The following is a 224,522-nucleotide window of genomic DNA, read 5'->3' as shown; positions in this document are numbered from 1 at the left end:
CCACGGGATGCGGCCGCGCACACGGCGGCGATTATTCGCGACTTGCCGGAGCTGGTCGAAGGGTCACGCGGCACGCTGGTGCTGTTTTCGTCGCGTAAACAGATGCAGGACGTGTTCGACGGCCTCGACCGCGACTGGCGCAAACAAGTGTTTATCCAGGGCAACCTGTCCAAGCAGGAAACCCTCAATAAACACAAGGCGCGGGTGGATGGCGGCGATTCCAGCGTGCTGTTCGGCCTCGCCAGTTTTGCCGAAGGCGTGGACTTGCCCGGCGCCTACTGCGAGCACGTGGTGATTGCCAAGATTCCGTTCTCGGTACCGGATGACCCGGTCGAGGCAGCCTTGGCCGAGTGGATCGAGGCGCGGGGCGGTAACCCGTTCATGGAAATCTCGGTGCCGGATGCGTCCTTGAAGCTGGTCCAGGCCTGCGGTCGCTTGCTGCGTACCGAGGAAGACCGCGGCACCATCACCTTGCTCGACCGCCGTTTGGTCACGCAGCGCTATGGCAAAGCTATCCTTAATGCCTTGCCGCCCTTCAGGCGCGAAATTTCTTAAGCCGCTAATTTCTTAAGCCACTGTGGGCGAAGTCGCCCACTTCGTGGTCTATCTCACTGCCAACGCTTTATGTCATCAGGCCAGTCACCGGCCGATTGGGAGAACCTTGTTCGTATGATTCGCACGCTGCCCGCTCTTTTTGCCTTGTTGTTCGCTGCGCCCTTGATGGCCGCGCCTGCCGGGCAACAAACGCTGTTCAACTTCGTCCGGCCTGCCGATGTGGTCAAGGTGGCGACCCAGGACGCCAGCCTGCCGCAATACAACGCCGAACAAACCCCCGAAGGCGAGGTGCTGCGCCGCATCACCTTCAACCCGGCGGCCGAGCCGAGCCTGGTGCTCAGCCCGCAAACTGGCGTGTGGGACTGGTCGCAGTCCGGCGCCATGAGCCTGCGTATCCAAAGCGCCATGGATTGGGCGTTGACCTTGTATGTCAAAGTCCAGAGTACTGACGGCAAGACCCTGGTCAGCCGCATCGACCTGCCGGCCGGCCCGGCCCAGACCCTGTTGATTCCGTTGCAGGCCAACTCGCCGCTGAGCCAGGGCATGAAGGCCGGCCCGCCGATGCCGATTACCGTGGACGGCCAGCGTGTATTGCTGGCCGCCAGTGCCGGCGAGATCGACCGCAGCCAGGTGGCCTCGGTCACCCTGTCGATGCTCAAGCCCAACGCTGCCCAAAGCATTTTGCTTGAGCGTTTTGGCGTGCAGGACAGCGAGCCGGTACTGAAGGCGGCCTACAGCGAACTGGTGGACGCGTATGGCCAATCTACCCGTGCGCGCTGGCCGGAAAAGGTCAGCAGTGACGAGCAACTCAAAGCCGCAGCGGCCAAGGAGCAGCAGCAGCTCAAGGGCTGGCTGGCCGAGCGCGACAAATCCGCTCTGGACCCATACGGCGGCTGGAACAAAGGCCCGGCGTTCGACGCCAGTGGTTTTTTCCGCACCGAGAAGCGTGACGGTCGCTGGTACCTGGTGACGCCGCAAGGCCATCCGTTCTATTCGTTGGGTGTTAACACTGTGGCGCCGGACAACAACCAGACCTACGTGGCCGGTCGTGAGTGGATGTTCGCCGCGTTGCCCAAGGCCGGTGAACCGTTCGACAAGTATTACGGCAGTGGCGACAACCGGGGCGGCAACGGTGCCGATCAAGGCCGGGGCTTCAGTGTAGGGCGTTGGTACGATTTCTACGGCGCCAACTTGCAACGTACCTACGGCGGCGAAGGTTTCGACCAGAAGCGCTGGGTCAGCCACACCCTCGACCGCCTGCAAGCCTGGGGCTTCAACACCGTGGGCAACTGGAGCGATGAGGACCTGGCCCGCGCCGACCGCGTGCCGTACACCTTGCCGCTGTCGATTGTCGGTGATTACGCCAGCATCAGCACCGGCACCGACTGGTGGGGTGGCATGCCCGACCCGTTCGACCCGCGCTTTGCCATGGCCACCGAACGCGCCGTGGCCATTGCCGCCCGCGACCACCGTGATGATCCGTGGCTGATCGGCTATTTTGCCGACAACGAGCTGGCCTGGGCCGGCCCCGGCGATGATCCAAAATCCCGTTACGCCTTGGCTTACGGCACGCTGCGCATGACCACCGATGTACCGGCCAAGCGCGCGTTCCTCAAGCAATTGCGCGACAAGTACCGTAACGAAGAAGGCCTGTCGAAAGCCTGGGGCATCCACCTGGCGGGTTGGGAGCTGATGGAAGACCCAGGCTTTGAGCCGCCGATGCCGAGCCCTGAGCACCCGGAAATCGAAGCCGACTTCAAATATTTCCAGAAGACCTTCGCCGATGCCTACTTCAAGACCATCTCCGATTCGTTGAAATGGCACGCGCCCAACCAGTTGCTGCTGGGTGGTCGGTATGCCGTCAGCACGCCCGAGGCCGTGGCGTCCTGCGCCCAGTATTGCGACGTGCTGAGCTTCAACATGTACACCTTGAAGCCACAGGATGGTTATGACTTTGCCGCCTTGCGCGCGCTGGACAAACCGGTGCTGATCACCGAGTTCAACTTCGGCTCGGCCGACCGTGGCCCGTTCTGGGGCGGCGTGACGCAGTTGGCCCGTGAAGAAGAGCGTGGCGTGGCGTACAGCAACTTCCTCAAGCAGGCTATGGCCGAGCCGTCGATTGTCGGCGTGCATTGGTTCCAGTACCTGGACCAGCCGGTCACCGGGCGCCTGCTGGATGGCGAGAACGGCCACTTCGGGCTGGTGGGCATCACCGATGTGCCGTTCCAGGGCTTTGTCGACAGCGTGCGTAAAAGCAACCTGGCGGCGGTCGACCAACTGGGCAAGGAGGCCGAAAAAGCCAAGGCGGCGAGCAAGGTTCGCGAGAACGAAGGCGGCAAGTCCGGGCATGAAGGCAAAGGCGCAGGGCAGGGCGCCGGGCATGCGGGTGGGCACTCTGGAAATGGCCATTGATTGATCATTGACGGGTTCACAAAACCTGTAATGACTGGAACAATGTCGGCCACTTCTTACGGTGTTTTCCAAGGCGGCTTAGGTGCAGATTCAGGGTCATTACGAGCTCCAGTTCGAAGCGGTACGTGAAGCGTTTGCCGCGTTGTTCGATGATCCGCAGGAGCGTGGTGCCGGGCTGTGTATCCAGATCGGCGGCGAAACCGTCGTCGACCTGTGGGCCGGTACCGCCGATAAGGACGGTGCCGAGGCCTGGCACAGCGACACCATCGTCAACCTGTTCTCTTGCACCAAGACCTTCACCGCCGTCACGGCCTTGCAGCTGGTTGCCGAAGGCAAGCTGAAACTGGATGCGCCGGTTGCCGACTACTGGCCCGAGTTTGCAGCGGCGGGTAAAGAAACCATTACCCTGCGCCAGTTGCTTTGCCACCAGGCCGGGCTGCCGGCGATTCGCCAGATGTTGCCGACCGAAGCCCTGTATGACTGGCCATTGATGGTCGACACCCTGGCGGCCGAAGCCCCGTGGTGGACACCGGGCGAAGGGCACGGCTACGAGGCCATCACCTATGGCTGGCTGGTTGGCGAGTTGCTGCGCCGGGCCGATGGGCGCGGGCCGGGCGAGTCGATTGTGGCGCGGGTTGCGCGGCCATTGGGCCTGGACTTCCATGTCGGTTTGGCGGACGAAGAGTTTTATCGGGTGGCACATATAGCGCGCAGCAAAGGCAATATGGGCGATGAAGCGGCGCAGCGGTTACTTCAAGTAATGATGCGCGAACCTAATGCCATGACTACCCGCGCATTTGCCAACCCACCGTCTATTCTGACCAGCACTAATAAGCCCGAATGGCGGCGGATGCAGCAGCCAGCGGCAAATGGTCACGGTAATGCGCGCAGCCTGGCGGGTTTTTATAGCGGATTGTTGGACGGTAGTTTGCTTGAGAGCGACATGCTCGAACAATTGACCCGCGAACACAGTATCGGGCCAGACAAAACATTATTGACTCAAACCCGTTTCGGTTTGGGGTGCATGTTGGATCAACCGCAACTGCCCAATGCCACCTTTGGCCTTGGCCCGCGTGCGTTTGGCCACCCTGGCGCCGGTGGTTCGGTGGGGTTTGCCGACCCTGAGCGCGATGTAGCATTTGGTTTCGTGACTAATACACTGGGCCCTTATGTACTTATGGACCCGCGTGCGCAGAAGTTGGTCGGAATATTCGCCGGTTGTCTGTAAAGAGCTTGCTGTTTCACGTTTTTTTGTTACAAAGGCAAGTATAAGAAGGCGCTGAACGAAATTGTGTAACTTTACTGTTCTCTAAGCGTCTGTTTAACGGGTCAACCAGGCCCCCCGTTTTTTTCTCATTTTGTGGATACCTCATGTTATCGAACAAGTCCTTGGCACTGGCGCTGTGCCTCACTATTACTGGCTGCGCACAAACTCCACAAAGTGATGCCGAAGGTGGGCACTGGTGGTCATTTGGATCTGACAAGGCTGCTACCAAGGACGCAGTGACCCAAACCGACACCAAGCCGGATGCCAAACCTGCCGCCGGCGCCAAGCCTGTCGAGCCTGTAGCCGCTACTGCTCCAGCGCCAGCGCCAGCTCCAGCGTCTGCACCTGCACCGGTAGCCAAGGCTGACACCGGCTTCAACTGGTGGCCATTCGCTTCCAAGCGCGCCGACGAAAAGGCGGCGGATGCCAAGGCCGACCTGAAAGCCGACCTCCAGGCCGCAATCCCCGCTTCCGCGCCGGATGCCGCGCCGGCTGTCGCCAAGACCGACACCGAAACCAAATGGTGGTGGCCGTTCGAAAGCAAGCCAAAGCCACTGGCCAAGGTCGATGTGACCAACGTGCAAATGCCCGACCCGAAAATCACCCAAGCCTGGCTGGATGATTATGAGCCGCGTCTGCGCGCCGCCATCAAGGACAGCAACCTGCAACTGGAACGTCGTGACAACGTACTGGTGGTGATTGCCCCGGTTGACGGCTCTTACAACCCGAAACGCCCGGCAATGCTGCTGCCGGTCACACTCGGCCCATTCACACGTGTTGCCAAGGCTGTTGAAGCTGACCCCAAGACCGCGGTTCTGGTCCTGGGTCACGTCGATGCCACAGGTACCGCCCCGGCCAGCCAGGCGTTGACCAAAGAGCGTGCGCAATCCATCGCGTCTATCTTCAGCCTCAGCGGCTTGAAGCAGGATCGCTTGATGCTGCGCGGCATGGGCGACCTTATGCCGCGTGCCGCCAACGACAGTAATCAGGGACGTGCGCTGAACCGTCGCATGGAAATCATGTTCACTCAGCGTACAACTATGTTGGCACTGCTGAGCAAGTACAACTCGGGCAAACCACCGGTCGCCGACATGGTCGCGGTGCAAACTGCGCCGGCCCCAGTACCGGCCCCGGCCGCGAAAAAAGCCGCCCCGGCGAAAAAGGCTCCGGCCAAGAAAGCCGCCGCCAAGCCCGCTGCGAAAAAAGCCGCTGCCAAGCCGGCCGCGAAGAAAGCTGCACCCAAGGCCGACGCGCCCGCAGCAAACGACCAGGCGAAAAACTGATCCGTTGAAACAAAAAGGATAAAACCGCATGACCCAGGCACTGGCCGATATGCGCCGTGACTACACACGAGACGGTTTGAGCGAGGCCCAGGCCCCCGGACGAGCCGTTTGCGTTGTTCCACCAATGGTTCGGCGATGCGGTGAAAACCGAGCAGCCGCCGGTGGAGGCCAATGCCATGACCTTGGCGACGGTCGACCAGGAGGGTCGCCCGCACTGTCGCATCCTGCTGCTCAAGGGCCTGGATGCACAGGGTTTTACCTTCTTCACCAACTATCAGAGTGCCAAGGGTGAACACCTTGCGGCACGGCCTTTCGCGGCCATGACCTTCTTCTGGCCGACCCTGGAGCGCCAGGTGCGCATCGAAGGGCGGGTGGTCAAGGTCACGCCTGAGGAGTCGGATGCTTATTATCAGGTCCGGCCGCTGGGTAGTCGTCTTGGTGCCTGGGCTTCGCCGCAAAGCCAGGTTATTCGGGACCGCCAGGCGCTGCAGGATTTGCTCAAGGCCACCGAACAGCGCTTCAGCGATACCCAGCCCGACTGCCCGGAGCACTGGGGTGGCTATCGTTTGTTGCCGGAGCGCATCGAATTCTGGCAAGGCCGCGCCAGTCGCCTGCATGACCGCCTGAACTATCGCCTGCAAGCGGGCGAGTGGACGCGCGAGCGCCTGGCGCCCTGAGCTTCACCTTTCGTCATTCCAGCTGAATGTTGATCATCACGCCGAAGTCTCTACACAGAGGCTTCGGCGTTTTTGTTTGCGTGACTACAATAAAGAGTGCTTCCAGGTGATTTTTGGATCAGGGCGGGAGCTACCGTTCGTCGAGTTTTCTGGTGCTGGCAGTCTGTACTCAGGCTGAATGAAAGCAATTTTGTGGCGTGCTTGCCGTGACAGGCGCCAAGCAGCGGCGTCTAATGAATACCTGTCCTTTGGAGTTGATGCTATGCGTAAGTCTGTTTTACTAGTTGCCTGCTTTACCACCTTGTCGTTGCTGTTGGGTGGCTGCGCCTCGAGTCTGACCGGCGACTCGTACTCCCGTGACGAAGCGCGTCGTGTACAGACCGTGCGCATGGGCACCATTGAATCCCTGCGTCCGGTGAAAATCGAAGGCACCAAGACCCCAATCGGCGGTGCTGCCGGTGCGGTTATCGGCGGTGTCGGTGGCAGCGCCATCGGCGGCGGCCGTGGCAGTATCGTCACCGCGGTGATCGGCGCGGTAGCTGGCGGCTTGCTGGGTTCGGCCACCGAAGAAGGCCTGACTCGCACCCAGGGCGTGGAAATCACCGTTCGCGAAGACGATGGCAGCATGCGCGCCTACGTTCAGGCCGTGGAGGAAAATGAAATCTTCCGCATTGGCGACCGCGTGCGCATCATGACGGTTAACGGTACCAGCCGTGTAACGCGCTAAGCGCTGGTGGTAGAAACGCAAAACCCCAACCCGGTGACGGGTTGGGGTTTTTTATTGCCTGCGACTTCCTGAAAAATCGCAGGCCATAAAAAACCGCCTTAGTAGGGCGGTTTTTAGAGCAAACCCGGTTTGCGGCCGCAGTTGCATTCTCACAGGAAACAATGACCTGTATCCAAAGGCCCAACTTAAGGGCGGGCCGAGTATGTCCAAGTTTGCCTGTGGCGAGGGAGCTTGCTCCCGTTGGACTGCGTAGCAGTCCCATGCTTTTAAAGCAAAGGGCAGGGGCCGCTACGCGACCCAGCGGGAGCAAGCTCCCTCGCCACAGTTACAGTGTCCGGGCAAGCATTCACCCCATCACTTCACACCTGAAAGTGCTTCACCATCGTATTCAACTCATGCGCCAGGCTGGCAAGCGATTGCGACGCGGCGGTGGTCTGAGTCGAGCCTTCAGCGGACTGAATCGACAGCTGTTGAATGTTCAGCAAGTTGCGGTCCACCGCCCGGGCAACGTCAGCTTGCTCTGCCGCCGCCGTGGTAATCACCAGGTTGCGGTTGTTGATCTCGTCATTGGCGGCAAGAATATCCGCCAGCGCTTGCTGCGCCAGTTCGGCCAGGCCTATGGTTTGCTGAGTCATGGTGCTGCTGTCGAGCATGGTATTGACGGTGCTGGCGGTGTTGGTCTGGATGCTGCCAATCATCTGCTCGATTTCCTGGGTCGACTGCGCGGTGCGATGGGCGAGGGCGCGTACTTCGTCGGCGACCACGGCAAAACCACGGCCGGCATCCCCGGCGCGAGCCGCCTCGATGGCCGCGTTCAGTGCCAGTAGATTGGTTTGCTCGGCAATGGTGCGGATAACGTCAAGCACCTTGCCGATGCCTTTGGCCTGCTCGGCCAGGCCGCCCACTTGGCTGGAGCTTAGCTCTACACCACGGGTCAGGGCCTGGATGGAGGTAAGCGCCTCAAGCATGCGTTGCTGGCCTTTCAAGGCGATGCTGCGCGACGCCTGGGACAGGTCGGAGGTGGTGGCGGCATTCCGGGCGACCTCTTCAATGGCCGTGGTCATCTCGGTGACGGCGGTGGCGGCCTGCTCGATTTCGCCATGTTGCTGCTGCAGGTCGCGGCTGCCCTCGGCGGTGACCGCGTTCAGCTCCTCGGCCGCTGCTGCCAGTTGGCTCGATGAGCCGGTTATTTGTCGCAGTGTCCGCACCAGGTTGTTGCGCATGGTCTCTTGTGCCCGCAACAGGCGTGTGGCTTCGTCATTGCCGGTCGGGTTGATGGGCTGGGTGAGATCGCCCTTGGCGATGGTTTCAGCCACCCGTACCGCTTCAATGATGGGGCCGGTAATGCTGCGGGTCAGCAGCCAGGCCACCAGCACCGTGCCGCCACTCACCAGCACGATGACGATGGCGATACCGCCCACGGCATGCTGGTACGCGGCCACGGAAGTCTGGCCGGCAAGTTCTGCGCCCTTGTTGGCGAGGTCGATCAACTGATCGAAGTTCTTGGTCATCTGCTCATAGCTTTCTCGAATGCTGTTGAGAAAGTCACGGGCGCCCGCCTTATCGCCTGAACGCGAGCGTTTGAGCATCTCGGTGTGGTTCTTGGCGTACCCTTCCAGGCTTTGGTTGAACACCTCCAGGCGCGATTTCTCCTCCGGCGTGCGCAACAGCGCGGCATATTGAGCCAGTTGCTCCTTGACGCTTTTCAGGCGCCCCGCGGACTTGTCCTCGTAGGTCTGCATGTCGGCGTCGCTTGCGGACAGGATGTGCGCCATTTCCCCCAAGCGAAAACGATCCAGCGAGGCATTGGCCAGGGCCAGGATCCTCACGCGCTGCATCCAGTTGTTTTGGATGTCGGCAGCCTGGGACTGCACTTCGCCGATCTGCTTGAGCGCGAACAGGCCGAGAAACACACTCAGCGACGCAATGGCAGCGAAGCCGATGAAGGCTCTGGCTGCAATTCTTATATTTCTCAGGAACATGGGTTTTCGCTCGGGCAGGGAACGCGTTGAAGAGCTGTGTCGGGCGGATGCCCCAGGCGGGGCAGGCGGATCGCCACAATCCTTAGTCGGCGGCCAGGGCAAAGTCTTTAGGCGTTGCGCAAAAGTGTCATCTTCGCCAAAAGAAAACCCCAACCGGGTAACCGGTTGGGGTTTTTTGTGGGGCTTTCATTTTGTGGGGCTTTCAGAGCGCTCAGGCTTTCTTGCGGCTGGCCAGGGCTGTGACCGCATAACCAATACAGGCTGCCAGGATCGACCCGGTCAGGATGCCCATCCGATCCTCACCCGCGAACTCACTGGCGCCCGGCACAAACGCCAGGGAGCCGACAAACAGGCTCATGGTGAAACCGATACCGCACAGGATCGCCACCCCCAGCACCTGGCCCCAGTTGGCGCCGCTGGGCAGGGCGGCGATACCGGTCTTGATCGCCAGCCAGGTCAGGCCGAACACGCCGATGGTCTTGCCGATCAGCAGGCCGGCGGCGATGCCCATGGGCACGTGGTGAGTGAAGCTGTCCAGGGTAACCCCGGTCAGCGACACGCCAGCGTTGGCGAAGGCGAACAACGGCAGGATGGCGTAGGCCACCCACGGGTGCAGGGCGTGCTCCAGGGTCAGCAGTGGCGAGGGTTCGGCATTTTTGGTGCGCAGTGGAATGCAGAACGCCAAGGTCACCCCGGCCAGGGTGGCGTGCACGCCACTCTTGAGCACGCAGACCCACAGGATCAAGCCGATGATCATGTACGGGCCGAGTTTGACCACGCCCAGGCGGTTCATCGCGATCAAGGCGACCAGGCATGTGGCCGCGCCCGCCAGGGCCGCATTCGACAACTCGGCGGAGTAGAACACCGCAATGACGATGATGGCGCCCAGGTCATCAATAATCGCCAGGGTCATCAGGAACAGCTTGAGTGACACCGGCACCCGCTTGCCCAGCAGGGCCAGGACGCCGAGTGCAAAAGCGATATCGGTGGCCATCGGGATTGCCCAGCCGGCGAGTGCGGCGGGGTTGTCCTTGTTCAGCGCCCAATAGATCAGCGCGGGCACCACCATGCCGCCAATCGCGGCCGCCCCCGGCAACACCACTTGCGATGGCTTGGACAGGTGGCCGTCGAGCAACTCGCGCTTGACCTCCAGGCCGATCAAGAGGAAGAACAGCGCCATCAGGCCATCGTTGATCCACAGCAGAGCCGGCTTGGCGATTTGCAGCGCGCCAACCTGCGCCACGACCGGCGTATCAAGGAAGGCGCCGTAAAGATGCGACAACGGTGAGTTATTGATGATCAGCGCCAAAGCGGCAGCGGCGATCAGTAACAGACCGCTGGCGGCTTCCAGCTGGAAGAAACGGGTGAAAGTGCTACGCAGAGGCAAGGGATGCTCTCCAATAAGGTTCAATAGGTGGGTACCCTAACCCGTACTGTTAGTTGTTAAAACAAAAGTTATATTCTTATTTGTTATAAGAGAGTGTCAGGACGGGGCTTGCTTCGAAGCCTAGCAATTGTGTGTCTATTTGAGTCGTCACTGTATCTGTGTGCGCTGTAGGAAACCCCCTAAAATCGGGACTGAAACCCTTAGAGCCCCACCTTATGAACGACCACCGTACCTGGGCTCGCGAAGCCATCCGCATCATCGAAGCGGACTTCCAGCGCAGCGCCGACACGCACCTCATCCCTCTGCCGTTGCCGGGGCTGCCGGGTATCGAGTTGTACTTCAAGGATGAGTCCAGCCACCCCACCGGCAGCCTCAAGCATCGGCTGGCGCGTTCGCTGTTTCTGTATGCGCTGTGCAATGGCTGGCTCAAGCCCGGCGCGCCGGTGATCGAGGCGTCCAGCGGTTCTACGGCGGTGTCGGAGGCGTACTTTGCGCGCTTGCTCGGCCTGCCGTTTATTGCAGTGATGCCGGCCACCACCTCCCAGGCGAAGATCGAGCAGATTGCCTTCTATGGTGGCAAGAGCCATCTGGTAAAGGATCCGACACAGATCTACGCCGAGTCCGAACGCTTGGCGAAGGAAAGTGGCGGTCACTTCATGGACCAGTTCACCTACGCCGAGCGGGCGACGGACTGGCGGGCGAACAACAACATCGCCGAGTCGATATTCCAGCAGATGCGCTTTGAGCATTACCCGGAGCCGAGCTGGTTGATTTCCAGCCCGGGCACCGGCGGCACCACGGCGACCCTGGGCCGCTATGTGCGTTATCGCCAGCATTGCACCCGCGTGCTGTGTGCCGATGCCGAGCGTTCGGTGTTTTTTGACTACTACCAGACGGGCGACGCCAGCTTGCGTCTGGACTGCGGCTCGCGCATCGAAGGGATTGGGCGGCCACGGGTCGAGGCGTCGTTTTTACCCAAGGTGATCGATGCAATGGTCAAGGTGCCGGATGCGCTGTCATTGGCGGCCATGCATTACCTGGCCGAGCGTTTGGGGCGGCGGGTGGGTGGTTCCAGCGGGACGAACCTGGTGGGTGCTTTGGTCGCGGCGCTACAGATGAAAGCGGCGGGGGAGTCGGGGTCGATCGTGGCGATCTTGTGTGATGGAGGCGAGCGGTATGCGAGCACTTATTACGATCAGGCGTGGTTGGCGCAGCAGGGGTATGAGCTGGGCGGTTTGATTGCAGCCGTTGCGGCCAGTGTAGAGAAGGGTGAGCCTTTGCCTGACAACGTCCTGCGCGCCAATATCTGACACGCCCCATAAACTAATGTGGGAGCTGGCTTGCCTGCGATAACGGAGTGTCAGTCGCCGAATTTATCGACTGAACCACCGCCATCGCAGGCAAGCCAGCTCCCACATTTGATCCGGTTTGGCTGTAAGAAGTGCTTAAGCTTCTATACCCAGCATATCCCGCGCCAGCGCCTCGGCAATCCGAATGCCGTCAACGCCCGCCGACAGGATGCCACCGGCGTAACCGGCACCTTCACCGGCCGGGAACAGGCCTTTCACGTTCAGGCTCTGCATCGACTCGTTACGGGTAATGCGCAGCGGCGACGAAGTGCGGGTTTCGATGCCGGTCAACACCGCATCGTGCAGCGAGTAGCCTTTGATCTGCTTTTCGAACGCCGGCAGCGCTTCACGGATCGCCTCGATGGCGAAATCCGGCAGAGCCAGGGCCAGGTCACCCAGGGCTACACCCGGTTTATAGGACGGTTCCACACTGCCGATGGCGGTGGACGGCTTGCCGGCGATAAAGTCGCCCACCAGCTGCGCCGGCGCCTCGTAGTTGCTGCCGCCGAGGATGTAGGCGTGGGACTCAAGGCGCTCCTGCAACTCGATACCGGCCAGCGGGCCACCCGGGTAATCCACCTCCGGCGTGATGCCGACCACGATGCCGGAGTTGGCGTTGCGCTCGTTGCGCGAGTATTGGCTCATGCCGTTGGTAACCACGCGGTTCGGCTCGGAAGTCGCCGCCACCACGGTGCCGCCCGGGCACATGCAGAAGCTGTAGACCGAACGGCCGTTCTTGGCGTGGTGCACCAGTTTGTAGTCGGCGGCGCCCAGTTTCGGGTGCCCGGCGTATTTGCCCAGGCGCGCCGCGTCGATCAGCGACTGCGGGTGTTCGATACGGAACCCCACCGAGAATGGCTTGGCTTCCATGTACACACCGCGGCCGTGCAGCATGCGGAAGGTATCGCGGGCACTGTGGCCCAGGGCGAGGATCACGTGCCTGGAGAGGATCTGTTCGCCGCCGTCGACGACCACCCCGTTCAACTGGCCGTCTTCGATCAGCACATCCGTAACGCGCTGCTCAAAACGCACTTCACCGCCGAGGGCGATGATCTGCTCGCGCATGTTTTCCACCACGCCGGTCAGGCGGAAGGTGCCGATATGCGGCTTGCTGACGTAGAGGATTTCTTCCGGCGCGCCGGCCTTGACGAACTCGTGCAGTACTTTGCGACCGTGGAATTTCGGGTCCTTGATCTGGCTGTAGAGTTTGCCGTCGGAAAAGGTCCCGGCACCGCCTTCGCCAAATTGCACGTTGGACTCTGGGTTGAGCACGCTTTTGCGCCACAGGCCCCAGGTGTCTTTGGTGCGCTGGCGCACTTCCTTGCCGCGCTCGAGGATGATCGGCTTGAAGCCCATCTGCGCAAGCAACAGCCCGGCGAAAATGCCGCAGGGGCCAAAACCCACCACGATCGGCCGTTCAACCAGGCCTTGCGGCGCCTGGCCCACCACCTTGTAGCTGACGTCCGGTGCCGGGTTGATGTTGCGGTCATCGGCGAACTTGAGCAGCAGGGCGGCTTCGCCCTTTACGTTCAGATCGATGGTGTAGATGAAGCACAGCTCCGACGATTTCTTGCGCGCGTCGTAGCTGCGTTTGAACAGGGTGAAGTCGAGCAGGTCATCACTGGCGATGCCCAGGCGCTGCACGATGGCAGGCCGCAGGTCTTCTTCGGGATGGTCGATGGGCAGCTTGAGTTCGGTGATTCGTAACATGACAGGATCCGGTGGGCGGCGGGCTTCGATGCCGGCGGTTTTGCAAACCGGCGATTATAAGCCCCAAAGGCTGATTCCCGTCATGTTAAAACAGCCCAAGGCCGAATCAGTCGTCCCGCGAGCCGCCGAATGACGCACAACCCCGCTGGACCTGGCCATTGACGCGCAACTCGGCGGTCATGTGCTGCAAGCTGCCGCTCACGGCATCGATGCAGCGCTGTGGGGCTACCCACAGTTCGATGTGCTGGTTATTGGCTTCGGTCATCAGGTTGAAACGGCCGTCACCCAGTTGCTCTTCGACAAACGGCACCGCCAGTGGCGGCTGGCCTTCGCGCTCCAGCACCATGCCTTTGCCGGTGACGTTCATCGCCCAGGCCGGTTTATGGCCGTTGGCCCGCAGAATCATGCGTTTGAAGTCCGGGTCGTCGCAGGCCGAGGTCGAGCGCTCTACGCGATACAGTTGTTGCAGGTCGACCGAACCCTGGGTGCCGCTGGCCACGCCGGAAAACTTGCCGCGCAAATCGGCAAACAGCACGCCTTGCTGGCCGGCCAGGGACGCGGCTTCCTGCAGCACGCTGGTGCCGCCGGTGTCGTTGACCACGTAGTTGCGTTTGTCGCCACACGGCTGGAACAACAGTTTGCCGCCCACTGCCGTCAGTTCACCCTGCATACGGGTCAGCCCGACGGTAGACGGTTTGGCCGGCTCGCTCTCGAACATCTGGCAAGCGGTGAACAGGGGCAGCAGGGCAAACAGAGCAAGGGTACGGGCGGCGCGCATATCGGGTCTCCAAACAAGAGCCGCCACGTTACGCAGGCTCGCACCGCACCACAAGCCCGTTCGCCGGGTTCAGGCGATTCTGACAGACATTAGATTTCAGCCAACGATAAAGGTCTGACCGGTCTGCAAGCCCTCGACACTTTTCGCGTAGGCCAGTGCTACATCGGCACCCGCAGCCGGTTTGTAGCCACGGAAGTACGGCGCGTAGCTGCCCATGGCTTCGAGCAGGACGGTCGGGCTCACCGAGTTGATGCGCAAGCCGCGTGGCAGTTCGATTGCCGCCGCCTTGACGAAGGCATCCAATGCGCCGTTGACCAATGCGGCAGAGGCGCCGGTGCGGATCGGGTCGCGGTTCAGAATGCCGCTGGTAAAGGTGAACGAAGCACCGTCGTTGGCGTATTCGCGGCCGATCAGCAGCAGGTTGACCTGGCCCATCAGCTTGTCACGCAGGCCCAGTTCAAAGTCGGCTTCGCTCATCTCACCCAATGCCACGAAATTCACACTGCCTGCCGCGCAGATTAACGCGTCGAACTTGCCGGTCTGTTCGAACAGGTTGCGGATCGACGCGCTGTCGCTGATATCCACCTGGAAGTCGCCGCCGCTGCGGCCGATGCTGATCACCTCGTGACGCTGCGCCAGTTCCGCCTTGACCGCTGAGCCGACCGTGCCGCTGGCACCAATCAATAGGATTTTCATCGTGCTGTTCCTCCGGGATTAAGTGAGGTTTGAGTCTAGGATGGCTTTTTAAGTGGATAAACGCGCTAATAGGCAACCTTTGGTTTTCAATTGGAAACAATCCATGAGCGAAATGGATGACCTGGCGGCCTTTGCCGTGCTCATTGAGGCGGGCAGTTTTACCCTGGCGGCGGAGCAATTGGGCTGTAGCAAGGGCCAATTGTCCAAGCGCATCAGCCAATTGGAAGCGCAGTTTTCGGTGGTGTTATTGCACCGTACCACGCGCAAACTCAGCCTGACCGCCGCCGGTGCGGCGTTGTTGCCCCAGGCTCAGGCACTGGTGGCCCAGGTGGAGCGCGCCCGTCAGGCATTGGCGCGGCTCAAGGACGATGTGGCGGGGCCGGTGCGTATGACGGTGCCGGTGTCGCTGGGAGAAACCTTCTTTGATGGCTTGTTGCTCGAATTCGCCCAGCAATACCCGCAGGTGCAGATCGAGCTGGAACTGAACAACAACTACCGCGACCTGGCGCGCGATGGCTTTGATTTGGGCGTGCGCATGGGGGCGATGGACAACGAGCGGCTGGTGGCCAAGCCGCTGCTGGCCTGGCATGAGATGACCTGCGCCAGCCCGGCCTACCTGGAGCTGCATGGCGAACCGCTGACGCCTGCGGATCTGGCCGTGCACACCTGCCTGCTCAACAGCCATTACAGCGGGCGTGAAGAATGGCTGTATCACCAGCAACATGAACTGCTGCGGGTTCGGGTCAGCGGTACCTTCGCGTCCAACCACTACAACCTGTTGAAAAAAGCCGCCTTGGTGGGCGCCGGCATCGCCCGTCTGCCGTCTTACGTGTTACCGGCGGAACTGGCTGACGGGCGCTTGCGTTGGCTGCTGCGCGATTATCAAACGCGCAGCATGCCGATGTACCTGGTGCATCCTTATCAAGGCGGCCTGCCGCGCCGAACCCAAGTGTTGGCCGACTACTTGGTGGACTGGTTCAGGCGCAGCGGCGAAGCCCTGGATCGTCTTCAGCGGTAGCGGCGCGCGATCAGGTGGTCGATCGACAGGCGGCCTGGGCCTTTGGCCACCAACAGCAGCAGCAATGCAATCCAGGTGCCGTGGGTTGGATACGCTTGCGGGTAGACGAACAGTTGAATGGTCAAGGTCATGCCGATCAGCGCCAGGGCCGAGAAGCGCGTGGCAAAACCCACCAGGATCAGGACCGGGAAAAAGTGTTCGGCAAATGCCGCCATGTGCGCGGCCACTTCCGGCGACAGCAACGGCACGTGGTATTCGCTGCGAAACAGCGGCAGGGTCGAGGCGGCAAGCTTGGGTTCGCCCAATTGGAAGGTGCCGTTGATGATATCAATGGCAAAACCTTCAACCTTGGTCTGGCCGGACTTCCAGAACACCGCCGCGATGGAAAACCGTGCGAGAAAGGCGATCAGGCTGTAGGGGATTTTTTCGAACAGAGCGATGGCCCGTTTTACCAGGCAAGGAGGGTGAGTGTTCATGGCGATTCCTTTTGTTCTGTATGCAAATGAGTGATGGCGTCGTGGCTGATCAACAGCATCAGGCAGTGGTTGAGGTCGAATTCGGCGGAGGTTTCGAGCGCGTGCTCCACTGCCATTTCCAGGCCTGATCCCTGGTCAAGGCTGTTGATAAACGCCACCGAACCGCTGTCGATGGCGAAGACCTTCACCGCCAGGCCCTGGCGTAACACCAGTGCACTTTGGGCATACCAAGGGTTCAAGGTGGCGATAGCGCCTTCGGTCTGGTGCGCGGCCCATACTGCAACCACGGCGTAGGGTGAATTCAAGGTGGCCAGGGACGGATGCAGGTGCAGGCGTAGCTGCCCCAGGTCCATCGGCCCTTGCAGTTGTTCGAGGATGGTCTGCTGATTCAGGGGCTGGCTGTCGGCGGCGTGATAAGCGCGCACCCGCAGGCATTCCAGGCGTGCGACGTCCGCCAGGTAAGGCACGCTCGCCGCCGGTTCGAACGCCTGGATGAACGCGGCAAACGTGCTGCCGTATTCGCTGATCAACGGGCTGTCGGGCGGGCTGGCTTGCACGTAAAGGCCGGCCATTGCGCGAAAAAAATCATCCCCGACCAATTGCCGTGTGACCGGGTAAGCGGCGGCGAGCGCATTGATCAGCGAGCTGTGGACATTGTTTCGATACACCGCAAAGCGGCTGGCGGGGTCGGCGCCGTTGCTGCTGAACAACCCATCGGGGCAGGCCTGGTCGGAATCGAGCAAGGCGCCGGCAAATGCAGCTTGATCGCTCATCGCTTCAATACCTTCGCCTGTGACAGATGCCAGTCGGCGTGTTGGGCTTCGGCGTGCAACACGCTGAAGGCGGGCACCTGGTTATCCCGCTCGATCAGCGTGGCAACGGGGCCGGTGTGATTGAGTACCTGTTCGTAGAGTTGCCACACCGCGTTATCGATGGGCGCGCCATGGTCATCGATCAGCAGGCGGTCGCCCAGGCTGTCGGTGTCTTCGGCAAAACCGGCCAGATGAATCTCACCGACGGCCTTCAGCGGCAGCGCATGGAGGTAGGCCAGCGGGTCGCGCTGATGATTGATGCACGCCACATAGACGTTGTTGACGTCCAGCAACAGCCCGCAACCGGTGCGCCGGATGATCTCGCTGATGAAGTCCGTCTCGTCCAGGGTCGAGCGCTGGAACTGCAGGTACGTCGAAGGGTTTTCCAGCAGCATTGGCCGCTTGAGGGTGCTTTGTACCTGGTCGATGTGTTCGCATACCCGCTGCAGGGTTGCGGCGTCGTAGGCCAGCGGCAGCAAGTCATTGAGGAACACCGGGCCGTGGCTGGACCAGGCCAGGTGTTCGGAAAAAGAGTGGGGTTGATAGCGTTCGATCAGCATGGCCAGCCGTGCCAGGTGCTCACGGTTGAGCGGGCCTTCGCCGCCGATGGACAGACCCACGCCATGCAATGACAGTGGGTACTGCTCGCGTATCAAGCCCAGGTAGTGATGAAACGGGCCGCCGGCGACCATGTAGTTTTCGGCGTGCACTTCAAAAAAACCGACATCGGGCGAGGTCTCGAGCACTTCAATAAAGTGCTCGTTCTTCAGCCCCAGCCCGGCCCGATAGGGGAGGCCGGGCACCTGAGCCGGTGAGACCGTGTGCTGGGGTAAAAGCGTCATCATCAGTACTCAGGGTTTGCAGGGTTTCAGGACTTGGCGGTGAAGGCTGCTTCCTGGCCGAAACCGGTCGGCGAGGTGGAGCTTGGGGTCTTGGCGCAAGTGCCGGCCGGGACCAGTTTCCAGGCGTTGGCCTGGTCTTTGACTTTCGAGGTGCCCGCGCAGGAAGTGCCGGCGCCTGCAGCGCAATCGTTCTTGCCGGCTTCGGCGACACCAAAGCATTTCTGCATGTCATCGGCGGCGTGCGCGGTGCTTGTCAGGGCGGACAGGCTCAGGGCCGAACCCAGGGCCAGAACGAGGGTGGCGGCGGACAGCGAACGGGATTTAGTGGTCATGGTGTAACTCCAGCAGTGAGGGTGGGTAAGGAAGCGTTTTTGCTTGCTTACCCCTCTAGAGTTGGGGCACCCCCATGCGTTACAGCGGCTGATAAAAAAATTTCAGTTCGCCAGTCGCCGTGAGCACGCGCACCTGAATGCTCGGGCTCGGGCCTTGAGATATTCCCTTGCCTGGTCATGCACGCGGCTAAACGTACAGCGTAGGGACGAAGTTCGGTCAGCGCTGTTCGCGGAATAAGTGTTCACTTTTATCTGATCTGGTTTTAGTACAGATGGCGTAATTTAATACATCCTATTTTTTAAATATAAGTACCGGTTTTAATCAGGGCGTTTTTGTTGAGGGCGCGTTTTGAATAGGCGGGGCGGGGGCAGTGCGTTTATGGGATGTCTTTAATCCGGTTTTTTTTCTGTGCAAATCGCCTTGTCCCCGTTATTGGGGGTTTACAATAATTTTGTACATGCGGAACAGCGAGTTATAAATTTAAGGGTTTTTCGGTTTGACTTTTATTAGTGGGCTGTTTAATTTGTTTTGGCCGGCAACAAATGAAATGCGCAATTCAGGAACCCCTCTACTGGATAATGTCCAGTTAAACTAAAAGAAGGAATTTAACGATGAAAGCAGTAAAAGTCGCTCTCCTGCAAAGTGCCACCTGCAACCTGATGCACGTAAAACTGCCTTCCCAGCCTAAGCCAGTGAAAGTGGCTAAGTAAGAAGCAGCGGGCCTGGAGAGTTCGCTCTCCAGGTCTTTCAAGGAGCAGGTCATGTATCATATAAACCCCGCGGCATTAGTGTTTGACGACGGTAAAGAAGAATGTTGGGTTGACTACTCGTCAGGCCATAATGGCGTCAAGATTTCCAAGGGCTTGGGCAAGGTCATTGCCGAGCACTGCGGCCAGGCGGTCAATGCCGATCTGGTCAAGCAAGCCATTGCACGTGATAACACCCTCAGTGAGGCCGGCATTGATACGTTGCTGGCCCACGTTTGCCTGCCCGCGCCGGCGCAGCCCAAGTCCGGCTATCATCACGCGACCCAGAACCACCCTTTCCTGGACATGTCCCAAGGCCTTTCGGCGTTGGAGGCCGATGCTCGGATCATGGCAGCCTACGTCAAGGAACATGCGTATCCGGCTGTTGAGTTGAGTATTGAGTCAGGCAATGAGGTTGCACTCATTGACGCCATTAATCTGGACATCGATGAGTTAAGAAACTCTGTTTTCTATCAGTTCAGTATGATCATGTCCGGGACCTTTGGCGTGCGTTTGCACCAACCGGCGTATTACGACGGCGAGCGTGATTATCACCAGGTTGAATTACTCAAGAAGTCCATTCCTTCCGGCGGCGCCCGGCACCCCACGGAATGTTTTGTCGAGATACATCGTTCTTCGATAATTGCGCCGGGTGTTTATTATTTCTCCCCGACCCATAGTTCACTTAAATTAATAACCCCGCAGTTGCCCGACTCAATGGAGGCTGAACGCCTTTCAAGTTCGGATGCCGACTGGGTGGTGAGGCTGGTACTGTGTGCAGCTGTAAGGCGCTCAATGTTCCGCTACCGTGACCCCCGAAGTTTTCGCGCCTTGCTCGTCGATGCCGGTCACGCAGAGGCGCAATTGTCGGCGTTGGCCAGTTATTGCAACTGGCACTACACCTCACGCTTTGTCGTGGACTTCGAATACGCAAAAAACTTCACCGACGAGTCTTTGGAGGATGGCCTTCCTGCGTTTTCCATCGGTTTGCTGGAAGGGTGGAACTAATGAGATATGTCAGCCAACACGGCAGTGAAGTGTCGATACCCGATACGTGGGAGACCCATAACTGGGAGCGCCCTTATGTGTTCCTCAAGCAATTGCAGGCTGATCAGGCCGCCCGGCCGCAGGCCCTGCAAAGCCATCGTTACCTGCTGGATAAACTGGTGACCGGCTATGACGTCAAGCGCGCTATTTCAAGACGCAGCTTTACGTCTGTTGCCGAGCGCGACGTTCCTTCTTCGGTGCTGGAGTCGGTGCTCAGGTGCCTCTACCAGGCATTGGCTCAGGAAACACATCTGTTTGCCGGGATCGTTACCCAGGGCGTACAGGGCTGGGCGGATGCAGCTTGGTTACTCGACCATACGCCCCGAGCGCTCAAGCGTACGGACCGCGCCAGTGACAGTGAGGTGGTCGCCAAGATCATTCAGGGCCAAGGATGGGCCGGGGGCAAAGGCATCACGGTGTTGCTTGGGATCAATTGGCAATTTGCTGTTGCAGCATTCGGCGATCCCGATATCGCCTACGCCAAAGCGTTGCTGGATGTGGGCCGTGTAGGGCATGCCTTGTTGTTGGAGGGGCAGCACCAAGGGCTGGCGGCCAGAATGACGCCGGCTGTACACGAAGAAACAGCGTCGAATATGCTGCGCCTGACGCAAGAAAGGGATGTTCTTTATGCCATCCGCCTGGTGTTTCCAGGCTGAGTGCGTCGCAAGGAGTTGCAAAAATGAACGGACTTTCGCCGCTGAAGGACGCCTACGAGCGAGAGGGTTATGTCGTTGTTCGCGAGTTGCTCGATAGCCGGACAGTGGCACTGCTCGCTGAAAAAGTCATCGAGCAATTGCGCAAGCATCGAATAACCGATGGTTTTACCGAGATTGGCCAGCCGCGCTTCAAGGCGCCAGAGCAGCCCGATCCGGACTTTCTGAAGTTTGTCGACGTCATGCGCAGCGAGTTGACCGAGGCACTCTTTCAAGCGCCCAAGGTGATTGAGGTGATGAAGCTGCTCCTCGACACCGATGAGGTGTTCGTTCATCCGATCAAATGGGTGCGCGGTTTGGCACCCTTGGATTCCTCCATGCACTCCTCACCGGGCGTTCACCAGGACTTTCCGGAATTGCAGGGCAGTGGCCAGCAGATCACCTTGTGGGCGCCCCTTTTTAATGTCGATGAGCGCTCGGGATCGCTGCCGGTTTATACCAAAAAACCAGGCCAAACCCTGTTGCCGCTCGAACTGGCACTCAACCCCTCAGGATGGCAAGTCTGCCCCGAGGTGCTGGGCGCAAAAAACGTCTTCGCATTAGGTCCGGGTGATGTGTTGCTGTTCAATACGTTTACCCCGCATGGCGGTGCGACCAATACCGGCGAAGGTTGGCGTTGCAGTATCGAAGCGCGATTCCAGCCGCTGGCTGAACCGTTGGCACTCAGTAACTTTGCCAAGCCGCTGTTGATGCAGGATTGGCAAACGTTCTACGAAGGGTGGCGGACCTGGGGGTTCTACTGGCGGGACAGGCATCCGCCGCTTATTCCCTTTGATCCATCCTGGGAGCACTGGCGGGATCTGACCGCTATCGGAGAAGCGGTCAAAGGTAACAGGAATGCGGTGGCGGCCCTCGAAATCGCTGCCGGATTCGGTATGTCCGAACCCGTCAAGTCCTGTGCCCAGGGGTTGCTTGAGTCCTTTGAATGTAGTTGCGACCAATAAGGTAATGTGGCTGTGAAGAACCGCTTTGCAGATTTTTTCATCAGCAGAAATTTCTCATTCCTGTGGCTGGGGCAAGCCCTCTCATCGTTTGGCGAGTTCGTTTTCGAGAGCACCGTCATTGTGTGGCTGGTGACTGACTTGTTTCACGACAGTGCGTTCTTGCCGACGGCCGTAGGCCTGGCAGTGGCGGCTTCGGCTATACCGCGTGTATTGGTAGCGCCACTGGCCGGGGCTTGGGTGGACAGGATGACGCCGCTGTACGTGATGATCGCGGCGGACGGGATTCGGGTGCTCAACTTCCTGATCTTTTTTGTGATCTATTCGCTGGCCGGCCTGGACCCGATGCAAGTGCTCGTCGGTGTGCTGCTGTTGTTGTTGGTTAACAGCACGGCCGCACAGTTTTTCAACCCGTCACGCCAGGCGATCATGCAAGTGGTCATCCCTTCGGCACGTCGCGTTGAAGCATCGGCCAAGGCAATGTTTTCCCTGACGGGCATTTCAGTGTTGTCGGCGTCCCTCGGGCCGGCCTTATTTGTCTGGGTGGGCCCCGCTCTGGCACTGCTGATCAATGTGCTGGCCTTTGCCTGTTCGGCCCTGTGCATCGCGTCTACCCAGGGCCTGCGCCGGACCTTGCTGGCCGAGCAGCAACGGCTGCCCTTTTGGCATGGAGTGCTCGCAGGGCTGCGGTTTTCCTGGGGGCACGCCTCGATCAGGACGTTGTTGATCGGTGTCGCGTTGTACGGGTTTTCCCTGGGGGTCAATAACGTCGCATTGTCCTTGTACGCATTCAAAACCTTGGGCTTGAGCCCTTATGAATACGGCCTGATTCTCGCAGCGTTCCCGGTCGGCGGGTTGATTGCTGCTGTGCTGGTCCGGCCGTTGTTGAAGTCACTGAGCACGCGTCAGGCCTTTACCTTTGCGCTGCTGTGCATGGGGTTCAGTTACCTGGCGTATTCGCTGCATCCGCCGTTTTACCTGGCCTGGGCGCTGATGTTCAGCTGTGGGTTGTTCTTCTCGGTGTTTGCGATTGTGCAAGGGCCGATGCTCCAGGAAGCCGTGCCTGAAGGCTACATGGGGCGTGTGTCCGCAACGGTCACGCCGGTACTGGCCATCGCCTCGTTGACCGGTACGCTGGTGTGTTCTCAGACATTGAATATGGCAGAGCGCGTCATCGGCTATTTCGACGCGCCGCTGGATGTGTACGGCGCGTATATCTTCCTGGCCGCGGGCCTGTTGCTATTGGGCGGGGCATTGATGCTGGCAGGCCAGCGCGCGAGCAAGGGGCAATGGGTTGCGACGCTTTAAGCGGCCATAAAAAAAACGGCCCGAGGGCTAATGCCAGTCAGTTAAAAGCTAGAACTGACAACCAGCGACCTGTGGCGAGGGAGCTTGCTCCCGCTGGGGCGCGAAGCGGCCCCAAAAATGGGACTGCTACGCAGTCCAACGGGAGCAAGCTCCCTCGCCACAGGTACCGGCGATGTCTTAACTGACTGGCATTAGCCCGAGGGCCGTTTTTGTTTACCTCAATGGCTCAGCCACCGAGATAGGCTTCACGCACTTTCGGATCCGTGAGCAACTGCTCCCCGGTGCCCTGCATCACCACCCGGCCGTTTTCCAGCACGTAGGCGCGGTCGGCAATTTTCAGCGCCTGGTTGGCGTTCTGCTCCACCAGGAACACCGTCACACCGTCCTTGCGCAGTTGTTCGATGATATCGAAGATCTGCTGGATGATGATCGGTGCCAGGCCCAGCGAAGGCTCGTCGAGCAGCAACAGCTTGGGCTTGCTCATCAGCGCCCGGCCGATGGCGAGCATTTGCTGCTCGCCGCCGGACATGGTGCCGCCACGCTGGCTGAAGCGTTCCTTGAGCCGTGGGAACAGGTGCAGCACCTTGTCCATCTGCTCCTGGTAATCGCCCTTGTCGGTGAAGAACCCGCCCATGGCCAGGTTCTCTTCTACCGTCAGGCGCGAGAACACACGGCGGCCTTCGGGCACCACGGCAATGCTCTTGCGCATGATCTCGGAGGAGGCCTGGCCCACCAGTTCTTCACCCATGTAGCGGATGCTGCCGCTGTGGGCCTGGGGTGAACCGCACAGGGTCATCAGCAACGTTGACTTGCCGGCACCGTTGGCGCCGATCAGCGTGACAATTTCACCTTGGCGCACTTCCACGTTGACGCTGTGCAGCGCCTGGATCTTGCCGTAGAAAGTGGAAACGTTTTCGAATTGCAGCATTTTACGCTTCCCCCAAATAGGCTTTGATCACTTCCGGGTTGTCGCGGATCTGCTCCGGCGTACCGTCGGCCAATGGTGTGCCCTGATTGATCACCACGATGTGGTCGGAAATGCTCATGACCAGTTTCATGTCGTGTTCGATCAACAGCACCGTGGCGTTGTTTTCCTCACGCAGCACCGTGATCAGCGCCTTGAGGTCTTCGGTTTCCTTGGGGTTCAGGCCGGCGGCCGGTTCGTCGAGCATCAGGATCCGCGGGCGGGTCATCATGCAACGAGCGATTTCCAGTCGGCGTTGTTGGCCGTAAGCCAGGGTGCCGGCGGGGCGGTTGGCAAACTCGGTCAGGTTGACCTTGTCCAGCCAGTACGCCGCGTATTCCATGGCCTCGCGCTCGCTCTTGCGGAACGCCGGGGTCTTGAACAGGCCAGCAAAGAAGTTGGTGTTCAAGTGCCGGTGCTGGGCGATCAGCAGGTTTTCGACCGCCGTCATGTCCTTGAACAGGCGCACGTTCTGGAAGGTACGCACCACGCCCTTGCGGGCGATCTCGTGACCGGCCAGGCCCTGGATGGGTTGGCCATCCAGCAGGATGCTGCCACCGCTCGGCTTGTAGAAGCCGGTGAGGCAGTTGAACACCGTGGTCTTGCCGGCGCCGTTCGGGCCGATCAGCGCCACAACCTGTTTCTCTTTGACGGTCAGGGCCACGCCGTTGACCGCGAGCAAACCACCGAAGCGCATGCTCAAGTTTTCGACTTTCAGGATCTCGCGGCTCATTTGCGCAGCTCCATGTGTGGGCGTTGCATCGGCAGCAGACCTTGAGGACGCCAGATCATCATCAGCACCATCATGGCGCCGAACATCAACATGCGGTACTCGCTGAACTCACGCATCATTTCCGGCAGCAGGATCATCACGATCGCCGCGAGAATCACGCCCAGTTGCGAGCCCATGCCACCCAATACCACGATGGCGAGAATGATCGCCGACTCGATAAAGGTGAACGATTCCGGGGTCACCAGGCCTTGGCGCGCGGCGAAGAAGCTGCCGGCGAAACCGGCGAAGGTTGCCCCGAGGGTGAATGCCGAGAGTTTGATGACTGTGGGGTTCATGCCCAGCGCACGGCAGGCGATTTCATCTTCGCGCAACGCTTCCCACGCGCGGCCGATCGGCATGCGCAGCAGGCGGTTGATCACGAACAGCGCCGCCAATGCCAGCAACAACGCCACCAGGTACAGAAACACCACTTTGCTGACCGGGTTGTAGTCGATCCCGAAGTATTCGTGGAAGGTCTGCATGCCTTCGGCTGCGGTGCGGTCGAACGTCAGCCCGAAGAACGTTGGCTTGGGAATGCTGCTGATGCCGTTGGGGCCACCGGTGATATCGGTAAGGTTACGCAGGAACAGACGGATGATTTCACCGAAGCCCAGGGTCACGATCGCCAGATAGTCACCGCGCAGGCGCAGCACCGGGAAGCCCAGCAGGAAGCCGAATGTAGCGGCGGCCATGCCCGCCAGTGGCAAGCAGATCCAGAAGCCCCAGCCCAGGTAGTGCGAGAGCAGCGCGTAGGTGTAGGCACCGACGGCATAAAAACCCACATAACCGAGGTCGAGCAAACCGGCCAGGCCCACCACGATGTTCAGGCCCAGGCCCAGCAACACGTAGATCAGGATCAGGGTGGCGATGTCGACGGCGCCGCGCGAGCCGAAGAACGGCCAGATCAACGCGGCCACGATCAGACCGATGATGATGTAGCGCTGAGTACGCGGCAGCGTCAGGAACTGGCTGACCTTGGGCGACACCAACGGGCCACGGTTGCCCTTGAAAAACGCCCCGACCTGCTGGGTGAACAGCACGCGCAGGAACATCAGCACCGAGCACAGGGCGATGATGGTCAAGGTCACGGGACCGGTGCCATGCACTTCCAGGTTGATGCCGACAATGCTCAGCTTGAGGCCGAGTACCGGAAAGGCCACGGCCCATACCAGCAAGGCGCTGAAAAACGCCGATTTAAGATATCTGCTCATACTTTCTCAACCTCCGGACGGCCCAGGATGCCGGTCGGACGGAACAACAGCACCAGAACCAACAGGCCGAACGCCACGACGTCCTTGTACTGGTCGCCGAACACATCGGCGCCAAAGGCTTCAGCCACACCCAGCACCAGCCCGCCGAGCATCGCGCCCGGAATACTGCCGATGCCGCCCAAGACCGCTGCGGTAAAGGCCTTGAGGCCTACCAGGAAACCGGCGTTGGGGTTGATCACGCCGTACTGCATGCTCAGCAGCACCGCCGCAATGGCTGCGAGTGCGGCACCGATCACGAAGGTCAGGGCGATGATGTTGTTGGTGTTGATGCCCAACAGGTTGGCCATCTTGATGTCTTCGGCGCAGGCCCGGCAGGCGCGCCCCAGACGGGAGCGGGAAATGAACAGGGTCAGGCCGAGCATCGCCACCAGGGTAACGACGAAAACCAGCACCTGCATGTACGAAATCAGCACTTCTTGTGCGCCACCTGGGCCGAAGGAGAAGCTCCCCGGGATCAGGTTGGGAATGGACTTGTCCTTGGAGTCCTGGGACAGCAATACGGTGTTCTGCAGGAAAATCGACATGCCGATGGCGGAAATCAGCGGGATCAAACGGTTGCTGCCACGCAAGGGGCGGTAGGCGACGCGTTCGATACTGTAGCCATAGGCACTGGTCACGACGATCGACGCCAGGAACGCGGCGGTCATCAACAGCGGCAGGGAGTGGATACCCAGCATGGCCAGCCCGGCAAGGGCGATGAAGGCCACGTAGGAACCAATCATGTACACCTCGCCATGGGCGAAGTTGATCATTCCAATGATGCCGTAAACCATTGTGTAGCCAATGGCTATCAAGGCATAGGTGCTGCCAACGGTCATGCCGTTAACCAGCGTTTGGAAAAAATGATAGATCTCAGGCATTACAGCGCTCCTAAAAACCCGATACGCATTTCACTGGTGGAGTCATGTTCCGGCCCTGCACTGTGTTCTGTGAGCACATTTGCACAAAGCGTTTGCCAGCGAACCGCTGGTGACGGTTTTAAGATTTTCAGGTGAGCCAGCGCCCGGATCGCGGGTGACAGGCCCATAAACCTCGTAAAACAAAGCCCACTGCTCTCACAGTGGGCTTGTTGGACCAGTAACGCCTGGCTTACTGAGGGGAAACTTCGGTTTTTGGTTTACCGAAGTGCCATTCGTAGACTACGAACTTGAAGTCCTTCAGGTCGCCCTTGGCGTCGAAGCTCAGGTCGCCGGTTGGGGTCTTGAAGGTGCCGGCGTGGATGGCAGCCGCCACTTTGGCGGTGTCTTCGCTTTTCGCGGCAGCGATACCGCCGGCGATCACTTCAACAGCCGAGTAGGCCGGGAACACGAACGGACCGGTTGGGTCCTGCTTGTTCTTGGTGAACTCTTCAACGATGGCCTTGTTGGCCGGGTCGGTGTCGAAAGATTTCGGCAGGGTCACCAGCAGGCCTTCGGAAGCGCCCTGGGCAATTTGCGAGATGGAGTCGTTACCGACACCTTCAGGGCCCATGAACTTGGCGTTCACGCCTTTTTCCTTGGCCTGGCGCAGGATCAGGCCCAGCTCTGGGTGGTAGCCGCCGTAGTAGACGAAGTCGACGTTGGCTTGCTTGAGCTTCTGGATCAGCGAGCCGAAGTCTTTGTCGCCCGCGTTGATGCCTTCGAACAGGGCGACTTTCACGCCTTTTTTCTCGAGGGTCTGTTTAACGGCGGTGGCGATACCTTCACCGTACTGCTGTTTGTCGTGGATAACAGCAACGACTTTCGGCTTCACGTGGTCGGCGATGTAGTTGCCGGCCGCTGGGCCTTGAGCACTGTCCAGACCGATGGTGCGGAACACCAGCTTGTAGCCACGGGAAGTGATTTCCGGGCTGGTGGCAGCCGGGGTGATCATGATCACGCCTTCGTCTTCATAGATGTCGGACGCTGGCTGAGTGGAGCTGGAGCAGAGGTGACCGACTACGTACTTGACGCCGTCGTTGACCACTTTGTTCGCTACGGCAACGGCTTGTTTTGGATCGCACGCATCGTCGTATTCTTTCGCTTCAAGCATTTTGCCGTCGACACCGCCTTTGGCGTTGATGTCGGCGATTGCCTGCTTGGCACCCATGAATTGCATGTCGCCGTATTGCGTCACTGGACCTGTCTTAGGCCCGGCGATACCGATCTTGATGGTGTCGGCTGCGAACGAATGGCCGGCAACCCCAGCCAGGACCATAGCGGCAAACAGTTTGGAAATCTGCTTAGTAGCCTTATTCATAGTGCTCCACTCTTACTGTTGTATTTTTTATAGTTCTAGCGGCCTTGTGAGCTGCAGAACCGGATCAGATATCGCGGATATCCCCCCGGCATTGCCCTGGCAACTGTACCGGTACAGTGTAGAGCGCCGGTTGATCGCTTGAAAAGCTGGCTGCTGGGGGCAAACCCTGGGTGTGTCGCTTTAATGAAAGAAAAAGACAGAATTGCGGCGGGCTGATGCCAGAGTTTCAGGCAATCCTTGGCTTTCCTGACACTTTCGTTCGGTGCCTCATTTGCAACTGGGTTTTTCTGCCTGACGCCTGACGCTATGATTGCGCCGATTTTTTATTCAGGTGAATTCCCATGACGCAAGAACCTAGCACCCTCTATGCCAAGCTGCTCGGTGAAACCGCCGAAATTTCCTGGAAGGAGCTTGAACCGTTCTTTGCCAAGGGTGCCCTATTGTGGGTCGACGCCGGCCTGGATTTGATCGAAGCGGCCGAAGGAATGGCCGAAGATAACCGCGACAAAGTCGCTGGTTGGCTGGCTGCGGGCAGCCTTGGCGAAGTGTCTGCGACGCGGGCGCTGGACTTGGTTGAACGTGACCCGAGCCTGTGGGCGGTGGTGGTTTCGCCGTGGATACTGATCCAGGAAAGGGCGGCGCAAGAAAGTCCTGCACTATAAAGGTGCGCTTTTTTTCGCCGCTCAAGTGTGTAGCGGAGTAACCGCTGACGCGGTGATGGCATCTTGCCGTAGAGAAAGGTCACAGGTGACGGTGACGTAAGCGTCACGGGAACAGTTTTAAAGTGGGCGAAACATTAGGGGAATTGTTTCCGGGTGTGGCAAAGCCGCAGATCGTGGGAACGATCAACCCTGACTTTTCAAGAGGAGTACCTGCCGTACTCCGATGGCTTGGCCGTTCGTCGGCGTTCATCCAAGTAGATGATGGCTAAATCCCAACGATTCGACGTCAGCGAATGGGCCTGACAATCGACGGCGGGCCGATGCGGCCTGCACCGGGGTCTTTCGGCACGAGGGCATCCTTATTGCCCTCGACGCTGAATGGGTAGAGCGGGTTGCGCATCTGGATGCCCTGGATCACACCCACCACATCGCTCAAAGGCACCGCCGGGCTGAGCAGGTAACCCTGGATAAAGTCGCAGCCGTGCTTGAGCAGCAGTTCAAATTGCGCCTGGGTTTCCACGCCTTCGGTAATCACCTGCAAGTGCAGGGTGTGGGCCATGCCGATGATTGCCTGGACGATCTCGACATCGGTGGTGGACTTGGGGATGTCCTGGATAAATGACCGGTCGATCTTCAAGGTATTGAGCGGCAGGCGCTTGAGGTAGGCCAGGGAGGAATAACCGGTGCCGAAATCATCAATGGCCAGCGAAACGCCCAGGGCACGGATCTGGCGCAACAGCGCCAGGGTGCTGCTGATATTGCCCATCAGCGCGTTTTCGGTGACTTCCAGTTCCAGGCGGCTGGCGGCGATCCCGGCAAAACGCAGGGCGGCTTCGATCTCATCGGCCAGCTCGTCACGGGCCAGGTTCAAGGCCGAGCAGTTCACGGCCATGGTCAGCTCGGGGTAACCGCGGTCAGACAGCAGGCTCAAATCGTGACAGGCCTGACGCAATACCCAGTGGTCGAGCTCGGCAATCAACCCGTTGTTTTCAGCGATGCCGATAAACCGGTCCGGTGCCAGCAACCCATGTTGCGGGTGTTGCCAGCGCACCAGTGCTTCCAGGCGGGTGACCTTGCCCAGCTTCATGTCGAAGATCGGCTGGTAGAACAGCACCAGTTCATTGCGGCCGCGTAGCGCGGCGCGCAGCTCCTCCTCCAGTTGCAGTTCAAGGAAGGCGCGGGTTTTAAGGTTGGAGCTGAAGAAGTTCAGGCTGTTGCGCCCAGCGTCCTTGGACTGGTACAGCGCCAAGTCAGCGGTCTTAAGCAACTCTTCGCAGGTCAGCCCGTCATCGGGAAACAGGCTGATGCCAATGCTGGTGGTCATCACCATGCGCCGACCAGCCAGTTCGATCGGTTCTTTCATCTTCAGCATAATGCGCTGGGCCAGATGCCGCGCTTCGTCGCGATGGTGAATGTTGATCAGGATGCAGAACTCGTCGCCGCCAAACCGCGCGACCACATCGTCATGGCTGCGTACCGACCCCTTGATATGCCCGGCCAGCACGGTGAGCAGTTGGTCGCCGGCATCGTGGCCGAGGCTGTCATTGATGCGCTTGAAGTGGTCGATATCGAGGAAGATCACCGCCATCATGCCGTTTCTGGCGGTTTTTTCCGCGACCTTCTCGGCAAAGATCTGGTTAAAGCCGCGACGGTTGAGCAGGCTGGTCAACGCATCGAAGTGCGCCACTTGTTGCAGCGAAGCGCGGGCTTGGTCCAGCTCGCTGAGCAGGGCATTGACCCGGCGCAGGTCGCGCTCCTTGTGCTGCAGTTTTTTGTCGGCGAGGGCGGCGCTGACGCTGCTGCCGATCACCAACAGGGTGATCACGGCCACCGACAGGCCCAGTTGAATCGGGTTGTTATCCAGTGGCAACGACAGGTCAGCACCGGCCGGCACCAGCATTTGCATGGCCGCCATGCCGGTAAAGTGCATGCTCAGGATGCCGGCGCCCAGCACCAGGCTGGCGGCGTATTTGAGCAGTTGATGGAACACGCCGGCGCCGGTGCGCAGGTAGCTCGACAGCAGCAGCGCGGCCAGGCTGGCGCCGATGGCAATGGCCACCGAGGCCATGAACAGGTCGGTTGCGAAGTACACATCGGCCTGGGAGCGCATGGCCGACATGCCGACGTAATGCATCAGCGCGATACCCAGGCCCATCCAAATCGACGCGAGCAAATATTGATGGAATCGCAGGCGGGTGTGACTCAGGGTTTGCATGGCGAACAGCGAAGCGATCAAGGCGATCACCAGCGAGGCGAACGTCATGCGCAATTCATAATGAATGGCGATAGGTGCCTGGAAGGCCAGCATGCTGATGAAGTGCGTCGACCAGATGCCACCTGCCAGGCAACCCGCTCCCAGCCAGCGCCAATGGCGGCGGGCGGTAGGGTCGTCGACATGGCCGACGCGCTCGGCCATGTCCAGCGTGCCGAAGCCGGCCGCGCAAGCAACCAGATACGCCAGTAGCACCAGGAATGGGTTATGACTGCAATTGAGTAATAAATGCCCGTTCTCTGGCAGGTCGGTAAAAAAATGCAGACCCAGCCATTCCATAGCAAGCCCCGTCATAGCGTCACGTCACAGCCTACGGCGATGACCTATGAAGTCGAGTATAGAAGCCTCGCGGGATTTGCCAGCGATAATGGCACTTTGCTCTCAACCATTTTGGCATGCCCGTCATAGCGTTTGATGCTAAGCGCTGATCGGCAGGTCCAGTTCAAAAGGTGCCTCTAACGGCGGCAGGCCAAAGGCGGCGCGGGCGGTATCGCAATCGACGTTGTGTTCGCCCTGGCTCCATGACGCGTCGAACTCCCGGCAGGGGCTCGAACGTTGTTCATAGATGGTGCAACGGGTGCCCTTGCCGACTTCACCCTCAAGGCTGCAACACCGGGCAGGTTTCTGGTCGGTCCCGATCATCGCCACGCGCGTGGGGTTGATCTGCACCACCAGGTCATCGGGCACTGTGCCACCCGATGAGGCGCACTCACCCCAGAAGAAAGACACACGAAAGTGTGAACAGCAGGCACCGCAACTCAGACACGGACTGGCTTCGGACATGGGCGTCATCGATAAGAAAAGTAGGATTGGGGTGTGACGGAAGGCTCGCCATTCTATCCGTGCCATGGCGGTTGGGAAGGGGGGCGCGAACTTATATTTTCGTAGGGAAAGTCCCGCGGTTACGGGTGAAATCATGCCCTATCAGCTTTACGAATCATTACAGACAAGCGTCCCCGGCCTGATTATGTTGCAGGTACCGGGCAGGATGCATCGGGCATCGCAGCTCTCATAACAATAAAAGAGACGGACCCATGCAGAACTCGACCCAAGCGGCGAATGCCTGGCGCATTCTGTTCCTGCTGTTCCTCGCCAACCTGTTCAATTTCTTCGACCGCACCATCCCCGCCATCATCATCGAGCCAATCCGCATGGAATGGCATCTGAGCGACTTCCAGCTCGGTATCATCGGCACCGCCTTCACCATCGTCTACGCCATCGCCGGCCTGCCGCTCGGGCGCCTGGCCGATACCGGTTCACGCAGCAAACTGATGGGCTGGGGCCTGTTTGCCTGGAGCGGGCTGACGGCGGTCAACGGCATGGTCGGCAGCTTCTGGACCTTTTTGCTGGTGCGCATGGGCATCGGCATCGGTGAAGCCAGCTATGCGCCGGCGGCTAATTCGCTGATCGGCGACCTGTTTCCCGCCCACCGCCGCGCCCGGGCCATGGGCATTTTCATGCTGGGCTTGCCGTTGGGCCTGCTGCTGGCGTTCTTCACCATTGGCGCGATGGTCAAGGCGTTCGACAGCTGGCGCGCACCGTTCTTTATCGCCGCCGTACCGGGGCTGATCCTCGCGATCTTCATGTTCTATATCAAGGAACCCAAGCGCGGCGCGGCGGAAACCGTGCAAGTCTCCCAGGAGCGCGTCGACCGTCCGATTCGTCGTGTCCTGGCAGTACCGACCTTCCTGTGGCTGGTGCTGGCCGGGTTGTGCTTTAACTTCGCCACCTATGCGTGCAACTCGTTCCTGGTGCCGATGTTGCAGCGCTATTTCCTGATGCCGTTGCAGGACGCCGCGGTGGCCACCGGCGTAATTGTCGGCATCACCGGGCTGGTGGGCCTGACCCTGGGCGGTTGGATTGCCGACAAGATCCATCAGCGGGTCGCCAACGGCCGGCTGCTGTTTGCCGCGTGCAGCCTGATTATCTCGACCATCACCACTGCCTGGGCCTTGCATGCCGGGCGCATTGAGATTGGCGTGTTTGTGGCGCTGTTCAGTGTGGGCTGGTTGTTTGCCTATAACTTCTACACCTGCGTGTACACGGCGATCCAGGACGTGGTTGAGCCGCGCCTGCGTGCCACGGCGATGGCGCTGTTTTTTGCCGGCTTGTACTTGCTCGGCGGTGGCATGGGGCCGGTGGTGGTGGGTGGCCTGTCTGATCATTTTGCCCATTCGGCAATGTATGCCGATGGCGCCTCGCAGATGACCGAGGCGTATAAAGCGGTGGGGTTGCACGACGCTATGTACCTGATTCCGGTGGCGCTGTTCTTGACCATGCTGTTTCTGTTCCAGGCCTCGCGCAGTTTTGTGCGCGATGCCAAGAAGATGAAGGATGGGCTGGGGGCGGTGGAGGTGCCGGCTGGGGCGGCGACAGCATGAGACCGAGGTGACGCCATCGCAGGCAAGCGAGCTCCCACATTTGAAGGTATTCACACATCAAAATGTGGTAGCTGGCTTGCCTGCGATGAGGCCCTCCAGGCCAATAAAAAAGGCCCGCAATGCGCGGGCCTTCTTTTTTAGCAGGGCAGGGCGGTTATCAACCCGCTACCAACACCCGAATTGCTTCCAACCGCAGCGCCGCCTTGTCGAGCATGGCCAGGCCTTGCTCGCGCTGGTTGCGCAGCGCCACCAGCTCGCTGTCGCGCACGGTCGGGTTGACCGCTTGCAACGCGGTCAGGCGCGCCAGCTCTTCGTCGGTGTCGGCTGCCAGACGACGTTTGGCCTCGGTCACACGCTCGGCGTGGCGCGGGGTGATCTTCTCTTCGCCGGCATTGATGCGTGGCGTGAGTTGATCGCGCTGGGCCTGCACGAACTTGTTGGCGCTGGCGCGTGGCACGCTTTCCAGCTGGTCATTGAGGGTTTCAAACGACACACGACCGGACAGGTCATTGCCGTTGGTGTCCAGCAGGCAGCGCAGCGCCGCCGGCGGCAAGTAACGACCCAGTTGCAGCGAGCGCGGTGCCACCACTTCGCTGACGTAGAGCAGTTCGAGCAACACGGTGCCCGGCTTGAGCGCCTTGTTCTTGATCAGCGCCACGGCGGTGTTGCCCATCGAGCCGGACAGCACCAGGTCCATGCCGCCTTGCACCATCGGGTGTTCCCACGTGATGAACTGCATGTCTTCACGCGACAGCGCCTGGTTGCGGTCGTAGGTGATGGTCACCCCTTCGTCGTCGCCCAGGGGGAAGCTGGCGTCGAGCATTTTTTCGCTGGGCTTGAGGATCAGTGCGTTTTCCGAATGGTCTTCGCTGTCGATGCCGAAGGCGTCGAACAGGGTTTCCATGTAGATCGGCAGGGCGAACTGGTCGTCTTGCTCAAGAATGTCTTCCACCAGCGCATCGCCTTCACCCGCGCCGCCGGAGTTGAGCTCCAGCAAGCGGTCGCGACCGGTGTGCAGTTCCTGTTCCAGGCGCTCGCGCTCGGCACGGGCTTCGTCGATCAGGGCTTGCCACTCGCCGTCGTCGGCGTTTTCCAGCAGCGGCAGCAGGCGCGGGCCGAACTGATGCTGCAAGGCGTTGCCGGTCGGGCAGGTGTTGAGGAACGCGTTCAGCGCTTCGTGGTACCACTGGAACAGGCGCTCTTGCGGGCTGGTTTCCAGGTACGGCACGTGCAGTTCGATCACATGCTTCTGGCCGATCCGGTCCAGACGGCCGATCCGCTGTTCCAGCAGGTCGGGGTGCGACGGCAGGTCGAACAGCACCAAGTGGTGGGAGAACTGGAAGTTGCGGCCTTCACTGCCGATTTCCGAGCAGATCAGCACCTGGGCGCCGAACTCTTCGTCTGCGAAGTAGGCAGCGGCGCGGTCACGCTCGAGGATGTTCATGCCCTCGTGGAACACCGTGGCCGGGATGCCGGAGCGCACGCGCAGGGCGTCTTCCAAATCCATGGCGGTTTCGGCGTGGGCGCAGATCACCAGCACTTTGGTGCGCTTGAGCATTTTCAGCTGGTCGATCAGCCACTCGACGCGCGGGTCGAAACGCCACCAGCGGTTTTCTTCTTCTACATCCGGCTGCGACTGGAAGCTGACTTCCGGGTACAGCTCGGCGTGTTCGCCCAGCGGCAGTTCGAGGTACTCGTCCGGGTTCGGCAGCGGGTAAGCGTGCAGCTTGCGCTCCGGGAAACCCTGCACGGCGGCGCGGGTGTTACGGAACAGTACGCGGCCGGTGCCGTGGCGGTCGAGCAGCTCACGCACCAGGCGCGCGCTGGCTTCGGTGTCGCCATCGTTGACGGCGGTGAGCAATGCTTCACCTTCGTTACCGAGGAAACCCTGAATGGTCTTGTGCGCTTTTGGCGACAGGCGGCCCTTGTCCAGCAGCTCCTGTACGGCTTCGGCCACCGGGCGGTAGTTCTCGCTTTCGGCGCGGAAGGCGTGCAGGTCGTGGAAGCGGTTCGGGTCCAACAGGCGCAGGCGCGCGAAGTGGCTGTCCTGGCCCAGTTGTTCCGGGGTGGCGGTCAGCAGCAGCACGCCTGGGATCACTTCGGCCAGTTGCTCGACCAGCGCGTATTCCGGGCTGGCTTTTTCTTCATGCCACACCAGGTGGTGGGCTTCGTCGACCACCAGCAGGTCCCAGCCGGCGGCGAACAGCGCGTCCTGGGCCTTCTCGTCATCCACCAGCCATTCCAGAGCCACCAGCGCCAGCTGGGTGTCTTCGAACGGGTTGGTGGCATCGCTTTCGATAAAACGTTCTTCGTCGAACAGCGCAACCTGCAGGTTGAAACGGCGGCGCATTTCCACCAGCCACTGGTGCTGGAGGTTTTCCGGCACCAGGATCAGCACGCGGTTGGCGCGGCCCGACAGCAGCTGGCGATGGATCACAAGGCCGGCTTCGATGGTCTTGCCCAGGCCCACTTCGTCGGCCAGCAATACCCGTGGCGCGATACGGTCAGCGACTTCACGGGCAATGTGCAGTTGGTGAGCAATAGGTTGCGCACGCACGCCGCCCAGGCCCCACAACGAGGACTGCAACTGACGGCTGGTGTGTTCCAGCGTGTGGTAGCGCAGCGAGAACCAGGCCAGCGGGTCGATCTGCCCGGCGAACAGACGGTCGCTGGCCAGGCGGAACTGGATAAAGTTCGACAGTTGGGTTTCCGGCAGGGTGACCTGCTCGTTCTGCCCGTTAAGGCCGTGGTAGACCAGCAGGCCATCGACGTCGTCGACTTCCTGTACGGTCATTTTCCAGCCTTCGAAATGGGTGATGCTGTCACCCGGCGAAAACCTCACACGAGTGAGGGGCGCATTCCGTAGCGCATACTGACGAGTGTCGCCAGTGGCCGGATAGAGCACGGTCAACAAGCGCCCGTCCTGTGCCAGAACGGTGCCTAACCCCAGCTCTGCTTCGCTGTCACTAATCCAGCGTTGCCCCGGTTGATACTGCTGCGCCATGCTGCCTGACTCCCGCCGTGAAAAAGCCGACTATTCTAACGGAACACGGCTTCCAGACCAAAAGGAATAGGTGCAGCTTCAAGCTTTAAGCTACAAGCGGCAAGAAAAAGGGCGATAGGTTCGTCGGATAGATGACGATTGGTTCACAAGTTGGGGGCTTGGCACTCAAGTCGCCCCTCCCGCAGCCGACAGTCTGCGTAATAGGAGACTAAAAACCATGCTGCCACCCATACTGCCCTTGAGTGTTGTGCCGGTCACGTCGCAACTTGATCCGGTGCGCCAGAAGCCGGACATCCCGCCCGTGGTGCCCGTGCAGGCCGGCTCCAACGAAAGCACCATCGACTTGAAAAAGGGCGATGCCGAGCAGTCGACCCTGCTGTTGCGCGAAGAACAACGCCGTCAGCAAGAGCAACAGAAACGCCAGCGCGAAGCGGACGCAGACCCCGAGGCGCATCTGGCGGTCCCCGGCGATGAGCTCAATGCCGACAACACCGTGCCGGTGGTGCCGCTGATCGAAGATGCACCGCGCCAAGGGCTATGGGTGGACGTCGAGGTTTAATCGCGCAATTCGCGCAGCGCGTCGATCAGCAACTCGATGTCATGCTCGGTGTTGAGCGGGCTGACGGAAACCCGCGCGATGCTTGTAAGCCCCCGCGCCTGCATATCCAGTGGCGTGTAGGCCACGCCGTTGGCGCCGATGTTGATGCGCTTCAGTCCCAGCCGACGTTTGAGTTCAAACGCCTCCCAGCCGGCGAGGTTGAAGGCGATCAGGCCGGAGTGCGCCGTGCCCAGATCGTGCAGGGAAACGCCCGGCATCTGACGCAGCGCGTCGCGGATTTGTCCGCTGAGCTGTAAGACCCTTGCCCACGTCTGCTCCACGCCCAGTCGGTTCACTTCCTGCAACGCATTGCCCAAGCCCGCCAATAAGGCGTAGGACACTTCGCTGGTTTCAAAGCGGCGGGCATCGTTACGCAGGTCGAACCCTTCCGCGGTCCAGGGCGCCGAGAACACATCGCGCTGGGCGGGGTTCAGGTGTTGCAGAAAGTCCGGCCGCACATACAACAGCGCCGTGCCACGCGGCCCGCGCAGGTGTTTGCGCCCGGCGGACTTGAGTACGTCGCAGTGCAACGCCTGCACATCCACCGGCAACTGGCCGACCGCTTGGCCGGCGTCGATGAAGTAGGGGATTGCGTGGCGCCTGGCCACTTCGCCAATGGCCTGGGCCGGGTTGATCAGGCCGCCATTGGCCGGCAGCCAGGTCAGGTCGATCAGCTTGACCTTGGCATCAATCATCGCTTCCAGCGCCAGCGGACAGACTGCGCCGGTTGCATCGCAGGGAATGACCTCCACGTGTGCACCCGCTTGCACGGCCAACTGCATACTCGCCAGGTTGCCGCCCCATTCATGGCGGCCCACCAGGATGCGGTCGCCCGGCTGCCATGGCCCCAAGGCCTGGAACGCCATGCTCCAGGCGGTTGAGCCGCTGCTGGCAAAGGCCATCGAGAAGGCGGGCGCATTGAGCAATTGCGCGGCTGCGCGCCGGGCTTTTTCCACCAGGATTGCGCCATGCTCGCCGGCTTCCATCGGGCCATCGCGGGCTTCGCGCTGCAACTGGTCGAAGATCGCGTCGAGGGTGGCTTGGCTCGGCAGCGAGGCACCGGCATGGTTGAAGTGCACGATGCCCGATTGGCAGCCGGGTGTGGCATCGCGCAGGTGCTGGACTTGCAGCGGGCTCACGGCTGCAGCTCGAAAATCGCGTCCACCTCCACGGCGACGCCGGCGGGCAGGCTCGACACGCCGACGGCGGTGCGCACATGCCGGCCTTTGTCGCCCAAGGCATTCACCACCAGGTTGGATGCGCCATTGGCAACCCCGCTTTGGCGCGTGAAATCGCCGCTGCTGGCGATGAACACACCCAAACGGATAATGCGCACCACGCGCGACAGGTCATCGCCGACGGCAGCGCTTAACTGGCCGAGCAAACCCAACGCCGCCAGTTCTGCCGCCTGGGCACCTTCTTCATCGCTGAGGGATTCGCCCAGCCGGCCGATGTAGGCGGGTTTGCCGTCGAGCATAGGAATTTGCCCGGAGATAAACAGCTGGTTCTGGCTGGTGACGTGGTTGATGTAATTGGCTGCGGGTTGGCTGGGAGTTGGCAGCGTCAGGCCAAAGGCGTGTACGCGTTGGCGGATGGAGTCGCTCATGTTGAATCCTCTTGGGTGAAGAGGGGTGAGCATGTTGGACGCAGTGAGGGGCGACAAACGGATAGATCTCACGCGACGTATCGAAATAACTCAAGTGTCGCAGCACGCTTCCTTTAGCCAGGCGCTGAAACATTCGACGGCTTCGCTGGCCGGGCCTTGGGCGGCGATCAGCCAGTAGCCGATTTCGCTGTGGTAGGGCGGCCAGTCGAATGCTTCTACCAGGCTGCCGTCCTGGAGCCTGCGCGCGATCAGACGATGACGGCCCATGGCGATGCCTTGGCCAGCCACGGCGGCTTCGACCACGATGTTGTAATCGTGCAGCAGCACGCGCGGATGGTGGTCAAGGTTGACCTGATAGTGCGCCGACCAATCCGTCCACTCGAAAGGGCGGTGCGAGGTGGCCATCAACAAGGGCGCGTTGTGCAGTTGGCTGGCCTTGAAGGCCGGGCTGCACACCGGTGAAATGACTTCCGCCATCAAGCGCGTGGCCTGCACATCGGGCCAATCGCCCTTGCCATAACGAATGGCCAGGTCGACCTCGGCGGCGGCGACGTTTGCCAATTGAATCGCCGGCAGCAGTTCCACTTGGATATGCGGATAACGGTTGAGAAACCCGGCCAGGCGTGGGGCCAGCCACAGGGTGGCAAACGAGGCGAGCAGGCCCACGCGCAGAACTGTGGTCGTGGGGGCGACTTTCTGCGCGCGGGTGGCGGCGGCAATCATGTCGAGGGCCGGGCGAATTTCGTCGTAGTAATGTTGGCCGTCGGCGGTCAGATCAATCGCGCGGGTGCGTCGGATAAACAGTGGTTTGCCCAGATACTGTTCGAGCTTTTGCACTTGGTGGCTGAGTGCGCTCTGGGTTACCGACAACTCATTGGCGGCCTTGATAAAACTCAAGTGCCGCGCCACCGCCTCAAAAGCGCGCAGGGCCAGCAGCGGCGGAAGGTCATTGTGCAGTGCCAACTGAGTGCGCCTACAGGGTAAGTTGGAAAGTGTCGATTTTGGGCGATGTGCTTCCTTTTGTCGCCCGCAGATTCTTCTGTCGTAGTTTGGGGATATGCCCTACATCTCCCCGGGCAGCTGTACGCAAAGCTCTGTGTCTTTTTCGAGACGGTAGAGCGATGAAAAACCCTATAAAGGCCAATGTGATCGGGTTGGCTGTTTCAATGGGCCTTTGCGCGGGCGCAGCAGCGAATGAGTCACCGCTGGTCGGGGCCTGGAAGCTGGTCGGCTATCAGGTCGAGTCCCAGGATACCCGTGAGAAAATCCCGGCAATGGGCAGCCGTCCTTCCGGGCGCGTTATTTTTACCGCGGATCATCGAGTGGCTTTCGTGTTGACCGGTGAGGGAAGAAAAGCCGGCGCTTCCGACGCTGAAAAATCAGTGCTGTTGAATACGCTGGTGGCTTATACCGGTATTGAGCGGGTCGAGGGCAATCAATGGTGCACAGAGGTTGATTCTGCCTGGAATCCGGCGTGGGTGGGGACGGTGCAATGCCGTGATTTTCAGGTCAGGGGCAACACGCTGGAAGTACTGACGCCCTGGCGCCAAATGCCGAATTGGCCGGGGACTACGCGTTCCATCATTACGTTTGAGCGGGATAAATAAGCGCCAGGAGAGGGAAGTACAAGGATTTTCACCCTGGTATTTGCCGTCGAGCGGGAGAGGCCGCATTATTGAGCCATTCCCGCCACGACGTATGCCCAGCCATGAGTGATGACGACAAGCTGATTGACCTGAATGCCGAACGCGCCAAGCGTGTGCATGACCTGAATGACAAGCGCCTGAACGAAGTGCGCCAGGCGTTTGAACAGGCGATGCCTTTAGGCAAAGCCAAGAAGAAGTCGAAGAACAAACCGAAAAAGCGTTGAAACAACCTGCATCTGTTGATGCAGGTCAGTTATTGCCCTTCTTTACGCCCCGTTGCGGGCGACATTGATCCCCGTCAATTTTCCAATCCGCCTTCTCCATTAACTTAGCCCTATCGCAACAGGGCATGAGCAGGAGGCCGGTCATGTTTTTCGATAATGTGGTATTTGCCGGGGTGCTGACTGTCAGCCTCATGGTGCTGTTTTTTGTAGGGTTCGGGATTTTTATCTGGAAGGACGCTAATAAGCGTAAAGAACCGTAAGTTCTTCCGGGTTACATGAGCACGCAAGGCATTTTGGGCGACTTCGGTCGCCCTTTTTTTTGCCCGCTATTTAATGTGTTGTGCAGATAATCACGCGGAGCGTGGGAACGATCTGTGGAGATAAAAAAAGGCGCGATCCCCATCAGGATCGCGCCTTATTTTTAGAGCCGCAGCCTATCAGCTGCCCAATGCCTTGGACGCCAGCCAGAACAACCCGGCCGACAGGCCTACGGTTGCCGGCAAGGTCAACACCCAGGCCATCAGGATGGTCTTCACCGTGCCACCTTGCAGCCCGCTTTTGTTGGCGACCATGGTGCCGGCCACGCCGGACGACAACACGTGGGTAGTCGACACCGGCAGGCTGAAGATGTTGGCCAGGCCAATCATGCTCGCCGTGGTGATTTGCGCCGACATGCCTTGGGCATAGGTCATGCCTTGCTTGCCGATCTTCTCACCGATGGTCAGTACCACACGCTTCCAGCCCACCATGGTGCCCAGGCCCAGGGCCAGTGCGACGGCGAGGATCACCCAGAACGGGGCGTATTCGGTGGTGGCGGTCAAGTCTTTGCGCAGCTTGTCCAGGTCGGACTTCTCACGCGCATCCAGGCCCGGCAGCTTGCCGACTTTCTTCGCGGTGTCGTCCAGGCACAGCAGGTAGCGGCGCACTTCAATGCGGTGCTCGGCAGTCAGCGAGTGGTAATCGGAAACGCCTTTCAGGGTGTCCATCAACGCATTGATGGTCGGTTCGGTCTGCTGCGGGTTGCACTGGAACTTGCCCGGCAGGTCGTCCTTGACGCTTTTGCCCAGTGCCAGGAACTCACCGAGGGTGGTGTTATTGCGCTCGTAGAACTGGCTCAAGTGCACAGTAGCGTCGCGAGTACGTTCAATCTGGTAGGTGGTGCTGCCCAGGTCGAGTACGAACTGCGCCGGTACGATACCGATGAGCACCAGCATGATCAGGCCGATGCCCTTCTGGCCATCGTTGGAGCCGTGCACGAAGCTCACGGCCATGGCCGAGATCACCAGTACCAGACGGTTCCAGAACGGTGGGTGCTTCTTGTCGTCAAGCTTGCGGCGCTGGTCCGGGGTCTTGTGCATTTTCGACAGTGGGCGCCACCATTTCAAGCCGATCAGCACCAAGGCTGCGACCAGGAAACCGGCCATCGGCGAGAACACCAGGGAAGCGCCGATATCGATAGCTTTCTGCCAGTTCACACCGTCAGCCAGGGGGATGTCGTTGATCAGGGCATTGGCCAGGCCGACACCGAGGATCGAGCCGATCAAGGTGTGGGAGCTGGAGGCCGGGATACCGAAGTACCAGGTGCCCAGGTTCCAGGTGATTGCCGCTGCCAATAAAGAGAAGACCATTGCCAGGCCATGGCCGGTGTTCACATTGATCAGCAACTCCACCGGCAGCAAGTGCACGATGGCGTAGGCGACACCCACACCACCGAGCAACACGCCGAGGAAGTTGAACACCCCGGAGAAGAACACGGCCAGGTGCGGCGGCATGGCTTTGGTGTAGATGACTGTGGCCACCGCGTTAGCGGTGTCATGAAAGCCATTGATGAACTCGAAGGCGAGGACAAAGGCCAGGGCGAGCAACAGGCTCACTAGAACCCAAGCATCCAGTCCGCTGAATAAATCGATCATGAAGGTTTTCTGACCCGGTCGTAAGGGGGCGCGATTATGCCAGAAAACCTCAGTAATCGATGCATTAGCTGCTCATCGGTAACAATCTTCACTGAAAAAACACCGGGCGACGCGGCGCATCCCAGGGTTTTCGGGGCTTTGGCAAGTCTTTGATTTATAAAGTGCGGGGCTGAAAAGACACGGATTGGTCATGCAAACGTCATGTCTGAAACATTTGTATGAAATTTCGTTGGCAGCAGCAGGACGCTGACCAATGGTGAGTCAATGCGCCGTGCCCTCCGCTGGCGGTGAGCCAGCAGAGACAGCAAAACCCTGGAAACTCTGAGCGAAGGGCTTATGGCTCTTCGGTTTTGAGTTCCTGTTCAATCTTTTGAATTTCCTGGGCAAATGCCTGATCCAGCAAACTGGCCCGTTTGCGCCAGGGTTTGCGCTCGGGTTCAGGTTGCGCGGCGTAGGTGGTGACTTCCCCGCCGTAAACGTCCTTGTAACGTTGTTCCTGGCGCTCAAGTTCCGCGCGCAGTTCGTCTTTCGTCACAGTGTTACCTAATTAAGTTGAGTGTATTGACGGTGCAGCGTCATGCCTGAAAGTCGTCCTCGGGTTATTTGAAATTGAACAGTAAAACCATTCAAGTTTGAAAAGGACCAAAGGGCAGATCTTATAAACAGGTATGTGTGACCGGTGATGCCTGCAATGCGCATCGCCTGGTGAGCTCCACTCCCGATGATAATGAAATCGGGCTGACCTCTGCACAAGCTGCATTATAGCGGCGCATTTGAATAAAACTATCAGCATTAAGTTAAAAAGCGTCAACTTCGTGTGAGGCTTTTGTTACATGGCGATGTGAGTCCTTCGCCCGTTGTGCGCACAACTGTAGTGGTCCACGCGGCTGTCGGGTTCCACCAAGAGAATTGCGATAATCGCATGAGTGTCCGATAATCGCCCAATGTTGCGGGCGCCGCCTTGTACATCCCGACTGGTGCGGCTTGTAATGGCGGCCAACCCTTCCAGCGGTTGAAAACAAGAGAAAGGACCCTTGAAATGAACGATCAATTGCGCAACTCCTTCGCGTCAGTGGCGCCGCCGATCGTGGCTTCACCGGCCAAGCGTATCCAGGCGTTTACCGGTGATCCGGACTTCATGACCTCCCTGGCCCGAGGCCTGGCGGTGGTGCAGGCGTTTCAGGAGCGCAAGCGCCACCTGACCATCGCCCAGATCAGCCATCGCACCGAAATCCCGCGCGCCGCCGTGCGCCGTTGCCTGCACACCTTGATCAAACTCGGGTATGCCACCACCGATGGGCGCACCTATTCACTGCTGCCCAAAGTCCTGACCCTGGGGCATGCCTATTTGTCCTCCACGCCATTGGCCGTATCGGCCCAGCCGTACCTGGACCGTATGAGCGAGCAATTGCACGAAGCCTGCAACATGGCGACCCTGGAAGGCGACGACATCCTTTATATCGCCCGCTCGGCCACCACCCAGCGCCTGATCTCGGTGGACCTGTCGGTGGGCGGGCGCTTGCCGGCGTATTGCACATCGATGGGGCGCATCCTCCTGGCGGCGCTGGACGATGCTTCGCTCAAGGACTATCTCGACCACGCCGACCTGCAGACCAAGACCAGCCGCACCCTGACCACCCCCGAAGCCTTGTTCGAATGCCTGCAACAAGTGCGTCAACAAGGCTGGTGCATCGTCGATCAGGAGCTGGAACAGGGCCTGCGCTCCATCGCCGTGCCGGTGTACGACGCGTCCGGCCAGGTGTTGGCCGCGCTCAATGTCAGCACCCACGCCGGGCGCGTCAGCCGCAGCGAGCTGGAGCAGCGTTTCCTGCCGAGCATGCTCAGCGCCAGCCGCGAGCTGAGTGCGCAACTGTTTGCCTAAGTGTTCGGTGACCGCACAGATCCCGGCTTGATCAATTGACGCTGTTTCCCCCGACTTATTACTGTGCGGCAGCGCTCTGAAGAGCCGCCCAATAATAATGACGACCGCAGGTCGTTAGCCCGCCATCGGTGTGGAATAAAAATAATGAATCAGCCTTCTGTCGGTACCACCCTGGACGTGCAGTCCTTTATCAACGCCCAGCCACTGTCGCGCTACCAGTGGCGCGTGGTGATCCTGTGTTTCCTGATTGTCTTCCTCGATGGCCTCGACACCGCCGCCATGGGCTTTATTGCGCCTGCGCTGTCCCAGGACTGGGGCATCGACCGCGCCAGCCTCGGCCCGGTAATGAGCGCCGCGCTGATCGGCATGGTCTTCGGCGCACTCGGTTCCGGCCCGCTGGCGGACCGTTTCGGGCGCAAAGTGGTGCTGGTGAGTGCAGTGTTGGTGTTTGGCGCATTCAGCCTGGCCTCGGCCTACAGCACCAACGTCGACCAACTGCTGGTGCTGCGCTTTCTGACCGGGCTGGGCCTGGGCGCGGGAATGCCGAACGCCACGACGCTGCTGTCCGAATACACCCCCGAGCGCCACAAATCGTTGCTGGTGACCAGCATGTTCTGCGGTTTCAACCTGGGCATGGCCGGCGGCGGGTTTATCTCGGCCAAGCTGATCCCGGCGTTTGGCTGGCATAGCCTGTTGCTGATCGGCGGCATCCTGCCGTTGATTTTGGCGGTGGTGCTGCTGGTCTGGCTGCCGGAATCGGCGCGTTACCTGGTGGTGCGCAACCGTGGTACCGACAAGGTGCGCAAAACCTTGTCACCCATCGAACCCACGATCGTTGCCCAGGCGAGCAGCTTCAGCGTGCCCGAGCAAAAAACCGTCAAGGCCCGCAACGTGTTCGCGGTGATCTTCTCCGGCACCTACAGCGCCGGGACTTTGCTGCTGTGGCTCACCTACTTTATGGGCCTGGTGATTGTTTACCTGCTGACCAGTTGGCTGCCGACCCTGATGCGCGACAGCGGCGCCAGCATGGAACAGGCCGCCTTTATCGGCGCGTTGTTCCAGTTTGGCGGCGTGCTCAGTGCGGTCGGCGTGGGCTGGGCGATGGACCGCTTCAACCCTCACAAGGTCATCGGCACCTTCTACCTGCTGGCCGGGGTGTTTGCCTACGCCGTGGGGCAGAGCCTGGGCAATATCACCCTGTTGGCGACCTTGGTGTTAATCGCCGGGATGTGCGTCAACGGCGCGCAATCGGCCATGCCATCCTTGGCTGCACGCTTCTACCCGACCCAGGGCCGCGCCACCGGTGTGTCGTGGATGCTTGGCATCGGCCGCTTCGGCGCGATTCTCGGCGCGTGGATGGGCGCCACCTTGCTGGGCCTTGGCTGGAACTTCGAACAAGTGCTGACGGCGCTGGTGATTCCTGCGGCGTTGGCCACGGCTGCTGTGGTGATCAAGGGCATGGTCAGCCACGCCGACGCTACCTGATACCCGCGCGATTCAAGTGGGCGCTAAATTGTGTGGGAGCTGGCTTGCCTGCGATGCAGACACCTCGGTCTGTCAGGTAAACCATGGTGATGCAATCGCAGGCAAGCCAGCTCCCACATAAGCCAGGCCCTCAGACTGAGCGACCTTTCTCAAACGATTAGCTAGACAACAATCTGTTCGATAATCGAACGCTGAGTCGATTATCGGATTGTTTGACCTATTTGCCCGGCTTAATCTTCAAGCACTTCGGCGCCACCTCAGCGCCTTTTTCGATCAACACCGGGAGCCCAACCCCATGGCTGAAATTCTCACCCTGCGTGATGCGGTCAAGCGCTTCGTGAACGACGGCGATACCGTCGCCCTCGAAGGCTTCACCCATCTGATCCCTACGGCAGCGGGTCATGAAATCATTCGTCAGGGCAAGAAAGACCTGACGCTGGTGCGCATGACGCCTGACCTGATCTACGACCAGTTGATCGGTGCCGGCTGCGCGCGCAAGTTGATTTTCTCCTGGGGCGGCAACCCGGGCGTGGGTTCCTTGCATCGCCTGCGTGATGCGGTCGAAAAACAATGGCCGCAGCCGCTGGAGATCGAAGAACACAGCCACGCCGACCTGGCCAACGCTTACGTCGCCGGTGCTTCCGGCCTGCCGTTTGCGGTGCTGCGCGCCTATGCAGGTTCCGACCTGCCCAAGGTCAACCCGCTGATCAAGACCGTGACCTGCCCATTCACCGGCGAAGTGCTGGCGGCGGTGCCTTCGGTGCGCCCGGACATCACCGTGATCCACGCACAAAAGGCCGACCGCAAGGGCAACGTGTTGCTCTGGGGCATTCTCGGTGTGCAGAAGGAAGCGGCCCTGGCGGCCAAGCGTTGCATCGTCACCGTCGAAGAAATTGTCGATGACCTGAATGCGCCGATGAACAGTTGCGTGTTGCCGACCTGGGCCCTGACCGCGGTGTGCCACGTACCCGGTGGCGCACACCCGTCCTACGCCCACGGCTACAACGAGCGCGACAATCGTTTCTATCAGGCGTGGGACCCAATCGCCCGTGACCGTGGGACTTTTACCGCGTGGATCGACGAATACATCCACGGCACCGCTGACTTCAGTGAATTCCAGGCCAAGCTGGCCCACGCGCAGGAGGCCAAGTAATGGCTTACTCGACCAATGAAATGATGACCGTCGCCGCCGCGCGCCGCCTCAAGAACGGCTCGGTGTGCTTTGTCGGCATCGGCTTGCCTTCCAAGGCCGCCAACCTGGCACGCCTGACCTCGTCGCCGGACGTGGTGCTGATCTACGAATCCGGCCCGATTGGCGCCAAGCCAAGCGTATTGCCGCTGTCCATCGGTGACGGCGAACTGGCGGAAACCGCCGACACGGTAGTACCGACCGGTGAGATTTTTCGCTACTGGCTGCAAGGCGGGCGCATTGACGTCGGCTTTCTCGGCGCCGCCCAGGTCGACCGTTTCGGCAATATCAACACCACCGTGGTGGGCGACTATCACCAACCCAAAGTGCGCCTGCCGGGTGCCGGTGGCGCGCCGGAGATCGCCGGTTCCGCCAAGAGCGTGTTGATCATCCTCAAGCAGTCGGCGCGCTCGTTTGTCGACAAGCTGGACTTCATCACCTCGGTCGGCCACGGCGAAGGCGGTGACTCACGCAAACGCCTGGGCCTGCCTGGCGCCGGCCCTGTAGGGATTATTACCGACCTGTGCATCATGGAGCCGGAGGAGGGCAGCCATGAGTTCGTGGTCACCGCGCTGCACCCCGGCGTCACCCGTGAGCAAGTGGTGGCGGCCACTGGTTGGGCAATTCGTTTTGCTGACGACGTAAGTACCACCGCCGAGCCGACCGACGTTGAGCTGACCGCCCTGCGTGATCTCGAAGCTCGCACTGCCGCTGCCCACGGCCAAGCACCGGGAGAAGCCTGATGCGCGACGTGTTTATCTGTGATGCCATCCGCACGCCCATCGGCCGTTTCGGCGGTGGTTTGTCCACGGTGCGCGCCGATGACTTGGCAGCCTTGCCGATCAAGGCGCTGATCGAGCGCAACCCGTCGGTGGACTGGAGCGCGGTCGACGAAGTATTCCTTGGTTGCGCCAACCAGGCCGGTGAAGACAACCGCAACGTCGCGCGTATGGCGTTGCTGTTGGCGGGCTTGCCGCAAAGCATTCCGGGCGTGACCCTCAACCGCCTGTGCGCCTCGGGCATGGACGCGATCGGCACCGCCTTCCGCGCCATCGCCAGCGGCGAAATGGAGCTGGCGATTGCCGGTGGCGTCGAGTCGATGTCCCGTGCGCCGTTCGTGATGGGCAAGGCTGACGCGGCGTTTTCGCGCAACATGAAGCTGGAAGACACCACCATCGGCTGGCGCTTTATCAACCCGTTGATGAAGGCCCAATACGGCGTGGATGCGATGCCGCAAACCGCCGATAACGTCGCCGACGACTACAACGTGTCCCGCGCCGATCAGGACGCCTTCGCCCTGCGCAGCCAGCAACGCACCGCTGCCGCACAAGCCGCAGGGTTCTTTGCCGAAGAAATCGTGCCGGTGCGCGTCGCCCATAAAAAAGGCGAAACCCTGGTGGAGCACGACGAGCATCCACGCGACACCACCCTGGAGGCCCTGGTCAAACTCAAGCCGGTCAATGGCCCGGATAAAACCGTCACCGCCGGCAATGCGTCGGGCGTGAATGACGGCGCGGCGGCGTTGATTCTGGCGTCTGCCGAAGCGGTCAAAAAGCACGGCCTCACCGCCCGCGCCCGCGTGTTGGGCATGGCCAGCGCCGGGGTTGCGCCGCGAGTGATGGGCATCGGCCCGGTGCCGGCGGTGCGCAAACTGGTGGAGCGCCTCGGTTTGGCGGTCACCGACTTTGACGTGATCGAACTCAACGAAGCCTTCGCCAGCCAAGGCCTGGCGGTGCTGCGTGAACTGGGGATTGCCGACGATGCCGCGCAGGTCAACCCGAATGGCGGCGCCATCGCCCTCGGCCACCCGCTGGGCATGAGCGGCGCGCGGTTGGTGCTGACGGCACTGCATCAGTTGGAGAAAACCGGCGGCCGCAAAGGCCTGGCGACCATGTGTGTGGGCGTCGGCCAAGGCCTGGCCCTGGCGATTGAACGCGTCTAATAAGAGAGGATTGCTCCATGAGTGACAAGCCCGGTTACCGGCGCCCGCAAGCGGGCACCCAACCTGATTACCTGCACCCGGCCTACCAGTCGACGAAACTGCGTTCGCCGTCCCAGCCATTGGTGTTTCTGCCCCATTCCTTGTCGGAAATCACCGGCCCGACCATCGGCGCCGAGCGGATCAACGAGAAGGACAACGACCTCACCGCCCAGCACGAAGGCGAGCCCCAGGGCGAGCGCATCATCATCCACGGCCGTGTGCTGGATGAAAATGGCCTGCCGGTGCCGGGCATTCTGGTGGAGATCTGGCAGGCCAACGCCGCCGGTCGCTACAACCACAAACGCGATCTGCACGACGCGCCGCTGGACCCGAACTTTACCGGTACCGGCCGCACCGTCACCGACGCCGACGGCTGGTATCAGTTCCAGACCATCAAGCCCGGTGCTTACCCGTGGGGCAACCACCACAACGCGTGGCGCCCGGCGCATATCCACTTCTCGCTGTTTGGCCCCAGCGTGCTGACGCGGCTGGTCACGCAGATGTATTTCCCCGGCGACCCGTTGCTGGAATACGACCCGATCTACAACTGCGTGCCGGACACCAGCGCCAAGCAGCGGCTGATCGCGCGGTTTGATCTGGAAAAAACCATTCCGTCCTATGCCCTCGGCTATCGCTGGGACATCGTTTTGCGCGGCCGCGACGCCACGCCGATGGAGAAATAAGATGACCCTCAATGCGACCACGTCCCACACCGTTGGGCCGTATTACCACATCGGCCTGACCTGGCTGAACCGCGAAGACCTGACCGTGCCGGCCACCCTGGGCGAGCGCGTGGCAATCAGCGGGCAAGTGGTGGACGGCAACGGTGATGTCGTCAACGACGCCATGCTGGAAGTCTGGCAGGCCAACGCCGCCGGCAAGTACGACCACCCGGAAGACGAGCAGGCCAAGGCCGTTGACCCCAACTTCGAAGGGTTTGGCCGCGTGCCGGTGGACGCCGAAGGGCGTTTTCGGTTTACCACCATCAAGCCGGGCAGTGTGCCAGGCCTGCAAGGCACGACCCAGGCGCCGCATCTGGTGGTGCTGGTGTTTGCCCGTGGCTTGGTGAAACACCTGCTGACGCGGATCTATTTCGACGGTGAAGCGTTGAATAGCGATGACCCGCTGCTGGCGTGTGTGCCGGCTGAGCGTCGCGCTACGTTGATTGCCACGCCGGATGCGCAGGGTGTGCATCAGTGGAATGTGATTTTGCAGGGCACAGACAAGGAGACGGTGTTCTTCGATTATTGAGTTGAGCTGGCGGGCGCCATCGCGGGCAAGCCCGGCTCCCACATTTTGATCTGTGAACAGGTTCAAAGGTGGGAGCTGGCTTGCCTGCGATGGCGCCCTCAAGGCCGCACCTATGCAAAAGTCTGCTTGCGGAACATGGTTGTTGCAAAGTATGTCTAGGCTATAACCGTTCCCACTGAGTAAAAAAACATGACAACAACAACGAGTCACTACACCGGAGAAGAACGCAGCAAACGGATTTTTGCGATTGTCGGGGCCTCCTCCGGCAACCTGGTCGAATGGTTCGACTTCTACGTCTATGCCTTCTGCGCGATCTATTTTGCCCCGGCGTTTTTTCCGTCAGACAACCCCACCGTCCAGTTGGTCAACACCGCCGGAGTGTTCGCCGCCGGGTTCCTGATGCGACCTATCGGTGGCTGGCTGTTTGGCCGTGTGGCCGACAAACACGGCCGCAAGAACTCGATGATGATCTCGGTGCTGATGATGTGCGCAGGCTCCCTGGTGATCGCCTTTTTGCCCACCTACAAGGACATTGGCATTTGGGCGCCGATTTTTCTCTTGATAGCACGGCTGTTTCAGGGCCTGTCGGTAGGCGGCGAGTACGGCACTACCGCGACTTACATGAGTGAAGTCGCGTTGAAGGGCCAGCGTGGTTTTTTTGCATCGTTCCAATACGTGACCCTGATCGGCGGCCAATTGCTGGCGGTGCTGGTGGTGGTGATCCTGCAACAGATCCTCACCGAGGAAGAGCTGCGTGCCTGGGGCTGGCGGATTCCGTTTGTGATTGGTGCCATTGCGGCGGTGATCTCGCTGATGTTGCGTCGCACCTTGAAAGAAACCACCAGCAAAGAAATGCGCGAAGACAAAGACGCCGGCAGCATTGCTGCATTGTTTCGCAACCACACCGGGGCCTTCATCACCGTGTTGGGCTACACCGCCGGTGGCTCGCTGATTTTCTACACCTTCACCACGTACATGCAGAAATACCTGGTGAACACCGTGGGCATGCACGCCAAGACGTCAAGCTACATCATGACCGGCGCGCTGTTCCTGTACATGTGCATGCAGCCGCTGTTCGGCATGTTGGCGGACAAGATTGGTCGACGTAATTCGATGCTCTGGTTCGCTGGCCTGGGCACGCTGTTCACCGTGCCGATCCTGCTGACCTTGAAAACCGTCACCAGCCCGTTCCTGGCCTTTGTGCTGATTACCCTGGCGTTGGCGATCGTCAGCTTCTACACCTCGATCAGCGGCCTGGTCAAAGCCGAGATGTTCCCGCCACAGGTGCGCGCGCTGGGTGTGGGCCTGGCCTATGCGGTGGCGAATGCGATTTTTGGCGGTTCGGCTGAAGTTGTCGCGCTGAGCCTGAAATCCATCGGCATGGAAAATACCTTTTACTGGTACGTCACCGCGATGATGGCGGTCGCTTTCCTGTTCAGCCTGCGTCTGCCCAAACAGGCGGCTTATCTACATCACGACCTCTAGGGATGAGTTATGACACTGCGCACGAGCAATCAACTGTTCGACGCTTACTTCACCGCTGACAGCATGGCCGAAGTGTTCTGCGACCAGGGACGTTTGCAGGGCATGCTGGATTTCGAAGCGGCGCTGGCCCGGGCCGAGGCCCGGGTCGGGTTGATTCCGCAAGCCGCCGTCGCGCCGATTGCCCAGGCGTGCCTGGCGTCGCTTTACGAGGTGGACGCCCTCGGTGAGGCGATTGCCTCGGCGGGGAATTCGGCGATTCCACTGGTGAAGGCCTTGGGCAAGTTGATTGCCGCTGAAGATGCCGGCGCCGAGCGTTACGTGCACCTGGGCGCGACCAGCCAGGATGTGATGGACACCGGGCTGGTGTTGCAACTGCGCCAGGCGTTGGCGCTGATCGAAGCGGACCTGGCGCAATTGGGCGAGGTGCTTGCTGTGCAGGCCCAGCGTTATGCCGACGTGCCCCTGGCTGGGCGAACCTGGTTGCAGCATGCCACGCCGGTCACCCTCGGAATGAAAATCGCCGGTTGGCTGGGCGCGGTCACGCGCAGTCGCCAACGCCTGGCCGAGCTGAAGCCGCGCTTGCTGGTGCTGCAGTTCGGCGGCGCGTCCGGCACCCTGGCGGCACTCGGTGAGCACGCCATGCCGGTAGCACAGGCCTTGGCGTCTGAGTTGCAATTGGGCCTGCCCGAGCAACCCTGGCACACCCAACGTGATCGACTGGTGGAGTTTGCGGGCGTGCTCGGCCTGATCGCCGGCAGCCTCGGCAAACTGGGGCGCGACCTCAGCCTGTTGATGCAGACCGAAGCGGCGGAGGTGTTCGAACCGTCGGCGCCGGGCAAAGGCGGCTCGTCGACCATGCCGCACAAGCGTAACCCGGTGGGCGCCGCCGTGTTGATCAGCGCGGCCACCCGTGTGCCGGGGCTGGTGGCGACGATGTTCAGCGCCATGCCCCAAGAGCATGAGCGCAGCCTGGGCCTGTGGCACGCCGAGTGGGAAACCCTGCCGGAGATTTGCCGGCTGGTGTCGGGGGCCTTGAAACAGGCGCTGCTGCTGAGCCAAGGCTTGGAGGTCGACCCCGAGCGCATGGCGCACAACCTTGACCTGACCCAGGGCCTGGTGCTGGCCGAAGCCGTGAGCATCGTGCTTGCCCAACGCCTGGGCCGTGAGACCGCTCACCATCTTTTGGAGCAATGCTGTAAACGCGCCGTCGCCGAACGGCGCCATCTGCGCGCAGTGCTGGCGGATCAAGCGCAGGTCACCGCCGAGTTGTCGGCGGCGGAGCTGGACCGCCTGCTCGATCCGGCCCATTACCTGGGCCAGGCCCACACCTGGGTCACCCGCGCCGTAACCGACCATTTTGCATTGACCGCATAAGGAGACCGCTGTGGCTTTTGTACAACTGGCCGATGGCCCATTGCATTACCAACTGGACGGGCCTGAGGGCGCGCCGGTGCTGGTGTTGTCCAACTCGTTGGGCACCGACCTGCATATGTGGGACATCCAGATCCCGGCCTTCATCAAGCACTTTCGCGTGCTGCGTTTCGATACCCGTGGGCATGGCAAATCCCTGGTCACCGAGGGCCCGTACAGCGTTGAGCAACTGGGTCATGACGTGATCGCGCTGCTGGACGCGCTGGATATCCAACGCGCGCATTTTTGCGGGCTGTCGATGGGTGGCCTGATCGGCCAGTGGCTGGGTATTCACGCAGGTGATCGTCTGCTACGCCTGGTGGTGTGTAACACCGCCGCCAGGATCGGCACGCCGGACATCTGGAACCCACGTATCGAGAGGGTGCTGCGCGACGGCGCGGCAGCCATGGTTGCGCTGCGCGATGCGTCGATTGCACGCTGGTTTACCGCCGATTTCGCCGCCGCCAACCCGCACCAGGCCCAGCAAATCACTGACATGCTCGCCGCCACGTCGCCTCAAGGTTATGCCGCCAACTGCGCAGCCGTACGTGATGCGGATTTGCGCGAGCAACTGTCCAGGATCAAAGTGCCGACCCTGGCGATTGCCGGCACCGAAGATGCCGTCACGCCGCCGGCCGGCAGCCGCTTTATCCAGAACCAGGTCAAGGGCGCCGAGTACGCCGAGTTCTACGCGGCGCATCTTTCTAACGTACAAGCTGGCGCGGCGTTCAGCGAGCGCGTGCTGGCGTTCCTGTTGGCTGATTAAACCTGTGGCAAGCCTGCTCGCCACACGTGTTCGGGCTTCTATCAACTGTTTAAGGAGTTTTTGTGGACGAGAAACAACGTTACGCCGATGGCCTGCAAGTGCGCCGCGAAGTGCTGGGCGACGCGCATGTCGAGCGCAGCCTCAATGCCCTGACCGAGTTCAACAGCGAGTTCCAGGAAATGATCACCCGCCACGCCTGGGGTGATATCTGGACCCGCCCCGGCCTGCCGCGGCATACCCGCAGCCTGATCACCATCGCCATGTTGATCGGCATGAACCGCAGTGAAGAGTTGAAGCTGCACCTGCGCGCCGCCGCCAGCAACGGCGTGACCCGCGCCGAGATCAAGGAAGTGCTGATGCAGAGCGCGATCTACTGCGGGATACCGGCGGCCAATGCGACGTTTCACCTGGCCGAGTCGGTGTGGGATGAGCTCGGCGTGGAGTCGCGCGAACAAACTTGATTACCGCCAAGTTTGCTTGCGTCATCCGCTCAGCCTCGGTATTTGTCACGTAGCGGCTCACCCATTTCTGCATGAAGTGCGTTTTCATTGAACGGATAGGGGTTAGTGTTGGTGGGAGGCGTCAGCGGGTCATCATCAAAGTCAAACTCATCGGCATCGGTTTCCACCCCGACGGCTTGGCGTTCGAGGTTGAGTTCATGATGGGTTCTTCCAGGAAAAACAGTACCGTTACCAAAGTTATACGCGTGTGACAGTTCATGGTAAAAGGCACTAAGGGGCGATCTATTGACCTGGCCTTCAAGCACGTAGGAGCGATTGCTGAATACGTCGCCACTGTTCATGATGTCGCCCCGCTGACCGTTTAGGAGGGCGCCCAACTTTGGATCTTCTCCGACCGGTAGTTTTTGTCCGGTATTTATCAGGTTGTCATAGTAGTCGTTATGACCCGTGTAGAAGTTGACGTTCTCGGCTTGAACCTCCAGTACTCTCAGAGGAAACCCGTTGCGTTTGGTCATCCTGTCCAACTCGCTTAGCATTTCCTGACCCGCAGGGGAGCCTCTGAGCATCTCCAGATCATCGTTGATCCGTTGTTTAAACTCCGCAGAACCTTCAAGAGAGAACGCTTTTTTTCCGGCGTCGCTGGGTGAGATCAGTGTGAGTTTTGCGGCGGTAGTTTTTTCTATAGAGTCATCTTTTTTGGCGTAGATAAGATCGCTGTCATAGGTGGATATAATCGTATCGTGGCCCTTTCCTGTGTAGAAGGTGCCGCGTCCGACGCTGCTTAATTTGTCATCGTCCAAGCCGCCGTTCATGACGGTGTGGCTGGTACCTCCGCGAAGTTGATCCCTCCCGCTGCCACCGTCCATATAGGCGGGTTTGCCCCCAGGGCCAACGTAGCCTTGAATCACATCATCGCCGTTGTTGCCGTATAGGACTGCTCGTCCTTTGCCGGCTTGAATCCAGTCGTTACCGTCACCGCCCTCGGCATAACTGGTGCCGGCGCCAAGATAAATGTGATCGCCGCCGGCGCCTCCGAATACTCTTGTACGGCCACTGCCAGCCCAAATATGATCATCCCCGCTGCCGCCTTCTATCTGGATTTCGGTATCGACATCGGCGTCTACTTTTATGCAGTCAGTACCGCCTTCCGTTTGTATGTTCAGTGTTTGCTTGGGGGCAAGTTTTACGTCGTAGGTACTATCGTTGAGGGTGATACGCAGATGCCCATTTTCGCCTTTACTGACATGCACAATGTCATCACCGTCGCCGGTTTTTATCGTCAATGTGTCGCTAACCAGTTTAGGGGGATAAGCGCCGACCTCACTTTTACGTACCGTGCACTCTCTAGACACGTTAATGGTGGCGTCTTTGAAAAGCGCGTAAGAGTCGAGGGTCGATGGGTTTTGCGGGATTTTATGAGTGGTGGGTGTGGAGCTGTAAGGGGTATCAGGTTTGACATTACCGTCGATCAGGGCCAGGGGCGGTGTCTTTTTATTTTCACCAGTGTGCGCCTGGGCAATGCTGGAGGGGTACTTAGAAGCGGGTGGGGTTTGGTCGGGGCGTAATGTGTTCACTATAGAGGGCTCCTGAAAACATAGGCTGTCCAAACCTGTATCAGTGGCGTCTCTTCAGTGAGCAGTTCCATATATGACAAGAACGCGAACGCGGTAAGTGTGCGATTCCAATCGTCAGTGGGAATCCGCATCCCATATCCAGTTCCACACCCCCGGCAAATGCACGGCTTCATTCACATCCTTCACCGTACGTGCCAAGGCTGCGCGTTCCAGCGTGGCGTGGTCGGTGTAGAACGGTTCGGCAGCGACCTTCATGCCGTTGATCTGCGCGCTGTCCATCAGGATCTGCAAGTATTCCTGCAGGTGTCGCGCGGTGTAACGGTTGATATCGTGGAAGGTCACCACCACCGGTATCACGCCGTCGACTGTGGGCAGTTCGCCCAAGGCAATGCGCTCGCGCACCACCGACAGTTGCCGATACAAATTCGCCCGCCGACGTGGGCTGGCATTGAAGCCCCAGATCTTGCCGTCGTTGGCGCTCAGGTCAGTGAGCAATACCTGCATGCCGTGGCGCTGGTAGGCGGTGAAGGTGCGCTTGTCATAGTTCCAGAACGGCGGGCGTACCAGCACAGGTGGCGCGCCAGTGATTGCCGCAATGTGGGCTGAGCCTTCAGTCAGGGTGCTTTCCAGTTCGGCATCACTGAGCCAACGGTGGTTGGTGTGAAACGCCGTGGCCGTGTGAAAGGCCAGCACATGCCCGGCGGCAAATTCACGCTGCATGGTCTTGCGACCCCGCGGGCTGCCACCGGAACGGGACGCTTCGGTCTGCAGGAAAAACACCGCCTTGATACCTGGCAGCACCGGGTTATGTGCAAGGTCGGCAATCACTGAACGGCTCGGGTTGTTGTAGCCCGAGGCGCTGGGGCCATCGTCGAACGTCAGCAGAAAACGGATCGGCGCCTGGGTTTGCAAGCGCTGTGCAGTCTGGGTTGTCAGGGCGATGGGGGCGCTTATGCACCCGCTGAGGGTCAGCGCCAGGGCAATTGCGATGGCGTAAAATTTCATGGTGTGCACTGGCCCAAATGAAAGCTGCTGCTGGGTGAACCAGCAGCAGGCGGTGCACGATACAGTACATTTGTATTTGAAAAAATGCATACCTCAACGGCTACTGCGACTTCGCTCTCAAGTCTTAGAAGTATTCGGTTCGCAGCGGCCTACCCATTTCTTTTCTCAGTGAGTTCTCATTGAGCGGAGATGGATTTGTTACGGTTGGCGGGGTCGAGGGATCGTTATCGTAGTCAAAAGGTGGCGTATCAGTAGGCAGGCCTATAGCCTGCAGTTCAGCATTTATTTGACGGTCGGATTCGGGGCCTTTGGAACCGCTTAAGAACGTACCGTTTGCACCATTCCAGGCATGCGACATCTCATGGTAGAACTGGACAATGGGAGACGTCGTACCCAGTTCGTCCATAATAGAAGTAGGTATGTAATAAATCCTGCCTTGGTCCGCGCGCGCGCCAGCTACCCCGTCTTTCAAGGCGCCACGTCTCGGGTCATCCAGGCCGATCTTGCGTTCCTCCTCCGGGCTGAGTTGCTGCAAATCCTTGGAACCGAATACGTATCGATTAAAAGGCCCTGGTTCGATAGTGACAGGGGCTCCGTTTCGCTCAGCCGCTTTGTCCATCTCTTCAAGCATCTTCTTCCCTGTGGGGGAGGCGCGAAGCAGTTCCAGGTCATCTTCGACCCGTTGTTTGAAGTCGTCCGGCCCCTTGATATCAAACGCTTTGCGACCGGCATCGTTCGGCATTACCTGTGTGATGCTTGATTTTTCTGCGCCTATCAGGCGATCCCCGCTTTGCGCATAAATGCGTGCTTTGGTGTTATTGGCCCATACGGTATCGAGCCCTTTCCCCGTGTAGATTGTGCTGTCGTCGTGAGCGACTACCAGGTCGTCACCCAGGCCTGCGTTGATCACAGTATGGCCATTGCCAGCGTACAATTCGTCGTCGCCATCACCACCGTCCAGGTGACTGAATTTCTGGGCAGACCCTGCGCCAGCATACATCCTGTCCTTCCCGGCGTTTCCGTACATCACCGAGTCACCGCTGCCGCCCATTATCGTGTCGTCACCCTCATTGCCTTCGGCATAGCCGATACCGCTGCCAAGGCGAATAGTATCGTCTCCGCGTTCGCCATAAACTGCGGTACGTCCTCCCCCGGCTTGAACGGTGTCGTCACCGTCACCTGCTTCGATCGTCGCGTTGACAGTGACATTGGGATCCAGGGTTATGTTGTCATTGCCTCCACCGGATTGAATGATCAGGGCAAAGAATGGGGGGGGAGGGGCGTTTTTGTCTGGCGACGAGGTCGATTGAGGGGAGGGACCATTGAAGGTATAAGTCCTGTCGTTGACGCTTACGCTCAGTTGGCCGTCCGGTCGTTGGCTGACATGGATGCGGTCCGATGAGTCCCCCGTTTTGAGTGTCAGGGTCGTACCTACGTGCCTCAGGTTTTTGGGGTCCTTATGGGATTCCAGAATTTCCTGGCTGACACTCAGGTCTTTTTCATCTACCAGCATCTGTGTCCTGGGACGGACCCAACTGCCACCGCTGGGCGCAGGCGAGTTCTCCTGGGGCGAGGGGGGCACAGGTGCTATTGGGGGAGATATTGGAGAGGTTACTGAACTCATTTGGATGATACCTGCCAGTTTCGATTCGGTCGTTGTTCCAAGTCTGCGCTTATTCGAAGATCAAGGTCCCACTCAGTCGCCAATCAGCAGGTAACGGTTCCTTCATCTTCTGAGAAAAAATATTTCCGGGTTATGAGAGTATTCAGACAGCGTTTGTCAGCAATGTTGATGCGGCGCACAGTGGTCGTCACGTGCGCCTCCCAGGGTGGCGCAAGCAGGGGCCTCCCAGGTCATTGAGGGCCTACAGCAAGCTGATCGGGTAACTGACAATCAACCGGTTCTCATCAAATTCATTGTTGCTGTAGTCCCGACGCAGGGTGGAGTTACGCCACCGCATATTCAGGTCCCTGAAGGTGCCGCTCTGCACCGTGTAGCCCACCTCACTCTCGCGCCCCCATTCCTTGCCGTCGGTGATGGTGCCGGTATGCACGTTGCTACCGCTGATATAACGGTTCATCAAGGTCAGGCCCGGTATGCCGAACGCGGCGAAGTTGTAGTCGTGGCGCACTTGCCAGGATTTTTCCTGGGCGTTGTCGTAGCTGGAGTTATAGCTGTCGTTGGCCAGGGTGCCGCCGCTGGTGCCGTTGACGCGCATCCAGGCACTGTTGCCGGTGAGTTTTTGCAGGCCGACGTAGAAGGTGTTGCCGCCGTAACGGGCGGAGAACAAGCCGGACCAGGTCTTGTTGTCCAGCTCGCCTGCGCGGGCACTGCCGTCGTCCTTGCCGTAGAAGAACCCGAGGTTGGCGCCCAGGGTCCAGCTGCCCACAGCTTGGCTGTGGGTCAGGTTGATGTATTGCTGGCTGTAAATGTCCTTGAGTTGGGCATTCCATACGCCAATTTGGGTGTGTTTGTCGTTGAAGGCGTATTCACCGCCCTGGAAGTTGAAGCGGTCGGAGGTGAAGGCGGTTTTACCGACCATCGACATGTCGGTCATGCTGCTGTCGTCGCGCGGGCTGTTGGCGCGGAACTGGCCGCCGTAGAGGGTCAGTCCGTCGATTTCCCTGGAGGTGATCTGCCCGCCACGCAGGGTTTGCGGCAGGGAGCGGCCGTCGTCCGAGCGCAAAATCGGCAGCACCGGCATCCATTCGCCGACCTTGACTTCGGTCTTGGAGATCCGCGCCTTGAACGCGACCCCAAGACGCCCGAAGTTGTCCGCCGGGCGGCCGTCGCGATCCAGCGGCAACAGCTGGGTGCCACCGGTGCCGCGCCCGCCATCGAGCTTTTGTGAGTACATGCCCAGCACATCCATACCGAAACCCACCGTGCCCTGAGTGAAGCCGGACTTGGCGTCGAGGATGAAACTTTGCGTCCACTCCTGCGCGCCGCCCTGGCTTTTGGTCGGGTTGGTGTAATTGCGGTTGAAGAAGAAATTGCGCAGGTTGAGGTTGGCGCTGGCGTCTTCGAGAAAACCGTGTTCTTCGGCGACGACGGGCAGGGCAAGGCTGGCGACTGCGGTTGCCAGCAATAGCTGGCGCGGGCGGAACGTGCTCATGGTGTTGGACCTGTTGTTATTGGGGTTATGCAGGTGCGGGCCATGGTGCGGGGCGGTACGGGGGCGGTGAAGTGGGGGAGAGCGGGTTGTGGGCGATGATCGAACGCAAGTTGGCGGGCATAAAAAAACCGCTTCCGGTGAGGGAAGCGGTTTTTGTTCAGTGCACTGCTGTTAGAACAACTTCAGCGCCGGTGCTTCTTCTTTCAACGGCTCGTTCTTGGCCGTCTGCTCGTTCCAGCCACCGCCGAGGGCCTTGTACAGGTTGACCTCGCTGTTGAGCTGCGCCAGGCGGTCGGTGATCAGCGATTGCTGGGCACTGAACAGTTGGCGCTGGGCATCGAGGAAGGTCAGGTTGCTGTCGACACCAATGCGGTAGCGACGCTCGGCCAGGCGGTAGTAATCCTGGTTGGCCGCGACGAAGCCACGTTGGGCGTCCAGCTGCTGCTTGTAGGTCTCACGGGCGGCAAGGCCGTCGGAGACTTCCTGGAAGCCGGTCTGGATCGCCTTCTCGTAGTTGGCCACGTTGATCTCTTTCTGGATCTTCGAGTAGTCCAGGCTTGCGCGCAGGCTACCGGCGTTGAAGATCGGGATGTTGATCTGCGGGGCAAACGACCAGGTGCCCGAACCGCCTTTGAACAGGCCACCCAGGGTAGGGCTTGCGGTACCGGCGCTGGCGGTCAGGCTGATGCTCGGGAAGAACGCAGCACGGGCCGCGCCGATGTTGGCGTTGGCGGCTTTGAGGTTGTACTCGGCCTGCACAATGTCAGGGCGACGTTGCAGCAGGTCGGATGGCAACCCGGCCGGCACTTCGCTGAGCAGGTCATCCGACAGTGGCTTGCTGGCGATATTGGCCGGCAGGCCGGTGCCCAGCAGCAGGGTCAGGCTGTTTTCGTCCTGGGCCACCTGGCGCGTATAACGTGCCAGTTGCACCCGGGCGTTTTCCACCGAGGTGCGTGCCTGGCTCAAGTCGAGGGCCGAGGCCACGCCGACTTCGTTGCTGCGCGAGGTCAGCTTGAAGCTCTGCTCGAACGCGCCGAGGGTGTCCTGGGTCAGCTTGAGCAGTTCCTTGTCGGCCTGCCAGGTCAGGTAGGCATTCGCCACATTGGCCACCAGGCTGATCTGGGTGCTGCGCCGCGCTTCTTCAGTGGCGAAGTACTTTTGCAGGGCTTCTTCACTGAGGCTGCGCACGCGACCGAACAGGTCCAGCTCATACGAGCTGATGCCCAGGCCAGCCGAATATTGGCTGGTGATGCCGGCTTCGCCGGACTGCGACAGCTTGGCCGGGGTGCGCTGGCGGCTGCCGCTGCCGGTGGCCGAAACCGCCGGGAACAGGTCGGCACGCTGGATCTGGTACTGCGCCGCATAGGCGTCGATGTTCAGCGCCGCGACACGCAGGTCACGGTTGTTCACCAGCGCGGTCTGGATCAACTGTTGCAGGGCAGGGTCATGGAAAAACTGCTTCCAGCCTTGCTCGGCAGCGGCCTGGCCCGGCGCCTGGGCCGACGAGTACGCCGGCCCCTGCGGGAACTGGGCTGCTACCGGCGCTTCAGGGCGCTGGTAGTCAGGGATCAGCGAGCAGCCACTGAGCACGAATGCGGTGACGGCTAAGGAAAGTAGCGACTTGCTCATTGGCCAGCCTCTTTAGGAGTTTCAGTAGTGTCTTTCTTTTTGCGTTCGCCCGCAGCCGAAACGGTCGCGAAGAACAGGGGTACCCAGAAGATCGCCAGGACCGTCGCTGTGATCATACCGCCAATTACGCCGGTACCGATTGCGTGCTGGCTACCTGAGCCCGCGCCGGTGGAGATTGCCAGTGGCAATACGCCGAGGACGAACGCCATGGAGGTCATGATGATCGGCCGCAGACGCATGCGGGACGCTTCGATAGCCGCCTCGACGATGCCTTTGCCTTGTTCGTGGAGCTCTTTGGCAAACTCCACGATCAGGATGGCGTTTTTCGCCGCCAAGCCCACCGTCACCAACAGGCCCACCTGGAAGAACACGTCGTTGGACAACCCGCGCAAGCTGGTCGCCATCAATGCGCCCACAACCCCCAGGGGCACTACCAGGATGACCGCGATCGGGATCGACCAGCTTTCATACAGTGCCGCGAGGCAGAGGAACACCACCAGCAGCGACAAGGCGTACAGCGCTGGCGCCTGGGAGCCGGACAGACGCTCTTCATACGACAGGCCAGTCCATGCATAGCCGATACCTGCCGGCAGTTGCTTGGCAATCCGCTCGACTTCGGTCATGGCGTCACCGGTACTGTAGCCCGGCGCCGGGGTGCCGAGGATTTCCATCGCCGCTACACCGTTGTAGCGCGACAGTTTCGGCGAACCGTAAATCCACTTGCCCGATGCGATGGAGGACAACGGCACCATCTTCCCGGAGTCGCTGCGCACGTACCATTTGTCCAGGTCTTCAGGCGACATGCGGCTGGCGGCGTCCCCTTGCACATACACCTTCTTCACCCGACCGCGGTCGATGAAGTCGTTGACGTAGCTGCCACCCAAGGCAATCGCCAGGGTCTGGTTGATGTTCGACAGGGTGATGCCCTGGGCGCTGGCCTTCTCGTCGTCGACGGTGAGTTCGTACTGCGGCTCATCGTTCACGCCGTTGGGGCGCACGCCTGCCAGAATCTTGCTCTGTGCTGCCATACCGAGGAACTGGTTACGCGCCGCCATCAATTTATCGTGGCCGACACCGCCCTGGTCTTGCAGGAACACGTCGAAGCCGGTGGCGTTACCCAGTTCCAGTACAGACGGCGGCACGATGGCAAATACCATGGCGTCCTTGAAGGTCTGCATGAAGTAGCCCTGGGCGCGCTTGGCGATCTCAAACACCGAGTTGGAGGCGTCACGTTCGCCCCACGGCTTGAGCATCACAAATGCCAGGCCCGAGCTTTGGCCACGACCGGCGAAGTTGAAGCCGTTTACGGTAAACACCGATTTCACGCCTTTGCCTTCGCCCGGTTCGCCTTCCTTGTCGTTGAGTAGATACGCACGCATGTCGTCGATGACTTTTTGCGTACGCTCAGCCGTGGAACCGACCGGCGTCTGCACCTGGGCAAAGATCACGCCCTGGTCTTCATCGGGCAGGAACGCCGCAGGAATGCGCATGAACAGCCAGATCATGCCGGCGAAGATCAGCGCGTACACCAGGAACGCAGGAATCTTGTGCCTGATCATGTTGCCCACGCCGCGCTCGTAGCTCAGTACGCCACGGTCGAAGGTGCGGTTGAACCAGCCGAAGAAACCACGCTTGGGTTGGCCGTGCTTTTCCGGATCGATCGGCTTGAGCATGGTGGCGCACAACGCCGGGGTGAAGATCAGCGCAACCAGTACCGACAACGCCATGGCCGAAACGATGGTGATGGAGAACTGTTTGTAAATCACACCGGTGGAACCACCGAAGAACGCCATCGGCAACAGAACCGCCGAGAGTACCAGGGCAATACCCACCAGGGCGCCCTGGATCTGGCCCATGGACTTGACTGTCGCCTCTTTGGGCGACAAGTGTTCCTCAGCCATTACCCGTTCGACGTTTTCCACCACCACGATGGCATCGTCCACCAGCAGGCCGATGGCCAGGATCATGCCGAACATGGTCAGGGTGTTGATGGTGAAACCGAACGCCGCCAGGATCCCGAAGGTACCCAACAGTACGACCGGTACGGTCATGGTGGTGATGATGGTGGCGCGGAAGTTCTGCAGGAACAGGAACATCACCAGGAACACCAGCACGATCGCTTCGACCAGGGTGTCGACTACCCCGGAGATCGATTCGGTAACGACTGGGGTGGTGTCATACGGCACCACCGCCTTCATGCCCGGCGGGAAGAACGGTTCGAGCGACGCCACGGTGGCGCGGATGGCCTTGCCGGTGTCCAGGGCGTTGGCGCCCGAAGCCAGCTTGATCGCCATACCGGAAGCCGGCTTGCCGTTGAACTGCGCAGCGATGCTGTAGTTCTGACCACCAAGCTCAATACGGGCGACATCTTTGAGGCGCACTTGTGAGCCGTCGGTATTGACCTTCATCAGAATGTTGCCGAACTGCTCAGCTGTCTGCAGGCGGGTCTTGCCAATGATGGTGGCGTTCAGCTGCGTGCCGGGCAGGGCAGGCAGGCCGCCCAGTTGGCCGGTAGCGACCTGTACGTTCTGCGCGGAGATCGCGGTGCTGACATCCACCGGCGTGAGCTGGTAGTTGTTCAGCTTGGCCGGGTCCAGCCAGATACGCATGGCGTACTGCGAACCGAACACCTGGAAGTCACCAACACCCGCCGTACGGGAAATCGGGTCCTGGATGTTGGACACGATGTAGTTGGACAGGTCGTCCTTGGTCATGCTGCCGTCTTCGGACACCAGACCGATCACCATCAGGAAGTTCTTCACCGACTTGGTCACGCGGATACCCTGCTGCTGCACTTCTTGCGGCAGCAGTGGGGTCGCCAGGTTCAGCTTGTTCTGCACCTGAACCTGGGCGATATCCGGGTTGGTACCCTGGTTGAACGTCACGGTGATGGTCATGCTGCCGTCGGAGTTACTGTCCGAGGAAACATAACGCAGGTTGTCGATACCGTTGAGCTGTTGCTCGATCACCTGCACCACGGTGTCCTGCACGGTTTGTGCGGACGCGCCTGGGTAGGTCACCTGGATGTCGATGGCGGTCGGCGCGATGGCCGGGTATTGGTTGATGGGCAACTTCATGATCGAAAGTGCCCCGACCAGCATGATCACCAGGGCGATAACCCAGGCGAAAATGGGACGGTCGATAAAAAATTTCGACATGGATTACTCCCCTTTGCCAGCAGCGGCAGCAGGAGCAGCAGCACTGCCAGCGTCAGCAGGCTTGGCGTTGTCGGCCGGCTTGACTTTGACCTCCACGCCCGGCTTGACGTATTGCAAGCCTTCCGTGATCACACGGTCGCCGGCGTTCAGGCCTTTTTCCACCAGCCAGTAGGCGCCGTACGTACGGTTGGCTACCAGTTCGCGCTGCTCGACCTTGTTGTCGGCGTTGACGATAAGCGCCGTTGGCGTGCCCTTCAGGTCACGGGTTACGCCTTGCTGCGGTGCCAGGATGGCCTTGCTGTTCACACCCGCTTGCAGTTGGGCGTGTACGAACATGCCCGGCAGCAGGGTGTGGTCAGGGTTGGGGAATACGGCGCGCAGGGTCACGGAGCCAGTCGTCTGGTCGACCGACACTTCGGAGAACTCCAGCTTGCCGACCTGGCCATAGTCACTGCCGTCTTCCAGGGTCAGCTTGACCTTGGCCGCGTTTTCGCCGGCTTTCTCCAGCTGGCCGCTTTCCAGGTCGCGGCGCAGTTTCAGCATTTCTGCCGACGACTGGGTGACGTCGACGTAGATCGGGTCCAGTTGCTGAATCACGGCCATGGCATCGGCCTGGCCATTGCTGACCAGCGCGCCTTCGGTGACCGAAGAACGACCAATACGCCCGGAGATCGGCGCGAACACTTTGGTGTAGCGCACGTTGATCTGGGCGGTTTGCACGTCGGCTTCAGACGTCATGCGGTTGGCCACGGCGGTGTCGTATTCCTGACGGCTGACGGCTTGCTCATCGACAAGTTGCTTGTAGCGGTCGGTGATGGACTTGGTCTGGGTCAGTTTCGCTTGTGCGCTTTTGAGGGTGGCGTCATACACCGACGGGTCGATCTGGTAGAGCTGTTGCCCTTCCTTCACGTCGCCGCCTTCCTTGAACAGGCGCTTGAGAATGATGCCGTTCACCTGGGGACGAACTTCCGCGATGCGGTAGGCGGTGGTGCGGCCTGGCAATTCGGACGTCAGGGTGAAGGCTTGCGGTTGAATGGTGACCACGCCGACCTGAGGGGTTTGAGCGGGCGGAGCCGCTTCTTCCTTTTTACATCCGCTGAGCAGCGATGCCAGGGCGACGGCAGTGACCAGAGCGGTAACAGCTGGCTTAAGTTGCATGAAGATCCTCGGGTCAGGCGCGCAGAGTGCGCACAAGAAGTGTGGAAGGGTAAAAAACAAGCCGTGAGTGGATAAGTAGCTTGCTACGCAATATACTTACGTTCACGGTTGTTTGTAAACTCTTGACAGGTTTCGCGGATTGTTGACAAAGCATCCGCCAAAGCCTCGATTTTAGTACGTTCGGCGCCCAAGACGACGTCGTCCCACAATTATTCAGATGATGCTCAAGCACCATCCACAGTGTCCTGATTGAGGTTTTACTGCCATGGTTCGTCGCACCAAAGAGGAAGCTCAGGAAACGCGCAGCCAGATTCTCGACGCCGCCGAGCAAGCCTTTTATCAACGCGGAGTGGCCCGCACCACGCTGGCGGACATCGCCGCGTTGGCCGGGGTGACGCGCGGGGCTATCTATTGGCATTTCAGTAACAAGTCCGATTTGCTCCAGGCACTGCTCGACACGCTGCACGAACCCCTGGACGAACTGGCCCGGGCCAGTGAAAGCGAGGATGAAGTCGACCCGCTGGGTTGTATGCGCAAGCTGTTGATCCATCTTTATCATCAAGTGGCCCTGGACCCGAAAACCCGGCGCATCAACGAAATCCTGTTTCATAAGTGCGAGTTCACCGATGAAATGTGCGACATGCGGCGCCAACGCCAGACCCACAGCCTGGAATGCAACCTGCGCATCGGCCTGACACTGCGCAACGCGGTCCATCGCGGGCAACTTCCGGAAAACCTCGATACCACGCGGGGCGCGGTGTGCATTCATGCCTATATCCACGGCTTGATTGGCCAGTGGCTGTTGGTACCCGACAGCTTCCAACTGCATCAGGACGCTGAACGCTGGGTGGACGCAGGGCTGGACATGCTGCGCTTGAGCCCCAGCCTGCGCAATTAAGACAAAATGCGTAATTGCATCCAGTTGTGTCAACAGTAAAGTCCAGAGACAGTCAATCGTCCCTTCGCAGGATTTGTGGGGTGACTTTATATACGGGCTGGCGGGCGGTTGATAGGTAGCCGCCTAAGTATTTTGTAGCGATTTTGTTGCAAGGCTGTGAAGGAGTGTTTCCAAGCCTCTGTGCGAACCAGGGGCAGACGCAGAGCGTCCAGGGTGCGGGAACGATCAAATGTGGGAGCGGGCTTGCTCGCGAAGGCGTGCTGCCAGTTGATACATCTTTGACTGACCCACCGCTTTCGCGAGCAAGCCCGCTCCCACAGTAGATCTGCGGCGTTTTTCAGGCAGGTGTAAAAAAGCCCCGGTTGTTGCCAGCCGGGGCTTTTTGCGTTTCAGGCGATTACAGCGCCAGCGTCGGGTAGTCGATGTAACCAACCGGGCCCTTGGCGTAGAAGGTTTCCGGGTGCGGTTCGTTCAACGGCGCATCGGCCTTCAAACGCGCCGGCAGGTCCGGGTTGGCAATGAACGGCACGCCGAAGGCCACCGCATCGGCCTTGCCGGCCGCCAGCCAGGCGTTGGCGCTGTCTTTGGTGAAGCGTTCGTTGGCGATGTACGCGCCGCCGAACGCTTTTTTCAGCTGTGGGCCGAGGCTGTCGCCGGCTTCTTTTTCACGGGAGCAGATAAACGCGATGCCACGCTTGCCCAGCTCGCTGGCGACGTAGGTGAAGGTTTCCGCCAAGTTATCGTCGCCCATGTCATGGGAGTCGGCGCGTGGTGCCAGGTGCACACCTACACGGCCGGCGCCCCAGACTTCGATGGCGGCGTCGGTCACTTCCAGCAGCAGGCGTGCGCGGTTTTCCAGGGAGCCGCCGTAGGTGTCGGTGCGCTGGTTGGTGCTGCTTTGCAGGAACTGGTCGAGCAGGTAGCCGTTGGCGCCGTGGATCTCCACGCCGTCAAAGCCTGCCGCCTTGGCGTTCTCGGCACCGACGCGGTAAGCGTCGACGATGTCGGCGATTTCAGCGGTTTCCAGTGCGCGCGGCGTCGGGTAGTCGGCCAGTGGGCGAACTAGGCTGACGTGGCCTTTAGGCTGGATGGCGCTGGGTGCCACCGGGGTTTCGCCGTTCAGGTACGACTCATGGGAGATACGGCCCACATGCCACAGTTGCAGGAAGATCTTGCCGCCCGCGCCGTGTATCGCCTTGGTGACATTGGCCCAGCCGCGCACCTGGTCGTTGGACCAGATGCCCGGCGTGTCCGGGTAGCCCACGCCCAGCGGCGTCACGGAGGTGGCTTCGCTGAGGATCAGCCCGGCGGAAGCGCGTTGCACGTAGTACTCGGCCATCAGCGCATTGGGTACGCGGCCTTCATCGGCGCGGCAGCGGGTCAGCGGCGCCATGATGATGCGGTTGGACAATTCCAGGTCGCCCAGTTTGATCGGATCGAAAATAGTCGTCATGGGAAAACACCCTTCTCTTTAAGTGGATTGATCAGTTGGTCGCAGGGGCCAGGTCGGCATCGCCGCTCTGACGGAAAGTAATCAGGGTGACCAGCAGGGCCAGGATCGCCAGGGCCGCTGCCGCCAAAGGCACGCTGGTCAGGCCGAAACCGTGGGCAATCACGCTGCCGCCGACCCAGGCGCCGAGGGCGTTGCCGATGTTGAAGGCGCCGATATTCAAGGTGGACACCAGGTTCGGAGCGGCCTTGCCAAAGGTCACCACGTTGATCTGCAGCGCCGGTACGGCGGCAAACGAGGCGGTGGCCCACAGGAACAGGGTGATTTCCGTCGGGATCACCGCGACGCTGGTCCAGGTCAGCACCGTGGACACCACCGCCATGCTGATAAACACGCCGATCAGGGTGGCCGCCAGGCGTTTATCCGCCAGCTTGCCGCCGATGATGTTGCCGACGGTCAGGCCCAGGCCGATCAGCAGCAGGGTCCAGGTCACGCCTTTGGGCGACACACCAGTGACGTCGCCGAGCAGCGGTGCGACGTAAGTAAAGAGGGTGAACATGGACGCGGAGAACAATGCAGTCATGGTCAGCGACAACCAGATACCCGCGCCTTTGAGGGCTTTGAGTTCGGCGCGCATGTCGAGTTTTTCTTCGTCACGCTTGGCGGGCAGAAAGCGGATCAGGCCGATCAGCGCGATCACGCCGATCACCGTGACGGCAAAGAACGTCGAGCGCCAGCCGGTGGCCTGGCCCAGCGCGGTGCCCAGCGGTACGCCGAGCACGTTGGCCAGGGTCAAACCGGTGAACATCAAGGCCACGGCCGAAGCCCGTTTGTTGGCCGGCACCAGGTTGGCCGCCACCACCGAACCAATGCCGAAGAACGCACCGTGGCACAGCGCGGTGACCACACGGGCAAACATCAGCACGTTGTAGTCACTGGCCAGGGCGCAGAGCAGGTTGCCGACAATAAAGATGCCCATCAACGCTACCAGCGCGGCCTTGCGTGGCAGCCTGGCGGTGGCCAGTGCCATGAACGGCGCGCCGATGGCCACGCCCAGGGCGTAGCCGGTCACCAGCCAGCCGGCGCCGGGGATCGACACGCCCAAGTCCGCCGCCACATCGGGCAGCAAGCCCATGATGACGAACTCGGTGGTGCCGATGGCAAAGGCGCTGAGGGCCAGTATGAGTAGCGAGAGGGGCATGGGTATTTCCTTGTTACAGCGCTGCGTTTTCGTCAGCGCTGAGTTCGGTGATGAGCGCTGCGAGGAAGGCCTGGATGGTTGCCTCGTTGCGTTTGAAAAAGTGCCACTGCCCGGCCTTCTGGCTGCTGATCAACCCGGCGCGTTGCAGGGTGGCCAGGTGCGCCGAAACGGTCGACTGGGACAAGCCGCAACGCTGGTCGATCTGCCCGGCACAAATGCCGTATTCGTGGTTGTGCACCTGCTCGGGGAACTGCACCTTCGGGTCTTTCAGCCAGGTGAGGATGTCTCGTCGTACTGGGTGTGCCAGGGCTTTTATTATTTCGTCGAGGTCAATGGACATGGCGGTTGCTCGGTTTCGTACAGCGTTATATCGCGATGAGGCGAACTTTAAATCGGTATATCCCGATATACCAATATGATTTTGATCTGAGTTCAGGCTATTTCGGTATATCGGGTTATAACGATACGTAAGCGGCAGTGGTAGACTGCGCGGCATGAATTATCTCGCACATCTGCACCTGGGCGGCCAACTTCCTGCTCAATTGCTCGGCAGCCTGTATGGCGACTTTGTAAAAGGCCGCCTGCAAGGCCAGTTCAGCCCGCAAATCGAGTTGGCGATTCAGCTGCACCGCTCGATCGACCGCTTTACCGACAGCCACCCGCTGGTGGGTGAGGCGTTGTCACGCTTCAGCCTGACCCGCAAGCGCTACGCCGGGATTGTCCTCGATGTGTTTTTCGACCACTGCCTGGCGCGGGATTGGGCGCTGTACGCCGACCAACCGCTGGAGCGCTTCACCGCGCAGGTGTACCGCGTGCTGGCGGCCGAGCCGCAGTTGCCGGGGCGGCTGGCGCAGATTGCACCCTATATGGCGGCGGATGATTGGCTGGGTTCATATCGCGAGTTTGCGGTGATGGAGCAGGTGCTGCGCGGGATTTCGCGGCGGCTCACCCAGCCACAGGAGCTGGGGCATGCGATGCAGGAGTTGCGGGTGTTGTATGAGCCGCTGAGCGAGGATTTTCGGTTGTTCTACCCAGAGCTGCAGAAATTTGCAGCGCTCCAACTGACAACTGAAATCTAACTGAGATCTAAATGTGGGAGCTGGCTTGCCTGCGATAGCAGTCTGTCAGTTGAAAGAGATGTGGCTGACCCACCGCTATCGCAGGCAAGCCAGCTCCCACATTTGAACCGATGTTCAGTTCATCTTAAGCTGCGAACGCCGGCCGAGTATCTACCTGCTCAACCTCCGGCACCGGCCCAAACAACGCCTTCTGCACCGCCTGCTGCGCCTGATAGGCCAGCGCCGCACGTTCCTGCCCGGCACAGGCAATCGGCTGGAGCACATGAATCTCCACATCACCCTGGTCATGACTAAACAGACGCATCAGGTGCGAGAGCAAATCGTCATCGCCAATAAACGGTGCCAATGCATCCACCTGCCCATCACGCAAATAACGAATCGCCACCGGCTGCAGCGACACATCCGCATCAATCGCACTGGCCAGCAAGCGCCCATGGAACGTGCGCAGGCTGCGCCCGTCGGTGGTGGTGCCTTCGGGGAACATCAGCAGCGGATGCTGTTGCTCCAGATGCCGGGTCATCTGCTTGCGGATCAACTGGCTGTCGCCCGACCCGCGGCGGATAAACAGGCTGCCGGCCTTCGCCGCCAACCAGCCGGCCACCGGCCAGGTGCGCACTTCGGCCTTGGACAAAAACGACATCGGCGCCACCGCGCCGAGCAGCGGGATGTCGGTCCAGGACACGTGATTGCTCACCCACAGCATCGGCTGCGTCGGCAGTTCACCGTGTACCGTCACGCGAAAGGGCAGGGCGTTGGTCAGCCGCGCCATAAAAAACCGCGACCAACGCTGGCGGCGCACCATTGAGTTGGCAATGTGCAAACGCTCGAACACGCCAAACACACTGGCCATGCTCAACCCCAGCGCCACCACCAGCAGCACCCGGGCAATGCGCCCGTATATGCGCAGGCGGCTCATCACATGGCCGCCTTGAAGTGGCGGGCGTAACGCGGGCATAACTCATCGCGCTTGAGCAGGATGAACACGTCGGCCACCTGGAAGTCTTCATCCCAGCACGGCTCGCCGCAGATCTTCGCGCCCAGGCGCATATAAGCCTTGAGCAACGGCGGCATTTCCGCGATGACGTTGGACGGCAGGTCCAGCGCCGGCAGTGGTTTTTTGGGTTCGGCGCGCAGGTGCTCGTTGCACAGGTAGCGTTCGCGCAGGCGCTGCATGATCGCGTGGGCCTGGATGCCGCCGTCGTGCATCGGGATGCTCGCGCAACCCATCAGGTAGCTGTAACCGCCCTGGTTGAGCACTTCGGCCAACTCGCCCCAGAGCACCGCGATGGTGCCGCCGTTGCGGTAGGCCGGGTCGACGCAGGTGCGGCCGATCTCCAGGATCGGGCCTTGCAGGTGCAGCAAGCCATGCAGGCTGAATTCTTCTTCGCTGTAGAACCGGCCCAAGGTGCTGGCGGCCTGGTGGTCGAGCAAACGGGTGGTGGCCACCAGTCGACCGCTGTTCAAATCCCGCACGCCGATGTGGCTGCAGTGAACATCATAGTCATCCATGTCCAGACCCTGTTCCGCGCCTTTCAGCTTGGCGTTGAACTCGCCGCTGAACACGTTGAAACGCAGGGCCTGGGCTTCCTGCAAAGCCTTGGCGCCAACCAGGCGTTCGGCTTGCAGACGGCGTTCATTGCCGGTGTCGCTGATGCGGGCGATCTGAGTCATGGCGAATCTCCGAGTGCCGGCCACGTACCGGCCGGTCGACTTGTTTGTCCAAACTCAGGCTATGTAGGCTCGGTGTCAGCTCCATGAAGTTATGGTGACGCTTGGATGACAGGCGTTCCTGTCGCAAATCTGTCATACGCCTGGGCTAGGCTCGCGGGCTTGAAAGCCCCCTTGAGTTTGCGTCCATGGTCCGAGGCCTGTTGTGCGTTGCCCTGCTGTTAGTCACCGCTGCCGCCCATGCCGACACCTGGCCGGACAAGGAATGGGCCAAGGGCGCGCCCCTCGAAGGCGCGGCGGTCGATGCACTGAATGCCTACGCTTTTCCCCCGCGTGACGACGCCACTCGTAAAGGCATCCGCACCGATGCGCTGCTGGTGATCCGCGATGGCGTGATCGTTTACGAGCGCTACGACGCGCCCACCACCGCCAGCACGCCGCACCTGACTTGGTCGGTGAGCAAAAGCCTGATGGCCACCGTGCTCGGCGTGGCCTACGGCGAAAACCGCTTCAAACTCACTGACCCGGCCGCGCGTTTTTACCCGCCAATGAAGCAACACCCCAAAGTGACCATGGCCGACCTGCTGCACTGGGGCTCGGGCCTGGACTGGCAGGAAGACTACGAATACGCCCCGCTGAAATCCTCCGTGGTGGCGATGCTCTACACCCGAGGCCGCAGCGACATGGCCGAGTTTGCCGCAGCCACCGAGGCCGCCGCCGCACCGGGCCAGGCCTTTCGTTATTCCAGTGGCGACAGCAATATTTTGTCCGCCGCCCTCAAAGGCATGCTTGGCCACAAGGCGTATATGAGCTACCCGTGGGATGCGCTGTTCAAGCCGCTGGGCATTCACAACGCCACCTGGGAAACCGATGCCGACGAAACCTTTGTCGCCTCCTCTTACGCCTACCTCACCGCCCGCGATTTAGCGCGGGTCGGCCTGCTGATGGCGCGCGACGGTCGTTGGGGAGAACAGCAATTGCTGCCTAAAGAATGGGTGGCCTTCAACCGCCAGCCATTCGACAACTACCAGGCCGGCCAGGACGAAGCCGTCCCCGGCGGGCAATGGTGGCTTAACCTCGACCTACAAGGTGCCCCAAGACCCTGGCCCGATGCGCCCGCCGACACCTTCGCCGCCCTCGGCCACTGGGGCCAGGCGCTCTATGTGCTGCCCGACGAACACCTGGTGATCGTGCGCTACGGCGATGACCGTGACGGCACTTACCGCCACAACGAACTGCTCAAACGCGTGCTGGCGGCGGTGCAACTATGATCCGTCGTCATCCGTTTATCAGTGTGTTTTTACTGCTGTTGCTCGCCATGCTGGGCTGGGTGTGGCACGAACGCGTCAACCTGCAAGCCTTCCCCGACATCATCGCGGCGTACACGGCCAAGGAATATTGCTCGTGCCGGTATGTGGAGAACAACCCGGCGGACTATTGCCTCGGGTATGTGAAGCAGTACGTGCCGACCAGCGCGTTCACTGATTCGCCGGAACGCAGTGAAGTCACGGCGAGCGGTTTAGGGCGCACGCATACAGCGCGCTGGCTGGGTGATCGCCAGGGCTGCCGCCTCAACCCCTGACACACCAAAAATCCCTTGTGAGAGCAGCAGGCTAGCCAGCTGCTCTCACAAGGGATTTGTGCCGATCATTGGAAATTAGAGAAACCCAAGCAGGCGTCCGATGCACTGCATCGGGCGCGAACGACTTACTGCCGGGTTGGGCTGTCTGGCTGCAAGGCCAGGAGCAGGTCATCAATGATCGCCTTGCCCATGTCACACAGGTAGTGCGAGGCAAACGCGAACTTCTCCGCCCTGGGGTCCATGGCGGCTTCAAGCGAGAGCATTTTTGCGTAGTAGAGGACGTGCGCTGCGTGTTCCAGGGCTTCCTGAATCGGCACGCCGGCGTTGACGCGGAACAGCTTTAAATGGGCTTTTTCCTCGCCACAATCTGCGAAGGTTTGGGCGCCAATGGTTTTTGCTGAGGTGGGGTTGCTCATTGCTGACCTCCCAAGCAATGGGGGGCGGCATTGGTACGTAAGGCACTGCGGTAATCAAGCATGCTGTGAAACCTCTGTGATGACCAACTGAAGCGACCACACATCGATTCCAGGCGATGGGTGGCAGCCGTGCGCAGGCTGGAAACCGAGACAGAGACAACTCGGCAGACACGAATGTCTCCCGCACACGGCCGCCAAAAAGCACAAACCGCAGGCACAAAAAAAGCGCCTGCTGATTGCTTGACGACGCTGCGTGCGTCTCGGTGACGGGTTTCCAGGCCCGGTCGCTGATGAGCAGCGACCGGGAGAGGTTAGCGTGATGTAACCTATAGTGCAACTACACTTAAGAGCAGAGTTTTCACTCTGTGAAAAAGGCGTGCTGGAAGTTCTATTTTTTTACACACTAGGCAGGTAAGTCTAAAACTAGGATTATGTGGCCTTCGAAGTCAGATTTATTTGCTAAGCGTATACATTCATTTTTATCTTCGGCGGTAAAGAAGCTGATTCTTGCCGTTGAGCTAGGTTCGTTGCAAAGTTCTCCGATTCTTACATCGATCTTATCTGGGCTATATGTGTCAAAGAACTTTCTCAGCCGTGCTTGTAAATAATACTCAGACCCATGTCCGGTTGAAAGTTCGCGTGGTAAGTTTTGTACCAATACTTCGTATGTCGACATATCCTTGCCTGTAAGTAGTATGAGTTGTGAGTGCTAGGGAGAGGGTAGAATGGCATGTGTGTTACGTTTTATGACCTGTTAGAAATAACAGTTTTTTAGAGCGTTAAGGAATAAGATTTTTACTTGCAAGGTATATGCGTTTTTTGTGCCTTGCTATTGGCAGCTTTTATTGCTGAGTTGGTGGTCTGATTTTCCTTTACGCTTGAGAAAATAGCTGAGGATTATCGTTTATAGTGTTTCTTCGGTTGACTGCAGATTTAGAGGGTTCATGAGAGTCTATTGCAAAACATGTGGGCAAAAGGGGCGAATCGCCTCCCGCGACGAGCTGTCCCTTGAATTTGCCCGCCTCTACTGCCAATGCAGCTCCCCCCACTGCGGTCACACATGGGTAGCCAACCTCACCTTCTCGCATACCCTTAGCCCCTCCGCCCAGGTAGTCGACCGCTTACTGTTCGACCGCCTGCGCAGCTTGTCCAAGGTCCAGCAACGCGACCTGTTCGATCAATTGGGCATGGCGTCCTCCACGTAATCACGCAACCTGGCCTCAGCTTGTTCAAAGCGTTCCAGCTGAGCAACGCCATACTCAAACAGCGCCAATTTCGCCCGCTGCGGCAGCTGCAGGTCACCTCCCAGCAGGTAGACCAGCAGGGCAAAGCTGTGTCCGCATTCTTCGAATTCTTCGCGCAATTTCGAAGTGCAGACTTTGGAATTCAACACAACGATTTCTCCTTTTTTGGTGTGGTTAGCCAAGGAATATTGTTCGTGCCGGTATGTGGAGAACAACCCGGCGGACTATTGCCTCGGGTATGTGAAGCAGTACGTGCCGACCAGCGCGTTCACTGATTCGCCGGAACGCAGTGAAGTCACGGCAAGCGGCTTAGGGCGCACGCATACGGCGCGGTGGTTGGGTGATCGCCAAGGCTGCCGCATCAACCCCTGACACACCAAAGATTTTCTGTGGGAGCTGGCTTGCCTGCGATGACGGCGGCACAGGCAACAGTGATGTTGACTGACCGGCCGCTATCGCAGGCAAGCCAGCTCCCACATTGGATTTGTGCTGATCATTTACTGTTGCCGGGGCGGGTTACGGAACCAGTCTCTGTGCGGTGTTTTTAGGTGAAAAGTGAATAACTAATGTTCTCAAGTATTATTAAAAACTGTCAGTTTTCACAGGTGCATAATGTGTAGGATTTTTTATGCTAACACTTCTTTGGTATGGGAGTGATTTCAAAATGGCACTTGAAAAAAACCCGCTTAACATGTCTTCATCATTCGTAACGGTTGATTTATCTGAAGGTCAACCGAAAAAGCCGGAAAAACTAGATGATTTGGATAAAGCAAAAACGCTCACTGTATACGACCAGCAAGGGCAAACTCATGTCGGTACGAAGGTTTCCCTAGAATACGTACGCCAAAAGCTTGACTGGGTTTTGACCATAAAGGTATCTGAGAGCGAAACGAAGCAGTTATTAGGTCATGAAATTTCTGCGATCACAAGGAATTTATAAGCAAACTATCGGATAGCACCGCGGCAGTGTGTAATCTCGAACGCGGTGCTCGCCCTTATTGTTGTTTTGTTTAAAGCATCTCTGACAAAGAAGGCGCGGGGGCGGTTTAGTTAACGACTGTGCCAAAGGAGACCATGAGCAATTAAAGCATAATCGTGCTCCATTTCCAGATTGCGTTTGAGTGGCTCCGGAAACTCGCTAAGCCGTCTGCACTGAACTGGTTTTTTTAGTTAAAAACCAGGAAAGTTCATGGCCCCTGAAATACCCCTATCAAGAGCAGCTTATCCCAAGGGCTGCCATGCATGAGTGGCGCCCAAGGCGGCGTTATTGCGGGACTGTTTCAATGTGGTCTGGCATCATAATCGATCGAGTTTTTCATGTTTAATAGTCGATCCATCAGCCACCCAAAAGAAAAACTACAAGGGGAATGTCACTTCTGGGTGGCATCAGAATAATTTATGCCTGTACGTATGCGTCGCGTATAAATATTGTATCCACCGGCATGTCACCTCTACCGACTTTAACGCTTTTAATATCGTCAAGCACATCCCAGCCCGCGCTGACTTTGCCAAATACACGATAGCTAGTTCCTTGTGGAGGAGGAAGGAATTTGTCCGTTAAGCTAATAAAGAACTCTGTGGGGGGGATGAGCTAACTTGAAATGCGATGGAGCGGCGTGAAGGAATAAGGTCACTGTCATCTCGATTGGGGGGAGGGGCTGAAGTTAATTTTGCTAGCCCGTCCTCCAAATAACCACCACCCAATATTATGTAATCTTTAATGATACGGCTAAAGATTGTGTTTTTGTAGTGTCCAGAGTTAACCAGGCTAAGAAAATGTTCAACAGTGTTAGGTGCATTTTCTGAGTCGAGTTAAATGGTTAAGATATCCCGGGAAGTTTCAAGAATTACATTCATTTTCATGTCCTCATTAAGCGTTTGGCAAATTTTAATTACGAAGACCTTTATGGGTTTAAATGGCTGATGGGTGTACTGTGAAGTTTGACAGTTTTTTAGTGTGTTTGGTCGAGGTTGTATGGGTGGTTAGTGCGGTTGGTTATAAAGGGTTTTATCTGCTGGGTCTCATTCAATATGTGAAAAAGCTAAGGTGTTGAGGCTTATAACTTTTAGGGCGCAGGTGCAAGAAAACACAATGCCCAATATTGCAAGCAGAGTGAGCGTGCCATTTGCGAGTGTTTTTCAAGGACGCAAGCGTAACCGTCGGGCGCGAGCGCTAAATTGTAGGCGTATCGCCCAATGTTTCGAAATTGTTTAAATAATCTGCTGCCTCGTTTTTTTATACACGGAAGCACCGTTTAGAAAAAGGTTGAAACAGGTTTGCTTCAACGGGCTTGTTGAGGGTGACAGTGCACTTTTGAATAGACGCCCGATCGGTCATGCCGGACGTCCGCCAAGGCTGCTGACTGCGGGGTTGGGCTCTGTGGCTGCAAGGCCAGCAACAGGTCATCGATGATGGCCTTACCCATTTCGCCCAGGTAATGCGAGGCGAATGCAAACTTCTCCGCCCTGGGGTCCATGGCGGCTTCAAGGGCGAGCATTTTTGCGTAATAAAGCACGTGGGATGCGTGTTCGAGGGCTTCTACGAGCGGAACCCCGGCGTTGACGCGGAAGAGTTTCAGGTGGCTTTTGTTTTCTCCGCAATCTGCGAAGGTGGCGGCGCCGATGGTTTCGGCTGAGGGTAGTTCGTACGGCATAAGCTTGCTCCTTTGGTACAACCAATAAGAGCTTCTTTTTTCGGGATTCCACGCCCGGTCGCTGATGAGCAGCGACGGAGGCGAGGTTAACCCTATGCACGAGCCGTCGCAACCGGTGGCCAATCGCTGTCCGCAATCTGCGTTGTGTGGCGAGGGCGCTTGCTTCCGTCCGGTTGCGTAGGGGTAACCAGCTTTTGTGAACGTTTCGCACCCCAATGTATTCAGCGGACAAGTTGGAGCGCATTGAAGTCACAGCAAGCGGCTTAGGGTGCACGCATACGGGGGGTGAGCGGCAGGAGTGTCGGTTGTTGCCGTGAGGTTTGCCTTATGTCGTGTCTCATCACTGCGTCATCCCGCGCGGCAAGGCAACTTGATAGTGCGTCACTTCACTTCTTCGGAGGAGGCGTGCCGAAGCGCTGAAGATTTATTAGGGGAATGGAGAAAATTCCTCAGGTGTATGTGAGTGTTGAAAGGTGGCAGTTAAGGTTATTGCGTTGCCAAGTTAACAACACTTGGGAAACGGATGAGGTTTGCTTGTGCGTCAGAATATTTGTTCTAAGTGCGGGGCTTGAGTTGATATGGAATCTAGATTATTCAAAAAAAGTATAAAAAACTGTCAATGTTCACAGGTGTTTAAAGGGCTGCTTTTTTTATGATGAGGCTCACGTAATGGAGGAGTTCCTGAAATGTCCTATGGCGATGAAGACAGTGCAGCATTCGTAGTAGAAAATCCGATCCTTGGGTGTGGTTCCATACCTGCCTTTTTTTTGGATTTAGAGGGCAAGAAATCTCTTACTGTTTTTGATCTGGAAGGTAACCAGTATGCCGGCGAAATGGTTTCATTGGTGTGCAGAAAGGATAAGGTTATTAATAATTTATGGTATTTAACTATAAAATTATCGAGTGGTCGGACTATGTCGTTTACGGAATACGAGGTTTCCGCAGTGACTAGGCACCTATAAAGCTGATTTAGTTGATGGTATAGCTTATGCGTCGTATACCCTTAATTAATCGACTGGCGAACGTTGGTGAACGTCGCTGATTATACTGAGAAAAGTAAGTGTGTAGCTGTCCAGTTATCTACGCGACGTCGCAAACCAGTCGCAAGTGGTTATCCGCAATCTGCTCTCTGTGGCGAGGGAGCTTGCTCCCGTTTGACTGCGCAGCAGTCGCCGGCTTTTAGGGGCGCTGCGCACCCCAGCGCAAGCACGCTTGCTCGCCACAGGGTTATCAGGTGTCGGCCTCAGGTTCCACCCAGTGGAACCACCTTTGATTGTCCTCACGCCCACATCGCGCTTAGCTGTCGATGTGTCGCCAACAAGAACGGGACCACCCGCCTGTGAGGAGAATCACCATGCGCCCACACCAGCACATTCTGGATTGGCTCAGCGATGTCGCCAGTGACTTGCACGCTGTGCGCCACGATATCCACGCCCACCCGGAACTTGGTTTTGAAGAGAACCGCACCAGCGCGCTCGTTGCGCAGTCCTTGAGGGAGTGGGGCTACGAGGTGCACACCGGCATCGGCAAAACCGGCGTGGTCGGTGTGCTGCGCAAGGGCAGCAGCTCGCGCACGCTGGGGATTCGCGCCGACATGGACGCGTTGCCCATCATCGAAAACACCGGCGCGGCCTACACCAGCCAGCACGCCGGCTGTATGCACGCCTGCGGGCATGACGGCCACACCACCATGTTGCTCGGCGCCGCGCGTTACCTGGCGGCGACGCGGCAATTTGACGGCACCTTGAACCTGATTTTCCAACCTGCCGAAGAAGGCCAGGGCGGCGCCGAGGCGATGCTGGCCGATGGTTTGCTCGAGCGCTTTCCGTGTGATGGCCTGTTCGGCATGCACAATATGCCGGGCTTGCCGGCGGGGCATTTGGGCTTGCGCGTCGGGCCGATGATGGCCTCGCAAGATTTGCTCACCGTGACGTTGGAAGGCGTCGGCGGCCATGGTTCCATGCCGCATCTGACGGTGGATCCGCTGGTGGCGGCGGCGAGTATGGTCATGGCCTTGCAGACCGTGGTGGCGCGCAATATCGATACCCAGGAAGCCGCCGTGGTCACCGTCGGTGCGCTGCAAGCGGGGCAGGCCGCCAACGTGATTCCTCAGCAAGCGCTGTTGCGCCTGAGCCTGCGCGCACTGAATCCCAAGGTGCGCGAGCAGATGCTCGAACGGGTCAACGCGATCATCCACACCCAGGCCGCCAGCTTCGGCTGCACGGTGCAGGTTGAACATCGCCCGGCCTACCCGGTGCTGGTCAACCACGCCGAAGAAAACCGAGTTTGCTCGCCAGGTCGGCGTGGCCTTGCTCGGTGCCGACGCGGTAGACGGCAACACCCGCACCTTGATGGGCAGTGAAGACTTTGCCTGGATGCTGCAACGCTGCCCCGGCAGTTACCTGTTTATCGGCAATGGTGTGTCGCGGCCGATGGTGCACAACCCCGCCTATGACTTTAACGACGACATCCTGCTGACCGGCGCCGCCTATTGGGGCGCGCTGGCCGAGAGCTGGCTCAAGCCTGCCTGACGAGCTGTTTTTTTCTGCCGCTGGACCCTTGCCCTTATCGGTTGAATGGAGTGTTCCTCATGCAGACTGCACACGCAGGCGTTTCCCGCACCCGCCAGGTGGTGGCGGCCGTGATCGGCAATGCGCTGGAATGGTATGACTTTATCGTTTACGGTTTTCTGGCCAGCATCATCGCCCGGCAATTCTTTCCGTCGGAGGATGAATACGCCTCGCTGCTGATGGCCCTGGCCACCTTCGGCGTGGGTTTTTTTCATGCGCCCGGTGGGCGGCATCCTGCTGGGCATCTATGCCGACCGCAAAGGCCGCAAGGCCGCGATGCAGTTGATTATCCGGCTGATGACCGTGTCTATCGCGCTGATCGCCTTCGCACCCAATTACGCCGCCATTGGCATGGGCGCGCCGTTGCTGATTGTGGTGGCGCGCATGCTCCAGGGCTTTGCCACCGGCGGTGAATACGCGAGTGCCACGGCGTTTCTGGTGGAAAGCGCGCCGGCCCATCGCAAGGGCTTGTATGGCTCCTGGCAGTTGGTGGGGCAGTGCCTGGCGGTGTTCGGCGGCGCGGCGATGGTGGCGCTGGTCACGCACTTCTTTTCGCCGCAAACCCTCGACCTGTGGGGCTGGCGCGTGCCGTTTGTGCTGGGCTTGCTGATCGGCCCGGTGGGCTTGTGGATTCGTCGGCACCTGGAAGACCCGGAAGAATTTATCCAGGCACGCAAACAGGCGACCGGCCCGGCGCCGAGCCTGATGGACGTGCTGCGTGAGCATCGGCGCAGCATCCTCGTCTCCATGGGCTTGGCCTGCGGGGCGACGGTGTCGTTTTACGTAGTGCTGGTGAATATGCCGACCTTCGCGCACAAGAGCCTCGGTTTGCCGCTGGACCAGGTGCTGATGGTGCAGATGTTTGCGGTGGCGCTGATGACCGTGGTGATTCCACTGTCCGGCATGCTCTCGGACCGCCTGGGGCGGCGGCCGGTGTTGATGGCCTTCACCCTGGCGTTCTTCGTGATGGTGTACCCGTTGTATGTGTGGGTGGCCACAGCGCCGTCCATCGAGCGCTTGCTGGTGATGCAAGTGCTGCTGTGCACGGCCATCGGCGGGTTCTTCGGCCCGGCACCGACGGCGCTGGCCGAGCAGTTTCCGATTGAGGTGAGGTCCACAGGTGTGTCGGTGGCCTATAACGTCGCCGTCATGGTGTTCGGCGGCTTCGCACCGTTGATCGTGACCTGGCTGACCAAAGTGCTCGGTACGCCAGTGGCGCCGTCGTTTTATGTACTGTTCGCTTGCGTGCTGACGTTGATGGGCACTTACTGCATGCACGAAGCCCCACGGGCGAAGAAACCGCTGCCCTTTTCCAATGAGGTGAAGCCTTGAGCAGTATTGATTGGGATGCCACGCAGCTGTCGCAAGCGATCCATGCGCGGCAGGTGTCGTGTGAAGAAGTGATGGGTGACTACCTGGCGCAGATCCAGCGTTTTAACCCGAGCGTGAATGCGCTGGTGTCGTTGCGGGATGCCGATGAAGTGCTGGCCGAAGCCCGCGCCTGTGATCGCGAACTGGACCAGGGCAAGTCCCGTGGCTGGATGCACGGCATGCCCCAGGCGATCAAGGATTTGGCGGCCACCCAAGGTTTGCGTACCACCTTGGGCTCGCCGCTGTTCGCCGAGCATGTGCCCACCGAAGATGCCATCAGCGTGGCGCGGGTGCGGGCCAGTGGCGCGATCATCATCGGCAAGACCAACGTGCCGGAATTCGGCCTCGGCTCGCAGACCTACAACACGCTGTTCGGCACCACCGGCAATGCCTATGACCCAAGTTTGGTGGCCGGCGGCAGCAGCGGCGGGGCGGCGGTGGCGCTGGCGCTGCGCATGCTGCCGGTGGCCGATGGCAGCGACATGATGGGCTCGCTGCGCAACCCGGCGGCGTTCAATAACCTGTTTGGTTTGCGCCCTTCACAGGGGCGTGTGCCCCACGGGCCGGCGCCGGAATTGTTTGTGCAGCAACTGGGCACCGAAGGCCCCATGGGCCGCAGCGTCACGGATGTGGCGAAGTTATTGAGCATTCAGGCCGGTTACGACCCACGGGTGCCGTTGTCATCCAGGGACGATCCGTCGGTGTTCGGCCAGCCGTTGCAGCGCGACTTCAAAGGCGTTCGCCTGGGCTGGCTGGGTGATTACAACGGCTACTTGCCGATGGACGAGGGTGTGATGGGCCTGTGCGAGTCGGCCCTCGGCGATTTCGCCGCATTGGGCTGCGAGGTGGAAAGCTGCCAGCCGGCGTTTTCCCTGGCGCGTCTATGGCGTTGCTGGTTGGTGCATCGCCACTGGCTGGTGCACGGCAACCTCGGCGCGGCCTACGCCAACCCGCAAAAACGCGCGTTGCTCAAGCCTGAGGCGCAATGGGAAGTGGAGGGCGGGCAGGGCTTGAGCGCGCAGCAGGTGTACCAGGCGTCGGTGGACCGCAGCGAGTGGTATCGCGCCCTGGCCAAGCTGTTTGAACGTTACGATTTCCTGCTGTTGCCCACCGCCCAAGTGTTCCCTTTTGATGCACAGCAGGCGTGGCCGCGCCGTGTGGGTGGGCGCGAAATGGACACTTATCACCGCTGGATGGAAGTGGTGATCGGCCCTACATTGGCCGGCTTGCCGAGCATGAGTATTCCGGTGGGCTTCAATCCTCAAGGCTTGCCCATGGGCCTGCAGATTATCGGCCCGGCCCAGGCGGACCGGGCTGTCTTGCAGCTGGCTTATGCCCACGAACAGCTGACGCACTGGGTAAAGCGCCGCCCGCCTGCGTGCCTTGAATCGATGAGTTGACCTGCGATCGGGCCTGTATCTTGCTGTGAAAAATGATCATCCACCGGCAACAGGGAGATCGAACATGGAGACAGGCACGGTACGGTCGGTTGAGCGCGCACTCGCCATCGTCGAATTGCTCGGTGAGCACCAGGCCTTGGGGCTGGAGGAGTTGCACTACCTCACCCGCTTGCCCAAGGCTACGGTGTCGCGCATGTTGCTGACCTTGCAGGAACAGGGCTGGGTCTATCGCGGCCTCAGCGACCGCCGTTACCGCCTGCGCGCCCAGCGTTTGTTCGGCGACACCCAGCAACGTTTCAAGCGCCAAGTGGTGGAAAGCGCCGCGCCCTGGCTGCTGGAACTCAGTGAACGCACCGGGCTGGTGGTGGATCTGTCCTGCTTTGATGGCGAGCGCCTGGAAGTCATGGAAAGCGCGATCCCCAGTGTATTGCGCAAGTTGTTACCCCAATAACTGCCAGATCGTCGGCCAGCACGCCAGCCTGTTTCACTCGGCGATGGGCAAGGCGTGCCTGACGCAATTACCGGTTGAGGAGGTGCAGCGTCTGGCAGGCCGCGATCATGTCGCCGCGGACGAGCAGGTGCATACCTGCGAGCAAACCCAGCACCAGGGGTTTGGCCAGCGCACTGAAGGCTATTGGGAATACCCGGTGCGCCTGCCGTTTCTGATTCGCGCGGTGGCCTTGCCGGTGCAGGCCAATGGGCGGCTGGTGGGCAGTATGGCGTTGCACTGGCCGATGCATCAGGCGCCAGTGGAACGCGTATTGAACCTGCACATGGCCAGCCTGGAAGCGACGGTGCGCGATGTGCAGCGGGCGCTGATCTAAAGGCAACCAGCGAACCCTGTGGGAGCTGGCTTGCCTGCGATAGCGGCAGGTCAGTCACCATTGCTGCTGGCTGTGCCGCCGTCATCGCAGGCAAGCCAGCTCCCACATTGGATTTGCGCCGCCTGTGAGATTGCGCTTAAGGTTCGTGCAGGTTTTTTGCCCCCCGAGTTTCTATGTTCAATGTCAAACCTCTGGCCTTCACACTGCTGACCTGCGCCGCTCTGCCTGCCCACGCCGACTGGTACCTGGATAACGAATCCTCGCGCCTGTCGTTCGTCACCACCAAGAACACCGAGATTGCCGAGGTGCATCGCTTCCTGGTGTTGCACGGCAAGGTCGACAGCAAAGGCGCGGCGCAGCTGGAGGTCGAGATGGAGTCGATCAACAGCGGCATCCCGCTGCGCGATGAGCGCATGCGCAATGACCTGTTCCAGATCAAGGCCTTCCCCGAAGCGCTGATCAGCGCGCAGATTAATCTGCAACCGATCAATGACCTGGCCCCAGGCGCGCAAATTGAACTGCGCCTGCCACTGTCGGTGACGTTGCATGGCAAGACCCAAACCTACAGCGCCGAACTGCTCGCCACACGCCTGGATGATCGACGCTTCCAGGTGGTAACCCTGGAACCTGTGGTGCTGCACGCCGAGGATTTCGATTTGGTGCCGGGTGTGGCGGCGCTGCGCAAGGCGGCCGGCTTGGCGTCGATCAGTTTGTCGGTGCCGGTCGGTGCGGTGCTGATTTTCACGGCGCGCTGACATGAGCGGCGCAGTGTTCCCGTGGCGCAGCGCCAACCGCTTCGAGTTGCTGATCGACGGCCCGAGTTTCTTCCCGCAGATGCTGGTGGGTATTGCCCGGGCCGAGCGCCTGGTCGATCTGGAGTTGTACCTGGTCGAGGCCGGCGCCTGTGCCGAGGCTATGGTGCAGGCGCTGGTGCTGGCTGCCGAGCGCGGCGTGCAGGTGCGCTGCCTGTTTGATGATTACGGCAGCCTGGCCTTCACGCTGGGCCTGCGTAAGCGCCTCACCGACGCGGGCGTGCAACTGCGCTTCTACAATCGCCTGAGCTGGCGCCGTTGGATGCGTAACCTGTACCGCGACCATCGCAAACTGTTGCTGATCGATCAGGGCATCGCCGTGGTCGGCGGCACGGGCGTTACCGATGAGTTCTGGACGCCAGGGCAAGACACCGCCGACTGGCATGAAGTGATGGTGCAGATCAGCGGCCCGTTGGTGCTGGACTGGCAGGCGTTGTTCGACCGGCAATGGCACGCCAACGCGGCGCGCCGCGAGTGGAAACCCGCCACCCATTTCGGTTTGCCGCGCTTGCCCAAGGTGCCGGCCACCGGGCCTGGCCTGGGGCGCGTGGCGTATGCCGACGCCCGTCAGCACCGCGATATCTTGCAGTCGCTGATCCGCGCGCTGAACAGCAGCAAGACGCGCATCTGGCTGGCCACCCCGTATTTTCTACCGACCTGGAGCGTGCGCCGGGCCTTGCGCCGTGCGGCCGGGCGTGGTGTAGACGTGCGTTTATTGCTGACCGGCCCGCGCACCGATCACCCTTCAGTGCGCTATGCCGGGCACCGTTATTACCCACGGTTGTTGCGCGCAGGCGTGCAGATCTTTGAATACCAGCCGTGCTTTTTGCACCTGAAAATGGTGCTGGTGGACGACTGGGTGAGCGTCGGCTCGTGCAATTTCGACCACTGGAATTTGCGTTTCAACCTGGAGGCCAACCTCGAAGCGCTGGACCCTGAGTTGACGGCAGCGGTGGCGGGCAGTTTCGAGCGTGATTTTGCCAAGAGCCAGGCGGTGAGCCTGGAGGCGTGGAAGGCGCGGCCGTTGTGGCGGCGGGTGAAGCAGCGGGTGTGGGGCTGGATTGATCGGTTGGTGGTTAACTTGCTGGATCGGCGGGGGTAGGACACCCCCGCCTGCTGCTTAAAATTGCAGTGAGTACTGCGCGGTGATGCTTTGGTCTCGGCTGCGCTCGCCACGCTGCTGGGTAAAGCCCAGGTCGATTGCGCTGTCACGCGTCAGGCGCGCGGTGGCGCCCAGTTCCAGCCGGGTGCTGAGTCGATCCAGCGGCGCGCCGCTGACACTCATGACTCGCCCGCCGTCCCAGGCAGCCTGGGTAGACGGTTGCAGGTCACCGCTGGCTCGGGTGTAAGCCAGGCCGCCGCGCACACTCAACCACGACGGGCCGATTTGCGCCTTGCCCAGGTCGAGGTTCACCCGCACACCGCCGGTGGCCAGGTTCACGCTTTCTTTCGAACGTTTGCCGCGCAGTGCCGTGATGCCGCCCCGCTCGGTATAGCCTTCGCTGCGCTGTTGCACATTGGCCAGTTGCAGGTACGGCTGCCAATCCCAGAAGTTATGGCTGAACTTATAGTTGGCCTCGGCAAACGCCTGCACGGTGCGGCTGGCGTATTTGCCGGACAAGCGGTTTTCTACACCGGGAAAGCTGACGCGGCGTTTGGTCTCAATCGCATGTTGCGCATAGGCGATGCCGCCATACAGGCCAAAAGCGTCCCACGTGTGACCCGCGTGCAGGCCCAACTGATAGGTGTCGACACTTGCCTTTCCACGCGGTCCGGCCTTGACCTCGCTGCTGCCGCTGCCGGCCACCACGCCCAGGCGTGTGCCTTGTTCCAGTTGGTGATCGAAGCCGACCAGAATCCCCGTGCTGTTGTGGGACGTGCGCGAGGTGCCGTTATCACCCACCAGTAGCCCGGACTGACGCGGCAGTTGTACCCATATGCCACGGTTCTCGGCGTGTGGCCCGGTAGCGCGATGGTTTTGCGCAAGGCGTTGACGGTCGAACACGGCCTGACGCAGCACGCGGCTGTTTTCGATCAGCGCTGCCTGGGTGCTGGCATGCAGTTCGCCGCTCAATTGGTCGAGGGCCGCAGGCGCCTGTTCAGGGAACAGAGCAGTCAGGCGTTGCAGCAGGGGGGAGGTCAACGCATCCGTGTCGGCGGCGCTGGCGACGGCCCGCTGGTTGGCCGTTTCTGCCGCCGAAGCCAGTGAGCGGCCACGGCCGAATTCCACCAGCAGGGTGTTGGCTTCTTTGACTTGCGACACGTTGAGGAAGGGCGAAAATTCGCGACGGTCGATCGCCGCAAATTCGCCGCTCAAGGCCGCGTTGGCCTGCAGGATGCTGTGGCGCTGGCCCAGGTAGTAGGTGTTGGGTTGTGCGCTGAGGTACAGCGTGCCGCCGTTGATGGAGGCTTGGTTGCTCACCTGCAGTTTTGCCGGCGCCGTTGGGGTTGTGAGTCCCGTCATGAGCGTTGACCCAGCGGCCTGCTGGTAGTCACCCTGCACGCTCAGGGCGCCGTTCAGACGCAGCGTGCCACCGTCGACTATGACATCGCCCTTGAGGTTGTTGGCGCCGTCCAGCTCCAGAATGCCTTGTTTAAGCGTGGCGCCGGCGAAGCTGTTATTGCCGCTCAGGCGCAGCCAACCGATACCGCTTTTCTCCAGGCGCCCGGGGCCGCCGATATCGTTACGCCAGTCGTCCCAGGCACCGCCCTGCCAGACAATTGCACCACCGGCGGGGCGATCCATGTTCACCAAGGTGTCGACGCGCAACTGGCCGGGACCGTCGATGGCTTTTTTGAGGTTCATCAGGCCCCAGCCGTAGACGTCGTCCACGCCTGGTTCGCCAAGGTCGGTGGCGGTGGTCAGCAGTACGTCGCGGATTTGCGGGTTGTCGAGGTAGGGAAAGCGCTCCATTAGCAGGGCCAGGCCGCCGGAGATGTGGGGGGCGGCCATGGAGGTGCCGGAACTTGGTATATAGCCTAGCTCGGGTTTATCGCCGGTCACTGTGAACCCGATGACATCACCGTCCGGGCCGTACTGGTTTTCGGTTTGTATCGAACCGCTGACCCAGGACGAGTTGATATCTGTTCCGGGCGCGGCCAGGCACCAGTCTTTGCTGAAGCCGCAGCGCCTGGAATAATCGCTCAAGGTTAGCGCTTGAGTTAAGTTGACGACGGTCAACCAATAAGGCTCCAGCTCTGCAATGGCACGTGGCAGGCTGGGATGAAGCCCGGAGTTTGGCGCTTTTTGAGGGGATTCGTTGGCTGTGGTGACGTTGCCCGCTGACCATACTTGCAGGATCCCATACTTGATAGCGTTGTCTGCGATGGCCTTGAGTTCTGCATAAACCGGGATTTGTGTGTCGCTTAATGCAATGTCCAGCTCTGCCGCATTCGCAGGCGAAAATGCGCTGCCCCAACTGTTATTGACAACACGTACATTCTGCTTGTGCAATTGGGCATAGACCGCGTCAACCGCGGCAACTGTCGGAAGGGGAAGCCTCAACGCACTTGTTATGGCAATTGGGCCTCCCAGATAGGTATTACCGAACTTACGCACGGCACTCAAGTTGGCCGCGTAAGCTACACCATGTACCCCGGAGCCATCGCGATTGGCGAGTGCCGTACCGGCAACGTGAGTGCCATGCGCGTCGTAGGTCGTTCCAACAAATCCGAGATATTCATCAAGTTGCTCTCGGGTCAGGGTGCCATCGGCTATAGATTCTTCTAGGCCTGCTAGTGCTTCAGGTGGCAATGAGTCTATAACGGTTACTGCGGCGCGATCACCTTCGGTGTAGAAGCAGCCATTTTCCAGCACGCTCCCGCTCATGCAGCCGGGGTCGGCCATCACCACGCCGACAGCTGGCTTCCCGGCAAACTCGCCATGGCGCAGGTCGGTTCCAGCGTCATAAACCCCCATTTGCACCCCCGCACCACTTAACCCTCGTGCATAAGCGTAATCCGCACCCACTGCGCCCAGCCCCCAGTTATTCTTGAACTCTTCGCTGCGCCAACTGGCGGCGTCGTGCAGCCGGCCTTGTTCGGTGTAGCTGGCGGCTTCAATCGGCATGGCTGACAAGCATCCAAGCACACAGAGGGCGATAGCATTGCGTTTAAATGATGATTGAGCGGGCGCTTTTGCGGCTGCCGCTCGGGCGTTTTTCGTGGGCAACATAGTCCACACACCTGCACATAAAATTGGGCTGACAGGGTGTGCGAGTACGCAGAGTGATTAATGTAGGAGTTGGCTTAGAGGGAAGGAGAAAGTTAATTGATCGCTGATCAACGAGGCTTACTGCGATGCCCCCTCTTTGAAGAAAGAGGGGGCTGCGAGTATTACAGCAATTCGAACGTCTGCTGCTGCACATCCTGGGAATCCAACCCGATCTGCACATTGAACTCGCCCGGTTCCGCTGCGAACTTGAGTTGGGTGTTATAGAACTTCAAGTCTTCTTCGGTGATGGTGAAGTGCAAGGTGCGTTCTTCACCGGCCTTGAGCATGACCTTCTGGAAGTTCTTCAGCTCCTTGACCGGGCGGATCATCGAGCCGGCCACGTCCTGGATATACAACTGCACCACGGTTTCGCCATCGACCTTGCCGGTGTTCTTCACCGTGACGCTGGCGTCGAGCTTGCCGGTCTTGTTCAGGGTGGTGGACGACAGCGCCATGTCCGACAGGCTGAACGTGCTGTAACTCAGGCCATAGCCGAACGGGAACAGCGGCCCGGTGACGTCATCGAAGTACTGCGAGGTGTAGTTGCCCGGCTTGCCAGGGGTGAACGGCCGGCCGATGCTCAGGTGGTTGTAGTAGGTCGGAATCTGCCCCACCGAACGTGGGAAGGTGATCGGCAGCTTGCCCGATGGGTTGTAGTCACCGAACAGCACGTCGGCGATGGCGTTGCCGCCTTCAGTGCCGGCAAACCAGGTTTCCAGGATCGCGTCAGCCTCTTTGTTTTCATCCACAATCGACAGCGGGCGGCCGTTCATCAGCACCAAGACCAGCGGTTTGCCGGTGGCTTTGAGCGCCTTGATCAGGTCGCGCTGGCTTTGCGGAATATTCAGGTCGGTGCGGCTGGAAGACTCGTGGGACATGCCACGGGACTCGCCCACGGCGGCGACCACTACGTCGGCTGCCTTGGCGGCCTTGACCGCTTCGTCGATCATCACCTGGGCTGGGCGGCTGTCATCGACCACTTCCGGCGCATCGAAATTGAGGAAGTTGAGGTAGTCGACCACGGCCTTGTCGTTGGTGATGTTAGCGCCACGGGCGTAGATGATTTTGCCTTTGTCGCCGATTACAGCGTTCATGCCGTCCAGCAGCGTGACGGATTGTTCGGGCTTACCGGCGGCGGCCCAACTGCCCATCATGTCGATCGGGGCCTTGGCCAGCGGGCCGACCAGCGCGATGGTCGCGGATTTTTTCAGCGGCAGGGTGTTGTTGTGGTTTTTCAGCAAGACCTGGCTGCGGCGGGCGATATCGCGGGCATCGCTGCGGTGCAGGCGGCTGTCGGCATAGGTGTCGGCCGGGTCGTCCTCGGCCTTGCCGATGCGCAGGTACGGGTCTTTGAACAGGCCCATGTCGTACTTGGCGCCGAGCACTTCGCGCACCGCATTGTCGATGTCGCTTTGCTCGATTTCGCCGGACTTGAGCAAGCCAGGCAATTCCTTGCCATACAGCGAGTCGTTCATGCTCATGTCGATGCCGGCCTTGATCGCCAGCTTGGCAGCCTCACGCCCGTCCTTGGCCACGCCGTGCTTGATCAGCTCGAAGATCGCGCCATGGTCGCTCACGGCCAGGCCTTTGAAGCCCCAGTCCTTGCGCAGCAGATCATTCATCAGCCAGGTGTTGGCGGTGGCCGGCACGCCGTTGATGGAGTTGAGCGCCACCATCACGCCGCCGGAACCGGCCTTGATCGCCGCGTGGTACGGCGGCAGGTAGTCCTGGTACATCTTGACCGGGCTCATGTCGACCACGTTGTAGTCGCGACCGCCTTCCACCGCGCCATACAGGGCGAAGTGCTTGACGCTGGCCATGATGCTGTCGGCATTCGCCGGGCTTACGCCCTGGAACGCCTTGACCATCACTTCGGCGATACGCGAGACCAGGTAGGTGTCCTCACCAAAACCTTCCGAGGTACGGCCCCAGCGTGGGTCGCGGGAAATGTCGACCATCGGCGCAAAGGTGATGTCGAGGCTGTCGGCGGCGGCTTCCTGGGCGGCGATGCGCCCGGAGCGGCCGATGGCGTCCATGTCCCAGCTGGAGGCCAGGGCCAGGCTGATCGGGAAAATCGTGCGGTGGCCGTGGATCACGTCGTAGGCGAAGAACATCGGGATCTTCAACCGGCTGCGCATGGCCGCGTCCTGCATCGGACGGTTTTCCGGGCGGGTGATCGAGTTGAACGTGCCGCCGATGCGGCCGGCGGCGATTTCCTTGCGGATCAGCTCGCGGGGCATTTCCGGGCCGATGCTGATCAGGCGCAATTGGCCGATCTTTTCATCCAGGGTCATCTGCTTGAGCAGGTCGCTGACGAAGGCGTCCTTGTCTTTAAGCGCAGCAGGCTTTGTTTCTGCCCATACGGGGTGACTGGCCAGAGTGGCAACAAGGCCGAGCAAACACAGCTTTTTCATGAATATCCTTTTTCGGCTACTGCACAGCAAAAATGCGCTGGTCTGCCAAAATGTGGGGGAACCTATGTTGTTGTTCGAGTGTTATTGCACTTAATGCACCACACTTGTGAACTCTTATTCGCGCTGGGCATCTTTTTAGCTGATTGGCTCGACGCAATCCAGTGGTGGCGGATTATGCCCCAAGCGCGCGGTTTATAGGGTTAGTCGTCACATTCCATCCAGATTGGGCAGGAGAAACACTATGCAAGCAGCACAACATTACCGCTGGGGCTTCAAGGCCGCGGCTTTGCTACTGATCAGCACAGTGCTGAGCGGTTGCGGCATCAACACCATTCCGACCCTGGACGAACAGGCCAAGGCCGCCTGGGGCCAGGTGCAGAACCAGTACCAACGCCGCGCCGACCTGATTCCCAACCTGGTGGAAGTGGTCAAGGGCTATGCGGCCCATGAGCAAGACACGCTGACGGCGGTGATTGAAGCGCGGGCCAAGGCCACCTCGATTCAGGTGGATGCCAGCACCCTCGACAACCCGGAAAAACTCAAGCAGTTCCAGCAAGCCCAGGATGGCCTGAGCGGTGCGCTTAGCCGTTTGATGGTGGTGTCCGAGCGCTACCCGGACCTCAAAGCCAACCAGAACTTCCTGGCGTTGCAGTCTCAGCTTGAAGGCACCGAAAACCGTATCGCCGTGGCCCGTCGCGACTTTATCCAGGCGGTGCAGGCGTACAACACCGAGATCCGCACCTTCCCGGGTCGCCTGTGGCACAGCGTGATGTACAGCGACTTGCCGATCCGCGCCACGTTTGAGGCCACCAGTGCCGACGCCGATAAAGCGCCGCAAGTGAAGTTCAAATAAGGCTTCTCTGAGGTGTCGATGCGTTTATTACGGATAGGCTTGGCGCTGTGGCTGCTGGCCTGCGTGGGCGTGGCCCAGGCGGCGCTGACCTTCCCGGCCTTGACCGGGCGGGTGGTGGACACCGCGCAGATGATCGACCCGGCGGTACGTGCGCAGCTGACCCAGCAATTGCAGGCGCTGGAGCAAACCTCGGGCGACCAGGTCGTGGTGGTCACCGTGCCCGACCTGCAAGGTGTGCCCATTGAGGACTACGGTTATCAATTGGGCCGCCAGTGGGGCATCGGCCAGAAGGGCAAGGACAATGGCGCGCTGTTGATCGTCGCCCGTGATGAGCGCAAGTTGCGCATCGAGGTCGGTTATGGCCTCGAAGGCGTGCTGACCGATGCGCAGTCGTGGGTGATCATCAACCAGGTGATCGCGCCCAAGTTCAAGGCCGGCAATTACAGCCAGGGCATCAGCGACGGTGTTGCGGCCATGATTCAGGTGGTGGGCGGCGAGCCGCTGGCAGTGCCGGCCCATGTGGCGGATACGAATTTTGCCAAGGATAATCCGGGGCTTTCCATCGGCCTGTTCATCCTGCTGATCGGCGTGTTGTGGCTGTGCAATCGGTTGGGGCTGCCCGTGGGGGCGATCCTGCTGGCGATTCTCAGCAGCAGTGGACGCGGCGGCAGTGGCGGGGGAGGCGGCGGTGGCTTCAGAGGCGGCGGCGGTGGTTTTGGCGGCGGTGGTGCCTCAGGTGGCTGGTAATGACAATAACTGGAACAGAGCATCTACAACCATGGCATTACTGACTGAACACGAGCAGCGCCAAGTCGCCGAAGCGATTGCCCGCGTCGAAAAAACCACCGATGCCGAGCTGGTCACCGTGCTGGCCGCGCGCGCGGATGATTACGCCTATATCCCGCTGCTGTGGGCCAGCCTGATCGCCTTGGTGGTGCCTGGCATCGTGCACTACCTGTCGGGCTACCTGACCATGTACACCTTGCTGTTGGCGCAATGGGCGACCTTCATTGTGCTGTGCCTGGTGTTTCGCCTGCCCAAGGTCACCACTCGCCTGATTCCGCGTTCGGTACGGCATTGGCGCGCATCGAACCTGGCGCGGCGGCAGTTCCTGGAGCAAAACCTGCACCACACGCTGGGCAGCACCGGCGTGCTGATTTTTGTCAGCGAGGCGGAGCGGTATGTGGAGATCCTGGTGGACGACGGTATTTCCAAACACCTGGATGACGGCAGTTGGGATGAAATCGTCAAGGCGTTCACCCAGCAGGTGAAGCAGGGGCAGACGCTGGCGGGGTTTATTGCCTGCATCGAAGCGTGTGGTGAATTGCTGAAGGTGCATGTGCCGGTGACGCAGACGCGTAATGAGCTGCCTAACCGGTTGATCGTGCTGGAGTAACGCCAAGCACCGCAAATCTAAATGTGGGAGCGGGCTTGCTCGCGAATGCGGTGGGTCAGCCCTAAATAGGTTGGCTGACACTCCGCATTCGCGAGCAAGCCCGCTCCCACATGGGGTCTGTGCAGCTCATGGGATTTGACCGTTGATCAAATAACCCCGTGCCCTAAACCTTCATCCCCCCTAAAATGCCCGGCATTCTTTGCCCGAGGCGTTTTTGTTCATGTCTGTCACCGCTCAACCTGCCAGCCCTGCGCCGGATCATCACGCCCAGTTCATCGAACTGCTGAGCGCAAGCCTCGCGCAGAACGCGTTTATCAAGCTGGTGTTGGCCAAGTACGTCGGCGAAGAAGCCGAGTTGCAGCGGCTGATCATCAAGCAGGTGGTGGTCAAAGAGCAGGCGTGCCTGTCTTTTGTCTATCGCTACAAGACCCGCGACATCACCAAGAACTTGCCGCTGGCCGACGGCGTGGCGGCGATTGCCGCGCTGCTGCCGGCGTCATTCAAGAACGCGCACCTGTTGTCGCTGACCGACGAAGCCCAGCTGGAATACAGCAAAAAGAACAAAAGCTCGCTGTTCAAAAGCAAGCCGCAGCAATTGCGCGAGGCCCCTTCGGCTGAGCATAACCGCGAGAAAAACCGCTTTCTCGACCTGAGCCGGCCCTTCCTTGCGGACCTGGGCGTCACCGACGCCAAGCAGGCGCTGATCCCGTCGATGTCGCGCAAGTGGAAGCAGATCAACAAGTTCATCGAAGTGTTCAGCCATGCGCTGACCTCATCGCCGTTGAAGCTCGACCAACCGGTGCGCGTGGCGGATTTCGGTTCGGGCAAGGGCTACCTGACGTTCGCCATTCACGATTACCTGCGCAACACCCTCAAGGCCGAGGGCGAAGTGACGGGCGTGGAATTGCGTGAAGACATGGTGACCCTGTGCAACACCGCCGCCGCGCGCCTGGAGCATCCGGGGCTGGTGTTCAAATGCGGTGATGTGCGCAGTGTGGCGCCCAGCGAACTGGAGGTGATGATCGCGCTGCATGCCTGCGATATCGCCACTGACTACGCGATCCACACCGGCATCCGTTCCGGTGCGTCGATCATCATGTGCTCGCCGTGCTGCCACAAACAGATCCGCCTGCAGATCCAGAGCCCGCCGTTGCTCAAGCCGATGCTGCAATACGGCCTGCACCTGGGCCAGCAGGCGGAAATGGTCACCGACAGCTTGCGTGCGCTGTTCCTTGAGGCCTGTGGTTACGAGACCAAGGTGTTCGAGTTCATCTCGTTGGAACACACCAACAAGAACAAGATGATTCTGGCGGTCAAGCGGGCCGAGCCTGTGGACAATGCGCAGTTGCTGGAGAAGATTCAGGAATTGAAGGCGTTCTACCACATCAGCGAGCACTGCCTGGAAACCCTGCTGCGCGCGGATGGTTATTTAGGCTGAAAAACAGGACCAAAATGTGGGCTTGCTCGCGAAAGCGGAGTGTCAGCAACCTATCAGGTGACTGATGCACCGCTTTCGCGAGCAAGCCCGCTCCCACATTTAGATCGCATTCATCTTTGAGGTCGGTGCAGGCTGCACCGCCGTCTTGCGCCCGAGCATCACCGTCACGATCACCCCACATGCAAACACCCAGGTAGTCGGCTCGATATGTTCACCAAAGAACAGCGCCGAAAACGCGATGGTGAGGAAGATCTGCAACAGCTGAATCTGGCTGACCCGCGCAATACCGCCCATGGCCAACCCGGCGTACCAGGCGAAGAACCCCAAAAACTGCGAGAACAGCGACACATACCCAAACGCCCACCAGGTGCGCATGGAAATCGCGCCTTGGTGCTGCGCTGCCAAGTACCACACCGGGCCGATCAATACGGGCGTCGATAGCACCAGCGCCCAGCAGATCACTTGCCAGCCGCCCATCTCCTTGGCCAACCGGCCGCCTTCGGCATACCCCAGGCCGCCCACGGCAATCGCACCGAGCATCAGCAAATCGCCGGCTTGAATGCTGCCGGCGCCGGTGATCAACGCGTAACTGAGCACCAACGCACTGCCCAGCGCCGCGCAGGCCCAGAAGGCTTTCGACGGCCGCTCGTGGGACAGCCACGCCGCATACAGCGCCACGCACAGCGGCTGCAGGCCATTGACCAGCGCGCCATGGGAGGCCGGCAAGGTTTGCATGGCCCAGGCCGAGAGCACGGGGAAGCCGAGAATCACGCCGGCAATCACCAGGCACAGGCCGCGCACCTGGCGCCAGGTTGGCCAGCTTTCCCGGCGCCACAGCAACAGTGCCGCCGCCGGGATTGCCGCGAACAAGGCGCGCCCGAGGCCATTGAGCAAGGGGTGGATTTCCTGCACCACAATGCGGGTGAAGGGCAATGTCAGGCTGAAGATAACGACACCCAGCAGGCCGAGGGCCATGCCGGTATTTTCGCGCGAGCTCATGAGTGGGGAACCGAATCTGGAGGACTTCAAGGGAAGCCCATCTAGCCACAACCCCCGCTGATTAAGGGCCTACAGCTGGTCGCAGATTTATCCGTACAGTTCCAATCGCTCTGTAGGCAGTGCCGCCGCCATCGCGGGCAAGCCCGGCTCCCACATTGGATCTCTATTGCCTGGCGGATCGAGATCTCCTATGGGAGCCGGCTTGCCTGGGGTTGATCTCTATTGCCTGGCTGACCGAGATCTCCTATGGGAGCTGGCTTGCCTGGGGTTGATCTCTATTGCCTGGCGGATCGAGATCTCCTATGGGAGCCGGCTTGCCTGGGGTTGATCTCTATTGCCTGGTTGGCCGAGATCTCCTGTGGGAGCTGGCTTGCCTGCGATGGCGTCACCCTGGTCTGTTAGAAGAACCGCGTAATGCTGACCTTCGCATCGCGGCCCTTGGTGTAGGCACGATCACCGCTCAAGGCCGGGCGGAAGTTGTTGTTGAACAGGTTGTCCACGGTGAAGTTCACCTCGGTGCCTTTGAGGTAGGCCTGTTGCGGCTTCCATTTGGCGAACAAACCTTGGGTGTTGTAGGCCTTGTTGCCGTACTGATCGTAAAACAGGTCGCCCAAACTGCTGCCCGGGCCGCCGGAATATTTGTCACTCGGCAAGCGATCGGTGGCGCCGATGAACTGGCCCATCCAGCCCACCTGGGCATCCCAGGCCGGGATATGGGTGCCTAACACCAGCACCCATTTGGTCGGTGGAATATCGCGGGCCGGCACATCCGGGCCCCATGGGTTGGTGTAGGCGCCTTCGTGTTCACCCTTGGCGTAGGCGAACGACACCGAGCCGAACAGGTAGGTGGAGTTGTAGAAGGACTCCAGTTCAAAGCCCTTGATGGTCAGGCCGCCGATGTTGCGGTAGTTGGGCATCGCCCCCGGCGGGCAAGCGTTGGCAATGGTGCCACCGTTGACGGCCTGGTTCTGGCAACCCACGCCGGTGGCCTTGAAGATTTCGTCTTCGACTTTGTTATGGAACAGCGTGGCGCGTACTTGCAGGTTATCGTTCTGGGCGATCAAGTTGTCGAAGCTGGTGACGCCACCCAGGGTGATCGAGGTGATGCGCTCCGGGTCGAGGTCGACACTGGTCGCGGTGCGGCTGCCCAGGCCTTGTACTTCATATTGCTCGTCGATCACCGGTGCACGCCAGGTCTTGCTCCAGTTGGCGAACAGCCCCAGGTTCGGCGTGACGTTCCAGAACAGCGCCAGGCGCGGCGACCAGCCGGTGTAGGTGCGGTCGCTGTAGTCGTGGCCGAAGGACGGATCCGGGTTGTTGTAGTACGGCGCATCGTTACCTTCGCCACGGTTACGCACATGGTCGTAGCGCAGCGACGGGGTGATGGTCACGTCGCCCACGGTGACTGCGTCCTGGACGAAGAAACTGTTGGTGTCGACCTTGCCGTGGGGCATGAAGCCCGGCTGGAAGTGCCCGTAGTTGTAACGCGCGGTGTTGTAGGTGGTGCCGGGCATCCACATCTCGGTTTCGCGGATGTGCTTGCGGATTTGCCCGCCGACGGTCAGCGCATGCTGCAAGGGGCCTGTGTCAAACAGGCTGACGTTGCGGATGTCGAGGTTCTTGTCGGTGTAGGCGGTGTCCATCTTGCGCCCGCCGGAGGCCAGTTGGAAAAACGCGGTGGCGTCGCGTTCGTCGGTCTGGTCGGTGTTGGACTGGGAATATTTGACGGTCAGGTCGATCAGCGGGTTATTCACCGGCGTGTATTCGTACTTGCCTGACCAGGTAGTGTCGGTGGTGTCACGCTGGGCTAAAAAACGCTTCAGCGCGTTTTCGTAGCCGTAGCGGTCGATGTTGGCCTGGGTCGGCGGCGTCGGGTAGCTGGCGGCGGAGAACGGCGTCCAGCGGTTGCTGTGGGAGCGTGAGTAAGACAGACCAACGCTGTGCTCCTCGGTGAAGTGGGCGTTGACCTTGAACAGTTTGCCGTCCACATCCTGGGCGCTGTTGGGCAGGCGCTGAGGGTTGACCGGGTATTCGTTGTTGTCGTTGGGCAGTTTGCCGGCCACCTTCATGTCGCCGCCGTCGCGCTGGGTCAGGTAGGCCAGGGCGTCGAAACGCCCGTCGTCGGTGCGGCCGTACACGGCACCGCTGTAGATCTGTTCGTGGTCATTGCTGGAGTAGCCGTATTTGAGCATCGCGCCGCTGTTGCGACCGTCTTGCAAAAGGTCCGGGGCATCCTTGGTGGTCATGTTGACCGTGCCGCCAAAGCCGCCGTTGCCGGTGAATGGCGAGTTGGGGCCTTTCTCGACCTCGATGCTCTTGATCAGCTCGGGCTCGATAAACACGGTGCCTTGCTGGTAGCGCTCAAAGCCGGTTTTGGTGGCGCCGTCGACAGTCATCGGTACGTCCTCGGCGTCGCCGAAACCACGAATATTGATGGTCTGGCCACCAGGTTTCAGGGAGCCGCCCTGGCTTACGCCGGGCAAGGTCTGCAACAGGCTGGGGATGTTGTTGGACTGGTAGCGGTCAATGTCGGCCTGGGTCATGGTCGAGCGGTTGACGGTGCTGGAGTCGACTTCGTTACCGGTGCCGATCACGCTGAGGGCATCCAGCTGGATGGCGCCGCTGTGGGTGGCCTTGCCCTCGTCGGGGCGCACCACGTAGGTGTTGCCGACTTTGATCAGGGTGAACTCGCCGTTTTTCAGCAAGCTGCGAATCGCCACTTCCGGGCTGAACTCGCCGTTGAGCGCCGGCGCCTGCACATGCTTGAGCAGCGTTTCATCGAACAACAGCTGGATTTTAGCCTGCTGCGCGACAAAGCTCAGGGACGTGGCCAGCGATTGGGCGGGCAGTTGCAGCGTGAGCGACTCGGCCTGGGCGCTGAGGCTCAAGGCCATGCAGGAGGCAATAAGGGTCGGTCGAAGCAACAGGTGCGAAGCGTGGCAAGGCGCGCGAAACATGAGATCCCCCGGGGCGGCTAAATAGCCAAAAAGGTGTGCGTATCCAACACAGTCGGGAGGAAGACGGGGCAGCTGCAAAAAACCACACATGCGAATGCAAAATATTCTCAAGTGTGTTTTTTGCAGGCCTTACTTGAGCGGCTCGATTCGGACGATGCCATCGGCCGAGGCCACGGTTTTAACCGGCAGCAGGGCGGGCAGGGCGTTGAGCAGGGCATCCGGGTCATTCACATCCAGATTGCCCGAGACCTTCAGTTGCGCCACGGCTTTGTTGACCTGCAAGGGCGCTTGAGGCCGGTAGAGGCTCAGTTCATCGATCAGGCTGGCCAACTCTCGATTGCGAAACGACAGGTGCCCGCTGCGCCAATCGGCCACTTCTTCGGTGGTGAGTGTCTGCTGCTGCACGGTGCCCTTGGCGTAGCTGTACGCGGCACGTTGCTGGGCGCCGAGCAACGCCACCGGGCTTTTGGCGTCCGGCTCGAAGGCGACCTGGCCGTGGGCGACGCTGACCACCAGTTGTTGCTGGCTGCGTCGCACGTCAAACCCGGTGCCGACCACCCGCACATTCGCCTCGCCGGCTTGCACGTAGAGCGGGCGCTCTTTGTCGGCGGCAACTTCGATAAAGACCTGGCCCTTGTCCAGATGCAGGATGCGTTGATAGGCGCTGAAATCCACGCGCAGATGGGTGTTGGCGTTCACATACAGCGTGCTGCCGTCGGGCAAGGTGAGGGTGCGCATGCCTTTGGCGTGCCCGGCAATCTGGCTGTGGAACAGCGCGCGGGGCGCGCCGATATTCGTCGTCAGCACGGCGCACACCAGTGCGGCAGCCACGGCCAGGGCCGGGCGCAATAGGGAGGGTTTGCGTTGGGGCAGCGCTACGGGTTTGTTCAGTTGCTGCAACTGGGCGAGGTCGTCCCACAGTTGTTCGAATTCGGCATAGGCGCGGGCGTGGGCGGGCGTTGCCTGCCAGGCGGCAAAGGCTTTGCGCTCGGCCCGTGCTGCGCCATTGCGGTTGCGGGCAAACCAGCTGGCGGCTTGGGCATCGATGGAGTCGCTCGCTTCGATGTCCAGGGCGTCGTTGTCGCTCAGGCGGTTCATTCTGGCTGCTCCGTGCCGGGTTCTGGTTGAAGGCGTCGCTTGCAATGCAGCAGGGCAAAAGCGATGTGCTTTTCTACCATGCTGGTCGAAATACCCATGCGCTCGGCGATCTGCGCCTGGCTCAAGCCTTCGAAGCGGTGCAGCATAAGGGCATCTCGCCTGCGGGGCGAGAGTTCGGCGAGGACTTCTTTCAACTGTTCCAGGCGTTGCAGACGCTGCGCGGCAGCCATGGGGTCGTTTTGCGCGTCGGTGACCGGCTCCGTGTCACCCTCGGCCGGCTCGGAATGGGCGCTCTGGCGTACCTTCTGCTTACGCCAGTGATCGCGCAGCAGGTTGCGCGCCATCTGAAACAGAAACGCCCGTGGCTGCTCGACCTTGGCGCGGTCGCGGTAGTTGAGCCATTGGGTGAAGACATCCTGGGTCATGTCCGCCGCGTCGCTGGCGTTGTCCGTGCGTTTGCGCAGGAAATGCAGGATATCTGCATAAAACCCGCGAAAGGCATCGGCCGTCAACGGGTCGGGCTTGGGACGAGACATGGATATCCTTCTTGACGAAGCACGACGTAGATAAGTCGCGAATGATATCGAGAACTATTGTCATTTGTCTCTATGTAACGGGTTCATGGGATCAAAAATGTGGGAGCTGGCTTGCCTGCGATGGCGGTGGTGACTGCACCACCGCCATCGCAGGCAAGCCAGCTCCCACAGGGGACCGCGGTGTTAGCGCAGTAATGCTTTCAGCTGTTCAATTCCTGCCTCACCCAGCGGGAATACCGGCAAGCGCGGATCGCCCGCTTCCAGCCCGGTCAGCCGCAACCCGGCCTTGATCGTCGCCGGCAACCCGCCCTTGAGGATGAACTCCAGCAACGGCAACTGGCGATAGAACAGCTCCCGCGCCAAGCTCAGGTCATTGGCCAGCACCGCGTTATACAACTCCAGGTTCAGTTGCGGGATCAGGTTCGGCGCGGCCGTGCACCAACCCTTGGCACCCGCCGCGAAGGCTTCCAGCGCCAGGGGGTTGCAGCCGTTGTAGAACGGCACGTCACTGTGACGGCGCAACTGATGCATGCGCTGAATATCGCCGGTGCTTTCCTTGACCATGGTCACGTTTGCCACCTGTTTGACGATGCGCAGGATCAAGTCCACCGACATGTCCGTGCCACTGGTAGCCGGGTTGTTGTAAAGCATGATCGGCACGCCGATGCTGTCGCCAATCGCGGCGTAGTGGGCAAGGATTTCCGCTTCGCTGAGTTTCCAGTACGAGGCCGGCAGCACCATCACCACATCGGCGCCATTGGCTTGGGCATAACGGGCGCGACGCACGGCTTTGGCGGTGGTCAAGTCAGACACGCTGACAACAGTGGGTACGCGCCTGGCGATTTTCGCAAGGCTGTAGGCGCTGACCTCATCCCACTCCGCATCGCTCAAATACGCGCCTTCGCCGGTACTGCCCAAGGGCGCGATGGCGTGTACGCCGCTGTCGATAAGGCGATCGATGGAGCGGCCGAGGGCGTCGAGGTCAATGCGCTGGCCGTCGGCGCTGAACGGGGTAATGGTGTAGCCGATGATGCCGTGAATAGTGGGGTTGGGCATGGGAAGTCTCCGCGTGAAAAAGGGCAATCAGTTCAGGCAATCGGCGTGTTTGCGCAGGTTCTGCCGGGCGTAGTAGTTGAAGGCGGCGCCATGGCGCTTGGGCTTGGAGATCCAGTCGTGGGCCTCGCGACCCAACTCCGGCAGGATCGGCTTGATGGTGCCCGCCGACATTGCCAGCAACTGCAACTTGGCGGCCCGCTCAATCAACTGCGCGATCACGCAGGCTTGCTCGATGCTCGCGCCGGTAGACAGCTGACCGTGGTGCGAGAGCAGGATTGCGCGCTTGTCGCCCAGGGCTGTGGTGATGATTTCGCCTTCTTCATTGCCCACCGGCACGCCCGGCCAGGCTTCCAGGAAGGCGCAATCTTCGTACAGCGGGCACAGGTCCATATGCGACACCTGCAGCGGCACTTCAAGCATCGACAGCGCGGCAATATGCGTGGGGTGCGTATGGATGATGCAGTTCACATCCGGCCGCCCACGGTATACCCAGGTATGAAAGCGGTTGGCCGGGTTGGGGATGCCATGCCCTTCGAGTACTTCAAGGTCTTCGTTGACTAGCAACAGATTGCTGGCCGTGATTTCATCGAAACCCAGGCCCAGTTGCTGAGTGTAATAGGTGCCAGGCGTGGGCCCCCGCGCGGTGATCTGCCCGGCCAGGCCGGAGTCGTGGCCGTGTTCGAACAGGATGCGGCAAGTGAGCGCCAGCTTTTGCCGGTCGGTCCACGTATTATCCGCCAGGCTGTTTTGCATCTGGATCAGTGCTTGCTTGACCAGTTGGTCTTTGGGGAGTGCTAATGTCTTGGCCATATCGGTGTCCTTTGGGTTAGAGCAAATGACACTAAAGATGCTATATGACACTTTGTGTCATTGGCAAGCGTGATTCTGCCTTTTCTGCAGGGATTAACCGCAGCACATGTCTATCCGTTTGAAATTATTGAGAAAAAAACTTGGCGTAACCCTGGAGTCCCTGGCCGAAAAGTCCGGGATGACCAAGAGTTATCTGTCCAAGGTCGAGCGTGGGCTCAACACCCCGTCGATTGCCGCCGCGCTGAAACTGGCCAAGGCGTTGAACGTGAAGGTCGAAGAACTGTTCAGCGAAGACAACGTCAGCCTCGACAGCTACAGCCTGGTGCGCAGCCACGAACGCCCCGACACCGCGCCGGGTTATGCGGTGCTGGCCCATCAGGTCAGCGAGCGCAGCCTGCTGCCGTTTATCATCTACCCGCCGGCGCAATTCACCGACAAGACCTTCAAGGAGCATCTGGGTGAGGAGTTTCTGTTCGTGCACGAAGGCCAGGTGGAAGTGGACTTCATGAACGAACGGGTGATTCTGGAGCGGGGCGATGCGCTGCACTTCAATGCACAGAAACCTCACCGGATTCGCTCGGTGGGGCAGGTGCAGGCGCAGTTGCTGGTGGTGGTGCACAGCAGCGACGAGTGACCCTGATTGCTATTTGAAATGCAATCTAACTGTGGGAGCGGGCTTGCTCGCGAATGCGGTGAATCAGTCAACTCATGTGGAGCTGACCCACCGCATTCGCGAGCAAGCCCGCTCCCACAGTTGATCTTCTTTGTTCAGTGGATCAGCGTTCGACGGGTACTGAGAGTGCGGCATTACCCAACGGATGCGTACGCGCCGCAAAGAACTTCAGCTCCACGCCACTGCCGTCAAACAACTGCGAATACCGGCGCTTCTGCTGGCGGATAAACCCGTCACTGCGCCCCGACACCGAAATTGCCAATGTCGTCAGTTTGGCCTGGCGAAGCGCATCCACCAGGTGCTGATCCTGTGGCCCCAGGTCATGGCCGAAGATGCACAGCGCGCCATCATGGCTCAGCAACTGCTCGTAGCAGAACGACAAGTAATCCGAGCTGCGAATGGTCTTGAGCTTCTCTTCCACCTTGCCTTCGCTGACAAACAGCGGCACATCGTCCAGCGTCTTGATCGTATTGTTGATCGCAAAGCTGCTCAGCAAGGTGCTGTCGGTGGTCGGCAGTTTGCGTGCGGTGCCGTCGAGGTTGCGCACCAGGTGCAGGCCGCCGTGCAGGTAGAGAATGCGTGTGGCCTCGGTGCGGGTGTTGCGCAGGTCGAAGCTGGCGTCGGCACTGCGGAACAGGTCATCAATGCCCGGCGTGTGCAAAATCGCCCAGTAGTTGAGCAGGTCGTAATTGCTGGTGAATACCGTGGCGTAGTGCTTCAACTCAGTGTTGATCGTCGCCAGGGTCGACGGCTGCACCAGGCGCCACGGAATGTGCACGGCGTGGATGGTGTTGATCAGCGCTTCCTTGATCGCGTAGTAACGATTGCGCGGCGCCGCCGAGCTGACCGCCAGCGCCTTGTTGACCCGGCTGGTGGTCTTCAACGCGCCCAGCGCTTGCTCGAAACTGCGGGTTTGCAGGGCATCGAACACGCTGAGTTCGGATGGGCTCAGGGGCTTTTCTTCGACGGTGCGGGCGTTTTCGAACAGCGAGTCGTAGGCAAAGTCTTCCCAAATCGCACGGCTGGCGCCATTGCCGATCAGCATCCCATTGAAGTCGATGGCGCTGCGCAGGGCGCTCCAGTCTTCAAGGTGGGCGTCAATATCCTGGAAATCCTTCATTGCGGCGGGTCTACTCGAAATCGGCTGGGTGGTGACTTTATCACGAGCGTGCGTTGATCCTGATCAAGATGCGCCACGCGTTATCGGTTGATTCTGTCGGCATACCGCCTCCGAGGATTGACCATGATCAGCACCTTTTTTATTCCCGCCGTCAACATCATGGGCACCGACTGCCTCGACGAAGCCATGGTAGCCATCCGCAACTACGGCTTTCGCAAGGCGCTGATCGTCACCGACGCCGGGCTGGCCAAGGCCGGCGTGGCCAGCATGATCGCAGAGAAGCTGGCGATGCAGGACATCGACTCGGTGATCTACGACGGCGCCAAACCCAACCCCAATGTGGAAAACGTCGAGAAAGGCCTGGCAATGCTGGAGGCCACGGCTTGTGATTTTGTCGTGTCCCTGGGCGGCGGCTCGCCCCATGACTGCGCCAAGGGCATCGCGTTGTGCGCCACCAACGGCGGGCGTATCGGCGACTACGAAGGTGTCGACCAATCGAGCAAACCGCAATTGCCGCTGGTGGCGATCAACACCACCGCCGGCACGGCCAGCGAGATGACCCGTTTCTGCATCATCACCGATGAAACCCGCCATGTGAAAATGGCCATCGTCGACCGCAATGTCACGCCGCTGCTGTCGGTCAACGACCCGACGCTGATGGTCGGCATGCCCAAGGGACTGACGGCGGCCACCGGCATGGACGCGCTGACCCATGCGATCGAAGCCTATGTGTCGACCGCCGCCACGCCAATCACCGATGCCTGTGCGATCAAGGCCATGGAGCTGATCAGCGCCAACCTGCGCCTGGCGGTGCGTGATGGCAGCGACAAGGCCGCGCGGGAAAACATGGCGTATGCGCAGTTCCTGGCCGGGATGGCGTTCAACAATGCTTCGCTGGGGTTTGTGCATGCCATGGCCCACCAGCTTGGCGGCCTCTACGACCTGCCCCACGGCGTGTGCAACGCGGTGTTACTGCCCCATGTGCAAAGCTTCAACGCCAGCGTGTGCGCCAAACGTTTGAGCGACGTGGCGCGCGCCTTGGGCGCCGATATCAAGGGCATTACCCCGGAAGAGGGCGCCCAGGCGGCCATCGTCGCTATTCGCGCCTTGGCCCATGACGTTGAGATCCCGGCCGGTTTGCGTGAGTTGGGCGCCAAGTTGCAGGATATTCCGCTGCTGGCCACCAATGCGTTGAAGGATGCCTGCGGTCTGACCAACCCCCGCCGGGCGGATCAGCGACAAATTGAGGAGATATTTCGCAGCGCGTTCTAAAGGCGGCAGCCGCACGCCGCAAGCGTTAAGCTACAAGTTGAACGGTATTTAACTTGAGCATGAAGCTTGCGGCTTGCCGCTGAGGTCCCCTGATGAGAGTTCTATTATTCGGCGCCACCGGCATGGTCGGCCAAGGCGTGCTGCGTGAGTGCCTGCTGGCCGCTGACGTGCAGGAAGTGGTCGCCGTCGGCCGCACGCCGCTGACCCAGGAACACGGCAAGCTGCACCAGGTGTTGCACAGCGACATGCTCGACTTCCAGCCGTTGGAAAACCTGTTGCAAGGCTTTGATGCGTGCTTCTTCTGCCTCGGCGTGTCGTCGGCAGGCATGAATGAAGCCAAGTACACCCACCTCACCTATGACCTCACCCTGGTCGCGGCCAGCACCTTGGCGCGGCTCAATCCGCAGATGACCTTTATCTATGTGTCCGGCGCCGGCACCGACAGCTCCGAGGCGGGCAAGTCGATGTGGGCGCGGGTCAAGGGCAAGACCGAAAACGCCTTGCTGCGCCTGCCGTTCAAGGCGGTGTACCTGTTTCGGCCTGGGGTGATTCAGCCGTTGCATGGCGTGCGTTCAAAGACGCCGCTGTATCAATCTTTCTATACCGTGCTCGGGCCGCTGCTGTCGTTTTTTCGCCGGGTCAAACCGAGTTGGGTTGTCAGCACCGAAACCGTTGGCCAGGCGATGTTGGCGGTGGCGCGTCATGGCGCGCCGCAGGCCGTGGTGGAGCAGGCCGAGATCAATCGCCTGGCCAGCGAGACGCGCTGATGCTGCACAAAAGCCTGGTGCGTCGCCTTGACCTGATCACCCTGCAACTGTTCGTTGCGGTGTTTGAAGAAGGCACGCTGACCCGCGCTGCGGCCCGTGAGGCCATCGCCGTGTCGGCGGCCAGCAAGCGCCTGATGGAGTTGGAGCAGGTATTGGGCGTGAGCCTGTTCGTGCGGCGTGCCAAGGGCATGGACTTGACCGCCGCCGGCGAAACCCTGCTGCACCATGCGCGGCAGATGCTGTTCAACGTCGAGAAAATGGGCCTTGAACTGGGCGAGCACAGCCACGGCGTGCGTGGTTATGTGCGCATGTTGGCAAATCTGTCGGCGATTATTCAGTTTCTTCCGGAAGACCTGCGCGACTTTTCCCAGCGGCACCCCGAGGTCAAGACGGATCTGGAAGAGCGCCCCAGCAACGGCGTGGTCCAGGGCGTGCTGGACGGGGTGGCGGACCTGGGCATCTGCTCCAGCGACACTGACACCAAAGGCTTGCCCAGTGTGCTGTACCGCCACGACAAGCTGGTGGTGCTGATGCCGGCGGATCATCCCTTGGCCACCCGCCACACCCTGGCGTTCGACGAAACCCTGGGCAGCGATTACGTGGGCCTGCACGCCGCCAGCTCGATCAATATGCGCACCCATGCCGCAGCGCGCGAGGCCGGCAAGATGCTGCGCCTGCGTATTCATGTGCCGGGGTTTGATGCGATGTGCCGGATGGTCCAGGCGAATATGGGCATCGGCATCCTGCCGCAAAAGGCCTATGAGCTGTTTGGTCGCGCGTTGGGGTTGCATGCGGTGCCGCTGACCGACACGTGGTCGGATCGCAGCTTGATTGTGGTGGTGCGTGATGAAGCGCAGTTGTCGCCGGTGAGCCGGCTGTTGTTTGACTACCTGCGCACGCCACTGAAGTAAGCAAACCCTTCGGGCCTCATCGCGGGCAAGCCCGGCTCCCACAAGGGACCGCATTCCTCCTGTGGGAGCCGGGCAAGCCCTAATGCCAGTCAGTTAAGCGAACGAAATGCTCAAAGCAGCGAAGATCAAATGTGGGAGCGGGCTTGCCCGCGAAGACGTCGGCCCAGCAAACATTGATGTTGACTGACCCACCGCTTTCGCGAGCAAGCCCGCTCCCACAGGGGATCTGCGCTTAACTGACTGGCATTAGGGCTTGCCCGCGATAGCGATCTGACTGACATCAACACCTGATAGCCGTTCGCATTTCGCGAACGCTCCTTGCCAACTGACGGTTGGATTTATCGCCCGCCTGTCCTCTAGCCTTGGCTGCACATTCCAATAATAAGAGGACCACCCCATGACAGCGCCGTTGAGCGGTATCAAGGTGATTGAAATCGGCACGTTGATAGCCGCGCCGTTCGCCGCGCGGATGCTGGCCGAGTTCGGCGCCGAGGTGATCAAGATCGAAGCCATGGGCCAAGGCGACCCGCTTCGCAAATGGCGAAAGCTGCACGAAGGCACGTCGCTGTGGTGGTACTTGCAATCGCGTAACAAAAAGTCGCTCGCCCTGGACCTCAAGGCCCCGGAGGGTTTGGGGCTGATCAAGCAATTGCTGGGCGACGCCGACGTGCTGATCGAAAACCTGCGCCCCGGCGGCCTGGAGAAACTTGGCCTGGGGTGGGACGTGTTGCATGCGTTGAACCCCAAGCTGACCCTGGTACGCATCTCCGGCTACGGCCAGACCGGGCCCTACCGCGATCGCCCAGGGTTTGGTGCCATCGGTGAGGCCATGGGCGGCATTCGCTACACCACCGGCAACCCCGACTCGCCGCCGGCGCGGGTCGGTGTGAGCCTGGGTGACTCGCTCGCCTCGCTGCACGCGGTGATCGGCGCGCTGATGTCGTTGTTGCGGGTCAAGACCGGGCAGGGCGAAGGACAGGTGGTCGATGTGTCACTGGCCGAAAGTGTGTTTAACCTGATGGAAAGCCTGGTGCCCGAATACGACATGCTCGGCCATGTGCGTGAGCGCAGTGGCGGCGCCTTGCCGGGTATCGCGCCGTCCAACACCTACCTGACCGCCGATGGCGCCTACGTAGTGATCGCCGGCAACAGTGACCCGATCTACAAGCGCCTGATGCACACCATCGGCCGTGCCGACCTGGCCGAAGCGCCGGAGTTTGCCCACAACGACGGCCGCGCCGCCAAAAGTGGCCTGCTGGATGCGGCCATTACCCACTGGACCAGCAGCCAGCCTATCGACCAGGTACTCAGCGCGCTCGAAGCCGCCGAGGTGCCGGCCGGACGCATCTACTCGGTGGCCGATATCGTCAGCGACCCGCACTACCAGGCCCGTGACATGCTGCTCAATGCCCAGTTGCCCGGCGGCGTGTCGGTGAAGATGCCCGGCATTGTGCCCAAACTCTCCGAAACCCCCGGTGGTGTGAACTGGCAGGGCCCGACACTGGGCCAGCATACCGATGACATCCTCGGCAGCCTGGGCCTCACCGGTGCCGATATCCAACGTCTGAAAACCGCGGGAGTGGTGCAATGATTACTGATTATTCCGACACGCTGATCGTGCAGGAAGTGTCGCCGCGCGATGGCTTGCAGATCGAACCGACGTGGGTTGAAACCGCCGACAAGATCAGGCTGATCAACGCGCTGGCGCAGGCCGGTTTTTCGCGAGTCGAGGCGGGCTCGTTTGTGTCGCCCAAAGCCATTCCCGCATTGCGTGATGGCGAGCAAGTGTTCCAGGGCATTGAGCGCCGGGCCGGGGTGATTTATGTCGCGCTGATCCCCAACCTCAAGGGCGCCCAGCGCGCCATCGATTCGCGCGCCGATGAGCTGAACCTGGTGATGTCCGCCAGCCAGACCCACAACCTGGCGAACATGCGCATGCGTTGCGAGGCGTCGTTGGCAGCCTTTGGCGATATCGTCAGCTTTGCCGCCGACCATCCGGTGCGCCTCAACGGCAGCATCGCCACCACCTTCGGCTGCCCGTTCGAAGGCAAGATCGATGAAGACCGCGTGCTGCATATGGTCGAGGCCTATCGCGAGCTGGGCATTGCGGGCATCACGTTGGCCGACACCACCGGCATGGCCAATCCGCGTCAGGTCGAACGTCTGGTCAAGCGCGTGCTGCAACAGGTGCCGGCCAGCGATTTGACCCTGCATTTTCACAACACCCGTGGCCTGGGTTTGTGCAATGTGCTGGCCGCTTACGAGGCCGGAGCCCGGCGGTTTGACGCGGCCTTGGGTGGCCTCGGCGGTTGCCCGTTTGCGCCGGGCGCGTCGGGCAATATCTGCACCGAAGATTTGGTCAACCTGTGCGAGGAGGTGGGCATTCACACCGGCCTCGACCTGCCGCACCTGTTGCAAATGTCCCGCCGGCTGCCGGCCTTGCTTGGGCATGAACTGCCCGGCCAAGTGGCCAAGGCCGGGCGCAATTGTGACCTGCACCCGCCACCGGCTTACATCGCCACGCTGTAACGCGCGACCAGACAACAAAAACAATCGGGCGCCTGTGAGCAGCCCGCTGGAGAGAAACCATGAGCACTAATACTACGTTAGAGGCCGGCGTGCGCCCGGCCGCTGAAATCGATGCCGAAAAAGCCCTGGTCAGCAAGGTCGCCTTGCGCCTGATGCCGCTGATCATGGTGTGCTACCTGTTCGCGTTTTTTGACCGTATCAACATCAGCTTCGCCAAATTCCAGCTGCAAACCGACCTGAGCCTGAGCGACACCGCTTATGGCCTGGGCGCCGGGTTGTTTGTGGTGGGTTATGTGCTGTTCGAAGTGCCGAGCAACATGATGCTCTACAAGGTCGGTGCCCGCCGTTGGATCGCGCGCATCATGATGTCGTGGGGCCTGGCGACGGCGGCCATGGTGTTTGTCACCGCCGAATGGCAGTTCTATGGCCTGCGCTTCATCATTGGCGCCATGGAGGCGGGGTTTGCGCCTGGCGTGCTGTATTACCTGACATTGTGGTTCCCGCAGCACTTTCGTGGGCGCATCACCTCCATGCTGTTCCTGGCCTCGGCTTTCGCCGGTTTGGTCGGTGCACCATTTTCCGGGCTGGTGTTGGAGCACCTCGACGGCGTGCTGCAGATGCGCGGCTGGCACTGGCTGTTCCTGCTCGGCGGCTTGCCCTGCATCGGCCTGGGTTTTCTGGTGCTGACCTTGCTCAAGGACCGCATTGAAGACGCGCATTGGCTGACGCCTGCCGAGAAAACCCTGCTGTCGAGCCGCATCGCCAAGCATGAGCCGAACCAGCACGGTGGCTCGCTGCTTTCGGCGATCCGCATTCCTGGGTTTTTGATGCTTGGGTTTATCTACTTTCTGATTCAGGTGGCGTCTTACGGCCTCAACTTCTGGGCGCCACAGTTGATCCGCAGTGCCGGCACCCAGAGCCCGGTGATGATCGGCCTGCTCACCGCCATTCCCTATGTGTGCGGGGCGATCAGCATGGTGGTGATCGGGCGACTGTCGGACGCCACCGGCGAGCGTCGCAAGTTTGTCTGCGGCCTGGTGGTGCTGGGCGCCATCGGCTTCTTCTGTGCCGGGATCTTTGCCGACCACACTACCTTCCTGATCATCGCCCTGGGCCTGCTGGGCGCGGGCATTATTGCCTCGATCCCGGCCTTCTGGACCCTGCCGCCCAAACTATTGGCCGGCGCGGGTGCCGGGGCGGCCGGCGGCATTGCGGTGATCAACACCCTCGGGCAGTTCGGCGGTATTGTCAGCCCGGTGATGGTGGGGCGCATCAAGGACCTTACCGGCAGCACCACGCCGGCGCTGTATGTGATCGGCGTGTGCGCGCTGTTGGCGGCGGCGCTGCTGTTGTGGGGCTTGCCACAAAAACTGCGCACGCTCGACAAGGGCTGATCAGCCTGCCGTCGCCAGGGCGCGAGCCGGTGTGGCGCTGAACTGAATCAGTGCCACCCCGCCAATCAACAACAACGCCCCCAGCACGCGGGGCGTTGTCAGTTGGCGCTCCACCAGGCCAAACAAGCCAAAGTGATCGAGCAACAGCGAAGCGAGAATCTGCCCGGCCATGGCCAGCGCAATAAACCCCGACGCGCCGAGCTTGGGCAGCAACATCAACGCCAGCGAAATAAAGCACACCCCAAACGCGCCACCGGCCCACATCCACAGCGGCGCCTTGGTGATAAAGGCCAGGCTCGGCAGCGGTAAACGCAGCGCTATAATCACTGGCAGTAGCACGACAATGCTCACCAGCAGTGACGCCAGCGTGGCCCACAACGGGTGCCCCAGCCCGCGCCCGAGGCTTGCGTTGATCGCACTCTGAAACGGCACCACCGCCCCGGCGATCACCGCCAGTGCCAACAAACCTGCCCAATGCAACGTCGTCATCTCAGTTCTCCCAGAGGTTTTGCTGGACTCTAGGCTATTCGTCGCGCAAATTTAAATTCCAAGTTCTTATGCCGAGCATGCAGCTGATGAATGATCTGCGCCGCATCGACCTCAACTTGCTGGTGATCCTCGACGCCTTGCTCAGTGAGCAACACGTCACCCGCGCCGCCGAGCGTTTGCACCTGAGCCAGCCTGCGGTCAGCCATGCGCTGGCGCGTTTGCGTGATCTGCTCGGTGACCCGTTGCTGGTGCGCCAGGGCGGTGCCTTGGTGTCGACTGCCCGCGCCTTGGAGCTGGCCGCGCCACTGGCCGAGGCCCTGGCCCAGGTGCAGGCGCTGCTGGCGCCCAACCGGTTTGAACCGGCGTCGGCCAAGCGCAGGTTTCGCGTGGCAATGTCGGACTACAGCGCGGCGATTTTCCTGCCGGATCTGGTTCGCACGCTGCGCCGTGAAGCGCCTGGCATCGACCTGCAAATCGTCCAGGCCAGCCGCGAAGGTATGGTCGACGGCGTGCTCAATGGCGACCTCGACCTGGCCGCCGGGGTGTTCCCCGACATGCCCGCCGAACTGCGCACTACGCCGTTATTCGAGGAGCATTACACCTGCCTGATTGACCGCGACAGCCTGCCGCCAAACGGTGTGCTGGACCTGCCGACTTACCTGTCACGTCCGCATGTGTTGCTGGAAATGCGCGGCAGCGGCACCCCGGAAATCGAACGGGCGTTGACGGCGATTCGCGAGCGCAGGCATGTGGCGATCAGCCTGCCGCATTGGGGCGTGGCGCCGCAGTTGATCCAGGGCACAGACTTGATTTTGACGGTGTCATCCCGAGGCTTGCTCAACATCGATCAGCAACACCTGCTGGCTGTGCCGCCGCCGTTTCATATTCCTTCTTTTGCGTTTGAGCTGGCGTGGCATGCGCGGCGGGGCGGGGATTCGGGGTTGCAGTGGTTGATTGGGCGGGTGCAGGGTGTATTGTCCGAAAGTCATTGATAACAGGAAAAAATAAAAATGCTCTCGGGCCTTAACCACCTGACCCTTGCCGTTACCGACCTGAACCGTAGCATCAGTTTCTACCATGAGCTTCTGCAACTTCGGCTCGATGCCACCTGGGACAGCGGCGCCTATCTGTCGCTGCCCGGTTTATGGCTGTGCTTGTCCCTCGACCCACTGCGCTCGCCAGAACCTGCGGCTGACTACACGCACTACGCGTTTACTGCCGATACCGGTGATTTCGCGCAGCTGGTGGCGCGCCTGCGTGCTGCGCAGGTGCAGGAATGGCGCGACAACCGCAGTGAAGGCGCATCGTTCTACTTTCTCGACCCCGATGGCCACAAGCTCGAAGCCCATGTCGGCGATCTGGCCTCGCGTTTGCAGGCCTGTCGCGTCAAACCTTATGCCGGAATGAAGTTTTACCCGTAGCGGCAGAGCGTGCAGAATCCCTCCACCTCATTACCGTCTACTCGAGTCGCGCCCATGACCCTATCCCTGCTGTTCGCCGTGCTTGCTTCGGGTTTTATCTACGGCATTACGCCCGGTCCGGGCGTGCTCGCCGTATTCGGTATCGGCGCTGCCCGTGGCCGTCGTGCCGGGGCGGGTTTTTTGTGCGGGCATTTGCTCGGTGACGTGGTGTGGTGCAGCACGGCCTTGATTGCCATCGTGGGCGCGCGGGAAGTGGGCAGCACAGCCTTTGATGCGCTGGGCGTGCTCAGCGGCTTGTACCTGTTCTGGCTCGGCTGGCGTGCGATTCGCACACAGCGGCGTAGCAGCGATGCACCTCAGGGTGCGGCGCGGCATCCGTTCTGGCACGGTATTGTGTTCGGTCTCACCAACCCCAAGGCTTACCCGGTGGCCGTGGCGACCTTCACCGCGTTGTTGTCCAGCCGTGCCGAGTTGCTGACATGGGCGATGCTGCCGTCGTTGATCTTCCTGAGCTTTATTGGTGGCCTGTTGGCCTACGCCATTCTGATCGGCGTGGTCGGCGCTCAGCGCGTGCGCACGGTGTATCAGCGCCATGAAATCCTCATCACCAAACTCTGTGGCGTGATGTTTATCGGCTTCGCCATCAATGCCCTGGCGCACGCGCTGCCGGGCCTGTTTGGCAGCAAACCGGCCTGATACAGCGACGACCGTTCGTCGCACTGGCAAGTTTTTTCTAAACCTTTGCCGCCCTGAAAATTCGAATTCAGGGCGGGGCGTCTGTTCCCGCACCTATTTTTGACCTGGAGGAACCCATCATGAGCCGCATGGCTATCCGGTTACGCACCGCCAGTTTCGCGATGCTGCTGGGCCTCGGCGCCAGCAATGCTTTCGCCCAGTCGCCTGCTGAATTCATCGAGCAGGCTTCGGCCAAAGGGATGGCCGATATCGAAACCAGTCGCATGGCCCACGCCAGAACCTCGTCCCAGGAAATCAAGGACTACACCATCGAGGTGATCAACGAGCGCACCCAGGCCAACCAGCACCTGGCGGCCATCGCCAAGAAGCTCGACTTGCCGGTAGCGCCGCGCGAGAAGATCGTTGATAAAGCCGAAACCCTGATGCCGGAACTCAAGGACGGCGACTCGTTTGACGCCGCTTACACCGCGCAACAGGTCAAGGAAAACGAAGACGCCATTGCCCTGTTCAAACAGGAAGGCGCGGCGTCGGACGTACCCGAAATCAAAGCGCTGGTGGATGAGACGCTGCCCAAGCTGGAGGAGCGCCTGCAAAAGGCGCGTGCTTTGGCGTCGACCTATGGCAAAGGTCATCAAGGCGACGGTTGAGCCCATCACTTGATATAGAAAACGGCGGTTGGATGTTCTCCAACCGCCGTTTTTTTATGCCTGGTTCAGATCGGTCTTGTTTGGCACCGCATCGTCAACCACTTCGCCGCAACTGCTGTTAAGGCTGACACTGCCTGCTGCGCCGATGCTGCGGTATTCCCGGCGCAGTTTTTCCAGTTCTTTACGGTCCAGGCCATCAAGGCTGAGCACGGCGTTTTGCGCATCCTTGGAGACGCGCAGCAACTCGTCGATCTTGATATGCAGGATGTCGTTGTCGCGGTTTTGCGTGTTCTGGATCAGGAACACCATCAGGAACGTGATGATGGTGGTTGAGGTATTGATGATCAGTTGCCAAGTGTCATTGTAGTGAAAATACGGCCCGCTGAGGCTCCACAGGCAGATCAGCGCGACAGCCGCGTAGAACGTGCGGGCACTGCCTGCCCAGCGGGACAGAGATTGGGAGACTGCAGAGAATTTCATGACCGTTGTTCCTTGACCGGTGGGTGATGAAATCATGGACCGCAGGCATGCTTTGAAATTTCTTTTTACATTTGAGGATTTGAACAAAGTTGCGCTCTTTCCTCCGGCTATTTTAGGAATGGGCCTACTCCGGTGCATGAATGGCGCGAGCAAGACTGGTTTTTTTATCCGGATGTTCTCCCATGCACGTTAACGCCGCCTGCGACTTGCCCACGCTCTACGGTAAAACCGAAGAGCATTTTTTTGCTGCGGTGTGCTCAACGCATCGCCGATACGGCGGCGGCATCAACGCTTATTTCACGGATGAGTATTTCAGCCCGTTCAATTTATTGTTTATCCAGGTCGGCAGCTCTTTGCCGGATAACGCTTTGGCCGCACCGCTGGCGCTTATCCGGCGTACCACGCAGGCAATACGCGTGGTGATCCATGAAGAAAAGGTCGAAGCGCTGGGTGAGGTGTTTTTGGCACACGGCTTTAAGCCGGTCGAAAAGACCACCGCGATGGTGGGTGACCTGGCGTGCCTGGCGCCATGGGTGGGCGATAGCGGTGTGCAGGTCCAACTGACGCGGAACATGAACGATTGGGCTGAGCCGTTTGGCAGTGCGTTCATGAGATCGCCCGAGGAGGTTGCGCGTTATCAGGCCCGCCATCAGCGGGCCCTGGACGCGGGGCAGACGCTTTACCACTTCACTTTGTCCGATGAGTGGCAGGTAAGGTCTTCACTGGTGTTGTCCCTGTGTGAGGGCGAGGCTCGGCTAAGCGATATCGGCACTCTCAAGGGGTTTCGTGGCAGAGGGTACGCCTCTCGATTGATCCACGCCGCGCTGCTTCACGCGTCGAGCCTCGGGGCACTGCGATGCTTTCTGGAAGCCACGCAGGGGGCCTTCGCGCTGTATCGGCAATTAGGTTTCGAGCCTTTGTACGAGTGCCAGGCCTTTACCCGTGACGCCATTGCAGACGCGTAATCAGAGGGCCAGCTTTGCCTGGCCGCGATCTTCAAGCGCCAGCAAATACTGCTTGGCCTCAAGCCCACCGGCAAACCCGGTCAGCCCGCCCGAGGCGCCAATTACCCTGTGACAGGGCGCAATGATCGAGATGGGGTTGCGGCCATTGGCTGCGCCTACCGCGCGCACGGCCTTGGGGTTGCCAATCTGCTGGGCAATCTGGCTGTAGCTGCGGGTTTCGCCGAAGGGGATGGTCAGCAGTGCCTGCCAGACTTGTTTTTGGAAATCGGTGCCGTCGAAGTCCAGCTCCAGATCGAACTGGTTGCGGGTTCCCGTGAAGTATTCCTGTAGCTGGCGCTCGGCTTCCAGTAACACCGGGCTGTCGTCGGCTTGACGCAACTCGCCCAGGCGCACGCGATTGGCGCGTTCGGTTTCCCACAGGATGGCGTTGAGTTTGCCGTTGCGGGCCACCAGGGTGAGCTGGCCGACGGGGGAGGGCATGAGCTTGTAGTGATAAGACATGAGCGGGTTCCTCGACAGGCTAGGATTAAAGGTACGACGCTACTGTAGTTTCATCTGCTTGCTTGGAAACTGCGTTTCTTGCGGTCGAATTCTCTCGGTCCTTAGAAATTCCAGTACAGCCATTCGGAGTAATACGGGTACCAGTAAACCCTGGAGAGCTGATAGAGACGCGGTGAGTATCGAGAAATAGCCGATGGCAACCAACGAGACCAGGTTGAGCAGCGTGACTATAAAGGCCAACACAGTCACGCGTCGGCTGGCGTGGCGCCAGGCAAACCTTACGCCATAAACCGCAGCTGCAATGACTCCCAATACCAGCGGCAGGCTGAGAGGAAATGGCAGCCTCACAAACGAGGCCATCAGTGGCAGCACCACCACCCAGCCCACGACTTGGCGCAGGATGGGTTTTGGTGTGCGTTGTTCAGGTTCAAGCATTACAGATCATCCCGGTCTCAGTACTGACGAACTGACATCATCTCGATAAGTGCGTGCCGCTGCAGTCAGACTTTGCTGAGCTGACGTTACCGATCCTGTTGCAACACCTTGAGGGCCGCGGAGGCCAGGAACCCCGACCGGCTTTTTTCTTCCGGGTGGCTGAGTACATAGTCATCGATGCGATTGAGCAGGTAACCCGGCAGGGTAATGTTGAGCTTCTGCGCCTTGCCCAGGTATTTGGCTACATCGATGTCGATTACGGCCCAAACGCAGCCGGCATATTCCGGGTTGGCCGCGTGCAGGGTGACTTTTTGTGCAGGGGGTATCGACGCGCCATCCTCTGCGAGGATTTCGAAGTGCCCTTCGATCGCTTCGCGGGCCATGGCCATGGCGTCGTCCAGATCGTCGCCGGCGGAGTAGCAGCCGGGAATATCCGGCACTTCCACGCCCCAGGCGTTTTCCTGGTCACCGGTTGAAATTGCGATGGGATAAAGCATGTTTGTTGCCCTCCAGGGTCGCTCAGCTCAGCAGCGCCTGTTTCAAAATGCTCTTGGCGGTCTTGTCCAACAGGTCTTTCTTTGGATGAGGAATCGTCACCAACCCCGGTTTGGTCGGGTGTTTGAAGTGGTGGTGACTGCCTCGGCTGCGCACCAGGTACCAGCCGTCCGCAACAATGTGACCTATCAAATATCGGCTATCCACAGCACCTCCTTGTGGTGTGTGTTGGTGGTGACTATAACCACTGTAAATAGATTATCAACACTCTACCTACCGACGGTCGATGACCGGCGTTTCGGGAAGTGCTGAATGAAGTGTATGACCCCGTGGAAACGCAGGCGCAGAGAGGTATTGCGAGGGTTTTCGAAGTGTTACTCGTTGTTTAAGACCTGGGCGAGAACGGCGAGAAATGCGTCAGCCAACAGGCTTTTTCTGGCCGCAGGCGTCAGCACCAACAGCTGCGCACAGGCATCCACCTCGACCATGGGCTTATAGGTGACGCCCTTGTTCATCAAGCTGCGGGTACATTCGGGCACCAATGCCACGCCTTGCCCGGCGGCCACCAACGCAATGATCGAGGTGATCTGCCGCCCGGTCGGCCCGGCACGCAGGGGCACGCCGTGGTGTCGGTACAGCTGCTCGATCGACTGGTTCAACCCCGACCCGTAATCGGGCGGAAATAGAATCAGCGGGTAAGCACTGAGCTGCGCCAGGCTCACCTGCGTTTGGCGGGCTAACGGGCTGTCACTGGAAACCGCCGCCCACAAACGCTCCTCCCCCAGCGACAACGCTTGCACGGCCTGGCTTTGCGGCAACAGGCGGCTCAGGCCGACATCCAGGCGCCCATCCGCCACTTGCGCGCCCAGGCTGCCGGAAGCGCATTCCACCAAGGTCAGTTGCACATCGGGAAAACCCTGGGCGAAGGCCTGGATCGCCTGGCTGAACAGGTCCGACAGCGCGATCGAACTGACGTAACCCAAGGTCAGTTGCCCGGCGGTCCCGGCGGCCAATTTACCGGCGATTACCTGTGCCAGTTCCACCTGTTCCAACACGCCGCGCGCATAGGGCAGGAACGAACGGCCCTGGGCGGTGAGGGACACCGTGCGGCTGGTGCGATCAAACAACTTGAAGCCCAGCTCTGTTTCCAGCGCCGAGATCTGCCGGGTCAACGGCGGCTGGGCCAGGTGCAGGCGAAGGGCTGCGTGGCCGAAGTGCAGTTCTTCGGCGACCGTCAGAAAGTAACGCAGCTTGCGTAGGTCGAGCATCCTGATCCTTGGGTATTGATCGGTTCGAATTCGGTATTGGTTTAAGACCCGCTGGCCATTCTATAAAGACCTCACAAAATAAAACGAGAGGTTTCATGAACCCGCGCCTGCATTGTGCCCGTCTTGCCCTGTTCCTGTGTGGCTGCGCGGCGTTTCTGAACCTGTATGCCACCCAGAGCATCCTGACCACCTTCGCCGCGCAGTTTCATATCAGCGCCAAGGCGGCGGGCTGGAGTATCACGGTTACCACCCTGGCCGTGGCAATTACCGCGCCCTTTGTCGGCCGGCTGACCGGGCGTTTCGAGCAGCGTACGGTCATCGCCGTGGCCGCGCTGTTACTGGCCGTGCCCGCGCTGATGACCGCCTACGCCGGCAGTTTTGCCGAAGTGCTTGTGTGGCGTTTTGTGGAAGGTATGTTGATCCCGGTGGTGTTTGCCACCAGCGTGGCTTACATCGGCGACCGCTGGCGCGGCGCCACGGTGACCGAGGTCACCAGCCTCTATGTGGCGGGCACCGTACTGGGCGGGTTCGCCGGGCGCTTCGTCACCGGCGTGATGACCGAATATGTCGGCTGGCGCGAGGCCTTCGAATTGTTGGCCGTATTGAGCTTGATGGTTGGTGGGTTCATTCAGTTTTTGCTGCCCGATAACCGGCCGCGAGTCGACCGGGTCAAGGCTGCTTCGTCAGGCGTTTTTCGCAAGCCGTTGGTGGCTGCCTACGCCGTCGGGTTTTGTGTGTTGTTCTCCCAGGTTGCGGCCTTTACCTACGCGGGCCTGTACCTTGGCCTACCGCCTTTTAACCTCGGGCCTGCAGCCTTGGGCACGCTGTACATGGTGTTTCTGCTGGCCTTGATCGTGATCCCGATCGCCGGCCGCCTCAGCAAAGCCCGGCCCCACGCCGAGCTGCTGGCTGTGGCTGCCGCGCTGGGCATCAGTGGCTCGGCACTGACCCTGGCCCCGTCGCTGTGGTGCATCGTGGTGGGCCTGGCGCTCAGTTCGACCGGTGTCTTTCTCGCCCAGGCCGCCGCCAATGCATTTATCAGCGCCACTGCGCAGGGCAACAAGGCAGGTGCCGTGGGCGTTTACCTCACGTGTTATTACCTGGGCGGCAGTTGTGGTGCCATCGTTCCCGCATTGATGTGGGAGCGCTGGGGCTGGGCGGGGTGTGTAGCGCTGATTATCGGTTTTCAACTGCTGACTTTGCTGATCGCCCTGACGGGCTGCAAGCCCCTTAAACCTGAGTTGATCCAAGCCTCATGAACGACGCCATCGCTGTGCCTGCCCGCGAAGCCTCTAACCGCCGCCGCTCGTTGATCGCGGGCTGCGGCGCCCATGCCGTACACGATGGCCTTACGGATGTGATCTACGTGCTGCTGCCGATCTGGCAAGCGCAGTTCGCGCTTTCCTACGCGCAGATCGGATTATTGCGCGGTGCCTATTCCGGAATGATGGCCGTGTTCCAGCTGATGGCCAGCCGCGCTGCGCGGCGCTGGGGGCGCATGCCGATGCTGGTGGGCGGCACGGCGCTTGCCGGCGTCGCTTACTTGTTGGTGGGGCAGGCCACTGGGCTGATTATGTTGCTATTGGCGTTGCTGTTAGGCGGTTTGGGCGCCAGCACCCAACATCCATTAGCCTCTTCGATGATTACTGATGCTTACGAGAGCGGCGGCGGGGTCAAGCAAGCGCTGTCTCAATACAATTTTTCCGGCGATATCGGCAAAACCCTGATTCCGGGTTTGGTCGGCTTGCTGCTCACCGTCGTCAGTTGGCGCGCCAGTGCCACACTGTTGGGGTTGCTCGGCCTGGCTGCGGCGGGGTTGTTGTGGTGGCTGGTGCCTGCGCAAGTGTCCGAATCAGCGTCTACAAACACGGCCAAGCCGACTGGCGGAACTGGCTCTGTCACCGGCCTGCGCGCGTTGATCCTCACCGGCACCCTCGACAGCGCCGTGCGCATGGGCTTTCTCACCTTCCTGCCATTTCTGTTGCAAGCCAAGGGCGCGGGAACTGCCGGCATCGGCCTGGCGTTGACGCTGCTGTTTATCGGTGGCGCGTTCGGCAAATTGCTCTGCGGCTACCTCGGTGCCCGCATCGGCATGATGAAAACCGTATGGCTGACGGAAACCAGCACGGCGCTGCTGATCATTGCCGCCGTGTACCTGCCGCTGGATGGACTGATGGTGATGCTGCCGCTACTTGGCTTAATGCTCAATGGCACCTCCTCAGTGTTGTACGGCGCCGTGCCGGACCTGGCGGCGGCGGGTAAACGTGAGCAGGCGTTTGCAGTGTTCTACACTGGCACAATCGGCGGTGGCGCGCTGGCGCCGGTGCTGTTTGGGAGTGTCGGCGATGCACTGGGCGTGCCGGTGGCGGTGATGGTGCTGGCGGGCATGTTGTTGGTGACGCTACCGTTGGCGTGGGTGGTGCAACGAGGGTGTACGCCTCAGGCAATCGAGTGATTGCTGGAATGCCCAGGCCGAGCCAACAGATCAATGCCAAGTGAGTGAAGTACCTTCAGAACCGTTTCAAAACGCGGTTTGGCGCCTGGGGCAAATGCCTTGTACAAGCTCTCGCGGCCTACACCCGCCTCAGTGGCAATCTTTGTCATGCCACGGGCTTTGGCTACGTAGCCTACTGCGCGAAGGAACTCTTCGTTGTCACCGTCTGCCAGCACCTGAGAAAGGTATTCGCTGATGGCCTCATCACTGTCGAGCAGCTCGGCCATATTAAATGTCGTCAGTGTTTGAGCCATGATCAAACCTCCTTTGCTAATTTTTTTGCTCGCCGTATATCGGCCTCTTGTGAAGACTTGTCGCCACCTGCCAGCAAGATGACGATCTCCCTGCCGCGCAGGGTGAAATAAACGCGATAACCCGCCCCCACGTCTATCCGCATCTCTGAAATACCGCCGCCCAGCACCTTGAAATCCCCCAGATTTCCCACACTGGCTCGCTCGATACGTCGAGCAATGGTGATTTTTGCTCGCAGATCGCGGATTGCCGAGCACCAATGAGTGAAGGCTTGAGTTTGCTGGATCGAATAACGCACGGGGCCTCACAGAATTTCACTGTATCTACTTGGATACGTGTTGGCAAGAGACATGTCTGTGTCGAAGGCTGGGGAGAGTGATGCGAGGGCGTGCCGGTTTCAAACCTTCTTCAGGGTTTTCCTATTGCCAGAATTTACGGTCTGAAGGAGAACGGTACGGCGGTCCTGAATGTTGTGTTACTGCCTACACAACACTCAGAATCGTCTGAGTTGTACGCCTTGGACGAGCGCTTTAAGGTTCGTCTGCCGCTGCCCATCAGCGGTCGGGTTTAGTAGCCCGATTTGATCAACGGCGTATGGCTGTCCTATCAGTCAGGCATCTCGATGTCTGTTCTCAATGGTGGCTGTACGCAGGGCACTTTCGGGTGCGCCGGTTTCGTTGATCCGCCGGTCTACTAACCTGCATACAGCCGCCACCCATTGTTTAGTAGCTCTGGAAGGTGGTCCTTACCGAGGATCAACAGATGTGTACTGACGCCTGTAACCCAACCGCGACCCTGTTCAGCGTTCGCCCCGAAGCCAACACCGAAGCCTTGCTCGCCAACGCCTACGAAACCATCGCCGGCGCGGGTGCCATGACCAACGAGTTCGCCGAAAGCCTGCCTTCTCAGCATCGCTACCTGGCCTTGGCCATTCAGCAAATGATCGAGCTCGGGCTGATGCTGGTAGAAGCGGCGCAAGACCGCGTCGACCGCGCCGCGTAGGTTTTTCACGCCCTGCAACAGGCTTGCCTTCCCAGGCCGCACATACCAAGGGGAAGGGGAGCCATATTTTAGGTTTTGCGCGAAAGCTGCGATTGATGCAAAGCTGAAAAGACGAGGTGGGAAATGAAAAAGCGCGATCTGTTTGGGGAGTTGATGCAGGGTGTTGGCGAGATGGCTGAACACCGACAAGGGAAGATCACCCTTCGTCAGTACGAAGTGGAGGCTCTTGCACCGCCAGAAGTGACGGCGGCTGAGATCGTTTCTATCCGTGAAAAGCTGCACATGTCACAGCCAGTATTCGCCCGTCAGATCAGGACCAGCCCTGATACGTTGAAAAACTGGGAACAATCCAAGTCCAAGCCAAATGCGCAGGCTGCACTGTTGATTAAGCTGGTTGAGCGCTTTCCGGATATGGTTGAGCGGCTGAACGTCGTTTGACTCGCTGAGAGCCCCGAATTTACCCGGCGTATAGCTCATGTGGGCACGTGGGGAATGATGCGTAAAACGAGGGAAAAGCAGAAGTGGAGCGGGTAGAGGGAATCGAACCCTCAACTAAAGCTTGGGAAGCTTTCGTTTTGCCACTAAACTATACCCGCTCAAAGCGGCTGACTTTGTACCAGATGTTCGCCGGGATTTGAAGTTTTTCTTCGAAAAATGTGTGAGTTACCTGTGGCGAGGGAGCTTGCTCCCGCTGGAGTGCGAAGCGCTCCCAAAATTGTGGGGGCCGCTTCGCACCCCAGCGCAAGCAAGCTTGCTCGCCACAGTACGCCGCCTTTCAAATCGCAAACGCATGCTGCGTCTGGGCCTGTTGATAACGCAACCGACTCACTTGGCGTTCTGGTTTCAAAAAGCCCACCACTGCATCCCGGCTGTCCCTGCAGGCCGCCTTGTGTTCCATGTCCAGAAAATGCCCGGTCGCCTGGATGGTGCTGAAGCTGCTATTGGCCACGTGCTGGCCAAACAGCTTGGCATCTTCGGCGCTGGTGTACTCATCCCATTCACCATTCAAAAACAGCACCGGAATGTCGATCTGCCTGGCGGCTTTGAGGTAGCACAGCCGGTCGCTGTTGAGCACGTGGCTGATGTGGAAGTGCATCTGCCCGTATTCATGCTCGGCCAGGCCGCTTACGTGCTTGTAGTTGAAGCGCTTGAACAGTGACGGCAGGTGTTTGCCGATGGTGCTGTTGACCAGGTGGCCGACGTTGTGGCGGTCGAGGTTGCCGAGGTAGTCGACACCGCGTTCGAGGTAGTCGCGCATGGGCGTGTTGATCACCGGCGAGAACGAGCTGATCACCGCCTTTTCCACCCGGCGCGGGCGGTGGGCGAGGGCGACCAGGGCTGCGGCGCCACCCCAGGAGAACGACAGCACGTGTTCGGCGCCGAAGTGTTCGATGAGTTCCAGCAGGATCTGGCCTTCGACTTCCTTGGTCAGCATGTGCTCATGACGGTTATGGATTTTGGAGCGGCCAGCGTAGGGCTGGTCGTACAAAACCACATTGAATTGCGGGTACAGGCTTTTCACGGTTTGAGCGAAAGATGCCGTGGTGGCCATGGAGCCGTTGACCAGGATGATGGTCTTTGCAGCAACGTCCGCGCGATAGAACTCCGTGTAAACCCGATACTGACCCTGTATATCCAACACAGCGATTTCTGGCCTCATGTCGTAAGACTCCTGGCAAGCGGGTAGGGCGCGCAGATCACTCTGCACGAGCTTTATGACAGGTAGGCATACGCCTGGAAGATGAGGGCCCATGTCGGGCCGATAGTGGCTGGCCGACGGCTGTTGTTGTGGCGGGCTGTTTGCCTGAAAGGCCCGTAGATCAAGCGCGGGCGGGGCAAGGTGTTTCTTGGAGGTTATGGGGCGACTCGCCAGTCATCATTTGGCTGACGTCTTGATTCAAGCAGCACGGGCGCCAGCTCGCAAGGCGCCAAGCTGGTTTTTTGCCATCACCGGCCGAACGGTCGTCAGACCTGTCGGATTTCTTCGTCGGTCAGTTCCCGATATTCGCCCGGCGCCAGGGTGGCATCCAGCACCAGAGGCCCCATCCGCTCACGGTGCAGGCCGATCACCTTGTTATCAAAGTGCCCGAACATGCGCTTCACCTGGTGGTAGCGGCCTTCGATGATGCTCAGGCGAGCGGTCCTTGGGCCGAGTAGCTCAAGGTCGGCGGGCTGGGTGGTGAGATCTTCAAAGGCGAAATACAGGCCAGCGGCAAAGGTCGCTGCATACTCAGGACCAATGTCCTGCTCGGTATGCACGAGGTAAACCTTGGGCAGTTTGGTCTGGGGTTGGGTCAGGCGCCGCGACCACTGGCCATCGTTGGTGATCAGCATCAGCCCGGTGGTGTTGAAATCCAGGCGACCGGCGATGTGCAGTTCGTGCTTGTCCGGTTCAACCAGCCAATCAAGCACGGTGGGATGCACCGGGTCGGCGGTCGCGCTCACGCAGCCTTGGGGTTTGTGCAGCATGAAATAACGCGCCGGTTTGCCGGCTTGCAGTACCTCGTCATCGACACACACACGGCTGAATGCTCGCACGTCATGGTGCGGTTCGGTGACGGCCACGCCATCGACCGTCACCCGTCGCTCAACCAGCAGCACACGCACTTGTTGGCGATTGAAGCGCGGCAGGTTGCTGAGGAAACGATCAACGCGCATTACGGCTGTTCAGCCCCACGCAATTGCGCATCCACCTGCGCACAGCGTGGGCACAGGCAGGCCTTATTGCGCAGTTCATCGGGCAGCGCTTCGAGCACCACCGGGTCGATGGTGACGCTGTAGCACCAACAGGCTTGGTCGGCGGTGCGTGGGTCGGCCAGGGTGCAGTCGTTGCGGGCACCGCAGGCAGGGCAAAGAGTGGGTGTGGTCATGGCAGTTCGGGCTGTATCGCGCAGTTCCCTGCACGATACAGCGCCGCCCCGCTATTGCAAGCTGCGCAGGTAGCCGCGCCAGCCGCCGAAGCATGCCGCGTGAGGGTTTTGAGGCCTCAGTCCATCAGCCAGGCGAGCAGGGTGATCCACACCACGTAGGGCAGAATCACGGGGGGGGCCGCGCGCGTTGCTCCAGGTCACGGGCCAGCGCCGGGGTGATGCCGATGACGATCAGCATCACCTTGGACAATTCCCCCAGCCCGAACACGATGAACAGAATTGGCAATATCGCCAAGGCGGCACCATCGACAGCACCGTGAGCAGGGGCGACAACGGCGCGCCAAACAGCGGCAGCGTGCCGTCGGCGGTCATCTGCACGTAGCTGGGGTCGAAATGCAGCTGAGGTTGGCGGTGTCGCCGCGGGTTACGCCCTTGGCGAAGCTCATGCCCACGGCGCTAGCGTCCTTGGCGCCTTTGCCGAGCAGGCGGTTCAAACGAGAACTCAGCGACCTTGCGCAGGGTGGCGGGCAATTGCGCGCTGGTGGCAAAGGCCCGGCTTTTCAGCCGGGCATGGGCGCCGCGAGGGGTGGGCGCGAAGGGATGTGCGTCAGGTCGGTGCGCGGGCGCACACTAATGAGGCGATTACAGCTGGAACTTGCTGACCAGCACATTGAACGAGGTGGCCAAGCGGGACAGGTCCTGGCTGGAGGCATTGGTCTGGTGGGCGCCGGCGGCGGTCTGGGTCGACAGGTCCTGGATGTTGAGGAGGTTGCGGTCCACTTCGCGGGCTACCTGCGCCTGCTCCTCCGACGCGGAGGCGATCACCAGGTTACGCTCGTTGATCATCGCCACGCTGCTGGTGATCCGCTGCAGGGCCTGCCCGGCATTTTGCGCCAAGGCCTGGGTGTTATTGGCCCAGCTCAGGCTCTTGTTCATGGCGGCCACGGCATCATCGGCGCCGATCTGCACGTCACCAATCATTTTTTCAATGTCGACCGTGGAGGTTTGGGTGCGATGGGCCAATGCCCGGACCTCGTCAGCGACCACAGCGAAACCTCGGCCTTGCTCGCCTGCGCGGGCGGCTTCGATGGCGGCATTGAGGGCCAACAGGTTGGTCTGGTCGGCAATGCTTCTGATCACATCAATGACCTTACCGATCTCTCGCACCTGGTTGGCGAGATCCGCGACCGACTGGGTCGAATCATTGATCTCGACCACCATCGACTCCATGCCTGACACGGCCTGCTCGACCTGCTGGCGCCCTTGCTCCGCTTCGGTGGTGGCCTGACGGGACGCTTGCGAGGTCGACACCGCATTGCTCGCTACTTCGTCCACCGCGGTGGTCATCTGGTTCACCGCGGTGGCAGCCTGTTGAATTTCGTCATTCTGGCGGGTCAGGCCACGCGTGCTTTCATCGGTAACCGCGCTCAGTTCTTCGGCGGCCGACGCGAGCTGGTCAGCGGCGTTAGCAATTTCCACCAGGGTGCTTTTCAAGCCGCCTTGCATATCGGCCAGCGCCATCAACAATTGCCCGGCTTCGTCAGTGCGCTCGGTGACGATGGCTTGGGTCAGGTCGCCTTTGGCAATGCGTTGAGCACTTTCTACCGCTTGTGCGATAGGGCGGGTGATCAGGCGCGTGATCAGCAAGCCGATGGTGATTGCAATGATGAACGCCAGGACGATGCCGCTGATCATCCACGTCAATGCGCTGTCACGCAGCGCTTCGGCGGCGATAGCGCCTTCTTTGATCTGACGGTTATTGGACTCGATCATCACGCGGATCAGCTCGCGGGCCTGGCGGAACAGTTCATTGTTGGTGGTGTTGAGCTGCGTGCGAGCCTGTTCTGTCTGGCCGCTGTCGAGCATCGAGATAATGCGTTCGGAACTGCTGACATAGCTTGGCCAGATCTGGTCGAGCTTGTCGCCCGCGACGCGTTCGTCATCTTCCAGTGGCGTGGCGCGGTACGTGGCGTACGCCGTCTGGCTGCGCTTGAGTTCGCTGGCAATGTCCTGGCGTACGCGGTCGCGGTCTTGTTGTTGGACGTCGCCTTTGCTGGCATCCAGTAATCGGTACAGACCACGGTTGTGGGCGACCAGGCCGTTGAGCGTGGAGGCCGTATTGCTGACGGAAACCAGGTTGTTGGAGAAGGTCTGTTCCAGTGCGTTGGCGAGCCGAACGACACCTTTTATTCCCAGCATCCCGACACCGAGGGTGACAAGCGCACACAAAACGAACGAAAGCAGGAGTTTGGTAGAAATCTTCATGACGAGTATCCGACGATAATAGAGTGAGGGTTCGCGCTAGAGCCTCCGTGCTCCTGGCTGATGTCACAATGACATCATTTTTATCGAGGAAGTTTCATGACGGATAAAATAGCTGAATCGATACAGCTTTTTGACCACCGAGCGCGTATGCCGGTTGGGGCCCGCAGGGTGCATTGGGTTAGGATGCAGATGTACCAAGTTGTTACAGAAGCGCACCAGATTCGGTTTTTGATGTCAGATATTTCGTCATTCATTGAAAGACGAATGCCGCCCTTCAGCGTCGCTGGAGGTGCTCCCCAGCGGTCCAGGAGGCCGCCATGTATCGACGACTGCTGCTTAGCGCTTTATTTGGCCTGACCCTGTCTGCGTGTGTGCCCTATTACGATGGCGGTGCCACTTACTACCGCTCCGAGGTCTACACCGCACCGGCGCCCGCTTATTACTACGGCGGCCCTGCTTACTACCAATACGGACGCAGCTATTACGCGCCGCCGCCGCGCTATTATTCGGCGCCGCGTTATTACCAGCCGGCGCCGCGTTACTACCCACGGCCCGGTTACCGGCCGTACCCGAACCAGGGTTGGGGCGGTGGTAACCGTTGGGGCAACGGTGGTGGGCATAACCAGGGCGGCAACCGTGGTGGTGGGCATGGCGGTGGGCATGGTGGGGGGCACCGTTAGATGTCGGATAAATCCGCCAGCGGGTGCCGTCCTTCCCAAGCCTTGTGAAAGTGCGCATCGACCACGGCGTCGGGAATGCTATTGATATCCGGCCAGTGCCAATGGGGCGTCTGGTCCTTGTCGATCAAGCGCGCACGCACGCCTTCGGCAAACTCCGGGTAACGGCAGCAATTGAGACTCAGGGTGTATTCCATCTGGAACACCTCGGCCAACGACAGGTGCCGCGCCCGCTGGATCTGCTCCCACACCAGGTGCGCGGTCAGTGGGCAGCCTTCACTCAGGTTTTTGCCGGCGCGGCTGAACAGCGGGTCGGCATGCTCACGTAACGGGCTCAAGGCCCGCCAGGCACAGCGCACATCACCCACATCGAGCCATTCGTCGATCTGCGCACGGCGCGGCAGCCATTGCGCTTCGGGTTGCTGGTCGACGGCTTCCTGGGCGAGCGCCTTGAGCAGGCTGTTGAGCTGCATTGCGGTTTGTTCCTGCCAGTTCAGTTGCAGCAGGCCCTCTATCAACGCTTCCTGCTGGTCATCGCGCAGGAAACGGTCGGCCAGGCCCAGGTCCAACGCGTCACGGCCGTTGATATGGGCGCCGGTGAGGCCAAGAAATAACCCCAGCTTGCCCGGTAACCGCGACAGGAACCCACTGGCCCCCACATCCGGGTACAAGCCGATGCTGATCTCGGGCATGGCCAGGCGGCTGCTGGGTGTGACGATGCGCACCGAAGCGCTTTGCAGCAGGCCCATGCCACCGCCGAGCACATAGCCGTGCCCCCAGCAGATTAGCGGTTTGGGGTAGGTGTGCAGGCGGTAGTCGAGGCGGTACTCAGCGGCGAAGAACTGCGCGGCCAGGGCGGGCACGACGCCGGGCTGCTCACGGCAGGCCTGGGCGAGGCTGCGGACTTCGCCACCGGCGCAAAAGGCTTTGGGCCCATTGCCGCGCAGCAGCACACACACGATATTCGGGTCTTTGGCCCAGGCTTCCAGGCGTTCGCTCAGGGCCAGGATCATGGGCAGGGACAGCGCGTTGAGGGAATTTTCCGCGTCCAGGCTGGCGATGCCGAGGCGGGCACCGTCGCTGCCGGTCAGCTCTTCGAAGTGCAGGTTCATTGTGACCTCAATCGAGACAGTGAGCGATCAGTATGATCGCTGCGTGGGAAAGTGCCGATGATGTGTCAGATCAATTGACAAGCGGGGTCGGCTTTCCTAGGGTTCGCCCATTCTTTTTTTACACGATGAACACACCATGACCGAAGGCGACCGTATCAAACTCGAACCCAGCTGGAAACACGCCCTGCGGGAAGAGTTCGACAAGCCCTACATGGCCGAACTGCGCGAGTTCCTGCGCCAGGAACATGCCGCCGGCAAAGAGATCTACCCGCCTGGCCCATTGATTTTCAACGCGCTCAACTCCACGCCGTTGGACAAGGTCAAGGTGGTGATTCTGGGCCAGGACCCGTACCACGGCCCCGGCCAGGCCCATGGCCTGTGCTTCTCGGTACAACCGGGCGTGCCGACGCCGCCGTCGCTGGTCAACATTTATAAAGAGCTCAAGCGCGACCTGAACATCGACATTCCCAACCACGGCTGCCTGCAAAGCTGGGCCGACCAGGGCGTGCTGATGCTCAACACCACCATGACCGTGGAGCGCGCGAACGCCAATGCCCATGCGGGCAAGGGCTGGCAGTTCTTTACCGATCGTGTGATCGAAGTGGTCAGCGAGCACCAGCCGCACCTGGTGTTCCTGTTGTGGGGCGCTCATGCGCAGGGCAAGCAAAAGCTGGTGGATGCGACCAAGCACCTGGTGCTGACATCCGTGCACCCATCGCCGTTGTCGGCGTATCGCGGGTTTTTGGGGTGTGGGCACTTCAGCCGTACCAACAAGTTTCTTGAGCAGAATGGCGAGACGCCGATTGAGTGGCGGTTGCCGCCAATTTAAGGCCAAACACATTCAAATGTGGGAGCGGGCTTGCTCGCGAAGAGGGAGTGCCAGTCACTGAATGTATCGACTGACACACCGCTTTCGCGAGCAAGCCCGCTCCCACATTTTGAACTGCGCTAGGCTCAGATTTTTTCCGGCAGGCGGTTCCAGTGCCTGAACAACGGTTCCGCCAGAAACAGCACAAACAACAAACGCATGACTTGCATCGCCGTTACCAGCGGCACCGACAGCTGCAAAGTCTCTGCGGTGAGGCTCATTTCGGCAATGCCGCCTGGCATCATGCCCAGGGTGAGTGAACGCAAATCCAGCTGCGTCAGCGCGCTCAAGCCCACCGCTGCCAATGTCGCAAGTGCCATGGTCAGGGCGGTGCCGATTAAGGTACGGCCCATGAACGACGGCGCACGGCGGAAGAACTGCCGGTTGAAGTGGCAGCCCAGGCCGCTGCCGATCAGCCATTGACCGATCTGGCTGCCGCCGTCCGGCAGGCCGTAATGCAAGTCCCAGACAACGCTGGCCGTCGCGCTGACCAACAGTGGCCCGAACAGCCACGGGTTGGGCTGATGCAAACGCTGCCAGCCCCAAGCCACCAGCGCACCGAGCGGGAACAGCAGCGCCAGCCAGCCCCAGCTCACGGGGGCCGGGTGAAACTGCGGCGTGCCGCCTTCGAGCAAATACTTGAAGATCGCCGGCACACACAGCACCACCACCAGCACCCGCAGACTCTGCCCCGCTGCGACACGGCTGAGCACTGCGCCATTGCGGGCGCCGAGGTTGACCATCTCACCGGAACCGCCCGGCATGCTGGAGAAGAACGCGGTGGCGCGGTCCTCACCGCTGCGGCGCATCAACCACACGCCGACCACGCTCGACAGGCTGGTGATCAACGCACCGAAAAAAATCAGGCCGAAGTGGCTCATCACCTGCTCGATCACCACCGGGGTAAAGTGCAGCCCGATGCCGATGCCCACCACCCATTGGCCGCATTTGCGCCCGCCGGGAATCTCGGCCAATTGCCAAGGGGTAAGGCAGCGCACCAGGATGATCGCCAGCAACGAGCCGACCATGTACGGCAAAGGCCAGCCGACGAGGCTGGCCAGGTAACCGCCGGCCAGGCCGACCAGCGGTGTTGCCCACCAGTGTTTAAAGGTGACCTCAGACATCGGCCAGGGCGCGACGCTGTTGTGCACGTTTACGGTAGATGCGCACCAGCGGGAACATCAGCATCAGTGCGGTCAGTACCCATACGCCAAAGGTGATCGGGCTGGACCAGAGGATCTCCAGCGCGCCGTTGGAGATCGACAGCGCGCGGCGCAGGTTCTGCTCCATCAGGCCACCGAGGATAAAGCCCAGCAGCACCGGCGACAGCGGGAAGTCGAGCTTGCGCAGGATGTAGCCGAAGATGCCGATACCGACCATCAGGAACAGGTCGAAGGTGGTGGCGTGAACCGCGTACACACCGATGGCGGTGATGATGGCGATGACCGGCACCAGCGCCCAGTTCGGCACGGCGAGGATGCGCGTGAAGATGCGGATCATCGGGATGTTGAGTATCACCAGCATGATGTTGGCGATAAACAACGACGCGATCAGGCCCCAGACGATGTCCGGTTGCTGTTGGAACAGCAGTGGGCCAGGGGTGATGTTGTACAGCGACAGCGCGCCGATCATCACCGCCGTGGTGCCCGAACCGGGTACGCCGAGGGTGAGCATTGGCACCAGGGCGCCGCAGGCGGATGCACCGATGGCGGTTTCCGGCGCCGCAAGGCCGCGCATATCGCCCTGGCCGAATTTGCCGCTGGCACCGGCCAGGCGTTTCTCGGTCATATAGGCGACGGCCGAAGCGAGGGTTGCACCGGCTCCCGGCAGCACACCCATGATGAAACCGAGCAGGCCGCAGCGGATGTTAACGACAAAGACCGCACCGGCTTCCTTGAGGTTGAACATCATCCGCCCGGTGGCTTTTACCGCTTCCTGGCCACGGTGGGTTTTTTCCAGCAGCAGCAGGATTTCGCTGATGGAGAACAGGCCCAGTACCAACACCACAAACTGGATGCCGTCGGTGAGGTGAATGTTGTCGCCGGTAAAACGGTACACGCCGCTGTTGGCATCGATGCCGACGGCAGACAGGAAAAGACCGATCAGCGCCGCAACAAACGTCTTCAGCGGTTTGTCACCGGCCATGCCGCCCAGACAGACAATTGCGAACACCATCAGTACGAAATATTCCGCCGGGCCGAAGGCGATTGCCCATTTGGCCAGCAACGGCGCAAACAACACCATGCCGCAGGTGGCGATAAACGCGCCGATGAACGAACTCCATGCCGACAGCGACAACGCCACACCGGCCAGGCCTTTGCGGGCCATCGGGTAGCCGTCGAGGGTGGTCATTACGGTAGACGCTTCGCCCGGGATGTTGAGCAGGATCGAGCTGATACGGCCGCCGTATTCGCAGCCCAGGTACACGGCCGCGAGCAGGATCAGCGCCGATTCCGGCGGCAGGCCCAAGGCGAACGCGATGGGGATCAACAAGGCCACGCCGTTGATCGGGCCCAGGCCCGGCAACAGGCCGACCACGGTGCCGATCAAGGTGCCGCACAGCGCGGTCACCAGGTTGTAAGGGGTCAGTGCAACGCCGAAGCCCTGGCCCAAATAGCTGAACGTATCCATATCAGTTCTCCAGAACTTCAAGTAGGCCGAGGGGCAGCGGTACATCCATGGCCTTGTCGAACAGCAGGTACAGGCCGATAGCCATGAGGGTGACGATCACGACGCTGGGCAACCAGCGGCCGCCGTACAGGCGTGCCATTGGAATGCCGATCAGCATGCTGCTGAGGATGAAACCCAAGGGCTCGAAAGTGCCGGCGAAGACGATCAGCAGCGCGACGCAAAGGCTGATCTTGATCAGGGTTTCGCGGTCCAGCGCCGGTTCTTCTTCAGTGTGCTTGGTCGGCTGTGGGCGAAAGATCATGTAGATCAGGCCCAGGCTCATCAGGCCAAGCATCAGCAGCGGGTAGGCACGTGGGCCGACCGGCTCGTAGGAAAACGCCGCTTGATATGGCCAGGCCATCAGTGCCAGGCCGGCGCAGACCAGCAGCATCACCGAGGCGAAAATGCGTTGTAAGAGCATGTGGAACTCCTGGGCCGCGCCGCCCGTTAAAGAGGGCGCGGCCGCGCAAAAGAGGGGCGATTACTGGATCAGGCCGAACTCTTTGGCCAGCACTTTATAGTCCGCCACCTGTTTCTTCACGTAGGTGTCCAGCGCAGGTCCTGTCATGGCGAACGGGAACAGCTCGCGCTGGTCACGCAGCTTGGCGAACTCTTCGGAGGCCAGCAGTTTGTCAAATGCTTCTTTCCACCAGGCGTAGTCGGCATCGCTGACTTTTGGCCCGAGGTAGAAACCGCGGACCACTGGCCAGACGATGTCGTAGCCTTGCTCTTTGGCAGTCGGAATATTCTTCATTTCCGGCTCGTCCAGGCGCTCTTCAGCGAATACGGCGAGCAGGCGCATGTCACCGCTGAGGATGTGCGGCATGGAGTCGGAGATGTCGGTACTGCCCACCTGGATGTGGCCACCGAGCAGGGCGGTGGCGATTTCACCGCCGCCTTCGAGGGCGACATAACGCAGCTCGCGAGGGTTGATTCCGGCGGCCTTGGCAATCAGGGCGGTTTGCATCCAGTCCTGGCTGCCAACCGTGCCACCGGAACCGATTACCACGCTGCCCGGATCTTTCTTCAGGGCTTTGACGAGATCGTCGAGGGTCTTGTAGGGCGAATCGCTTTTTACCGCGATGGCACCGTAGCTGGTGCCGACCGCTGCCAGCCAACGCACGGCGCTTTCATCAAAACGGCCGAACTTGCCCTGGGCCAGGTTCAACAGCGAACCGCTGGACCAGGCCACCAATGTGCCGCCGTCCGCTGGGCGCTGTGCTACCACCGCGTTATAGGCCACCGCGCCCACGCCGCCGGGCATGTAGGTGACGCGCATCGGTTTGCTCAGCAGCTTCTCGTTGACCAACGCGCTTTGCGCCAGTTTGCAGGTCAGGTCAAAACCACCGCCGGGGGAGGCCGGGGCGATGCATTCCGGGCGCTTGGGTTCATCAGCGGCCAGCAGTTGGCCGGCGAACAGCATGCAGCCGGCGGCGAGGGCCAATTTACGCAGTGAATAGGTCATGTTTAACTCCGTCTTTGTTGTTATGGGGTACGACTACCAAAGGGCCAGGCTGTAACTCACCAGCACGCGCACTTCATCCGCATCACGGGCCGAGTAGTTGGAGCGATACGTGGCGTTACGCAGGCGCAACGCGACATCCTTGAACGTGCCGCTTTGCACGATGTAGCGGATCTCGCTGTTGCGTTCCCACTCCTTGCCGGTCTCGCCGTTCTTGAGCTTGATGTTGTCACCCGACAGGTAACGGCTCATGAAGCTCAGGCCGGGAATACCCAGCTTGGCGAAGTCGTAGTCGTAGCGCGCTTGCCAGGAGCGTTCTTCGGCGCCGGCAAAGTCGTTGATCTGTACGAAGTTGACCAGGTACGGGTCGGCGCCATCCACATAGGGAAAGGCGCTGTCGCCGGACATGTGCTGGTAACCGGCGCTGAGCTTATGGCCATTGAGGGCATAGCTGAACAGGCCGTTGAGGGATGTGTTGTCGATCTTGCCGCCATGGGCCGCGCCCGTGTCATCACTGATGGCCACGCGCAGGTCGGTGCCGAAGGTGCCGGGGCCGAGTGGGCGCGAGGCGACCAGGCCGAGGAAGTGCTGGCGGTACACGTCATCGAGTTGGGCGAAGTGGTAGCTGCCGGTGATCTTGTCGGCGAACTTGTAGTCCACGCCGCCGAAGTTGAAGTGCTTGCCGGTAGCGCCGCTGACGAAACGGCTGTTCTTGTTGTTGAGGGCGATTTCTTCGTAGTCGGTGGAATCGCGGTCTTTGGCTTTATCCAGGCGGCCGCCGGTAAACACCAGGTTTTTGAATTCTTTGGAGGTCAGCAGGCCACCGTTGAAGGTCTGCGGCAGGATGCGGCCGTCGTTGGGCTTGAGGATCGGCAGTTCGGGGATCAGCGCGCCGATCTTGAGTTCGGTGGCGGAGATCTTCACTTTGCCGGTCAGGCCGAGTTTGGAGTAGTCGTCGACAGCGCGGCCGTTATCGGTGGGCAGCAAGCCAGAGCCTGTGCGGTCGGGGCTGGAGTCGAGCTTGACCCCAAGCATGCCCAGCGCGTCCACGCCAAAGCCGACGGTGCCGTCGGTGTAGCCTGATTGCAGATTGAGCATGAAGCCCTGGGCCCATTCGTCGCGCTTGGATTGTTGTGCGCTGGTGCCGTCGCGAAAGTCGCGGTTGAAGTACATGTTGCGAGTTTCCAGCGTAGCGCTACTGTCTTCGAAGAAGGCAGCCTGGCTAAGCGGCGAAAAACCGGCAAGGGTGGTGGCACTGGCAAGGGCGGTCTTGGCAAGACGGGAAAAACGCACAGGCGGGCAAGCCTGGGGCTGGGTCGACAGCATCGTTATGTACTCCGTTATTGTTCTTATTTTGGCGAAAACGCTTCAAGGCGTTTTTCGAGCGCTACGGATCAGGTAGCTCGGCGGGCATTACCCACCGTGGCTGGATGCTAAAGGGCGAAGCTTTCACTAACCTTTCAGTTGTCTTTCAATGTTTTCGGGCTTCACAGGGCAGGCGGCGCCTGTAAACTGCCCGCCAAAGCGTGGCGTCGACCATGCCCGAACGAGGTGAAAATCCATGCGCGTCCTCTTAGTTGAAGACCATCTGCAACTCGCCGAAAGTGTTGCCCAAGCGCTCAAGAGCACGGGTTTGACCGTCGACGTGTTGCACGATGGCGTGGCCGCGGACCTGGCCCTGAGCAGCGAGGAATACGCGGTGGTGATCCTCGATGTAGGGCTGCCGCGCATGGACGGTTTTGAGGTGTTGGCGCGTCTGCGGGCGCGTGGGAAAAATCTGCCCGTGTTGATGTTGACGGCGCGCAGTGATGTAAAAGACCGTGTGCATGGCCTGAACCTGGGCGCTGATGACTACCTGGCCAAGCCCTTTGAGTTGACCGAGTTGGAAGCGCGGGTCAAGGCGCTGCTGCGCCGTAGCGTGCTGGGCGGCGAGCGTCAGCAGGCGTGCGGCGTGCTGGTCTACGATCTGGATACCCGGCGTTTCACCGTGGGCGGCGAGCTGATGACACTGACCTCCCGCGAGCAGGCGGTGCTTGAGGCGCTGATCGCCCGGCCCGGCCGCGTGATGAGCAAGGAGCAACTGGCCTCCCAAGTGTTCGGCCTGGACGAGGAAGCCAGCCCCGACGCGATTGAAATCTACGTGCACCGCTTGCGCAAGAAGCTCGACGGCCAGCCCATCGCCATCGTGACCTTCCGTGGCCTTGGCTACCTGCTGGAAGCCCGCGATGCATAAGCCCAGCAGCCTGCGCTGGCGGCTATTGTGGAACCTGGCGCTGTTGCTGGTGGTGCTGATGCTCGCCAGCGGCATGAGTGCTTACTGGAATGGCCGCGAAGCCGCCGATACCGCCTATGACCGCACCTTGCTGGCCTCAGCGCGCACCATCGCCGCCGGGTTGACTCAGGTGGACGGCACCTTGAGCGCCAACGTGCCGTATGTAGCGCTGGACACGTTCGCCTACGACAGTGCCGGGCGGATCTATTATCAGGTCAATGACATCGACCGAAAATTGATCTCCGGCTACGAAAACCTTCCAGGCCCACCGCCGGGCACGCCGCGCACCGATGATTACCCGGCGTTGGCGCGCTTCTACAACGCCATGTATCAGGGCCAGCATGTGCGGGTGGTCAGCTTGCTCAAGGCGGTGTCGGAGCCGAACATGAACGGCATGGCGGAAATTCGCGTGGCCGAAACCGACGAAGCTCGCGAAAGCATGGCCCGCAGCCTGATGGCCGACACTTTGCTGCGCCTGGGCATGCTGGCGGTCGGTGCGTTGTTGCTGGTGTGGTTTGCCGTGAGTGCGGCGCTGCGCCCGCTGGAACGCCTGCGCACCGCCGTGGAAGAGCGCCAGCCCGATGATTTGCGGCCGCTGCCGCTGGTGGAGGTGCAACACGAGTTCGGCCCGTTGGTGCGCTCGCTCAATCACTTCACCGAGCGCCTGCGCGGCCAGTTCGAGCGCCAGGCGCAGTTTATTGCCGACGCCGCCCACGAACTGCGCACTCCGCTGGCGGCGCTCAAGGCCCGGCTTGAGCTGGGCTTGCGCAGCAGCGACCCGGCGACCTGGCGCAGCACCTTGGAAACCGCCGCCCAAGGTACCGACCGTCTGACCCATTTGGCCAACCAACTGTTATCCCTGGCACGCATCGAAAACGGCGCCCGGGCGATTGCCGAGGGCGGTGCGCAATTGCTTGACCTCAGCCAGCTGGCGCGGGAACTGGGCATGGCCATGGCGCCGCTGGCCCACGCGCGGGGTGTGGCCCTGGCGTTGGAAGCGGACGAACCGGTGTGGCTGCGCGGTGAGCCGACCTTGTTGAATGAGCTGTTGAGCAATCTGGTGGATAACGCTCTGGCCCACACCCCATCGGGCGGCAACGTGATTCTGCGGGTGACCGCGCCGGGGATCCTGGAAGTTGAAGATGACGGCCCAGGCATCCCGCTGGATGAGCGGGACCGGGTCTTCGAACGTTTCTACCGCCGCAGCCAGCAGGGCATGGGTTCAGGCTTGGGGCTGGCGATTGTCGGCGAGATCTGCCGCGCGCACTTGGCCCAGATCAGCCTGCACGATGGTGAGTTGGCGGGGTTGAAGGTGCGGGTGAGTTTTATCGCGGGGTAGTCAATAGAACATCGAGCGCGCTTCATCCAGCTCCGCACGCAGCGTCTCGCTGTAGGGGTCGATGCGCAGTTTCTTCAGCGCCGGCAGGCTGGTAACGTCTACGTTGGCCAATGGATGCGCGGTGCCGCGGTGGCAATACAGTGCGGCGATTTGCACCACGTCGATGTAATCCAGGCGTGGGGAGTCGCGCTCCAGGTCCAGGTACTGCCCCGGCAGCTTGGCCAGCATTTCCGGGAAATCCCACACACCCAGCAGTTTGTCGCCCAGTAATGGGTGGATGCTGTCGATCACATGGTTGAGGCTGACCGGGTCGGCCAACAGCTCGTAATGGTCTTCGGCGTAGGTGAGGATCGGCAACACGCCAATCTGATGCACCAGCCCGCCGAGGGCCGCCTGGTCTGGCTTGAGTTGGCTATGGTTGCGGCACAGGGCATAACTCACGCCTGCCACTTCCAGGCTGCGGCGCCACACTTCGCGCATTTTCAGTTCGACGACTTCGGAGCGGGCGTGGAAGATCTGTTCCATGACCAGGCCGATGGCCAGGTTGCTGCTGTAGTTGGTGCCCAGCCGCGTGATGGCGGTATGCAGGTCGGTGACTTCCTGGGTGGCACGCAGCAGCGGGCTGTTGACCACTTTAATCAGGCGCGCCGACAGCGCGGTATCGCGACCGATCACTTTGCTCAAGTGGCTGATGCTGATATCCGGGTCTTCGGCGGCCTGACGAATGTTCAAGGCCACTTCCGGTAATGTCGGCAGAACCAGGTCATCGTTGTCGATGGCCGTCACCAAAGCCTGTTGGACTTTTTCCGCCAGCTTGTTCATTCATGCTCTCTAGGGTGTTGCAAAAAGGTACGGCGATTAACGCTGGATCTCTTTATCGCGATCCAGTTGGTACGGCAAGTCGAGCACGTTGAGGCCCGGGCCTTCCAGGCTGCCTACGTGCACATCGCCGCTGTCGGCAGCTTCGGCTTGCAGCACGGCCAGAAGTTCAATTGATTGGTCAGCTTTTGCCGCGATGACGACTTCGCCGATCGCGCTGTTATGGTTGGGCGAGAACAGCGGAGTGCCTGGCTCGGGCAACTGCGCCGCATCAAGGTTCAGGCGATACAGGCGACGCTTGAGTTTGCCCAGGTACTGCATGCGCGCGACGATTTCCTGGCCGGTGTAGCAGCCTTTTTTGAAGCTGACGGCGCCAACGGCTTGCAGGTTGAGCATCTGCGGGATGAACAGCTCGCGGGTCTGCGGCATGACTTGCCCGATGCCGGCGCGGATCTGGCCCAGCAGCCAGGCATTCAAGTCAGCTTGTTGCAGTTGGCTGGCCAATTGTTGGCCTACTGTTTCGGCGTGCTCGGCCGGCACCCAGAGTTCGGCGCGGTTCGCAGAGACACGAATGGCAATCAATGTGTCGGTGCGCACCACGCTGTCGGTGTCGGCCGGCAGCTCAAGGCCGAAGGTGGCCAGGGTTTGATCCGCATTCGACAGGCCAAAGCGTGCCCAGGCAGCGCTTTCGTCGGTGAGTTTGGATTTGGAGAACACCGCGTATTTCTTCAGGTCTGCCAGTTGCGGTTCGAGCAGCTCGGTGGCCATTGCCAGCAATACGCCGTCACCTTGCAGCAGAATGCGAAAACTCGACTGCATGCGGCCTTTTTGCGTACAACGCGCGCCGAGGCTGGCCTGGGTGTTGCTCAGGTAATTGAGGTTGCAGGTCAGTTGCCCTTGCAGGAACTTGGCAGCGTCAGAGCCGCGGACGGCGAGGACGCCTTCGTGTGTCAGGGGGCAGAAAAATGCAGAGTCGGCCATGGGTCTTCGCAGGTCAAAAAGTCATGGGTGCATCATAGAGGGGCGCCCGGCAAATGGATAGTTTCCGTATGGGGCGACCAAAGCCGAGTGTTCCGCTGCCGTCGGGCCTGTATACTTGCGCGCTATTTGAGGAGCAGTCCATGGTCGAAGAAGTAGAAATCAACCGCCTCTACTGGCACAGCCGCCGTGGCATGCTGGAGCTGGATGTGTTGCTGGTGCCGTTCACTAAAGAAGTGTATGCGACGCTGGATAAGGTAGACCGCGACCTCTACGTGCGGCTGCTGGAGTGTGAAGATCAGGACATGTTTGGCTGGTTCATGGAGCGCGCCGAATCTGACGATCCGGAGCTGCAGCGCATGGTTCGGATGATTCTGGATCGTGTCCAGCCCAAGTAATCGCTTCGAATGCCGCTGGCAGGCCTCACGGCTGTTGCTGGCGGCGTACCTGCTTGCCCAGCTGTTCGCGCTGGGTGCCTTGTTGATGATTGATTTGCCCTTCGCAAGCCTTGGCACTCTGTTATGCCTGGCGCATGCCGCCTGGGTATTGCCGCGTCATATCCTGCTGACTCACCGTTCGTCGATTCGTGGCCTGCGCCGCGATGAAGATGGCTGGCAGTTGTTCAGTGCCGCGCGTGGCTGGCACAGCGTGCAGTTGCGCCCGGACAGCCTGGCGCTGCCGCTGATCGTGGTGCTGCGCTACCGGGTGCCGGGCCAGTGGTGGGTGCGTTCAGTTTGCGTACCGATGGATTCGCAGGTCGCCGATGTGCACCGGCGCCTGCGGGTACGCCTGAAGTTCAGTCGCCGTAGGTGGCTGGCACCAGAATAGTGTCGCGGGCTTCGGGCAGCATTTGCGGGTAGTCGAGGGTGTAATGCAGGCCGCGGCTTTCCTTGCGCTCCATGGCTGAGCGGATCATCAATTCGGCAACCTGGGCCAGGTTGCGCAACTCGATCAGGTCGCGGCTGACTTTATAGTTGCTGTAGAACTCGTCGATCTCGTCCAGCAGCAAGCGCACGCGATGCTGAGCCCGCGCCAGGCGCTTATTGGTGCGCACAATCCCCACGTAGTCCCACATGAAGCGGCGCAGCTCGTCCCAGTTGTGGGCGATGATCACGTCTTCATCGGAATCGGTCACTTGGCTGGCGTCCCAGCGCGGCAGGGCGGCGGGCACGGGGATGCGGGGCAGTTGCTCAAGGATGTCGGCAGCCGCTGAGCGGGCATAGACGAAGCATTCAAGCAGCGAGTTGCTGGCCATGCGGTTGGCACCGTGCAGGCCGGTAAAGCTGGTTTCGCCGATCGCATACAGGCCGGGCACGTCAGTGCGACCGTTTTGGTCGACCATCACGCCGCCGCAGGTGTAGTGCGCAGCCGGCACCACCGGAATCGGGCCTTTGGTGATGTCGATGTTGAATGCCAGGCAACGTTCGTAGACGGTGGGAAAGTGGGTCTTGATGAAGGCTTCGGGTTTGTGGCTGATGTCCAGGTACACGCAGTCGATGCCCAGGCGCTTCATTTCGTGGTCGATGGCGCGGGCCACGATATCCCGTGGCGCCAGTTCGGCACGCGGGTCGAAGCGCTGCATGAAGCGCTCGCCGTTGGGCAGTTTCAGATGCGCACCTTCACCGCGCAGGGCTTCGGTGATGAGGAAACTCTTGGCTTGCGGGTGATACAGGCAGGTGGGGTGGAACTGGTTGAATTCCAGGTTGGCCACCCGGCAGCCCGAACGCCAGGCCATGGCGATGCCGTCACCGCAGGCGCCGTCGGGGTTGCTGGTATAGAGGTAGACCTTGGCGGCACCGCCTGAGGCCAGAATGGTGAAGCGTGCGCCGTAGGTGTCGACTTCGCCACTGGTGCGGTTGAGCACATAGGCGCCGAGGCAGCGTTCGCCGTCCAGGCCCAGGCGCTTTTCGGTAATCAGGTCGACGGCGACGCGTTGCTCCAGCAGTTCGATATTGGGGCGTTGGCGGGCTTGTTCGAGCAATGTCCTGAAGATGGCGGCGCCGGTGGCGTCGGCGGCGTGGATGATGCGGCGATGGCTGTGGCCGCCCTCGCGGGTCAGGTGAAATTCGAATCCGCCGTCATCGCTGCCGGCGTGTTCGTCGCGGGTGAACGGCACGCCCTGGTCGATCAGCCATTGGATGGCTTCGCGGCTATGCTCAACGGTGAAGCGCACCGCGTCTTCGTTGCACAGGCCGCCGCCGGCGTTAAGGGTGTCTTCGACGTGGGATTGCACGGTATCGGTGTCGTCCAGTACCGCCGCGACACCGCCCTGGGCCCAGAATGTCGAGCCATTGGCCAGGTCGCCCTTGCTCAGGACCGCAATGCGCAGGTGGCTGGGGAGCGTGAGTGCCAGGCTCAAGCCGGCCGCACCGCTACCGATCACCAGGACATCGTGTTGAAACTGTTGGCTCATTTGAAGGATTCCGCAAAAAGCGATCCAAAGGGCTGGCGCAAACAGGACGCCTGGATCGGCGAATCAAAGGGTCACACGGGCCACTAGTATATAGAGGGGGGGAGCGGCACAATAGCCGGGCATTCGTGGCAATGTGAAATTACGGTGCACAGCTGAGGTCATATGGGCCGGCTATTGAGATGGGAACTTTTTGCATGAGCCCCTACTCAATAGCAGGTTGCCCGAAAGCTGGGAAAACGTTGAGTTTATTGGCCCGTCGGGAGCATTGGACGCGTCAGAAAACCGGCGACAAGATTATTCGCGCAGCCGGCCTAGCCCGCGCTGCGTTTTTCGTGTGTGCCAAATCAGTGCATGCCGGAAACTTGCTTGGAGGGGGAGAACTTTTGCGAAAAGTCCTAGTCTATGTTTGCAAGCCTGATCGTTTAGTTATGCAAGCCTCCTTCGAGTACAACGAGGAGTGTTCATGCTAACCCAGGAAGAGGATCAGCAGCTGGTCGAGCGCGTTCAACGCGGCGACAAGCGAGCATTTGATCTGCTAGTGCTGAAATACCAGCACAAAATTCTCGGGTTGATCGTGCGGTTTGTGCACGACACCCATGAAGCGCAGGACGTTGCACAGGAAGCCTTTATCAAGGCGTACCGTGCACTTGGCAATTTTCGCGGTGATAGTGCGTTTTATACGTGGCTCTACCGCATCGCCATTAACACGGCGAAGAACTATCTGGTGTCTCGCGGCCGCCGCCCACCGGACAGTGATGTAAGTTCAGAAGATGCAGAATTTTACGATGGTGATCACGGCCTCAAAGATCTCGAGTCGCCGGAACGTGCTTTGCTGCGCGACGAGATCGAGGGCACCGTTCATCGCACTATTCAGCAACTGCCAGAAGATTTGCGTACGGCGTTAACTTTACGTGAATTCGATGGTCTCAGTTACGAAGACATTGCGAGCGTCATGCAATGTCCGGTGGGGACTGTAAGGTCACGGATTTTCCGGGCCCGGGAAGCCATCGACAAAGCCTTGCAACCGTTGTTGCAGGAAAACTAAAGACAGCGGCGACAGCCAAGAGAGGAACCGCCATGAGTCGTGATGCCCTGCAGGAATCGCTGTCCGCAGTGATGGATAACGAAGCGGATGAACTGGAACTTCGTCGGGTGCTCAATGCATTTGATGATGCCGAAACCCGTGATACCTGGTCTCGTTACCAAGTCGCTCGGGCGGTGATGCACAAGGATCTACTAATCCCTCGTCTGGATATTGCTGCGGCCGTTTCTGCCGCGTTGGCCGATGAAGCCGTTCCGGCAAAAGCTGCTCGTGGTCCATGGCGTAGCCTGGGTCGCTTGGCAGTAGCAGCCTCGGTGACTGTTGCCGTGTTGGCCGGTGTTCGCCTTTACAACCAGGACGAAATCGCCGGTGCCGAACTGGCCCAGCAGACTCAGCAACCGGTCATGGCCGGTCCGCAAGTCAAAGGCCCAGCGGTACTGGCCGGCTACAAGGAAAGCTCTGATGCCACTGGCCCTATGGCCAACGGCGTACTTCAAGGGCAATCCGGCTGGCAGGACCAGCGTCTTCCAGGCTACCTGCGCCAACACGCTCAGGAATCGGCCTTGAAAGGCACTGAAAGCGCTCTGCCATACGCTCGTGCAGCCAGCCTGGAAAACCGCTAAACCGCTAAGGGGCCCTATGCGCGCCATACCGCTCCTTACGCTTTTGCTCAGTGGTTGTTTTGCACTATCCGCCCATGCCGACGAAGCCCAAGACTGGCTGACTCGACTTGGGCGTGCAGAGCAGCAGCAAAGCTTTGCAGGTACGTTCGTCTACGAGCGTAACGGCAACTTTTCTACCCATGACATCTGGCATCGCGTCCAGGACGGTCACGTCCGTGAGCGGCTGTTGCAGCTCGATGGCTCTGCCCAGGAACTCGTGCGGGTAGATGGTCGTACGCAATGTGTCAGTGGTACCTTGGTTGCCGGCCTTGGCAACTCGCCTGATGCGCCTTCGCGCGCTCTGGATCCGCAAAAACTAACTCAATTCTACGAACTGGCCGTCATTGGCAAATCTCGCGTGGCCGGTCGAAATGCGGTGATTGTGTCGATTACTCCCCGTGATCAATACCGATATGGCTTTGAGTTGCACCTGGATCGTGAAACCGCGCTGCCGCTGAAGTCCCTGTTACTCAATGAGCAGGGCCAGTTGCTGGAGCGCTTTCAGTTCACTCGACTGAACACCTCGGCTGCGCCGTCGGATCGTGACTTACAGCCCAGCAGCGACTGCTCACCTGTGGCTGTTTCCAGCACCAAAGCACCCGAAGTGCCCGCCACCCACGCATGGCATCTGGACTGGTTACCTCCAGGCTTTCAGCTCACCAGCAGCGTCTCGCGAAAAGATACTCAGACCCATGCCACCGTCGACAGTCTGATGTATGACGACGGGCTTGCACGTTTCTCAGTGTTTCTTGAGTCCACCGACGGTGCGAGTGTGAGCGAAACACGCACGCAGCTTGGCCCAACGGTCGCCGTGTCGCGTCGACTGAACACGGTCGATGGCGAAGTCATGGTGACGGTTGTCGGCGAAATTCCCATCGGCACTGCCGAACGCATCGCGCTGTCGGTGCGCGGCGAAAAGACCGCCGCCAAGCCGTGAGTCGTTAATCCTATGTTCATCCTGACCTTTCAATGTGAGCCTTTGGGTGGTTGGGGGCTGAGAGCATGAAATTTCTGGATCAGTATTTTCACTTGCAAAAAATCCCCATGTTTTTTATAGGTCAGAGCTTGTCGGCTCTGACCTTAATTTGTTCGCGGAACAAAAATGCCGGTCGAAGTTTTCGGCGTTTCTTGAACCCTGTCGCTCAACCCTGCTCGTCGTAACGGGAGCTGTATGTCGATACCACGTTTGAAGTCTTACCTAACCCTAGTCGCCACGGTATTGGTGCTGGGTCAGGCAGTGTCCGCGCAAGCGGTCGAGCTGCCTGACTTCACCCAACTGGTGGAGCAGGCCTCGCCTGCCGTGGTGAACATCAGTACCACGCAGAAGCTGCCCGATCGCAAAGTCTCGAACCAGCAGATGCCTGACCTGGAAGGCCTGCCGCCCATGCTGCGCGAGTTCTTCGAGCGCGGTATGCCGCAACAACGCTCCCCGCGTGGCGGCGGTGGCGGTCAGCGCGAGGCGCAGTCCCTGGGCTCGGGCTTCATTATTTCGCCTGACGGTTACATCCTCACTAACAATCATGTGATTGCCGACGCTGACGAAATTCTCGTGCGCCTGGCCGACCGCAGTGAGTTGAAAGCCAAGCTGGTGGGCACCGACCCGCGTTCCGACGTGGCTTTGCTGAAAATCGAAGGCAAAGACCTGCCCGTACTGAAACTGGGTAAATCCCAGGACCTTAAAGCCGGGCAGTGGGTGGTTGCGATCGGTTCGCCGTTCGGCTTCGACCATACCGTGACCCAGGGCATCGTCAGCGCCATCGGCCGCAGCCTGCCAAACGAAAACTACGTACCGTTTATCCAGACCGACGTGCCAATCAACCCGGGTAACTCCGGTGGTCCGCTGTTCAACCTGGCGGGCGAAGTGGTGGGGATCAACTCGCAGATCTACACCCGTTCCGGTGGCTTCATGGGCGTGTCCTTTGCCATCCCGATCGACGTGGCCATGGACGTTTCCAACCAGCTCAAAAGTGGTGGCAAGGTCAGCCGTGGCTGGTTGGGTGTGGTGATCCAGGAAGTGAACAAAGATCTGGCTGAATCGTTCGGCCTCGACAAGCCGGCCGGTGCCCTGGTCGCGCAGATCCAGGACGACGGCCCGGCTGCCAAAGGCGGCCTGCAAGTGGGCGACGTGATCCTGAGCATGAATGGCCAGCCGATCATCATGTCCGCCGACCTGCCGCATCTGGTAGGCGCTCTGAAAGCCGGCAGCAAAGCCAAGCTGGAAGTGATTCGTGACGGCAAGCGCCAGACCGTTGAACTGACCGTCGGCGCGATCCCGGAAGAGGGTGCAACCCTGGATGCGCTGGGCAACGCCAAACCAGGCGCTGAACGCAGCAGCAATCGCTTGGGCATTGCCGTGGTTGAATTGACCGACGAGCAGAAGAAGAGCTTCGACCTCAAGAGCGGTGTTGTGATCAAAGAAGTCCAGGACGGCCCAGCTGCCCTGATCGGCCTGCAGCCGGGCGACGTGATCACCCACCTGAACAACCAGGCGATCAACTCCACCAAGGAATTCACCGACATCGCCAAAGCGTTGCCGAAGAATCGCTCGGTGTCGATGCGCGTGCTGCGTCAGGGCCGTGCAAGCTTCATCACCTTCAAGCTGGCCGAGTAATCCGCTAGCTCAATAAAAAGCCCCGCTTTCGGTTAACGAAAGCGGGGCTTTTTTGTGGGCGATGGCTTTAGCTCATCATCCCTTTCACCAGGCGTTCCTGTTCGATCAGCTCACGCTGGCGCGCGTCGATGCGCGAGGACAGCGGGAAGTTGTTGCCGGCCCGACGCTTGGCAAAGTCCAGTTGCTGAATGGCCTGCTTGAAGTCACCCACCAAAGCAAAGTACTCGGCGCGCGCCTGATGCAGACCAATGATGTTGCCGGACAGGCCGCGAGTCTCTGCCACCTGGTACCACACATCCGGATCATCGGGACGCGACTTGAGCAACCCGTCCAACGCCTTTTCAGCTTCGGCATTACGACTCTGCTTGAGCAGCACATCGATGCGTATCTGATTCAGTGGATAGCTGCCGGGGTACTGGGCCAGCATCCGATCAGTACGTTGCTGGGCATCCGGCAGATGGTTGCTGTCGATATCCAGCTCGATCTGCGCCAGGTTGTAAGTAATGTCGTTGGGCGCCTTGGCCAGCAGTGGCTGCAAGCTTTCCCGTGCCTCTTTGAACTGGGTACCCTTGATCTGCGCGATGGCCAGGCCATAACGCGCTATATCGTTTTTCGGGTTCTCGTCCAATTGCGCCTGGAAGCGCTTGGCGGCCAACCCCGGCGTGTCTTCGTATTGCAACTGCACCCGTGCGCGAATCAACTGGTAGCGCAAGCTGTCTTCCTTGCCGCCCTGCTTGGCTTGCTCGGCACGGTTGCGGGTGTCGGCGATCCGCGATTCGGTCACCGGGTGAGTCAGCAAAAATTCCTGTGGCTTGGCATCGAAACGGTATTGGCGCATCAGGCGTTCGAACATGGTCGGCATGGAGCGTGGGTCGTAACCGGCTTTTTCCAGATTGAGGATGCCGATACGGTCAGCCTCTTGTTCGTTCTGGCGCGAGAACCTGCGCTGCTCCTGGATAGCTGCCGCCTGGCTGCCCGCAATCGCGGCAATGCCGGCATCGCCCGCACCCGCCGCCGCCGCGATAATGCCGCCGAGCAGAGCGGCCATCATCGGGATCTGCATCCGCGACTGCGCTTCCACACCTCGCGCAAAGTGGCGTTGGGACAAGTGAGCCAATTCGTGAGCGAGTACCGAGGCATATTCGCCTTCGGTCTGGGCATTCAGGAACAGGCCGCCGTTTACCCCGACAATCCCGCCGGGTGCGGCAAAGGCGTTGAGTTGCGGGCTGTCGATAAGGATGAATTCCAGGCGCCGGTCATTCACCTGGCTGGTCTCCACCAGCTTGTACACGCTGGTTTCGACGTAATCCTTGAGCTGCGGGTCATTGAGCTGCGAGACCTGGCCACGCAGGTAGGCCAGCCATGCGCGGCCCAGTTGGAATTCCTGTTGCGGCGAGACAATGGCAGAACTGGCGTCGCCGAGTGACGGCAGGTCGTCAGCGAAGGCCGGGGAGGCCAGCAGGCAAGCCAGCGTCAGCAGGGTAGGGCGCAAAAAAGTCATGCACAAAGCCTTTCGACAAAGAGCTTACTGTAGCCGGACACTGAGCTTCGGACCAGATATTCTAAGCACCCCAAACGCATGCCTGGAGCAAACCGATGACCGACGCTGTAGCCTTTGACGCCGAACTCGATGCCAGTGGCCTCAATTGCCCGCTGCCTCTGCTCAAGGCCAAGCTGGAACTCAACCGCTTGGCCAGTGGTGCCGTGCTCAAGGTGATCGCCACGGACGCAGGCTCCCAGCGCGATTTCCGCACCTTTGCCAAGCTGGCCGGGCATACGCTGCTGCACGAAGAAGACGCTGCCGGTGTGTACCGTTACTGGTTGCGCAAGGCCTGAACTGTTCGCCCCACCACCCGAGGTTGATTGATGTTCAAAGTGTTACGAGACTGGATTCAGCGCTATTTTTCCGATGAAGAAGCGGTGGTGCTGGCCGTCCTGCTGTTCCTGGCCTTTACCGCCGTGCTCACCTTGGGCGGCATGCTCGCGCCGGTACTGGCGGGCATGGTGCTGGCGTACCTGATGCAAGGTTTGGTCACTACCCTGGAGCGTCTGCGTTTGCCCGGCGGTGTGGCGGTAGGGCTGGTGTTTGCCCTGTTCATGGGGCTGTTGGTGGTGTTTATCGTCGTGGTGCTGCCATTGCTGTGGCATCAGTTGATCACCTTGTTCAACGAGTTGCCGGGCATGCTCGCCAAATGGCAATCGCTGTTGCTGCTGTTGCCGGAGCGTTATCCGCACCTGGTGTCGGATGAGCAGGTGTTGCAGGCCATTGAAGTGGCGCGCGGCGAAATCGGAAAATTCGGACAATGGGCGCTGACTTTTTCCCTGTCCAGCCTGCCGCTCCTGGTCAACATCATGATCTACCTGGTGCTGGTGCCGATTCTGGTGTTCTTCTTTCTCAAGGACCGCGCAATGATCGGCCGCTGGGTCAGCGGCTATCTGCCGCGTGAACGGGCGCTGATCACCCGGGTGGCCGAAGAAATGAACCGGCAGATTGCCAACTATATTCGCGGCAAAGTCATTGAGATTGTGATTTGTGGCGGCGTCACCTACATCGCTTTTGTCGCGCTCGGGCTGAACTACGCGGCGCTGCTGGCCTTGCTGGTGGGCGTGTCGGTGGTGGTGCCGTATGTGGGCGCGGTGGTGGTGACCGTGCCGGTGATGTTGATCGCGTTGTTCCAATGGGGCTGGAGCGATCAGTTCATCTACCTGATGGCGGTGTACGGGATTATCCAGACCCTGGACGGCAACGTATTGGTGCCGCTGCTGTTCTCGGAGGCGGTCAACCTGCACCCGGTGGCGATTATCTGCGCGGTGCTGTTGTTTGGAGGGCTGTGGGGGTTTTGGGGGGTGTTTTTTGCGATCCCGCTGGCGACGCTGTTCAAGGCCGTGCTGGATGCGTGGCCGCGGCAAGAGCCGGTGGTGGCGCCGCTTTTGTAACAGCAACCTTATTGTGGCGAGGGAGCTTGCTCCCGCTGGGTCGCGTAGCGGCCCCTGAAAGCGGGAGCGCTTCGCACTCCAGCGCGAGCAAGCTCGCTCGCCACAACAAGCTCGCTCGCCACAGCAGGGGTCAAGCTTTATTCAATGCCTGCGCCGCCGCCAGCACCGCATCCACATGGCCCGGCACTTTCACACCACGCCATTCCTGACGCAGCACGCCATCCTTGTCGATCAGGAACGTGCTGCGGTCCACGCCCAGGTATTCCTTGCCATATAGCTTCTTCAGCTTGATCACATCAAACAGCTGGCAAACCGCCTCGTCCTTGTCGCTGATCAGCTCGAAGGGGAACTCCTGCTTGGCCTTGAAGTTTTCGTGGGATTTCACACTGTCTCGCGACAGGCCAAACACTTCGGTGTTGGCGGCCTTGAACGCGGCGTACTGGTCACGAAAACCCTGGCCTTCGGTGGTGCAACCCGGGGTGCTGTCCTTCGGGTAGAAGTAGATCACCACTTGCTTGCCCTTGAGGGCAGCGAGGCTGAACGTCTGGCCGCTGGTGGCCTGGGCTTCGAAATCGGCCACGGGTTTGTCGATGGCTACCGGCATAGGTACTTCCTTACATTGGGTTCTGTGGGCGCCATGGCTCGATCAGCGCGTCGAGGTTCAGGGCATCGGCGAAATCCAGGAACTGGTCACGCAGCCAACTGATCTGCACGCCGGCCGGCAAGGTTACGGTGAACGTGGCGTTGAGCATGGTGCCGCCGGTTTGCGGGGCCTGGTAGGTGTCGCACGTCAGGTTTTCCAGCTCGACGTTGTGGTCGATGAAAAACTGACACAGCTCATTGACGATGTCCGAACGGTAGGCCGAGCTGACATACGCCACGTAAGGCAGGGCCTGCGGGCGGTTTTCCAGCGCGGCGCTGCGCACCACGTTGACGGTGAAGTTGTGCTTCTTGGCCAGGCCCGGCAGGCCGGTTTCGAGGCGCGCCAGGGCGTCCCAGCTGCCGGAGATCTGCAGCACCAACGCGCTGCACTCGCCGTGGCGGGTGAGGCGGGAGGTCACGACGGCGCAGCGGTTCTCATGGCTGGCGCGGCACAGGACGTTGGTCAGCTCCATGGGGTTGGCGCCGAGGGCACTGATAACAAGGAATTGTTCGCGAACTGTGGGGGTGGACATGCAGCCTTCCTAAAGCGATGAGCGGTCGATACCGTGTGGGCCGTATCGATCAAAGGATGAAGGGTAGCGAAAACCATCGCCAAGGGCTAGGAGGTGGCGTTTTCATTACGCGATCGGTCTGATTTCAGCGTGCTTCAAGCCGCGCTTTGGCCCAATGATGGCATTGCCTGTCGTTTAGTTGCCCCAGAACGCATCCTCAGGCGGTACTTCGCTTGTACAAGCATCTTGGCGCCAGTACCATTACGGCTCTCTTTTTCCGGCAGGAGCGGTTGCATGATTGCGGGCAGTATGGTGGCACTGGTCACACCCATGGATGCACAAGGTCATCTCGACTGGGACAGCCTTGGCAAACTGGTGGACTTCCACCTGCAAGAAGGCACCAACGCCATCGTGGCGGTCGGCACCACAGGTGAATCGGCCACCCTTGATGTGGAAGAACACATCCAAGTCATCGAATTCGTGGTCAAGCGCGTGGCGGGCCGCATTGCCGTAATCGCCGGCACGGGTGCCAACTCGACGCGTGAAGCGATCGAGCTGACCAAGAACGCCAAAAAAGCCGGCGCCGATGCCTGCCTGCTGGTAACCCCGTACTACAACAAGCCGACCCAGGAAGGCTTGTACCAGCATTTCAAGGCTATTGCCGAAGCCGTCGACATCCCGCAGATCCTCTACAACGTTCCTGGCCGCACGGCCTGCGACATGAAGGCCGAGACCGTGATCCGCCTGTCCACCGTGCCGAACATCATCGGCATCAAGGAAGCCACCGGCGACCTGCAGCGCGCCAAGGACATCCTGGCCGGCGTGAGCAGCGACTTCCTGGTGTATTCCGGTGACGACGCAACGGCGGTGGAACTGATCCTGCTGGGCGGCAAAGGCAACATCTCGGTGACCGCCAACGTCGCGCCGCGCGCCATGAGCGACATGTGCGCCGCCGCTATCGCCGGTGACGCCGTAAAAGCCCGTGCGATCCACGAGCAACTGATGCCGCTCAACAAAACGTTGTTTATCGAATCCAACCCTATTCCCGTGAAATGGGCGCTGTTTGAGATGGGCTTGATGCCGGACGGTATCCGTCTGCCGCTCACCCGGCTCAGCGAAGCCTGTCACGAACCGCTGCGACAGGCCCTGCGCCAGTCCGGCGTCCTGGTTTAATTGAGGAAGCACTACGCATGAAGCGATTGGCCGGACTTTCCGCACTTGCCTTGATTATCTCCAGCACCAGTGGCTGCGGTTGGGTATGGGGCCCGGAAGGCTACTTCCGTGACCGCGGCAGCGATTACCTGGAAGCACAAGCAACCAAACCGATGCAACTGCCGCCGGACGTCAACGTCGCCAAGCGCCTTGACCCGTTGCTGCCGATTCCGCGCAACGTCGCCGACGACACCACCAAGGGTGAGTACGTGGTGCCACGGCCGCAGCCGATCTCGGCCGTGGCGGACACCAGCGACTACAGCCTGCAAAAGAGCGGCGACAACCGCTGGATCATGGCTCAGCGCCCTCCGGCTGAAGTCTGGCCAGTGGCGGTGCAGTTCTTCCAGGACAACGGTTTCAGCATTGACCAACAGCGCCCGCAGACCGGTGAGTTCACCACTGCCTGGCAACACGGCAGCGAACTGTCCGCCAGCATGGCCAAGCGCCTGCAGGCGAGCGGTGTAGCACCCGACAGCGAAGCCCGTGTGCGTGTGCGCATCGAGCCAGGCGTGCAACGTAATACCAGTGAAGTCTACGTGGTCAGCGCCGAGCGTCCTGCCGGCAGTACTGCCAACGTCGATTTCACCCCGCGCTCGGTCAACATGGGCGTTGACGCCGCGTTGGTCGACGAGATGCTGGCCAGCATGAGCCGTATCTCCGAGAAGGGCGGTTCGGTTTCCCTGCTCGCCGCCGGCAACTTCGACACGCCTAACCGCGTCAGCCTCACCGAAGACGGCAGCGGCAACGTGGTACTCACCCTGGGTGAAGACCTCGACCGTGCCTGGGCCAGTGTTGGCCGCGCGTTGGAACAGGGCCCTTGGCGCGTTGAAGACATCAACCGCAGCCTGGGCCTGTACTACATCAACGTAGCGGAAAAAGCCGAGAAGAAAGATGACGAGCCAGGGTTCTTCGGCAAATTGTTCGGCAGCAAGCCGACCAAGGAAGAGGTTGAAACCCGTGCCGAGCGCTACCAGGTTCGCCTGAGCAAAGTGGGCGAGAGCGTGCAAGTGACCGTCGAGAAGAACATCAACACCGTTGCGCCGGCTGAAACAGCCCGCAAAGTGTTGGGCGTGATTCAGGACAACCTGGGCTGATCCGATGCGTTTTGCCGTTCTCGGCAGCGGTAGCCAAGGGAACGGCACGCTGGTCGCACATGACGACACGTATGTGCTGGTCGATTGTGGTTTCTCGTTAAAAGAAACCGAGCGGCGCCTGCTGCGCCTGGGGGTTCACCCCGCGCAGCTGAGCGCAATTGTGGTGACCCACGAACATGCCGACCACGTGCATGGCGTGGGTTTGCTGTCTCGGCGCTACAATCTTCCGGTGTACCTGAGTCGCGGCACCTTGCGCGGGATGCGCAAACCCATAGAACCCGCAGGTTTCCTGGCCGGTGGCGAGACGCTGCAGGTCGGTGCGTTGAGCATCGACGTGATTGCCGTAGCGCACGACGCCCAGGAACCGACGCAGTACGTATTCAGTGGCGGTCAGCGGCGTTTCGGCGTGCTCACTGACCTGGGCTCCTACTGCTCCAAGGTACTGGACGGTTACCGCGACCTCGATGCCTTGATGATCGAGTCCAACCACTGCCGCGACCTGCTGGCTCGTGGTCATTACCCCTACTTTCTCAAGCAGCGGGTAGGCGGCGAACTGGGGCATTTGAACAACCACCAGGCGGCGTACCTGGTGTATGAGTTGGGCTGGCAAGACTTGCAACACCTGGTCCTGGCCCACCTGAGCAGCAAGAACAACCTGCCTGCGCTTGCGCGGCAATGTTTTGTCGACACCCTCGGGTGCGACCCGGACTGGCTGCAACTGGCCGATCAAGATTCAGGGCTCGATTGGCGACACATCGCCTAGCCCACCATTTAGCAAGCGGAGCCCATCATGGAAAAACGTGAAGAACTCTACCGCGGCAAAGCCAAGTCGGTATACAAGACCGACGACGCCAACCGCCTGATCCTGCTGTTTCGCAACGACACCTCGGCGTTCGACGGCAAGCGCATCGAACAGCTTGATCGCAAAGGCATGGTGAACAACAAGTTCAACGCCTTCATCATGCAAAAGCTCGAAGCGGCCGGCATTCCGACCCAATTCGACAAACTGCTGGGCGATAACGAGTGCCTGGTCAAGAAGCTCGACATGATCCCGGTCGAATGCGTCGTGCGTAACTACGCCGCCGGCAGCCTGGTCAAGCGCCTGGGCGTGGAAGAGGGCCTCAAGCTCAACCCTTACACGTTCGAGCTGTTCCTGAAGGACGACGCCAAGGGCGACCCGTTCATCAACGAATCCCACGTCGTGGCATTCGGCTGGGGCACCGCTGAGCAGCTGGTACGCATGAAAGAGTTGTCCCTCAAGGTCAACGACGTGCTGAGCAAGCTGTTCGACGACGCAGGCCTGCTGCTGGTCGACTTCAAACTCGAATTCGGCGTGTTCCACGACGGCACCATCGTCCTGGGCGACGAATTCAGCCCCGACGGCTGCCGCCTGTGGGACAAAGCCACCAAGAAGAAGATGGACAAAGACCGCTTCCGTCAGGGCCTTGGTGACGTCATCGAAGCCTACGAAGAAGTCGCCAACCGTCTCGGCGTACCGCTGTAATCGACGCAAGCATCTGATAGCACGGAAAAAAATCGATTTTTTGGTTTGCTTTCGCGAAACACACTGTTATGATGCGCGCCGTTGGAGAGATGCCAGAGTGGCCGAATGGGACGGATTCGAAATCCGTTGTACCTTCACCGGTACCTAGGGTTCGAATCCCTATCTCTCCGCCATTATTGAATAACGAAAAACCCCCGATAACTTAATTGTTGTTGGGGGTTTTTTGTTTGGGGCAGAAATGTCGAGGCGATTTCTGCTACGGTCATTCATCAGATGACACGTGGGGCGCAACATGAATGTTGAGCAAGTGTTGGCTCGCTTAATGGTCGGTATTCCTGATCTGATGGCGGTTTATGTCTTTGGCAGTCAGGCGACAGGCGAGGCACATGCTGACAGCGATCTGGACTTGGCAGTGCTTGCTGCGGGCTCTGTGGACCCGCTGCTGTTGTGGAGATTAGCTGGAGAGCTTGCTGACATCGTGGCGGTGCCCGTTGATTTACTCGACCTGCGGGCGGCGTCCACCGTTATGCAATATCAAGTCATAACAACAGGGCGCAGGCTCTGGAACAAGGACAGCCAGGCAGGTATTTTCGAGAGTTACATCCTCAGCGAAAAAACCGAGCTGGACACTGCAAGGGCAGGGTTGCTGGCCGATATCCAGAAGGAAGGAAAAGTGCATGGTCGATGATGTGCTCATCAACAAAGCGTCGAGCATTGAGCGTTGTGTCGCTCGCGCTCGCGAGGAATACGACAAGGACCCCGCCAGTTTCGCTACTGACTTCACCCGTCAGGATGCGGCGATTCTTAATATTCAGCGTGCGTGTGAGGCCGCTCTGGATATGGGGCAGCATCTAATTCGACGTGAACGACTGGGTGTTCCTCAGGGCGCTCGAGACGTGTTTGAGTTGCTGTCACGAGGCGGTTGGGTCCAATCGTCTCTGCTGACCAACCTGAAAAACATGGTCGGTTTCCGCAATATCGCAGTGCATGAGTATCAAACGCTTCAGTTGCCGATCACAGTTGCAATCATCACTCAGCATTTAGGTGATTTTCTGGCGTTTAGCGCCTTTATCCTGACTAAGGATGCAGGGCAGTCAGCGGTTGTCACAGATACTGGGCTCATTTGAGCGAGCTTGACTTGGCCCCCCGTGGTTTTTTTGTCCGAGCGCAATATTGCGAAGGATGTCAGATCTACTGCTAGCTCAAACGCTCGCCCGCTTTACGATAAGCCTGCTCACGCTCCCGCTTATCAATGGCCACCACTACCACGGTGATTTCCAGATCGATCACCTGATAAACCAGCCTGTAACCGCTGCTGCGTAGCTTGATTTTGTAGCAGTCGGGCAGGTCATGCAGGCGATTGGCTTCAATTCGTGGGTTGTTCAGGATGCCCACCAGCTTCTTCTTGAGCTGCTGACGAATGGTGTCGCCGAGCTTTTGCCACTCCTTCAATGCACGCGCATCGAAATCAAGGCTATAGGTCATCTATAGAAACCTTTACCCGTTGAGGCGACGCCAATCGTTCGCGGACGGTGGCCATCAACGCTTCATCTTCCTCAGTCATCAGAACGGGCTTGAAAGGTAGCTGGCCGCGATCCGCCACGTATTGCAGGGCCTGGCGCATCAGTTCGGAAGGCGTAACGCCGAGCTTTTCCAGTTCGAGATAGGCGCGCGCTTTCAGGTCGTCATCGATACGGATGCTTATAGTCGCCATGGGAAAGATCCTCGTGTAATGACATTGGTCATTACAGTGGATCAAGAGGGGCTTGTTGGCAAGCCTGTCGGGACGTATGGCGTTCGCATACTCCCCTGTTAGCGCATCACAATGTCCATGTGTCATAGAAGCTCCTCAGCACACCAGCGATCTTTTTTAGGCTAGCCCAGAGGCTCGGGTACACAAGCTTCATTGTGGGAACACTCATTACTGGGCATTTCCATAAGCGTGATTACCGGTGGCGTTGGCTCTGCTGCTTCCGCACGGGCTTGCACTGGTTGAGGCAGGACGCTAACCTTCCGCCGTCGCCCTCATGGCGACCGGTTTTGACAGACCGAATAACGTGCGATCTCTGTGCATCCCCAAACTGGTTCCAGATTCTTGTCTGTGCCCATCTGTTATGGCGGCTGTGCGTGGGGCACCTTCGGGTGCGCCGGGTTTCCACGTTTCCGGTCTGTCAACCCGCGTACAGCTGCCACCCAATCCTGTTTGACAGCAGGGAGTGGTAGCTCCTTTTCATAACGTGGAGTTACATCATGAAAAAGATCACCCCCAACCCGACCGATGTTTTCAATGCCGAATCCGACGGTGAGCCTCGCAAAATCTTCCACGTAGGCGCCGACGTCGGCACCGAAGAAGTCCTGGCCAACGCCTCCGAAATCCTCGCATCCGCCCTTCAAACCGCCTACCAATGCGCCGAAGACCCGGACAGCACGCAGTCACCCGTGATCATGGGCCTGGCGCAATTGATCGAGAACGCTCAGGCACTGGTGGACGCTGCACTTGAGCGTCATTTCCCAACGGATAAACCAGGCAAATAACGCTCTACCCCTGAAACAAAAAAAAGCCTGCCGAGCTCAATGCTCAGCAGGCTTTTTAGTAGTTACCGAGTCGTATCAGCCAGGCTGCGCCGCCAAGCTATTACTCACATTACGCCCCAACACCAGTACGGTCACAAACCCAAGCCCCACCAGCGCCGTGGCCAGGCTCAACAGCATTGCGCTGCCCATTTGGTCCACGATCCGGCCGCCAAAGAACGAACCCAAGGCGATGATCACCTGAAACAGGGCGACGAACAGCGGCATGCCGCGTTCGACGTCTTTGGGTGCGACTACAAACATCCAGATACTCGCGCAGGCCGGGAAGGCGCCGAAGGCGAAGCCCCAGAGTGCGATAAGCATCGCGGCGCCGGTCATGCCGGTGGCGAAGTGTGGGAACAGCGCGGTACTGGTGCCGATCATCAACGCGACCAGCAGCAGGGTGTGACGCACGCTGCGGTTGGCGGCGAAACCGGCAAAGACGTTGCCCATCACGCCGGCCACGCCATACAGCAGCAACAGTGAGCCGATGGTCGGGCCGTCGAAGCCGGAACTGTTTTTAAAGAACGGCGCGACATAGGTGTAGGCAGCAAAGTGCGCCAGGCCGATCAGCAGTACGGCGATCAAGCCGACCCGCGCTTGTGGGTTGATAAACAAGGCTGGCAGGTCGCGGATCTGGATGGCTTTTTCCGGAGTGAGTCGCGGCAGCAGGAACACCTGCGCCAGCAACACCGGCACGCCCACAATCGCGGTCACCAGGAAGGTCATGCGCCAGCCCATCAGGCCGCTGAGCCAGGTGCCGACGGGCACGCCCAGCACGGTGGCCAGGGTTACGCCCATCATGATGATCGAGGTGGCCTTCGCTACGCCCACGCCCTTGGGCGCCAAGCGGCCGCTGAGGGCGATGGCCGTGGCCCAGAAGCCGCCGATGCTGATACCCAGCAGTACACGGCCGAACAATAGCAGGCTGAAGTCGCTGGCGTAGGCCACCACCGAGTTGGCGATGATCATGATCAGCGTCAGGCCGATCAGCAGGTAGCGACGGTCCATGCCACCAATGATGACTGACAGCAACGGCGCGGCGAGGGCGGCCATGATGCCGGGCAGCGTGACCATCAGGCCGGCGTGACCGGCACTGATGCCCAGGTCGCTGGCGACGTCATTGAGCACGCCCACCGGCAGAAACTCACTGGTTACCAGGGCGAAAGCGCCTACGGCGACCGAGAGAATCGCCAGCCACTGCTGTTTGACACTTTGTTGATTATGTTCAGGACGGCCGCTGTGGGCCTGGCTGGGGCTTGGCATGGTGTCGGTTCCAGAAGGAATGTCGCCTGAAGCCAGGCGAAGGGGAGGGAAAGTGGAGGCGATTATAGGAACCGGTGCTGGCAATCACACAGGCGCTCGTTTCGATAATAACCATCAGTGCAATCGATTCGACGCTCTGGGGCGGCCTTTATGGCCTGTGAGCCAGCTTGCTGTGGCGAATAGTCTTGTGGTGAGCAGGCCAGTTCGCCACAACAGGCCTGCTTGCTACAGTGACAGTGTTTAGGGTTGAGCGGCGGTCTCTGCGGGCGTATGGGTGCTCTGCGCGGTCATCTGGTCATGGAGTTTCCTGGCTACGCCCAAACGCGAGAGCTTGGTCAAGATACAAAAGACCGCAAATATCGACAGGCAGGCGATGAACAGCAAAAAGCCTTTTTGCTCTTTCAATCCGGTTTTTACGTTTTCAGCGTAGGTGGGCGAAAGAAACAGCGTGCAAATGGTATTGATGGTGCTTTCGGAGAAGTCCTCGTTATAGAACTTTTCCAGTGCCGTCGGTGATTTGCACTCGTCCACAGACAGCGTTTCACTGGGCCAGAAATGGAATTTGGCGTTGTTTTCCGACAGATAGAAAGACGGCACATCCGCGGCTTTTTTCAACGACACCATCAGGTAGCTGGAGTCAGCCAATGGTGGCGTGATGCTGATAATCGCCAGGAAGAAGGCACCCCACCCCAAAAACCAATTACGTTTGAAGGGTGTGATCATTGCCTCTTTAAGCGACAACTGAGTGAAGTCTTTCCAGTCAATGTACTTTCTGACCCTGGCCACATCGTTGTAACTGAAGTGGTTATCAGTGATCCACTTATCCGCCTGCCGCGCGTGTTCCAGGTTTTGCGCTGGGATATTGAATTCGAACCGATAATATTCAACTTCGCGCAGGTCCTTGCGGGTGGCTTCATATTTTGGGTTTTCAAATGTGGTCGAGCCACCGAAGAACCGCCACATCAAATCACGCAGAAAAATCAGCGAGCCTGAGCGCGAGTAGATATATAAAACCAGCGCACATATTGCCAGGCCACTGAGCAGCCCGACGATGGCGGCATAGTTTTGGAATGTCCATGTGACGATATTGTCGTTGAGTACAGGTTGGGACATACAGGTCATCCTTGAAGGTTATTAGAGAGCCGCGCGTCAGCGAAGTCGCTGTCACTGGCCGGGCGAAAATCTAATGAAAAGAAGGCGACTTTTCAAACATTATCATTGCGTCAAACATCGAACCGGGTGGGTACTACATAACTCTGGAATCTTTCTTACATCTTTTAAAAATACAGGCTACAGCCAGTTCGTTGCGAACGGATATTTAACTCACTATCTTCTGACTACGAGTCGTTCACTCGTAGGTTTTCCCTCAAACGCAAAGGAAATGCACCATGAGCAAAAACACAAAAAAGACCTCCAGCACCCTGGCGACGTTGGCCGCCGAAACCTTGAATAATCCAAACGCCTCGGCCATCGCCAAAAGCCTGGCCGCGTCGGCGCTGTCCCAGACCGGTACGGATAAGCAGACGAGCGCGCAGATGGAGGAGAAGGCTGGCAAAGCCCTTCAAAGCGATAAATACAGTGAGGAGACCAAGTCCCTGGCGGCATCGGTCCTCTCTCAAGCCAACAAAGAGCGTGGCAGCTGAGTCATAAACACCGCATAAAAACGCCCCGTCGCTGAATCAGCGGCGGGGCCTCTTCGTTTCCCGATCAGCAAAAATTATTCATCCCTCACCGAATAACTTTCGCCACTGCGGTGTTCACTCCACAGACCACCCAGGAAACGTCCATGAACACAGCATCCGATCGCTATGACCGCCTTACCCGCAGCTTCCACTGGCTGACCGCCGCCGTGGTGATTTTCATGTTTGCCAGTGCGCATATCTGGGAAAACCTGGAGAAGGGCACGCCGCTGCGCAAGGGCCTGCAATCGGTGCATATCTCGTTAGGTATCGCCATGGCGCTGCTGGTTACCGCGCGGATTGTGTGGCGTGTGTTCGGTGGTAATCGGCCGAAGGCCGACAGTCACCCGGCGCTTAACCTGCTGACGAAATTGGCGCATGGTTGCCTGTACCTGTTGCTGGTGTCGCAGATGGTGTTGGGCTTTTTGTTTCGCTGGGCTCAAGGCGAGCCCTTCAATTTTTTCGGACTGTTTGCCGTGCCCGCGCCTTTTGTGATCGATCATGCCTGGCGGGGCACCTTGGGCGGCCTGCATAACAATGTGGCCTGGGCGATCATCCTGCTGGCGGGCGTGCATGCCCTTGCTGCGCTCTGGCATCACTACGTACTGGGTGACAGCACCTTGCGCCGCATGTTGCCGGGCGCACGCAATGCGCTTTAACAGTGATGTTTCCTCCCTATTGTTACGGAGTAAGACAACCATGAAAGCTCGCCACCAACACCCCGTTACCTATCGCACCGCGCTGTTCTTCGGTGCTTGCCTGGCCGCCGCTTTGCTCGCAGGCCAGGCCCACGCCTCCGGCGATGAGTCAGCCCCGCCCAAACCCAACTGCCCCAAAGGCCAGGTCTGGGACACCAAGACCGGTAAGTGTGTGCTGCAAACCAGCAAGGCCACCTCCGATGCAGACCGCACCGATTACGCCTATCGTTTGGCCAAGGACGGGCGCTTCGATGAGGCGCTGACCTTGCTCGACACCCTGCAAAATCCCAACACCGCCAAGGCCCTCAACTATCGCGGCTACGCCACGCGCAAGCTGGGGCGCACCGATGAAGGCATCGGTTATTACCTCAAGTCGGTCGAACTTGACCCTAACTACGCACAGGTTCGCGAGTACCTGGGCGAGGCCTATGTGATCAAGGGCCGGGTCGACCTGGCGCAAGAGCAATTGGTGAAAATCAAAGCCTTGTGCAGTACCACCTGCGAAGAATACGAAGACCTGGCCGCAGCCATCGCCGCAGCGCCACAGGCTTGAACGCCGTTAACCGGTCCGCAGGAGGCAGCCATCGTTCGGGATGCTGAGTTTCGCCGCGAGTTGGGCCAGTTGTTGCCACGGTTGTGGCGATACGGGTGGGTGTTGTCGCGACAAAAGCACTTAGCCGAAGACCTGGTGCAAGCCACCTGCGTCAGGGCCTTGGAGCGTGCCGGGCAATTTGTGGCCGGCACGCGCCTGGATCGCTGGTTGCTGGCGATCATGCATTCGATCTGGCTCAACGAACTGCGCTCGCAACGGGTGCGTCAAGGGCAGGGGTTTGTCGATGCCGAACAGGCATTGTCGTTTGATGGTGAAAGCCAGGCACAGGAGCAAATCCTCGCTGCGCAGGTGATCAAGCGCGTTAACGGCTTGCCCGAAGCTCAGCGTGAAACGGTGTTTCTGGCGTATGTCGAAGGGCTTTCATACAAGGAAATTGCCGAAATCCTGCAGATACCTATCGGCACGGTGATGAGCCGGCTGGCCGCTGCTCGCATTAAGCTTGCCGAAGCCGCCTCCCCGACAGCCCAGCAGGATAAAGCCAACGGAGAACGGCGATGAGCCACACCGACACACCGTCCGATGAGCAGCTAGTGGCCTATCTGGACGGCGAACTGAGTACCGACCAACATCAACGGATCGCCGACCAGGCCAGCGCTGACCCGGCGCTGGCCGCACGCCTGGACACATTGCGCTGCGCCGACTTGCCGTTCAAGGCTGCCTTCGACGCGGTGCTGGAGCACGCCCCGACTGAACGCCTGCACGCAATGCTCAACGCCTTGCCACCGGCACCGCCCCAAGCCTGGAGCCGTCGGCGTTTTCTTGCCGTGGCCGCGAGCTTCGCGGTGGCCGGCGTGGCGGCCGATCGCCTGTTCATGGGTTGGCAGCGTGCTGAACCCGGCCAAGGCTGGCGAGCCTCAGTCGCCGAATACATGGCCTTGTACACGCCACAGACTTTGGAAAACCTCAGCTTGGATCCGGCGTCTCACACGGCCCAGTTGACTTCTGTGGGCATACAGCTGGGTGTGTCGTTATCGCCTGAGTCCGTGAGCCTGCCCGGCGCCGAATTCCGACGGGCGCAGATCCTCGACTATGACGGCGTGTTGATTGGCCAACTCACCTACCTCGACCCACGCCACGGCCCTTTGGCACTGTGCATCACCGCCAGTAAAAAGGGCGTGCAGCCGTTGGCCAGCGAGCAGCGCCGAGGCCTGAACGTGGTGTTTTGGGCCAATCCTGCCCACGCTTTCATGCTGATTGGGAGAAACCCGGTTGAGGATTTGCAGCACATGGCCAGTGGCGTCGAGCGGCGCTTGCCGGCGTGACCTCAGTGAGTCGTCTGCAGCGCGTCGCCGTGCTCGACACCGACATGCCCCTCTCGCAACACCAACCCACTCTGGCGAGAGGTGGTGTTGCGAAAGAAGATGTCCTGTCCATCGTAGGCAACTGCTGGGTTAAGGATTGCACTGCGAGTGAAATGTGCAGTCTGTGAAGTTTTTTTGGGCATGGCCGCTCTCCTTTTCAGCGCAGTGCGTCGCCCGTTTTGGGCTGGGTGCCGTGGTGATAAAACTAAGGCTTACTCCGGAACAACCTCGGCTGCCTCCATGCCTTTCTGCCCCTTTTTGACGACGAAAGAAACTGTCTGACCCTCTGTCAGATTTTTGAACCCATCCGATTCAATTGATTTGAAATGAACGAGAAGGTCGTCTCCGCCACCCTGCGGCGTGATGAAACCGAAGCCTTTTTCGTCGTCGTACCACTTCACAGTGCCGGTTTGTCTGTTGCTCATCGTGTTCATCCTCGAAACCGAAATTATCCGCAGAAAGCCGGTGGTGTGCTGGCGGCGGTATCTATAAGCAAAGGTCCGAAACGACACTGGGTCAATGCTCGGCAGGACAAACGGTACTGTGAGTTATGACAGGTTCCAAGGCTCCGGAATAGGCACATAATGCTAAATTTTATGGCTAAGGTGTACGATCGGGCATAGGCAGCAACGAAGCGGCTTTGGGCACGTCACTGTGCACGGTTTGCACGTCCCAGCCAGTGGTAGCGCTGCCGGTGAAGAATTCAACCTCAACCTGCCAATGGCCCACGGTTCCAGTGAAGCGGTTTTTTTTTTGAGAAGCTCGAACTGGCCCTGGCGGCGGTGAAGGACTTTTCGGCGGACGTGCTGGTGTTGTCCCTGGGCTTTGATATTTACGAGCTGGACCCGCAAAGCAAAGTCGCGGTGACGCGCGAAGGTTTTGCACGGCTGGGCGAGTGCATTCGCGCATTGGAGCTGCCGTGTGTGATCGTGCAGGAAGGTGGGTATCACCTGAAGACGCTGGACAGTAATGCGCAGGCGTTTTTTGGCAGCCCGCAGGTGTGGGAGCGCTAATTCAGCGGGCGCTCCTCCACAATCTCGATATTGGCTACCATCCACTCTCCGCCAGGCGCTCTTACCAGGTCGTAGATGAAACTTTGCCCCTCTCGCAACACCAGCCCACTCTGGCGAGAGGGGGTGTTGCGAAAGAAGATGTCCTGTGCATCGTGCGCAACTGCGCGGTGATGGGGGCACTGCGGGGGACGTTGGCAGTCTGTGGAGTCTTTTTGAGCATGACCGTTCTCCTTTTCAGTGCAGCGCGGTATCTGTTTTGGGCTGGTTATGGCTGTATGCAAATTGCCATTCAAATCTCTTGAACGTCTTCGGCTTGCATGCCTTTTTGTCCTCTGGCGGCAACAAAAGAGACTTGTTGTCCTTCTTTTAATGTCTTGATACCGCCCGATTGAGTTTTTCTGAGATCAACGAAAAGGTCGTCTCCACTCTGCGGTGTGATAAATCCAAAGTGCTCTTCGTCGTTAAACCACTTCACCGTTCCGTGTTCTCTGTTGTTCATTGTATCTATCCTCGAAATCCAAAGTTGCCCGCTTAAAGCCACCGACTTACCGGTAGCGGTATCAATAATAGAAGGCTCAAATCGACATCGAGTCAACGCTCTACGGGACCAGCGGTACTGTCATTCTTGACAGGTTTACGGACTTCAAAATGGGCACATACTGCGAAGTTTTATGGCGACACTGTGCGTATCGCCGGCGTCAGTTCCAGCACCCGATTGCGCCCACCTTCGGCCAGCAAGTAAGTGCCTCGATCCGTCGGCACAATCGACTGCGGCGCCTTGAGAAACGACAAAATCGTCTGTTGCTGCCCCTGCTTATCAATCAGCAACAACCTCGCACGGTGCGTCGAATCCTCATTCACCCACAGCCCTCGCTCATCGCACATCAAGAACGTCGGTTTGTTCAAACCTGCCAGCACCACCGGATCGCTGCCGTCATCGGTCAGCTCGCGCACTACGCCTTTCTTCTTTTCGGTGTAGAGCATTCGGCCATCGGTGCAACGGGTGATGGATTCGCCTTCGTGCAGCTTGTCGCGTATGACCGTCAGCGACTGGTCACCCCAGCGATAACGCAATAGCCGCCCGTTGTCCTTGCGGTCTTCGATGGCGTAGAGGTCATCGCCCTCAACCCAAAGGCCTTGCACGTTTTCGCCGCGAAACAGTTCGCTAACCACGCCGTCCTTGAGAAAGCTGACCGGGGCGTTGCCGGTTTCCTGGCTGAAGACCCAGCCGCCGTGGGTGGCGAACATGCCGTCGGGTTTGGACAGGTTGCTCACTACCACATCGCGTCGCCCATCGGGATGGATACGCACGATGCTGCCTTTGGCATCATTGAGTTCCTGGCTGATCATCAGCGAGCCATCCGGCATGGGCATCAATGAAGCGGCTTTGGGCACGTCACGGTGCACGGTTTGCACGCTCCAGCCGGTCGCGGCGCTGACGGGGTAAAAGCTTTGCCAGGCGAAGAACCCCAGGGTGGCAACGACCAGCAAGCCGGCCAGGCTTAACCCCCATCGCAGAAGCCGATGCAGGGATCCGGTATGAGTCATTTTTATCGTCCCTATTGATTAGTCGTGTTGCCGGTCGTCATTCTGGAATCGCACGGCATAATCCTGGCCGCCGTAAAACACGCCCAGGATCGACACGGTTTGTGTCTCGGCGGCCACGCTGAATGCGATGGCGGTGGTGTGCCGGTAATGGGTGATGCGCAAGGCGGGCAGCAGGTCGTTACGGCATTTACCGCGCAACGGAAACACGCTAAGGCTGTCGCAGTAGTTGATGATGTTGTCGACAAAACGTGCTGCAACAACGGGGGATTCGGTTTTGCTGATGTAGTCTTCGAGGGCGTCCAGTTGGGCTAACGCCTCAGGCGCAAAGGCTACCGTATAGCTCACGGTTTTTCTGTACCGGTTCGTTGGCGTTTGGCTGCCATGTGTTCGCGAACCTGCTCGGTGGAGAGCGCTCGGCCAGGGTCTGCCTCGAGAGCGGCGGCGGCGGGGATTACCTGGTCGCGCAACCAGTCTTCCATGGCGCGGTCACGGGCCATCAGCGCCCTGAGGCCGTCGCGTATCACTTCACTTTCACTCGCGTATTCACCGCAAGTGACCTTGGCTTTGACCAGGGCGGCCATCTCAAGTGGCAAGGTAATGCTCATTTGCTGGGTTGAGCGCATGTCGAAGCCTGCGGACAGTGGGTAGGATTCAATCCTACTCGACCATTGGCGTGTTGCAAGGAGCAACTGACCGATGTCGGTGTCCGGCGTCTCATCATCGATCCAAAATAGGTAGGGGTTCTGGCAGGTTTCCATGAGCGTTTCTCTCTCCTGTTGAGTAACTCAGGCTGCAAGTATTGACGCTTTTTCGCGACTGCGTGACGCCACTCGGCCAATAACGCACTGATATGTATGACTTCATATTTGTAGCAGGGTTATTAACGCAACCCGCCCCCGGCACGCATGGCGCCTTACCACCGGCCATACGATAATGCCCCCCAAATCGACCACACTGGCCCATTCCCCGTGATCATCAACTTCGACCTCAACGACCTCCAAGCCTTCCGCGCCGTGGTAGACAAGGGCAGTTTTCGCGGTGCCGCCGAGGCCATCCGCATCTCGCAGCCGGCCCTCAGCCGACGTATCGAAAAGCTCGAATCCGCCCTCGACGTCAAGCTGTTCGAACGCACCACGCGGCGGGTCAGCCTGACCATGGTCGGGCGCGCGTTCCTGCCTCAGGTGGAGCGCATTCTCGACGACCTCGACATCGCCTTGATGGGGATCAGCAACGTCGCCTCCACGCGCATGGGCAACGTGACTATTGCCTGTGTGCCGTCCACCGCGTACTACTTCATGCCCCACGTGATCTCCGAATTCCACAAGCTGTACCCGAAGATTCGCCTGCGCGTGCTGGATGCCAGCGCCGGTGAGGTGTGCAATGCGGTGGAAAGCGGCGAGGCGGATTTCGGCGTGAGTTTCAGCGGCAGCCTGGCCGATGAGGTGGAGTTCGAGTTGCTGTTCCAGGAGCGCTATGTGCTGGCTTGCCGTCGTGACCATTCATTGGCCGAACGCGACAGCGTGACCTGGGCCGAGGCCTACGAGCACGACTACATCACCGTGGACAAAACCTCGGGCAACCGTTTCCTGCTGGACCAGGCGTTGCGCGGCGTGCGGGTGAAAAAACCGAGTATCTGCGAGACCCATCACGTGACCACCATGATCGGGCTGGTGGAGGCGGGGCTGGGCGTGGCGATGGTGCCGTCGATTGCGATGCCAGCGTGCGAACACCCGATTCTGGTGAGTGTGCCGCTGATCGAGCCGCAGGTGATGCGCCATGTGGGCTTGATAAAACGCCGCGGGCGGACATTGCCGCCAGCGGCGCTGGAGTTGGAGCGGTTGGTGCGCGAGATGCCGTTTCGGTCAGTGTGACACCGAGTCCAGGCCGGTGGATTGCACCACCGGTTGCGCTTCGGGCGAGGCGAGGAATTGCAACAATGCCTTGGCCTGCGCCGGGTGTTCGGCGTTGACCGGAATGCCCGCCGCAAAACGCGTCACCGATTGCACGTCTTCCGGGATCTTGCCCACGTACGTCACGCCCGGCACCGGCAACAATTCGGCCACCTGTTGCAGGCCCACCTCGTAATCACCCTTGGCGACCTTTTCGGCCACCGGGGTGCGCTCGACCATCGTGCCCTTGGCGGGCATGCCGAGCTTCTTGAACAGCTCCTTCTCGACATACACACCGCTGGCGCTGTCCGAATACGCCACGGACTTGGCCTTGCTCAGCACGGCCTTCAGCTCGGCATCGGTGCCGATCGCAGGCTTGGCCGCACCTTCTTTGACGACCAGGCCGATGCGCGAATCCGCCAGTTCCACGCGGGACGCAGGGTCGACCTTGCCTTGTTTGATCAAGTCATCCAGGGCATAGCCGACCATGATCACCACGTCGGCGTGTTCGCCACGGGCCAGGCGGTTAGGGATCGCTTCCGGCGCCTTGCCCATCGACGGGCCGAGGATGGTGTCCAGGGTGTCGCCGCTGTGCTGGGCATATTGCGGGCCGAGCAGTTTATAGGCAGCGGTGAAACCGCCGGAGGTCATCACCTTGAGCTGTTCGGCCTGGGCCGTCAGCGCCAGGGCACCGAGGGTCAGGGCCGTCAGGGTTTTCAATAGCGTCTTCATGACACCGCCCCCTGCATGACCTGGCCGCGCGTGTTGGCACGACGGTACAGCGCCAGGGTCGAGCACAGCGCGCACGCCGCGGCAAACATCATCCAATAGGCCGGCGAGGCTTTGTCTTCGGTGATGTGAATGAACCACGTGGAGATCGCCGGTGTGAAGCCACCGAAGATCGCCGTTGCCAGGCTATAGGCCAGGGAGAAGCCCGCCACGCGCACTTCCACCGGCATGATTTCGGTCAGCGCCGGGATCATCGCGCCGTTGTACATGCCGTACAGGAACGAGAACCACAGCAGGGTTTCGAGCATATGCGCAAAGCTGGGTGCGTTGACCACGAACGACAGCGCCGGGTAGGCGGTGATCACGGTCAGGGCGGTCATTGCGACCAGCACCGGCTTGCGGCCAAAGCGGTCACTCAGTGTGCCGCCGATCGGCAGCCAGACAAAGTTCGACACGGCCACCAGCAAGGTCACCAGCAGGGCGTCGGAGGTGCTCAGGTGCAGCACGGTCTTGCCGAAGGTCGGCGCGTACACCGTGATCAGGTAGAACGCGGTGGTGGTCATGGCCACCATCAGCATGCCGCCGATCACCACGCTCCAGTTTTTCACCAGGGTCGCCAGCACTTCGCGCATGGTCGGGCGATGCTTGCGGTTGGCGAACTCTTCGGTTTCCTGCAAGTTGCGACGCAGCACGAAGATGAACGGGATGATCACGCAGCCGAGGGCGAACGGAATGCGCCAGCCCCAATCGGCCACGACCGACGGTTCCATCCACACATTCAGGCCGTAGCCCAGTGCGGCGGCCACCACGATGGAGATCTGTTGGCTGCCCGACTGCCAGCTGGTGTAGAAGCCTTTGCGGCCTGGCGTAGCCATTTCAGACAGGTACACCGACACGCCGCCCAGTTCTGCGCCAGCCGAGAAGCCTTGCAACAGGCGGCCTAGCAGCACCAGCAACGGTGCCCACAGGCCAATGGTCTGATAGCCCGGTACGAGCACGATCAGCAGCGTACCGCTGGCCATGATCGACAGGGTCACGATCAAGCCTTTGCGACGACCGACGTCATCGATATAGGCACCCAGAATAATTGCGCCCAGAGGCCGCATCAGGAAGCCTGCACCGAACACGGCGAAGGTCATCATTAATGACGCAAACTCATTAGCGGCGGGGAAGAACGCGGCAGCGATGTAGGTGGCGTAGAAGCCGAACAGAAAGAAGTCGAACTGTTCGAGGAAGTTGCCCGAAGTTACGCGGAATACCGCACCAACTTTCGAGCGGGCAGAGTCGGGCCGGGAAGGGCTAGTCATGGTTTTGTGTCTCCAGCGTTCTTTTTAAAGTGCTTGTTTCGCTTAAGACCGCGGATAGTGGCTGACACATTTAGAAATGATAAGTGAGTAATTTGGATGGATTGATGCGTATTGGCTATCAATCAGTGCGCCCGTCAAAATCTCGCTGCTGTTCTATGCTTCAGAAGTGACCAATTTCTTATGGAAGGGAGGTGCATATGGGTGACGAGCACAAACGTCAGGACGAGCCGGAGCACGAGCAGGCCCGGCGGCAACGCGAAGAAGAGAAGCCACAGACCTGGAAACATCCGGACGACGGCACCGAGCTGTCCGAGCGCGATCAGGAGCGCCCGCTCAAGCCCTGAATCTGCGGGCAATGAGGATCAAACGGTGGGAGCTGGCTTGCCTGCGATGGCGGCGGGTCAGTCTCTACATCTGTGCCTGACACACCGCCATCGCAGGCAAGCCAGCTCCCACAATGTTTCTGTGTTCAGCCCACGATCGGCGTACACAACTCCACCAGCGTGCCATCGGGGCAGCGCACATACGACACCACTTGCCCCCACGCCTTGGTGCTCGGTGGCGACAGTTCTTTTGCGCCGTGCAGCAGCGCCTTGGCATGGGCGACGAATACATCCTCGGTGACAAATCCCACCTCCATCCCCAGCGGCTGTCTAGAGGTGTGCGCCTCGACGTGCCCGCCGTCGAAGTTCATTTCGCCCAGTTCATGTGCAGCGAACGACAGCGTGGTGTCACCGGTTTCCAACTCGCCATAAGTGCCGGATTCATGCAAAAAACGGCGACGCAAGCCGAAGGCTGTTTCAAAGAATGCCAATGACGCAGCAACGTCGGGCACATAGATAATGGTGTAGGCGAATTTCAAGATAGGCAGTCCTTGCAGAAAAAGTTACGGGTCGTCAAGCCAGCACTGAGATAGGCAAACCCCACGCCAGCACCAGATAAGCCACTGCCGCCGCCAGGCACAAGCCAATAAACACTCGCGTCAGGGTCCTGACGGTAGGGTTGGCAATGAACCGGACGACCCAGAGGCAGAGCCCGGCCACGACCATGGCCAAGGCAATAATGACCAGCACGATGGCGATCCTTTGACCTTCAAGCGCTGATTTATAGTCCCAAAGGCGCCGGATGAACAGTGTTCACATAGACGCAGCCCCCCGGGCTTTCTAAACTGCGGCTTGTCTTGGGGAAAGGGGCAGGCGCCGATGAATCGCAACGAATTACGCAAGGCCGACATCAACCTGATGGTGGTCTTCGAAGCACTGATGCTCGAGCGCAATGTGACGCGGGTGGCAGAGAAACTGTTTCTCGGCCAGCCAACCATCAGTTCGGCCCTCAACCGCCTGCGCACCTTGTTCAACGACCCGCTGTTTATTCGCGTCGGTCACCGCATGGAGCCCACCGCACGGGCCGAAGAGATCATCCAGCACCTGTCGCCGGCCCTGGACTCATTGTCGTCGGCCTTGAGCCTGACCCACGATTTCGACCCGACCCAAAGCACCATGACCTTCCGCATCGGCCTGTCCGATGACGTCGAATTCGGCCTGCTGCCGCCGCTGTTGCGGGCCTTGCGCCAGGAAGCGCCGTTGGTGGTGTTCGTGGTGCAGCACGTCGATTACTGGCGCATCCCCGATCTGCTGGCTTCCGGCGATATCACCGTGGGCATCACCCAGACCCGCGGCCTGCCGGCCAATGCCAAGCGCAAGTTGTTGCGGCATATCCGCCCCTGCCTGTTGCGTGCCGATGCCTCGGACACACCGCTGACCCTCGACGAATATTGCGCGCGCCCTCATGTGCTGGTGTCTCACACCGCCAACGTGTCCGGGTTTGCCGATGAGTGGCTGGCCGAGATTGGTCGCAAGCGCCACGTGGTGCTGTCGGTGCCGCAATACAGCGCATTGCCGGCATTGCTCGCCGGCACCGATATGATCGCCAGCCTGCCGGATTACACCGCCCATGCCATGGCCGCCGGTGGCAACCTGTTCTGTGAGCCGTTCCCGTTTGAAACCCCGACTTTGGACCTGTCCATGGTCTGGCTCAGCCACGTCGACACCGACCCTGCCGAACGCTGGATGCGTTCACGGCTGGAGGCGTTCATGAGTGAGCGCGACAGGTTGCCGGTACTCGCGGAAAAGTCTTGAGATAAGCCTTCAAGGCGCTGTGTTCCGGGGTGTTGGTGATCGTGGCGTTCTGGGAAAATCCGTTGCTGCGGGGGCTGATCGAAATTTCACATTGAAATCGGTCTGACTTCGTTCAACTGCATGCTATATGTAGGTTTCTTTTCAAGCCCACTCGGAGCTTTTCATGCCGCACCTGCACCTGGAATACACCGCCAACCTGACCGGCCTTGCCGTCGAGAAAACCCTGCTGCGCCTGAACAACGTGCTGATGGCGTCCGGGCAGTTCGGTTCCGAGTTCGATATCAAGAGCCGTGCAATCAAGGTCGAGAGTTTCCAGGTGGGCACCTCCCTCAGCCCGCGCGGTTTTATTGCGGTAAAGCTCTCGCTGCTCAGCGGGCGCTCACCCCAGGTCAAGCAGCAGTTGTCGGAAAGCTTGTTGGCGGCCCTGCAGGACGCCGCTGAGTGGCCGGCCGATTTGCAGGTTCAACTCAGTGTCCAGTTGCTGGACATGGATCGTGATTCCTACAGCAAAGTCGCAATCGGCTAAGGGTTACAACAAGCCCTGATCGGCGCACACCTTGACGATCTGCTCACGAAACCAGGTATTGGCGCTGTCCTGGCCACTGGTTTCATTCCACTGCATGTCCAGGGTAAACCCCGGCAACCCGTTCGGCGCTTCGCAATGGCCGAACACAGTGGCCGGGGCCAGCAGCTTTTGCACGCGACGGGGCAGGGTGACGATAAAGTCGGTGCCGCTGATCATCTTCAAGGCGGCGCTGTAGCTGTTGGCACGCGCAATCACCTGGCGCTTGTGAGCCTGGCGTGCCAGCCAGCCATCAATCATGTTGGTGTCGCAGGGCCAGGGCGTGGGGAACACGTGGCGTCGTTCGACAAACGATTGCAAGCTAAAAGCCGGCTCGCGCGGGCTCGAACGTTTATCGAACACGCACACCAAATCGTCTTCCAACAGCATCTGGGTCTTGAAGTCTTTGTGGGCGCGGTGAAGGTGCGGGCCGAAACAGATCACCAGGTCGAGGCGGCCTTCACGCAGGTCATTGGCGGGCATCTCGGTTTCAAGCTTTTGCACATTGACGCTCACCGGCAAGTCGGCGCGGTCGAAGTGCTTCAACAGACGCGGCAAAATCAACTGTTCGAAATATTCCGGAGCACAGACATTGAAGGTCACCGCCTGCTGCGTCGGGTCGAAGGCCTGGCTGCCGGCATGGCACAGGTTGATGCTTTCCAGGATCTTCTGCACGTGCCCGTACATGGTGGTGGCCTTGTACGTCGGGCGCATGCCGGCCCGCGTGTTGATAAACAGCTCATCCTCAAAACTGGTGCGCAGCTTCTTCAGGCTGTAGCTCACGGTTGACTGGCTGACGAACAGCGTCTCGGATACCTCGGTAACGCTGCTCTGGTCATAGACGGCAATAAACACCATCAAGTCCTGCATATCGAGCTTTCTGAGCAAGTTACTGTTTAGCATCGGTTTCGTCCGTAAACCCTTTGTACCGAACTCAGTACAAGACTGGCAAAAGCTTAACGGAACGGTCGTACCAATAGAAAGCGCTGTAGGGCGTTTCTATGTTTGGTGTGGGACATAAAATGTTGGCAACACGACGTCAGTGGATATGTCGGCTGTAATGCTTTAGGTTCAAGCCTGGGACGATCAGCACACTGACCACCAGGCCACAGCAGGTCGAGGGGTGGCGGGCTGAAGATAGGGCAATAAGAGCACTGTGGTGTCAGCTGGCACGAATCACATGCTTGATCTCCTGAAACGCCGCCAACCCCCACGGCCCCAGTTCGCGGCCGATACTGCTCTGCTTGTAGCCGCCCCATGCCGTCTGCGGGAAGATCACCTGCGGTGCGTTGATCCACACCAGGCCCGCCTGCAAGGCATTGGCCACGCGTTCGGCGGTGTCGATGTGGGCGCTCACCACACTGGCGACCAGGCCGAAGTCGCTGTCGTTGGCCAGGGCGATGGCCTCGGCCTCCGTGGCAAAACGTCGTACGCACAGCACCGGACCAAAGATCTCTTCGTTCCACAAGGCGCTGTCCAGCGGCACGTCGGTAAACACCGTCGGGCGAATGAAAAAACCTTTTTCCAGGCCCTCCGGGCGAGCGCCGCCACACAGCAACCGCGCGCCCTCATCGATGCCGCGCTGAATATGCCCCAGCACCCGCTGATACTGCGCACGGTTGATCAGCGCGCCCATCTCCACATCCTCGGCAAACGGGTCCGCCACGCGAATCCCTTCCGCCCGTGCCTGCAAACGCTGCAGGAATTCATCCGCGAGGTTGTCGGCCACTAACACGCGACTGGTGGCCGAACAGATCTGCCCCGCGTTGAAAAAGCCACCGCCACAGGCCAGTTCCACCGCCAGGTCGAGGTCTGCATCGGCCAGCACCAGCAACGAGGATTTGCCGCCCAGTTCCAGGCTCACCCCCTTGATGGTTTCGGCGGCGCGCTGCATCACCTGCACGCCCACCGCATTGCTGCCGGTAAAGGAAATTTTCGCCACGCGACGGTCCGCCGCCAGCGGTGCACCCACCGCCAGCCCCGTGCCACACACCAGGTTAAACACTCCTGCCGGGAAGCCGGCCTCGGCAATAATCCGCGCCAATTGCAACTCCGCCAGGGGCGTGACTTCCGACGGCTTAAGCACCACGCAGCAACCGGCCGCCAACGCGGGGGCAAGCTTCCAGGCGGTGGTCACCATCGGGAAGTTCCACGGCACGATCAAGCCCACCACACCGCAGGGTTCGCGGCGCAGGCGTGCGCTGAAATCGTCGCTGGGCAAGACCACCGGGCTGTCTTGTCCTGCGTCCATCGCATCGCAAATACCCGCGTAGTATGCGAAGGTGGCGATCACGTCATCCACATCGATCCCCGCTTCAAACAGCGGTTTGCCGTTGTTGCTCGACTGCAACTGCATCAGCGGTTCACGCTGCTCGTTCACCCCTTGAGCGACCTTGCGCAACAGGGCGCCGCGATCACGGCCACTGCTGTTCGACCAGTCGACAAAAGCCGCGCTGGCCGCGTCGATCGCAAGCTCTACCGCTGAGGCATCGCCCACGCTGACATGGGCCAAGGTCGCTTCGGTGGCCGGGTTGATCACCTCCAGCACTTCATGGCCCGCGCGCCATTGGCCATTGATAAACACGCCGTTCAAAACTGTGCTCATACCGTCACCTCCTGCATCCAAAGCCCTTGGTTGATTTCAATCAGTGTCGGCCCCTGGCGATCTGCGGCGGCGCGCAACGCGCTGCGCAAAGGCTCGAGGCCCTGGATACTTTCCGCTGCGCAACCCAAAGCCTTGGCGACGCCGATAAAGTCCGGGGTGTAGATGTCCACACCGACCGGCTCGATGGCGCGGTTGAGCATGTATTTCTTGATCTCTTCATAGCCCTGGTTATTCCACAGCAGCACGATGACCGGCACCTGCGCTTCCACCGCGCTGGCCAGTTCCGGCAGGGAAAATTGCAGGCCGCCGTCGCCGATCAGGCACACCACCGGCTGGCCGTCACCTCGGCCCAGCCAGGCACCGATGGCGGCGGGCAGGGCGTAACCCAAGGTGCCGTAGCCGGTGGACGAGTTGAACCAGCGGCGTGGGTGGTCAAGGTTCAGGGTCAGGTTGCCGCTGTACACCGGCTGGGTGGAGTCGCCCACCAGCACGGCGTTGGGCAGCGCTTGCAACACGGTGTTGAGGAACAGGGTTTGCGCGCGGGTGGCCGCGTCCCAGCTGGGCGTCAGGTCGGCCCACAAGCGGGCTGCACGTCGGCTGCCCCAATTGCTGTCGCGTGCAGGCAGCGGCGCTTTGTTCAATTCGGCGAGCAAGGCTTCGGCGGCAATCTGCGCATCGGCCACCAGCGCCACATGCGGCGGGTAATTGCGTACGGTCTGGTCGGCGTCGATGTCGACCCGCAGCAGTGCGCCGGGGATCTCGAAGCCACCGGCGAAGGTCACGTCGTAGTCGGTTTCCGCCAGTTCTGTGCCGATGGCCAGCACCACGTCGGCTTCAGCGACCAGCGCACGGGTGGCGACCAGGGTTTGCGTCGAGCCGATCAGCAGCGGGTGCGTCGATGGCAACAGGCCTTTGGCATTGATGGTCAGTGCCACCGGCGCGCCGAGGGTTTCCGCCAGGCGCGTCAGCTCTGGCGCGGCATCGATGGCACCGCCACCGGCCAGAATCAGCGGGCGCTTGGCCGCGGCGAGCAACTGGCTCATGTGCTTGACCGCCGACGGCGCTGCGCCTGCGCGGGCGACGCGGACCGGCAGGCTGGCGAGCAATGCATCGGCGTTCTCCACCAGCACATCCAGCGGGATCTCGATATGCACCGGGCGTGGTCGCCCCGCCTGGAATAACGCAAACGCCCGCGCCAGCACGCCAGGCAACTCTGCCGCCGACATCAAGGTATGGGAGAACGCCGCCACGCCGGCGATCATCGCGCTCTGGTTCGGCAGCTCATGCAATTTGCCGCGCCCGCCGCCCAATTGGCTGCGCGACTGCACGCTGGAAATCACCAGCATCGGGATCGAGTCGGCATAGGCCTGGCCCATGGCGGTGGTGATATTGGTCATGCCCGGGCCGGTGATGATGAAGCACACGCCAGGTTTGCCGCGGGTGCGCGCATACCCGTCGGCCATGAACCCGGCGCCCTGTTCGTGGCGGGGTGTGACGTGGCGGATGCCGGAGCGCGCCAGGCCGCGATACAACTCAACGGTGTGCACGCCGGGAATGCCGAACACCTGGTCCACGCCGTAGCTCTCCAGGAGGTTGACCAATACTTCGCCGCAGGTCGCCATACGTGTCGCTCTTGTTATGGATTCGAGGCGCTATTGGAGCGGCTGGCCCATAGCGGCAACAATCGATAAAAAGTCATACTAGCCATGTTCCCACGTCATGGCTTATCCCGATGAAACGCCTTCCACCCCTGCCCGCGCTGCACACGTTTTGGGTCACCGCCCAGTGCTGCAATTTCACCCGCGCCGCCGAACAACTGCACATCACCCAAGGCGCGGTGAGCCGTCAGATTGCCGGGTTGGAAAGCCATCTGGGTTACACCCTGTTTCAGCGCCAGGCACGCGGCTTGAGCCTGACCGAAGAAGGCCGCGAATGGTCGCTGCGTGCGCAGCAGGTATTCGGCCTGATCGGTGATGCGGTGGAGCAGATCGGCAGCCGCCGCGCGACCCTGCAACTCAAGGCCTCCACCTGTGTGATGCGCTGGCTGCTGCCGCGCCTGATGCAGTGGCAAAAGGAGCGCCCGGATGTGCCAGTGGAGCTGACTACCACCGTGGCCTACACCGTGGACTTTCGCCGTGAGCAATTTGACGCGGCGGTGATCTATGCGCCCATCGCCGAGCAGTCGGCCGAGGCACGGCACCTGTTCGATGAGCAACTCACGCCCGTCTGCGCACCGGCGTTGCTCGGCGGTCTGCACATCCCGGCAGATCTGCAACAACAGGTGCTGCTGCACCCCACGCGGGACGAGCGGGATTGGGCGTTGTGGTTAAAGGCGACGAATACGCGGCTGAGCAACCTTGCCCAGGGGCATCATTTCGAGACGCTGGACCTGGCCATGACGGTAGCGTCCCAAGGCTCGGGCGTGGCGATTGGCGACAGTGCGCTGATTGGCGAGGATGTGAAAGCCGGGCGGCTGGCGACGCCGTTTGAACTGCGGGTGCCGACGGGGATGGGTTATTACCTGGTGTACCCGCCGGGGACTGAGCCTTCGGCTGGGCTGCAAGCGTTAATGGCGTGGCTGGTGAGCGAGGCACACCAGTCCTCACACTGAAGATCAAATGTGGGAGCGGGCTTGCTCGCGAATTCGGTGTGTCAGTCAGAGATGTTCTAACTGAACCACCGTATTCGCGAGCAAGCCCGCTCCCACAGTTTTGACCGCGCCGGGTCAGTAACCGACGGTGAAGCGTTGGCGCGAGTGCTTCGGTGTTTCCACTTCGTCGATCAGGGCGATGGCAAAGTCAGCAAAACTGATCCAGCTACGGCCTTCGGCGCTCACCAGCAGATCATCGTGGCCCAGACGGAATTTGCCGGTGCGCTCGGTTTCAACAAACTCTGCCGACGGTGACAGGAAGGTCCAATCCAGTTCTTTTTCCTGACGCAGCACGTCGAGAAACTCGGCACCGGCGCTGGCTTCGGCTTTGTATTCGGCCGGGAAACCCTCGCTGTCGATCACTCGACCGCCACCTGGCAACAACAACGAACCCGCACCGCCCACCACCAGCAGGCGTTTCACACCGGCTTTTTTCACCGGGCCGATCACGGCGCTGGCGGGCAGGGTGGCGAAGTGCGCCGCACTGATCACCACGTCGTGGCCGCTGACCGCTTGCTGCAAGGCAGGCGCATCCAGGGCGTCGACTTTTTTAACGCTAAGGCCTGGGCGTACAGCCAGCTTGTCGGTGTTACGCGCAATGGCCGTAACGGTATGCCCACGACGCAGCGCTTCTTCCAGCAGTTGGCTACCGGCACGGCCGGTGGCACCAATGATTGCAATCTTGCTCATGACGTTCTCCAGTACGTTAGGGTTTAAAAACCATTCACCACTTCATTTCGCCCTTGGCGACTTTGGCACCCAGTTCCAGGCTGCTTTCATCTTTAAGGTTGGGGTAACGCTTTTTCATCGCCGCGATCAGTGCAGCCGAGTCCTTGGCCTTGGCGGTCTCGCTATCGAAGGCCTTGATGTAGTCGGCGGTGAAGGCCACGGACTTAAGCGTAGGGTTGCCCAGGTAATGGCCTGGAATCACGGTATTGGGTTTCAGCTGTTCAATACGTTGCAGCGTCGTCAGCCAGTCTTTGTGTGACTGCGCGCTCTGGGTGTCGGCCATCCACAGGTGGATGTTTTCAGCGACCACTACACCGCCGACCACGGCTTTGATCGATGGAATCCACACGAAGCTGCGATCCGGCTGCGGGCCGTTGAGGCCGATGACCTCCAACTGCTGGCCTTCCAAGCTCAGGCTATGGCCTTCGAGTACTTGCGGCACGATGATTTTGGCGGGTTTGTCGGCGCCCATTTTCGGCCCCCAGAATTCCAGCTTGCCGGCCATGGTGGCCTTTATATGATCGACCACAGGTTGCGGTGCCACTACCTTGGCGTCGGGGAACGCAGCGCTCAGGGTGTCGAGGCCAAAGTAGTAGTCCGGATCACCATGGCTGATGTAGATAGTGGTCAGGTGTTTGCCGCTGGCACGAATCTTTTGTACAAGCTCCTCTGCTTGGCCCTTACCGAATTGTGCGTCCACCAAAATTGCGTCTTTCGCACCGCTTACCAGCACTGAGCTGACCGGGAAGATCGCGGCTTCGCCTGGGTTGTAGGCCTCCAGCTTCAGGTCGGCAGCCGCAGCATGGGCAGCGAACGCCAGAGCGGCCGAAGCCAGGGCAAATCGTTTGAGTACCGAGATCATGTGCAGCTCCAGCAACAGGTAAGTGATGCACAGAGCTTAGTTGCACCAAACACAACAAAAAATGCGATGCTTGGACATAGTTTGTTTCTAAAAGCGTGCAAATCATGGATCGTCTTCAAGCAATGCGGGTGTTTGTCACGGTAGTTGACCTGGGCAGCCAGTCCGCCGCCGCTGATCAGTTGGACCTGTCGCGGCCGGTGGTCTCGCGCTATCTCGCTGAACTTGAGGATTGGGTCGGAGCGCGCCTGATGCATCGCACCACGCGCAAGCTCAGCCTTACCGCCGCCGGCAGTGAAACGCTGCCGCGCTGTCGGCAAATGCTCGAGCTGTGCGATGACATGCAGGCGGCCGTCAGTGAGCCGGATGAAGCGCCGCGCGGCCAGTTGCGCCTGAGTGTCAGCAGCTCATTCGGCCAGGCGCAGTTGGCGGAGGCCGTGGCCGAATTCGTCAAACGCTTCCCGTTGGTCAGCATCGACCTGCAGATGCTCGACCGCACAGTGAACCTGGTGGATGAGCGCATCGATCTGGCCATCCGCACCAGCTTTGAACTGGACCCCAACCTGATCGCACGCAAGCTCACGCTGTGCCGTTCGGTGATCTGCGCGTCACCGGCGTACCTGCTGGAACACCCGCAGCCTCGGCAAGTCCACGACTTGGCCGAGCACAACTGCCTGACCCACTCCTATTTCGGCAAAAGCCTGTGGCACTTCACCGAGAACGGCGAGCCGGTGTCGGTGGCGGTGCAGGGCAATATCACCGCCAACGAGGCCACCACACTGTTGCGGGTGACGCTGGCGGGCGCGGGTGTGGCGCGTTTGCCCAGTTATCAGGCGGGGGACTACATCCGCAGTGGCGAATTGACCCGGCTGCTGCCCGAAGCCGAGCCGCAGCAAATGAACGTCTACGCCGTGTATGCCTCGCGTAAACACATGCCGTTGGCGCTGCGCAGCCTGCTGGATTTTCTGGTGCTGCGGTTCCCGGAAGAACCGGTGTGGGATATCGGCCTCTAGAGCCGACATAAAGATGTTGAATGACGCCCAATAATGGCAACTCGCCCTGATTGACCTATGCTTTAAACAGCACCGAGTCGATCTATTCAGAGGTGTGCCATGACCCTAAAAATTAGAAAGTACCTGATGATTTTCATCCTGTCCGCGCTGGCCACCGCGCTGTACGGCACGGCCGCCTACCGGGTTGAACAGACCCGCATGCAGCCGACCTTCGCGATCAGCTGCCATCAGGATCTGTGTGTGCCGCGTACCGGCAGTTTCAGCGCGCTCAGGTAGGCTGCTCAGCCTTAAGTTGCTCGCGAAACGCCTTGGGCGAAAACCCCACCCGGCGGCGGAACAGCCGGGAGAAGTTGGTCGGGTCGGAAAACCCCAACACCTCCGACATCTCATTGATGGTCATGCTGGTATAGGTCAGCAGGCGCTTGGCCTCCAGCAACTGGCGGTCATGCATGATCTGCAAGGCAGGTTGCCCACCCAATTCCCGACACGTGCCGTTCAGGTGTGAGACCGAGATACCCAGCTTGTGGGCCAAGTCTTCAATCTTCGGGTGTTCGCGGTAATGCTGCTCGACCAACTGCGTGAAGCGCCGGAAATATTCACGCCCGCGCGGCGCGCGCGGATGGCGGCGCTGGATCGCCTGGCGGCTGATCCACACCAGCAGCACGCTGACCAGGGCGTGCATCATCATGTCGCGGGCCGGTTGTTCATCGGCGTATTCGTCCTGCAGGCGCGCGAACAGGCTGTTGAGGTAGTCGCTGTCCTTGCCGGCCGGGTAGTTGCCCAGGGCTTGCAAACCGTCCACCGTCGCGCCCAACTGGGTCTGCAAATGGCTGACCAGCGGCGCGGCCAGCGTCACGATAAAACCTTCCACATCTTCAGAAAACCGAAACCCGTGCACACACAAAGGCGGCAGCACCTGCAAGGTGGCTTCGCTGAGTGTGGTGCGCTGGCCTTCGATTTCCAGTTGCGCCTGGCCCTTGTGTACGTACAGCAACTGGCACAGATCCGCGTGCCGGTGGGGTTGGATTTCCCACTGGTATTCCCGGCTCCGTCGGGAAATGGTTTCACAGTGCAACAAATCCGGGGTCGGCCATTGCTGGCTTTCTCCGTAAAGCTTGAAGACCGGAATCGCGGTACTGGCAGTTTTGGTCATGGTTTCAATCCGATACTCAGGATAGTGGTGCGGTAATCGCCCCAATTGGCAAAAAGCGCAGGCTTTGTCTCAGTTTTCACCTTCTTATGGCGGCCACTCAAGTGAAAAATGATCAGCAACAAGATGAATGACAACTCTTTCACCCTATCCGTTCGGGTGAAGCTTGCGGGCCATAAAAATAATGAAAACGCTAAAAACCCAAGTCGCCATTATTGGCGCCGGTCCTTCCGGATTGCTGCTCGGCCAACTGCTGCATAACGCTGGCATCCAGACCTTGATTCTAGAGCGCCAGCGCGCCGACTACGTGCAAGGCCGCATCCGCGCCGGGGTGCTGGAGCAAGGCATGGTCGACCTGCTGCGCGAGGCGGGCGTGAGCCGACGCATGGACGCCGAAGGCCTGGTGCATGACGGCTTTGAGTTGGCGCTCGATGGCCAACTGACCCACATCGACCTCAAGGGCTTGACCGGCGGCCAGTCGGTGATGATCTACGGCCAGACCGAGGTCACCCGCGACTTGATGGCCGCCCGCGAGGCTGCCGGCGCCGTCACGCTGTACGAAGCACACGACGTGCAGCCCCATGACCTTAAAACGGATCGGCCCTGGCTCACCTTCGAACATGCCGGCGAAACCTTTCGCCTGGACTGCGACTACATCGCCGGGTGCGACGGTTTCCACGGGGTGGCGCGCCAGTCGATTCCGCCTGAGGCGTTACAGGTGTTCGAGCGGGTCTATCCGTTCGGCTGGCTGGGCATCCTCGCCGATACGCCGCCGGTGCATGATGAACTGGTGTATGCCAAACATCCGCGTGGTTTCGCGTTGTGCAGCATGCGTTCGCCGACGCGCAGCCGTTATTACCTGCAGGTACCGGTCGATGAGCCGCTGGATGATTGGTCGGATGAGCGTTTCTGGGCCGAGCTCAAAACCCGCCTGCCCAGCCAGTTGGCCGAGCAACTGGTGACCGGGCCGTCGATCGAGAAAAGCATCGCGCCGCTACGCAGCTTTGTGGTGGAGCCGATGCAGTACGGGCGCCTGTTCCTGCTCGGTGACGCCGCGCATATCGTGCCGCCCACCGGTGCCAAAGGCTTGAACCTGGCGGCCAGTGATGTGAGCACGCTGTTTCGGATCATGCTCAAGGTGTACCGCGAGGGCCGCGTGGACCTGCTGGAAAAATATTCGGCCATCTGCCTGCGCCGGGTGTGGAAAGCCGAGCGGTTCTCCTGGTGGATGACCTCGATGTTGCACCAGTTCCCGCAAGCCGACGGCTTCAGCCAGCGCATTGCGCAGAGCGAGCTGGAGTATTTCATCCACTCACAGGCGGGGCGCCAGACCATCGCAGAAAATTACGTCGGGCTTCCTTACGAAGCTATCGAGTAGCCTGCTATCGTATCCGGCATTCCCGCAGGCCCTTCCTTGCCTGCGGGCCTTGCTCGAAGGTTCTGCCGTGACTCGCCTCAACCAACCCGCTCAGCCTGCTCAGCCCACTCAACCCGCTCCCGCCGTTCGCAGTGTGCTCGCCGCCTTGATGCTGGCAATCTTTCTGGGCGCGCTGGACCAGACCATTGTCGCCGTGTCGATGCCGGCGATTTCCGCGCAGTTTCATGATGTAAACCTGCTGGCCTGGGTGATCTCCGGCTACATGGTGGCGATGACCGTGGCCGTGCCGATCTACGGCAAGCTCGGCGACTTGTATGGGCGTCGGCCGATGATGTTGATCGGCATGGGTGTGTTCACCCTGGCCTCGCTGTTCTGCGGCATGGCGCAAAGCATGGAGCAGTTGGTGCTGGCGCGGATTCTCCAGGGCATCGGTGCCGGCGGGATGATCTCGGTCAGCCAGGCGATCATTGGCGACATCATCGCGCCCCGTGAGCGTGGGCGTTACCAGGGCTATTTCAGCAGCATGTACGCGGTGGCCAGTGTGGCCGGGCCGGTGCTGGGCGGGTACATGACCGAGTACCTGTCGTGGCGCTGGGTGTTTTTGATCAACCTGCCGCTGGGTGCCGGCGCCTGGTACGTGGCGCACCGCACACTGGTGGGCCTGCCGGTGCCGCAGCGCAAGCCGATCATCGATTACCTCGGCACGGTGCTGATGATCATCGGCCTGACCGCCTTGTTGCTGGGCATCACCGAAATCGGCCAGGGCCATCATTGGCGTGACGAGCAAGTGCTGGGGCTGTTGGCCTGCGCGCTGGTGGCCTTGACGGCGTTCGTGTGGCACGAACGTCGGGCGCGCGAGCCGTTGTTGCCGATGCACCTGTTCGCCAACCGCAGCGCGGTGCTGTGCTGGTGCACGATTTTCTTCACCAGCTTCCAGGCGATTTCCCTGACGGTGTTGATGCCGTTGCGTTATCAGACGGTGACCGGCTCGGGTGCCGACAGCGCCGCCTTGCACTTGCTGCCGTTGGCCATGGGCTTGCCGATGGGCGCTTATTTCGCCGGGCGCATGACCTCGGTGACCGGGCGTTATAAACCGATGATCCTCACCGGCGCATGTTTGAGCCCCTTGGCGATTCTTGGCATGGCCTACAGCGCGCCGCAGGCGGTGGCGCTCACGGCGGTGTTTATGCTGCTGTGCGGGATTGCGGCGGGCATGCAGTTTCCGACGTCCCTGGTGGGCACGCAGAACTCGGTGGAGCAGCGCGACATTGGCGTGGCCACCAGCACCACTAACCTGTTCCGTTCGTTGGGCGGGGCGGTTGGTGTGGCGTGCATGTCGGCGCTGCTGCTGGCGTTGTTGCAGGATTCCAGCTTTGCGCATTTGGCCAGTGGCGCGCTGGGGGCTGAAGGCAGTTCCGGCAACGTGTTGCTCGACGGCCTGAACGCCGCGCCGGGGCCTGCGCAGGATGCCTTGCGCGGGGAACTGGCGGTGACATTCCGGCATTTGCTGATGGTGAGTGCGGCAGTGTCGTTGCTGGGGTTGGCAGCGGCGATCGCGATGCCTGATCGTGTGCTGCGTGGTCGTGAAGACAAAGCACGTTAACTGACACAATGATGATCAAACTGTGGGAGCTGGCTTGCCTGCGATAGCGGTGTGTCAGTTTCATATAAGCAAGCTGACCCACCGTTATCGCAGGCAAGCCAGCTCCCACAATGGATGGCATTCCTACTCAGATCAGGGGCTGTAGTACCCCACCGCTACCATGAAATGCCCGGCCTTGCGCACGTACGCATGCTTGTTCTCAACCTTGTCGGTCACCGGGTTCTTCCAGCGGTACTTGTATTCCCCCTGATCCTGCTCGGCCATCAGTTTAAGAATCGGCTCGCCCACCGGCTTGCCATCCGGGTCCTTGATCTTGCGAAAGTCGGTATTGACCAGTCGCAGGTTGGTGCCGTGCGCCACATAGCGCCCGGTGTTCAGGTCGACCACAAATACATACAGATCATCCTGCAGAAAGCCGCCCTGCAATGAATTGATCGCCTTGAGCGTGCCGGCTTCGTCCTTGTTCAGTGCATTCACTGCCTTGTTGCGTAACGCCCGGGCCTGTTCCGGAGTGGCCCGTGGCAGGTAGTAACCCACCGCCAGAATGCGCTCACCCACGCGCTGATAAAACACATGCTTGTGCTCAACCTTGCCGTCGTTCCAGTTCTGCCAGCGATAGTCGGCTTGTTGGATGCCCTGGCCTTCGGGCACGGCCAGCGCCTGTTTAAATGAGGCTTGCAGGTCTGGCCCGAGCACTTCGGACACATCGCGGCCGATCAAGGCAGAGGAGGGCCCGCCGCTGGCCAAGAGCACTCCCTTGGTATCAACCACGAACACATAGCGGTCATGGTCGATAAACTCGCCTTGGCGACTGAACGCGGCGAACGCCTTGTCGCCGTTGCTTTGAAAGTAGGTGACGGCCTTTTCCAGCAACGCCTTGGCGGCCTGGGCGTCCTCTTCCTGAGTGGCCGCGTGTACCTGACTGAAACCCAACAGCAGCAGCCAGGTGAGTCGCAAGAGTCCCTTCATTATCCATCCCTCATGATTGTTGATGTGACCACAGCGTAGACGGCTCCGGCTCAAGGCGCCGCCAGCCATTGATTGACGATGCCGTCATACACCCCGGTGGCCATGCTCAGGTGCAACCACTGGTCGACGTAGCTTTTCCACGCCACATCGTCGCGGGGCAGCAAAAAGGCTTTTTCGCTGTATTGCATCTGCCGCTCGGGGTTGACCGCACACAGCCCCGGCTTCTGTTTTTGCTGGAAGCGCGCTTCGCTCGCGTCGGTGATCATCACGTCGGCCTTGCCCGCCAGCAGTTCGTCGAAAATGGTCACGTTGTCGTGCAGGCGAATTTGCGCCTTGGCCAGGTGGGCGCGGGCAAACACCTCGTTGGTGCCGCCCGCCGGCTCGATCACCCGCACCTGCGGCTGGTTGATCTGCTCAACGCTCTGGTAGCGCTGGACATCGGCGCAACGCACCAGCGGGATCTTGCCATCGACGCCGAGGGGCTGGCTGAAGAAGGCTTTTTTCTGGCGTTCCAACGACACCGAAATACCGCCCACCGCGATGTCGCAGCGCTGGGCGAGGAAATCGGGCATCAGGGTTTTCCAGGTGGTGGGCACCCACTGGATGGTGGCGTTGAGGCTCTTGGCCAGGGACTCGGCCATGGCGATATCAATGCCTTCGTAGCGCCCATCGGCACGCAACGACGTGTAGGGCTTGTAGTCGCCGGTGGTGCAGACGCTGAGGGTGCCGGTTTGCAGCACCTCGTCCAGGCGTGAATCGGCCAGGGCGTGGGTGGCCACGCTTGCCAGTAAACAGAAGGCCAGGGGAGCTTTCATGCGGTCGAATCCTTGGGGCATGCTCGGGTCGCCATTATTTCCAGCTATACGCGGGGATGACAATTGTTTAGCCAGGCCGCAACCAAACTCCGTCAACCCGCAATTGAACAACATTTGTACGCGTGTGACGCTGCCGGGCATCTACCTCACTGTGACTCTCCCATGGACGGCTCTCCCGACACTCACCTCGCGACACTGCCGTCCGCGCTGGCCTTCTGGGCCTTGTTCCACTGCCGACATGCGCGCCCACCGGATACCTTGCTCTTACGTTGATCTGCCCCATGGATGACGCGCACCTGTGCGCATCTGCCCGGCGGCGCCTGTGCGCCTGCCTGACGCAAACGTATGAGAGTTCCCATGAGTGTTTTTGCCAGCCTGCAAGAAGCCCGGTCTTTTCTTGAACAGCACCCGGACATCGAAATGTTCGAGCTGTTTATCCTCGATAACAACGGCGTACCGCGCGGCAAGTTGCTGCACCGCGATGAGCTGTTGGCGGTGTATGAAAGTGGCCGCCCGTTGCCCAGCACTATCCTGGGCCTGACGATTAATGGCGACGACGTGGAAAACTCCGGGCTGGTGTGGGAAGTCGGCGATATCGACTGTCGCGCCTACCCGGTCAGCGGCAGCTTGCAGCGCATGCCGTGGCGCCTGATCCCGACAGCCGCCGTGCAAGTCAGCATGCACCCCACCGAAGGCTTGCCGGCCACCGTGGCTGACCCTCGGCATGTGTTGGCCAAGGTTATCGACGGGCTCAAGGCCGACGGTTATTACCCGGTGATGGCGGCGGAGTTGGAGTTTTACCTGCTCGACCAGAAACCCGACAGCAACGGCCGACCGCAACCGGCACGGGATGTTGACGGCAATCGCCCGCGCTCGACCCAGGTGTACGGCCTGCGTGAGCTGGAGCAGATCGAGCCGTTCCTGGCCGACCTCTACAGCGCCTGCAAGCTGCAAGGCATTCCGGCGCGCACGGCGATTTCCGAATACGCGCCGGGCCAGGTGGAAATCACCCTGGAACATCGCGCGGATGCGTTGCAAGCCATGGACGAAGCGGTGCGCTACAAGCGCCTGGTCAAGGGCGTGGCGCATAAACACGGGATGACCGCCTGCTTTATGGCCAAGCCATTCGATGACTTGGCGGGCACCGGCATGCACATGCATGTGAGCCTGGCGGATGCCCAGGGCAATAACCTGTTTGCCAGTGAGGCCGCCGATGGCACGCCGCTGCTGCGCCAGGCGGTGGGCGGCATGCTCAGCACTTTGCTCGATTCGCTGCTGATGTTTTGCCCGAATGCCAACTCCTACCGGCGTTTCCAGACCAACAGCTATGCGCCGTTGGCGGCCACCTGGGGCGTGGATAACCGCACCGTCAGCTTGCGCGTACCGGGCGGGCCGGCTCATTCGCGGCATATCGAACACCGGATTTGCGGAGCCGACGCCAACCCATACCTGGCGGCTGCTGCCATCCTGGCGGGTATTCACCGAGGCATTCGCGAACAGCGCGACCCCGGCGCGCCGGTGGAAGGCAACGGGTACGCCCAGGCCAATGCATTGCTGCCCACCGACTGGCTGACCACCTTGCGTGCGCTGGAGGGTTCAAGCTGGGCGCGGGAAGCGTTTGGCAGTGAGTTCCTCGGCGTCTATTTGGCGGTGAAACGTGAGGAATATCGCCAGTTCATGGGGGAGGTGGGCGAGCAAGATTGGCGCTGGTACCTGCATCAGGCGTGATCCGCTGGCAGCAGATTTGGATACACCGAAGCGCTGCTTTTCTGTGGGAGCTGGCTTGCCTGCGAAGGCATCAACTCGGTGTACCTGATACACCGAGGTGTCTGCATCGCAGGCAAGCCAGCTCTCACAGTCGATCGCCGGTGTTCTATAGCCGTCACGGTTTCAACCTTTTTTTCACGTTGCAGTGGTTAAGCTGCGGATCAAGGTCGTTCACCACCGTTCCACCCACATGAGCCCGCGATGTCGCCACAACCACCATCCTCTATCGAGATTGAATTCGCCGAACGCTGTGACCGCGAGCATGCCCAGGTCTGCGGCGACACGCGTCCGCCCGCGCTGCTCAAGCGTCTGGCGGCCTGGCGTGATGAACGGTTGGTGCGCCAGGCATTGAAAGTGGCGGGCGAGCCTGGGTTGATCCTGGACTTGGCGTGTGGCTCGGGCCGGTTCTGGCCGGTGTTGGCCGAACACGTCAACCGGGTGATCCTGGCCTCGGACAATTCCCAGGCCATGCTCGACCACGCGCGCACCCATCACCCGGCGGCGCTGCTCAAGCGGGTCAAGACGTTCCAGGGCTCGGCGTTTTCCATCGGCCTGTCGGCCAACGCGGTGGACTGCATTTTCTGCCTGGAACTGTTTCGTCATGTGCCCAGCAGCGACGTGCGAATAGCGCTGTTGCGCGAATTCCACCGTGTCAGCCGCGATACAGTGATTGTCTCAGTGAACTCGCGCACGCCGGTGGAGGACGAATTCCGCCAGGCCGGGTTCAAAGTCCTTCATCACCAGGAGTTCCTGCCGGGCTCCAAGTTGTGGCGTGTCTATGTTTTGCGTAAGAGGGGATAACTCCCGCCTGTCGGACTATTCTCCATCTCTAGTCAGAGTTTTCATGATGGTGTGTGCACTGCGGATGCTCGCAAGTCCCTTTCGCGATATATACTGCGCGCCATTCTTCAAGGGAGAGCCGTGTGGCCATCGATATTCACTGGATCTGCGACAACGATAGCCTCGGCCAGCATTGCGCCGAATGGCAGCAGTTGCCATTCGTCGCCCTCGACACCGAATTCATGCGGGTCGACACCTTTTATCCCATTGCCGGGCTGATCCAGATCGGTGATGGCGTTCGCGCTTACCTGATCGACCCCCTGACCATCGACAACTGGCAACCCTTGGCCGCCTTGCTGGAGAACCCGGCGGTGATCAAGGTGGTGCATGCCTGCAGCGAAGACCTGGAAGTGCTGCTGCGCCTGACCGGCAGCCTGCCAGTGCCGTTGTTCGACACTCAATTGGCGGCGGCTTACCTGAACCTCGGTTTCTCCATGGGCTACTCGCGCCTGGTGCAGGCCGTGCTGGATATCGAACTGCCCAAGGGCGAAACCCGCTCGGACTGGCTGCAGCGACCATTGTCCGAGACGCAGGTGAGCTATGCCGCCGAAGACGCGGTGCACCTGGCCGAGGTCTATGTGCGCTTGCGCCCGCAGCTGTCGGATGACAAATACGCCTGGGTACTGGAAGACGGCGCCGAGCTGGTGGCCAACCTGCGCCGCGAAGTCGACCCGTATGAGGTGTACCGCGACGCCAAGCTGGCGTGGAAACTCTCGCGTGCCCAGCTCGCGGTATTGCGCGAACTGTGCGCCTGGCGCGAACAGCAGGCCCGCGCCCGAGACCTGCCGCGCAACCGCATCATTCGTGAGCACTCGTTGTGGCCCCTGGCCAAGTCTCAGCCGGATAACCTCGCCGCGTTGGGCAAGATCGAAGACATGCACCCGCGCACCGTGCGTCAGGATGGCCAGTTCCTGCTGGACCTGATCAAACGCGCCGCCAGCGTGTCGATGGACCAGTGGCCGCCCGCCGTGGCCGAACCGTTGCCGGTGGATGCCGCTGCGCTGATCAAGCAACTGCGCGCCCTGGGCCAGGCCGAGGCCGAGCGCCTGGAGATGGCGCCGGAACTGATGCTGCGCAAGAAAACCCTCGAAGCCCTGGTTAAAAGTGGCTACCCCGATGGGCCTTATACATTGCCAGACTCGCTGCGTGGCTGGCGCCGCGAGTTGATGGGCCAGGCGCTGCTCGACAGCCTGGCCACTGCCGGAGAACAGCCTTGAAACGTATTTGCTCCATCTATCGCAGCTTGAAAAAAGACGGGATGTACCTCTACGTGCTCAAAAGCGATGCGCTGGAGCGCGTGCCGGAGCCGTTGATGGCCGCCTTCGGCAAGGCCCATCTCGCGTTCGAGATGATACTGACGCCCGAGCGCAAGCTGTCGCGCGAGGACATCACCGTGGTCCTGGAAAACCTCGACAAACAGGGCTACCACCTGCAAATGCCGCCGGCCGAGGATGAGTACATCGAGCACTTGCCCGAAGAGCTGCTGCGCCGCAACGACCCGATGTAACCGTTCAGTGCCCTGTTCAGGGCACATTCTTTTATGGACTCGTATTCGATTGGCGGTGGCCGTAAGGAAGCGGGCGGCCGTCTGCACTGTTTTTGAAAGGTTTGAACCATGCGTGTTCTGATTGCTGAACAGGATCACCCGCTCTACGCCCAATTGCTGAGCGAAGCGGCCCCGGACGTTGAGGTGTTGACCAGCGGCGACTCGGCCCAATTGTCGCGCCTGGCCGCCGATTGCCCGGTTTGGCTGGGCCAGCCGGACCTGCTCGCCACCTTGCTGCGCCAGGGCCATAAGCCGCAATGGCTGCAATCGACCTGGGCGGGGATCACGCCGCTGCTGGCCGATGGCTTGCCGCGCGACTATCGCCTGACCCGCGCGGTCGGCATCTTTGGCCAAGTCATGGCCGAGTTTGTGCTCACCTATATGCTCGGGCATGAGCGCGAAGTGCTGGCGCGGCTGGTCAGCCAGGTCGAGCGCAAGTGGGACAACCGCATGGGCCAGAGCCTGTCGGGGCGCAAGGTACTGGTGGTTGGCACCGGCGATATCGGCCAGAGCGTGGCTGATTTTTTGCTGCCGTTTGGCGTCAAGCTCTACGGGATTGCCAGCAGCGCGCGGGAACAGGCCCCGTTTATCGAAGTGGCCGGGCTGGACCAACTCAGCCGGCTGGTGGGCGAGGTGGACTACGTGATCAACCTGCTGCCGAACACGCCTGACACCCATGATTTGTACGATGCGGCGCTGTTCAAGCAATTCAAGCCGACCGGGTTGTTTATCAACGTCGGGCGCGGCGTGGCGGTGGTCGATGCCGATTTGGTCGAGGCGCTCAAAGAAGGGCACTTGGCCGGCGCGGTGATCGACGTGTGCCGTCAGGAGCCTTTGCCGCAACGCCACCCGTTCTGGACCGCCTGGGGCTTGCTGCTGACCGGGCACAGTTCCGCGCCGACGTCGCCGGGGATGATGGTGGAGTTGTTTGTGCAGAATCTAAGGGCTTATCAGGCCAAGGAAGCGTTGCGCGGGGAAGTCAGCTTCGAAAGGGGCTATTGACCCAACACAAGGCTAATGTGGGAGTTGGGCTTATGTGGGAGCTGGCTTGCCTGCGATAGCATCACCTCGGTCTACCTGAATCACCGAGGTGCCCGCATCGCAGGCAAGCCAGCTCCCACACAAGCCAGCTCACACATTGGGTTCTGTGTACGGCTTACAGGCTGAAATCACCCTCCGACACCAGCTCGCTCAGCGGCCGACGCGGGCTTGGGGCTTCACGACCTTGCAGGTACTCCGGCAAGCTCGACTTGTCCCCCAGCTTGCCCACGGCCACAGCCGCGTGCAGCGCGTAACCTTCTGGAATCTTCAGCTCCTTGCGGGTCAGCTCCTGATCGAAACCGGCCATGCCGTGGGTATGCCAGCCGCTGAGGCTGGCTTGCAGCGCCAGGTGGCCCCAGGCCGAACCGGTGTCGAAGGTGTGCCACAGCGCCGGGGTTTCTTCAGTAGCGCCGGGGGCGATAAAGTCGGTTTTCGAGGCGATGATCACCAGGGCTGACGCGTGTTGCGCCCAACCACGGTTGAATTCATTGAGCAAACCCAGGAAACGCTCCCAGTTTGGCGTGTCGCGGCGTGCGTAGAGAAAGCGCCATGGCTGCGAGTTGTAGGCCGACGGCGCCCAGCGAGCGGCTTCGAAGAAGCTCAGTAACGTCTCTTGCGCAATGCTTTCGCCGGTAAAGGCACGGGGCGACCAGCGCTCGGTGAATTGGGTGTGGATCGGGTAATCGGCAACGCGTGTCATGGGCAGTTCCTGATCGTCAATTCGGCCTTCAAAGCTACTGCGCGCCCACTGGACTGACAAGTGTTGTTGCACCGCCAGTCGTAAGCGCTTGGCCCCGGGAGCCTTGGGCACTAGACTGGCGGCCTTTTCACCTACCGATACTGATGTAGAGCCATGGCCGCCAAAGTCGAACCTTTCTGGATACGCAAAACCCTTGAACACCTCGACCAGGAGGAGTGGGAGTCGTTGTGCGACGGCTGTGGCCTGTGCTGCCTGCAAAAGCTTGAGGATGAAGACGACAACAGCGTCTATTACACGCGCATCGCCTGCAAATTGCTTGATCTAAAAACCTGCCAGTGCAGCGACTATGCCAACCGCCGCGCCTCGGTGCCCGATTGCATCCAGCTCACGCCGGGCCAGGCTGACCAGTTCAAATGGCTGCCGCCGACCTGCGGCTATCGCCTGGTCAGCGAACGCAAGGACCTGCCGCTGTGGCACCACCTGGTGTGTGGCGACCGCGATGCCGTGCACCATGAACGCATTTCCCAGTCCGGTCGCATGCTCGCCGAAGGCAGCGTGCCCGAAGATGACTGGGAGGATTACCTGATCTTCCGCGCAGGCTGAAAAAAGGAGTGTGTATGAGGGTGGCAACCCGGCTGGCGGCATCTTTAGTGCTGCTGACACTGAGCCTGCCTGCGTGGTGCGCGAAGAAAGTCGACCTGGATTATCACGTCAAGCTGCTGCCCCAGAGTGATCAGGCCGAGGTGCGCGTGAGCCTGTCCCAGGGCTCGGCCGTGCGCAGCCTGAACTTCGACCTGGGCCGTGACGGCGACTACAGCGACTTCAAGGCCGACGGCCAATGGCAGGTCACCGGCAGTCGTGGCCTGTGGCAACCCAGCGCCGACAAGGCCAGCCTGACGTACCGCGTGCGCCTTAGCCATGCGCGCAAGCCGGGCGTGTATGAGGCACGGATGACGCCGAGCTGGGCGCTGTTTCGTGGCGAAGACCTGGTGCCGGCTGCGCGGCTCGACCAGCAGGACGGTACCGAGCTGGTGTCGCGGCTGATGTTCGAGTTACCGGCCGGCTGGAAAAGCGTCGAAACCGCCTGGCCGCGTATCGGCAAGCATACATTTCGTATCAACAATGTGTCCCGCCTGTTCGACCGGCCTACCGGCTGGATGCTCGCGGGTAACCTCGGCAGCCGTCGCGTGCGCCTGGGTGACACCGACGTCACCGTGGCCTCGCCCAAGGGCCAAGCCATGCGCCGTATGGATGTGCTGACGCTGCTGACGTTCGTGTGGCCGCAAATGGAGGCCGCACTGCCGCGCCATCCGGCCAAGCTGCTGATCGTCGGCGCCAGCGACCCGATGCGCCGTGGCGCTTTCCCGGCGCGCGATTCGATTTACCTCAACAGCCGCACGCCGCTGATCAGCGAAAACGGCAGCAGCCCATTGTTGCGTGAAGTGGTGCAAGCCATTGGCCGTTTTAACGACCACGATACCAGTGACTGGATCAGCGAAGGATTGGGCGAGTATTACGCCATTGAACTGCTGCGGCGTGCCGGCGGCATTACCGATGAGCGCTATGCGGCGATACAGACGCGGTTGGCCAAGGAAGGCAAGGGCGTGACCAGCCTGCGCGGCGATCACGTCAACGCTGCGAGCGTGGCGCGGGCGGTGCTGGTGTTGCAGGAGCTGGACCGCGAGATCCGCGTCAAGACCCACAACAAGCGCTCGCTGGATGATCTGGCGCAGGCGGTAATGCGCGCGAACAGTGTGAATACGGCGGAGTTTGTGCAGTTGGCTGAAAGTGTGATCGGCGAGTCGTCGGTGGTGCTGGACTCCAAGTTACTGCGCTGATTTCCAGTCTTGCACACAGCAAAAATGTGGGAGCGGGCTTGCTCGCGAATACGGTGTGTCAGCCAAACACATGGCGACTGACACTCCGCTTTCGCGAGCAAGCCCGCTCCCACATTTGACCGCGTTCAGTTTGATTATTTAGTGGCTTTCTCCGCCGCCACTTCAGCCTTGGTCTTCAAGTTCTTCAACTCTTCGCCCGCGCGTTCGATCTTGGTACGCACGCTGTTCATTTCCTGGCGGCCTTGCTCCAGCTTGTCCTTGAGCGAGCTGTGCCCGGTCACGCCGCGCACCAGCGCCACGCCACCAATCGCCACCTGGATCAGCCCGAAGATGCCGCCACGGCGCAGGCCTTTGCCGACCATCATCACACCGCCGGCCACCGAAAGAATGCGTTCCGACCCGTGCACGTTTTGCGTACTTTTGGGGGCTGGTTGCAGGTGTTCGATGATAGGTCGCAGGGTTTTGCTGTCGCTCATGGTGTGTCTCCAACAAAGGCAAGTGTAAGTAGCTGACTGTTTGCAGGTGGCGGATGTTCCCGAAATATCAGTACTTGGGGCCCGAGCGGGTGTTGTTGCCCTTGGCCAGACGGTCGTAGAGCACCACATTGACGGTGGCGGCCAGGTTCATGCAGCCGGTGGTCGGGATGTACACCACGTCTTCACACCAGTCGCGGATCTCTTTGTCCAGCGAGCCGTCTTCGGGGCCGAAGATGTACAGCGCGCGGTCGGGGTGCGTGTACTCGGGCAGCGGGCGGGCGCCTTCGACCAGCTCCACGGCGACCGGGATACAGCCCAGCGGCAGGATCTTTTTCAGGTCATCGATGCCGATCAACGGAATGTCGTGGTGGACCTTCTTGGTGTCGGTGATGAAGTCCCGGGCGCGCTCGTAACGCACGCCGGTGTAAAACACCGAGGCCACGCCGTAGCAGCCGGCGGCGCGCATCACCGAGCCGACGTTTTCGGGGGATTTGGGGTTATACAGACCGATGCAGCTGTAGCGTTTATTGCCCACGGGGAAGGGTGCCTTGGAGGAAAACCGCGATTATACGGCCTTGGCGGCATGTGTTGCTTGGGCGATCGCTATCGCGGGCAAGCCCGGCTCCCACACTTGGAATGCATTCCCCTGTGGGAGCTGGCTTGCCTGCGATGAGGCCCGCACAGACAAAGAAGGGCTTCAGTCGTCCTTCTTCATCAACCCCGCCAACGCCGCAAACGGGTTGTGCGTGGCCTTGGCAATCGTCGGGCTGCTGGTGGAACCTTCGCCGAAGTACTGCTGGTCGGTGTAGCGCGAGTGTTCGTTGTCGTGGCAGTACAGGCACAGCAACTCCCAGTTGGAACCGTCCTGGGGGTTGTCATCATGATTGTGGTTGCGATGGTGTACGGTCAGTTCGCTCAAGCGTTTGCCGGCAAACTCACGGGCGCAGCGGCCGCACACGTGCGGGTACATCTTCAAGGCTTTGTCGCGGTAGCCCATTTCCCGGTCGCGCTGGGCATCGGCGAGGATGCGGTCCAGCTTGGCGGTGTGGGAGGGCGGGTTGGTCGAGCTCATCATGGCTCCTGGCTATTTGGGGGTTCACGGATAGGGTTGATTCTAGCCGCTCGCGCGGCAAATGACCGCTGGCTTTTTCAGCTGCGGTACAGCCGGGCTTTAGCGAACGTTTGTAGTATCGGCACATTCACTTCACAAGGACCTGACACCTATGCGTGTGTACACATGGACCGCAGCCCTGCTGCTCAGCGTGCTGGCCGCTCAAGCCCAGGCGTTCTCCACACCCAGGCCCGGCCAGGTGATCGAGGTGGCCCTCGAGCAACTGCACCCGACCCAGGCCGTGGTGGGCTTTGACCAGATCTACTACAGCCTGGGGCTGTTCGCCGACAAACCGGCCAAGGTGTTCGACGAATACTGCGAAACCAACGGCCAGGGCGCCGCCGACAACGTGCCGAAGAAAGCCGACCTGCACCAACCCGACAGCTTCACCTGCAAGGACCCGGTGGGCGCCCACCCCGACGACATGAAAACCGTGGTGGTCGGCCCCGGCGGCCAGTTGTACCTGACCGACGGTCACCACAGTTTCACCACCTTGTGGGAAGTGCCCGGCGGCGGCCCGCAGTTGAAAATGTGGGTCAAGGTAACTGATGACTTCAGCAACAGCGCCGACATGAATACCTTCTGGCAGCGTATGGAGGCGGCCCGCAAGGTCTGGCTCAAGGACAATCAGGGCCAGACCCTGCCGCCGCAGCAACTGCCCGCGCACCTGGGCTTCAAGAACCTGCAGGACGACACCTTTCGCAGCCTGGTGTATTTCACCCGCAAGGCCGCCTACGGCAAGCCGGACGATGGCGCGATTGCGCCGGAATTCCTGGAGTTCTACTGGGGCAACTGGCTGCGTACGCAGATTGATTTGAAGGCGTACAACTTGAACAAAAAGGGCGGCTATAAGGACGCGATTGAGGCGGTTGCCAAACGCATGGTCAGCCTGGCGCCGGGTTCACAGGTGGGGAGCAGCGGTTTCACCGCCAGGCAACTGGGCGGTATGACCCAACTGGACCAGGGCGAGCTGGACAAGACCTTCGAGAAAAAAGTGCCGTATGTGATCGATTACCGAAAATCCAAAGGCTGATAAAAGGCCAAAACTTGGGAGCTGGCTGGTGTGGGAGCTGGCTTGCCTGCGATGCCGGCACCTCGGTGATTCAGGTAGACCGCGGTGATGCAATCGCAGGCAAGCCAGCTCCCACACAAGCCCGCTCCCACATTTGGATCTATGGCATTTGTGGGTTTGCCTCAGCCCTTAAGCTTCTCGGCAATCCAGATGGTATGCCGGGTGCCCTTGCTGCCATGGGCAAACACTTGCACTTCCTCGGCCTTGAACCCGGCTTTGCGCAGTTTGTCGCTGAACAGCTTGTCGGCGCTGGCTGACCATACCGCCAGCACGCCTTTAGGCCGCAGCGCCTTGGCACACGCGGCCAGGCCACCGGCCGAATACAGCCAGCTGTTGGCCTTTTGCGTCAGGCCTTCAGGGCCGTTGTCCACATCCAGCATGATCGCGTCAAAGCCCTGGGGCTCGGCCTGCAGCACCTTGGCCACGTCTTCCAGGCGGATCACCGTGCGTGGGTCCAGCAGCGGACGGCCGGATTTTTCCCCCAGCGGGCCACGGTTCCATTCCACGACGCCGGGCACCAATTCCGCCACCACCACTTCGGCGCTTTTGCCCAAATGCTTGAGTGCCGAGGCCAGGGTAAAGCCCATGCCCAGGCCGCCGATCAATACCCGCGAACCCGGCCGGCCGGCGACTTTACGGCACGGAATCTCCGCCAGCGCGTCTTCGGAGCCATGCATGCGCGTGTTCATCAACTGGCCGCCGTCACCGCCCTGGATCTTGATGACAAAATCCTCGCCGTATTCGAACAGGCACAAGGCACCGCCGTTGTCGGGGATCGGGGTGGTGTCGAGCAGAACGAAACGTTTCATGGAAATCTCATTGGGAAGGGCATTCTTGCGCGGTTGGGAGTAGCCTTACGACATTCCGGTCAGGCCATGGAGCCATCGATGAAGTGCAGCATTCTAACGGTCATTGCGTTAAGCGCGCTCACATTGGGTGCGGCGCAGGCGCAAGAGGCGCAAACCGTGCCGGTGGCGCCTGCGCCAACACCCGGTGCACCGGGCACACCGACGCCCACCTTGTACCCGCAAGTCACCCCGCCTGTGGCGCCTAAAGCCTCCGCCAATGGTTCGCCCGCGCTGGTGCCGATTGTGTTGCCCACGCCGCCCAAGGATCAGACGGTGCCCGGCCTGCTGCAAAATGACAGCAAGCCGAAGACGCCCGGCGGTTAAAATGGCTGGGACAGTAATTGCCCGTCGGCCATGCGCAGGCGCTTGGACAAGGCAATCGCAATCGCGCGAATGATCTTGGCCGCCACCCTGGGGGCTTCGTTGAGCATTTTTTCCAGCGCATCTTTGCCCAGGTTCAACAGCACGCAATCACTGGCGGCCACGCAACTGGCGGAGCGCCGCTCGCCGTCAAGCACCGCCATCTCGCCAAACGCCCGGCCACTGCGCAGGGTGGCGATGGTCAGGCGCTGGCCGCTGTGATTGGTTTTCTGCACGGCCACCTGGCCGCTGTGCAGGATGCACATGAAGGTGCCGGCATCGCCCTCGAGGAAAATCACCTCGTCGCGGGCGATGCTGCTGATGTTGAAGTAGCCGGCGGCCACGTGAAAATCTTCCGGCAACAGCGGGTCGAACAGGCCGCAATCCATGAGCATGTCGCGAATTTCGTTGTTCATCAGAGTCGGTAGTGGCATAGCTGCAATCTTGGTCCATCAATCAAGTCGGGCGGTCTTGTGTTCAGACAGGACCGCCTTGCTAAGTTCCTTAAACGAGGCCCAGGGCCTTGAAGACAAAGCCATATTCGAGCGCTACGTCACGTAATCCCTGATAACGCCCGCCTCATCCCGCCATGGCCGGCACCGAGCTCGGTCTTGAGCAGCAACAGGTTGGGGTCGGTTTTGGTCTCGCGCAATTTGGCTACCCATTTGGCCGCTTCCCAATACTGCACGCGGCTGTCGTTGTAACCGGCAATCACCAGCATGTGCGGGTAAGCCTGGGCCTGGACGTTTTCATAGGGGGCGTAGGCCTTGATGCGTTCGTACACCTCAGGCTCTTGCGGGTTACCCCACTCGTCGTATTCGGTGATGGTCAGCGGCAGTTCCGGGTCGAGCATGGTGTTGAGCACGTCGACGAACGGCACTTCGGCAATCGCCGCCTGGAACAGCTCCGGGCGTTGATTGAGCACCGCGCCGATCAACAGGCCGCCGGCGCTGCCGCCGCTGATAGCCAGCTGCTTGGAGCTGGTCAGCCCTTCGGCGATCAAGTGCTCGGCGCAGGCGATAAAGTCGCTGAAGGTGTTCTGTTTATGCTCCTGCTTGCCGTTGCGATACCAGGCTTCGCCCAGTTCGCCGCCGCCGCGTACATGCGCGATGGCAAATGCCACGCCGCGCTCCAGCAGGCTCAGGCGCGCATGGGAGAACCACGGGTCGAGGCTTGAACCGTAGGCGCCGTAGCCATAGAGGTACAGCGGTGTGGGTTTGCCCAGCTGATCACGCTTGACCACCAGGCTGATCGGCACCTGGGTGCCGTCTGCAGACGTCGCCCACAGCCGTTGGCTGATGTAATCGTCGGCGTTGAACACGCCGAGTACCGGGGTTTCCTTGAGCACCACCTGCGCGCCGCTGGCCAGTTCAAGCTGGCGCACCTGGGCCGGACGGTTCAGGGCTTCATAACGCAGGCGGATCTTGTCGCTGGCAAATTCCAGGCTGTTTTGCACGTAAAGGCTGTAGGCGGCGTCAGGCAATTCCACGCGATAGGCGCTCGAACCCTGCGGGTGCACCTCGATCACCGGCAGGCCGCCGATACGCAGGCTCAAGGTCATGGCGCTGGCATTGAGGGTCACGCCGTCGAGCATCACGTCATCGCTGTGGGGGATCAGGTTCTGCCATTGATCCTCAGTCGGCACACTGCCGGTGTCGGTGGCGACGAACAGCGCATAGTTGATACCGTCACGGTTGCTGCGGATAAACCAGGTCCATTTATCATCCAGCATGCCGTGGTCGACATCGTATTCATGGTCTTCGACCCGTGGCGCCAGGCAGGTGAAAGCCTGCTGTGGCTGGTCGGCGTCCAACGCCCAGATTTCGCTGGTGGTCTTGCTGCCCAGAGCCAGCAGCAACTGGCGCTCGGAGCTGGAACGGTAGCAATGCAGGAAGAACCGCCCGTCGGGCTCGTGGAACACTTCCTGCGCCGCCGTGCCATCCAGGCGGTAGCGGTAAAGCTTGTGCGGGCGGTGGGTGTCGTCCAGTTCGCCGAAGAACAGCGTCAGGCTGTCGTTGGCCCAGGTCATGCTGCCGTCGCAGTCTTCAAACTCCAGTTCGCTGACCTTGCCGGTGGCTAATTCCTTCACGTACAGGGTGTAAATCTCTTCACCACTGGTGTCGAGGCTGTAGGCCAGGCGCTGGTGGTCGGGGCTGATGCTGAACGCACCGAGGGAGAAAAAGCCGCCATTGGCCAGCACGTTCGGGTCCAGCAGCAGTTCTTCGCTGCTTTCGTCCACCGTGTTGCTGTCATCCGCCGGGCGACGGCAGCGGTAGTGGCGGGCGTATTCATCACCGGCGGTGGTGCGCGTGTAATACAGGTACGGGCCCCATGGCGAAGGCAACGACAGGTCGGTTTCCAGGATGCGGCCCTTGATCTCTTCGAACAGGCTTTCACGCAGGGCTTGCTGGTCGGCGAGCTGGCCTTCCTGCCAGGCGTTTTCGGCTTTGAGGTAGTCGAGCACTTCAGGTGTGTCACGTTCCTGCAACCAGGCGTACGGGTCTGGGCCTTGGGCCTTGCGGGCGATCGGGGCGGTCGATATAGGCATGGATCACTCTCTGTCTGGCGGATGGTGGCAGGCATTGCAGCCGAGACACGCAAAAGCCGTTATCATAGCCGCCTCTTTGCCAGCCTTGCCATGGACACCATGACCGAGAACGACTATCTGACCGCTTGGGGCCTTTACGCCTTCGCCGCTTTGGGCTGCCTGTTGGTGTGGTGGCGCATGACCCGCTGGATCTGGCGCTGGCTGCGCGAGCCGCTGCAATTGCTGATGGCGGTGTTGTTGTTCAGCCCGACCATCGTCGACCCGGTCAAGACCCAGTTTGCGCCAGCCGTGGCCATCACCGCCCTGGACCTGGTGCTGCATGTGGGCAATAACGCCTGGCGGGCCATCTCCGACCTGTTCATGTACACCATGATCGCGTTTGGCGTGTATATCGTGTTCGTGCTGATCCGCTGGCCCATCGAGCGCGCCGCCAACGCCCGCCGTGAACGCAAGGCCGCTGCCGATGCCGCCCTGGCCGCCGAACCGGTAGACGAAGACGACGAACCTTTCCGTCGCCCGGCCCCTGCCGGCAATCTGCGGGTTGAGCCGCGCCTTTAACGTTGTAAGCCCTGCAGCGAGAGCCTTGGCATGTGTGAATTATTGGGCATGAGTGCCAACGTCCCCACCGATATCGTGTTCAGCTTTACCGGGCTGATGCAGCGCGGCGGGCGTACCGGCCCCCACCGCGACGGTTGGGGCATCGCGTTTTACGAAGGCCGTGGCCTGCGGCTGTTCCAGGACCCGGCCGCGAGCAGCGAGTCCGAGGTTGCACTGCTGGTGCAGCGTTATCCAATCAAAAGTGAAGTGGTGATCGGCCATATCCGCCAGGCCAATGTGGGCAAGGTGAGCCTGGCCAACACGCACCCATTCGTGCGCGAACTGTGGGGCCGTAACTGGTGCTTTGCGCATAACGGCCAGCTGGCCGACTTTAACCCGCGCGCCACGTTCTACCGGCCAGTTGGCGATACCGACAGCGAAGCGGCGTTCTGCGACTTGCTCAACCGCGTGCGCGAAGCCTTCCCGGAGCCGGTGGAAATCGAGCAAGTGCTGCCGGACCTGATCGCCGCCTGCGCCGAGTACCGCAGCAAAGGCGTGTTCAACTGCCTGCTCAGCGACGGTGACTGGCTGTTTTGCTATTGCTCGACCAAACTGGCACAGATCACCCGGCGCGCACCGTTTGGCCCGGCGCGCTTGAAAGATGTCGACGTGATCGTCGATTTTCAGGCCGAAACCACGCCCAATGACGTGGTCACGGTGATCGCCACTGAACCCTTGACCGACAATGAAAACTGGACCCGCTACGAACCGGGCCAATGGAGCCTGTGGCGACGTGGTGAATGCGTCAGCCAAGGCGTTACCGAGTAAGGATATCGACCATGTTGCTCAGTTATCTGCGGTTGGTGCTGTTTGCCATTGGCTTGTTGGTCGGCGTGCAAGTGCCGGGGTTTATCAACGACTACGCCAAGCGCGTCGAAGCCCATTTGATCGAAGCCCAGACTGGCCTGCGCGGCTTTGATGCCACGGCGCAGCAGTTCTTCAATGGCGACTTGCAGGCGTTGGTGGCCCATTACCGCGCCAGTGATGACCCGGTGTTTCGCAGCGATGCCAACAGCCTGGGCACTTTGCTCGATCGTCAGGTGGCGTTGGACAAGCAGTTCCAGGCCATGCAAGGCCCCTGGTACATCCGCGCACTGCAAGTGGCGGTGGCTGCCGACCCGGATATCCGCCTGGAAACCTGGAATGGCTACAGCTACCAGATCCTGCTGACGCCTGAGGCAATGGGCTGGGGCTTGGGCGGGGCGATGCTGTTGTCGTTCGGCCTCGAATGCCTGTACCGCCTGATCGACTGGGTGGTGTTGGGCGGCAAGCGCCTGCGCCAGAGCCGGCCGATCGAAGAGCGCGACCTTAAAGGCCTCTAAAGGCCTGTGGGAGCTGGCAAGCCAGCTCCCACCTGTTTAATCCGGTTTCGCCAGCAGCATCCGGTTTTCACCCACTTCCTCGGCATACCGCGCCACCACCTTCTGGCACAACCCGACAATCTCCTCCACCAACTCCACCCCCACGCGCCACGACACCACCACCTGCAAATTCGGCAGGCGTTGCGCCATGGGCAGCATCACCAATTCCCCTCGAGCCAATTCTTCCATCACCAGCACCGGCGGTAACGCGCCAATCCCGAAACCATCGCGCAGCAAGCGGGTAATCGCCGACACCGAGTTCACGCAGTTCATGCGTGGCGAGGCCACCCCGTTGGCCTGCATCAGGCTCAGCACATCCTGGTGCGGGTGGGAGTTTTTCGAGTAGGTGATGATGCGCTCCTGGGCCAGTTCGGCGAGGGAGGCGTAGTCACGGTTGTAGATAGACTGGCTGGCGACGATCCAGGCCATGGGATGGCTGGCCAGCTCCAGGCTGCGCACGGTTTCCAGGCGCAGCAGGTCGGTTTGCAGGATCAGGTCGAGGAAGCCTTTTTGCAGTTGATCGCTGAGGTTTAACGCGGTATCGGCGACCAGTTCGATTTCTACTCGCGGGAAGTGCTCCATCAATTGCGCCACCAACTGGCTCAGCCAGGTGTGGATCACCGTGTCCATGGCGCCGATGCGGATGCGCCCCACCTTGCTGCTGGTGGTCTCCAGGGACTGCTTCAAACCCTGCATGGTGACCATCATCTGCTCGGCATAATCGAGCACCTTCAAGCCTTCCGGGGTCAGGCTCACGCCGCGTGAGTCGCGCAGAAACAGCTTCACACCCAACTCGCTTTCGAGCACGGCGATGCGGCTGGAAATCGAGGCCTGGGTGGTGAACAGCTTCTCGGCGGTCAGGCGAAAGCTTTTGAGCTTGGCCACCCAGACGAAGGTTTCGAGGAACTTCAAATTCATGGGATCAACTTTTCTTATGCTTGGATCGGTTTTTATTAGTTGGACGCCGCACCCGGCAAACGCCAAAAATCGAGGCATTCCACGATAAGCGCCGTTAGGGTGTCAGGACAAGTTGCGAGTTCTGCGTAAAAAATCCCACACTACAAAAAATACAAAGCCTACAGGAGCAACCACCGTGAGCCGTCTGCTTTTGAATTGCGATATTGGCGAAAGCTTTGGCAACTGGACCCTGGGTCTGGACGCCGAGGTCATGCCGTTCATCGATTGCGCCAACGTGGCCTGTGGCTTTCATGCCGGCGACCCCAGCATCATGCGCCAGACCGTCAGCCTGGCCCTCAAGCACGCTGTGCAGATCGGCGCGCACCCGGCCTACCAGGACCTGCAAGGGTTCGGCCGCCGCTCCATGGCCTATACGCCGCAGGAAATCCAGGACCTGATGCACTACCAGATCGGTGCCCTTGAGGGCATCTGCCGTGCGCAGGGTACCCGCGTCAGCTATGTCAAACCCCACGGCGCGCTGTACAACGACATGATGGCCAAGCCGGCGCAACTGCGTGCGGTGATGCAGGCTGTGGCCGCGTATGGCGACTTGCCCCTGATGTTGCTGGCCAAAAGCGACAACAGCGAGGCCCAGGCACTGGGCGATGAGTTCGGCCTGACACTGTGGTTCGAAGCCTTCGCTGATCGCGCCTATGACCCCAAGGGCCATCTGGTTTCGCGCCAGTTGCCGGGTGCGGTCCATCACGACGCCGACACCATCGTGCAGCAAGCCCTGACCATTTCCCGTGGGCAAGCCCTGACGGCCAGCGACGGCAGCGCCCTGGTGTTGCAGGCCAACACCCTGTGCGTACACGGCGATAACGCCAGCTCGATCGCCGCTGTGCAGCGCATCCGCGAGGCGTTGAAGCCAGCATGAAGCCGCGCATCGAAGTGGTGGCCATCGACTGCCTGATGGTGCGTCTGTTTGAGGTGATTGCCGAAGCCAACATGCCGTGGATGCTTGCCGCGACCCAGCGCCTGCGCGAAGGTTTTGGCGCCGCGCTGGTGGATCTGGTGCCGTCCTACACCACCTTGATGGTGCATTACGACCTGACTGCGCTGAGCCCCGCTCAAGCGCGGGAACTGATCGATCAGGCGCTGACCGACTTGCAACCCCAGGCGCAAGGCAGCGGCCAGTGCCACGTGTTGCCGGTGTGGTACGACCTGAGTGTCGGCCCGGAACTGACCTTGCTCAGCCAGCGCAGCGGGTTGTCGGTTGAGGACGTGATCCAGCGCCACAGTGCCCACGAATACCAAGTATTTGCCCTCGGCTTCGCGCCCGGCTTTGCCTTTATGGGGTTGGTGGATGAAATCCTCGCCACGCCTCGCCTCAACACACCGCGTAAACGTGTGGCGGCCGGCAGTGTCGGGATTGCCGAGCGGCAAACCGCCGCCTACCCGGTGGTGTCGCCGGGCGGCTGGAACCTGATCGGCCGCACCCCGACCAAACTGTTCGACCGTGAGCGTGACGGCTACAGCCTGATGCAACCGGGCGATACGGTGCGTTTCGAAGCGGTCGGCCACGCCGAATTCATCCATTTGGGTGGCGATGACACGCCGTTGGAGGCGCGGGCATGAGCCGCTTGTTGATCGAGGCCAGCACGCCGCTGTGCCTGTTGCAGGACGCCGGGCGCTTTGGCGTGCGCCACCTGGGCGTGACCCAGGGCGGTGCGCTGGATTGGGTGTCGATGTCCTGGGCCAATTGGCTGCTGGGCAATGCGCTGGATGCACCGGTGGTGGAAATCACCTTGGGCGGGTTTACCGTGCAGGCCGAAGACTATTGTTTGCTGGCATTGGCCGGGGCGGATTTGGGCGCCTATATCGACGAACGCGCCATCAGCCCTGGGCGCAGTTTTATCCTGCAAAAGGGCCAGCGTCTGCGCTTTACCCAGCCGTTCAGCGGTGCGCGAGCTTACCTGGCGGCGCCCGGCGGGTTTGATGCGCCGGCTGTGCTGGGCAGTTGCGCCACGGTGGTACGTGAGGAATTGGGTGGGCTGGACGGTTTCGGCAAGGCCTTGGCCGAAGGCGGGCGGTTGGTTTATTCCGGTACGGGCGGCGCGATGAACGTGCTGAGCACGCCTGATCTGCCGGCAAAAGCGCCGCTGGAGGTGATTGTCGGCGCGCAGATCGGCCAGTTCAGCGGGCAGAGCCTGTTCGATGCATTCAATACCGACTGGTCGCTGGACAGCCGCGCCGATCGCATGGGCATGCGTTTGCTGGGCACGCCGTTGCAGTACCAGGGGCCGTCGTTGATTTCTGAAGGGATTGCGCTGGGCGCGATTCAGGTGCCGCCGGATGGGCAGCCGATTGTGTTGCTCAATGATCGGCAGACGATTGGCGGTTATCCGCGTTTGGGCGCACTGACGCCGTTGGCATTGGCGCGGTTGGCGCAGTGTTTGCCGGGGGAGAAGGTGAGGTTGGCGCCGGTGGTGCAGGAGACCGCGCATCGGCAGCACATCGAGTTTTTGCAGCGGTTTGGGAATTGCTGAAAGCATCGCAGGCAAGCCAGCTCCCACAGGGGGAATGCATTTCAACTTTGGAATGCATTCAAAATGTGGGAGCTGGCTTGCCTGCGATAGCGTCAGTGAATACACCGCTTATTTAGACAGAAAACGCATGCCTTCTTCCAACCCACGCAACGTCAGCGGATACATCTGATCCTCCACCAACTCGCGCACAATCGCCGTCGACGCCGTATAGCCCCAGGTGTCTTTCGGGTAGGGGTTAATCCAGATCAGCTTCTTGTACTTGGCCATGAAGCGCTGCATCCACACATACCCAGGCTCTTCGTTCCAGTGCTCGACACTGCCGCCGGCCTGGGTGATTTCATACGGCGCCATCGACGCATCGCCGATAAAGATCACTTTGTAGTCGGCGCCGTATTTGTGCAGCAGATCCTGGGTCGAGGTGCGCTCCGAAGTGCGGCGCTGGTTGTTCTTCCACACCGACTCGTACACGAAGTTGTGGAAGTAGAAGTACTCCAGGTGCTTGAACTCGGTTTTGCACGCCGAAAACAGCTCTTCGCAAATCTTCACGTGAGCGTCCATCGAACCGCCGATATCGAACAGCAGCAACAGCTTGATGGTGTTGCGCCGCTCCGGGCGCATCTGGATATTCAGCAAGCCGGCATCCCGCGCCGTGTGGTCGATGGTGCCGTCGATATCCAGCTCTTCAGCCGCACCCTGGCGCGCAAACTTGCGCAGGCGGCGCAGGGCGATCTTGATGTTGCGCGTGCCCAGTTCCACCTGGTCGTCGAGGTTCTTGTACTCGCGCTGGTCCCAGACCTTTACGGCTTTGCCCTGGCGTTTGCCGGCATCGCCAACCCGAATACCCTCCGGGTTGTAGCCACCGGAGCCAAACGGGCTGGTGCCGCCGGTGCCGATCCATTTATTACCGCCGGCGTGGCGTTCTTTCTGTTCTTCCAGGCGTTTCTTGAACTCTTCGATCAACTTGTCCAGGCCGCCAAGGGACTGGATCTGCGCGCGTTCCTCATCGGTCAGCGAGCGTTCGAATTCCTTGCGCAGCCATTCTTCAGGGATCAACGCCTGCAAGTGGTCGTCGAGCTTTTCCAGCCCATTGAAATAGGCGCCGAACGCACGGTCGAACTTGTCGAAATGCCGTTCGTCCTTGACCAGGATCGCGCGGGCCAAGTAGTAAAACTCGTCCATGTCGGCAAAAACCACGCGTTGTTTAAGCGCGTTGATCAGGTCCAGCAGCTCGCGCACCGACACCGGCACCTTGGCGGCGCGCATCTCATTGAACAGGTTGAGCAGCATCAGCGATTACCGCGACGGCTCATGAACGCCAGACGCTCCAGCAACTGCACGTCTTGCTCGTTCTTGACCAGAGCACCGGCCAGCGGCGGAATGGCTTTGGTCGGGTCGCGTTCGCGCAGCACGGCTTCGCCGATGTTGTCGGCCATCAACAGCTTGAGCCAGTCGACCAGTTCGGAGGTGGACGGCTTTTTCTTCAGGCCCGGCACTTTGCGCACGTCGAAGAACACGTCCAGCGCTTCGCTGACCAAGTCTTTCTTGATGTCGGGGTAGTGCACGTCGACGATTTTTTGCAGGGTGCTGCGATCGGGGAAGGCGATGTAGTGGAAGAAGCAGCGGCGCAGGAAGGCGTCCGGCAGCTCTTTTTCGTTGTTGGAAGTAATGATGATGATCGGGCGTTTCTTCGCCTTGATGGTCTCGTCGATTTCATAGACGTAGAACTCCATCTTGTCGAGTTCCTGCAGCAGGTCGTTAGGGAACTCGATGTCGGCCTTGTCGATTTCATCGATCAGCAGAATCACGCGCTCCTCGGCCTCGAAGGCTTCCCAGAGCTTGCCCTTTTTCAGGTAGTTGCGCACATCGTGGACTTTCTCATTGCCCAGCTGCGAGTCGCGCAGGCGGCTGACCGCGTCGTACTCATACAGGCCCTGATGCGCCTTGGTGGTCGACTTGATGTGCCAGGTGATCAGCTTGGCGCCGAAGGACTCGGCCAATTGTTCGGCAAGCATGGTCTTGCCGGTGCCCGGTTCGCCCTTGACCAGCAACGGCCGCTCCAGGGTGATGGCGGCGTTGACGGCCAGTTTCAGGTCATCGGTAGCCACATAGGCCTGGGTGCCTTCGAACTTCATCGGTCATTCCTCGAATTCATCAATGCCCGGACTATACCGCGCAGCCCCGGCGACTGTGAACGCAGACGGGTTATTCAGTCTCTGAATGGCCGGTCACATTGCAGTCCGACGGGCGGGGTATGCTGATGCTTATGTGGGAGCTGGCTCCCATATGAGCCAGGCCCCAGGGTTAATTGGCGGAAGGCTTGGGTTGTTCATACCGAGCGTTGAACGCCTGGATAAAACCATTGCGTAAAATCGCCAAAAACGCCGAGAACGCGCTGATATCTTGCTGGTGTACGCTGCCACTGAGTTCCACGCGGGTGGCAAACTGGTTTTTGTTCTGGTTCTTCAGCACGGTTTCGCTGGCGCCGACCACGGCTTCCCAGATCGAGCGGAAGATATTTTTATCTTTGTTTTCAACATCCTGCTTCCAGTCAAAGACTTCCACATCGCGCAACAGTGGCTTGATGTAGCCGTTCAACTGGCCTTTATCGGCCTGGGCCTCGATCACCACGTCGCCGGTACCGGCCTTGAAGTCGAATTTGCCGTAGGCCGAGGCGAAGTCGTTGAGGCGTTTGAGCTGGATGTCCTTGGCGCGAAAGCGGAATTCGAAATCTTCAAAGTTGCTCAGCGGGTCGAACGCTGCGGTGGCTTCCAATGGCGCCTGGCCGAGCAACTGCGCCTTGCCTTCGAAGGTAGCGTCGCGCTTGCCTTTAAGGTCGACCACGTTGGTGAGGTTGTAGAAACTGGCGTTGACCCCGGTGGCGTACATGTTCACCGCCGGCTTGGAGTTGAAGTTGTGGAAGGCGATCTTGCCGTCCTGAATGCGCACTTCATTGAGGGTGATCGGCAACAGCTTGCCCAGTTGCTCGCGCCAGTCGGTGCCTTTACCGGTCTGTGACGCCTGCTGGTTGCCGCCATCGACGAAGTTCAGCTCTGGCTGGAAGAACTGCACCTCGGCCACCACGGCGTGGTCGTACCACAGCGAATGCCAGCTCACCGAGAGGTCGATCAACGGCGCCTTGACGAACGGTACCGGCACCTTGCCGTCGACCTTGACGATCTGCAGGCCGTTGATCTTATAGGCGCCGCGCCACAGCGCCACGTCTACATCGGTGACCTGGCCACGGTAGTCACCCATGTCGGCCAGCTTGTCGTTCAGGTAATTGCGCACCAGATAAGGCAGGGCCAGGTCCAGGGCGATCAGTGCTACCACCAGTACGGCGACGATCCATAGCAGCCCACTGTAGCGACGTTTCATGTCATTACTCTCCAACGGTATAGGCGATGGACCGCACGCGCGGGCGCAACGTTCCTCTGACTGGACGCCTAAAGGCCGCAGGCATACCCTTGGGGCCTTCTTGAATTTGCCTTAAGGACCCGTCATGAGCCGTATCTTTGCCGACAACGCGCACTCCATCGGTAACACGCCCCTGGTGCAGATCAACCGCATTGCGCCGCGTGGCGTGACCATCCTGGCCAAGATCGAGGGGCGTAACCCGGGTTATTCGGTGAAATGCCGCATTGGCGCCAACATGATCTGGGACGCCGAAAGCACCGGCAAACTCAAGCCGGGCATGACCATTGTCGAACCGACCTCCGGCAACACCGGCATCGGCCTGGCGTTTGTCGCCGCCGCCCGTGGCTACAAGCTGCTGCTGACCATGCCGGCCTCCATGAGCATCGAGCGCCGTAAAGTGCTCAAGGCCCTGGGCGCCGAGCTGGTGCTGACTGAGCCGGCCAAGGGCATGAAAGGCGCTATCGACAAGGCTGGCGAAATTGTCGCCGGCGACCCGGCCACCTACTTTATGCCGGCCCAGTTCGAAAACCCGGCCAACCCGGCAATTCACGAGAAAACCACCGGCCCGGAAATCTGGAACGACACCGATGGCGCGGTGGACGTGCTGGTGGCGGGCGTGGGCACTGGCGGCACCATTACCGGGGTTTCGCGCTATATCAAGAACATTGCCGGCAAGCCGATTCTGTCGGTGGCGGTTGAGCCGATGGTATCGCCGGTGATCACCCAGGCGCTGGCCGGTGAAGAGATCAAGCCGAGCCCGCATAAAATCCAGGGCATCGGCGCCGGGTTTGTGCCGAAGAACCTCGACCTGTCGATGGTTGACCGCGTGGAGCTGGTGACCGACGACGAATCCAAGGCCATGGCCCTGCGCCTGATGCAGGAAGAGGGAATTCTGTGCGGTATCTCCTGCGGCGCCGCCATGGCCGTGGCCGTGCGTCTGGCCGAGAAGCCGGAAATGCAGGGCAAGACTATCGTGGTGATCCTGCCGGACTCCGGCGAGCGCTACCTGTCGAGCATGTTGTTCAGCGATTTGTTTACCGAGCAAGAAACCCAGGCGTGAGGCTCACCTGTGGCGAGGGAGCTTGCTCCCGCTGGGTCGCGAAGCGGCCCTAAAAAACGGGAGCGCTACGCACTCCAACGGGAGCAAGCTCCCTCGCCACAAGGTTGATGTATATCAGCCGGTCGGCCTGGGCCTTCTGCATAATGGTCCAAGTGTTTATCATGGCCGGCTGCTACGTCTGGTTTCCCGTTGACGGGAGGTTGCTGGCCAGGCGCTTATTTTCAGGAGTTGCTGCATGACCTTTTCTTTGGCCGCCAAACTGTCGGTGCTGGCGTTGTTTATCGGCAGCATTCTGTATGTGCACTTGCGCGGCAAGGCGCGTTTGCCGGTGTTGCGCCAGTTCGTCAACCATTCGGCGCTGTTCGCCCCTTATAACGCCTTGATGTACCTGTTTTCGGCCGTGCCGTCCAAGCCGTACCTGGACCGCAGCAAGTTCCCGGAACTGGATGTGCTCAAGGACAACTGGGAAGTGATCCGCGAAGAGGCCATGCACCTGTTCGACGAGGGTTACATTCGCGCCGCCGAAAAGAACAACGACGCCGGTTTCGGTTCGTTCTTCAAGAAAGGCTGGAAACGTTTCTATCTCAAGTGGTACGACAAACCGCTGCCATCGGCCGAGGCGCTGTGCCCGAAAACCGTGGCCTTGGTCAGCAGCATCCCCAACGTCAAGGGCGCGATGTTCGCGCTGTTGCCGGGCGGCAGCCACCTCAACCCGCACCGCGACCCGTTTGCCGGCTCGTTGCGTTATCACTTGGGCCTGTCCACGCCGAACTCCGACGACTGCCGCATCTTCGTCGACGGCCAGGTGTACGCCTGGCGCGACGGTGAAGACGTGATGTTCGATGAAACCTATGTGCATTGGGTCAAGAACGAGACGGAAAAGACTCGCGTGATCCTGTTCTGCGATATCGAACGCCCGCTGAGCAACCGCCTCATGACCGGCGTCAACCGCTGGGTCAGCAAGCAGCTGGGTCGCGCGACGGCGCCGCAGAACCTGGATGACGAGCGTGTGGGCGGGATCAACCAGGCGTATGCCTGGAGCAAGACCTTCAGCGACAAGTTCAGTGGTGTGGTCAAGCAGTGGAAGCGCAAGCATCCCAAGGCCTACCGCATTGCGCGGCCGGTGCTGGCGGTGGTTGTGTTGGTGCTGCTGTGGAAATGGTTGTTCGGCTAAATTGAAACGCGGTCAACACTGTGGGAGCTGGCTTGCCTGCGATAGCGGTCTGTCAGCTGTGAAGAGGCTGGCTGGCCTACCGCTATCGCAGGCAAGCCAGCTCCCACATTTGATCTCCCGTGTTGCTTAGGAGGCGATCAACTGGCGCAGCACATAGTGCAAGATGCCACCGGCCTTGAAGTACTCCACCTCGTTAAGCGTATCAATCCGGCACAGCACCTCGACCTTCTCGCTGCTGCCATCTTCGCGGGTAATTACCAGCGTCAGGTTCATCCGTGGCTCGATCTCCGCATCGGTCAGCCCCAGGATGTCGATCTTCTCCTTGCCGGTCAGTTTGAGCGCCTTGCGGTTCTGGTCCAGCTTGAACTGCAATGGCAACACGCCCATGCCCACCAGGTTGGAGCGGTGAATCCGCTCGAAACTCTCGGCAATCACCGCCTTGACCCCCAGCAGGTTAGTGCCCTTGGCCGCCCAGTCGCGGCTTGAGCCGGTGCCATATTCTTGCCCTGCAATCACCACCAGCGGCGTGCCCGAGGCCTGGTACTTCATGGCGGCGTCGTAGATCGGCATTTTCTCGCCGGTGGGGATGTACAGCGTGTTGCCGCCTTCTTCGCCGCCGAGCATTTCATTGCGGATACGGATATTGGCAAAGGTGCCGCGCATCATCACTTCATGGTTACCCCGGCGTGAGCCGTAGGAGTTGAAGTCACGCGGCTCCACACCCTGTTCGCGCAGGTAACGGCCAGCGGGGCTGTCGGTCTTGATATTGCCGGCGGGGGAGATGTGGTCGGTGGTCACCGAATCGCCCAGCAGGGCCAGCACATTGGCGCCCTTGACGTCTTCGATCACCGGCAATGGCCCGGAAATATCGTCGAAGAACGGCGGATGCTGGATGTAGGTCGAATCCTTCTGCCACACATAGGTGGCCGCTTGTGGCACTTCAATCGCCTGCCACTGCTCGTCACCGGCAAACACCTCGGCATATTCCTTGTGGAACATGCCGGTGCTCACCTGCGCCACCGCGTCGGCAATCTCTTTGCTGCTCGGCCAGATGTCTTTGAGGTACACCGGCTTGCCATCTTTGCCTTCGCCCAGCGGCTCGCTGCTGATGTCGATGCGCACGGTGCCGGCCAAGGCATAGGCGACCACCAGCGGCGGCGAGGCCAGCCAGTTGGTTTTCACCAGCGGGTGTACGCGGCCTTCAAAGTTGCGGTTGCCCGACAGCACCGAAGCCACCGCCAGGTCGGCCTTCTGGATGGCTTTTTCGATCGGCTCAGGCAATGGCCCGGAGTTGCCGATGCAGGTGGTGCAGCCGTAGCCGACCAGATCAAAGCCGAGCGTGTCGAGGTAGTGGGTAAGGCCGGCCGCCTTGTAGTAGTCGGTCACCACTTTGGAGCCAGGCGCCAGGGAGGTCTTCACCCACGGCTTGCGGGTCAGGCCTTTTTCCACGGCCTTTTTCGCCACGAGCCCTGCGGCCATCATCACGCTGGGGTTGGAGGTGTTGGTGCAGGAGGTAATCGCGGCGATCACCACCGCGCCGTTTTTGAGGCGATAGGTGTGGCCGTCGTACTCGTAATCGGTCTCGCCGACCAAATCCGCATTGCCCACGGCAACCCCGCCGCCGCCTTCACTTTCCAGGCGGCCTTCTTCTTTGCTGGCGGGCTTGAATTGCAGGTCGAGAAAGTCAGTGAAGGCCTGGCCAACATTGGGCAGTGACACGCGGTCCTGCGGGCGTTTCGGCCCGGCGAGGCTGGCTTCGACGCTGCCCATGTCCAGCGCGAGGGTGTCGGTGAACACCGGTTCCTGGCCGGCGTTACGCCACAGGCCCTGGGCCTTGGTGTAGGCCTCCACCAGCTTCACGGTTTCTGCCGGGCGGCCGGACAGGCGCAGGTAGTCCAACGTCACTTCATCCACCGGGAAAAAGCCGCAAGTGGCGCCGTATTCCGGGGCCATGTTGGCGATGGTGGCGCGGTCGGCCAGGGGCAGGTCGGTCAAGCCGTCGCCATAGAACTCGACGAATTTGCCCACTACGCCTTTTTTACGCAGCATCTGGGTGACGGTCAGCACCAGGTCGGTGGCAGTAATACCTTCTTTCAATTTGCCGGTCAGCTTGAAGCCGATCACTTCCGGAATCAGCATCGATACCGGCTGGCCGAGCATCGCCGCTTCCGCTTCGATGCCGCCCACGCCCCAGCCGAGCACGCCCAGGCCGTTGATCATGGTGGTGTGGGAGTCGGTGCCCACCAACGTGTCGGGGAAGGCGTAAGTGCGGCCGTCTTCGTCTTTAGTCCACACCGTACGGCCCAAGTATTCGAGGTTAACCTGGTGGCAGATGCCGGTGCCCGGTGGCACCACGCTGAAGTTGTCGAAAGCGTTCTGGCCCCAGCGCAGGAAGGCGTAGCGTTCGCCGTTGCGCTGCATCTCGATGTCGACGTTTTGCTCGAATGCGTCGGCGTTGCCGAACTTGTCGACCATCACCGAGTGGTCAATCACCAGGTCCACGGGGGAGAGCGGGTTGATACGCTGCGGGTCGCCACCGGCCTTGGCCACGGCGGCGCGCATGGCGGCCAGGTCGACCACGGCGGGTACGCCGGTAAAGTCCTGCATCAATACGCGGGCCGGGCGGTACTGGATCTCGCGGTCGGACTGGCGCTCTTTGAGCCAGGCGGCGATGGCCTTGAGGTCAGTGCCGGTCACGGTTTTGTTGTCTTCCCAGCGCAGCAGGTTTTCCAGCAGCACCTTGAGGGACATCGGCAGCTTATCCAGGTCACCCAGGCTCTTGGCGGCTTCGGGCAGGCTGAAGTAGTGGTAGGTCTTGTCGTCGATCTGCAGGGTTTTAAGGGTTCTCAGGCTATCTAGCGATGACATTACATGACTCCTTATGGTCCGCACGGCTACGGACCTGACGGGACGAACAGAGCTTTCAACTTAGCCCTGTTTTCATTAGCAGGCTAATAACTGGACTCTATCGTTAAGTCCAAGGTTCCGAACTCGGCTATCATGCGCGCGTTTTCATGACAGGTATTGCGATAGCGCAAGGCCGGTTGAGTCACCAGGAGAGTTGATGAACACCCTTTTTATGCACTGCCGTCCGGGTTTTGAAGGCGAAGTCTGTTCCGAGATCGCGGAACACGCCGCGCGCCTGAACGTTTCCGGCTACGCCAAGACCAAGACCGGCAGCGCCTGCGCCGAATTTGTCTGCACCATCGATGACGGCGCCCAGCGCTTGATGCACGGCCAGCGGTTTGCCGAGCTGATCTTCCCAAGGCAGTGGGCGCGCGGGGTGTTTATCGACCTGCCGGAAACCGACCGCATCAGCGTGATCCTCGCCCACCTGCGCGAATTCCCGGTGTGCGGCAGCCTGTGGCTGGAGATGGTCGACACCAACGACGGCAAAGAGCTGTCGAACTTCTGCAAGAAATTCGAAGTGCACCTGCGCAAAGCCTTGCTCAACGCTGGCAAGCTGGTGGACGACCCGAGCAAGCCGCGCCTGCTGCTGACCTTCAAAAGCGGCCGCGAAGTGTTCATGGGCCTGGCCGAGTCGAACAACTCGGCCATGTGGCCGATGGGCATCCCGCGTCTCAAGTTCCCACGTGACGCGCCCAGCCGTTCGACCCTGAAGCTTGAAGAAGCCTGGCACCACTTCATCCCCCGCGACCAGTGGGACGAACGCCTGCATGGCGACATGACTGGCGTCGACCTCGGCGCCGCGCCGGGTGGCTGGACCTGGCAACTGGTCAACCGTGGCATGCTGGTGACCGCCATCGACAATGGCCCCATGGCCGAAAGCCTGATGGACACCGGCCTGGTACAGCACTTGATGGCCGACGGCTTCACCTTCGTGCCCAAGCAGCCGGTGGACTGGATGGTCTGCGATATCGTCGAGAAACCGGCGCGTAACGCCGCACTGCTGGAAACCTGGATTGGCGAAGGGCATTGCCGCGAAGCGGTGGTGAACCTGAAACTGCCGATGAAGCAGCGTTATGCTGAAGTGAAGCGTTTGCTTGAGCGCATCGAAGAGGGCTTCAAGGCCCGTGGCATTCGGGTGGAGATCGGCTGCAAACAGCTGTATCACGACCGTGAGGAAGTGACCTGCCATTTGCGGCGCTTGGTGGATACGAAGAAACCTAAATCCCGCTGATTGTGTGTCTGGCTCAGTTTAAATGTGGGAGCGGGCTTGCTCGCGAAAGCGGTATAACAGTCGAAATTTATGTTGAATGTGCCCGCGTCTTCGCGAGCAAGCCCGCTCCCACATTGTTGAGCGGCGCCCGTTTCAGGAGTGATGTATGAATCAAACCCTCGACCTGCCTGTAGACGCTGTGCTCGACGCCACCGGCCTCAACTGCCCGGAACCGGTGATGATGTTGCACCAGCACATCCGCGACCTGCCGCCGGGCGGCTTGCTCAAGGTGATCGCCACCGACCCGTCGACCCGCCGTGATATTCCCAAGTTCTGCGTGTTCCTCGACCATGAACTGGTGGATCAGCAGGAGCAGGCCGGCAAATACCTGTACTGGATTCGCAAGAAGTCCGCTTAAACCAGGCGAATCCGCCGGCGCGCGCTGCGTGCCAGGCGGATCACCAGCATCGCCGCGGCGCAGCTCAAGCCCACGATCAGCCCTTGCCACAGCCCACTCGGCCCACTCGCTGCGCCCAGCCAATCGGTCAGCCCCAGGGCATAACCCACCGGCAACCCCACGCCCCAGTAAGCAAACAAGGTCAGCACCATGGTCACCCGTGTGTCCTGGTAGCCACGCAGCGCGCCGGCAGCGGTGACCTGGATCGCGTCGGAGAACTGGAACAGCGCCGCAAACACGATCAGCATCGATGCCACGTGGATCACTAGCGGGTCAGGCGTGTAAATCGTGGCAATCTGTTCGCGAAACAGCAGCATCAGGCTGCAGGACAGGCACGCGTAGGCCAGTGCCGTGCCCATGCCGACCCCGGCGGCAAAGCGTGCTTCACGCGGCTCGCCACGGCCCAGTGCCTGGCCGACCCGCACTGTGACCGCCATGCTCAGCGAATAGGGAATCATAAACACCAGCGAGCTGAAGTTCAGCGCGATCTGATGCCCGGCGACCACGTTGGCGCCCAGGCTGCCGATCAGCAGGGCGATCACCGCAAAGATGCTCGATTCGGCAAATACTGCGATCCCGATCGGCAGGCCGATGCCCAGCACGCGCTTGATCACGGCCCATTGCGGCCAGTCGAAACGCTTGAACAACTCGCTGCTCTGATACGCCGGTGCCCAGCGGGTCCAGGCGGCGAGGCCGAGCATCATCACCCACATCACAATGGCTGTAGCCCAGCCACAGCCCACGCCGCCCATGGCCGGCACACCGAAGTGGCCATAAATGAACACGTAGTTCAGTGGAATGTTCAACGCCAGCCCGCACAGGCCCATGACCATGCTGGGGCGCGTACGGCCCAGGCCATCACTGAAGCAACGCAACACGTAATACAGGGCGATGGCGGGCATGCCGGACGCGATGCCGTGCAGGTAAGCCATACAGGGTTTGATCAGCTCGGGGTCGACATTCATCGCGTGCAGGATCGGCTCGGCGCTGATCAGCATCAGCAGGGCAGTGATACCTACCATCACTGCCAGCCACAGGGATTGGCGCACCAGCGGGCCAATCTCGGTGTGGTGGCCGGCGCCGAAGCGCTGGGCGACTTTGGGCGTGGTGGCCAGCAGCGTGCCGGTCATCAGCAGGTACACCGGAATCCAGATCGAGTTGCCCAAGGCCACCGCCGCCAGGTCTCGCGGGCTCACGCGCCCGGCCATCACCGCATCGACAAAGCCCATGGCCGTGGTGGCGAGTTGGCCGATCATGATCGGCAGGGCCAGGGTCAGCAGGCTGCGGACCTCGCGACTGACGCGGGCGGGGCGGGAAAGGGTGGCGGTGGCGGTGTTCACGTGCGGGTGTCCAGTAAAAGAGTTGCAAAGGACGGCGAAGTCTACGCTTTGACGCAGTGGTCAGGAAAAAACCTGTGTTGCTGATTTGTAATGCGACCTGTCGGGCACCTCAGAATCCCTGTGGAAGCGGACTTGTGTGGGAGCTGGCTTGCCTGCGATGCAGGCACCTCAGTGTTTCAGGAAGATCAAGGTGATGCCATCGCAGGCAAGCCAGCTCCCACACAAGCCAGCTCCCACACTCAAACTACGCATCCCTGTACACTGCCAATCCGCGAAAGGAGCCTGCCATGTTGATTGTTGCCGACGAAAATATTCCGCTGCTCGATGCCTTCTTCGAAGGGTTTGGCGAGATTCGCCGCGTACCCGGGCGTTCCATCGACCGCGCCACGGTCGAGCAGGCCGATGTGCTGCTGGTGCGCTCGGTCACCAACGTCAACCGGGCCTTGTTGGACGGCTCCAAGGTGCGCTTTGTGGGCACCTGCACCATCGGTACCGATCACCTGGACCTGGATTACTTCAAGCAGGCCGGTATCACCTGGTCCAGCGCCCCAGGCTGCAATGCCCGCGGCGTGGTGGACTACGTGCTGGGCAGTTTGCAGACCCTGGCCGAAATCGAAGGCGCCGACCTGAACCAGCGCACTTATGGCGTCGTCGGTGCCGGTGAAGTGGGCGGGCGTCTGGTCAAGGTGCTCAAAGGCCTGGGCTGGAACGTGCTGGTGTGCGACCCGCCGCGCCAGATCGCCGAAGACGGTGACTACGTGAGCCTGGCGCAGATCATCGAGCAGTGCGACGTGATCAGCCTGCACACACCGCTGACCAAATCCGGCAATGGCTCCACTTGGCATCTGTTTGATCGTGAGCGCCTTGGCCGTCTCAAGCCCGGCACCTGGCTGATCAACGCCAGCCGCGGCCCTGTGGTTGATAACGCGGCCCTGCGCGAAGTGCTGCTGGAGCGCGAAGACCTGCAAGCGGTGCTGGACGTGTGGGAAGGCGAGCCCGAAGTGGACGTCGACCTGGCCGACCTGTGCGTGCTGGCCACACCGCACATCGCCGGCTACAGCCTCGACGGCAAGCAGCGCGGCACGGCGCAGATCTACCAGGCGTTCTGCGCCTATCTGGGCCAGGAACCCGGGATTCAGCTGGCTGATTTGCTGCCGCAGCCATGGCTGGCCGAGGTGCATCTTAATGCCTCGACAGACCCGGCCTGGGCGCTGGCGACGTTGTGCCGCAGTGTGTATGACCCGCGCCGCGATGATGCGGATTTCCGCCGCAGTCTTGTAGGCACCGTGCATGAGCAGCGCAAGGCGTTTGACCTGCTGCGCAAGCATTACCCGGAGCGTCGCGAGATCGATGGCTTGAAGGTGCGGATCAATGGCGAGTCGGCAGCGTTGTCGAGCATCGTCACTGCATTGGGCGCCCACTCTTTTTAGGACATGTTACACATGTGGCGAGGGAGCTTGCTCCCGTTCGACTGCGCAGCAGTCGCAGGCTTTCAGGGGCGCTTCGCACTGGAGCGCCAACCCGGCCCAGCGGGAGCAAGCTCCCTCGCCACAAAAAGCGGACTATAAAAGAACAGGCATAAAAAACCCGGCCATAGAGGCCGGGTCTGAAAGAGCGTGGGCGCGTCAGCCTTGCTTGGCAGGTTTGACCAGTCGCTGTTCCAGGTCGCTGCACGCTTGCTGGATCATTTCTTCGGTAATCTGCACTTCGCGGCCCTTGGCATCGATATACGAGCAAGGCAACTGCTGCGGCTGGCGAATCACTTCAATTTTGGCGTCACTGCTGTTTTGCAAGGTCATGGCCTGTCTCCTCATCAGGTTGTGTACCTAATCTAATCCCCCCGCGTGACCGCGCTATTACAACTCCTTACACGATCACCGGTTCGAACGCCCAGTCCAGCAGAAACCGATACAAATTTCCACCCAGGCGTTAGACCGATAGCCTCTAGGCATCGATATCGGCGGGCATAATTAACCTGACGCATTGTTATTTAGCTAAGTTCCCCCAATGTTGGTGTACAGGTTCCTCATCGGTATGCCCGCCATGTTCTCAGTCCGTCAACGCCGTGCCATTCGCCTGGCCAGCCGCTTTATCGCGCCCTACCGTTGGCAGGCGCTGGGCGCCTTGCTGGCGCTGATTGTCACCGCCGGCATCACCTTGTCCATGGGGCAGGGCATTCGTCTGCTGGTGGACCAGGGGTTCATGACCCAGTCGCCGCACCTGCTCAACCAGTCCATTGGTCTGTTCATGGTGCTGGTACTGGGCCTGGCCGTGGGTACGTTTGCGCGGTTTTACCTGGTGTCGTGGATCGGCGAACGGGTGGTGGCGGACATTCGTCGACAAGTCTTCAATCACCTGATCTACCTGCACCCAGGCTTTTACGAGAACAACCGCAGTTCGGAGATCCAGTCGCGGCTGACCACCGACACCACCTTGCTGCAATCGGTGATCGGCTCGTCCCTGTCGCTGTTCCTGCGCAATGCCTTGATGGTCATCGGCGGCATCGTGCTGTTGTTTGTCACCAACCCCAAACTCACCAGCATCGTGGTGGTGGCGCTGCCGCTGGTGCTGGCGCCGATCCTGATCTTCGGCCGCCGTGTGCGCAGCCTGTCGCGGCTGAGCCAGGACCGTATTGCCGATGTGGGCAGTTACGTGTCGGAGACGCTTGGCCAGATCAAGACCGTGCAGGCCTACAACCACCAGGTGCAGGACGAACAGCGCTTTGCCGTCACCGTGGAAGAGGCGTTTGCCACCGCGCGTAAACGCATCGCACAGCGCGCCTGGCTGATTACGCTGGTGATCATGCTGGTGCTCGGCGCCGTGGGCGTGATGCTGTGGGTGGGCGGTATGGATGTGATCAGTGGGCGAATTTCCGGCGGTGAGCTGGCGGCGTTCGTGTTTTACAGCCTGATCGTCGGCAGTGCGGTGGGCACCCTCAGCGAAGTGCTCGGCGAGCTGCAGCGTGCCGCCGGTGCCGCCGAACGGATTGGCGAACTGTTGCAATCAAGCAATGATATCCAGGCGCCCGCCGAAGGCACCGTGCAGTTGCCAGCACGCGTCAGCGGCCGTGTGGAGCTGCAAGACCTGCGCTTTTCCTACCCGTCGCGGCCGGACAGCTACGCCATCGACGGCTTGAGCCTGAGCATCAACCCTGGCGAAACCCTGGCGTTGGTCGGGCCATCCGGCGCGGGTAAATCGACGATCTTTGATTTGCTGCTGCGCTTCTACGACCCGCAGCAGGGCCGCATCCTGCTCGAAGGGCACGCGCTGACCGAACTCGAGCCGATGGACCTGCGCCGTCATTTCGCGCTGGTGTCCCAGAGCCCGGCGCTGTTTTTCGGCAGCGTCGAAGAGAACATCCGTTACGGCAACCCGTCCGCCACCCGCGAACAGGTCGAAGCCGCGGCACGCATCGCCCACGCCCATGACTTCATCCTGCAAATGCCCGACGGCTACCAGACCCATCTGGGCGACGGCGGCATGGGCCTCTCCGGCGGCCAACGCCAGCGCCTGGCCATCGCCCGTGCGTTGCTGGTGGACGCGCCGATCCTGCTGCTGGACGAAGCCACCAGCGCCCTCGATGCGCAGAGTGAACACTTGATCCAGCAAGCTTTGCCGCAACTGATGCAGGGCCGCACCACGCTGGTGATTGCGCATCGGCTGGCCACGGTGAAGAACGCCGACCGCATTGCGGTGATGGACCAGGGCAAGCTGGTGGCGGTGGGCACGCATCAACAGTTGATTGCGAGCAACCCGTTGTATGCGCGGTTGGCGGCGTTGCAGTTCAGTGATGGATTGGACGTGGAATGAAGCTGCGGTGCGCCTGTTCCTAAGGCATCATGTGGACTTTCGTTATTGATCTGGATGAGGACATGAGCCGTTATCAACCGCCGTTGACGCTGACTACAAAGATGCTGGCACTGGTAGCCGATATCAGTGAGCAGATCGGTCAACTTTCAGTCGGTGACGACAATCGTCAGACACCTCAGCTAAGACGTGGCAATCGAATCCGCACAATCCAGGCTTCGTTGGCTATCGAGAACAATACGCTCAGCGTCGAGCAGGTGACCGCTGTGTTAGAGGGCAAGCGAGTACTGGGCTTGCCCCGAGAGATCCAGGAAGTGCGTAATGCATTTGCTGCCTACGAAGCGATGCCGCAGTGGACTGGGAGTGATCGTGCCGACTTGCTCAAAGCGCACGAACTGCTGATGTTTGGTTTGATCGATGATGCCGGGCGGTTTCGTCAGGCGGATGTCGGTATCTATCGAGGCGAACAGTTAGTCCATATGGCCCCACCTGCCAGCCGGGTGACGCATTTGGTGGACGACTTGCTGCAATGGCTGTCGGCTTCGGACTGGCACCCGCTCATCGCGAGTTGCGTTTTCCATTACGAGTTTGAATTTATTCATCCATTTGCCGACGGTAATGGGCGAATGGGGCGGCTGTGGCAGACGTTGATCCTTAGCCAATGGCGGCCCGTACTGGCTTATCTGCCGGTAGAGGCGGTGATACGCGAACAGCAAGAGGCCTATTACGCCGCGCTGTCAGCAGCTGATCAGCAGGCAGAGGCGACACCCTTTGTGGAGTTTATGCTGCAGGCCTTGAGCCTGGCCTTGGCCGAGGCTGTTCAGAGTGAACGCCCAGGCACTCCATAAAAAATGCCCGCATTTTTAAATGCGGGCATTTTCATTTCTGCTTTAAACCTTACTGATCATCAAAATACCGCTCATGCCAATCCACCAGCGGCTGCGGTGAATTGAGCTTCTGCCCGTAGATCACCGAATAAGACAGCACGTTCTGCACGTACTGGCGGGTTTCGTCGAACGGGATGCTTTCCACCCACACATCGAAACTCAGGTGATCGGCACCGCGCAGCCACTGGCGCACACGGCCGGGGCCGGCGTTGTAGGCGGCGGAGGCGAGTACGCGGTTGCCGTTGAACTGGCTGTGTACCTGGCTCAGGTAGGCGGCGCCGAGCTGGATGTTCTTGTCCGGGTCCAGCACCTGGGCCGGGGAGGCCAGCGGGATGCTGAATTTGCGTGCGGTCTCTTTGGCGGTGCCGGGCATCAATTGCATCAGGCCACTGGCGCCCACGCCGGAGCGGGCGTCGTCCATGAAGGCACTTTCCTGGCGGGTGATGGCAAACACCCAGCTTGAATGCAGGCCACGCACCTTGGCTTCACGCACCAGCGTGTCGCGGTGGGCCATCGGGAAACGGATATCCAGGTCATCCCAGTACTGCGCCTGGCTGATGGTGCGGATCGCCGGGAAGTACCACTTCATGTCGTAGGCCAGCTTGGCCTGGGCGACCATCTCATCGCGGTTGAAGTGACGGCTGACGTGGTACCACTCGCGGCGGCCATCGACAATCTGGCCGCGTGCGTAGAACTCCATCGCGCGGCGCACACCGGGGGTGTTGCGCACTTTGTTGATCAACGCCTGGCTCATCACCAGCGGTTTGTTCTTCAACTGGTACGGCGCTTTGGAGCGATCAGCGGCGAGGAAGCCGTAGAAATCACGTTCCTGCGCGAGGTTTTTGTACAGCACCAGCGGCTGCGGGTTTTTTTGGCTCGGCCAGTTCCAGGCTGCGCGCTTGCCAGTAACGCCAGCGGTTGGTGGTGGCCAGGTCTTGTGGGAGTTTGCGGGTCAACTGGTAGGCATCTTCCCAGCGCGCCAGGCGCAACAGCAGGCGCAGGCGCCATTCGGAGACGGTGTTGTCACGCAGCTCGGGGTCGTACTTGGTCATCACGTCCAGGGCGCGTGGGTCGTAGCGGCGCGCCAGGGTCAGGCCGATTTCGCGGGCGATCGACACTTTTTCGTCACGGGAGAAGTGCATGCTGCTGGCATAGCCGTCGAGCAGGGCCATGGCCTTGTCCGGGTCCTGGCGTGCCAGGCGGCGCAGGCCCAGGCCCACCGCGTCGGACATGGCCTCATTGGCCGGCAGGAAGCGCGACGGGTCGCTGAGCATGTCGGGCTTTTGCGCCACGTCGATCATCAAGCGGCCTTGGGCGCCGAGGGTCGGCAGGGTTTTCACCAGGCTGTTGGCCAGCGCGTAGTTGCGGGCTTCGGCGGCGAGCTTGGCGCGGTCCCAGATTTTCTGTTCGGTGAGTTGGCCATCGGCGGCCCACTGGCCAAAGGTGGCGTCACAGGCGGCCGGCTGGGATTTGCCGGTCATCCAGAGTTTTTCGCTGGTCTTGTAGCCTTCGGCTTTGAGGTTGTGCGTCAGTTGGTACTGGCCATGCAGGCAGTCCAGCTCGACGAAATTGAGCTTGGCGTCGTAATACTTTTCAAAGGTTTGCCAATCACCCCGGTCAGCCAGCCAGCGTAACCAACGCAGTTTCATCCAGTTGGCCTGGGGCAGGTCGCCGTTTTTGGCGAGGAACTGCTCGATTTCCTCGTTGCTCGCGGTTTTGAGGCGCGCGGTCAGCTCGTCGTAGGCCAGGTACGGCGTGAGCGGGTAGTCGGCCAGGGCCTGGCTGTATTGCATGTACGGGCCGCTGTCGCCTTTGGCGAGGGCGCGTTTGGCTTCATCGTAATATTGACGTTGGGTGGTGAGGTCCACGGCCTGGGCGGATTGAACGGCGGTGGCGGAAAGAAGCAGACAAGATAAAAAGTTGAAAAGGCGACTGCGCATGAGACGTCCGTGCAGAGAAATCACGACTAGCACCGGCATCGCCGACACTGATTGCCCCTAGCTTAGCCTTTTGCCAGCGGCTGGCGAAAGCTTTGCCGGCCGGCTGGCAGCAGTTCACCGTAAATGTCCTACAGAACGTGTCTGTGGCAAAAATGCCGGCCGCATCCCACCCTCAAGTCAGGTAGAATGCGCGCCCAGTTTTTGGAGAAGCGTATGACCCTGCTCAAATTCAGCGATGTGTCCCTTGCTTTCGGCGCTATGCCGTTGTTGGACAAGGTGTCCTGGCAGATCGCCCGTGGTGAGCGGGTGTGCATCATCGGCCGCAACGGCACCGGCAAGTCCAGCATGATGAAGCTGGTAAAAGGCGACCAGAAGCCCGATGACGGCTCTGTATGGCGCGCGCCGGGCCTCAAGATCGGCGAATTGCCGCAGGAATTGCCGGTGGCCGACGGACGGACAGTGTTCGACGTGGTTGCCGAAGGCCTCGACGGCGTGGGCGAGTTGCTCGCGCAGTACCATCACCTGGCGCAGAACTGCGTCACCGAAGCCGACCTGGACAAGCTCATGCACGTCCAGCAAGACCTCGAGGCCCGTGACGGCTGGCGCTTGCAGCAACTGGTCGAGAGCACCCTGAGCCGCCTGCAACTGCCGGCCGACAAGACCCTCGCCGAATTGTCCGGCGGCTGGCGTCGTCGCGTGCTGCTGGCCCAGGCGCTGGTGTCCGAGCCAGACCTGCTGCTGCTCGACGAACCAACCAACCACCTGGACATCGGCGCCATTGCCTGGCTGGAAGAAGCCATCAAGGATTTCCAGGGCGCTGTGCTGTTTATCACGCAC

The 224,522-nt window shown here is 60.3% G+C and carries 219 protein-coding genes, 2 tRNA genes and 13 pseudogenes (2 of these 234 cut by a window edge); 121 read left to right on the top strand and 113 right to left on the bottom strand.

Annotation, left to right across the window (positions count from 1 at the left end; translation table 11 throughout):
• From dinG to QF043_RS21920, 6 genes and pseudogenes are all read left to right on the top strand, one after another.
• On the top strand, nt 1–555 hold the 3' end of the coding sequence (dinG, locus tag QF043_RS21945) for an ATP-dependent DNA helicase DinG (protein WP_307420166.1). 1,590 nt of this gene lie to the left of the window's left edge; 555 of the gene's 2,145 nt are visible here — the last part of the coding sequence; the start codon falls outside the window, past its left edge; it ends in the stop codon at nt 553–555.
• Nucleotides 556–669: 114 nt separating this feature from the next.
• Complete coding sequence (locus QF043_RS21940; RefSeq protein ID WP_307420165.1) at nt 670–2,967, top strand: beta-galactosidase; 2,298 nt, start codon at nt 670–672, stop codon at nt 2,965–2,967.
• 82 nt (nt 2,968–3,049) lie between these two features.
• Nucleotides 3,050–4,195, top strand: coding sequence for a serine hydrolase domain-containing protein (locus QF043_RS21935; protein ID WP_307420164.1), 1,146 nt, complete (start codon nt 3,050–3,052; stop codon nt 4,193–4,195).
• Between the two features lie 143 nt (nt 4,196–4,338).
• On the top strand, nt 4,339–5,517 hold the full coding sequence (locus QF043_RS21930; protein WP_307420163.1) for an OmpA family protein: 1,179 nt from the start codon (nt 4,339–4,341) through the stop codon (nt 5,515–5,517).
• A 28-nt stretch (nt 5,518–5,545) separates the two neighbouring features.
• Nucleotides 5,546–6,194 (top strand): annotated as a pseudogene (gene pdxH / locus QF043_RS21925) (pyridoxamine 5'-phosphate oxidase).
• A gap of 262 nt (nt 6,195–6,456) precedes the next feature.
• Nucleotides 6,457–6,921 carry a glycine zipper 2TM domain-containing protein gene (locus QF043_RS21920; protein ID WP_056857494.1) on the top strand — a complete coding sequence of 155 codons (465 nt, stop codon included), beginning with the start codon at nt 6,457–6,459 and terminating at the stop codon, nt 6,919–6,921.
• A 359-nt stretch (nt 6,922–7,280) separates the two neighbouring features.
• Here QF043_RS21920 and QF043_RS21915 read toward each other — a convergent pair whose 3' ends face one another.
• On the bottom strand, nt 7,281–8,903 hold the full coding sequence (locus tag QF043_RS21915) for a methyl-accepting chemotaxis protein (protein WP_307420162.1): 1,623 nt from the start codon (nt 8,901–8,903) through the stop codon (nt 7,281–7,283).
• A 211-nt stretch (nt 8,904–9,114) separates the two neighbouring features.
• Nucleotides 9,115–10,290, bottom strand: coding sequence for a Na+/H+ antiporter NhaA (gene nhaA, locus QF043_RS21910; RefSeq protein WP_056857492.1), 1,176 nt, complete (start codon nt 10,288–10,290; stop codon nt 9,115–9,117).
• Between the two features lie 215 nt (nt 10,291–10,505).
• On the opposite strand from nhaA, the gene QF043_RS21905 reads away from it, so the two are divergent.
• Entirely contained in the window at nt 10,506–11,600 is a 1,095-nt protein-coding gene (locus QF043_RS21905) for a PLP-dependent cysteine synthase family protein (protein ID WP_307420160.1), read from the top strand.
• A 135-nt stretch (nt 11,601–11,735) separates the two neighbouring features.
• On the opposite strand, the gene QF043_RS21900 is transcribed toward QF043_RS21905, so the two are convergent.
• The 3 genes from QF043_RS21900 to QF043_RS21890 form a co-directional block, all read right to left on the bottom strand.
• Nucleotides 11,736–13,349 (bottom strand): NAD(P)/FAD-dependent oxidoreductase, encoded by a 1,614-nt coding sequence (locus QF043_RS21900; RefSeq protein WP_058421705.1) that lies wholly within the window; start codon nt 13,347–13,349, stop codon nt 11,736–11,738.
• A 106-nt stretch (nt 13,350–13,455) separates the two neighbouring features.
• A complete protein-coding gene (locus QF043_RS21895) occupies nt 13,456–14,127 on the bottom strand; it encodes a COG3650 family protein (protein ID WP_056857489.1) in 672 nt (223 codons plus the stop codon).
• A 96-nt stretch (nt 14,128–14,223) separates the two neighbouring features.
• Nucleotides 14,224–14,823, bottom strand: coding sequence for a short chain dehydrogenase (locus QF043_RS21890; RefSeq protein ID WP_307420159.1), 600 nt, complete (start codon nt 14,821–14,823; stop codon nt 14,224–14,226).
• 103 nt (nt 14,824–14,926) lie between these two features.
• On the opposite strand from QF043_RS21890, the gene QF043_RS21885 reads away from it, so the two are divergent.
• Nucleotides 14,927–15,841, top strand: coding sequence for a LysR family transcriptional regulator (locus tag QF043_RS21885; RefSeq protein WP_307420158.1), 915 nt, complete (start codon nt 14,927–14,929; stop codon nt 15,839–15,841).
• Here QF043_RS21885 and QF043_RS21880 read toward each other — a convergent pair.
• From QF043_RS21880 to QF043_RS21865, 4 genes are read right to left on the bottom strand one after another with little or no spacing between them, the layout of a single operon-like run.
• The gene (locus QF043_RS21880; protein ID WP_307420157.1) at nt 15,832–16,317 is read right to left on the bottom strand and encodes a DoxX family protein; all 486 of its coding nucleotides are present in this window, start codon (nt 16,315–16,317) and stop codon (nt 15,832–15,834) included. The two genes, QF043_RS21885 and QF043_RS21880, sit on opposite strands and share 10 nt — an antisense overlap.
• Nucleotides 16,314–17,090: a DUF2063 domain-containing protein gene (locus QF043_RS21875; RefSeq protein ID WP_307420156.1), complete on the bottom strand. Its 777-nt coding sequence runs from the start codon at nt 17,088–17,090 to the stop codon at nt 16,314–16,316. Before QF043_RS21875 ends, QF043_RS21880 begins: the two co-directional genes overlap by 4 nt.
• Nucleotides 17,087–17,974: a DUF692 domain-containing protein gene (locus QF043_RS21870; protein WP_307420155.1), complete on the bottom strand. Its 888-nt coding sequence runs from the start codon at nt 17,972–17,974 to the stop codon at nt 17,087–17,089. Before QF043_RS21870 ends, QF043_RS21875 begins: the two co-directional genes overlap by 4 nt.
• Before the next feature lie 23 nt (nt 17,975–17,997).
• Nucleotides 17,998–18,303 carry a DUF2282 domain-containing protein gene (locus QF043_RS21865; protein ID WP_058421711.1) on the bottom strand — a complete coding sequence of 102 codons (306 nt, stop codon included), beginning with the start codon at nt 18,301–18,303 and terminating at the stop codon, nt 17,998–18,000.
• Between the two features lie 762 nt (nt 18,304–19,065).
• Between QF043_RS21865 and QF043_RS21860 the strand changes: the two genes are divergently transcribed.
• From QF043_RS21860 to QF043_RS21845, 4 genes are read left to right on the top strand one after another with little or no spacing between them, the layout of a single operon-like run.
• Nucleotides 19,066–20,058 carry a hypothetical protein gene (locus tag QF043_RS21860; protein WP_307420154.1) on the top strand — a complete coding sequence of 331 codons (993 nt, stop codon included), beginning with the start codon at nt 19,066–19,068 and terminating at the stop codon, nt 20,056–20,058.
• Nucleotides 20,058–20,753, top strand: coding sequence for a hypothetical protein (locus tag QF043_RS21855; RefSeq protein WP_058421713.1), 696 nt, complete (start codon nt 20,058–20,060; stop codon nt 20,751–20,753). The genes QF043_RS21860 and QF043_RS21855 overlap by 1 nt, the downstream gene beginning before the upstream one ends.
• Nucleotides 20,754–20,776: 23 nt before the next feature.
• Nucleotides 20,777–21,754, top strand: a complete 978-nt coding sequence (locus tag QF043_RS21850; protein WP_307420153.1) for a phytanoyl-CoA dioxygenase family protein — start codon at nt 20,777–20,779, stop codon at nt 21,752–21,754.
• A 6-nt stretch (nt 21,755–21,760) separates the two neighbouring features.
• Nucleotides 21,761–23,059, top strand: coding sequence for an MFS transporter (locus QF043_RS21845; RefSeq protein ID WP_307420152.1), 1,299 nt, complete (start codon nt 21,761–21,763; stop codon nt 23,057–23,059).
• Nucleotides 23,060–23,285: 226 nt separating this feature from the next.
• Here QF043_RS21845 and QF043_RS21840 read toward each other — a convergent pair whose 3' ends face one another.
• The 5 genes from QF043_RS21840 to QF043_RS21820 form a co-directional block, all read right to left on the bottom strand.
• Nucleotides 23,286–23,987, bottom strand: coding sequence for an ABC transporter ATP-binding protein (locus QF043_RS21840; RefSeq protein ID WP_017137209.1), 702 nt, complete (start codon nt 23,985–23,987; stop codon nt 23,286–23,288).
• A 1-nt stretch (nt 23,988) separates the two neighbouring features.
• Nucleotides 23,989–24,756 carry a high-affinity branched-chain amino acid ABC transporter ATP-binding protein LivG gene (gene livG / locus QF043_RS21835; RefSeq protein ID WP_056857478.1) on the bottom strand — a complete coding sequence of 256 codons (768 nt, stop codon included), beginning with the start codon at nt 24,754–24,756 and terminating at the stop codon, nt 23,989–23,991.
• Entirely contained in the window at nt 24,753–26,006 is a 1,254-nt protein-coding gene (locus QF043_RS21830; protein WP_056857477.1) for a high-affinity branched-chain amino acid ABC transporter permease LivM, read from the bottom strand. The genes livG and QF043_RS21830 overlap by 4 nt, the downstream gene beginning before the upstream one ends.
• A complete protein-coding gene (gene livH, locus QF043_RS21825; RefSeq protein ID WP_017137212.1) occupies nt 26,003–26,926 on the bottom strand; it encodes a high-affinity branched-chain amino acid ABC transporter permease LivH in 924 nt (307 codons plus the stop codon). Before livH ends, QF043_RS21830 begins: the two co-directional genes overlap by 4 nt.
• A gap of 229 nt (nt 26,927–27,155) precedes the next feature.
• Nucleotides 27,156–28,283 carry a branched-chain amino acid ABC transporter substrate-binding protein gene (locus QF043_RS21820; protein ID WP_219337698.1) on the bottom strand — a complete coding sequence of 376 codons (1,128 nt, stop codon included), beginning with the start codon at nt 28,281–28,283 and terminating at the stop codon, nt 27,156–27,158.
• Between the two features lie 341 nt (nt 28,284–28,624).
• Between QF043_RS21820 and QF043_RS21815 the strand changes: the two genes are divergently transcribed.
• Nucleotides 28,625–28,945: a DUF2288 domain-containing protein gene (locus tag QF043_RS21815; RefSeq protein WP_305458447.1), complete on the top strand. Its 321-nt coding sequence runs from the start codon at nt 28,625–28,627 to the stop codon at nt 28,943–28,945.
• A gap of 286 nt (nt 28,946–29,231) precedes the next feature.
• Here QF043_RS21815 and QF043_RS21810 read toward each other — a convergent pair whose 3' ends face one another.
• Nucleotides 29,232–31,496 (bottom strand): bifunctional diguanylate cyclase/phosphodiesterase, encoded by a 2,265-nt coding sequence (locus tag QF043_RS21810; protein WP_307420151.1) that lies wholly within the window; start codon nt 31,494–31,496, stop codon nt 29,232–29,234.
• 138 nt (nt 31,497–31,634) lie between these two features.
• The gene (locus tag QF043_RS21805) at nt 31,635–32,000 is read right to left on the bottom strand and encodes a YkgJ family cysteine cluster protein (RefSeq protein WP_056857472.1); all 366 of its coding nucleotides are present in this window, start codon (nt 31,998–32,000) and stop codon (nt 31,635–31,637) included.
• A gap of 251 nt (nt 32,001–32,251) precedes the next feature.
• On the opposite strand from QF043_RS21805, the gene QF043_RS21800 reads away from it, so the two are divergent.
• Nucleotides 32,252–33,598, top strand: a complete 1,347-nt coding sequence (locus QF043_RS21800) for an MFS transporter (protein ID WP_305458452.1) — start codon at nt 32,252–32,254, stop codon at nt 33,596–33,598.
• A gap of 157 nt (nt 33,599–33,755) precedes the next feature.
• Here the strand turns inward: QF043_RS21800 and rapA are convergent, their stop codons facing one another.
• Complete coding sequence (gene rapA / locus QF043_RS21795) at nt 33,756–36,602, bottom strand: RNA polymerase-associated protein RapA (RefSeq protein WP_307420150.1); 2,847 nt, start codon at nt 36,600–36,602, stop codon at nt 33,756–33,758.
• A gap of 217 nt (nt 36,603–36,819) precedes the next feature.
• Here rapA and QF043_RS21790 point away from each other — a divergent pair, with 217 nt between their 5' ends.
• A complete protein-coding gene (locus QF043_RS21790) occupies nt 36,820–37,161 on the top strand; it encodes an aspartate-semialdehyde dehydrogenase (RefSeq protein ID WP_307420149.1) in 342 nt (113 codons plus the stop codon).
• Here the strand turns inward: QF043_RS21790 and QF043_RS21785 are convergent.
• From QF043_RS21785 to QF043_RS21775, 3 genes are all read right to left on the bottom strand, one after another.
• Nucleotides 37,158–38,339 (bottom strand): aminotransferase class V-fold PLP-dependent enzyme, encoded by a 1,182-nt coding sequence (locus QF043_RS21785; protein ID WP_307420148.1) that lies wholly within the window; start codon nt 38,337–38,339, stop codon nt 37,158–37,160. The two genes, QF043_RS21790 and QF043_RS21785, sit on opposite strands and share 4 nt — an antisense overlap.
• On the bottom strand, nt 38,336–38,806 hold the full coding sequence (locus QF043_RS21780) for a RidA family protein (protein WP_307420147.1): 471 nt from the start codon (nt 38,804–38,806) through the stop codon (nt 38,336–38,338). The genes QF043_RS21785 and QF043_RS21780 overlap by 4 nt, the downstream gene beginning before the upstream one ends.
• A 90-nt stretch (nt 38,807–38,896) precedes the next feature.
• Nucleotides 38,897–39,769 (bottom strand): LysR substrate-binding domain-containing protein, encoded by an 873-nt coding sequence (locus tag QF043_RS21775; RefSeq protein WP_099485824.1) that lies wholly within the window; start codon nt 39,767–39,769, stop codon nt 38,897–38,899.
• 158 nt (nt 39,770–39,927) lie between these two features.
• Here QF043_RS21775 and QF043_RS21770 point away from each other — a divergent pair, with 158 nt between their 5' ends.
• The 3 genes from QF043_RS21770 to ccoM all read left to right on the top strand — a co-directional run bounded on the left by QF043_RS21770 (nt 39,928) and on the right by ccoM (nt 40,936).
• Entirely contained in the window at nt 39,928–40,413 is a 486-nt protein-coding gene (locus QF043_RS21770; RefSeq protein WP_307420146.1) for a lipocalin-like domain-containing protein, read from the top strand.
• A 101-nt stretch (nt 40,414–40,514) separates the two neighbouring features.
• Nucleotides 40,515–40,676 carry a hypothetical protein gene (locus QF043_RS21765; protein WP_090408332.1) on the top strand — a complete coding sequence of 54 codons (162 nt, stop codon included), beginning with the start codon at nt 40,515–40,517 and terminating at the stop codon, nt 40,674–40,676.
• 143 nt (nt 40,677–40,819) lie between these two features.
• Nucleotides 40,820–40,936, top strand: a complete 117-nt coding sequence (gene ccoM, locus QF043_RS21760; RefSeq protein WP_017137226.1) for a cytochrome c oxidase subunit CcoM — start codon at nt 40,820–40,822, stop codon at nt 40,934–40,936.
• Between the two features lie 177 nt (nt 40,937–41,113).
• Here the strand turns inward: ccoM and QF043_RS21755 are convergent, their stop codons facing one another.
• Nucleotides 41,114–42,589: an inorganic phosphate transporter gene (locus tag QF043_RS21755; RefSeq protein ID WP_307420145.1), complete on the bottom strand. Its 1,476-nt coding sequence runs from the start codon at nt 42,587–42,589 to the stop codon at nt 41,114–41,116.
• Between the two features lie 334 nt (nt 42,590–42,923).
• Entirely contained in the window at nt 42,924–43,124 is a 201-nt protein-coding gene (locus tag QF043_RS21750; RefSeq protein ID WP_003189295.1) for a hypothetical protein, read from the bottom strand.
• A gap of 504 nt (nt 43,125–43,628) precedes the next feature.
• Between QF043_RS21750 and pcaR the strand changes: the two genes are divergently transcribed.
• The 11 genes from pcaR (at nt 43,629) to pcaC (ending at nt 54,499) form a co-directional block, all read left to right on the top strand.
• A complete protein-coding gene (pcaR, locus tag QF043_RS21745) occupies nt 43,629–44,471 on the top strand; it encodes a pca regulon transcriptional regulator PcaR (RefSeq protein WP_017137228.1) in 843 nt (280 codons plus the stop codon).
• Nucleotides 44,472–44,615: 144 nt separating this feature from the next.
• Nucleotides 44,616–45,956: an MFS transporter gene (locus QF043_RS21740; protein WP_056857463.1), complete on the top strand. Its 1,341-nt coding sequence runs from the start codon at nt 44,616–44,618 to the stop codon at nt 45,954–45,956.
• A gap of 295 nt (nt 45,957–46,251) precedes the next feature.
• The gene (locus QF043_RS21735) at nt 46,252–47,109 is read left to right on the top strand and encodes a CoA transferase subunit A (protein ID WP_017137230.1); all 858 of its coding nucleotides are present in this window, start codon (nt 46,252–46,254) and stop codon (nt 47,107–47,109) included.
• The gene (locus QF043_RS21730; protein WP_305458470.1) at nt 47,109–47,888 is read left to right on the top strand and encodes a CoA-transferase subunit beta; all 780 of its coding nucleotides are present in this window, start codon (nt 47,109–47,111) and stop codon (nt 47,886–47,888) included. Before QF043_RS21735 ends, QF043_RS21730 begins: the two co-directional genes overlap by 1 nt.
• The gene (pcaF, locus tag QF043_RS21725; RefSeq protein WP_307421462.1) at nt 47,885–49,087 is read left to right on the top strand and encodes a 3-oxoadipyl-CoA thiolase; all 1,203 of its coding nucleotides are present in this window, start codon (nt 47,885–47,887) and stop codon (nt 49,085–49,087) included. The genes QF043_RS21730 and pcaF overlap by 4 nt, the downstream gene beginning before the upstream one ends.
• Before the next feature lie 17 nt (nt 49,088–49,104).
• Nucleotides 49,105–49,809: a protocatechuate 3,4-dioxygenase subunit beta gene (gene pcaH / locus QF043_RS21720; protein WP_307420144.1), complete on the top strand. Its 705-nt coding sequence runs from the start codon at nt 49,105–49,107 to the stop codon at nt 49,807–49,809.
• 1 nt (nt 49,810) lies between these two features.
• Nucleotides 49,811–50,377, top strand: a complete 567-nt coding sequence (gene pcaG / locus QF043_RS21715) for a protocatechuate 3,4-dioxygenase subunit alpha (protein ID WP_307420142.1) — start codon at nt 49,811–49,813, stop codon at nt 50,375–50,377.
• A gap of 189 nt (nt 50,378–50,566) precedes the next feature.
• Nucleotides 50,567–51,862, top strand: a complete 1,296-nt coding sequence (locus QF043_RS21710) for an MFS family transporter (RefSeq protein WP_307420141.1) — start codon at nt 50,567–50,569, stop codon at nt 51,860–51,862.
• A 9-nt stretch (nt 51,863–51,871) separates the two neighbouring features.
• Entirely contained in the window at nt 51,872–53,236 is a 1,365-nt protein-coding gene (locus tag QF043_RS21705; RefSeq protein WP_307420139.1) for a 3-carboxy-cis,cis-muconate cycloisomerase, read from the top strand.
• A 10-nt stretch (nt 53,237–53,246) separates the two neighbouring features.
• Entirely contained in the window at nt 53,247–54,038 is a 792-nt protein-coding gene (gene pcaD, locus QF043_RS21700) for a 3-oxoadipate enol-lactonase (protein WP_307420138.1), read from the top strand.
• A gap of 62 nt (nt 54,039–54,100) precedes the next feature.
• The gene (gene pcaC, locus QF043_RS21695; protein ID WP_307420137.1) at nt 54,101–54,499 is read left to right on the top strand and encodes a 4-carboxymuconolactone decarboxylase; all 399 of its coding nucleotides are present in this window, start codon (nt 54,101–54,103) and stop codon (nt 54,497–54,499) included.
• A 29-nt stretch (nt 54,500–54,528) separates the two neighbouring features.
• On the opposite strand, the gene QF043_RS21690 is transcribed toward pcaC, so the two are convergent.
• The 7 genes from QF043_RS21690 to QF043_RS21660 form a co-directional block, all read right to left on the bottom strand.
• Nucleotides 54,529–56,073, bottom strand: a complete 1,545-nt coding sequence (locus QF043_RS21690) for a M91 family zinc metallopeptidase (RefSeq protein WP_307420135.1) — start codon at nt 56,071–56,073, stop codon at nt 54,529–54,531.
• A gap of 114 nt (nt 56,074–56,187) precedes the next feature.
• Nucleotides 56,188–57,078 (bottom strand): polysaccharide deacetylase family protein, encoded by an 891-nt coding sequence (locus QF043_RS21685; protein WP_307420134.1) that lies wholly within the window; start codon nt 57,076–57,078, stop codon nt 56,188–56,190.
• Nucleotides 57,079–57,202: 124 nt separating this feature from the next.
• A complete protein-coding gene (locus QF043_RS21680) occupies nt 57,203–58,591 on the bottom strand; it encodes a M91 family zinc metallopeptidase (protein WP_307420133.1) in 1,389 nt (462 codons plus the stop codon).
• 352 nt (nt 58,592–58,943) lie between these two features.
• Nucleotides 58,944–60,194, bottom strand: coding sequence for an OprD family porin (locus QF043_RS21675; RefSeq protein ID WP_307420132.1), 1,251 nt, complete (start codon nt 60,192–60,194; stop codon nt 58,944–58,946).
• 171 nt (nt 60,195–60,365) lie between these two features.
• Nucleotides 60,366–61,823, bottom strand: a complete 1,458-nt coding sequence (adeC, locus tag QF043_RS21670) for an AdeC/AdeK/OprM family multidrug efflux complex outer membrane factor (protein ID WP_307420131.1) — start codon at nt 61,821–61,823, stop codon at nt 60,366–60,368.
• Nucleotides 61,820–64,981, bottom strand: coding sequence for an efflux RND transporter permease subunit (locus tag QF043_RS21665; RefSeq protein WP_058421735.1), 3,162 nt, complete (start codon nt 64,979–64,981; stop codon nt 61,820–61,822). Before QF043_RS21665 ends, adeC begins: the two co-directional genes overlap by 4 nt.
• Before the next feature lie 3 nt (nt 64,982–64,984).
• Nucleotides 64,985–66,139, bottom strand: coding sequence for an efflux RND transporter periplasmic adaptor subunit (locus QF043_RS21660; protein WP_307420130.1), 1,155 nt, complete (start codon nt 66,137–66,139; stop codon nt 64,985–64,987).
• A gap of 265 nt (nt 66,140–66,404) precedes the next feature.
• On the opposite strand from QF043_RS21660, the gene QF043_RS21655 reads away from it, so the two are divergent.
• Nucleotides 66,405–67,037 carry a TetR family transcriptional regulator gene (locus tag QF043_RS21655; RefSeq protein WP_056857447.1) on the top strand — a complete coding sequence of 211 codons (633 nt, stop codon included), beginning with the start codon at nt 66,405–66,407 and terminating at the stop codon, nt 67,035–67,037.
• A 397-nt stretch (nt 67,038–67,434) separates the two neighbouring features.
• Here QF043_RS21655 and QF043_RS21650 read toward each other — a convergent pair whose 3' ends face one another.
• Genes QF043_RS21650 through QF043_RS21640 form a run of 3 tightly spaced genes read right to left on the bottom strand, consistent with a single transcriptional unit; the run spans nt 67,435 to nt 70,028 of the window.
• On the bottom strand, nt 67,435–68,490 hold the full coding sequence (locus QF043_RS21650; protein WP_307420129.1) for an alkene reductase: 1,056 nt from the start codon (nt 68,488–68,490) through the stop codon (nt 67,435–67,437).
• Nucleotides 68,491–68,521: 31 nt separating this feature from the next.
• Nucleotides 68,522–69,688: an MFS transporter gene (locus QF043_RS21645; RefSeq protein ID WP_099485803.1), complete on the bottom strand. Its 1,167-nt coding sequence runs from the start codon at nt 69,686–69,688 to the stop codon at nt 68,522–68,524.
• Between the two features lie 13 nt (nt 69,689–69,701).
• Nucleotides 69,702–70,028, bottom strand: a complete 327-nt coding sequence (locus tag QF043_RS21640) for a helix-turn-helix transcriptional regulator (RefSeq protein ID WP_017137252.1) — start codon at nt 70,026–70,028, stop codon at nt 69,702–69,704.
• Nucleotides 70,029–70,182: 154 nt separating this feature from the next.
• Between QF043_RS21640 and QF043_RS21635 the strand changes: the two genes are divergently transcribed.
• Nucleotides 70,183–70,767: an ACP phosphodiesterase gene (locus QF043_RS21635; RefSeq protein WP_307420128.1), complete on the top strand. Its 585-nt coding sequence runs from the start codon at nt 70,183–70,185 to the stop codon at nt 70,765–70,767.
• Nucleotides 70,768–70,891: 124 nt separating this feature from the next.
• On the opposite strand, the gene QF043_RS21630 is transcribed toward QF043_RS21635, so the two are convergent.
• Nucleotides 70,892–71,683, bottom strand: a complete 792-nt coding sequence (locus QF043_RS21630; protein ID WP_307420127.1) for a 1-acyl-sn-glycerol-3-phosphate acyltransferase — start codon at nt 71,681–71,683, stop codon at nt 70,892–70,894.
• Nucleotides 71,683–72,438: an L-ornithine N(alpha)-acyltransferase gene (gene olsB, locus QF043_RS21625; protein WP_017137255.1), complete on the bottom strand. Its 756-nt coding sequence runs from the start codon at nt 72,436–72,438 to the stop codon at nt 71,683–71,685. Before olsB ends, QF043_RS21630 begins: the two co-directional genes overlap by 1 nt.
• A gap of 185 nt (nt 72,439–72,623) precedes the next feature.
• Here olsB and QF043_RS21620 point away from each other — a divergent pair, with 185 nt between their 5' ends.
• Both QF043_RS21620 and QF043_RS21615 read left to right on the top strand, forming a co-directional pair.
• On the top strand, nt 72,624–73,706 hold the full coding sequence (locus QF043_RS21620; protein WP_307420126.1) for a serine hydrolase: 1,083 nt from the start codon (nt 72,624–72,626) through the stop codon (nt 73,704–73,706).
• On the top strand, nt 73,703–74,017 hold the full coding sequence (locus QF043_RS21615) for an amidase (RefSeq protein ID WP_307420124.1): 315 nt from the start codon (nt 73,703–73,705) through the stop codon (nt 74,015–74,017). Before QF043_RS21620 ends, QF043_RS21615 begins: the two co-directional genes overlap by 4 nt.
• A 125-nt stretch (nt 74,018–74,142) precedes the next feature.
• On the opposite strand, the gene QF043_RS21610 is transcribed toward QF043_RS21615, so the two are convergent.
• The gene (locus QF043_RS21610; protein ID WP_307420123.1) at nt 74,143–74,433 is read right to left on the bottom strand and encodes a DUF3077 domain-containing protein; all 291 of its coding nucleotides are present in this window, start codon (nt 74,431–74,433) and stop codon (nt 74,143–74,145) included.
• A gap of 944 nt (nt 74,434–75,377) precedes the next feature.
• On the opposite strand from QF043_RS21610, the gene QF043_RS21605 reads away from it, so the two are divergent.
• A complete protein-coding gene (locus tag QF043_RS21605; protein ID WP_307420121.1) occupies nt 75,378–75,638 on the top strand; it encodes an ogr/Delta-like zinc finger family protein in 261 nt (86 codons plus the stop codon).
• Here QF043_RS21605 and QF043_RS21600 read toward each other — a convergent pair.
• On the bottom strand, nt 75,611–75,859 hold the full coding sequence (locus tag QF043_RS21600; protein ID WP_307421571.1) for a hypothetical protein: 249 nt from the start codon (nt 75,857–75,859) through the stop codon (nt 75,611–75,613). The two genes, QF043_RS21605 and QF043_RS21600, sit on opposite strands and share 28 nt — an antisense overlap.
• Between QF043_RS21600 and QF043_RS21595 the strand changes: the two are divergent.
• Nucleotides 75,849–76,049, top strand: a pseudogene (locus tag QF043_RS21595) (amidase); the annotation flags it as partial. The gene QF043_RS21600 and the pseudogene QF043_RS21595 overlap by 11 nt on opposite strands.
• A 256-nt stretch (nt 76,050–76,305) precedes the next feature.
• A complete protein-coding gene (locus QF043_RS21590) occupies nt 76,306–76,617 on the top strand; it encodes a hypothetical protein (protein ID WP_307420120.1) in 312 nt (103 codons plus the stop codon).
• A 456-nt stretch (nt 76,618–77,073) separates the two neighbouring features.
• Here the strand turns inward: QF043_RS21590 and QF043_RS30860 are convergent, their stop codons facing one another.
• The 3 genes and pseudogenes from QF043_RS30860 to QF043_RS21585 form a co-directional block, all read right to left on the bottom strand.
• A complete protein-coding gene (locus tag QF043_RS30860) occupies nt 77,074–77,244 on the bottom strand; it encodes a peptidylprolyl isomerase (protein WP_373460786.1) in 171 nt (56 codons plus the stop codon).
• A pseudogene (locus QF043_RS30855) lies at nt 77,235–77,477 on the bottom strand (peptidylprolyl isomerase); the annotation flags it as partial. The gene QF043_RS30860 and the pseudogene QF043_RS30855, both read right to left, overlap by 10 nt.
• A 572-nt stretch (nt 77,478–78,049) precedes the next feature.
• Nucleotides 78,050–78,331, bottom strand: a pseudogene (locus QF043_RS21585) (DUF3077 domain-containing protein); the annotation flags it as partial.
• 686 nt (nt 78,332–79,017) lie between these two features.
• Here QF043_RS21585 and QF043_RS21580 point away from each other — a divergent pair.
• From QF043_RS21580 to QF043_RS21550, 7 genes and pseudogenes are all read left to right on the top strand, one after another.
• On the top strand, nt 79,018–79,293 hold the full coding sequence (locus QF043_RS21580; RefSeq protein WP_307420119.1) for a hypothetical protein: 276 nt from the start codon (nt 79,018–79,020) through the stop codon (nt 79,291–79,293).
• Nucleotides 79,294–79,685: 392 nt separating this feature from the next.
• A pseudogene (locus QF043_RS21575) lies at nt 79,686–80,862 on the top strand (M20 aminoacylase family protein).
• A gap of 59 nt (nt 80,863–80,921) precedes the next feature.
• Nucleotides 80,922–82,233, top strand: a pseudogene (locus QF043_RS21570) (citrate-proton symporter).
• Nucleotides 82,230–83,672 (top strand): amidase, encoded by a 1,443-nt coding sequence (locus tag QF043_RS21565; RefSeq protein ID WP_307420117.1) that lies wholly within the window; start codon nt 82,230–82,232, stop codon nt 83,670–83,672. The pseudogene QF043_RS21570 and the gene QF043_RS21565 overlap by 4 nt, the downstream one beginning before the upstream one ends.
• Nucleotides 83,673–83,736: 64 nt before the next feature.
• A pseudogene (locus QF043_RS21560) lies at nt 83,737–84,496 on the top strand (IclR family transcriptional regulator).
• A gap of 173 nt (nt 84,497–84,669) precedes the next feature.
• The gene (locus QF043_RS21555; RefSeq protein WP_307420116.1) at nt 84,670–85,251 is read left to right on the top strand and encodes a YceI family protein; all 582 of its coding nucleotides are present in this window, start codon (nt 84,670–84,672) and stop codon (nt 85,249–85,251) included.
• Nucleotide 85,252: 1 nt separating this feature from the next.
• The gene (locus QF043_RS21550; protein WP_307420115.1) at nt 85,253–86,410 is read left to right on the top strand and encodes a phosphatidylserine/phosphatidylglycerophosphate/cardiolipin synthase family protein; all 1,158 of its coding nucleotides are present in this window, start codon (nt 85,253–85,255) and stop codon (nt 86,408–86,410) included.
• 18 nt (nt 86,411–86,428) lie between these two features.
• On the opposite strand, the gene QF043_RS21545 is transcribed toward QF043_RS21550, so the two are convergent.
• A complete protein-coding gene (locus QF043_RS21545) occupies nt 86,429–89,377 on the bottom strand; it encodes a S8 family serine peptidase (RefSeq protein WP_307420114.1) in 2,949 nt (982 codons plus the stop codon).
• A gap of 266 nt (nt 89,378–89,643) precedes the next feature.
• Entirely contained in the window at nt 89,644–91,935 is a 2,292-nt protein-coding gene (bglX, locus tag QF043_RS21540; protein WP_307420113.1) for a beta-glucosidase BglX, read from the bottom strand.
• Between the two features lie 241 nt (nt 91,936–92,176).
• Between bglX and QF043_RS21535 the strand changes: the two genes are divergently transcribed.
• From QF043_RS21535 to QF043_RS21520, 4 genes are all read left to right on the top strand, one after another.
• Complete coding sequence (locus tag QF043_RS21535) at nt 92,177–92,788, top strand: LemA family protein (protein WP_017137266.1); 612 nt, start codon at nt 92,177–92,179, stop codon at nt 92,786–92,788.
• An 18-nt stretch (nt 92,789–92,806) separates the two neighbouring features.
• Entirely contained in the window at nt 92,807–93,535 is a 729-nt protein-coding gene (locus QF043_RS21530; RefSeq protein ID WP_307420112.1) for a YgcG family protein, read from the top strand.
• 31 nt (nt 93,536–93,566) lie between these two features.
• Nucleotides 93,567–94,184, top strand: coding sequence for a TPM domain-containing protein (locus QF043_RS21525; protein ID WP_056857428.1), 618 nt, complete (start codon nt 93,567–93,569; stop codon nt 94,182–94,184).
• 220 nt (nt 94,185–94,404) lie between these two features.
• Complete coding sequence (locus QF043_RS21520) at nt 94,405–95,622, top strand: SAM-dependent methyltransferase (protein ID WP_307420111.1); 1,218 nt, start codon at nt 94,405–94,407, stop codon at nt 95,620–95,622.
• A gap of 99 nt (nt 95,623–95,721) precedes the next feature.
• Here the strand turns inward: QF043_RS21520 and QF043_RS21515 are convergent, their stop codons facing one another.
• From QF043_RS21515 to QF043_RS21490, 6 genes are all read right to left on the bottom strand, one after another.
• The gene (locus QF043_RS21515; protein ID WP_307420110.1) at nt 95,722–96,621 is read right to left on the bottom strand and encodes a DMT family transporter; all 900 of its coding nucleotides are present in this window, start codon (nt 96,619–96,621) and stop codon (nt 95,722–95,724) included.
• A 398-nt stretch (nt 96,622–97,019) separates the two neighbouring features.
• Nucleotides 97,020–99,578, bottom strand: coding sequence for a TonB-dependent receptor (locus QF043_RS21510; protein WP_307420109.1), 2,559 nt, complete (start codon nt 99,576–99,578; stop codon nt 97,020–97,022).
• 129 nt (nt 99,579–99,707) lie between these two features.
• On the bottom strand, nt 99,708–100,676 hold the full coding sequence (locus tag QF043_RS21505) for a FecR domain-containing protein (protein WP_307420108.1): 969 nt from the start codon (nt 100,674–100,676) through the stop codon (nt 99,708–99,710).
• Complete coding sequence (locus tag QF043_RS21500; RefSeq protein WP_307420107.1) at nt 100,673–101,212, bottom strand: RNA polymerase sigma factor; 540 nt, start codon at nt 101,210–101,212, stop codon at nt 100,673–100,675. The genes QF043_RS21505 and QF043_RS21500 overlap by 4 nt, the downstream gene beginning before the upstream one ends.
• A 183-nt stretch (nt 101,213–101,395) precedes the next feature.
• Complete coding sequence (locus tag QF043_RS21495) at nt 101,396–102,268, bottom strand: dihydrodipicolinate synthase family protein (RefSeq protein WP_307420106.1); 873 nt, start codon at nt 102,266–102,268, stop codon at nt 101,396–101,398.
• 27 nt (nt 102,269–102,295) lie between these two features.
• Nucleotides 102,296–103,078, bottom strand: a complete 783-nt coding sequence (locus QF043_RS21490) for an aldolase (protein WP_307420105.1) — start codon at nt 103,076–103,078, stop codon at nt 102,296–102,298.
• 106 nt (nt 103,079–103,184) lie between these two features.
• Here QF043_RS21490 and QF043_RS21485 point away from each other — a divergent pair, with 106 nt between their 5' ends.
• Nucleotides 103,185–103,712, top strand: a complete 528-nt coding sequence (locus QF043_RS21485; protein WP_307420104.1) for a helix-turn-helix domain-containing protein — start codon at nt 103,185–103,187, stop codon at nt 103,710–103,712.
• Between the two features lie 142 nt (nt 103,713–103,854).
• On the opposite strand, the gene QF043_RS21480 is transcribed toward QF043_RS21485, so the two are convergent.
• A complete protein-coding gene (locus QF043_RS21480) occupies nt 103,855–104,871 on the bottom strand; it encodes a DUF4917 family protein (protein WP_307420103.1) in 1,017 nt (338 codons plus the stop codon).
• A 123-nt stretch (nt 104,872–104,994) separates the two neighbouring features.
• On the opposite strand from QF043_RS21480, the gene yiaY reads away from it, so the two are divergent.
• The 6 genes from yiaY (at nt 104,995) to QF043_RS21450 (ending at nt 111,744) form a co-directional block, all read left to right on the top strand.
• Entirely contained in the window at nt 104,995–106,143 is a 1,149-nt protein-coding gene (yiaY, locus tag QF043_RS21475) for an L-threonine dehydrogenase (RefSeq protein WP_305458526.1), read from the top strand.
• A gap of 92 nt (nt 106,144–106,235) precedes the next feature.
• Nucleotides 106,236–106,910 carry an NAD(P)H-binding protein gene (locus QF043_RS21470; RefSeq protein WP_307420102.1) on the top strand — a complete coding sequence of 225 codons (675 nt, stop codon included), beginning with the start codon at nt 106,236–106,238 and terminating at the stop codon, nt 106,908–106,910.
• On the top strand, nt 106,910–107,821 hold the full coding sequence (locus QF043_RS21465; protein WP_305458528.1) for a LysR family transcriptional regulator: 912 nt from the start codon (nt 106,910–106,912) through the stop codon (nt 107,819–107,821). The genes QF043_RS21470 and QF043_RS21465 overlap by 1 nt, the downstream gene beginning before the upstream one ends.
• A 397-nt stretch (nt 107,822–108,218) precedes the next feature.
• Nucleotides 108,219–109,412, top strand: coding sequence for a CaiB/BaiF CoA-transferase family protein (locus QF043_RS21460; RefSeq protein ID WP_307420101.1), 1,194 nt, complete (start codon nt 108,219–108,221; stop codon nt 109,410–109,412).
• Nucleotides 109,409–110,350: a hydroxymethylglutaryl-CoA lyase gene (locus QF043_RS21455; protein ID WP_307420100.1), complete on the top strand. Its 942-nt coding sequence runs from the start codon at nt 109,409–109,411 to the stop codon at nt 110,348–110,350. The genes QF043_RS21460 and QF043_RS21455 overlap by 4 nt, the downstream gene beginning before the upstream one ends.
• Nucleotides 110,351–110,409: 59 nt before the next feature.
• Complete coding sequence (locus QF043_RS21450) at nt 110,410–111,744, top strand: MFS transporter (RefSeq protein WP_307420099.1); 1,335 nt, start codon at nt 110,410–110,412, stop codon at nt 111,742–111,744.
• On the opposite strand, the gene QF043_RS21445 is transcribed toward QF043_RS21450, so the two are convergent.
• Entirely contained in the window at nt 111,745–112,233 is a 489-nt protein-coding gene (locus QF043_RS21445; protein ID WP_307420098.1) for a DMT family transporter, read from the bottom strand.
• 68 nt (nt 112,234–112,301) lie between these two features.
• On the opposite strand from QF043_RS21445, the gene QF043_RS21440 reads away from it, so the two are divergent.
• The 4 genes from QF043_RS21440 to QF043_RS21425 all read left to right on the top strand — a co-directional run bounded on the left by QF043_RS21440 (nt 112,302) and on the right by QF043_RS21425 (nt 114,997).
• Nucleotides 112,302–113,225: a LysR family transcriptional regulator gene (locus QF043_RS21440; protein WP_307420097.1), complete on the top strand. Its 924-nt coding sequence runs from the start codon at nt 112,302–112,304 to the stop codon at nt 113,223–113,225.
• A gap of 18 nt (nt 113,226–113,243) precedes the next feature.
• Nucleotides 113,244–113,654 (top strand): fosfomycin resistance glutathione transferase, encoded by a 411-nt coding sequence (gene fos, locus QF043_RS21435; protein WP_307420096.1) that lies wholly within the window; start codon nt 113,244–113,246, stop codon nt 113,652–113,654.
• Between the two features lie 54 nt (nt 113,655–113,708).
• Nucleotides 113,709–114,350, top strand: a complete 642-nt coding sequence (locus QF043_RS21430) for a LysE family translocator (protein WP_017137289.1) — start codon at nt 113,709–113,711, stop codon at nt 114,348–114,350.
• Between the two features lie 119 nt (nt 114,351–114,469).
• Nucleotides 114,470–114,997, top strand: coding sequence for a DUF4142 domain-containing protein (locus QF043_RS21425; RefSeq protein ID WP_017137290.1), 528 nt, complete (start codon nt 114,470–114,472; stop codon nt 114,995–114,997).
• A 54-nt stretch (nt 114,998–115,051) separates the two neighbouring features.
• On the opposite strand, the gene QF043_RS21420 is transcribed toward QF043_RS21425, so the two are convergent.
• Nucleotides 115,052–115,477, bottom strand: a complete 426-nt coding sequence (locus QF043_RS21420) for a low affinity iron permease family protein (RefSeq protein ID WP_065929084.1) — start codon at nt 115,475–115,477, stop codon at nt 115,052–115,054.
• A gap of 182 nt (nt 115,478–115,659) precedes the next feature.
• On the opposite strand from QF043_RS21420, the gene QF043_RS21415 reads away from it, so the two are divergent.
• The gene (locus QF043_RS21415; RefSeq protein WP_307420095.1) at nt 115,660–116,442 is read left to right on the top strand and encodes an N-acetyltransferase; all 783 of its coding nucleotides are present in this window, start codon (nt 115,660–115,662) and stop codon (nt 116,440–116,442) included.
• On the opposite strand, the gene QF043_RS21410 is transcribed toward QF043_RS21415, so the two are convergent.
• The 5 genes from QF043_RS21410 to QF043_RS21390 all read right to left on the bottom strand — a co-directional run bounded on the left by QF043_RS21410 (nt 116,443) and on the right by QF043_RS21390 (nt 119,141).
• On the bottom strand, nt 116,443–116,943 hold the full coding sequence (locus QF043_RS21410) for a methylated-DNA--[protein]-cysteine S-methyltransferase (protein WP_307420094.1): 501 nt from the start codon (nt 116,941–116,943) through the stop codon (nt 116,443–116,445).
• A gap of 39 nt (nt 116,944–116,982) precedes the next feature.
• Nucleotides 116,983–117,378, bottom strand: coding sequence for a hypothetical protein (locus tag QF043_RS21405; protein WP_307420093.1), 396 nt, complete (start codon nt 117,376–117,378; stop codon nt 116,983–116,985).
• Between the two features lie 86 nt (nt 117,379–117,464).
• Nucleotides 117,465–117,875 carry a type II toxin-antitoxin system HicB family antitoxin gene (locus QF043_RS21400; RefSeq protein ID WP_307420092.1) on the bottom strand — a complete coding sequence of 137 codons (411 nt, stop codon included), beginning with the start codon at nt 117,873–117,875 and terminating at the stop codon, nt 117,465–117,467.
• A gap of 22 nt (nt 117,876–117,897) precedes the next feature.
• Nucleotides 117,898–118,080 (bottom strand): type II toxin-antitoxin system HicA family toxin, encoded by a 183-nt coding sequence (locus QF043_RS21395; RefSeq protein WP_307420091.1) that lies wholly within the window; start codon nt 118,078–118,080, stop codon nt 117,898–117,900.
• Nucleotides 118,081–118,247: 167 nt separating this feature from the next.
• A complete protein-coding gene (locus tag QF043_RS21390; protein WP_307420090.1) occupies nt 118,248–119,141 on the bottom strand; it encodes a LysR family transcriptional regulator in 894 nt (297 codons plus the stop codon).
• A gap of 95 nt (nt 119,142–119,236) precedes the next feature.
• On the opposite strand from QF043_RS21390, the gene QF043_RS21385 reads away from it, so the two are divergent.
• Both QF043_RS21385 and QF043_RS21380 read left to right on the top strand, forming a co-directional pair.
• On the top strand, nt 119,237–120,400 hold the full coding sequence (locus QF043_RS21385) for an MFS transporter (RefSeq protein WP_307420089.1): 1,164 nt from the start codon (nt 119,237–119,239) through the stop codon (nt 120,398–120,400).
• Nucleotides 120,397–121,596 carry an MFS transporter gene (locus QF043_RS21380; protein ID WP_307420088.1) on the top strand — a complete coding sequence of 400 codons (1,200 nt, stop codon included), beginning with the start codon at nt 120,397–120,399 and terminating at the stop codon, nt 121,594–121,596. The genes QF043_RS21385 and QF043_RS21380 overlap by 4 nt, the downstream gene beginning before the upstream one ends.
• Here QF043_RS21380 and QF043_RS21375 read toward each other — a convergent pair.
• Both QF043_RS21375 and QF043_RS21370 read right to left on the bottom strand, forming a co-directional pair.
• Nucleotides 121,581–121,889, bottom strand: a complete 309-nt coding sequence (locus tag QF043_RS21375) for an addiction module antidote protein (protein WP_307420087.1) — start codon at nt 121,887–121,889, stop codon at nt 121,581–121,583. The genes QF043_RS21380 and QF043_RS21375 overlap by 16 nt on opposite strands.
• Before the next feature lie 2 nt (nt 121,890–121,891).
• Nucleotides 121,892–122,185 carry a type II toxin-antitoxin system RelE/ParE family toxin gene (locus QF043_RS21370; RefSeq protein WP_307420086.1) on the bottom strand — a complete coding sequence of 98 codons (294 nt, stop codon included), beginning with the start codon at nt 122,183–122,185 and terminating at the stop codon, nt 121,892–121,894.
• Nucleotides 122,186–122,649: 464 nt separating this feature from the next.
• Here QF043_RS21370 and QF043_RS21365 point away from each other — a divergent pair, with 464 nt between their 5' ends.
• Together QF043_RS21365 and QF043_RS21360 are read left to right on the top strand one after the other, a co-directional pair.
• Complete coding sequence (locus QF043_RS21365) at nt 122,650–122,889, top strand: DUF6124 family protein (protein WP_056857397.1); 240 nt, start codon at nt 122,650–122,652, stop codon at nt 122,887–122,889.
• 123 nt (nt 122,890–123,012) lie between these two features.
• On the top strand, nt 123,013–123,327 hold the full coding sequence (locus QF043_RS21360; protein WP_307420085.1) for a DNA-binding transcriptional regulator: 315 nt from the start codon (nt 123,013–123,015) through the stop codon (nt 123,325–123,327).
• An 84-nt stretch (nt 123,328–123,411) separates the two neighbouring features.
• Here the strand turns inward: QF043_RS21360 and QF043_RS21355 are convergent.
• The 7 genes and pseudogenes from QF043_RS21355 to QF043_RS21325 all read right to left on the bottom strand — a co-directional run bounded on the left by QF043_RS21355 (nt 123,412) and on the right by QF043_RS21325 (nt 128,024).
• Nucleotides 123,412–123,485: transfer RNA gene (locus tag QF043_RS21355), tRNA-Gly, on the bottom strand.
• Between the two features lie 179 nt (nt 123,486–123,664).
• On the bottom strand, nt 123,665–124,549 hold the full coding sequence (locus QF043_RS21350; protein WP_307420084.1) for an alpha/beta fold hydrolase: 885 nt from the start codon (nt 124,547–124,549) through the stop codon (nt 123,665–123,667).
• 305 nt (nt 124,550–124,854) lie between these two features.
• Nucleotides 124,855–125,547 (bottom strand): 16S rRNA pseudouridine(516) synthase, encoded by a 693-nt coding sequence (locus tag QF043_RS21345; RefSeq protein ID WP_307420081.1) that lies wholly within the window; start codon nt 125,545–125,547, stop codon nt 124,855–124,857.
• The gene (locus QF043_RS21340) at nt 125,547–125,759 is read right to left on the bottom strand and encodes a cysteine-rich CWC family protein (RefSeq protein WP_307420080.1); all 213 of its coding nucleotides are present in this window, start codon (nt 125,757–125,759) and stop codon (nt 125,547–125,549) included. Before QF043_RS21340 ends, QF043_RS21345 begins: the two co-directional genes overlap by 1 nt.
• Before the next feature lie 169 nt (nt 125,760–125,928).
• Nucleotides 125,929–126,125: pseudogene (locus QF043_RS21335) on the bottom strand (ABC transporter permease); the annotation flags it as partial.
• A pseudogene (locus tag QF043_RS21330) lies at nt 126,111–126,311 on the bottom strand (lipid kinase); the annotation flags it as partial. The pseudogenes QF043_RS21330 and QF043_RS21335, both read right to left, overlap by 15 nt.
• A 90-nt stretch (nt 126,312–126,401) precedes the next feature.
• Nucleotides 126,402–128,024, bottom strand: coding sequence for a methyl-accepting chemotaxis protein (locus tag QF043_RS21325; protein ID WP_307420078.1), 1,623 nt, complete (start codon nt 128,022–128,024; stop codon nt 126,402–126,404).
• Nucleotides 128,025–128,341: 317 nt separating this feature from the next.
• On the opposite strand from QF043_RS21325, the gene QF043_RS21320 reads away from it, so the two are divergent.
• A complete protein-coding gene (locus tag QF043_RS21320) occupies nt 128,342–128,704 on the top strand; it encodes a hypothetical protein (protein WP_236373973.1) in 363 nt (120 codons plus the stop codon).
• Here the strand turns inward: QF043_RS21320 and QF043_RS21315 are convergent.
• Entirely contained in the window at nt 128,701–129,813 is a 1,113-nt protein-coding gene (locus QF043_RS21315) for an enoyl-CoA hydratase/isomerase family protein (RefSeq protein WP_307420077.1), read from the bottom strand. The genes QF043_RS21320 and QF043_RS21315 overlap by 4 nt on opposite strands.
• Nucleotides 129,814–129,949: 136 nt before the next feature.
• On the opposite strand from QF043_RS21315, the gene ung reads away from it, so the two are divergent.
• Complete coding sequence (ung, locus tag QF043_RS21310; protein WP_065929104.1) at nt 129,950–130,642, top strand: uracil-DNA glycosylase; 693 nt, start codon at nt 129,950–129,952, stop codon at nt 130,640–130,642.
• Between the two features lie 125 nt (nt 130,643–130,767).
• Here the strand turns inward: ung and QF043_RS21305 are convergent, their stop codons facing one another.
• From QF043_RS21305 to QF043_RS21285, 5 genes are read right to left on the bottom strand one after another with little or no spacing between them, the layout of a single operon-like run.
• Nucleotides 130,768–131,805: an AbrB family transcriptional regulator gene (locus QF043_RS21305; RefSeq protein ID WP_307420076.1), complete on the bottom strand. Its 1,038-nt coding sequence runs from the start codon at nt 131,803–131,805 to the stop codon at nt 130,768–130,770.
• Nucleotides 131,798–133,312, bottom strand: a complete 1,515-nt coding sequence (locus QF043_RS21300; protein ID WP_307420075.1) for a tripartite tricarboxylate transporter permease — start codon at nt 133,310–133,312, stop codon at nt 131,798–131,800. Before QF043_RS21300 ends, QF043_RS21305 begins: the two co-directional genes overlap by 8 nt.
• Before the next feature lies 1 nt (nt 133,313).
• On the bottom strand, nt 133,314–133,772 hold the full coding sequence (locus QF043_RS21295) for a tripartite tricarboxylate transporter TctB family protein (RefSeq protein WP_307420074.1): 459 nt from the start codon (nt 133,770–133,772) through the stop codon (nt 133,314–133,316).
• A gap of 60 nt (nt 133,773–133,832) precedes the next feature.
• Nucleotides 133,833–134,816, bottom strand: a complete 984-nt coding sequence (locus tag QF043_RS21290; RefSeq protein WP_305458558.1) for a tripartite tricarboxylate transporter substrate binding protein — start codon at nt 134,814–134,816, stop codon at nt 133,833–133,835.
• A 33-nt stretch (nt 134,817–134,849) separates the two neighbouring features.
• Nucleotides 134,850–136,139, bottom strand: coding sequence for an OprD family porin (locus tag QF043_RS21285; protein ID WP_307420073.1), 1,290 nt, complete (start codon nt 136,137–136,139; stop codon nt 134,850–134,852).
• Between the two features lie 235 nt (nt 136,140–136,374).
• Between QF043_RS21285 and QF043_RS21280 the strand changes: the two genes are divergently transcribed.
• Entirely contained in the window at nt 136,375–137,046 is a 672-nt protein-coding gene (locus QF043_RS21280; protein WP_017137322.1) for a response regulator, read from the top strand.
• Nucleotides 137,039–138,424 carry a sensor histidine kinase gene (locus QF043_RS21275; protein ID WP_307420072.1) on the top strand — a complete coding sequence of 462 codons (1,386 nt, stop codon included), beginning with the start codon at nt 137,039–137,041 and terminating at the stop codon, nt 138,422–138,424. The genes QF043_RS21280 and QF043_RS21275 overlap by 8 nt, the downstream gene beginning before the upstream one ends.
• Here the strand turns inward: QF043_RS21275 and QF043_RS21270 are convergent, their stop codons facing one another.
• Complete coding sequence (locus QF043_RS21270) at nt 138,425–139,246, bottom strand: HDOD domain-containing protein (RefSeq protein WP_138816316.1); 822 nt, start codon at nt 139,244–139,246, stop codon at nt 138,425–138,427.
• A gap of 36 nt (nt 139,247–139,282) precedes the next feature.
• Entirely contained in the window at nt 139,283–140,224 is a 942-nt protein-coding gene (locus QF043_RS21265; protein WP_307420071.1) for a folate-binding protein YgfZ, read from the bottom strand.
• Nucleotides 140,225–140,364: 140 nt separating this feature from the next.
• Here QF043_RS21265 and QF043_RS21260 point away from each other — a divergent pair, with 140 nt between their 5' ends.
• Together QF043_RS21260 and QF043_RS21255 are read left to right on the top strand one after the other, a co-directional pair.
• The gene (locus tag QF043_RS21260; protein WP_305458562.1) at nt 140,365–140,619 is read left to right on the top strand and encodes a succinate dehydrogenase assembly factor 2; all 255 of its coding nucleotides are present in this window, start codon (nt 140,365–140,367) and stop codon (nt 140,617–140,619) included.
• Nucleotides 140,603–141,049: a hypothetical protein gene (locus tag QF043_RS21255; protein WP_307420070.1), complete on the top strand. Its 447-nt coding sequence runs from the start codon at nt 140,603–140,605 to the stop codon at nt 141,047–141,049. Before QF043_RS21260 ends, QF043_RS21255 begins: the two co-directional genes overlap by 17 nt.
• On the opposite strand, the gene nadB is transcribed toward QF043_RS21255, so the two are convergent.
• Entirely contained in the window at nt 141,018–142,634 is a 1,617-nt protein-coding gene (nadB, locus tag QF043_RS21250) for an L-aspartate oxidase (RefSeq protein WP_307420069.1), read from the bottom strand. The two genes, QF043_RS21255 and nadB, sit on opposite strands and share 32 nt — an antisense overlap.
• 463 nt (nt 142,635–143,097) lie before the next feature.
• Here nadB and rpoE point away from each other — a divergent pair, with 463 nt between their 5' ends.
• The 4 genes from rpoE (at nt 143,098) to QF043_RS21230 (ending at nt 146,949) form a co-directional block, all read left to right on the top strand.
• Nucleotides 143,098–143,679 carry an RNA polymerase sigma factor RpoE gene (gene rpoE / locus QF043_RS21245; protein ID WP_003172477.1) on the top strand — a complete coding sequence of 194 codons (582 nt, stop codon included), beginning with the start codon at nt 143,098–143,100 and terminating at the stop codon, nt 143,677–143,679.
• A 32-nt stretch (nt 143,680–143,711) separates the two neighbouring features.
• Nucleotides 143,712–144,299: a sigma-E factor negative regulatory protein gene (locus tag QF043_RS21240; protein WP_034096393.1), complete on the top strand. Its 588-nt coding sequence runs from the start codon at nt 143,712–143,714 to the stop codon at nt 144,297–144,299.
• A 16-nt stretch (nt 144,300–144,315) separates the two neighbouring features.
• Nucleotides 144,316–145,275 (top strand): MucB/RseB C-terminal domain-containing protein, encoded by a 960-nt coding sequence (locus QF043_RS21235; protein WP_307420068.1) that lies wholly within the window; start codon nt 144,316–144,318, stop codon nt 145,273–145,275.
• Nucleotides 145,276–145,509: 234 nt separating this feature from the next.
• Complete coding sequence (locus tag QF043_RS21230) at nt 145,510–146,949, top strand: DegQ family serine endoprotease (protein WP_065929115.1); 1,440 nt, start codon at nt 145,510–145,512, stop codon at nt 146,947–146,949.
• A 67-nt stretch (nt 146,950–147,016) separates the two neighbouring features.
• Here the strand turns inward: QF043_RS21230 and QF043_RS21225 are convergent, their stop codons facing one another.
• A complete protein-coding gene (locus QF043_RS21225) occupies nt 147,017–148,450 on the bottom strand; it encodes a M48 family metalloprotease (RefSeq protein ID WP_307420067.1) in 1,434 nt (477 codons plus the stop codon).
• Between the two features lie 95 nt (nt 148,451–148,545).
• Between QF043_RS21225 and QF043_RS21220 the strand changes: the two genes are divergently transcribed.
• Nucleotides 148,546–148,785, top strand: a complete 240-nt coding sequence (locus QF043_RS21220) for a sulfurtransferase TusA family protein (protein WP_010212198.1) — start codon at nt 148,546–148,548, stop codon at nt 148,783–148,785.
• A 30-nt stretch (nt 148,786–148,815) separates the two neighbouring features.
• Nucleotides 148,816–149,886: an AI-2E family transporter gene (locus QF043_RS21215; RefSeq protein ID WP_017137334.1), complete on the top strand. Its 1,071-nt coding sequence runs from the start codon at nt 148,816–148,818 to the stop codon at nt 149,884–149,886.
• 130 nt (nt 149,887–150,016) lie between these two features.
• Here the strand turns inward: QF043_RS21215 and QF043_RS21210 are convergent, their stop codons facing one another.
• Both QF043_RS21210 and QF043_RS21205 read right to left on the bottom strand, forming a co-directional pair.
• Complete coding sequence (locus tag QF043_RS21210; protein ID WP_017137335.1) at nt 150,017–150,490, bottom strand: peroxiredoxin; 474 nt, start codon at nt 150,488–150,490, stop codon at nt 150,017–150,019.
• 10 nt (nt 150,491–150,500) lie between these two features.
• Nucleotides 150,501–151,061 carry a glycine cleavage system protein R gene (locus QF043_RS21205; RefSeq protein WP_017137336.1) on the bottom strand — a complete coding sequence of 187 codons (561 nt, stop codon included), beginning with the start codon at nt 151,059–151,061 and terminating at the stop codon, nt 150,501–150,503.
• 273 nt (nt 151,062–151,334) lie between these two features.
• On the opposite strand from QF043_RS21205, the gene dapA reads away from it, so the two are divergent.
• The 7 genes from dapA (at nt 151,335) to QF043_RS21170 (ending at nt 155,977) form a co-directional block, all read left to right on the top strand.
• Entirely contained in the window at nt 151,335–152,213 is an 879-nt protein-coding gene (dapA, locus tag QF043_RS21200; protein ID WP_017137337.1) for a 4-hydroxy-tetrahydrodipicolinate synthase, read from the top strand.
• 17 nt (nt 152,214–152,230) lie between these two features.
• Complete coding sequence (gene bamC, locus QF043_RS21195) at nt 152,231–153,346, top strand: outer membrane protein assembly factor BamC (protein ID WP_305458568.1); 1,116 nt, start codon at nt 152,231–152,233, stop codon at nt 153,344–153,346.
• 4 nt (nt 153,347–153,350) lie between these two features.
• Complete coding sequence (locus tag QF043_RS21190; protein WP_219266250.1) at nt 153,351–154,109, top strand: MBL fold metallo-hydrolase; 759 nt, start codon at nt 153,351–153,353, stop codon at nt 154,107–154,109.
• A 27-nt stretch (nt 154,110–154,136) separates the two neighbouring features.
• Entirely contained in the window at nt 154,137–154,850 is a 714-nt protein-coding gene (gene purC / locus QF043_RS21185) for a phosphoribosylaminoimidazolesuccinocarboxamide synthase (protein ID WP_017137340.1), read from the top strand.
• An 83-nt stretch (nt 154,851–154,933) separates the two neighbouring features.
• Nucleotides 154,934–155,023 (top strand) — tRNA-Ser (locus QF043_RS21180).
• Nucleotides 155,024–155,142: 119 nt separating this feature from the next.
• A complete protein-coding gene (locus tag QF043_RS21175) occupies nt 155,143–155,538 on the top strand; it encodes a nucleotidyltransferase domain-containing protein (protein WP_307420065.1) in 396 nt (131 codons plus the stop codon).
• On the top strand, nt 155,528–155,977 hold the full coding sequence (locus QF043_RS21170; RefSeq protein ID WP_307420064.1) for a DUF86 domain-containing protein: 450 nt from the start codon (nt 155,528–155,530) through the stop codon (nt 155,975–155,977). The genes QF043_RS21175 and QF043_RS21170 overlap by 11 nt, the downstream gene beginning before the upstream one ends.
• 70 nt (nt 155,978–156,047) lie before the next feature.
• Here QF043_RS21170 and QF043_RS21165 read toward each other — a convergent pair whose 3' ends face one another.
• A complete protein-coding gene (locus QF043_RS21165; protein ID WP_307420063.1) occupies nt 156,048–156,335 on the bottom strand; it encodes a type II toxin-antitoxin system RelE/ParE family toxin in 288 nt (95 codons plus the stop codon).
• On the bottom strand, nt 156,325–156,564 hold the full coding sequence (locus QF043_RS21160; protein ID WP_026013721.1) for a type II toxin-antitoxin system RelB/DinJ family antitoxin: 240 nt from the start codon (nt 156,562–156,564) through the stop codon (nt 156,325–156,327). Before QF043_RS21160 ends, QF043_RS21165 begins: the two co-directional genes overlap by 11 nt.
• 536 nt (nt 156,565–157,100) lie before the next feature.
• Between QF043_RS21160 and QF043_RS21155 the strand changes: the two genes are divergently transcribed.
• Nucleotides 157,101–157,385 carry a DUF6124 family protein gene (locus QF043_RS21155; protein ID WP_307420062.1) on the top strand — a complete coding sequence of 95 codons (285 nt, stop codon included), beginning with the start codon at nt 157,101–157,103 and terminating at the stop codon, nt 157,383–157,385.
• 75 nt (nt 157,386–157,460) lie between these two features.
• Here the strand turns inward: QF043_RS21155 and QF043_RS21150 are convergent, their stop codons facing one another.
• Nucleotides 157,461–158,687, bottom strand: a complete 1,227-nt coding sequence (locus QF043_RS21150) for an MFS transporter (RefSeq protein ID WP_069788564.1) — start codon at nt 158,685–158,687, stop codon at nt 157,461–157,463.
• Nucleotides 158,688–158,927: 240 nt separating this feature from the next.
• On the bottom strand, nt 158,928–159,800 hold the full coding sequence (locus tag QF043_RS21145; protein WP_307420061.1) for a DUF6216 family protein: 873 nt from the start codon (nt 159,798–159,800) through the stop codon (nt 158,928–158,930).
• 275 nt (nt 159,801–160,075) lie between these two features.
• Here QF043_RS21145 and QF043_RS21140 point away from each other — a divergent pair, with 275 nt between their 5' ends.
• The 5 genes from QF043_RS21140 (at nt 160,076) to QF043_RS21120 (ending at nt 162,939) form a co-directional block, all read left to right on the top strand.
• Nucleotides 160,076–160,330, top strand: coding sequence for a hypothetical protein (locus QF043_RS21140; RefSeq protein WP_307420060.1), 255 nt, complete (start codon nt 160,076–160,078; stop codon nt 160,328–160,330).
• Nucleotides 160,331–160,473: 143 nt separating this feature from the next.
• Nucleotides 160,474–161,025 (top strand): cytochrome b, encoded by a 552-nt coding sequence (locus QF043_RS21135; protein WP_307420059.1) that lies wholly within the window; start codon nt 160,474–160,476, stop codon nt 161,023–161,025.
• A gap of 40 nt (nt 161,026–161,065) precedes the next feature.
• Nucleotides 161,066–161,617, top strand: coding sequence for a tetratricopeptide repeat protein (locus QF043_RS21130; RefSeq protein WP_307420058.1), 552 nt, complete (start codon nt 161,066–161,068; stop codon nt 161,615–161,617).
• A gap of 60 nt (nt 161,618–161,677) precedes the next feature.
• Entirely contained in the window at nt 161,678–162,175 is a 498-nt protein-coding gene (locus tag QF043_RS21125; protein ID WP_065929130.1) for an RNA polymerase sigma factor, read from the top strand.
• Nucleotides 162,172–162,939, top strand: coding sequence for an anti-sigma factor (locus QF043_RS21120; RefSeq protein WP_307420056.1), 768 nt, complete (start codon nt 162,172–162,174; stop codon nt 162,937–162,939). The genes QF043_RS21125 and QF043_RS21120 overlap by 4 nt, the downstream gene beginning before the upstream one ends.
• A 2-nt stretch (nt 162,940–162,941) precedes the next feature.
• Here the strand turns inward: QF043_RS21120 and QF043_RS21115 are convergent, their stop codons facing one another.
• Together QF043_RS21115 and QF043_RS21110 are read right to left on the bottom strand one after the other, a co-directional pair.
• Entirely contained in the window at nt 162,942–163,121 is a 180-nt protein-coding gene (locus tag QF043_RS21115; RefSeq protein WP_307420055.1) for a hypothetical protein, read from the bottom strand.
• Nucleotides 163,122–163,190: 69 nt separating this feature from the next.
• Complete coding sequence (locus QF043_RS21110) at nt 163,191–163,403, bottom strand: cold-shock protein (RefSeq protein ID WP_307420054.1); 213 nt, start codon at nt 163,401–163,403, stop codon at nt 163,191–163,193.
• 256 nt (nt 163,404–163,659) lie between these two features.
• Here QF043_RS21110 and QF043_RS21105 point away from each other — a divergent pair.
• Nucleotides 163,660–163,991: pseudogene (locus QF043_RS21105) on the top strand (histone deacetylase family protein); the annotation flags it as partial.
• 289 nt (nt 163,992–164,280) lie between these two features.
• On the opposite strand, the gene QF043_RS21100 reads toward QF043_RS21105, so the two are convergent.
• From QF043_RS21100 to QF043_RS21085, 4 genes are all read right to left on the bottom strand, one after another.
• Nucleotides 164,281–164,490: a cold-shock protein gene (locus tag QF043_RS21100; RefSeq protein ID WP_307420053.1), complete on the bottom strand. Its 210-nt coding sequence runs from the start codon at nt 164,488–164,490 to the stop codon at nt 164,281–164,283.
• 170 nt (nt 164,491–164,660) lie between these two features.
• Nucleotides 164,661–165,539, bottom strand: a complete 879-nt coding sequence (locus tag QF043_RS21095; protein ID WP_307420052.1) for a hypothetical protein — start codon at nt 165,537–165,539, stop codon at nt 164,661–164,663.
• 18 nt (nt 165,540–165,557) lie between these two features.
• A complete protein-coding gene (locus QF043_RS21090) occupies nt 165,558–165,884 on the bottom strand; it encodes a type II toxin-antitoxin system RelE/ParE family toxin (RefSeq protein ID WP_307420051.1) in 327 nt (108 codons plus the stop codon).
• On the bottom strand, nt 165,881–166,162 hold the full coding sequence (locus tag QF043_RS21085) for a type II toxin-antitoxin system ParD family antitoxin (protein ID WP_307421459.1): 282 nt from the start codon (nt 166,160–166,162) through the stop codon (nt 165,881–165,883). The genes QF043_RS21090 and QF043_RS21085 overlap by 4 nt, the downstream gene beginning before the upstream one ends.
• A 345-nt stretch (nt 166,163–166,507) precedes the next feature.
• Between QF043_RS21085 and QF043_RS21080 the strand changes: the two genes are divergently transcribed.
• Nucleotides 166,508–167,410 carry a LysR family transcriptional regulator gene (locus tag QF043_RS21080; protein WP_058419635.1) on the top strand — a complete coding sequence of 301 codons (903 nt, stop codon included), beginning with the start codon at nt 166,508–166,510 and terminating at the stop codon, nt 167,408–167,410.
• Here the strand turns inward: QF043_RS21080 and QF043_RS21075 are convergent.
• Both QF043_RS21075 and QF043_RS21070 read right to left on the bottom strand, forming a co-directional pair.
• Nucleotides 167,402–168,160: a substrate-binding domain-containing protein gene (locus QF043_RS21075; RefSeq protein WP_307420050.1), complete on the bottom strand. Its 759-nt coding sequence runs from the start codon at nt 168,158–168,160 to the stop codon at nt 167,402–167,404. The two genes, QF043_RS21080 and QF043_RS21075, sit on opposite strands and share 9 nt — an antisense overlap.
• Nucleotides 168,157–169,464 carry an MFS transporter gene (locus QF043_RS21070; RefSeq protein ID WP_307420049.1) on the bottom strand — a complete coding sequence of 436 codons (1,308 nt, stop codon included), beginning with the start codon at nt 169,462–169,464 and terminating at the stop codon, nt 168,157–168,159. Before QF043_RS21070 ends, QF043_RS21075 begins: the two co-directional genes overlap by 4 nt.
• A gap of 197 nt (nt 169,465–169,661) precedes the next feature.
• Here QF043_RS21070 and QF043_RS21065 point away from each other — a divergent pair, with 197 nt between their 5' ends.
• Nucleotides 169,662–169,808, top strand: coding sequence for a hypothetical protein (locus tag QF043_RS21065; protein WP_307420048.1), 147 nt, complete (start codon nt 169,662–169,664; stop codon nt 169,806–169,808).
• A 125-nt stretch (nt 169,809–169,933) separates the two neighbouring features.
• Here the strand turns inward: QF043_RS21065 and QF043_RS21060 are convergent, their stop codons facing one another.
• Nucleotides 169,934–170,326, bottom strand: a complete 393-nt coding sequence (locus tag QF043_RS21060) for a VOC family protein (RefSeq protein ID WP_307420047.1) — start codon at nt 170,324–170,326, stop codon at nt 169,934–169,936.
• A 34-nt stretch (nt 170,327–170,360) separates the two neighbouring features.
• A complete protein-coding gene (locus QF043_RS21055; protein ID WP_307420046.1) occupies nt 170,361–170,537 on the bottom strand; it encodes a hypothetical protein in 177 nt (58 codons plus the stop codon).
• Between the two features lie 129 nt (nt 170,538–170,666).
• Between QF043_RS21055 and QF043_RS21050 the strand changes: the two genes are divergently transcribed.
• Together QF043_RS21050 and QF043_RS21045 are read left to right on the top strand one after the other, a co-directional pair.
• Nucleotides 170,667–171,602 carry a LysR substrate-binding domain-containing protein gene (locus tag QF043_RS21050; RefSeq protein WP_058419579.1) on the top strand — a complete coding sequence of 312 codons (936 nt, stop codon included), beginning with the start codon at nt 170,667–170,669 and terminating at the stop codon, nt 171,600–171,602.
• 163 nt (nt 171,603–171,765) lie between these two features.
• Nucleotides 171,766–172,128 carry a 5-carboxymethyl-2-hydroxymuconate Delta-isomerase gene (locus QF043_RS21045; protein ID WP_056857332.1) on the top strand — a complete coding sequence of 121 codons (363 nt, stop codon included), beginning with the start codon at nt 171,766–171,768 and terminating at the stop codon, nt 172,126–172,128.
• A gap of 3 nt (nt 172,129–172,131) precedes the next feature.
• On the opposite strand, the gene QF043_RS21040 is transcribed toward QF043_RS21045, so the two are convergent.
• From QF043_RS21040 to QF043_RS21030, 3 genes are all read right to left on the bottom strand, one after another.
• On the bottom strand, nt 172,132–173,067 hold the full coding sequence (locus QF043_RS21040; RefSeq protein WP_307420044.1) for a LysR family transcriptional regulator: 936 nt from the start codon (nt 173,065–173,067) through the stop codon (nt 172,132–172,134).
• A gap of 259 nt (nt 173,068–173,326) precedes the next feature.
• Entirely contained in the window at nt 173,327–174,769 is a 1,443-nt protein-coding gene (locus tag QF043_RS21035; protein WP_307420043.1) for an aldehyde dehydrogenase family protein, read from the bottom strand.
• Nucleotides 174,766–176,391 carry a 5-guanidino-2-oxopentanoate decarboxylase gene (locus QF043_RS21030; RefSeq protein WP_307420042.1) on the bottom strand — a complete coding sequence of 542 codons (1,626 nt, stop codon included), beginning with the start codon at nt 176,389–176,391 and terminating at the stop codon, nt 174,766–174,768. Before QF043_RS21030 ends, QF043_RS21035 begins: the two co-directional genes overlap by 4 nt.
• Nucleotides 176,392–176,501: 110 nt before the next feature.
• Here QF043_RS21030 and QF043_RS21025 point away from each other — a divergent pair, with 110 nt between their 5' ends.
• On the top strand, nt 176,502–177,380 hold the full coding sequence (locus QF043_RS21025) for a LysR substrate-binding domain-containing protein (RefSeq protein WP_307420041.1): 879 nt from the start codon (nt 176,502–176,504) through the stop codon (nt 177,378–177,380).
• A gap of 114 nt (nt 177,381–177,494) precedes the next feature.
• On the opposite strand, the gene QF043_RS21020 is transcribed toward QF043_RS21025, so the two are convergent.
• A complete protein-coding gene (locus QF043_RS21020; protein WP_307420040.1) occupies nt 177,495–178,109 on the bottom strand; it encodes an NAD(P)-dependent oxidoreductase in 615 nt (204 codons plus the stop codon).
• A 34-nt stretch (nt 178,110–178,143) separates the two neighbouring features.
• Entirely contained in the window at nt 178,144–179,010 is an 867-nt protein-coding gene (locus QF043_RS21015) for an MBL fold metallo-hydrolase (RefSeq protein ID WP_307420039.1), read from the bottom strand.
• A gap of 104 nt (nt 179,011–179,114) precedes the next feature.
• On the opposite strand from QF043_RS21015, the gene QF043_RS21010 reads away from it, so the two are divergent.
• Complete coding sequence (locus tag QF043_RS21010) at nt 179,115–180,020, top strand: LysR family transcriptional regulator (RefSeq protein ID WP_307420038.1); 906 nt, start codon at nt 179,115–179,117, stop codon at nt 180,018–180,020.
• A 99-nt stretch (nt 180,021–180,119) separates the two neighbouring features.
• Nucleotides 180,120–180,296: a hypothetical protein gene (locus tag QF043_RS21005; protein ID WP_167353682.1), complete on the top strand. Its 177-nt coding sequence runs from the start codon at nt 180,120–180,122 to the stop codon at nt 180,294–180,296.
• Here the strand turns inward: QF043_RS21005 and QF043_RS21000 are convergent.
• Nucleotides 180,289–181,173 (bottom strand): helix-turn-helix domain-containing protein, encoded by an 885-nt coding sequence (locus tag QF043_RS21000; RefSeq protein WP_307420037.1) that lies wholly within the window; start codon nt 181,171–181,173, stop codon nt 180,289–180,291. The genes QF043_RS21005 and QF043_RS21000 overlap by 8 nt on opposite strands.
• A 181-nt stretch (nt 181,174–181,354) precedes the next feature.
• Here QF043_RS21000 and pobA point away from each other — a divergent pair, with 181 nt between their 5' ends.
• On the top strand, nt 181,355–182,548 hold the full coding sequence (gene pobA, locus QF043_RS20995) for a 4-hydroxybenzoate 3-monooxygenase (protein WP_307420036.1): 1,194 nt from the start codon (nt 181,355–181,357) through the stop codon (nt 182,546–182,548).
• Nucleotides 182,549–182,615: 67 nt separating this feature from the next.
• The gene (locus QF043_RS20990; protein WP_307420035.1) at nt 182,616–184,151 is read left to right on the top strand and encodes an MDR family MFS transporter; all 1,536 of its coding nucleotides are present in this window, start codon (nt 182,616–182,618) and stop codon (nt 184,149–184,151) included.
• 132 nt (nt 184,152–184,283) lie between these two features.
• Here the strand turns inward: QF043_RS20990 and QF043_RS20985 are convergent, their stop codons facing one another.
• Together QF043_RS20985 and QF043_RS20980 are read right to left on the bottom strand one after the other, a co-directional pair.
• Nucleotides 184,284–185,120 carry a cache domain-containing protein gene (locus QF043_RS20985; RefSeq protein WP_307420034.1) on the bottom strand — a complete coding sequence of 279 codons (837 nt, stop codon included), beginning with the start codon at nt 185,118–185,120 and terminating at the stop codon, nt 184,284–184,286.
• Between the two features lie 50 nt (nt 185,121–185,170).
• The gene (locus QF043_RS20980) at nt 185,171–185,935 is read right to left on the bottom strand and encodes a transporter substrate-binding domain-containing protein (protein WP_065929149.1); all 765 of its coding nucleotides are present in this window, start codon (nt 185,933–185,935) and stop codon (nt 185,171–185,173) included.
• Between the two features lie 357 nt (nt 185,936–186,292).
• On the opposite strand from QF043_RS20980, the gene QF043_RS20975 reads away from it, so the two are divergent.
• From QF043_RS20975 to QF043_RS20955, 5 genes are all read left to right on the top strand, one after another.
• The gene (locus tag QF043_RS20975; protein ID WP_307420033.1) at nt 186,293–187,663 is read left to right on the top strand and encodes a glutamine synthetase family protein; all 1,371 of its coding nucleotides are present in this window, start codon (nt 186,293–186,295) and stop codon (nt 187,661–187,663) included.
• 240 nt (nt 187,664–187,903) lie between these two features.
• A complete protein-coding gene (locus QF043_RS20970; RefSeq protein ID WP_056857318.1) occupies nt 187,904–188,503 on the top strand; it encodes a class I SAM-dependent methyltransferase in 600 nt (199 codons plus the stop codon).
• A 122-nt stretch (nt 188,504–188,625) separates the two neighbouring features.
• Nucleotides 188,626–189,759 (top strand): ribonuclease D, encoded by a 1,134-nt coding sequence (gene rnd, locus QF043_RS20965; protein ID WP_056857317.1) that lies wholly within the window; start codon nt 188,626–188,628, stop codon nt 189,757–189,759.
• Complete coding sequence (locus tag QF043_RS20960) at nt 189,756–190,049, top strand: YcgL domain-containing protein (RefSeq protein WP_056857316.1); 294 nt, start codon at nt 189,756–189,758, stop codon at nt 190,047–190,049. The genes rnd and QF043_RS20960 overlap by 4 nt, the downstream gene beginning before the upstream one ends.
• A gap of 108 nt (nt 190,050–190,157) precedes the next feature.
• Nucleotides 190,158–191,090 carry a D-2-hydroxyacid dehydrogenase gene (locus QF043_RS20955; RefSeq protein ID WP_307420032.1) on the top strand — a complete coding sequence of 311 codons (933 nt, stop codon included), beginning with the start codon at nt 190,158–190,160 and terminating at the stop codon, nt 191,088–191,090.
• A 154-nt stretch (nt 191,091–191,244) separates the two neighbouring features.
• Here QF043_RS20955 and QF043_RS20950 read toward each other — a convergent pair whose 3' ends face one another.
• Nucleotides 191,245–191,829 carry a nitroreductase family protein gene (locus QF043_RS20950; RefSeq protein ID WP_305458592.1) on the bottom strand — a complete coding sequence of 195 codons (585 nt, stop codon included), beginning with the start codon at nt 191,827–191,829 and terminating at the stop codon, nt 191,245–191,247.
• A gap of 153 nt (nt 191,830–191,982) precedes the next feature.
• Here QF043_RS20950 and QF043_RS20945 point away from each other — a divergent pair, with 153 nt between their 5' ends.
• Nucleotides 191,983–192,432, top strand: coding sequence for a YcgN family cysteine cluster protein (locus QF043_RS20945; RefSeq protein WP_058419594.1), 450 nt, complete (start codon nt 191,983–191,985; stop codon nt 192,430–192,432).
• A gap of 14 nt (nt 192,433–192,446) precedes the next feature.
• Nucleotides 192,447–193,667, top strand: a complete 1,221-nt coding sequence (locus QF043_RS20940; protein WP_307420031.1) for a hypothetical protein — start codon at nt 192,447–192,449, stop codon at nt 193,665–193,667.
• A 134-nt stretch (nt 193,668–193,801) separates the two neighbouring features.
• Here QF043_RS20940 and QF043_RS20935 read toward each other — a convergent pair whose 3' ends face one another.
• From QF043_RS20935 to QF043_RS20925, 3 genes are all read right to left on the bottom strand, one after another.
• Complete coding sequence (locus QF043_RS20935; RefSeq protein WP_307420029.1) at nt 193,802–194,143, bottom strand: DUF2892 domain-containing protein; 342 nt, start codon at nt 194,141–194,143, stop codon at nt 193,802–193,804.
• 67 nt (nt 194,144–194,210) lie between these two features.
• Nucleotides 194,211–194,678 carry an RNA methyltransferase gene (locus QF043_RS20930; protein ID WP_003189607.1) on the bottom strand — a complete coding sequence of 156 codons (468 nt, stop codon included), beginning with the start codon at nt 194,676–194,678 and terminating at the stop codon, nt 194,211–194,213.
• Nucleotides 194,679–194,840: 162 nt separating this feature from the next.
• Complete coding sequence (locus tag QF043_RS20925) at nt 194,841–195,215, bottom strand: YajD family HNH nuclease (protein ID WP_003210675.1); 375 nt, start codon at nt 195,213–195,215, stop codon at nt 194,841–194,843.
• A gap of 151 nt (nt 195,216–195,366) precedes the next feature.
• Here QF043_RS20925 and QF043_RS20920 point away from each other — a divergent pair, with 151 nt between their 5' ends.
• Nucleotides 195,367–196,287, top strand: a complete 921-nt coding sequence (locus QF043_RS20920) for a ParB/Srx family N-terminal domain-containing protein (RefSeq protein WP_307420028.1) — start codon at nt 195,367–195,369, stop codon at nt 196,285–196,287.
• 161 nt (nt 196,288–196,448) lie between these two features.
• Here the strand turns inward: QF043_RS20920 and QF043_RS20915 are convergent, their stop codons facing one another.
• Nucleotides 196,449–197,135 carry a spermidine synthase gene (locus tag QF043_RS20915; protein WP_307420027.1) on the bottom strand — a complete coding sequence of 229 codons (687 nt, stop codon included), beginning with the start codon at nt 197,133–197,135 and terminating at the stop codon, nt 196,449–196,451.
• Between the two features lie 78 nt (nt 197,136–197,213).
• Between QF043_RS20915 and QF043_RS20910 the strand changes: the two genes are divergently transcribed.
• On the top strand, nt 197,214–197,498 hold the full coding sequence (locus QF043_RS20910; protein WP_065929157.1) for a hypothetical protein: 285 nt from the start codon (nt 197,214–197,216) through the stop codon (nt 197,496–197,498).
• On the opposite strand, the gene QF043_RS20905 is transcribed toward QF043_RS20910, so the two are convergent.
• The gene (locus QF043_RS20905; protein WP_307420026.1) at nt 197,495–197,968 is read right to left on the bottom strand and encodes a cyclic nucleotide-binding domain-containing protein; all 474 of its coding nucleotides are present in this window, start codon (nt 197,966–197,968) and stop codon (nt 197,495–197,497) included. The genes QF043_RS20910 and QF043_RS20905 overlap by 4 nt on opposite strands.
• Nucleotides 197,969–198,038: 70 nt before the next feature.
• Nucleotides 198,039–200,082, bottom strand: a pseudogene (locus tag QF043_RS20900) (S9 family peptidase).
• A 21-nt stretch (nt 200,083–200,103) separates the two neighbouring features.
• Between QF043_RS20900 and QF043_RS20895 the strand changes: the two are divergent.
• From QF043_RS20895 to QF043_RS20885, 3 genes are read left to right on the top strand one after another with little or no spacing between them, the layout of a single operon-like run.
• The gene (locus QF043_RS20895) at nt 200,104–200,640 is read left to right on the top strand and encodes a hypothetical protein (protein ID WP_063611647.1); all 537 of its coding nucleotides are present in this window, start codon (nt 200,104–200,106) and stop codon (nt 200,638–200,640) included.
• 30 nt (nt 200,641–200,670) lie between these two features.
• Nucleotides 200,671–201,447, top strand: a complete 777-nt coding sequence (locus QF043_RS20890; RefSeq protein WP_056857305.1) for a class II glutamine amidotransferase — start codon at nt 200,671–200,673, stop codon at nt 201,445–201,447.
• An 11-nt stretch (nt 201,448–201,458) separates the two neighbouring features.
• On the top strand, nt 201,459–202,001 hold the full coding sequence (locus QF043_RS20885; RefSeq protein WP_307420025.1) for a DUF2937 family protein: 543 nt from the start codon (nt 201,459–201,461) through the stop codon (nt 201,999–202,001).
• 36 nt (nt 202,002–202,037) lie between these two features.
• Here the strand turns inward: QF043_RS20885 and QF043_RS20880 are convergent, their stop codons facing one another.
• Nucleotides 202,038–202,958 carry a LysR family transcriptional regulator gene (locus QF043_RS20880; RefSeq protein ID WP_305458597.1) on the bottom strand — a complete coding sequence of 307 codons (921 nt, stop codon included), beginning with the start codon at nt 202,956–202,958 and terminating at the stop codon, nt 202,038–202,040.
• Between the two features lie 175 nt (nt 202,959–203,133).
• On the opposite strand from QF043_RS20880, the gene QF043_RS20875 reads away from it, so the two are divergent.
• The 3 genes from QF043_RS20875 to QF043_RS20865 are packed head-to-tail and all read left to right on the top strand — an operon-like array spanning nt 203,134 to nt 205,486.
• On the top strand, nt 203,134–203,874 hold the full coding sequence (locus QF043_RS20875; protein ID WP_307420024.1) for a 5-oxoprolinase subunit PxpA: 741 nt from the start codon (nt 203,134–203,136) through the stop codon (nt 203,872–203,874).
• The gene (gene pxpB / locus QF043_RS20870) at nt 203,871–204,575 is read left to right on the top strand and encodes a 5-oxoprolinase subunit PxpB (protein ID WP_307420023.1); all 705 of its coding nucleotides are present in this window, start codon (nt 203,871–203,873) and stop codon (nt 204,573–204,575) included. Before QF043_RS20875 ends, pxpB begins: the two co-directional genes overlap by 4 nt.
• Nucleotides 204,572–205,486 carry a biotin-dependent carboxyltransferase family protein gene (locus QF043_RS20865; RefSeq protein WP_307420022.1) on the top strand — a complete coding sequence of 305 codons (915 nt, stop codon included), beginning with the start codon at nt 204,572–204,574 and terminating at the stop codon, nt 205,484–205,486. The genes pxpB and QF043_RS20865 overlap by 4 nt, the downstream gene beginning before the upstream one ends.
• 108 nt (nt 205,487–205,594) lie before the next feature.
• Here QF043_RS20865 and QF043_RS20860 read toward each other — a convergent pair whose 3' ends face one another.
• From QF043_RS20860 to QF043_RS20850, 3 genes are all read right to left on the bottom strand, one after another.
• Nucleotides 205,595–206,773 (bottom strand): VWA domain-containing protein, encoded by a 1,179-nt coding sequence (locus tag QF043_RS20860; protein ID WP_056857300.1) that lies wholly within the window; start codon nt 206,771–206,773, stop codon nt 205,595–205,597.
• Nucleotides 206,773–207,618, bottom strand: coding sequence for a MoxR family ATPase (locus QF043_RS20855; RefSeq protein WP_138816245.1), 846 nt, complete (start codon nt 207,616–207,618; stop codon nt 206,773–206,775). Before QF043_RS20855 ends, QF043_RS20860 begins: the two co-directional genes overlap by 1 nt.
• Nucleotides 207,619–207,787: 169 nt before the next feature.
• Entirely contained in the window at nt 207,788–208,861 is a 1,074-nt protein-coding gene (locus QF043_RS20850) for a DUF748 domain-containing protein (RefSeq protein ID WP_307420021.1), read from the bottom strand.
• Between the two features lie 124 nt (nt 208,862–208,985).
• Here QF043_RS20850 and cysK point away from each other — a divergent pair, with 124 nt between their 5' ends.
• Both cysK and QF043_RS20840 read left to right on the top strand, forming a co-directional pair.
• Nucleotides 208,986–209,960 carry a cysteine synthase A gene (cysK, locus tag QF043_RS20845; RefSeq protein ID WP_307420020.1) on the top strand — a complete coding sequence of 325 codons (975 nt, stop codon included), beginning with the start codon at nt 208,986–208,988 and terminating at the stop codon, nt 209,958–209,960.
• 235 nt (nt 209,961–210,195) lie between these two features.
• Nucleotides 210,196–211,134: an aspartyl/asparaginyl beta-hydroxylase domain-containing protein gene (locus QF043_RS20840; RefSeq protein WP_065929169.1), complete on the top strand. Its 939-nt coding sequence runs from the start codon at nt 210,196–210,198 to the stop codon at nt 211,132–211,134.
• Nucleotides 211,135–211,260: 126 nt separating this feature from the next.
• Here the strand turns inward: QF043_RS20840 and acnA are convergent, their stop codons facing one another.
• Nucleotides 211,261–214,002 carry an aconitate hydratase AcnA gene (gene acnA / locus QF043_RS20835; protein ID WP_307420018.1) on the bottom strand — a complete coding sequence of 914 codons (2,742 nt, stop codon included), beginning with the start codon at nt 214,000–214,002 and terminating at the stop codon, nt 211,261–211,263.
• Nucleotides 214,003–214,198: 196 nt separating this feature from the next.
• Between acnA and rlmM the strand changes: the two genes are divergently transcribed.
• Entirely contained in the window at nt 214,199–215,275 is a 1,077-nt protein-coding gene (rlmM, locus tag QF043_RS20830) for a 23S rRNA (cytidine(2498)-2'-O)-methyltransferase RlmM (RefSeq protein WP_307420017.1), read from the top strand.
• A gap of 145 nt (nt 215,276–215,420) precedes the next feature.
• On the top strand, nt 215,421–215,672 hold the full coding sequence (gene tusA / locus QF043_RS20825; RefSeq protein ID WP_065929172.1) for a sulfurtransferase TusA: 252 nt from the start codon (nt 215,421–215,423) through the stop codon (nt 215,670–215,672).
• Here tusA and QF043_RS20820 read toward each other — a convergent pair.
• Entirely contained in the window at nt 215,669–217,051 is a 1,383-nt protein-coding gene (locus QF043_RS20820) for an MATE family efflux transporter (RefSeq protein ID WP_307420016.1), read from the bottom strand. The two genes, tusA and QF043_RS20820, sit on opposite strands and share 4 nt — an antisense overlap.
• A gap of 287 nt (nt 217,052–217,338) precedes the next feature.
• Between QF043_RS20820 and pdxB the strand changes: the two genes are divergently transcribed.
• Nucleotides 217,339–218,481: a 4-phosphoerythronate dehydrogenase PdxB gene (gene pdxB, locus QF043_RS20815; RefSeq protein ID WP_307420015.1), complete on the top strand. Its 1,143-nt coding sequence runs from the start codon at nt 217,339–217,341 to the stop codon at nt 218,479–218,481.
• Nucleotides 218,482–218,676: 195 nt separating this feature from the next.
• On the opposite strand, the gene QF043_RS20810 is transcribed toward pdxB, so the two are convergent.
• Nucleotides 218,677–218,850 carry a PA1571 family protein gene (locus tag QF043_RS20810; RefSeq protein WP_163005420.1) on the bottom strand — a complete coding sequence of 58 codons (174 nt, stop codon included), beginning with the start codon at nt 218,848–218,850 and terminating at the stop codon, nt 218,677–218,679.
• A 235-nt stretch (nt 218,851–219,085) separates the two neighbouring features.
• Here QF043_RS20810 and QF043_RS20805 point away from each other — a divergent pair, with 235 nt between their 5' ends.
• Together QF043_RS20805 and QF043_RS20800 are read left to right on the top strand one after the other, a co-directional pair.
• Nucleotides 219,086–220,861 (top strand): ABC transporter transmembrane domain-containing protein, encoded by a 1,776-nt coding sequence (locus tag QF043_RS20805; RefSeq protein WP_307420014.1) that lies wholly within the window; start codon nt 219,086–219,088, stop codon nt 220,859–220,861.
• 62 nt (nt 220,862–220,923) lie between these two features.
• A pseudogene (locus QF043_RS20800) lies at nt 220,924–221,688 on the top strand (Fic family protein); the annotation flags it as partial.
• A 67-nt stretch (nt 221,689–221,755) separates the two neighbouring features.
• Here QF043_RS20800 and QF043_RS20795 read toward each other — a convergent pair.
• Nucleotides 221,756–223,685, bottom strand: a pseudogene (locus QF043_RS20795) (transglycosylase SLT domain-containing protein).
• Between the two features lie 213 nt (nt 223,686–223,898).
• Here QF043_RS20795 and QF043_RS20790 point away from each other — a divergent pair.
• On the top strand, nt 223,899–224,522 hold the 5' portion of the coding sequence (locus QF043_RS20790; RefSeq protein ID WP_307420013.1) for an ATP-binding cassette domain-containing protein. 1,299 nt of this gene lie beyond the right edge of the window; 624 of the gene's 1,923 nt are visible here — the first part of the coding sequence; the start codon lies at nt 223,899–223,901; its stop codon lies off the right edge, out of view.

It is taken from the genome of Pseudomonas sp. W3I7, from assembly GCF_030816095.1.
GTDB lineage: Bacteria > Pseudomonadota > Gammaproteobacteria > Pseudomonadales > Pseudomonadaceae > Aquipseudomonas > Aquipseudomonas salomonii.
This window is presented reverse-complemented; position numbering and strand designations above follow the sequence as displayed.

Coding starts and splice junctions, on each gene's coding strand:
- QF043_RS21930 (WP_307420163.1), top strand. CDS start 4,339: ATGTTATCGAACAAGTCCTTGGCACTGGCGCTGTGCCTCACTATTACT.
- QF043_RS21015 (WP_307420039.1), bottom strand. CDS start 179,010: ATGATCTCGGTACTCAAACGATTTGCCCTGGCTTCGGCCGCTCTGGCG.
- QF043_RS20935 (WP_307420029.1), bottom strand. CDS start 194,143: ATGAGCGACAGCAAAACCCTGCGACCTATCATCGAACACCTGCAACCA.
- QF043_RS21490 (WP_307420105.1), bottom strand. CDS start 103,078: ATGGCCAAGACATTAGCACTCCCCAAAGACCAACTGGTCAAGCAAGCA.
- QF043_RS21650 (WP_307420129.1), bottom strand. CDS start 68,490: ATGACGACTATTTTCGATCCGATCAAACTGGGCGACCTGGAATTGTCC.
- QF043_RS21500 (WP_307420107.1), bottom strand. CDS start 101,212: ATGTCTCGTCCCAAGCCCGACCCGTTGACGGCCGATGCCTTTCGCGGG.
- QF043_RS21010 (WP_307420038.1), top strand. CDS start 179,115: ATGGATCGTCTTCAAGCAATGCGGGTGTTTGTCACGGTAGTTGACCTG.
- QF043_RS21175 (WP_307420065.1), top strand. CDS start 155,143: ATGAATGTTGAGCAAGTGTTGGCTCGCTTAATGGTCGGTATTCCTGAT.
- QF043_RS21170 (WP_307420064.1), top strand. CDS start 155,528: ATGGTCGATGATGTGCTCATCAACAAAGCGTCGAGCATTGAGCGTTGT.
- QF043_RS21275 (WP_307420072.1), top strand. CDS start 137,039: ATGCATAAGCCCAGCAGCCTGCGCTGGCGGCTATTGTGGAACCTGGCG.
- QF043_RS21315 (WP_307420077.1), bottom strand. CDS start 129,813: ATGAACCTGCACTTCGAAGAGCTGACCGGCAGCGACGGTGCCCGCCTC.
- QF043_RS21095 (WP_307420052.1), bottom strand. CDS start 165,539: ATGACTCATACCGGATCCCTGCATCGGCTTCTGCGATGGGGGTTAAGC.
- QF043_RS20915 (WP_307420027.1), bottom strand. CDS start 197,135: ATGAAACGTTTCGTTCTGCTCGACACCACCCCGATCCCCGACAACGGC.
- QF043_RS21620 (WP_307420126.1), top strand. CDS start 72,624: ATGGTCCGAGGCCTGTTGTGCGTTGCCCTGCTGTTAGTCACCGCTGCC.
- QF043_RS21120 (WP_307420056.1), top strand. CDS start 162,172: ATGAGCCACACCGACACACCGTCCGATGAGCAGCTAGTGGCCTATCTG.
- QF043_RS20805 (WP_307420014.1), top strand. CDS start 219,086: ATGCCCGCCATGTTCTCAGTCCGTCAACGCCGTGCCATTCGCCTGGCC.
- livG (WP_056857478.1), bottom strand. CDS start 24,756: ATGAGCCGCGAGATCCTGAAAGTCGAAAACTTGAGCATGCGCTTCGGT.
- QF043_RS20860 (WP_056857300.1), bottom strand. CDS start 206,773: ATGCTGCTCAACCTGTTCAATGAGATGCGCGCCGCCAAGGTGCCGGTG.
- QF043_RS21270 (WP_138816316.1), bottom strand. CDS start 139,246: ATGAACAAGCTGGCGGAAAAAGTCCAACAGGCTTTGGTGACGGCCATC.
- QF043_RS21535 (WP_017137266.1), top strand. CDS start 92,177: ATGCAAGCAGCACAACATTACCGCTGGGGCTTCAAGGCCGCGGCTTTG.
- QF043_RS21915 (WP_307420162.1), bottom strand. CDS start 8,903: ATGTTCCTGAGAAATATAAGAATTGCAGCCAGAGCCTTCATCGGCTTC.
- pcaR (WP_017137228.1), top strand. CDS start 43,629: ATGAACGATCAATTGCGCAACTCCTTCGCGTCAGTGGCGCCGCCGATC.
- pcaG (WP_307420142.1), top strand. CDS start 49,811: ATGACCCTCAATGCGACCACGTCCCACACCGTTGGGCCGTATTACCAC.
- QF043_RS21020 (WP_307420040.1), bottom strand. CDS start 178,109: ATGAGCAAGATTGCAATCATTGGTGCCACCGGCCGTGCCGGTAGCCAA.
- QF043_RS21680 (WP_307420133.1), bottom strand. CDS start 58,591: ATGCTGGTAGATGAAAAAGACCTGAGTGTCAGCCAGGAAATTCTGGAA.
- QF043_RS21465 (WP_305458528.1), top strand. CDS start 106,910: ATGCTGCACAAAAGCCTGGTGCGTCGCCTTGACCTGATCACCCTGCAA.
- olsB (WP_017137255.1), bottom strand. CDS start 72,438: ATGACTCAGATCGCCCGCATCAGCGACACCGGCAATGAACGCCGTCTG.
- QF043_RS20810 (WP_163005420.1), bottom strand. CDS start 218,850: ATGACCTTGCAAAACAGCAGTGACGCCAAAATTGAAGTGATTCGCCAG.
- QF043_RS21800 (WP_305458452.1), top strand. CDS start 32,252: ATGCAGAACTCGACCCAAGCGGCGAATGCCTGGCGCATTCTGTTCCTG.
- QF043_RS21115 (WP_307420055.1), bottom strand. CDS start 163,121: ATGCCCAAAAAAACTTCACAGACTGCACATTTCACTCGCAGTGCAATC.
- rapA (WP_307420150.1), bottom strand. CDS start 36,602: ATGGCGCAGCAGTATCAACCGGGGCAACGCTGGATTAGTGACAGCGAA.
- QF043_RS21660 (WP_307420130.1), bottom strand. CDS start 66,139: ATGCAACTTAAGCCAGCTGTTACCGCTCTGGTCACTGCCGTCGCCCTG.
- QF043_RS21145 (WP_307420061.1), bottom strand. CDS start 159,800: ATGTCCCAACCTGTACTCAACGACAATATCGTCACATGGACATTCCAA.
- QF043_RS20955 (WP_307420032.1), top strand. CDS start 190,158: ATGCGTGTTCTGATTGCTGAACAGGATCACCCGCTCTACGCCCAATTG.
- pxpB (WP_307420023.1), top strand. CDS start 203,871: ATGAAGCCGCGCATCGAAGTGGTGGCCATCGACTGCCTGATGGTGCGT.
- QF043_RS21550 (WP_307420115.1), top strand. CDS start 85,253: ATGAGCGGCGCAGTGTTCCCGTGGCGCAGCGCCAACCGCTTCGAGTTG.
- QF043_RS21705 (WP_307420139.1), top strand. CDS start 51,872: ATGACACTGCGCACGAGCAATCAACTGTTCGACGCTTACTTCACCGCT.
- QF043_RS21045 (WP_056857332.1), top strand. CDS start 171,766: ATGCCGCACCTGCACCTGGAATACACCGCCAACCTGACCGGCCTTGCC.
- QF043_RS21375 (WP_307420087.1), bottom strand. CDS start 121,889: ATGGCTCAAACACTGACGACATTTAATATGGCCGAGCTGCTCGACAGT.
- QF043_RS20885 (WP_307420025.1), top strand. CDS start 201,459: ATGTTGCTCAGTTATCTGCGGTTGGTGCTGTTTGCCATTGGCTTGTTG.
- QF043_RS21235 (WP_307420068.1), top strand. CDS start 144,316: ATGCGCGCCATACCGCTCCTTACGCTTTTGCTCAGTGGTTGTTTTGCA.
- QF043_RS21385 (WP_307420089.1), top strand. CDS start 119,237: ATGAACCCGCGCCTGCATTGTGCCCGTCTTGCCCTGTTCCTGTGTGGC.
- QF043_RS21615 (WP_307420124.1), top strand. CDS start 73,703: ATGATCCGTCGTCATCCGTTTATCAGTGTGTTTTTACTGCTGTTGCTC.
- QF043_RS21515 (WP_307420110.1), bottom strand. CDS start 96,621: ATGAGCTCGCGCGAAAATACCGGCATGGCCCTCGGCCTGCTGGGTGTC.
- QF043_RS20865 (WP_307420022.1), top strand. CDS start 204,572: ATGAGCCGCTTGTTGATCGAGGCCAGCACGCCGCTGTGCCTGTTGCAG.
- QF043_RS21390 (WP_307420090.1), bottom strand. CDS start 119,141: ATGCTCGACCTACGCAAGCTGCGTTACTTTCTGACGGTCGCCGAAGAA.
- QF043_RS21320 (WP_236373973.1), top strand. CDS start 128,342: ATGTATCGACGACTGCTGCTTAGCGCTTTATTTGGCCTGACCCTGTCT.
- QF043_RS21410 (WP_307420094.1), bottom strand. CDS start 116,943: ATGTCTTATCACTACAAGCTCATGCCCTCCCCCGTCGGCCAGCTCACC.
- QF043_RS20850 (WP_307420021.1), bottom strand. CDS start 208,861: ATGAAACGTCGCTACAGTGGGCTGCTATGGATCGTCGCCGTACTGGTG.
- QF043_RS20895 (WP_063611647.1), top strand. CDS start 200,104: ATGGTGGCAGGCATTGCAGCCGAGACACGCAAAAGCCGTTATCATAGC.
- QF043_RS21460 (WP_307420101.1), top strand. CDS start 108,219: ATGACAGCGCCGTTGAGCGGTATCAAGGTGATTGAAATCGGCACGTTG.
- QF043_RS21880 (WP_307420157.1), bottom strand. CDS start 16,317: ATGAACACTCACCCTCCTTGCCTGGTAAAACGGGCCATCGCTCTGTTC.
- QF043_RS21610 (WP_307420123.1), bottom strand. CDS start 74,433: ATGAGCAACCCCACCTCAGCAAAAACCATTGGCGCCCAAACCTTCGCA.
- QF043_RS21225 (WP_307420067.1), bottom strand. CDS start 148,450: ATGACTTTTTTGCGCCCTACCCTGCTGACGCTGGCTTGCCTGCTGGCC.
- dapA (WP_017137337.1), top strand. CDS start 151,335: ATGATTGCGGGCAGTATGGTGGCACTGGTCACACCCATGGATGCACAA.
- rlmM (WP_307420017.1), top strand. CDS start 214,199: ATGAACACCCTTTTTATGCACTGCCGTCCGGGTTTTGAAGGCGAAGTC.
- nadB (WP_307420069.1), bottom strand. CDS start 142,634: ATGAGCCAACAGTTTCAACACGATGTCCTGGTGATCGGTAGCGGTGCG.
- QF043_RS21905 (WP_307420160.1), top strand. CDS start 10,506: ATGAACGACCACCGTACCTGGGCTCGCGAAGCCATCCGCATCATCGAA.
- QF043_RS20890 (WP_056857305.1), top strand. CDS start 200,671: ATGTGTGAATTATTGGGCATGAGTGCCAACGTCCCCACCGATATCGTG.
- QF043_RS20910 (WP_065929157.1), top strand. CDS start 197,214: ATGAAGTGCAGCATTCTAACGGTCATTGCGTTAAGCGCGCTCACATTG.
- QF043_RS21405 (WP_307420093.1), bottom strand. CDS start 117,378: ATGCTTGAACCTGAACAACGCACACCAAAACCCATCCTGCGCCAAGTC.
- pobA (WP_307420036.1), top strand. CDS start 181,355: ATGAAAACGCTAAAAACCCAAGTCGCCATTATTGGCGCCGGTCCTTCC.
- QF043_RS21240 (WP_034096393.1), top strand. CDS start 143,712: ATGAGTCGTGATGCCCTGCAGGAATCGCTGTCCGCAGTGATGGATAAC.
- QF043_RS21815 (WP_305458447.1), top strand. CDS start 28,625: ATGACGCAAGAACCTAGCACCCTCTATGCCAAGCTGCTCGGTGAAACC.
- bamC (WP_305458568.1), top strand. CDS start 152,231: ATGAAGCGATTGGCCGGACTTTCCGCACTTGCCTTGATTATCTCCAGC.
- QF043_RS21280 (WP_017137322.1), top strand. CDS start 136,375: ATGCGCGTCCTCTTAGTTGAAGACCATCTGCAACTCGCCGAAAGTGTT.
- QF043_RS21360 (WP_307420085.1), top strand. CDS start 123,013: ATGAAAAAGCGCGATCTGTTTGGGGAGTTGATGCAGGGTGTTGGCGAG.
- ung (WP_065929104.1), top strand. CDS start 129,950: ATGACCGAAGGCGACCGTATCAAACTCGAACCCAGCTGGAAACACGCC.
- purC (WP_017137340.1), top strand. CDS start 154,137: ATGGAAAAACGTGAAGAACTCTACCGCGGCAAAGCCAAGTCGGTATAC.
- QF043_RS21940 (WP_307420165.1), top strand. CDS start 670: ATGATTCGCACGCTGCCCGCTCTTTTTGCCTTGTTGTTCGCTGCGCCC.
- QF043_RS21110 (WP_307420054.1), bottom strand. CDS start 163,403: ATGAGCAACAGACAAACCGGCACTGTGAAGTGGTACGACGACGAAAAA.
- adeC (WP_307420131.1), bottom strand. CDS start 61,823: ATGAGCAAGTCGCTACTTTCCTTAGCCGTCACCGCATTCGTGCTCAGT.
- QF043_RS21495 (WP_307420106.1), bottom strand. CDS start 102,268: ATGCCCAACCCCACTATTCACGGCATCATCGGCTACACCATTACCCCG.
- QF043_RS21580 (WP_307420119.1), top strand. CDS start 79,018: ATGTCCTATGGCGATGAAGACAGTGCAGCATTCGTAGTAGAAAATCCG.
- QF043_RS21865 (WP_058421711.1), bottom strand. CDS start 18,303: ATGACCACTAAATCCCGTTCGCTGTCCGCCGCCACCCTCGTTCTGGCC.
- QF043_RS21230 (WP_065929115.1), top strand. CDS start 145,510: ATGTCGATACCACGTTTGAAGTCTTACCTAACCCTAGTCGCCACGGTA.
- rpoE (WP_003172477.1), top strand. CDS start 143,098: ATGCTAACCCAGGAAGAGGATCAGCAGCTGGTCGAGCGCGTTCAACGC.
- QF043_RS21765 (WP_090408332.1), top strand. CDS start 40,515: ATGAGTGATGACGACAAGCTGATTGACCTGAATGCCGAACGCGCCAAG.
- QF043_RS20945 (WP_058419594.1), top strand. CDS start 191,983: ATGGCCGCCAAAGTCGAACCTTTCTGGATACGCAAAACCCTTGAACAC.
- QF043_RS21555 (WP_307420116.1), top strand. CDS start 84,670: ATGTTCAATGTCAAACCTCTGGCCTTCACACTGCTGACCTGCGCCGCT.
- QF043_RS21135 (WP_307420059.1), top strand. CDS start 160,474: ATGAACACAGCATCCGATCGCTATGACCGCCTTACCCGCAGCTTCCAC.
- QF043_RS21810 (WP_307420151.1), bottom strand. CDS start 31,496: ATGGAATGGCTGGGTCTGCATTTTTTTACCGACCTGCCAGAGAACGGG.
- QF043_RS20880 (WP_305458597.1), bottom strand. CDS start 202,958: ATGAATTTGAAGTTCCTCGAAACCTTCGTCTGGGTGGCCAAGCTCAAA.
- QF043_RS21860 (WP_307420154.1), top strand. CDS start 19,066: ATGTATCATATAAACCCCGCGGCATTAGTGTTTGACGACGGTAAAGAA.
- QF043_RS21350 (WP_307420084.1), bottom strand. CDS start 124,549: ATGAGGCCAGAAATCGCTGTGTTGGATATACAGGGTCAGTATCGGGTT.
- QF043_RS21290 (WP_305458558.1), bottom strand. CDS start 134,816: ATGACCTATTCACTGCGTAAATTGGCCCTCGCCGCCGGCTGCATGCTG.
- QF043_RS21075 (WP_307420050.1), bottom strand. CDS start 168,160: ATGAAGACGCTATTGAAAACCCTGACGGCCCTGACCCTCGGTGCCCTG.
- QF043_RS21425 (WP_017137290.1), top strand. CDS start 114,470: ATGAGCCGCATGGCTATCCGGTTACGCACCGCCAGTTTCGCGATGCTG.
- QF043_RS21605 (WP_307420121.1), top strand. CDS start 75,378: ATGAGAGTCTATTGCAAAACATGTGGGCAAAAGGGGCGAATCGCCTCC.
- QF043_RS21655 (WP_056857447.1), top strand. CDS start 66,405: ATGGTTCGTCGCACCAAAGAGGAAGCTCAGGAAACGCGCAGCCAGATT.
- fos (WP_307420096.1), top strand. CDS start 113,244: ATGCTCTCGGGCCTTAACCACCTGACCCTTGCCGTTACCGACCTGAAC.
- QF043_RS21455 (WP_307420100.1), top strand. CDS start 109,409: ATGATTACTGATTATTCCGACACGCTGATCGTGCAGGAAGTGTCGCCG.
- QF043_RS21895 (WP_056857489.1), bottom strand. CDS start 14,127: ATGCGCGCCGCCCGTACCCTTGCTCTGTTTGCCCTGCTGCCCCTGTTC.
- QF043_RS21305 (WP_307420076.1), bottom strand. CDS start 131,805: ATGTCTGAGGTCACCTTTAAACACTGGTGGGCAACACCGCTGGTCGGC.
- QF043_RS21830 (WP_056857477.1), bottom strand. CDS start 26,006: ATGAGCAGATATCTTAAATCGGCGTTTTTCAGCGCCTTGCTGGTATGG.
- QF043_RS21920 (WP_056857494.1), top strand. CDS start 6,457: ATGCGTAAGTCTGTTTTACTAGTTGCCTGCTTTACCACCTTGTCGTTG.
- QF043_RS20940 (WP_307420031.1), top strand. CDS start 192,447: ATGAGGGTGGCAACCCGGCTGGCGGCATCTTTAGTGCTGCTGACACTG.
- bglX (WP_307420113.1), bottom strand. CDS start 91,935: ATGAAAAAGCTGTGTTTGCTCGGCCTTGTTGCCACTCTGGCCAGTCAC.
- yiaY (WP_305458526.1), top strand. CDS start 104,995: ATGATCAGCACCTTTTTTATTCCCGCCGTCAACATCATGGGCACCGAC.
- QF043_RS21525 (WP_056857428.1), top strand. CDS start 93,567: ATGGCATTACTGACTGAACACGAGCAGCGCCAAGTCGCCGAAGCGATT.
- QF043_RS21510 (WP_307420109.1), bottom strand. CDS start 99,578: ATGTTTCGCGCGCCTTGCCACGCTTCGCACCTGTTGCTTCGACCGACC.
- QF043_RS21675 (WP_307420132.1), bottom strand. CDS start 60,194: ATGAGCACGTTCCGCCCGCGCCAGCTATTGCTGGCAACCGCAGTCGCC.
- QF043_RS21890 (WP_307420159.1), bottom strand. CDS start 14,823: ATGAAAATCCTATTGATTGGTGCCAGCGGCACGGTCGGCTCAGCGGTC.
- QF043_RS20975 (WP_307420033.1), top strand. CDS start 186,293: ATGAGTGTTTTTGCCAGCCTGCAAGAAGCCCGGTCTTTTCTTGAACAG.
- QF043_RS21710 (WP_307420141.1), top strand. CDS start 50,567: ATGACAACAACAACGAGTCACTACACCGGAGAAGAACGCAGCAAACGG.
- QF043_RS21065 (WP_307420048.1), top strand. CDS start 169,662: ATGGGTGACGAGCACAAACGTCAGGACGAGCCGGAGCACGAGCAGGCC.
- pcaH (WP_307420144.1), top strand. CDS start 49,105: ATGAGTGACAAGCCCGGTTACCGGCGCCCGCAAGCGGGCACCCAACCT.
- ccoM (WP_017137226.1), top strand. CDS start 40,820: ATGTTTTTCGATAATGTGGTATTTGCCGGGGTGCTGACTGTCAGCCTC.
- QF043_RS21875 (WP_307420156.1), bottom strand. CDS start 17,090: ATGAGCGATCAAGCTGCATTTGCCGGCGCCTTGCTCGATTCCGACCAG.
- QF043_RS21485 (WP_307420104.1), top strand. CDS start 103,185: ATGTCTATCCGTTTGAAATTATTGAGAAAAAAACTTGGCGTAACCCTG.
- QF043_RS21850 (WP_307420153.1), top strand. CDS start 20,777: ATGAACGGACTTTCGCCGCTGAAGGACGCCTACGAGCGAGAGGGTTAT.
- QF043_RS20950 (WP_305458592.1), bottom strand. CDS start 191,829: ATGACACGCGTTGCCGATTACCCGATCCACACCCAATTCACCGAGCGC.
- QF043_RS21380 (WP_307420088.1), top strand. CDS start 120,397: ATGAACGACGCCATCGCTGTGCCTGCCCGCGAAGCCTCTAACCGCCGC.
- QF043_RS21855 (WP_058421713.1), top strand. CDS start 20,058: ATGAGATATGTCAGCCAACACGGCAGTGAAGTGTCGATACCCGATACG.
- QF043_RS20925 (WP_003210675.1), bottom strand. CDS start 195,215: ATGAGCTCGACCAACCCGCCCTCCCACACCGCCAAGCTGGACCGCATC.
- QF043_RS21030 (WP_307420042.1), bottom strand. CDS start 176,391: ATGGCGACCTGCGGCGAAGTATTGGTCAACCTCCTGGAGAGCTACGGC.
- QF043_RS21870 (WP_307420155.1), bottom strand. CDS start 17,974: ATGATGACGCTTTTACCCCAGCACACGGTCTCACCGGCTCAGGTGCCC.
- QF043_RS21265 (WP_307420071.1), bottom strand. CDS start 140,224: ATGGCCGACTCTGCATTTTTCTGCCCCCTGACACACGAAGGCGTCCTC.
- QF043_RS21000 (WP_307420037.1), bottom strand. CDS start 181,173: ATGACCAAAACTGCCAGTACCGCGATTCCGGTCTTCAAGCTTTACGGA.
- QF043_RS21790 (WP_307420149.1), top strand. CDS start 36,820: ATGCTGCCACCCATACTGCCCTTGAGTGTTGTGCCGGTCACGTCGCAA.
- QF043_RS21070 (WP_307420049.1), bottom strand. CDS start 169,464: ATGACTAGCCCTTCCCGGCCCGACTCTGCCCGCTCGAAAGTTGGTGCG.
- QF043_RS21325 (WP_307420078.1), bottom strand. CDS start 128,024: ATGAAGATTTCTACCAAACTCCTGCTTTCGTTCGTTTTGTGTGCGCTT.
- QF043_RS21260 (WP_305458562.1), top strand. CDS start 140,365: ATGGTCGAAGAAGTAGAAATCAACCGCCTCTACTGGCACAGCCGCCGT.
- QF043_RS21430 (WP_017137289.1), top strand. CDS start 113,709: ATGACCCTATCCCTGCTGTTCGCCGTGCTTGCTTCGGGTTTTATCTAC.
- QF043_RS21205 (WP_017137336.1), bottom strand. CDS start 151,061: ATGTCCACCCCCACAGTTCGCGAACAATTCCTTGTTATCAGTGCCCTC.
- QF043_RS21885 (WP_307420158.1), top strand. CDS start 14,927: ATGAGCGAAATGGATGACCTGGCGGCCTTTGCCGTGCTCATTGAGGCG.
- QF043_RS20920 (WP_307420028.1), top strand. CDS start 195,367: ATGCGTGTGTACACATGGACCGCAGCCCTGCTGCTCAGCGTGCTGGCC.
- QF043_RS21285 (WP_307420073.1), bottom strand. CDS start 136,139: ATGCTGTCGACCCAGCCCCAGGCTTGCCCGCCTGTGCGTTTTTCCCGT.
- QF043_RS21900 (WP_058421705.1), bottom strand. CDS start 13,349: ATGTTACGAATCACCGAACTCAAGCTGCCCATCGACCATCCCGAAGAA.
- QF043_RS21440 (WP_307420097.1), top strand. CDS start 112,302: ATGCCGAGCATGCAGCTGATGAATGATCTGCGCCGCATCGACCTCAAC.
- QF043_RS21805 (WP_056857472.1), bottom strand. CDS start 32,000: ATGTCCGAAGCCAGTCCGTGTCTGAGTTGCGGTGCCTGCTGTTCACAC.
- QF043_RS20970 (WP_056857318.1), top strand. CDS start 187,904: ATGTCGCCACAACCACCATCCTCTATCGAGATTGAATTCGCCGAACGC.
- QF043_RS21730 (WP_305458470.1), top strand. CDS start 47,109: ATGGCTTACTCGACCAATGAAATGATGACCGTCGCCGCCGCGCGCCGC.
- QF043_RS21050 (WP_058419579.1), top strand. CDS start 170,667: ATGAATCGCAACGAATTACGCAAGGCCGACATCAACCTGATGGTGGTC.
- QF043_RS21520 (WP_307420111.1), top strand. CDS start 94,405: ATGTCTGTCACCGCTCAACCTGCCAGCCCTGCGCCGGATCATCACGCC.
- QF043_RS21155 (WP_307420062.1), top strand. CDS start 157,101: ATGAAAAAGATCACCCCCAACCCGACCGATGTTTTCAATGCCGAATCC.
- QF043_RS21740 (WP_056857463.1), top strand. CDS start 44,616: ATGAATCAGCCTTCTGTCGGTACCACCCTGGACGTGCAGTCCTTTATC.
- QF043_RS21130 (WP_307420058.1), top strand. CDS start 161,066: ATGAAAGCTCGCCACCAACACCCCGTTACCTATCGCACCGCGCTGTTC.
- QF043_RS20905 (WP_307420026.1), bottom strand. CDS start 197,968: ATGCCACTACCGACTCTGATGAACAACGAAATTCGCGACATGCTCATG.
- QF043_RS21635 (WP_307420128.1), top strand. CDS start 70,183: ATGAATTATCTCGCACATCTGCACCTGGGCGGCCAACTTCCTGCTCAA.
- QF043_RS21820 (WP_219337698.1), bottom strand. CDS start 28,283: ATGAATAAGGCTACTAAGCAGATTTCCAAACTGTTTGCCGCTATGGTC.
- QF043_RS21770 (WP_307420146.1), top strand. CDS start 39,928: ATGAAAAACCCTATAAAGGCCAATGTGATCGGGTTGGCTGTTTCAATG.
- tusA (WP_065929172.1), top strand. CDS start 215,421: ATGAATCAAACCCTCGACCTGCCTGTAGACGCTGTGCTCGACGCCACC.
- QF043_RS21735 (WP_017137230.1), top strand. CDS start 46,252: ATGGCTGAAATTCTCACCCTGCGTGATGCGGTCAAGCGCTTCGTGAAC.
- QF043_RS21150 (WP_069788564.1), bottom strand. CDS start 158,687: ATGCCAAGCCCCAGCCAGGCCCACAGCGGCCGTCCTGAACATAATCAA.
- QF043_RS21300 (WP_307420075.1), bottom strand. CDS start 133,312: ATGGATACGTTCAGCTATTTGGGCCAGGGCTTCGGCGTTGCACTGACC.
- QF043_RS21345 (WP_307420081.1), bottom strand. CDS start 125,547: ATGCGCGTTGATCGTTTCCTCAGCAACCTGCCGCGCTTCAATCGCCAA.
- QF043_RS21190 (WP_219266250.1), top strand. CDS start 153,351: ATGCGTTTTGCCGTTCTCGGCAGCGGTAGCCAAGGGAACGGCACGCTG.
- QF043_RS21450 (WP_307420099.1), top strand. CDS start 110,410: ATGAGCACTAATACTACGTTAGAGGCCGGCGTGCGCCCGGCCGCTGAA.
- QF043_RS21165 (WP_307420063.1), bottom strand. CDS start 156,335: ATGACCTATAGCCTTGATTTCGATGCGCGTGCATTGAAGGAGTGGCAA.
- QF043_RS21545 (WP_307420114.1), bottom strand. CDS start 89,377: ATGCCGATTGAAGCCGCCAGCTACACCGAACAAGGCCGGCTGCACGAC.
- QF043_RS21100 (WP_307420053.1), bottom strand. CDS start 164,490: ATGAACAACAGAGAACACGGAACGGTGAAGTGGTTTAACGACGAAGAG.
- QF043_RS21685 (WP_307420134.1), bottom strand. CDS start 57,078: ATGAAATTTTACGCCATCGCAATTGCCCTGGCGCTGACCCTCAGCGGG.
- QF043_RS21755 (WP_307420145.1), bottom strand. CDS start 42,589: ATGATCGATTTATTCAGCGGACTGGATGCTTGGGTTCTAGTGAGCCTG.
- QF043_RS20855 (WP_138816245.1), bottom strand. CDS start 207,618: ATGAAGTTCGAAGGCACCCAGGCCTATGTGGCTACCGATGACCTGAAA.
- QF043_RS20985 (WP_307420034.1), bottom strand. CDS start 185,120: ATGAAGGGACTCTTGCGACTCACCTGGCTGCTGCTGTTGGGTTTCAGT.
- QF043_RS21160 (WP_026013721.1), bottom strand. CDS start 156,564: ATGGCGACTATAAGCATCCGTATCGATGACGACCTGAAAGCGCGCGCC.
- cysK (WP_307420020.1), top strand. CDS start 208,986: ATGAGCCGTATCTTTGCCGACAACGCGCACTCCATCGGTAACACGCCC.
- QF043_RS21505 (WP_307420108.1), bottom strand. CDS start 100,676: ATGAACCGCCTGAGCGACAACGACGCCCTGGACATCGAAGCGAGCGAC.
- QF043_RS21640 (WP_017137252.1), bottom strand. CDS start 70,028: ATGTCCATTGACCTCGACGAAATAATAAAAGCCCTGGCACACCCAGTA.
- livH (WP_017137212.1), bottom strand. CDS start 26,926: ATGCCTGAGATCTATCATTTTTTCCAAACGCTGGTTAACGGCATGACC.
- QF043_RS21530 (WP_307420112.1), top strand. CDS start 92,807: ATGCGTTTATTACGGATAGGCTTGGCGCTGTGGCTGCTGGCCTGCGTG.
- QF043_RS21480 (WP_307420103.1), bottom strand. CDS start 104,871: ATGAAGGATTTCCAGGATATTGACGCCCACCTTGAAGACTGGAGCGCC.
- QF043_RS21365 (WP_056857397.1), top strand. CDS start 122,650: ATGTGTACTGACGCCTGTAACCCAACCGCGACCCTGTTCAGCGTTCGC.
- QF043_RS21630 (WP_307420127.1), bottom strand. CDS start 71,683: ATGAGCCGCCTGCGCATATACGGGCGCATTGCCCGGGTGCTGCTGGTG.
- QF043_RS21400 (WP_307420092.1), bottom strand. CDS start 117,875: ATGCTTTATCCCATCGCAATTTCAACCGGTGACCAGGAAAACGCCTGG.
- QF043_RS21445 (WP_307420098.1), bottom strand. CDS start 112,233: ATGACGACGTTGCATTGGGCAGGTTTGTTGGCACTGGCGGTGATCGCC.
- QF043_RS20980 (WP_065929149.1), bottom strand. CDS start 185,935: ATGAAAGCTCCCCTGGCCTTCTGTTTACTGGCAAGCGTGGCCACCCAC.
- QF043_RS21210 (WP_017137335.1), bottom strand. CDS start 150,490: ATGCCGGTAGCCATCGACAAACCCGTGGCCGATTTCGAAGCCCAGGCC.
- QF043_RS21840 (WP_017137209.1), bottom strand. CDS start 23,987: ATGCTGCAATTCGAAAACGTTTCCACTTTCTACGGCAAGATCCAGGCG.
- QF043_RS20840 (WP_065929169.1), top strand. CDS start 210,196: ATGACCTTTTCTTTGGCCGCCAAACTGTCGGTGCTGGCGTTGTTTATC.
- QF043_RS21665 (WP_058421735.1), bottom strand. CDS start 64,981: ATGTCGAAATTTTTTATCGACCGTCCCATTTTCGCCTGGGTTATCGCC.
- QF043_RS21295 (WP_307420074.1), bottom strand. CDS start 133,772: ATGCTCTTACAACGCATTTTCGCCTCGGTGATGCTGCTGGTCTGCGCC.
- QF043_RS21085 (WP_307421459.1), bottom strand. CDS start 166,162: ATGCGCTCAACCCAGCAAATGAGCATTACCTTGCCACTTGAGATGGCC.
- QF043_RS21140 (WP_307420060.1), top strand. CDS start 160,076: ATGAGCAAAAACACAAAAAAGACCTCCAGCACCCTGGCGACGTTGGCC.
- QF043_RS21470 (WP_307420102.1), top strand. CDS start 106,236: ATGAGAGTTCTATTATTCGGCGCCACCGGCATGGTCGGCCAAGGCGTG.
- QF043_RS21025 (WP_307420041.1), top strand. CDS start 176,502: ATGAAACGCCTTCCACCCCTGCCCGCGCTGCACACGTTTTGGGTCACC.
- QF043_RS21645 (WP_099485803.1), bottom strand. CDS start 69,688: ATGCCCCTCTCGCTACTCATACTGGCCCTCAGCGCCTTTGCCATCGGC.
- QF043_RS21415 (WP_307420095.1), top strand. CDS start 115,660: ATGCACGTTAACGCCGCCTGCGACTTGCCCACGCTCTACGGTAAAACC.
- QF043_RS21215 (WP_017137334.1), top strand. CDS start 148,816: ATGTTCAAAGTGTTACGAGACTGGATTCAGCGCTATTTTTCCGATGAA.
- QF043_RS21035 (WP_307420043.1), bottom strand. CDS start 174,769: ATGAGCACAGTTTTGAACGGCGTGTTTATCAATGGCCAATGGCGCGCG.
- acnA (WP_307420018.1), bottom strand. CDS start 214,002: ATGTCATCGCTAGATAGCCTGAGAACCCTTAAAACCCTGCAGATCGAC.
- QF043_RS21340 (WP_307420080.1), bottom strand. CDS start 125,759: ATGACCACACCCACTCTTTGCCCTGCCTGCGGTGCCCGCAACGACTGC.
- QF043_RS21780 (WP_307420147.1), bottom strand. CDS start 38,806: ATGAGCGACTCCATCCGCCAACGCGTACACGCCTTTGGCCTGACGCTG.
- pdxB (WP_307420015.1), top strand. CDS start 217,339: ATGTTGATTGTTGCCGACGAAAATATTCCGCTGCTCGATGCCTTCTTC.
- QF043_RS21005 (WP_167353682.1), top strand. CDS start 180,120: ATGACCCTAAAAATTAGAAAGTACCTGATGATTTTCATCCTGTCCGCG.
- QF043_RS21040 (WP_307420044.1), bottom strand. CDS start 173,067: ATGCTAAACAGTAACTTGCTCAGAAAGCTCGATATGCAGGACTTGATG.
- QF043_RS21220 (WP_010212198.1), top strand. CDS start 148,546: ATGACCGACGCTGTAGCCTTTGACGCCGAACTCGATGCCAGTGGCCTC.
- QF043_RS21420 (WP_065929084.1), bottom strand. CDS start 115,477: ATGAAATTCTCTGCAGTCTCCCAATCTCTGTCCCGCTGGGCAGGCAGT.
- QF043_RS21590 (WP_307420120.1), top strand. CDS start 76,306: ATGCTAACACTTCTTTGGTATGGGAGTGATTTCAAAATGGCACTTGAA.